Genomic DNA, 230,686 nt, shown 5'->3' on the forward strand with positions numbered 1-230,686 from the left:
TCTCGTTTATGTAGTCACTACATCCGATCTGAAATTGAGCGGCAAGCATGTTCAGGCCTACTGCTATCAGTTGACCGCGAAAAAATGGAACAAACAGCTGATGCCTCTTCCCGACGTCATTTACAACCGGATCCCGACACGCCGGCTCGAAATTCAGAGTGACGTTCAGCGGACGATCCAGGCCTGCATCCGCAGCAAGCAGGTTCACTTGTTCAATCCGTTCTTTTTCGACAAATGGACGCTCTTCGAATGGCTCGATCAGTCTCCCGAAATCCGCAAATACGTGCCGGTTACGAAGCAGTTGAGCAGCCAGGCCGTCCTGGAGTCGATGCTCAAACGGTTCCCTTTCATCTACCTCAAACCGGTTGAAGGGAAAGCCGGCAAGGGGATCATGCGCCTGGAACGGATCACGAAGAAAAGCGGAGCGCAGACTTACAAGCTGACCATGCAGGAAACTGTGAATTCGCATTACGAGTTATTCACGAACTTATCCGATGTCTGGAACCGGATTGCCGAGGTCAAAAAGGACGAAAGCTACATCATTCAGCAGGGAATCCGCCTTTCAAGTTTTAACAAACGTCCTTTCGATCTGCGAGCGCTTCTTCAGAAAACGTCGAAAGGCACGTGGAGCGTAACCGGAATCGGAGCCAGAGTCGCCGGCAGGCAGAGCATTACGACACATGTGCCTCGGGGAGGCTCCATCGACGATCCGGCACGGCTGCTGGAGAAATCATTCGGGCCGCTCAAGGCCAAGCGGATTCTCCAGCGGACGCGCAGCACCGCACTGCTTATGGCAAACAGCGTAGAACAGACCTCCAAGCAGAAGCTCGGGGAGATGTCGATGGATCTGGGCGTCGATCTCGACGGACGCATCTGGTTTTTCGAAGCCAATTCCAAACCGATGAAATTCGACGAACCCCACATCCGCAAAAAATCGCTGGCGCGCATTATCGGTTACAGCGTGCATCTGGCAAACAAAAACAAGACCAAATGAACCCATAAAAAAAACCATCCCTCACTTTACGGAAGGGATGGTTTTTGATGTTTGCGGCCGACTGCCGCGCCTGTTCTTCCTCTGCCTTCCCACGCCTGGAGAATCGCGTAGCCGGCAAAAAGAGCCATAAACGGCATCAGCGGAGCCGAATACCGCGAATGCGCCAAATAAATCATATGAAGCAGAGACATGTAGGCGAACAGCACGGTCAGAAGGTAAGCCAGCCGCTTTTCTCTCGCCAGCCAGATCCCCCGGATGCCGAACCCTAGGATCGTATAGTGAATCCCTACGGGCAGAATGAGACTAACCCAATTTACAGCGTTCCAATAGTACACGTCCCCCCAGAAGGTCGCAAACTTCCCGATCGTATACCACTGGAGGTAGTACAGCGGCTGCTCCGCAAAGCCCGTCCGGATCCGCTCCTTGGCCCACTGCGTGTCGAACGCGTCATTGACCCACAGATCGCTTGATGCGTGCCACGTCCGCTGTTCGGCTACAGGCGGAGGGCCGTAAGGAAACGTGCCGAGGAGCAGCGGATTGCCGCTGGATTTCGTCAGCGGAATAAACTGCCCTCCGGACACTTCGTAGTTGCGGACCCACCACGGCATGAGGCAGAGGACAAATACCAGAGCGGAGACCGCCAGGCAAGCCGCCAGTTTTTTCCACGGGATCGTCCGCCAGTAAATGAGCAGCAGCAGAAAAAACCCCGGCCAAAGCGCGATCGTCGGCCTTACGTAAACGGCAAACGCCCACACCAGCCCGAACCAGACGGCATTTCCCGCGGTCGGCTTGTCCATCGCTTTCAACGCGCCATGCACCAGAAGCATCAGAGCAAGCACAAACAAGGCTTCCGTCAAAATATAAAACGAAATGTTCCACATCGGCGGATAAACGGCCGTCAAAACGACGGCGATAAGCGCGACTCTCTCGTTAAACAGCCGGATTCCGATTTTGAACAAAAGAATCATCGAGAAAGAAACCATGACGACCTGAACGACCCGGATCGTTTGCTCCAGCACGTACCCCGTTCCTAGTCCGCTCATAAACAGGGCGATAAAAGCCGGAAGAGCGGGCGTAATAAACACCGTCGGCTTCGACGGGTCATTGTAGGTAAATATTCCTTTTTCCAGCCAGATTCGCGCGGTTTCCAGATAAGACTGGTCGTCCGATCCCAAGTTGTAGGAGGAACCGTATGTAAACACCACCGCCAGCTTCAGCAGTGTCGTGAGCAGCACGACAATCCAGAGCCAGCCCCGGACCGGTATAGATCGAAGCCTGTGCGACATGATGCATTCCCCGCTTTCCGTAAAAAAATCAAAAGCGCGTTACGAATAACGCGCCGATAAACCGATCATTCCCACGCCGATCAGGATCACTACGCAACCGGCGATTTTAAGTACCGACATTTGTTCGTTGAAAATATAATACGCACCGATGACAGTAATCAGATAAGCGATGCTCTGCATCGGGTAAGCGATGCTGATATCCACTTTATTCAGGATAAACAGCCATAAAACCGTTGCAAGCCCGTAAATGAAAAGCCCCCCCAGAATAAACGGGGAAAACATAAGATGAATGATACTTTGCAGGTTTTCGAAAGAGTCCGTTTTGCGCGAAAGCCCGAATTTCCACAAAAATTGACCGCTTACCAGCATAAGCGTATTCAACAAAATCAGTCCGATATGTAACGGATTCATGGCGTTTCCCGTCTCCCCGCTCCTGTGTAACTATCTTGGTTTCGGCTTTGTTCCTTAAGCAGCATCACTTCGTTCTCCAGATACGCGTGCTCTTGAGCGAGCGTCTTGATCTGCTCCTGCTGCTTGGACAGCAGGATCGTCTGATGGACGAGCAGGCTCAGGGTGACCACGATCACGATCAGGAAGATCAGCGACGGCATGTACGACACGCCGATCCAGATAGCGAAACGGTTGAGCAGCGGGATACAAATGCCCGTGACAAGTCCCGCCAGGGCGATCATAATCCAGGTGAACGCATGGCGGTCTCTTAATTTATGCTTGCTGGTGTAGTAAAGAATCTGAAACAAGAAAATGACCGTAACTCCGATCGTAATAGCCTGAATCAAAATGATTGCCCTCCCTAGAAGCTTCTCCGGATGATCGAAAACATAGTCACCTTCAGCATGTAATACACGGATCGGATCGGATTAATGGATGAGACGCCGCCCTGCCGTTTTTTCATTTCCACGCTGATTTCTTTGATCCGGTATTTGCTGCGGGCCATGGAGACGAGAATTTCCACTTCCGGATAATCAACCGGATAATAAGTGGCGAATTCCCCAATGATCTTGCTGTTGACGATCCGGTATCCCGACGTCGGGTCGAAGATCCGGTTCCCTGTAAGAATGCGGATCAACATGTAGAAATAGTAGATGCCGATCCGTCTGGGCAGGCTGCTTTTGTAAGAACTCTTCTCGACAAAACGGGAACCGATCACCATATCGGAGCCGGACTCGCGGATCTCCCGCACCAGCTTGTCTATGTCCCGGGCGTCGTGCTGCCCGTCCGCATCAAGCTGGATCGCATATTTATAGCCGTGTCTCGCGGCATAGCGGTACCCGGTCTGCATGGCTCCGCCGATGCCGAGATTGACGGGCAGACGCACACCGTTGTAACCCCGCTCCCGGATAATCGCCGCCGTGCGGTCTTTGGAGCCGTCATCCACGATCAGATAATCGTACTCAACGTGTTTCCGCAAATGATCGACGGTCTGTTCGATGGCGTCTTCTTCATTATAGGCCGGAATAATAATGAGTACATCACTTTGTCTGGGCATAACCTCTTGCTTCCTCCTTCATTGCTTTTCAATCACCTTGTCCAGCTGCGGTAGTCAAGTTGTGCAGGCTTTTGGCGGCAATTTTCTTTATTCTTTGTAAGGCCTTTAGCCCACTGTATTCAAAATCAGCTTTATTCAGTATAAAGGATATCCCTCCTGCTGGAAAGGACAACCCCTGAATCATTAACCCCGTTAATTTCGGACCGAAACCCTTCTCCGCCTCGCCCGTATAGAATCCCATAACCAATATCCAGTATTTGATAAGGGAGGGACGACATGGAATCCTGGTATTGGGGCCTTTTTATAGCCGGCATTCTTTTTGCCCTGGCTACCCTCATTTTCGGCGAAGTTCTCGGCCATCTCTCGGGTATGCTCGACTCCACCTCCGGACACCACCTGCCATTCCTGCAGCCGGCGGTTCTCGTCGGGGGAATTACAACCTTCGGAGGGGCCGGCATTCTGCTCTCCAGGTACACGGAACTCACTTCCTGGCAGAGCGGAGGGCTTTCTCTGCTGATAGCCGCCGTTTTGTCCGTCCTCGTTTACCTCGTCTACGTCAAACCGATGGAAAACAGCGAAAATTCGGTCGCCTTCTCGCTGCAGGAGCTGGTCGGCAAAATCGGTGAAGTCACCGTGCCCGTGCCCGCCTCGGGCTACGGCGAGGTCATGGTTCGGACCGGCGGCGGAGTGACCAATCAGATCGCGGAAAGCTTCGACGGACGGAGCATCCCGAGCCACCTCCGTGTCGTCGTCGTGGAGGTTAAGAACAGCGTGCTGCTCGTCTCCCCGCTGGATTCCGATCCTCTTAACTAACCAAGCAAAGGAGTTTTGCCCATGTTGAACACAGATGTACTGCTCATCCCCGGTATCGTAGTCGGCGTCATCCTTATTCTCGGTATTGCCTTCTGGGCCCGCTACAAAACGGTCAGTCCCGATGAGGCGATGATCGTCACAGGCTCTTTTCTCGGGAGCAAAAACGTCAGCATCGACGATTCCGGCCGCAAAATGAAAATCGTGCGCGGCGGCGGGGCGTTTATTCTGCCGATCTTCCAGCAGTCCCGGTTCCTTTCCCTGCTCTCCCACAAGCTGGACGTCATGACGCCGGAAGTGTACACCGAGCAGGGAGTGCCGGTTATGACGGACGCCGTCGCCATCATTAAAATCGGCGGTTCCGTCGAAGATGTGGCGACCGCAGCCGAGCAGTTTCTCGGCAAACCGACCGAAGCGCTGAAAAGCGAAGCCCAGGAGGTTCTCGAAGGCCACCTGCGGGCTATCCTCGGCTCCATGACGGTCGAGGAAGTATACCGCAACCGGGACCGGTTTGCCCAGGAAGTACAGGGCGTTGCGGCGCGGGACCTCAAAAAAATGGGCCTGCAGATCGTCTCCTTCACGATCAAGGACGTCCGCGACAAGCACGGCTACCTCGATGCCCTCGGTAAACCGAGAATCGCGGCCGTAAAGCGCGATGCGGATATCGCCGAAGCGGAAGCCGTGCGGGACGCCCGTATCCAGAAGGCGAAAGCCGAGGAAGAAGGGCAGAAAGCCGAGCTTCTGCGGGATACGAACATTGCCGAGGCCAGCAAAGAGAAGGAACTGAAGGTCGCGGCCTTCAAGAAAGACCAGGACATGGCCAAGGCCGAAGCCGATCAGGCTTACCACATCCAAGAAGCGCGCTCCAAGCAAAGCGTAGTCGAGGAGCAGATGCGCGTGGAACTCGTGCGGAAAGAGCGCGAAATCGACCTCGAAACCAAAGAGATTTTGCGCCGCGAGAAGCAGTACGACGCCGAGGTGAAGAAGAAAGCCGACGCGGACCGGTATTCGGTCGTGCAGGCCGCCGAAGCCGAGAAGTCGCGCAAAATGCTCGAAGCGGAAGCGCTCCAGTTCCGCATCGAAGCGGAGGCCAAAGCGATGGCCGAGCAGAAGCGGCTTGACGGTCTGGCCCTTGCCGATGCCGAGCGGGCCCGCGGTACGGCCGAAGCCGACGTCATCCGGCTGCGCGGTCTGGCCGAGGCCGAAGCGAAGCAGCGGCTCGCCGAGGCGTTCGAGAAGTTCGGCGAAGCGGCCGTGCTGGACATCATCGTCAAGATGCTTCCGGAGCTGGCCGGCAAGGTCGCCGAACCGATCAAAGGCATCGACAAGCTGACCGTTGTCGATACGGGCCACGGCGAAGGGGCCGCGCGCATCAGCAACTACGTCACCTCGCTGATGGCTACCGCGCCCGAGATGCTCAAGAACGTCTCCGGAATCGACGTCGAGGGGCTTATCAAAGGCCTGACGTCGAGGAGCGCCAAGCCGGTAGCGAAGCCCGCGCCCCTGACCGCGGAGTTGGAGCCCGCATCCGCAGCCGGGGCCGTTGCCGCCGCCAAGGAAGACGAACCGGACGAGGCCTGATCGTCCCCCGGCCGGAATCAATCAACATGGGGGGGCGGAGAGCTGCCGCCCTCCCAAGGTAATGAAAAGCACTCCATGCGAGTGCTTTTTTATTTTCTTTTTCCGGCAGAAGGTACGAACCGGAATCTCGGGATGACCCTCCGCAGTTCGCCGGCCTGGGCTTTTCGCTTGACAGAGTAGGGTCTTTGCGGCAACACCGCCTCAGACAGCCTTGCTTCCGTCCGTTTCCGAACGGACATCCTTCCGGACTCCGCCTCCCGTCTTGTTGCGGCCGCGTACCAGCCCTGCCGCATAGGAAACCGCCTGAACCAGCAGCGCGGAAATAATCAGCATAAGAAACGGCATCATGCCGATCGTGTAACGTGCTTCCGGGATAAACATAAGCTGCGTCCCCAGCAGGATAAGAAATACGGCGATCAGAAACCGGTAGCTTTTATGGATAAAGAAGGCGATCAGGGAGCCTCCCATTCCCGCATAGACCAGAAACTTGTGAAATCTTGGAATCCAGGGTGCATACCAAGCAGGCACCGAGGAGCCGTAATCTCCTATGTACAGCTTGTTCAGAAACATCTCTTTCATTTTGCCCACCGTAAACCAGCGGATCCAGAGGGCCGGATCGGTCTGCAGCCCTTCTTTGATGCGCTTAATCGCCTCTCCCTGCTGGTTGTTGAAATCGACTTTGCTCCAGTCCAGCGTTCCCCGGTAATAAGGATCGGTTCCGCCTAACAGCGGATTTCCCGCTCCTCCTTTGGAAATGAAAATAATTTCGTGAAAGGTGATCGCATTGCGTATCCACCAAAGAAGCATCCCCAGCGCAAAAGCGAGGACCCCGAAGCTGATTTCTTTAAAATAAGGCTTCTTGTGCTGAAACCACAGGAAAACATAAGGAACCGGCGCCACCACCAGCGTATTCGGGCGGATCAGAACGGCCAGGGCAAGGAGCAGTCCGGCAAGGAGATGATCCCTGGTGCGGTTTTCCTGTACGATTTTGACCTGATAATAAATGAGCGCCATAAACGACGTCAGGAATATGACCTCCGTCAGGATCAACGAATTCACGACAATGAAGGTTCCGTATACGGAAGCGAAAAATGCCGCAATCAGGCCGGTCGCCCGGTTGAAAAGCCTCAGCCCGATCTTGTAGATATACCAGATGGCCGCGAGCGAGATAAAAACCTGTAAAACCCGTACCACCATAAACGTGCGTTCTATATCCGTGTATCCGAATACGGCCAGAATCGCCGCCAGAAATACGGGAAATCCGGGAGTCACTAACGTGTTGGACTTGGCCTCGTTGTAGCCGTAAATCCCTTTTTCAAGCATTTGTACCGCCATCGTCGTATAGTTCTTTTGATCGTATTCCACAGGCTCGTATTGTTCTCCCAGTACGTAGAATAGCCTCAGGCCGAGCGCAAAAGCCAGAACGAACACAATCAGCATTTTTTTCCATAACCGGGATGCACCCACGCTCTTCTTCCTCCTCCAACTTTACCGTATTCTTCCTGTCCCTTTAACGCAGGCCGGATTAAAAAGGTTTCATTTCTTAAGGATTGATAAGAAATTCCGTTCAAGCAGCCGCCGCTCTTCCCGTCGTACCAGCATACCCGAGAAACATCAACGGCCATGCTGCGTCCGGTCAATTTTACGTAAAAAATAAATACGGGAACGCGGGACGGTCTACCCTATATACACCGAATAACTTCCGCCTAGAAACAAAAATCCCCGGCAGGTGGACAAACTTGTCCCGCCGGAGATTTTCTTTATTCAGCTGATTTAAAGACGGCTTGTCCGATCAGTTTTCCTCTCGGGGAAGAAGGCCGAGCAGCTCCGGAAATGCCGTAATCCGGACATCGGCTTCGTCGAGCTCACGCTCGGAACGGAAACCCGCATAATCGCAGCCGATCACCTTAAGCCCGTTGCGGTGACCCGCTTCCACATCGGAAGAGCGGTCCCCTACCATCCAGGCGCTTTGTAAGCCGTGCTGCTCCAGGAGCAGTTTGACAAGATCCACTTTGGACTTCGTTGCGTATTCGCCCGCACTGTACAGCCCCGTAAATAGAGGCGCCAGCCCCTTCAGCCGGATCACTTCCCGGACGTAATCCTCCAGACCGTTGCTCGCGACGAAAAGCCGGATTCCGCGAGCATGAAGCGCCTGCAGCGTTTCCTCGACGCCATCGTAGAGCATGCCTTCTCCCTGGAGCAGCCGGTCCATCTGTTCGGCGAGCAGGAGCTCGTCCGCGCGGCTGCGGACCGCGGCCGGGACATCGGGCAGAACCCGCTCCCAGATTTCTTCGAGAAGCATGCCGAGCCCGCCGAGAATACGTTCGTCAGACGGCGTCGGCCCTTCATAAACTCCTTCGCGGCGAAGCGCGTCGAAAGCCGCATGATAAGCCGGCAGAAGAAGCGTTTCCGTTTTGAAAAGCGTTCCATCCAAATCAAAAAGCATCGCTTGCGGTGCAGGGGACTGATTCATAGCTGGACTCCACATCCTAAAGGTTTTCTTTTAAGGATGGCAAACCGTGCCGGGCTTGTCAACTTGGCCCGCGGAAAATTTTTCCGGTGTTCGTCCGCTTTTCACTAGGACTTCCTATTGATGTTGAGGATAAAATATTTTAGAATGAATGTGAAAATGTTTTTCTTAATAAACTACGATTTGACTAAAATTTTTTTCAAAAAGGTGCGGAATCCTATGTCCAGCATTCTTCGGGCCATTGAAGAACGGAAGCACGGGCTGAACCGCCAGGAACAGGTTCTCGCCATTTATATTCTCGAGCATTCCAGTCAAGTGGTGCGCATGGGAATAACGGAATTGGCGGAACAGTCGAAGACGAGTCCCGCTACGATTTCCCGCTTTTGCAAAACGTTTCATTTCCAGGGATACACCGATTTCAAGTTCCAGCTCGGCGCAGAGCTCGCCACTCAGCCTGCCGGCCAGTCTTATCAAGATATCGTCGCCGGGAATCCGCTGGAGAAAATCGTGTCGGCTATGGAAGCCAACCATATGCGCTCTATTGCGGATACGACCCGTCTTCTGGATCTGAGGCAGGTCCAGTCGGCGGTCGACGCGCTTCAGAGCGCGAGGCAGATCGACCTTTACGGCGTCGCCACTTCGGGCGTCGTAGCGCTCGATTTCCACCAGAAGCTGGTGCGGATCGGGAGGTACGCGACCGCATGGTCGGATCCTCACATGCAGATCACGTCCGCTTCCAACCTGCAGCCGGGTGACGTTGCCTTCGCGGTTTCCTACTCCGGCGACACGCCTGAAACGATTCAGGCGCTGCTTTGCGCCAAGGAGCGGGGGGCCACGACGATCAGTCTGACCAAATACGGCTCCAATCCCCTGGCGGATCTTTCGGACATCAAGCTGTTCGCCTCTACGCTGGAGGAAGGCATGCGCCGCGGAGATATGGCGTCCCGGATCGCGCAGCTTCATGTGATAGACATTTTGTTTACGAGCCTGGTCAGCGACCGGTTCGACGAACATGTCACCCGTTTGGAACGGACCTACCACATGGTCCGCAAATACCGAAGCAAAGGGAGAGAGTAAACCATGATTATTCACAAGTTTGAAAATCAGCAGGAATTAAACGAGGCGGGCGCGGGGATTATTACCGCTCTTGTACAGACGAAGCCCGATGCGGTTCTCGGCCTCGCTACGGGAAGCACGCCGATCGGCATTTACGAAGAAATCGTAAAAGCTTACAACAAGGGACGCGTGAGCTTTAAAAACGTACGCACGTACAATCTGGACGAGTATGTGGGACTCCCCGACGGTCATGCCGAAAGCTACCGTACGTACATGAACGAGCATTTGTTTCGCCATATCGATGTACAGCCGGAGCGCACCCGCATTCCGAACGGCAACGCCTCCGACCTTCAGGAAGAATGCGCGCGCTATAATGGCGAGCTGGACGAGATCAAACAAGTGGACCTGCAGATTCTCGGTCTCGGCCACAACGGCCACATCGGCTTCAATGAGCCGGCGGACGAGCTTCATGGCGGCACTCACCTGGTCGAACTCGATCACAAAACACGCGAAGCCAACGCACGCTTCTTCCCTTCCATTAATGACGTTCCGACGCACGCTCTCACGATGGGGGTAGGGACGATTCTTAAAGCCAGAACGATTCTTCTCGTTGTCCGCGGCGCCGACAAAGCGGATATCGTACACCGTGCCCTGACCGGCCCGATTACGACCCAGTGTCCGGCAAGCCTGCTGCAGACACACCCGCATCTGATCGTTCTGCTCGATTCCGAAGCAGGGAGGAATTTCGTATGAGCCGGTCCACTTCCGCACAGGAGCGCATATTAATCGTTAACGCCCGGATTGTGACGGAAAATACAGTCGTCGACAACGGCGCGCTGCTCGCCGTAGACGGCCGCATCGAACGCATCTACAAGGCGCATGAACTTGCGGAGCTTGATTTAACGGGCGCCGTAGACGCGCAAGGAAGCTGGCTGCTGCCGGGCTTTATCGACGTGCATGTTCACGGCGGCTTCGGAGCCGACTTCATGGACGCTTCCGCCGAGTCCCTGGAAACGATCACCCGTTTCCACAGCACCAAAGGCACCACGGCGATGCTCGCCACATCCGTCACAGCCTCCCGCGAAGCGCTGGATGCGGTTATCACCGCCACAGACGCTTATATCAGCGGCGGAATGCCGTATGCCCAGTTGATCGGGGTACATCTGGAAGGCCCGTTCATTTCTCCGAAATGGAGCGGCGCCCAGAACCCGGAATTCATCTCCCTGCCGACATCCGAGTGGCTTGAAGATTGGCACGCCCGCTTCCCCGGGCTGGTCAAAATGATGACGCTCGCGCCCGAACGGGAAGGAGCGATGGAAGTCATCCAGTGGCTCAGCGATCATGGAATCGTTGCGGCCGCAGGCCATACGGATGCCGACTACGAGACGATCGAACGCGCGGTTGAACACGGCTTGAGCCATGCCGTTCATACGTTCAACGCCATGACTCCCCTGCATCACCGGAATCCCGGCACGGCGGGCGCCGTGCTGACCGATCCGCGGATTCATGCGGAAATTATCGCCGACGGCGTGCATGTGCATCCGGCCGGCGTCCAGCTGCTGACGCAGACGAAGAAGCAGCATAACCTCATCATGATCACCGATGCGATTTCCGCCGCCGGCCTGGAAGACGGCGATTACAAGCTGGGCGGACTCGATGTGATCATGAAGGACGGCATTTGCCGCCTGAAAGAAGGCGGAAGCCTGGCCGGAAGCACGCTGACCATGATCGATGCCTTCAAATTCATGGTCAACAAAATCGGCGTCAGCGTGCAGCAGGCAAGCGAATACGCCAGCGGCAACCCTGCCCGCCAGATGGGCGTCGCGGACCGCATGGGCTCCATCGCACGCGGCAAACAAGCGGACTTCCTGCTCGTCAGCCCGTCGCTGGAACTCGAACGCGCCTGGGTGCTCGGACGCGAACTTTCCCTCGTGACGGAAGCTTAAGCCTTCCGTCCTCAAGCGCAAAAAACCTCGTGCAGAATGTTACGTTCATTCTGCACGAGGTTTTTTTGCGGTCTTTGCCGTCAGCTCATGGTCCGCGACTTGAACATCCGGTGAAGGCCGATCGTAGCGGCGCCGATGGAGGCGCCGTACTCCTTCCACCGGGGCGAATGGACAGGCGTCGGCACAATCGCCTGCTCGCGGCTTTGGATGCGCTCCGCAAGCCGCGTGAAGAACGGCTCGCTCTCGCCTATCCAGCCGCCCAGAATGAGCTGCTCGGGGCTGAGCAGCTGCAGGACGTGCCCGCAGTAGGAGGCGATCGTCTCGATGATCTCCTCCAGCTCTCCCGCGAAGGGCTTCGCTCCCTGCATGCCCAAGTCCACGAAACGGCGGACGACGAGCGGCTCTTCGTCTCTCACATCGCCGAAGGTGTCCGGGTACGTCTCCAGCAGACGCTTGGACAGATTCGCCGTGCTGAACCGGCTGAACTCGCGGATACGTCCCGCACGATCATGGCGGCCGCGATAGATCTGGTTGTTCAGCACAAGACCCGCGCCGATTCCATAGTCGATGAGGATGTAGACGATCGTCTGGAGACCTTTGGCCGTTCCGTTAAAACGTTCGGCGAAACCCGCGGCATCCAGATCGTTCACCAGATGCATCGGAATGTTGAACTCCTCGTAAAGCTTCGTTCTCAGCGGGAAGTTCTCCAGGCCCAGTACGGTCGAATTTACGACGTTCTCGCGCTTCTCGTCAATCCGCCCCGGAATCGATACGCCCATCCACCGGATGGTGGCAAGCGGCGTCTCCTGCTCCTCCAGGAAGGCGCGGATGAGCTGGGGAAGCTCGCTGCACATCGCTTCCGGCCCAAAGAGAGGCTGCGCCGGCTGCAGAGGCTGCGATGCGAGCAAATTGCCCCTCAGGTCCAGCAGAACGCAGCGGGCCGGGGCGTTGGACAGGTCTACGCCAAGCACGCAGCCGCCGGCCGCGTTGATGTCGAGAAGCGTCATGCGCCTGCCGACACCCGAGCCGGCCGTGCCTGTTTCGCGCACCAGTCCTTCGCGGATCGCTTCTTCCATCAGGACGGAAACCGTCGTCGGGCTTAGTCTTGTTTTCCGGGCCAAATCCACTCTCGAAATCGGACCCTGCTCATAAATATTATTCAGCAGCAGAGACTTGTTGATCTCCCGCAACATTTGTTGATTTCCAATCTGATTCATAATCCTCTACTCCCTGCAAGCCTTATTTCATCCACTATCATTGTGCCACGGGCATCCGATTTCCCGCAATGCCGGAACCCTGCCGTTTATCTTAAAGCATGCCGGTCAGGCCCACTCCCGTCAAAATGCTTCCGGATCTGTCAAACGCCTGCAGCCGCATCCGTTCCCCGATCGGCCGACGACTGCCGCATTCCGCGCCAGATCAGCAGAAACCCGATCATTCCGATCAAGGATACCCCCGCTCCGATACCGTACATTTTACCGGCTCCGAGCGAATCGTACATCCAGCCTCCCGCGAATCCCGCGAAAATTCCGGACACTCCGCCCCAGGTAAGCGCAAACGCCGCTTGGCCGGACGCCCGCATTCGGGCCGGAATCAAATGACCTGTCAGGTTCGTTCCAATATAATAGTAGCCTCCATACGTAATGCAGTGCAAAAGCTGAATAAAAATCAGCTGCATGGGGCTGTCCACCAGCATCATAAGCAGCCAGCGGATACTGAAAAGCAGACTGACCAAGGCGAGGCAAACAAACATCGTTCTGGAGTCCCGTTTCAGATAGCGGTCCAGCAGGAGAAATACCGGCGCCTCGAAAACGGAAGAAAGAAAAGCGGCCCAGCCGATCCAAGTCGCCGATCCGCCCATATCCGTCAGGTAGATGGACACGAAGGTTGAATTAATGGAATTCGGGACCGAAATCAGAACTCCCAGCAAAAGCAGCATCACAAACGGACGGTTGCCCAGAAGCTGCTTGAATCCCCCTCCCGGCAGCGCATCGCCCGCAGCGGCGGGTTTCGGCTGAGGAATGCTGAAAACGAACAAAAGCGAGATCATCAGAATACCGCTGTACAGCCACCAAAGCTGTTCTATGCCAACCGCAGTCAGCACGGGTCCCGCCGCAACGGCGGCAATAGCCCAGCCGAGCGAGCCCCAGAGGCGGAACGTGCCGAACTTGTAAGGAGTATTTTCAATTGTGCTTAGAATGAGACTATTGCTCTGGGAAAAGGTCGGGCTTTGAAAGAAAAAGTACAGAAGCAGGACCAGGTAAAGCCAGGAGAAAGAATGCAGGTGAAAAACAGGTTGAACCACGATGAGGTTGCAAATGACCAAAATAATGAGCGTACGCCGCACATTTTGCATCCGGTCGCTCCAATAGCCCCAGAACGGGTTGGCCAGAATGGAGACGAAAGGACCTCCCGCCATCAGCATGCCGATCTGAAACCGGGTCAAGCCGTGTTCCAGAAACAGAAGCGGCACATAGGTGAACAGAAGCGAAAAAGCGCCGTACAAAAAAAGAATATACAGCTTAAACATCGTAAATGAGCGCCGTTCGGCGGCTCCGGTTGTCATGATGAGCAAACTCCTTTGCGATTCGGTTGCAGGTAAACAGGTATGCTTCCGCCAAGCGGAAGGAACGGCGGCAGGCAGGAAACGCGGTTCCTTTTCTGCCGCCGTATACCGCGCCTCCCTGCTTCGGCTTAGGCTGTGCGGGATAGCAGCATCCGCCGGGTTTCCCGCTGCCGCGCTTCTTTGTATGCTCAGCCGGAAGAGCTGCTGTCCGGTTGACCGTTGCTTCGCTTAAGCTTTAAGCCCGTTCTCCACTTCCTCCGCGGAAACCTCGCGGCCTTGGGCGTCGGAGAGGTACATGCCTTCGCTGATCAGCATGGTCTGCAAAGCGATCTCCGCCGTCGGCAGAAGCTTCACTCTCCCCTGAAGAGCTGCGATCCAGTGATGCTGGGAAGAGTCGTAGGCTTCTTCGTCGGCGCGCAGGCGGTGCCAGCGCAAATCGGCCGCGTCCAGATCGATCGTCGTGTCCATATCCATGTCGCATCTTGTCGAGTAATGCGTCAGCTTGTTGCCGTCCGGTCCGTTAACCGGCAGGCGCAATCCGCCTTTGGACCCAAGAACGGAGCTTCCTTCGAACGGATTCATATGAACGGCCCATGATTCGATGATGTCCATCGTGATGCCTTTCTCGAAGCGCACCAGCCCGATCGCCAGCTCTTCCACATCGAAACCGCTGGATTCCCGGCGACCGGGGTCCATGTCCGTCTCCTGGTAGAGCTTCCCGGAGATCCGCTCGACTTTAGGCAAATCGAGCAGGTACAGCATCTGCGAGATATGGTAGACGCCCATATCGAAAAGCGCGCCGCCCGCAGCCGTCTCCTTGCGCGTAAAAGCCGGGGTGCCGTAACCGTCCACAAAAGGGCGGTTACGTCTGCGGTAGCCCGTGGAGCGCGCGTGGAACACGCGGCCCAGCTCGCCGCCTTCGATCAGCGCTTTGGCCGCCTTGGTCTCCTTGCGGTAAAGCGTGCCGAGCTGGATGTGCAGCAGCCTGCCGAATTCGCGGGAAGCGTCTACCATCGCTTTGCCGTCCGCGTAGGTGCCCGCGATCGGTTTCTCGCAGTACACGTGCTTGCCTGCCTTCATCGCGGCAATCGAAATAGGGGCGTGGAAGTTGTTGTGCAGGCAGACATCCACCGCATCCAAGTCGTCACGCTTTAACAGCTCGTTGTAGTCCGTGTAAACCTCCGGAATTCCGTACAGCTCCGCTACACGGCGCGCTTCCGCCTCGTTCACGTCACAGACGGCCACGATTTCCGCGTCCGGAATTAATTTATATTGATCGAGATGAATTTTGCCGATTTGTCCGACTCCGATGATGCCGATCCGAATTGGGTTCATGTTAAACTTGTTCCTCCCCGTTATTGTCGTCTTCGCTCATGAGCAGCAGATGCTTGACCGTGGTCAGCAGCCATTCGACTTCCAGATAAGGCTGTTTCTGAGCATGATGCTCAACGCCCCAGTAACCGTCGTAGCCGTTCTTTTTCAGCATGCGTATGGTTTCAACCGCATCGTCCGCCTCGGCCGTCTGAGGGTCGAAATGCGTGTGTACGGTCCACGGGGCCACGATAGCGTCCCCCTGCTCGCGGTCTTGATCCCAGCGGTGCATATGAAGCAGAAATCCGTAGGAAGGATGATTCACGGCTTCGGCAAGGCGTTTCATTTCACCCGGCACGAGAGACGGGCCCATATGATTCTCGGGACCTATCGTAAATCCGTTCTCCTGCGCAATTTGACAATATTCGCGGTAGCGTCCCGCCACATAGTCCAGTTCCTCCTCCGAGAAAGTGGATTGTCCACGGCCGCCCGTATCGATCCGGACCGTTTTCGCGCCCAGTAAAATGGAGGCGTCCAGGTATTCCAGCGCATTTTTGTGAAGCGCTTCCCTTTTGTCCGCATCGGGGTCCCACAGATGAGCTCCGTCAATGGCAATGTTCACGAGCGTCATTTCTTTCTCATCCATCGCCTGGCGGATCTTCTTTAAATACTCCCGGTCCGGCAGCTTAAGCAGCGGATGGGAGCGGTCCGCGAATTGTCCGTTCCATAAATCGACGGTGGTAAGCCCGTAACGGTACCGGACCGTCTCCAGGTAGCCGAATACATCCATCGTTCCGTTCAGAAAAGCCTGGTTAAAAGAAAATCCGCCTACAGATACTTTCATGAGTAAGTCCTCCTGATAATTAATTATTCCAGCGGAAAAACTAATTAATTAAAGAAAAAAGTGAAATCATGTTCACTTTGATTTAAATGTTAAACCGTCTCTTTGGCGATGTCAACCATAAAGTAAAGGATTTCCCGGCGTGTTTTTTCTACGGGGATAAAATTCCGGTCTGCCTGGAGTTTCTTCCTCGGACTGCGGAGCCCAAGCCAGAATATCGGCGCTGCGAAAAAAGCGGAGAGCCCGCTGTGCGTAACAATAAGCTTTAACCTTGTCCCCGGTTACGGCCAGCGGCCGAATGTCGCGTTGGCTGATCGCTCCTTTCCGGTCCATATAGATAATCTCTACTCTCCTTCCCAGGTATCGCTCCAACGTTGACATAAACGGCCAGCCTCCTTCTGAGTTATCGCATTTTCCGAACATAAATAGGAACGTTTGTTCTTATTATAAGTCCCGGAAAGCAAAAATGCAATCGGCCTTCTTTTGCCAATCCTAAAAAATCCGCAACAAAAAACCGGACGTCCTTAGACGTGCCGGTTGCTGTAAGCTTTTCGCGTATCTACAGTAATGTGGAGGACTCGGCCGTTGGCCTCATAGTCGATTTCCGGCGTTTTATGGCCGTAATACCACCATTTTTGGGGCTCTTCCTCTTCACCTTCCTCCAGGTAAAAGAGGTTAAGCTCATCCTTGAAATCCGCGATTTCACGTGCCGCGTCCAGATCGACTCCGCTTATTTCAAAGCGCCAGCCTCCCGGAACCTCGGACAGGTGCAGAAATCCGCCCAGTTCCTTCGTGTCCAGCAGCATCCGGCTGCCTACTGCATGCTTCACATACAAACGGTGAGCTTCACTCATAGGTATTCCCCCTCTTTGCCGCGTATCAAGGCAGATCAATCAGCATAAAACGTGCGCCTGCCGCGCTGCCGATCGTGAGCGACGGAGTTTCCGTGATCCGTGCTGAATCTCTTTTACCCAAAATCGTCCCACTGTTAAGCGCGGCCTCACCGTCCAGAACCATGAAGAAAACCCTTCTGCCTTCCGGCTGTTCGAACGTAACTGATTTACCTCCGTCCAATTCGGATAAGTAGATGCTCATATCCTGATGGATGCCGGCGACCCCGGGACCGGCCTTTGGTTTGGACACCACCGGCAGCAGGTTGTTCTTCAGCGCTTCAATCTTGAACTCAGTCGTTTCATAGGAAGGTTCGAGACCGCGCTCTTCCGGATCGAACCACATCTGCAAAAGCGTAACGTCGTCTTGTCCCGGATTCATTTCCGAATGAATAATGCCGGTGCCCGCGGTCATCCGCTGAACGCCTCCATAGGTCGTGACCGCCCGGTGGCCGGAGCTGTCTTCGTGCTGAAGCTGCCCTTCCAGAACGATGGTCACGATTTCCATCTCACGGTGGGGATGAGCCCCGAATCCACGTCCGCCCTGCACCGTGTCGTCGTTCAACACTCTCATGGGACCGAAACGGGTATTGTCCGGATCGTAATAATCCGCGAACGAAAAGCTGAAATGGCTGACCAGCCAGCCGTGATCCGTGGAATACCGGGATGAAGCGGGATAGATCTTTATCATTGTCATACACACCTTTCCATATAAGTTTGTCCAGCCGTTTATGGATTTACGAGCCATCGGGATATCCCTCTTAGGATGATTGATTGCGAAGTACGATTGCGTTAAATTCCTGATCCTATTTTTTTCATTTAATCTTTCTCTATCATACCCCTTTAACTTACTTATTTCAAGTAACTATATATTTCATTTAAATTACAATTATTTCATTTTGTCATCAATTTGTTACCCTTCTTTCTTCATAAACGCATACAATAGGAATTAGGACCAAGTCATAAAAAAAGCTCCCGCCTGAGCGAGAGCCTTGTCCGATCATTCATTTAATAAAAAAACGGAAACTTTTTCTAATGGAAGAGTTTCACAGCAACTTGGAGCGGGTATTAATTCTTATCTTGCTTCGGATTTTTCAATTGCGCGATGACTTCCTTGAATTTATCGGGAAGAGGAAGACCGAGCCGGCCATAATTTTCCGTAATGGAAATTAACTCATTGACCAGATAAAAATAAATAGCGGCATTCATCACGACGTTGCTGCCAATGAGCATGTCCATCCGGTGTCCCAACAAAATGATGAGCAGCATGAGCCCTTTCTTGGCGAGACCCCAGAAGCCGATATTGCTGTTCAGCCCGGACTTTTCTTTCAGAGAGGCCGCAACACCGGTTACATAGTCGATTGCGATAGCCACGAGGAAGAAACCCAGTAATTCAGACCATCCTCCAAACGCATACGTAACGAGTGAGGCGCCGAAAGCCGCCAAACTGCCGAAAATCGTTTGGTTCATCTTAATCCCTCCTTTCTCTACCATTCTATGAATCCGGCAGTAGAAAGGAACGACGCTTGGCTAATGCTTACAAATAAAATAAAAAACCGCCCGGTGGCACCCGGACGGCATAAAAATTACAATTTGTATGATTACATGACGCGTTTGGCTCCAACATAACGAGAGCCCCAGTAAGCGCTGCCCAAGCTGTCCACTTTCACTCCATCATCTGTCGCGGAAATGAATTTGTCAGCCCCTACGTAAATACCCACATGCTGCATTTTGGAATTGCTTGCGAAGAATACAAGATCGCCCGGCTGCGGGTTGGATACTTTAACCCCTGCGCTGGCATACATACTTGCAGAAGATCTAGGCAGGTCTACCCCGTTCTTATCATACACATATTGCACAAACCCGGAGCAGTCAAATCCAGATGGCGAAGTACCGCCATACGCGTAACGAACGCCTTTGTATTGGTTGGCTGTTGCTACAATCGTATTTTCCTGCTGCGACTTCTGAGGCACGGTTGCATACCAAGCCGGGGAATGGTACTGACCATCGGCGTCGAAAATTGCAATCGTATTCACATTATCCCATTGTACACGGATAGACAGTGAATCCGCCAGAAATCTCATCGGAACATAAACCGTATTGTTCAAAAACTGCGCTTTGCTTGGCAAGTCGATCTTCTTGCCGTCCACGAGAGCCTGATTCTCCCCCGTAGTAAACGTAATCTTGTGGCCGTTCCCGGTCACCGAGATACTCATTTGAGCTCCTGCACGTTCCCATCCAATTTGAGTTCCCAATTTCTCTGCAACAGGACGAAGCGGAATCATCAGGTTATTGCTGGAATCGATAAAAGGTGCGGTACCTTCGGTATTCACCAGTTGGTCGTTGACCTGCACTTTAGCGGAACGAGCGGCATTGGCATGAGCATCCGAAGCCGCGAATAGACCGGCCGTCAGTACGGCGCATGAAACTACAACGCTTTGTACCCAAATCTTCAAACGATTTTTCCTCCTTGGGCCTCCGAGGTTAGTTGACGGGTTCGGGAAAGAGGTTCCCTAGCTTGCAAAATGACAGGCATTCACCCCAGAAATAAGTCCCCCGTACAGGTGCTTTTGATTCACCGGATTCGGCTTTGTATAAATTGTGTCAAAGACACTCCTAAAAAGGTTAACATAATTTACATAATCGGACAACCCTTTTTGTTGTGTCTATTTTGTAACAAATCCCGGATAAAATTCCTCCCTCTAAACAAAACTAGTGAAAACGCCATTAGAGGAGGGTTCCCCATGAAACGTGCAGCCTTGGCTGTCTCATCCGCCATTTTGCTGGCCTTCGTCTCCGCATGCTCCCCGGCAAAGCTGCCCGGCGAGGGCTCGGCCTCTTCCCGGCTGGACGAAAACCGTTTTATCCCGCACACTCTAAGCGAAGATCCAGGTCCGTCATCCGTACCCGGTCCAGCCAAATTCCAGCCTGCGAAAATTCCGGCGATCAAGGAAAACACCGCTGCCGCTCCTTCGGTATCACCGGCAGCTCCGGCTCCTGCGCCTCCCGTGCCCGTAAAAAAACTTAATAACGCATCCGCTCCCAAACCGGAGACGAAAAAGAAAGACGTTCCGGTTCAGAAGCATCATCAGGAAGCGAACGCCCTTCAGAAAACGGAGCAGCGGAAGCTGAGCTTAGCCGAGATTCATCACAAATACCCGGCGGTTTTCCGGATGAGAGGAACCTCCCAAGGAAAGAAAATCGCGCTCACGTTTGATGACGGACCCGATCTCAAATATACCCCGCAAGTGCTCGATATTCTGGAAAAGCATCAGGTGAAAGCGACCTTTTTCGTGATCGGAAACCGCGCTCAGGCACATCCCGAGATTATCCGCCGGATGGTGCGGGAGGGTCATGTCGTGGGCAACCACTCGTACAGCCATCCTTTTATGCCCAAACTGACCGCCTCGGAATTTTCTTCGCAAATTATGCGTACCCAAGAGGTCATCAAACCGTTGACCGGTTATACGCCCAGACTGGTGCGACCTCCTTACGGAGCCATCAATGAAGAGCAGGTGCGCTGGATGTCCGACCATCACCTGCTGGCCGTGAACTGGGACGTGGATTCCCTCGACTGGAAAGGACTATCCGGCAAGCAGGTATACCACAATATTGTGGACAACGCCCGAGCCGGTTCAGTCATTCTGCAGCACAGCGCGGGAGGAAACAACAAGCATGATCTCAGCGGTACGGTCACGGCCCTTCCCGATTTGATCCGTTCCTTGAAATCGAGCGGATACAAGCTGGTCACGATTCCGGAACTGATGGGAATTTCCAAGGATTTGTAACGCACAAAAGACGGGAGCATTCGCTCCCGTCTTCTTTCCGGCTAATGGTTATTTAAGAATGTATACTTTCACACTTTGATAGCCAAAGTTGTTTACTTTATCTTTGGAGCCCGGAACGAAGATATCGATCCGGTTGCCTTTGATCGCGCCGCCGATGTCCGTCGCTTTGGCGATCATTCCCTTGGCCGGAAGGCCTGGGAAAGCATAACCCGTTACATATACGGTGGAGCCGAGCGGAATAACTTTCGGATCGACCGCGATCGTGCCGACGGTCAGTTTGTTGCCGTAGTAGTCGATGCCGGCATATCCGCCGTTCTCGCTCGGGTCAGCGGAATAGGCCGATGCCTTGATATTCAGCACTTTTTTGTATTGAATCTGTTTGCCCGCCGCGGTTGTCAGCGTCTGGCCTGATTTTGCGGAAGCCGATGCCGCTTGGGCAGCCGGTTTCTTAACGACCTTCTTCTCCGCGGTTTTCTTCGGTTCGGGAGCCTGCGGCTTGCCGCTCTTTTGAAGAGCCTCCGAAGGTTTTATAGAGTCCGTCTGACTTGGCGAGGCCGATGCAAGCTGAACTTTGGCCGGTGCCTGGGCCGGGACTTTTACCGTCGCTTTTAAAGCTTTAAGCTGCTCAAGGGCCGCTTCCCCCACAATTTTCAACTCGCTGCCTGCCGGCAGGCTAAGCGGATCCGCATCGGGATTTAACGATAAGAGGTCAAGAACGTCCATATTCATTTGGGAAGCGAAGTTCCACATGGAATTTGGCTCGGATAGCACCAGGGTTTGATTTTCCGGTGTCACCAAAGATTGGGTAAGTTCCGAATCGGCTGCTTGTCCTACAGTATCGGTCATACCGGCTGCAATCTCCTGATAAGATTTAGCCAGTTTCCAATACAACAGGCCGTCGTTTTTAGCCGCTTCCGTTTCGGCCGCCTGCGACTGGAATGCGGAAGATGCCGCCACCACTGCACCCAGCAGCAGAGTAGCGCATGTTTTTTTCCAATGATGCTTTAAAGCCATAGTTGATGTACGCTCCTTCTCGGTATTGCCTACGAGGTTAGTTGTCGGGTTCGGACTGAGAAGTCGCCCACGCTGCTGCCAGCGATTCACCCCTATCGGACGCCGCAGTCATTCACATACGGTTCCGAAATAAATCATCCCCCGCACCTCATCCGCTCCTGGAAAATCCGGGGAACGGAAGAAGTTTCGGCTCTCTACACAAGCTATCACATACATCTTTAGAAACAAACACACACAAATTGGCAAAAAACAACCTTTTCATTTTTTTAATCCACCGGTGAACCTGCTGTAAAAAGCTGTTCCATCAAGCCTATTTGATGCTGTCCCGCCCTTTCGGCCGGAAAAACGCGAGAAAGAAAATTAACGCCATTCTCACAATCCACTTATGTAATCCTCATGTATTTCTCATAAAAGACATGGTTTCTTCACCATACATCCAGGAAATTCATCCCATAGGAGGAAACCTTTATTTGGCGATTCGTTTCCTTTCTCTCGACTTTTCTTCTATTTTCACGGCTGCCTGGCTTTGTACCGATTCTACAGTCGGCCTCTTCTTCCCCTCGTAAATATCATCGAAAGGACGAAACGGCACGTAATCGGACCGGTCGAATTCCTTCGGTTTGCGCAGACCTAATGATGCCGCTAAAAGAACTAACATGCCGATCAGCAGACTTAATGTGATCCCCATAATAGCAGCCTCCTCCTTATTCCAAAATATAGGTTTCGCTCTTAATTTCTTGCTAACTTATTCCATTTTATCATACTTATAGGAAAAATGTGGTATTTTTTCGCGGAAAGCTGACGAGCTTTTTAAGATTTTTCGTAAGTACGACATAATTTTTGCCAATGTCCAGCTCCTAACAGCCACTCCTATAAGACCTGCACCATTTAAACGACTGTTTACTTGTAACCTTTATATAAGTAAGACACCTTCAGAATGGGAAACGTTCCGGAAAAATTAGTAATCTTATTCAATTTTTCCATATCTATTGAAATTGTCGACTCGGTTATCTTAAAAATTGCCGAAAAAAGACGGGTTCCCCCGTCTTTTTGTCCGGGCCGCTAGAAAATTTTCTGGGCCGCCCTTTCGTCTTTAAGAATTTCTACCGCTTCGCGGAAACGCATCGAATGGATGATCTCACGTTCACGCAGGAATTTCAGCCCATCCTGGAGATCGACGTCGTCCGTCAGGTCAATGAGCCACTGATAGGTGGCGCGCGCCTTTTCTTCCGCCGCGATATCTTCGTACAGGTCGGCGATAGGATCGCCCTTGGCTTGAATGTAAGCTGCCGTCCACGGTGTGCCGGCCGCATTTTGGTAATACAAAGCCGAATCGTGGTTGACGTAATATTCGCCCAGGCCCGCGGCTTTTAGCTGGTCGGGAGTAGCGTCTTTCGTGAGCTTGTAGATCATCGTGGCAATCATCTCTAGGTGAGCGAATTCTTCTGTCCCGATATCATTCAGTACCCCGATTACTTTGTCCGGAATGGTGTAACGCTGGTTCAAGTAACGCAGCGCGGCAGCAAGTTCCCCGTCCGCACCCCCGTACTGCTCGATCAGAAGTTTGGCCATGTGCGGATCGCATTTGCTTACACGAACCGGATACTGCAATTTCTTCTCGTAAATCCACATCGGAATCCCCCGTCTCCTTAAGCACAACCGTGCTTGTTCTTCCGTCTAGGCCGTTCATGCAGTTTCCTCTACACACGTCACACCTGCCAAGGCCAGGGAGCCTCGGCCCACTCCCAAGTCTGCTGCGGCAGCGCATTTTGCCCGTATTGCAGAAGCGGTCCGTACAAACACTCATATTCCAGCGCGATTTGCCTCCGTTTTTGGGAAAATTCGTTGAACTGCTGCAGAGCATTGCCATCTCCGGGATGGGTGTCCAGGTACAAGGTCAGTTCGACCAGTACGAAATCGGCCGCTTGCAGGTCGTGCAGAAGCCGGTAATAATTTTCATCCAGTTGTTTGTGCATACGGTTGTCGTTCCCCTCTCTTTCGCTTTCAGACCGGGTTAGCACTTGGGTTCGTAGCCGCTGTACAGCTCCGGCCAAAGGGTACCGAGCTTCAAAGCCTCGTAAGGGCTGAACTGCGGCAGGCACATGGGCTGGAACTTGATGAACAGGTTCGGCGGAGTTACATACGTTTTGACGAGCTTCGGCGGACAGGGGTCGAACGGCCCCACGAAAGGATGATACATGCGTACTTCAGGATACAATGCGCTTCCTCCTTGTAACCGGTAATGGCGTAGCTCTGCAATACCATATGGCATCCGCCCAGGAACGGTATGGGCAGTCGCCCAGATTTACGAAATAAAAGCGGAATAATCCGCAAGATTGTCATCTCTACCGTCTCTATGAATATCCTATGATAGAAAGAGAGACGATCCGGGGAAGCCTTTTCCCTTTTAAAAAAGGAGTGAGATGGCATGACGCATCATCTGAAAGCTCCCCTTCTGACCCCGCCCCCGCAGCACGTGGAATACAGCGGGTACACCGTCCCCTTGTATGCAACCGCCGGAATCCTGGCAGGCGCGGATACGTCCCCCGAAGCTCTGCTGGAGCTGCGGAGTCTGCTTATCGGGTCCGGCGTCAAGCGCGTCGTTCCGTGCAAGGACTGGCATTCCGCCGCCCAAATGCCTCTGGCCGTCTATATCGGCAAGCTGCCGGCCGATCCCGCCGTACAGCGGGAATTCCGGAGCCGGCGCAGCGGCGACCCCCTCGGAATTCCCGAAGAGGGCTATACCCTTGCGGCGCGGCGCAGCAAACGCGGCGGCAGCATGATCGTGCTGGCGGGCGCGGATCATACCGGCACCCTTTATGCGGTCCGCATGCTTAAGCAGCTCATCCGCAAAGGTCCGATGATGGCCGCTGTGCCGGCTATCACGATCCGGGACTTCCCCGCCTTCCCCGTAAGGGGCGTTGTGGAAGGGTTCTACGGCGGTCCGTGGTCTCCGGACGACCGGGTCAATCTGATCGCTTTCCTCGGCGATCATAAAATGAACACGTACCTTTACGCTCCGAAAGACGATCCGTACCTGCGCGGGCGCTGGCGGGAGCCGTACCCGGAGGAAGAGCTCCGCCATATCCGCAGGTACGTGGATGCGGCCGAAAAAGCCGGTGTCCGCTTCGTTTACGCACTCTCGCCCGGGCTCGATATCTGTTTCTCGTCGAACGAAGAATTTCAGAAGCTGGCTGCCAAAGCGAGCCAGATGTGGACGCTTGGAGTCCGCCATTTCTCTCTGCTTATGGATGATATTTTCCAGAATCCCAACTGTGCGGACGATGTACAGAAGTTCGGCGGGGACGAGAGCCCCGCTGCGGCTGCGCAGGCTTATCTGCTGAGCCGGTTCAACCGCGAGTTCGTGCAAGCGCATCCCGGCGCCTCCAGGCTCATTACGGCGCCGACCGAATATTATCAGGACGGCTCCAGCCCTTACCGGAAACGCTTTGCCGAATTGGTAGATCCGGGCATCCTCGTCTGCTGGACGGGGATCGGCATCGCTCCGGCGGTTATCGCCTCCGGGGAAGCCGAGCGGATTCACAAGGTGTTCAATCACGATATGCTCTTGTGGGATAACTACCCGGTGACGGATTATGTGCGGGAGAAACTGTTCCTCGGGCCTCTGGAAGGCCGAGATCCCGAGCTGCACAAGAACGGCCAATTCGGCTACTTATCCAATCCGATGGAGCATTTGCAGGCCTCTTTGCTTGCTTTGTTCACTTCAGCCGAGTATGCCTGGAAACCCGGTGCCTATAAGCTCTGGGAATCCTGGGAAAGATCCCTGAAGGAATTCGGAGGGCCGCTGTATAAGGAACTGCGGATCTTTGCGGAAAATCATTTGTCCTCCGCCGTCCACGCCGGTGAATCTCCGAAGCTCACAGCTCTTCTTGCGGCTTTCTGGGAAGATTTCGAGAAGGGCGCACCGGAGGAAGCCGCCGCTCGTTTGATCGCCTACTTCGGCTCAATGCGCAGGGCAGCCTCACGTTTGAGTCAAATGCACAATCCCGATTTCGTAAGGGAAACGGCGGACTGGCTGAAAAAAATCGACTTTTACGGAAAAGCCGGTGAATCCGCCGTTTCCCTGCTTCTGGCGATGATGCTGGGCAGCGATGAAGAGGCCGATGCCCGGTACTCCGCCTACGCCGCCGTTCTCCCGCAGGATACCGTCGACATCGAGGTGGCGGAACCGAGAACAGGCTCGCGCCGTATCGACGGCGAAAATCGTGAGCGGGGTGAATCCGAGCTTATCCGATATACGTCGGTGTATGGGGCAAGGACCGGGACAAACGAGTGGGGCTACGAGGTGTCGGTCGTGAACGGGCGCATCATCCGGGAAGGCGGCAACAACTCAGTCATTCCCGCCGACGGCTACGTACTCAGCCTTCACTCGGGCCAGGACAGAGAATGGTTGAAAAGCATGACGATAGTAGGCGCTAAAGTGGACATCCGTGACGGGAGCGTAACCATTTCAGTCGAAAAGGGAATCTACCCGGTTCCCAACAAAAAAGTTTCGGCCGACGGAGTTATGGAGCCGTTCCTGCAGCGGGTCTCGTCAGCCTACGAGATGTATGTCCGGTGGCGTGAGAACCGCGGGTTCACCGACCCGATCAGCACACTTCCCGCCTGGGAAAGCAACGTGCTCGCAAACATGACCGACGGCAGGGCGGATACGTATTTCTGGAGCGGCAGAGCCCCTCAATCCGGAGATTACGTGGGCGTAAACCTGGGGCAGCCGGCACAGGTACGCCGGGTCCGCATCAGCCTGGGCCATCCCGATCCGGCAGCTCCGCAGGCAGGCGACCTCATCCGCAGCGCTTCTTTGGAAGCTTCGCTGAATGGCCTCAGCTGGACGAAGCTGGCGGAGTTTACGGAGCAGCGGGAAATTGATTTTTCTCCCGCCGCGCCCTTCCGCGCTCACTTTGTGCGGCTGAAAAGCAACGCGTCCCAGACGGAGTGGGTCATGGTCCGTGAGTTCGACGTCACGGCGGACCGCGATCAGGCGGCGAACTGAACGAGGGCGGAATCCGTACTTCGTCAAAGCTTCGCCAAGGATACTTCGGATGGTTCGTTGATCTCAAGCGACCGTCATCCAAAAAAGCCTGTCGACCGGAGCGCAAGCTCGGGGCGGCAGGCTTTTTTACACCAAACAGACCTTCTAATCCAGGTTAATCTTGAATTGCAGCAGTCCGACCTGCCGCATCGTTTGAAAGAGAATGACAATCAGCGGGCCCAGGAACATGCCGGCCACGCCCATCAGCTCGAACCCGATGTATAAGGAAACCATGGCCGCAAGCGCGCTAATTCCGACCGAGTTGCTTAAAATTTTGGGCTCGATAACGCGGCGGGCCAGCGTGATGACGATAAACAGCAGCATGATCTGCATAGCCATGCCCGGATCGCCAAGCAGCAGCCTGTAAATCGCCCATGGCAGAAAGACGAGTCCCGTTCCGATCACCGGCACGAATTCCATAAACATGACAAGCAGGGCAATCGCAAGCGGATAGTCCGTCCGGATAAACAAAAGGCCGATCAAGGTAAGCACATAAGTGAGCATCGACATCATGACTTGGGCATACATAAATCCGAACAAAGCCTGACGGAGGGAAAGGATCAGTTTTTCGACTTTTTCACGGGAACGGTCATCGAACATATTCAGGAAGGATTGCTTTAATACGGGCAGCGAGTAGGAGAAGAGATAGAGGGAGAACAAGTAGACGATGAACAAAATAAGAAGATTCGGGATGGCCGCGGCCGCTCCCAGAAACGAGTCGGACAAAAGCAGGATAAAACGTTCCAGTGCTTGGGCGGCGGAAGCCAGTCCGTTTTGCAGCCAGACTTGCATTTGGGAGTTATCGCCCGGGAAAAGGGACTCGTACATCAATCTCGCCCTTGCGGCCGCATCCTCCACATAAATGCCGGTTTCCTCCAGATAAACGGGGATTTTGCCCCAGAAGTTCATAAATTCCGTTACGACTTTGACGCCGATCATGGAGAAAAGGCCCAGGGTAAGCAGCGTAAACAGTGTGCTGACAAGAGAAACGGCTGCAAACCTGCGCAGTTTAAGCAGCCGCATTCCCACTGTCACCACGGGCTCCAGCAGCATCGCGGTCACGATCGCCAGCAGGAACGGCATTCCCACTGTGAAGAGACCGTACAGCAGCAGAAGCCCGAAAGCCAGTATAAGCAGGGTTTTCCACGACACGTGAAAGAATTCCCCCTTTATTCCTCCAGTCCGGCTGCAGGATCTTTGGGCGTTTCGCTTTCGTTCTTCGTGATATTGACACGGGTAATACGAAGCCGGTCCACCTCGGCGACTTCAAACGTGTGTCCGCCAAAGGCCACTTTTTTCCCTTTGATCGGGGAGCCTTCAAGCGTCTTGAACACCCAGCCGCCGATCGTGTCGACTTCCTCATCCTCAATTTCGAGATGAAGCAGCACGTTTAGATCTTCAATCAGTGTGCGTCCTTCGACGGAAGTGATGTTTCCTTTAACTTCGATGCTCGGTCTCTCATCCTCATCGAATTCGTCATGAAGCTCGCCGACGATTTCCTCCATGATGTCTTCGAGCGCCAGCATCCCCGCCGTTCCGCCGTACTCGTCCACTACGATGGCGAGCTGGGAATGCTTTTTTTGCATAAGCTTAAGCACCTGGCTGATCTCCATGGATTCCGGTACGCTGAGAATCGGCCGCACGAACTGCTGCAGCTCGACCTGAACCGTTGCGTCCGCCGTCAGCAGATCGGTAATGTGGACAAAGCCGATAATCTGGTCCTTGTCCCCCAAGGCCACCGGGTAGCGCGTATGCTTCGTCTCGTAGATATGCTGCAAAATTTCGTCGTAAGGCTGGTCGATGAACAGACAGTCCATGTCCGTGCGGGGCAGCATCACCTCGCGGGCAATACGGTCGGAGAATTCGAAAATATTATCGAACAGAAGCATTTCGTCGCGGTCGATGTGTCCGCTTCTGGCGCTCTGATTCATCAATATGCGGATTTCTTCCTCCGTATGCGCGGCATCGTGTTCATTGGCCGGCTGGACGCCGAACATTTTAAGAAGCAGCCGCGCCGCTCCGTTGAGAACCCAAATAGCGGGAAGAAAAATTTTATAGAAATACATCAGCGGGGCCGAAGTCCACAAAGAAACCGCATCGGGTTTCTGGATCGCCAGCGATTTGGGCGCAAGTTCCCCCAGCACGATGTGAAGAAACGTCACAATAGAGAAAGACAAAACCAGCGAGATCGTCCCCGACAGGAAAGTCGAATGCCAGTTGAGCGCATGGAAAAGCGGTTCGATAATAAGTTCCGAAATCGCGCTTTCCCCAACCCAGCCGAGTCCGAGAGACGCAAGCGTAATCCCGAGCTGGGTGGCGGACAAGTAAGCGTCCAGTTTTTTGGTGACGGCAAAAGCGAATTTCGCTTTCTTGTTCCCTTCATTCACGAGCTGCTGCAGTTTCGATTGACGCACTTTCACGAGCGCGAACTCGGCGGCGACGAAGAACCCGTTGAGCAGTACCAGTAATAAGACCAGTGCCATGTTTAGAAAAATTTTATCCCATTCAAAACTCCCCAATGGTTCTCAGTCTCCTTTGCTGCTAAATTACGTCAGAATGGCCTGACGCCGTGTGAAATCCTCACCGGAGTAATAAGAATTCGCCACCAGCAGGTTGGGACCGCAGCAGGAAACGGCCGGACAATGGCAATCGACCGTGCGGCTCAGCGGATGGTTCAGCCACCGATCAAAAACGGTCTCCAGCTTATCCTCGTGCAGATTGCCCAAAGCCGGGACGTCGGCAAAATCGGTCACGTAAACGTCGCCTGTAAACATGTTGACGTTGAGACGGTTGCGCCCGTCCGGATCGTTGCGGACCGTCAGGTTCGGTTCGCTGCGCAGCCTGCTCAGCAGCTTCCGGTCTTCCTCCGCGCTGTTGCACGCGTAGAAAGGAAGTGTTCCGAGCAGCATCCACATCTCCGGATTGCGCCCGTCGAGCAGGCGGTGAATCGTATCCCTCAGCTGATCCAGGGTGAGGATCGGCAAGTTGGATGCAAAAGAACTCGGATACATGGGATGAACCTCATGCCTCTGGCATCCGATTTCTTCAATGATTTTATGTATAGGAACTATTTTCTCGCTCGTTCGGGTGTTCAGCATGGATTCCGCCGAAATAAACATCCCGCCCTTGCTGAGCGCCACGGAATTATCCAGCATGCGATCGTACATTTTGGAAGCGGCTTGCATTCCGACAGGCCGTCCCGAACGGACAAAACCTACTTCGTGAAAATCTTCCGCGCACGTGTAGTTAAAGGAAATGTGCATCACATCCAGATATGGGGCAATCCACTCGTATCTTTCCAGCTCCATAGTGAGATTGGAGTTGATTTGCGAACGGACTCCTCTCTCGCGTGCGTACCGCAGCAGAGGGACAATATATTCCTTTACGGTTTTCTCGGAGAACATGGGCTCTCCGCCCGTAATGCTGATCGTTTCCAGGTGCTGGATTTCTTCCAGCCTGCGGAGCGCATGATCCAGGGCAAGCTTCGGCCCTTCTTTCATGACAAGCGTATCGCCCACCGCACAATGCTCGCAGCGCATGTTGCACAAATTCGAGACCGTGAATTCCACACTGGTTAACGTGTGACGGCCGTACTGCTGGAGCGAACGTATCGGATCCCACGGGTCGTAGGAGGGCGAAAGTTTCATTAAAGCCGGGACAGCTGTTCGTTCATTCATTTCTTCTTCACATCCGGTACCTAAATTGGGGTGATTTCCCGATCCCCCTGGAATATACGCCGCCTTGCGCAAACGTATGCCCTCTATTGTACCCGATGCCAATGAAAAATGAAATAATCTCCGTTACAGTAACGGGTCGCTTTCCTCCCGCGGTCCGTGGGGACGCAGCCAGCCCGGCGCCCACCAGTTGAGCCTGCCGAACAGCTTCATCAAGGCCGGAACGAGCAAGACGCGGACGACAGTCGCATCAATGAGGACAGCGAGCGCAAGGCCCAGGCCGAGCGCCTTCATAATCTCGATAGCGGTAAAAATAAACGTGCCGACCACGACGATAAGAATGAAAGCAGCGCTCGTGATAAGAGAGCCGGTTTTCATCAGCCCTTCGGCCGTACTGCGCTCGTTGTCTCCGGTCCGGTCGTACTCTTCCGCTATCCGCGAAATGAGAAACACCTCATAGTCCATCGAAATGCCGAAGACGACGCAGAAAATAACGATGGGCACCGTAGCGCTCACATAACCGGTCGAGGTTACCCTCATCAGATCGGCCAGGAAACCGTGCTGAAAAACGAGCACCACGGCGCCGATACTCGCCCCCAGGCTTAATACGTTCATCAGGACCGCTTTAAACGGGAGAAGCAGAGAGCGGAACGCCAGCAGGAGGACGATAAAAGTCACTCCCAAGACAAACATAATTACCACCGGCAGCTTGTCTTGAATCCGGTCCAGCATATCCAGCCGGTACGCGGGACCGCCCGTCATATGGACGTCCAGCCGCTGCCGGTCCAGCCCGCGGAGACTCCGCACCAGTGCGTCGGTCGCCCGGTCGTCGGGATCGCTTTCCGGGACGACGCGGATCAGCACGCTGTCCCGGACGGCCCCTGTCTTCCCCGCACCCGGAGAAGACAGGGAAGGCTCGCTCAGCACCGAAGCCGCCTGCTCGTCGCTGAGGCCCGGGAAGCCGTCCAGCACGCTGCGGACGCCTTTCACTCCCCCGGTTGCCTTCACCGAGGCGATGTAGGCCCTCAGACGGCCGACGGATGCGGCATCCCACCTGCCCCCCGGGGCCGTGGCAAGGACCTGCAGCGGGTTCAACTCCCGCTCGTCGAATGCCTGCCCGGCCAGGTCGCCGGCCTGCCGTGCGCCATACTGCGGCGGCAGGACGTCTCCGCTCGGCGTGCTCAGCTGCATGCCGCGTATGGGCAGCATCATGGCCGTCAGCGCCGCCGTCAGCACGAGGGCCAGAACGACCGGATGGCGCATGACGAAGTAGGCGGTCCGCTCCCAGAAGCGCCGTGTCGTCCCTCTCTCCGACCACGCCTTCGGCAGGACCCGCAAGGAATTCACGTGTCTGCCCAACATAGCCAGCAGCGCCGGTAGAAGGGTGTTGGCAGCCAGAACCGAGATCGTCACCACGAGAATGCCTCCCAGACAGAGGGAGCGAAAGAACGAAAGCTCCACGAACAGCATGCCGCACAGCCCGATCAATACGGCGATTCCGGAGAAGAAGATGCTCCGTCCCGCCATCCTGCAGGTCACCGCAACGGCATCCGGAATCTCCCTGCCTGCTCTCAGCTCTTCCCGGAACCGGCTGACCATAAACAAGGCGTAGTCGATTCCAACCGCGAGCCCGAGCATCGTCACCATGTTCGGCAGGAAGTTGGACAGCGCGACTTGCCGCGCAATAAAGTAGGTAATCCCCAGTGCCGCAGTCAAGCTGGCCACACCGACGATAAGGGGCAGCAGGGCTGCCGTTAACGTGCCGAAAATGATCAGGAGCACGATCAGCGCAATCGGCAGGCCGATCATTTCCGCTTTGGCGATATCGTTCTTGCTCGCTTTCTGCATATCGGCCAGCAGAGCCGGCGCTCCGCCCGTGTACATTTTCATCCCCGGAGGCGGAGTCAGACGAGCCTGAATCTCGCCGTATTTCTCCAGTACTTTCTCCACCTCCAGCTTGAGCGCTACGTTCACCGCCTGGATCTCGGCTGCCCGGGCCGATTCTTTTCTCGGGCTTTCAACAAACGCCCACGTGCCTACATAGGGCAAGGACTTCAAAGGCTCCAGCGATGTTGCAATGGAGGCTTTGGCTTTTTCCGTCGTCAAATCTTTGCCGTCCCCGTCATATACGAGCTGCAGCGAGGAAGGCGGAACGCCCAGCTTCTCCTGCAGCAGGTGAAACCCCCTGTCGGATTCGCTGCCTTTCGGCGTAAACCCGTCGTCTTTCAAAAGCCCCGGTACTTGTCCCGCCAAAATGGCGGCCCCGGCAAAGAATACGATCCAGACCGTCAGCACCCGCTTACGGTACCGGTACATGGCGTATCCCCACTTCATGAATAGCTCCGACTTCGCGCTTGGCTTCATCCCGTTCATTCCGATTCCTCCCGGACCTCTTGCGGCAACCGGAATTCTGCCGTATAAGCGGAATTTCCGTAATCGCTTCTTTTAGTATTCTTCCGGGATTTCCATTTTATATCAGCCTTCGCGGACGAAAAGCAAAAAAAGCCGAACGGATCCCTCCGTCAGCTCTCGGCTTTTAACGTATCTATTCTTTTGAGAGCCGGACGGCCGGATAGAACCGCTTAACGGCATGACTTACAGGGGATGAACTTCCGTAATCATGATCGTCAATTTTTTGGACAAATCGATCTCGTACGGGGAGGCGATCATTTCACGCGCTTCGTTCTTGATCACACGGACAACGGGCCGCTGGGGAGCGGAAGCATTGAGGTCGACCACGACGGCGATTTCGCCGGTATTGAGCGCAACGGTGACGCCGAGCGGGTAAATGGCCACTTTATCCCGGAACAGGTTCAGCATGTCCGTATCGTACAGGGTGCCCGCTCCGCCCATAATGACTTCCAGCGCCTCGTGGGGAAGCATCGCCTTGCGGTAAACCCTCTGTGTCGTCATCGCATCGTAGGAGTCCACCATCGCGATCCATTTCGCATAGGGATGAATCTCTTCGTCTTTAATGCCTCTCGGGTACCCGCTGCCGTTGATCCGTTCATGATGCTGAAACGCGCAGTGTGCGGAGAGCAGAGGGATATTCGCTTCGTTCTTGAGCATTTGAAACCCGTACACCGTATGTTTCTCCATCTCGGACCATTCCGGTTCGGACAACTTGGAGGGCTTCGAGAGGATCTCTTCCGAGATTTGCGTTTTGCCGATATCGTGAAGTAGAGCCCCGAGGCCCAGCGTCATCAATTCATCCCTTTCGTATCCATGGCTCAATCCGAGCATGGTGGTGTATAAACAGACGTTAAGCGAATGCTGATATAAGTAGTGGTCTTTAATCTGTATATCGCCCAGCATAATCATGGCGTCTTTATGACGGGATAAATCATCGATCACGTGGTCCATCTGCTGCCTGAACGATTTGCCGAAATGCTGGTAATTCGCCAGCGTTCTCCGTCCCGGCTCGTTCATCAGCTTACGGAAGGTGGAGCGGATTTCCGTGAAAAGCCTGCGCTTGGTCTCCTCCGAGACCAGTTCGTCCGGAACGATATCATCGGTCAGCGCATCCTGGATATATAAATAATCGATTCCGTGTGTTTTCAACCGCTCCAGCAGCGATTGCGTTAATTCGACATTTTCCGCAAGCAGTACCGCTCCCTGCTCGTTGTAAATATGTCTGCTCAGTCTCATGCCCGGTTGGCATTGGCTGATGGGTAAAAGCCGCATATTCTCCAAACCCCGCGATCTGTGTATTCCTCTCTTTATACCCTTACTGTATAAGATATTTTTGGAAAGAGCAATACAAAAACCGCGTTTTTTCGACGCGGTTCTTGGAGGTTTTTTTGCATGTTCCATCCAGTTTTGTAAAAACTATCTCTCCGGCTGTCCCAAACTTATAGGCGAAAACCCGGAAAAACCTAAACGACCCACAGATAAACGATGAAAATAGCGGCCAGTGCAAAGCGGTAATAAGAGAAATAAGTCAGTTTCATGCGCTGTACGAAACGGATAAACGTCACAATGGCCAGCAGCGCGACAATAAAGGAAACGATAAAGCCCACTACGAAAAACAGGACATCGTCCGACGTGAAGCTTTTGTAGCTTTTAAGCAGGGAATATCCGCTGGCGGCAAACATGATCGGAACCGCCATAATGAACGTAAAATCGGCACCCGCTTTACGGGTTACACCGTGGAGCATACCGCCGGCCATCGTCGCACCGGAGCGCGAAAATCCCGGAATCAGGACGGATAGACACTGGTAGAGGCCGATGGTAAACGCCTGACGGTACGAAATACCGTCCATGTCCTCAACGACCGGTCCTCTTGTCCGGTCCATCTTCTTCTCGGCGATGATCATCAGAATACCGCCCAGGATCAGGGACACGACAACGGTTTTCGGGGAAAACAAATACGTTTCAATCAAATCGTCGAACAGAAAAGCGATTCCCATCGCCGGGACGATCCCCAGCAGAATGTGAAGGACATTTAACCGGGATGCTCCTGCTTTAACCGCTACCGGCTCCCGGTTGATTCCGAGAATACGCAGGATCCGTTTCCAATACACGATCACGACGGCAAGAATGGCGCCGAGCTGGATCACGATCGTGAACGTCTTCATGAGCGGTTCATCGTCGCTGATTCCCAGCAGAGACTGCGTCAGAATCATGTGTCCGGTTGAAGAAACCGGCAGAAACTCGGTTAATCCTTCGACAATCCCGATAATCACGGCAATCCACAAACTGTACATGGTCTCTCTCCTAATAATAACAGCTGGGGACCTGTGCCGGGCATGGACAGATCCCCGCAATTATACATTTTACCCGGATCAAAGGGTCAAGACAAGTTAACCTCCCGGCATCGGTCAAATGCCTTCAGGCTGCCAGCGGGACTCGAAAGCCTCTTGAAACCGCTCGGGATGCTGAAGCTCCTCGCCCAGAATATCCCTCAGCAGCTCGGGAAGCAGGTACTCCACATCCGTTGCTTCGCTCAGGGATAAGTAGCCGACTCCGAACGTAAACATGTCGATCATACCGACCGTATACGTCCGGTCTTTCTCCAGTGCCTCTCCGTTAACGAACACCCCGCGGATTTTGTCCGACGGCTTCCCTTCCGGATCGTAACGGACGGTCAAACCGTCCAGGCACAGGATGCCGAGCACTTCCCCGCGGAAGCCGAAGCCCCGGATCGGCTTGCTCTGAAATTCCGGCAGAAGGGATTCCTCCAGCGCCTGCAATAGACGGCCGCCTGTCAGCTTGACCCGGCAGGGATTGATCGGGCCGGGACAGATAGCCAAGAGGCGCCCGATCGTGACGGGCCCTCTCGCAAGCCCGCGTAGCAGCTGGCCGGCGTTGACGAGCCCGATCTCCGCGTTCATCCAGCGGCGCAGGCCGGACGCAAGCAGGTTGCCGAGCGGAGACTCGCCGTACCAGTCAAGCTCCAGCGGCTCCGCGAGATCCGTTACCGGAATATCGAGGGCGCGCCGGCCCAGCTCCGCATTGCGGGCGAGAATTTCCGCGATCTCCGCGTCGTCCTCCCAGCCGGACACGGCGTGAACGCGGCCCGCAAGCCGCTCGATGCGCCGCTCCCGCACGTTGTAGGCGATCTCCACCTCTCCCGCATACTGCCCGTATTTGCCTGCGGCGCAGACCAGCGTGTCCCGGATGTGCAGCGGCTTTTCCAGCAGATGGTGAGTATGCGCGCCGAGGATGACGTCGATGCCTTCGACTTCCGCTGCCATCCGTTCATCGTAACGGAGTCCGAGGTGGGACAGGACGATCACGATGTCGACCTTCGGCCGCAGCTTCTCCACCCAGTAGGCAGCAGCCTTAACAGGCTCCCGGACATCCCAGCCCAGCAGCTCGTAATAGTCCGTAAAAGCCGCCGTCAGGCCGATTAAACCTACGGTGATGTCTCCTTTGCGCATGATATGATACGGAACCATCCAGGTGGGAACCTTCCCCGTGTCCGCATCAAGAATGTTGCTTCCGATAACGGGAAATTCCGCTTTCGTTTCAAAAAGACTCCGAAGCGCATCCGGATCGTATGTCAAGCCTTCGTTATTGCCCGGGACCATCGCCTCGTATCCCGTTGCATTCATGATTTCGATATTGGCGGCGCCGCCCGTCCCTTCGGTTTCGAGCCTCATCCGGTCCAGATGATCGCCGATATCCAGCGTCAGGATCTCATCCCCTTCATGGCGGCGTCTAAGCTCTTTGAAGCAGGTCGCAATTTTGGGCATTTGTTCGAAATGACTGTGCAGGTCATTCGTATGAAGAATCACTAACGTCTGATGCTTCTGCTGCTTTTCGGGCATGATTTCACCTCCGCTGTAAAGCCTGTCTCTATTACGTATGCCATACGTTGCTTCATTATGTAAGAAGCCCGGTTGCCCGGACAGCCTCATTATATCATTTTCGTTTTAGGATATGATATGCTAGTTGAAAACGCAACTTTCAGGAGAGAAGCCCTCATGACGTTTCATATCCGACTTTTTGCGGGCTTGGCCGATGAGCTTGGCCGCCCTTCCATTGATATAACGCTGACCCGGGACCTCGGTGAAAAATCCGTAACCGTTCAGGATCTCTTAGATGAAATAGGCGGCCAATTTCCCGGTGCCCGTTCTCTTCTCGCCCACTGCTTCCTGGCTAAAAATCACGCTTATGCCGCTCCGGATGAGCCTGTAACCGAGACCGACGAGCTGGCTCTCATTCCTCCCGTGTCGGGAGGAGGCGGCGAAGAGCCGCAAGCGGCAGACGAAGCATCCGAAGCCGCCCGTTACGTACTCACGCGAGATCCCATTGAGCCCGCCGAGCTCCTACATAAGGTTACCCATCCCGACTGCGGAGCGACACTCGCGTTTATCGGCACGACCCGCGAGCATACTCACGGAGTGCGCACCGTCCTGCTCGAATACGAAGCCTACGAGCCGATGGCCGTCTCCGTCATGGAAACCATCGGCGCCGAGATGGAAGCCCGCTGGCCCGGATGCCGCTGCGCGATGACGCACCGGCTGGGTCCCGTCGGAATCGGCGAAAGCAGTCTTGTCATCGCCGTCTCCACGCCGCACCGGGCGGACTGTTACGAGGCAAGCCGCTACGCCATTGAACGGGTAAAGCAGATCCTGCCCGTCTGGAAAAAAGAAATCGGCGAAGACGGCGCTGAATGGAAAGGCTACGTATCCCCGTCCGGCGGGCGCGAGTGGAATCCGCTCGACCTCCCGGAGGGCGGGAACGGCAGCGTCAGCAAAGCCGGAAAGTAAATTTTCCTTGCAGAAGCGGCGCAGGAAAGACTGAAAAGCCTAACGGGACGTACCGGGACTGAACAGACTTATACCGATTTAATTCCTTCTGAATCTAACGTTCACGTTCGCACATCTGATAAAGGCGTGCGCGCAACTTCTTCAATGAACCTATGGTTACGGTTAATTACCATAATGCCCAGCAGATTACTCTACAAAACAAGCCCGGAAGGAGCAAACCTATGAGCAGCCTCCACCCCAATCAGCCAGCGGGCGACTTGCCGTCCGCGGCCTTCTCTCCGTCCTCCCGAGCCGGTGAGGATGCAGCCGCTCAGCCGGCGGCGCAGCTTGAAGCGGCGCAAGCCGGCGGTCTTCATGCCGGAGCGGCGCAAGCCTCCGGCGAACCGGCCGCGCAGGCTGCCGCCGTGCAGACAGCGCAGACCGGAGCGGCCGCCGGCGAAGCCGAAGTGCCGGCACGCTATTCCCGGCACGTGCTTTTCAAGCCCGTCGGCGAGAACGGCCAGCGGGCGCTCGGCCGCGCGCGGGTCGCCATCGTCGGCCTCGGCGCGCTCGGCACCGTCCTCGCGAACCACATGGTTCGCGCCGGTGTCGGCTTCGTGCGCCTGATCGACCGCGACTTCGTCGAAGAGAGCAATCTGCAGAGGCAGATGCTCTATGACGAAGAAGACGCCCGCCAGGCGCAGCCCAAAGCTTCAGCCGCCGCCGCGAAGCTGAGGCTGGTGAACTCCCTCGTCGGCATCGAGGCCCATGTCGCCGACTTGAACCCCTTGAATGCCGAAGAGCTGCTGACCGGCGTTGATCTGATTCTGGACGGTACGGATAACTTTTCCGTCCGGTTTCTGATCAACGATGTCAGCGTCAAGCACGGCATTCCGTGGCTGTACGGCGGCGCCGTCGCTTCGCGCGGCGTCTCGCTTGCCATTCTGCCCGGCGAAACGCCGTGTCTGCGCTGCCTGTTCGGCTCCGCGCCGGCACACGGCACCGCCGATACATGCGACACCGCCGGCGTCATCGGCCCGATCATTCATATGGTCGCCTCCTATCAGGCAACCGAAGCGATGAAAATTCTGATCGGGGATATGCAGCATCTAAACCGCCGCATGCAGCAGTGGGACCTGTGGTACAACCACTACACGTCCGTGGATGTTGGGGGAGCCCGCAAAGCGGACTGTCCTGCCTGCGCCCGTCACACATTCGAGTATCTCGACGCGGACATCGAAGGGGAAACGATCCAGACGCTGTGCGGAAGAGATTCCGTCCAAATCCATCCCGTCCAAGCAGCGGAATTTTCTCTGGAGCAGTGGGAACAGCGTCTCGCCCCGCTCGGTCACGTAAGCCGCAACAAATTTTTGCTTCGCTTCCGTCCTTCGGATGAGATTACACTTGTCCTGTTTCCTGACGGACGCGTGCTTGTACAAGGCCTCACCGACCCCACTGCCGCCAAAACGTTGTACAGCCGGTACATCGGCATGTAATCTGCGCGCCATGCTGCGGACCTTATCTACGGATAAGGTCCGTTTTTTATAAGATCAGTCCATGCTGGCGTACTTCATAAGAAAAGAACACCCCGGCACTCGTACTCGCACGCTATTCGTTACAAAACATGTCCCCCCTCCCTTCCGTTTACAATATAAATCCCTCCCCTTTATTTTCCTATTTTGCCCGTTTTTTAGCGGCTTGTTACGACTTTCATTTTCTTTATAAATAATTGATCAAATCCGACAACTAAATTCCGAAAATTGGAAAATGTTTCATTGCAACTCTGTTTATCCTCCTGCTAATATGAAAGTGATTGAGAAAAACTGGGGACAGGAAAAGGTGAATGAATTCAATGAGAATTCATATAACAGATCTGCAGGTGGGTGACCGTCTAGCCCGCGATACGTTCAATTCTATCGGATTGAATATTTTATCGGCCGACACGAAAGTGGATGAGTTCGATATTTTGAAACTGAACAAGCATCAGATTGAATATGTGGACATCGAAGACCGTCCTCTGCCCGGCAGCGAAGCTCATTCGCAAACCGCTGCTGCTTCCTCGGAGCTTTTGCGGCAGGAGGAATCGTTCCACTCCGCTATCGGCGGTATCAAAGACTTATTCGAAAGCGCGATCCGGACAGGCAAGCTTTCCGATCCGGTTGTCGAGCAGTACTATGGTCCCCTCATCTCTAGTGTGCGGGAAGAAAAAGACGTCGTGAATCTGCTGCTCTGCCTGGACAGCCGCGATGATTATACATACCAGCACAGCGTACAGGTCGGCCTCATCTCCTACTTTATTTCGATCTGGCTGGGCAAATCCGAAGAGGAGGCCAAGGAAATCGGCAAAGCCGGCTATCTTCACGATATCGGAAAATGCAGGATCAGCTTCGACGTGCTGCATAAACCGGGCAAGCTTACGGAAGAAGAGTATGCCGAGATGAGAAAGCATACCGTTTACGGCTACGAAATTATACGTAATTCAATTGCCGATGAACTGTCTGCGCTCGTCGCCTTGCAGCATCACGAACGGCTCAACGGCTCCGGGTATCCGCTGGGCAAAACCGCCGAAGCGATCCATCCAGCCGCCAAAATCGTTGCCGTAGCCGACGTATACAGCGCCATGATCAATAACCGTTCGTACCAGACCAAGCGGGATCTGCTTTACGTCCTGAAAGAGCTTCACAAAATGAGCTTCGGTGAGCTTGATCCTCAAGCGGTTCATGTTTTTATCGCCAACATGGTCCCGAATTTTATCGGTAAGAAAGCCACCTTATCCAACGGTCAGTCCGGCACCATCGTCATGACCTTTCCGAATGATTATTTCCGCCCCCTTATTCAGATTGACGATGCCGGAGATACGTTCGTCGACCTTACACAGCGGACCGATCTGGAGATTCAATTCATCACGGTCTAGTAAGCGCTTCATTTCTAATGCTGCAAAATGCAACAGCCGCCGCTCCCTTTGGGATTGTGCGGCTGTTTTGTGCTACAATGACCCTATCGGTACACGGTCCACCGATCCGCCGATTCGGCGATCCTCTCATAACCGGATATGCCAGATCCGTCGGTGGTAAATTCGGCAACCCAACCCTTCCTTAAGGAGGCGCATGCATCTTGACCGATGACAAACACAAAGAACAGCCATTTGTAACGATAAATCGCCAGCCTGATCCGCTACGGGAAGGCACGTTCGTAAACAATGAAGAGAGCGAACCCTTGCGAGAACCCGAGATTCCCTCGGCATCTTCTTCCGGTTACACCCCGCCCCCCGTAAAACCGAGAAAGACTTCGGCTGTCCTGGCGGTGCTCTGCGGCATTTTGGCGGTCCTTTTTAACCTGCTGGTTGTTACGCTTCCCCTCGGCATTATCCTCGGGATTACCGCCTTCGGTTCGGGCCTTATCGCCAGACGCTCTCACCGGCGGTCCGCTGGGCTTGTCCTCTCCCTTTTCTCGTTTCTGATCTTAGCGGTTTGGCTTGCCAGCGCCCTGGTCCCGCTTGCTGTTGATCCCACGATAAAAGTCGGCCTGCGGCATTTGACTTGCTAAGCCTCGCAGCGTTAGGCCGTCCGGTTACGGGGCTTCTCTTTTAATCAAATTAAAGGACATACCTAGTATCCGGACGATTTAGGGGCTTGGCCGACCACCGTGCGGCGTCGCAACACATGCTTGGGATTCATGAAGGCTCAGTGATTGCTGCGACATTGTCTTCATCCCGGGAGGATTCCGTGCGAGGGCGTGGATTGAACACAAACAGAGCAGCGAGGATAATTGATATCCTTGCTGTTCTGTTTGTGTTCGTTAGCTTATATTGTTTCATAACAACCACAAGGAAAGCCCCCAGTACAAACAACCAAAAAATGAAACCGCCAAGCTAATGTTAATGTTTTAATTTGAAAAATTTGGATTTATTGTATTGATTATACAATTTGTTTAATGTAGTATTTATATTACATATATGGCCATATATGAAAAAATGAATCGAATGGGAGTGAGATTTTATGAAAAGGTTTTTGAAAGCTATTAGTATTTTCTCAATGTCTATGTTCCTAGCGATTCCGAACGCAATGGCAAGCGAATTAAACACAAATGCTCAGAATGTAGACAAAACAACTGGGCAAAATGAAAAAATTGAGAAGGCGAAAAAGTTTAGAAGTCTTTATAAGCTTAATGCTGATGAAGAAACCATTAGCAAAGTGGAAAGTAATCCGCATTATAAAGAAAAATCATCCGAATTTGGAGTTGCCCTTACAGATGATGAATATAGAAATTTAAAAAAGAGAAACGAAATCATTGAAAATACTGCAAAACTCAAATCAAATGTAATAGATAAGGAACTCAAAAGCGTTTTTGGCGGACTCTACTTTGAACATACGAAGGATGGAGTCACGGTTAATATCGGAATAAAGAATAAGGAGGACAACGGAACAGCTATAAAACAAATTCAAGCGGGCTCTGAAGTTGGCATTAATTTTTTTAACGTAGACAACACCCTAGACGAATTGAATGAAAAACAAAATAAAATCAATGACTATCAAATTGCCCATAGTAATAGTCCTATTTTGTCTTCGAGTCTATCTGAAAAAGAAAATAAACTCATTATTGGCCTTGCAAGCGAAGACACAAATACAATTGCTTTGTTAAATAAATTGATCGGCGAAAAATATTATAAAACTTTCATCGAAACAAGAGCTTTTAAACCCGCAAGCAGAACTTCTTACACAAGACCATTAGTTGCAGGTTTAGCACTGGAAAACGCCTATGGTTGCACTGGTGCATTTAATGCAATAACATCGAGTGGCGGATATGTGCATCTTACTGCAGGACACTGCGCAAGCAAAAATACTCAGAGTGTTTCAGTTGGCCAAGGTGGGCAAGTATTTGGCTTTATCAATAATTTAATTGGGCACAACCAATATTGGAAAGATACGAATGCTGATGCTGCTGCAATAACTGCTTCCAACTCATCATATGCTAATTCTTATTACACTTATGAGGGCAAGAAGCTTCGAAAATACAGCACTAGCTTTGGAGACCCTCTTAATCCGTCTAGACCCAACTATTACGGCGCAACTGTTTGCTTCTCTGGAAATGTTTCGGGTGTGCAATGCGGTACAATTTATAATTCTAGTTGGGGCTTCAGAAATGCTGATGGGTACTGGATGTCTAATATGATTATGACCTATGCAAAAGCTCAATCGGGTGATAGTGGGTCCGGCCTGTACGCTTCATATGGGTCAGATTATGTAATTCCAATGGGAATCCTGCATTCGAGTGTTGCTAATAATTCTGGACAGGTCGAGGGCTCAACTTTTAGTGATATTGAAAATGTGCGGAGTGCCCTAGGGCTCTCGAGTTTAGTATTCGCCCCTTAGAAAAAAATGACATAGCGAACGGCGTCAAGCCTGCGGGTTAACTTCAGGAAAAAAGGCCCACTAACATTGGGACTGACCCCGGAATTTTGAGACAAATTAAAAGCACCTTCAAGAGAATGCAACCATGTCGTAAGATATGGAGACAACTTTGGAGGTGTTTTTTTCGTTGGCAACCAGAGTAAGCTACCCGGTAGAAGTAAATAAGAAAAACATTGAAATGAGATTGGCTGGCATTCCAGTGAAATGAAGTCATGAAGAAGTTGAATATAAAAAATGAGACTCAATTAAAAAGATGGCTACGTTGGTATCGAAGCGGAGAGATTCATCGCCTTGAACAACCTGTCGGTAAACAATACCGTTATGGTAAAGGTCCTGAATATACATCAGAGGTTGAAAAATTGAAAGCCGAGAACCGCTTTCTAAAACAACAACTGGATATGTTAATAAAGTACAAGGATCTAGAAAGGAGGTGTCGCCAGAAATCGTCCTCCCATGAATGGAGGCCATTCGAGGAGCAATAAGCCTATCTCAAACTTGTACTGCCAATTTTATTCCACATTCTTTATGATCTAAAGGTTGTTTTTGTCACTTACAAACTCAAACTACACCTAGGTTACCACCCCTCTTGATTACGCTTTCCAGTCCCTAGAGGGCAGTTCATATACAAAAAAAACACCAAGGAGTGAATGAAAAAGCAAATGGCAACATTTAGACAGCTACCTAGTGGAAAATGGCAGACACGAGTTTCCCGAGACGGAACAGAGTCCAGTATCTACAAAAAAAGAAGCGGAGATTGAAGCTGGCAAAGTAGAAGAACGTATATATTACAGCCAAACACTAAATGATCGCAACATGCTTTTTGTAGAAGTCGCTGATGAATGGTTTAAAAATAAAAACCATGAAGTCAAGGACTCTACAATTGAACAGATCGAAACTATCGTAAGACTGCACATTAAGCCTGATTTTGAGAATCGAAGAATTATGAAAATTCGTCGGACAGACATTAAAGTTGGGTTCAAAAGTACGTCGATTTAAAGGACGAGAACGGGGAGGAGAAATACTCTTATGGATCAATCCTTAAATATCTATCAGTTATGAAGAGCATTTTCCACTACGCAGTGCACGGAATGGAGGTTCTTGAGAAAAATCCCGCTGATCGACTCAACGTTCAGTCAAAGACTCAACACATAAGAAACAAGAAATTAAGAACTTTTCATTTAAAGAACTGCACCAGCTATTGAATTACATGGAAAATTATAAACATCAGCGTTTTGAAGAATACCCAATCTACTATATACTTATGTATTTCTTGAGTCGTACAGGATTACGAATCAGCGAGGCATTAGCATTATAGTGGACAGACATAGGAGGATCATATTATTTCCCAAAATTACTTAGAAAATTATCTAACCCCCTCCAGCGTTCGTGAATCAATTCAAAAATATTGCGCGCAGGCTGATGTTGGATATAAAGGTACTCACGGATTTAGGCATACGCATGCCGTGTTATTACTTGAATCTGGAGCGATGCTGATATTAGTATCCAAACGTCTAGGGCACAAGACAATTAAAACAACAGCGGATACATACCTGTCAATAACTCCAAAAATCGAAGAAGACGAACTCGGAAAGTTCGCCTCCTACGCCAAAATCTAATTTGAATCGGCACGAAATCGAAACAAGCGATTTATCCCGAATTATAAATAGCCAAAAATCTTTGTTAGAACAGGGGTTTTGCGACGTTACCCGATACTGCCTTCCATCTCGAACTTGATGAGTCGGTTCATTTCAACCGCGTACTCCATCGGAAGTTCTTTCGTGAACGGCTCGATGAATCCCATTACGATCATTTGCGTCGCTTCGCCTTCCGACAGACCGCGGCTCATCAGGTAGAAGAGCTGATCTTCGGATACTTTCGAAACGGTCGCTTCGTGCTCCAGCGTGATGTTGTCGTTCATGATTTCGTTGTACGGAATAGTGTCGGACGTGGATTGTTTATCCATAATCAGCGTGTCGCACTTGATGTTGGATTTCGCGCCTGCGGAATTGCGGCCGAAGGAAGCGAGTCCGCGGTACGTTACTTTACCGCCGTGCTTGGAAATCGACTTCGAAATGATCGTCGAAGTGGTGTCCGGAGCAAGGTGGATCATTTTCGCACCGGCATCCTGATGCTGGCCTTTGCCTGCAACGGCAATGGACAGAACGGAGCCTTTGGCGCCGCGGCCTTTAAGCACGACAGCCGGGTATTTCATCGTCAGCTTGGAGCCGATGTTGCCATCCACCCATTCCATGTTCGCGCCTTCTTCAGCGACGGCACGTTTGGTAACGAGGTTGTAGATGTTCGGCGCCCAGTTCTGGATCGTGGTGTAACGGGCACGGGAGTTTTTGCGGCATACGATTTCAACGACCGCGCTGTGAAGCGAGTTCGTGCTGTATACCGGAGCAGTACAGCCTTCTACATAGTGAACGAAGCTGTCTTCGTCCGTGATGATCAGGGTACGCTCGAACTGACCCATATTTTCCGAGTTGATACGGAAATACGCTTGAAGCGGAACTTCGCATTTTACGCCTTTCGGTACGTAAATGAAGCTGCCGCCGGACCATACGGCGCTGTTCAGCGCGGCAAACTTGTTGTCGGTCGGAGGAATAACGGTTCCGAAATATTCACGGAACAGCTCCGGGTATTCACGAAGCGCGCTGTCGGTGTCCATGAAGATCACGCCTTGATCTTCAAGTTCTTTCTGCATGCTGTGGTAAACGACTTCGGACTCGTACTGAGCGGATACGCCGGCGAGGAACTTCTGTTCCGCTTCCGGAATACCGAGCTTGTCGAACGTTTCCTTAATCTCGGTCGGAACCTCTTCCCACGTCTTGCCCTGCTTCTCGGACGGCTTGACATAGTACTGGATGTCGTTGAAATCGAGATCATCCAGGTTACCGCCCCAACGCGGCATCGGCATGCTGAAGAACTGTTCCAGCGATTTCAGACGGAACTCGAGCATCCACTCGGGTTCGCCTTTCATTCTGGAAATTTCGGTGACGATTTCGGCGTTCAGCCCTTTTCCCGATTGGAAAATAGACTTGTGCTCGTCCCGAAAGCCGTATTTGTACTCTTCCATTTCTGGCATTTGCTTAGCCATCGTACCAACCTCCTTTAATTTTGCTAATTACGATTGCTTCGTCTGTTCGATTCCCTTGCGGAGCGCGTTCCATGCGAGTGTGGCGCATTTGATACGCGCCGGGAACTTGTTCACACCGGACAAAGCCTCTATATCTTCGTATTCGAATTCAACGTCTTCGCCCTTCATCAGCTTGGAGAAATTCTCTGCCATTTCGAGCGCTTCTTCGAGCGTTTTGCCTTTGACGGCATCCGTCATCATCGAAGCCGAGGACATCGAAATGGAGCATCCCTCGCCCACATACTTAGCGGCTTTGACTTTTCCGTCTTCTACCTGCATCTGCAAAGTGATCCGGTCCCCGCACGTAGGGTTGTTCAAGTTGATCGAAACTGATTCGTTATCGTCGAACGACCCGCGGTTTCTCGGCGTTTTATAATGATCCATGATGACTCTGCGGTATAAATCATCCAATTGCATGACCGAAATACTCCTTTGTTTTTAGTAAGCCCTGGACGAGTCGGTCGATGTCATCTTCAGTATTGTATAAATAAAAGCTGGCGCGTGCCGTAGCCGATTGTTCCAGCCAGCGCATCAGCGGCTGGCAGCAGTGGTGACCGGCACGAACGGCGATACCTTCGGCATCCAGCACCGTAGCCACGTCGTGCGGATGAACGTCACCGAGGTTAAAGGTGACAAGCCCGACGCGGTTGTTTCTCGGACCGTAAACATTCAGACCTTCAACTTCAAGCATACGCTCCAGCGCATAGGCAGTCAAGCTGGCATCGTGGTCGGCGATGGCGTCAAGGCCGATCTCCTCCAGGAAGTCGATAGCCGCTCCAAGACCGACGGCACCGGCGATAATCGGCGTTCCCCCCTCGAATTTCCAGGGGAGCTCCTTCCACGTGGAATCGTAAAGATCCACATGGTCGATCATTTCGCCGCCGAATTCAATCGGCTCCATCGCTTCAAGTAGCTCCTTCTTCCCATACAATACCCCGATTCCGGTCGGTCCACACATTTTGTGGCCGGAGAAGGCGAAGAAGTCGCAATCCAGATCCTGCACATCCACCTTCAGATGCGGGGCGCTCTGCGCGCCGTCCACCAGCATCTTGGCCCCGTGACGGTGAGCGATCTCGGCGATGGCTTTCACCGGGTTCAGGACGCCCAGGACGTTGGAAAGATGAACGACCGATACGAATTTCGTGCGGTCCGTAATGGTTGTTTCCACATCTTCAAGGGCGATGGAACCGTCCGCTTGAAGCGGGATATATTTAAGCGTGGCGCCGGTCGCCTTCGCGACCTGCTGCCATGGAATGAGATTGCTGTGATGTTCCATCGGCGTGATGACGATTTCGTCGCCTTCTCCGCAGATGGAGCGGGCATACGAGCTGGCAACCAGGTTGATCGCCGTCGTCGTGCCGCGTGTGAAGATGATTTCCTGCTCGGAGCGGGCGTTGATAAAACGAACGACCTTCGCACGCGCTCCTTCGTAAGCGTCTGTGGCACGGGACCCCAGGGTGTGGACGCCTCGGTGTACGTTCGAATTGTCCCATTCGTAATACTTTTTCAGGGCCTCGATGACTTGGACCGGCTTCTGGGAAGTCGCGGAGCTATCCAGATAAACGAGCGGATGCCCGTTCACTTCCTGATTCAAAATGGGGAACAGTTCGCGTATCTCCGAAGGTTTCATTGCCCCAGCTTCCTCTCTACCATAGTTTGCAGCTGCTCTTCCAGCTTGGCGATCGGAATCTCCGATACGACCGGAGCCAGGAAGCCGTAAATCAGGAGACGAGTGGCTTCCTCACGGGAAATCCCGCGGGACATCATGTAGTAAACCTGGTCCTGGTTTACTTGGCCCACGCTCGCCGCGTGACCGGCTTTTACGTCATCTTCGTCGATCAGAAGGATCGGATTGGCGTCGCCGCGGGCTTTCGGGCTGAGCATGAGCACGCGCTCCGTCTGCTGGCCGTTGGCGCCCGTTGCGCCTTTCTCGATCTTCGTGATGCCGTTGATGATGGCGGTAGCCTGGTCTCTCATAACGGCACGCGTAATCATGTCGCTGCTGGAGTTCAGACCGAAGTGAACCGCGCGTGTCGTCAGGTTCAGCTTCTGATCGTTCGTTCCCACGCAGATGACTTTCGCATCCGAGTAAGAGCCGTTGCCCTTCAGGATCGAAGTCGTGTCCGACATGGAGTTGCCCTGGTTCATTTCGCCGACGACCCAGTTCACGCGTCCGTCGTTCTCTACAACGGCACGGCGGTAAGTCAGATCCGTAACGCCTTCCGTCAGGTTGTGAACCGAAGCGAATTGAACGTTCGCGCCCGGCTTCACGAATACTTCGGTTACCCCGTTTTGTACAAGCGAAGCGCCGGTACCGACGGAAGTAAAGTTCTCCACGTAAGTGACGGAGCTGTTCGTATCCGCTACGATCAGGATGTGCGGAGAGAAGCTCGCTGCCGAATCATCGGACAGGAACAAGGCCTGCAGCGGGATTTCCACGTTTACGTTCTTCGGAACGTAAAGGAATACACCGCCGGTCCACGTTGCCGCATGCACGGCCGTCAGCAGGTTTTCGCCCGCTTCGACCGCTTTGCCGAGGTACGGCCGGACCAGGTCGCCGTGTTCGCGAACCGCGGTTTCAAGATCCGTAAAGATAACGCCGCGGCCGGCAAGTTCTTCGGACAGAGCCCGGTATACGGCTCCGGAGTTCCGTTGAACGATAATGTTCGTCTCTCCGACGAGTGTTTTAACCTGCTCCGGCAGCTCGCTGACGGAAGCAAGGGCTTGAGGCTCGCGGTACGTACCGAAAGAGCTCAGGTCCCAACGGTCCAATCTCGTTTTTTCCAATTTAGGCAGTTCCAAAGATCCCGCCAGATTTGCCGCCTGCACGCGCAGATCGGTCAACCACTCCGGCTCCTGTCTGGCTTTCGACGCTTGGGCGACGGCTTGGGAATCAACGGGAAGAATGGTTTGTGTCGTCATATCTATTTCCTCCTAATATATAGCCCAGGCCATTAGTTATATTTCGGTGCGGTTGTGTTCATAGGAACTTGGAATTCTTGCTCGTCGTCATTGCCGACTGTTTCGTCGACGATGCCCAGCTCTTCTTTAATCCAGTCATAGCCGTCTTTCTCCAGACGCTGCGCCAGCTCGGGACCGCCGGATTTGACGATTCTGCCCTGCATCATCACGTGTACGAAGTCAGGTGTTACATAATCCAGCAGGCGCTGGTAGTGGGTAATGATCAGGAAGCCGCGGTCTTCGCTGCGCATAGCGTTAACGCCTGTAGCGACGATGCGAAGGGCGTCGATATCGAGACCGGAGTCGATCTCGTCAAGAATAACGATGCGCGGATCGAGCATCAGCATTTGCAGAATTTCATTCCGCTTCTTCTCGCCGCCGGAGAAACCTTCGTTCAGGTAACGGTGCATGAACTCCGGATTCATTTCGAGTTCTTTCATTTTGCTTTCCATCTGGCGGATAAATTTGATCAGGGAAATTTCGCTGCCTTCTTCACGGCGCGCGTTGATCGCGCTGCGGAGGAAGTCGGCATTCGTTACGCCGGCGATTTCGCTCGGGTACTGCATAGCCAGGAACAGGCCTGCGCGCGCTCTTTCGTCGACGGCCATTTCCAGCACGTCTTCGCCGTCCAGGCTGATGGAGCCATCGGTCACTTCATATTTAGGGTGGCCCATAATCGTGGAAGCCAGCGTACTTTTACCGGTACCGTTAGGTCCCATGATGGCGTGGATTTCTCCGCCTTTAACTTCAAGGCTTAAGCCTTTCAGGATCTCTTTGCCTTCGATTTGTGCCTTAAGACCCTCTATTGTGAATACGGGTGCGTTTGCCATAGTGAATTAACCCTCCAACTTTTCAATGAATTTCACTTTATAATCATTCTAATATGATTATCAATGATTCTCAATAGCTTCATCATAGTCTATGCCGCCTGCTTAAATCAAGAAAGGGCATTTTCCCCGGTCTATCGTCTTTAATCGCCGTCATATGAGCTTTTTCATTGTGCGGCAAATAAAACTATGTAATTCCTTCCAGAATAACCAGCTTGCCGCAAAAAGAATCCGGTTTGAACAACTCCTGTTCATTCCTGGTCATTCCATGCTAAACCTACTCCGTCCTGGCCGCGGGAAGCCTGTTCAGGCTTCGGCAGTCGATGGGAAGGTATTGACACGGCCGGCTGCATGGAGACTAAGCCCCGTTGACCGGCCCGCCGTCCGTCAGAGCTTTCTCCACCCTGTCCACCGCCGCCCGGAACGCTTCGTCGCTCAGCACCGGCGCTCTGCCGGCGGACTCAAGCTCCCCGTGAAGCTCGATCCAGGACTTGCAGCCTTCATAGGAAGGATCGACGGCCAGGGTAACCGGCTTGTCCAGCTTATACACACGGAGCAGCATGACATGAAGGGGCTGCTTGCGCTTCCATTTCAATCTTTCCTCCGCAAAGGTTTCGGTCCAGATATGAAAAGGCTGCAGCTTCTCCAGCGTCTCCCCGTCGCTTATTTCGATGTCGCGGACCAATTCGGCCCAGGAGGAAATCGTCACCTGCCTGTCGTCCGGATTCCAGCCGTCCAACGTTTCTTGAAGTCTCGGCTGCGCGGAATCTTTGATGAGATGCGGCTTCTGATGCTCGTAGGTAGGATACAGGTAAAAAGCATCGGAAACGACGCGGAAATCCCGCGTTTCTTCGCGAATGCCGCCTTTGCGCATGATGAGAATCTGCTCGCCCTGCTCCAAAGCCTGTACGGCCGAAGCCCATTCTTTCAACGCCATTTGGGAATGTGTCACCGTTTACACCTCTCTTGCCCGTTATTCGGCTCACTCCCTCTTATTATAGTAGGCGTTTTCCCAAAAAGCCAAACCCGTCCGGCAAAAATCTCGGTAAATCGACGGTAAATTTTTTGCAAAGGCAACCGCAAAAAACCGGCGCGCCTCGTTAGAGGCCGCCGGCCGGCATCCGTAATCGGTATTTTGCCCGGATCGCAAGGCATATCACTGCGGCTGCGGTCAGCAAGTTCACACCGCCCGCTTCCGTCAGCCGTTCAGGAAAGAACCGAGCATCCAGCTGTGCTTCTCCAGGGACTTCGTAATGCCAAGCAGCATATCGGCGGTTCCTTCGTCTCCGGCTTCCTGGGCTTCTTTCATGCCCGTTTTGCATTCGCTTATGATCGTATCAAAATCGGCCAGCAGGGCGCGAACCATGGCATCCGGCTTCTCGCTTCCCGCGGCTTCCCCGATGCCGGACAATTCCAGGCACCCTTTGAGCGTGGCGACGGGTTTGCCTCCGATCGAAAGCAGACGTTCGGCCAGTTCATCGACATAGCCTGCCGCTTCGTTGTACAGTTCCTCGAACTTCACGTGCAGCGTGAAGAATTGATCTCCTTTTACATACCAATGATAATTGTGGAGCTTGACGTAAAGCACTGTCCAGTTGGCTACTTGTTTGTTCAATACTTTGTGGGCGGAACGGATCGCAATCGACATGACGTACCTCCTGATGTGGGATATCTTCCGGTAGTGTAGGCCGAACGGAGTCGTTTTATGTAAGCCGTGTCCAGGGACCGGAGCCCTAAAAATTGTGTTTCATGCAGGGGTGTTTTCCTTTATACTAGTATTTAAGTCGGAATTAACGGACAACCCGGTACAAGCCGCCACTTATTAATTCTTTCTCAGGAGGAACGCCAAATGACTACGACTTACCATGCGCTGACGGAAGCGGAAGCGATTGCATATGCCAAAGGACTGCCGAACATTTTCGCGCCCGACGCGGTGCTGACAAGCCGTGAGATCGGGGACGGCAATCTTAATCTTGTTTTTCACATCTCGGATGAAAAGTCCGGACGGAGCCTGATTCTGAAGCAGGCGCTGCCTTACGCGAAAGTCGTAGGAGAATCGTGGCCGCTTACGCTGGACCGCGCGCGGATCGAAAGCGAAGCCCTGCAGCTCCAGGGTTCCCTGTGCCCGGACCTCGTTCCTCACGTATTCGCGTATGAGAAGGAACTTGCGCTGACGGTTATGGAAGATTTGAGCGACCACGTCATCATGCGCAAGGGCTTGATCGAGAAAAACAAATACCCGCTCTTCGCGAAGCATATCGGCCGGTTTATGGCACGCACGCTGTTTTTCTCGTCGGATCTCGGAATGAACCAGCAGGAGAAGAAACTGCGGGTCGGCCGGTTCATTAATCCGGAGTTGTGCAAAATCACGGAGGATCTTATTTTCGACGATCCATACCGAGATTCGGAAAATAACAGCATCGAAGATCATTTGAAAGATGCCGTTCATGCTATCTGGCAGGACCGCGAACTTCATCTGGAAGTCGCCATTCTGCGCAATACGTTCCTGACGCGTGCCGAAGCTCTGCTTCACGGCGATCTGCATACGGGCAGTATTTTCATCAAAGAAGATTCCACGAAAGTAATCGACCCCGAATTCGCCTACTACGGGCCGATGGGCTTTGATATCGGTGCGGTGCTGGCCAATCTGCTGCTGAATTACGCAGGCCAGGAAGGCTGGAGCGCGGGCGAGGCCGAGCGCACATACTACCGGGAGTACCTGCTGGAAACCGTGAAAGAAGTGTGGACGGTATTCGAGCGTGAATTCCGCGCCCTGTGGGACAACGAAACCGTCGATCCGATGTCCGAAACGCCCGCCTATCAAGACTGGTACATGAACCGCGTTCTTCAGGAGACGATCGGATTCGCCGGCTGCAAAATGGTCCGCCGGATCTACGGCCTCTCGCACGTGGCGGACATAGACGGAATCGAAGACGCCGCGGCACGCGAACGGGCGCAGCGGCTTGCGCTTGCGATCGGCACGACCCTGATCAAGCGGAGCCGTCAGGCAAGCTCGATCGACGAACTGATTGCGGCCGCCCGCGAGGCTGCCGCCGCGAAGGAGGAAGTCCGCTAATGACTGCAAACGAAAACGGAGTACAAAGCGAAGGCCAGCGCGGCTGGGTCCAGTCCGTCCGCTGGAACGGAGAGCGGCTCGATCTTCTCGATCAGCGGCTGCTTCCGGAGGAAATCGTCTACCTGCCGCTGGAAACGCCCCACGAGGTGTGGGAAGCCATCCGCCACCTGAAAGTCCGCGGAGCGCCCGCAATCGGCATCGCGGCGGCTTACGGGGTCTTCCTCGGCATCCGCGACGCGCAGGAAGACGAATCGATCTCGCGCGAAGCGAACCGGCGCCGCCTGGCGGGAGAAGTCGCCAAACAGGCGGACTATCTCGGCACCTCGCGCCCGACCGCCGTCAATCTGTTCTGGGCGCTCGACCGGCTCAAGCGGCTGACGCAGAAGCTTGTCGAGATGGACATTTCGCACGGCGAAATGAAGCAGGCGGTTCTCACCGAGGCCATCCTGATCCAGGCTGAGGATGAAGAAACGAACCGCCGTATCGGCGAGTTCGCCCTGGAGCTTTTCGAGGACGGCATGGGCGTCCTCACGCACTGCAACGCCGGCGGACTCGCGACGGCGAAGTACGGCACCGCGCTGGCACCGTTCTACCTCGCGCAGGAGAAAGGCGTCTCGCTGAAGGTGTACGCCGACGAGACGCGCCCTGTCCTGCAGGGCGCGCGCCTGACGGCGTTCGAGCTTCAGCAGGCGGGCGTCGACGTGACGCTGATCTGCGACAATATGGCCGGCGCGGTCATGAAGAAGGACTGGGTGCAGGCCGTCATCGTCGGCACCGACCGCGTGGCCGCCAACGGCGACGTGGCCAACAAGATCGGCACGTACAGCGTGGCCGTGCTCGCCAAAGCCCACGGCATCCCGTTCTACGTGGCGTGTCCGATGTCCACGATCGACCTCAGCACGCCGACAGGGGAAGATATTCCGATCGAGGAGCGCGGCGAGGAAGAGATCACGCAGGGCTTCGGCAAGCGTACCGCCCCGCAGGGCGTCAAGGTGTATAATCCCGCTTTCGACGTGACGCCGAACGAATATGTGACGGCGATCATTACGGAGAAAGGGATTGTCCGCGCGCCTTTTGCGGAAAATCTCGCCAAATTGTTCGAAGAATAATCCGCCGGTTGTCCCGGCAAACAAGAAGCCAGCCCGGTAAAAATTCCGGGCTGGCTTTTGGCGCTGCGGGTCGCAGGGCAATGCTTACGGCAGAGAAGATTCAGGTTATTCACGCTGTTCATGCCGTTTATGTCGGGCGAGATATCGTGATGTTCATGCGGTTCATGATGTGCATGATGTGCACGATGTACGTAATGTTCATGATGTGCATGATGTTCATGCTGTGCACGATGTACATAATGTTCATGATGTGCATGATGTACATGCGCTTCATGCCGTTTATGGAGCTAGCATTCGGCACTTCCCTTGGAGATCAGAGTGTCTGTGGCGTTTGATCGCATGCAGCTCTCTTCCCCGTCGGAATTACAAACGGATGCCGGCTTGTGCCCCTGCACTCAGCAAGGAGAATCCGCCGCCGCTCGGCTCTTTACTGTTGCCCGTGTCCGAGACACACGTCCCGGACACAGATTAGGACGGGGAGCTTCCTCCCCGCGATGCCTTTTCGGCTTCGAGCGCCTTCTGGATGATGGCAGGCATATCGGGAAGGTCTTTCCAGATATCGAGCGAATCTTTCTCCGCTCCGAGCAGCTTTTCCAGAATTTCACCGATGGCTTGAAGCTTCGTCACTACTTCTTCTACCGTCCAGGCGAAAATGCCGGGGTCGTAGAGGAAAAACAAACCGACCATAAAAAACTCGACCACTTCCCGAGGATGGCTCGTATGGAAGCTCCCCTCCCCGATCCCCTGCTCGATAATGCCCGTAATGAAAGGCGTGTAAGCCTTGACGGATTCCACGAGCATTTTTTGATGAAGAAGCGCGTTGTTCTCATGATGCATATAATCCAGATTTTCCAGATTTTCTCCCCGCTTCACGAAATCTTCTTTCATGACCTTGATGATCTTCTCCCGCCCGGACAGCTCCGGGTCTTCCGCAATGGACGAAATAAGCCCCATGTGTTCATCCAGCATACGCCGGATCATCGTATCCGCCAGTTCGTCTTTCGACTTAAAATAATAATAAAAGGTCCCTTGAGCGACCCCGACCTGTTTAACGATATCGCTAACCGCCGTGCGTTCGTATCCCTTCACCCGGAACAGCGACTCCGCAGCGGATAAAAGTTCCTGTTTGCGTTCCTCCGGACTTTTCGTTACACGTGCCAACTTCTCCACCGCCTTTATGCCTGCCTGTCCGATTTCGGTTGAAAAATAATCGGAGAAGGAAGCTCTTTCTTTTAAATTTAACTATTGACTGTCAGTCAGTCAATGTTATATAGTTTTTTCATCGACTGATTGACAGTCAGTCAATACTATCTATGGAGGATTCCCACTCATGCAAAAATCACGCAAGATCCCCGCCATCGTTACTCTTCTGCTCGGTTTTTTTATGGCGATTCTCGACACAAGTATCGTCAATGTCGCGCTTCCCCGGATGAGCGAGTTTTACGGCGCGGACACCGCCGGCATTTCCTGGGTCGTGAACGGATACAGCCTGTCGTTCGCCGTTTTTCTGCTCGCCGCTTCCCGCCTCGCCGACCAGTTCGGCCGTAAAAAAGCGTTTATGGCCGGCTTGTTCCTCTTCACCTTGAGCTCCCTTCTGTGCGGTCTGGCAGGCTCGATCACGTCCCTCATCCTTTTCCGTGTTCTGCAAGGGATCGGCGCGGCATTGATCACCCCTCTGGTCGCCCCCCTGCTGCTGGCCCTGTTCCCTCCCGAAAAGAAAGCCGTCATGATGGGCATTACCGGCGCTTTGGCCGGCCTTGCGGCCGCAAGCGGACCCGCCCTGGGCGGCGTGCTCTCGTACCAGCTCGACTGGCAGTGGATTTTCTACATCAATATCCCGCTCGGCGTCCTGGCCCTCGTTCTGGCCGCCTCCTCCCTAGCGGAATCTTACGATCCGACGGCTACGCGAAAGCTCGACTGGGGCGGTATGCTGACGGTATCGGCCGCTTCGCTGGCCTTGACGCTCGCTTTTATGCAGGCGAACGAGAAAGGCTGGGATTCTCCTTATATTTTGTCCCTTTTCGCCGCGGCTCTGGTTTCCCTTCTCCTGTTCCTATGGATCGAATCCCGCGTAAAAGAACCGATGCTGCCGTTGTCTCTTTTCAGGATCAAACGGTTTCCCTCCGGCAATCTCGGCTTGTTCCTGCTCGGAATCGGCATGACCGGCCCGACCTTCATCCTCGCGTTCTTCCTCACGCAGGTGATCGGCATGACGGAGCTGCGCGCCGGACTCATTATTAGCGTCCTGGCCGTCGCGTCCATGATCTGCTCCGTGGTTGCCGCCAAAGGCGCCGCCAAGCTGGGCCCGCGGATTTTCTCGGTCACCGGAATGATCCTGCTGGCCCTCGGAACCTACCTGCTAGCGGGACTCACCACGGAATCCACGACTCTGGATTACATTTGGCGCCTGGTGATTGCCGGGATGGGAACCGGCATGGCGATCGCGAATTTGACCGCAACCACCGTTCTGCTTCCCCCGCCGGACAAAACGACCATCGCCATGGGCATCGGAACGATGGCCCGGACGATCGGAAGCGCGCTCGGCATCGCCGTTCTCGTCGCTCTGTTGTCCCAATCCATGCGGACCGAGATGGCTTCGGCCAAAACGGAGCTGGCGGAACGGCTCGCAAGCAGCTCTCTGTCTGCGGAGAGCAAGGCGGGACTTGCCGAGGCTCTGCAGCAGGCCGGAAGCCGCGGGACTGCTGCTGCGGGAGGCGCTTCAGGGGCGATGCGGGGCCTGCTCGACCAGTGGGACCGCAAGGAGCAGGAACAGCTCCAAGCCGCGTCCCCCGAAGCGGCCGGGCGGGTGAAGGAAGCCTTCGCCAAAGACAAAACGGAGCTGCAGGGCCTGCTCCCCCAGCTTCAGGCGACGGTGAATACCCATACGACGGCCGCGTTCGGCCTCGTGTTTAAAATCAGCTGCCTGGCTCTGCTTCTCGGCGCCGTCTGTGCTTTCGTTAACGGACGAAAGACGGCGGAGCCCGCACGGGAAGCGGAACGCGTGGAAAATGCCCTCCGCTCCCCGCAGTAGGCGGACGGCAAAACAAAATCACCGGTTCCAGGAACCGGTGATTTTTGTGCACCTGCATGGTTTATAGGCGTCCCAAGGTTAGGAACCGTGGGGATATGTGAGTTCAGGCGCGCATGGGGGCAAGGCCGAAAGGATGGCGAGAGACGCCCGGCCGGCGATTCAATTCTTGGATCGCGTTTGCAGTGCGTAATTCCGGCCCGGGGAACCAAACGGCTCCTCCGCGTCTTTGCCAAGCTGCTCGTCATTAAGAGGCGGGCTTGCCTCCGTCCCGAACCGGTTACTTCCCGGCCGCTTCGCTGCCCGAGAGAACCGCCTCGATCCGCTCCAGCACGTCCGCCGTCAGCTTCACGCCTTCAGCCTTCACATTCTGCTCCACCTGCTCCGGACGGCTCGCGCCTACGAGGGCGCTCGCTACGTTCGGCTGGCGCAGAATCCAGGCAAGGGCGAGCTGTCCCACGGTAAGATCCAGCTCCGCCGCGATGCCTTCGAGCTGCTTCACCTTCGCGATGTTCTCCGCCGTAACGGCGCCGCGCATCGTTTCGACTTTGGCGGCGCGGCTGTCCGCCGGGATGTCATCCGCCGACTTGTATTTGCCGGTCAGGAGTCCTTGCGCGAGCGGCGAGAATACGACCTGACCGATTCCTTTTTCCTCGCCCAGCGGGATGATGTCTTTCTCGATATACCGGTTGAACATGTTGTAAACCGGCTGGTTGACGACGATTTTATCCAGCAGGTATCTCTCGGCCAGACCGAGCGCATCCGCCATTTGAGCCGCCGTCCATTCGCTTACCCCTATGTAAAGCACTTTGCCCTGGGTAACGAGATCGTCAAGGGCGCGGAGCGTTTCCTCCAGCGGCGTCTCGGGATCGTACCGGTGGCAGTAATAAATGTCGACGTAATCGGTTCCCAGTCTTTTCAGACTGGCATGCGCCTGTTCCATGATATGCTTGCGGGAAAGGCCTCTGTCGTTCGGTCCTTCGCCCATCGGCCAGAAAGCTTTCGTCGCCAGCACATAAGATTCGCGCGGATATTCCTTCAAAGTGTCGCCGACCACCTTCTCGGCTTCCCCCTGCTTGTAAACGTTTGCGGTATCGAAGAAGTTAACGCCCAAATCGTAAGCTTTACGGATCGATTGAACCGCATTGTCACGTTCGACGTAGCCTCCATAAGTAAGCCAGCTTCCGAGGCTAATCTCACTGACCTTCAAGCCCGACCGTCCGAGTCTGCGATAATGCATGTTCCATAAACCTCCCCAATCTGTTTTCACGAAGCGGACAAGCCGCCTCCCATTGCCATCATAAAATACTTTCTATATGATGAACAGTAGTGATCTTTTTTTGATCATACCCATAAAATTGTAGCTGCTACACTTTTGTTTAGCAGGGCTCGGGCCTTGCGGCGGACTTATTTTTTTAAAAGGGGGAAGCGCCTTCATGACAGCTCAATCCGGGAAAATACCGGCGGAACCGGCGGCAAGCAGCTATATTCCGAAGGAGCCCTGCGTCATCGAATGCTCTATCGAAAAGACACTTGATGTAATCGGCGGAAAATGGGCGTTTCTTGTTATCCGGGAGCTTTTCGACGGAACGAGACGCTTTGGGGAGCTTCAGCGCAGCATTGCTTCGATCAGCCCTACCGCGCTGACGAATATTCTCCGCCATCTGGAGAAACAGGGCGTGCTCGAACGGAAAGCCTTCGCAACTGTGCCGGTTACGGTGGAATATACACTGACGCCGAAAGGCCGCGATTTACACAAGATTTTAAAAGAAATGAAGCTCTGGGCGGCAAAATGGACCTGACTGACGCAGGGACAAATTGTTCGGTCAACAGGCAGCGGACATAACATGCCGATACATGAACCAAGGAGAGCGGGGAAAAGAATCATGACAGCTTTAAGACCGGAAGAAGTGGTCAAGCGTTTTTTTGATGAAGTGCGGTCGGGAAAAAATCTAAAGGCCACTCCCGAGCTGATGGCCCGTAAAGTATTCGCCCACCAGGTCCAGTCGGAGCAAGAAGTGACGGTCGAGCGCACGCCCGAAGTTTATGCGGAACACGTGCAGGAAATGCTCGATGCCTACGGCCCCTTCACCCTGGAAGTGCAGGAACTCCTGGGCTCCGGCGACCGGGTGTACGTACGCTGGAAGCAGACGGGAACGCACATCGGTGAAGTCGACGGCTATCTGCCGACCGGCCTGCCCGTTATCGAGCTGGCGAGCGCGGTGTACCGGGTGGAGAACGGCAAAATCGCCGAATACTGGATCCAGATCGACCGGGCCGGTATCGAGCGTCAGTTGAAGAGCAATGCAGTTGAAGCCGGGGCGGTAACAGCGACGGCGGACGGGGCGGCGGACTAGCGGGCTGTCCTAGAAAATCGTAGAGCCGACGGATACAGGGGCGGTCCGGGATCACTGCGCTTTCGGTTGACGGGACAAGCAGCCGGACAAGGTACAAGGTACAAGGTACAAGGTACAAGGTACAAGGTACAAGGTACGCTAATGGTAGCCGAATCTCACAGAAAACCACAAAAAAAAGAAGCCGGTTAACTGGCTTCTTTTCTGTCTTTATACAGCGCGATGCCGGAAAAAAATGATCAGCAACGAGAGGCGCCGGGAAAGCGCCCGCAAGTTCTCCCGAAGGCATGCGGTGGCGCTGCCAAAACGTCCGTCGGCAGCCTGCACACCATTTACAGCACCGCATGCAGTTCCGGCGCGCAGTGCAGCGTCGCATGAGGGCGGGCCTCCATTCTCTTCTCTTAAAGCTTAACGGCGCAGCCGCTCGCTGCCGAAGCGTTGGACGCTTCCATCAGACGGGTAAGGTCCGCTGCCAGCAGCAGGTTTTCCTCCGCCCGGGTCCCGGACTCGATATGCGTCACCCACTGCTCGAAAGCCGAGGGCTTCGCCTGCGGGAGATCCGTCACCGTCTGCCACTCCTCCCCTTCCTGCGACCGCGTACGGAGCAGGAGCTTGTCGTCGTGCTGGGAGTACAGCAGGCTGCCCTGCGTGCCGTGAATCTCGATCACGAACGGGGAATGGCTGTTCACAAAGCCCGCTTCCACGATGCCCAGGGCGCCGCTCGGGTAACGCAGTACGCTTACCGCGTTATCTTCCGCTGGGCGTCCCGTCACGCTGCCGTAATTCGCTGTCAGGCTTTCCGGCATACCCAGGAATAAGCGGGTCAGGTACATCGGATGACAGCCGAGGTCGATCATGGCGCCCCCCTGCGCAGCGGATTCGTCGAAGAAACGCTCGGGAAGCCAGCCGCCCCCTTCTTCACGGCTCAATCCGCCGTTATGGGACAGTCTTGTGCGGACCAGCGTCAGTTTTCCGAGGACTCCCTGTTCGAGAATGTCCTGAATCGCCAAGGTATACGGAGCGTTCAATCTCGGCAGCGAAACCGTCATGGCTACTCCCGCTTCGCGGACCGCGTCCATAATCTCGTCGCACTCTTTGTTCGTGGCGGCAACGACTTTTTCCGTGAAGATATGCTTGCCCGCTTTGGCCGCCGCCACCATAACGTCCCGGTGAAGATGAGTCGGGGTCGTCACGATAATGCCGTCGATTTCATCGTCGGCAAGCAGCTCATCCAGGTTTTCGTAAAATGGAATTCCCCGGTTTTCCGCTTCTTTACGGCCTCTGGCCGGGTCTTCATCCCAGATCGCGGTAACCTGAGTGCCCGGATGCTGGTTGGCGTCTTTCTCGTAATCCAGGGCGTGAACGTGCCAGAAACTGAGCAGAGCGACTTTTAACATAAGAAAATACCTCCATTATGTCTGGTTGGTTTCGGTTAGCCGATAGGGTGAAGCCCCTGTCCGGCGCATGCCTTTTGTTTGGAAGCTGCATGTGAATACATAACTGCTTAAAAAATTGTTTTACAGCAATTTGAACGCGCGTACATCATACAGTGAAACCCACACCCTATCCTTTTGCTTGCGATCGGCTGCACAACTGGTCCACTAAAAATAGCGTAAAGTGGCTCTTTAGAAAAGTCAACCGTCCCGCTAAGATGAAAAAAACAGCCGCAACCAGGCAACCATAGGGGTGGAGAATTTGAGAAGAAAAGAATTCGGCGTGGAAGACTGGCAGGAAATCGAGCAGTTTATGAACGAAATGACATTCGGGATTCTGGGAACGACCGGCGAAGACGGGTACCCGAATTTAAAAGCTCTTAATTTTGTATACGCGGACGGCGCGATTTATGCCCACGGAAGCAAAGTCGGCGAAAAAATTTCGGACCTGGGTCGAAATCCTCTCGTCACTTTCGCCATAGCCAAGGAGTACGCGCTCATTCCTTCTTATTTTACGGAGCCCGTGTACGCCTGTCCGGCGACAGCCTTCTTTAAGTCCGTCGTGATAAAAGGCAAGGCCGTCCTCGTGGAAGATTTGGAGGAAAAAGCGAAGGCGCTCGGCGTCTTCATGGAAAAGCTTCAGCCCGAAGGAGGTTATGAACCTTTCTCCCTGGAAAACCCGGGCTACGTCAGCCAAATCCGCGGCGTCGCCGTCATCCGCATCGACGTGGACGACCTGTCCGCCAAGTTCAAGTTCGGGCAGAACATGAAAGGCGCCAAGCGCGAGGCCGTCGTGACCGGACTCGAAAACCGCGGGAAAGAACTGGACGAGGAAACCGTCCGTCTGATGAAGCTGTATTGTCCGGCGCACCGGGAGGGATAAAGGCGGACAAAGGTTCCGAGTGAGGGACGCTCCCGTTCCGTCCTCCTCGCACAGGAAGCACAGCAGGCTTAGCTGCTGTCGGCGGCCGCCTCCATGCGACGCCCGCCGCACGCGGGGAGCTGCAAACGCAGTGTGTAAGGCGTCAGCCGCCCCGCTTATCGAGCAGCCGTGCAGGAAGGAAGTCTGACGCAGACTGTGCCCTCCCTTGCCGGATGATAAAACCGAACAACCCGGTTCCGCTCTATACGGAACCGGGTTGATTTGATTTGCCGATCTCTGTCGGAGAGCGGCCTGTATCTGAATCTTGATCAGAGGCTCAGGCTTAATTTGAAACCCCCGAAGCGGAATTCCGCTTCATCGGTGACACAAGCAAGCAGCCGCTCCCGCACTAAACCTGACATCAGCTTCAATCTTCGCATCAGCGTCAGTTTTCCAATCACTTAGCCAACAGGATTTAAACAGCTTTAGCCCGGCGGAACTCCTCAAGCGCCTCACGCACCGCCTGAGGCGTATCCAGAAGCAGCACCCGCTCCGCAAGCTCGCGGCACTCCTGACGGTCCAGTCCGGCGAGTACTTCCTTCAGCTGGCTGAGACGGCCCGCCTCCATGCTCCACTCGTCCAGTCCGAGTCCGAGCAGAAGCGGCGCGGCCAGCGGATCGCCCGCCATACCGCCGCACATGCCGGTCCACTTACCGGCCGAGTGCGAAGCTTCGATCACGGTGCGGATCAGCTGGAGAACGGCCGGATGGAAATAGTCGTACAAGTACGCCACGTGCTCGTTCATCCGGTCCACGGCCAGCGTATACTGGACGAGGTCGTTCGTCCCGATGCTGAAGAAATCCACTTCCCGGGCGAACTGGCCCGCCATCACGGCCGTGGAAGGAATCTCGACCATGATGCCGACTTCCATGCCCTCGTCGAACGGGACGCCCTCCTGTCTCAGCTCCGCCTGCGCTTCCGCCAGGATTTCTTTGGCCTGCCGCCATTCCTGCAGGCCGGAGATCATCGGGAACATCACCTTCACCTTGCTGAAGGCGCTGGCCCGCAGAACCGCCCGCAGCTGCGTGAGCAGCAGCTCCTTGCGGCTGAGACCGATCCGTATCGCCCGGTAACCGAGGAAGGGGTTCACTTCCTTCGGCAGCTGCAGATACGGAAGCTCCTTATCCCCGCCGATATCCATCGTGCGGATGATCACGGGGCGGCCCTCCATAAGCTGGGCCGCTTCCAGATAGGCACGGTACTGTTCTTCCTCCCCCGGCATAGACGGGGAATTCATGAACAGGAACTCCGTGCGGTACAGCCCCACGCCGTCCGCTCCCTGTGCGGCGGCGGCCCCGGCTTCCGCGGCGGTTCCGATGTTCGCCGCGAGCTCCACGCGCGTACCGTCCGCGGTTACCGCGGGACGGGCCGCGTACGCCTCGAGCGACTTGCGGCGCTCGAGATCCTGCCCCATACGGAGCCGGTACTGCTCCGCTTCGGCTTCTCCCGGCCGGGCGATGCACAGCCCGGCGGCTCCGTCGACGACGAGGGTGTCCCCGTCGTCAATGCCGTCCACGGCATCGCCTGCGCCGACGATGGCGGCGATGCCGAGCGACCGCGCCAGAATGGCGGTGTGGGAGGTCGCCCCGCCCGTGCGGGTGATAAAGCCGACGACCTTGGCCGGGTCGAGCTGCACGGTGTCGGACGGCGTAAGATCGTCCGCCACAAGGATCACCTCGCCGGTGATTCCCTCAAGACCGGCTCTCTCTTCGGGCGACAGGCAGGCCAAGAGGCGGCTTCCGATATCGCGGATATCGGCGGCACGCTCTTTCATGTAATCGTTGGTCATGCCCTCGAACCAGGAGGCGACCTGACTTACGATTTCGGAGACGGCCTGCGGAGCCGGCTCCAGCTTTTCCCGGACCCGGGCTTCCATCTTCGGATAGAAGGCCGGATCGTCGAGCAGCTTCCGCTGGCCCGCCAAAATACCGGCCTGCTCTTCACCGACGGTTTCCTTCGCCTTCTCCGTGAGCTGTTCCAATTCGCTCGCGCAGCGGGCTTTGGCTTCTTTAAGCTTGGCAAGCTCAGCCTCGATAACTGCCGGATCAGCCGCAATAGGCTTCCATTCGGCAGACGCTCCGCCAACATTCCCGTTCGCTGCGCGGTAAACGAATGCCTGCGCGATGCGGATTCCTTCCGAAACGCCGATTCCCTGAATATGCAGCCCCTTCATTAGGCTTCACCGAACTTGCTTTCGACAAGCTGCGCCAGCGCTTCAACGGCTTCCTTCTCTCCGTCGCCGTTCGCTTCGATCGTCACGACAGCTCCCTTTTCAATGCCGAGCGTCATCAGCTCCAGCATGCTTTTGCAATCCGCCGTGCGTCCGTCTCCGGACTTCAGGTGCACCTCTGCTCCAAACTGGCCGGCTGTTTCAGCAAAAAGCTGAGCCGGACGGACATGAAAACCCTGCGCGTTCTGTATCGTTACTGTTTGTGCGAACATGTCGTTCCTCCTCACCCGTTCACCGCCGGATAAAGACCGCAAAAAAAGGATAGGGATGTATGGTTTCTCCCGACAGCTATCCGCTTAAGTTCTGCAAGTCGTCTTTCGGCGATATTTCCCGGTTAACGTTTTTTGGGGTTGATTGTAAAATTCCGCTCTCTGGTCTGCTTATCTCTCTGTAACTCCACACATTTACCGGATCTGAGCCGGATACAACCTTCTGTTTGATTTGAGGTTGTTTTTCTCTGTTAAGACAGGTTACGCCAGCAGGGCGATCCGCTCTTTGTACGTTTGGATCAGCGCCTGGTTGTGCGCGTCGGAACCGTCGATGTTGCCGCTCAGGAACACCGGCGGGTTAAAGCCGTTTTCGATCATGATTTCAATGGACTCGGCAAAAACGGCGTTCAAGATCGCAGCTCCGATCACGGTCGAGCTGGGTGTGAAAGGGACTTGCAAGCCCGGATGATTCAGCACGGCATCTCCTTTGACCGAGAAGTTGTCGATCACAAGATCCACCGCCTCGGCCAGATGCTTGCCGCTGGTATGCCGCGACGGCTGGCTCATGGAATATTCCAGGGAAGTAATCCCGACGGTAACGGCGCCTTTCTCCTTCGCCATCAGGGCGACATCGACCGGAACCGGATTGCGGCCCGAAGTGGACAGGACAAATACGACTTCGTCCTTGCGGATATCCTGCTCCTTCATGAAATCGACCGCCAGATTGTTCTGTCTCTCCAGCTCCGACGAGCGCACCGCGCCTTCATGCAGCATCAGTTTCTCGACGAAGATCGGACGAATCGGGACAAGCCCGCCTGCCCGATAGAATACTTCCTCGGTCAAAATATGCGAATGGCCGCAGCCGAACAAATGAATAATGCCGCCGTCCTGAATGCAGGCCGCCACTTTCTCGGCCGCTTCGCGAATCGGTCCGGCCTGTTCGGTCCGAACTTTGTTCAGCAGCTCGCCGATCACATCAAAATACGTATTCATCATCATAGCTCTCACCCCGTTGTCAGTCTGTTGAATCCTGATGTTCCCCGTCTTCCAACGCCTGCTTGGCCCGCAGAAGCATCTCGGCCATCACGTCCAGGCTGCGTTCGATAATCTTCTCGCCCTTCTCCCGGGTAGCCAGCGTGGCGTCGCCGAGAACGGCGGAGGACGTGATTTCCTCCCATGGCGTCGGCGTGCAGTCCGCTTCCGCTGATATGCGGGGCGCTCCGTCTATGGCTTGGCTCATGTCCACGTACTCGCCGGCCAGATAAAGCATGTAGGAAGTCTCGATTTCGTCGGCATGCATATAGGTGCCGTGGGCCGCCGAAGACTCCCTCACCTGAACGGTGATCTCTTTCGTGCCCGGATAAAAGAAATAGAACACTTTCAGCTCCGGCACCCGCTCGTATAAAACTCTGGCGGCTTCCTTAAGCGCGACCGCATTGCCCAAATGGCCGTTGACCATGGCGAAAATACGGAAGCCCTGCTGGTACAGGCTCTCTCCGATGTCCGCCAGCAGCCGGATCAGCGCCTCGTTGGAGACGTTGATGCTGCCCGGAAAATTCCGCAGGCTCCACACCTGGCCGTAAGGCAGGACCGGAAGCACGAAGCTGTCCGTGCGGGCCGCCAGTTTATCCGCCAGCCGTTCGGCAAGCAGATTATCGGTGCCGAGCGGCAGGTGGGGGCCGTGCGCTTCCACGGCTCCGATAGGCAAGATCGCCGCCCGGAATTGTCGGATTTTATCCTGCACCTCGTACGAGTTTTCGTGCTCGAACTTCATCGTGCGCGCCTCCTTACTTTTTGAATGAGAAGCAGTTGGCCGGATTTTTCACGAAAAATTTCTCGATCAGCTTCTGCCCGTCGAACCCGTTGCGGTTCGCTTCGTCCACAAAGCGCGGCACCCACTTCGCAATGATGTACTCCAGGCCGAGACCGTGGTCGTAATGCTTATAATACGTTTTGCGGGCGGTATCTCCGCTGATCAGAATCTGATCCTCGTAGCCCTTGCTTACGAGATTGAGAATCAGCGCGATCCGCGTGCTTTCGGGAGCGTACTTGATTTTGCCGATACCGTCAAAGCTCATGTAAGCGCCGGTTGCCGCGATCTGCTCGTGGTAGTAAGGGTCCGGGTTGCGGTCCATATGGCCCAGGCTGAGGTACGACAGGTCCACGCCCTCGCTTTTCAGGAGCTCGATCTGCTCCAGCGCCATGGTGCCGACTTCCGTATGGGAGTGCACGGGAGCTTTCGTCTCGTGGTGAGCGCGCGCTACCGCGCGGAGTGTTTTCTCTTCCAGGGGCGTAATGCGGTTGTAGCCCGTCCCGAATTTGACTTGGCCGGCTTTGAAAGGCGTGCCTTCGAGCCCTTCTTCTACCTCACGGATGACGAAATCGGCCAGCTCGTTGATGCTTTTCGCTTCGATCCATTGGGTATAGGTTTCATAATCGCCGGTGAGCGGCTTCAGCTCTTCTTTGATTTTGGCATCCCACAGGAAGCTTTTGTTGAAACCCGCCGTGCCCACAATCCGAATGCCGGTTTCCAGGGCAATTTCCTGTACCGCCTGGACGTCCCGGCCGTAATCGACCGCCGTCGCATCCACGATCGCGCGTCCGCCGTGCTTTTTGAAATCAAGAACGTCCCGCTTGGATTTCTCTTTATCGTCCAGCAGCAGATCGTCCTCTCCCCGTTCCTGCCAGAAGGCCGGACGGCATACAATATGTTCGTGGGAATACGTAAAGCCCAGATCCTCTTTGGCGATGTCTCCATGTAAGGTGCGGATATAGCTCATAACGTGTCTCCTCCACTCTTTTTCTGAAAAGGAAGACGGCGGAGCTTAGCGCTGTCACCGTCTTGTTGCCCTCGGGCATTCACCCGCTCATTCGTTGTTAAAAGAACAGTTTAGCCAGGAAGTTCAGAATCGGACCGATGATGAACATATCGGAGTCTGCTGCCCACATGGCCGTATCCGGAACTGTCGATGAGATAAAGAAGCGGACCATGAGGAATTGTCCCCAGGCTACGATCGTGGCAGTGATGAATCCGCCGATCACGGCCCCGCGGACGCCGCCCGTCGAGTTCCCGAACACGCCGGCCGTAGCCCCGTGGAAGAACAGGACGATCATCGTAGGTACGAAGATGTAGGAAACGGTGTTCCCCAGCACAAGCAGCCAGATAATCGCGCCCGCAAAAGCTCCCAGGAAGCCGAGTACGACCGCATTCGGCGCGTACGGATACACAACCGGCGCATCGAGTGCCGGCTTGGCGCCGGGTACGAGTTTTGTAGCGATCCCGTTGAAAGCCGGAACCAGTTCGCCGACAAACATCCGGACCCCCATCAGAACGATGGCGATACCGCCCGCGAACGTAAACGATTGGATAATGGAATAGATAATAAAGTTCTGGTCGCCCGATTTCGCCATCAGTTCGACGGCGGCAGGCGTTCCTTTCGTCGAAAGGATAATGGAGCCGATCAGGAACAGAATTCCCATGCTGAGTGCCGTGATAACGTTGGAATCCCGGAGGAACTCAAAGCCTTTCGGCACTTTGATTTTTTCGGAATCGTTGTTTTTGTTGCCGAATAGTTTACCGAACAGGGCTGCCAGCAGGGCAACCGAGGCGGATGTGTGACCGAGGGCGATGTTATCGTTGCCCGTTACTTTGCGCAGGAACGGCTGAACGAGAGCCGGCTGGAACGTCCAGTACAGACCGAGCACGACGGCAACCATCAGCACAAGCTTCCAAATGGCGATATCGCTTGCGGCATGCACGATCACGCCTGCGAAAATCGTTGAAGTCCAGAACATCATATGTCCGGTCAGGTAAATGAATTTGAACCGGGTAAAACGGGCCAGCGCGACGTTGATCAGGAAGCCGACGAGCATCGCCAGCGTGACGGCGCTTCCGAATTTGGTGTTAAACGCCTCCTGCCCCATAAACGTACCGAGCGATCCGGCTTCCAGCCCGAAGACCTCTTTCCACATCGGCTCGAAGACGTTCAGCGCTTTTACGATGACGTCCGCACCTGCACCGATTACGAGAAAACCGATAATGGCTTTAAAGGTACCGCTTACGAGCTGGCTCGTCGATTTCTTCTGGAGCAAAAGGCCGACCAGAACGATGAACCCGAGCAGAATGGCCGGTGTTCCGAAAATATTGGTGGCGATCCAAAAAAGCACGTCCATAAAGACCCCTCCTTAATGGGTTACAGTACTTCTTCCAGTTTTTGTTTGATTTCGTCATTGTCAAAATAGTTATTGACGATCACGATCTTGGCCGCGTGCCCTTGCAGGCTCTGTGCCAATTCATTGCTCGTAATGATGTACTCCGCCGCCGTGCCGGACGCCGTGGATACGTCGGTATGCTCCACATCGGCGCTTACGCCCAATCCGCTCAGCACGTTCTCCACATTCATTCTCAAAATCAGGCTGGTTCCTTGTCCAAGACCGCAGACGCATAAAATTTTCATTGTTCGTTCCCCCTAATAAGTTGTTGGATAGTATCTACATCGGCTGCCTGCTTGAACGCTTCCACGTTGGCCGGGTTGCTCAGCAAAATCGTCAGCTTGCGCAGCATGGCGATATGCTCGGAGCTGGTGGACCCGCCCAGTGCGAATACGAGCTGAACGGGATCGTTGGCCGCGTGGCCGAATACGACCGGTTTCTTCAGCCGGAGCAGCGAGACGGACGCTTCTTTCACTCCGTCTTCCGCACGGGCGTGCGGCAGAGCGATATGCGGCGCCAGAACGAAGTACGGGCCTCTGTCCCGATAGGAGTCCACCATGGCTTCGGCATAGCGCGCTTCCGCGGCTCCCGCGTCGGCCAGCAGTCCTCCCGCCAGGCGGATCGCTTCTTCCGCCGTCTCGGCTTCGACATCAAGTGCAATTAAGGACGGTTCTAAAAATTTCATCTCTCATCTCTCCCAAATCCGGTAGTCTAACTGCGGGGACCTTCTTGTATCTGCTGTAATATCTGTTCTTTGGTCCCGGCGTCCTTCAGCCGGGTCAGGCTGTCTTGTTCTCTGAGCAGGAGCGTCAGCTCCGACAACGCTTTGAGATGCGATTCTCCGTCGATCGCCGCCAGCACCAGGATCACCTGTACTTGATGGCGGGCTTCTTCGGAGAAGGCTACGGGCTTCGCAAGCCGCAGCAGGCTGATTCCCAGCCTCTTCACTCCTTCCTGCGGCTTGCCGTGCGCGATGGCGATGCCCGGAGCCACGACGATGTAGGGGCCCAGCGCCTCTACCTTGGCGATCATCGCCCCGATGTAGGCCTCCTCGATGCGCCCGTCCTCGAGAAGAGGCAGGGCCGCCTCGCGGATGGCGGAGCGCCAGTCGGCGGCCTCTTGCTCCACCCGGATCATCGTTCCGGTGAGCAGGTCGGCCAGCGACGGCTTGCGGGCTTCGCTCAGCCACGTTTTCCCGACGGACATGTAGCGGTTCAGTTCCTCCGCGAGCCCCGTTTCATCCGTCACCTTCGCGTATTTGCGGACAATGTCGAGCAGAGCCTGAACCGAGCTGGCCTGGGCCCGGGACTTGCGGCCGACGACCGTGTTGATCTGGTTCAGCAGATGCTCCTTGTCCTTGTCGCTGAGGATCGGATTCACGACGAACACGGGGACGCTGCTGTCCGGAAGCGGGACCGTCGAGAAAATAAAATCGACGCTTTCCTCTTCAAACGCTTCGTAATCCCTCAGCGAGAGAATGGCCGTAATGTCCACCGCCGAAAACAAATCTTCGAGCTGGGATTTCAGCATCCGCGAAGCGGAAATGCCGTTGACGCAGACGATGGCGGCCTGGCGCCTCTGTACCGGCTCCGTGTTTTCCCTCCGCAGCCAGCCGCCGAAATGCATGGCGAGGTAGCCGATCTCGTTATCGTCGAGCCTGCGTCCGACAAGCTCCTCGAACGGTGCCGCGGAGCGCCGCGTCAGCTCGAACACTTCCCCGTACTTGGAGCGGATGTTGCCGAGGAGCGGGTTATCGAGCCCCAGCCCGTACAGAATCCGGTAATACGCCGGTTTCAGATGAACGAGCAGGTTCTCTTCCATCGCTTCCCGGTTCGGCAGAAACACGCAGGCGTGACGCTGGAAGGCGTCGGTCATTTCCCTGGCCGCATCGCGGAGCTTGTCGATCACTTCCTCGGAGCCGGTCAGCTGCTCCATCCGGTTGACGCGCGCCCCGAGCAGGTGCATCGTAAAGTACGCGATTTCCTCGTCCGGTATGGCTGCGTCGAACAGATCGCCGAGGCCCTCCGCAATGCGGGCGGCGGCCTCGTATTCCGGCATGCGCCCGAGCACGCTCCGCTCATCTTCGTCGATCGAGATGAGCTGCTTGTTCTGGATTCGGTGCGTATAGAGCAGGAAGCGAGTGGTCAGGTTAAACACCATCTCGTCCGTTAATTCCACGCCGAGTGTGCGTTCGCTGTCGGCGATGAGCCGGTAAACCCGCTTCAGGTGATCCGGCTTCATCGGAGGGAATAGGTCCAGCACCGGGTCAAGACTGCCCGGGTCTTCGCTCCGGCTGAGCGCCTGCTCCCAGCCCACGCTTCCGAAAATCTGCCCGAAGTAGTACGTGAGCGCCTTCCGCTTGTCGCTCTCTTCCCCTCGGACCCGGTAGCCCTGCTTGCGGTCGTAAGCGACCTTAAGCTTCAGGGATTCCAGTTCCGGCCGGACGATGTTCAAATCCTTCAGCACGGTTCCCCGGCTGACTTGCAGGAGATCCGTCAAGTGATGGACGAAAAGCGATCCGTCCGCCGGCGATAACAGATGGACGGCCAGCCAAGCCAGCCGCTCCCGTGGAGATAAGTAGTACTGCTGGACCGGAAGCTGTCCGGCCAGCTGCGGAATGCCCTTGCGGCTTTCATCCGGCAAATAGTAGCCGGCCGCCCGGACATATTCGACCGGCGGAAGATGAATCGTTTTCAGCCAGTCGTTGATTTTTTCCATATCGTAATAAACGGTTCGTCTGGAGATGCCGAGCTTCTGCATCAGTTCTTCCAGAGATACATAATCGGCTGCCTGCTGCAGCAGCGTCAAAATCCGGGTACTGCGTTCGTCCAGAATACGGCATCACCTCCTTTGCCGTTTAGTGTGATTCTTTGTTCAATTTGATTATACCCATGGACAATAAACCAAAGACAGTTCAATTCGTGGTGGCTCCTTTGTGCAAAAATGAATTCTAATCTCGCAAATCCGTCAGACGATACCCGGCTTCGGCTTTCGTCCACGCAAAAAAACGGCTCCGGAAGCATCCGCTCCCTGGCCGCTTTATCAAGCCGGTTCTATTAAATAGGACCCGTCTATCTCATTACCGCCGCTAATTTGCTTTTATCCCGGTTAATCCGTTTCCGTCCGCATCACTCCGTTTCCGAAGGCTGCAGTCCCACTTCCCGCACGCTCCAATCCCAGAACATCGCGGCAAGCTCTTTGTCTTTAGCCCGTGCGGACACCAGCGCAATCTTCTTCCGGTAAAAATATTCGCCCGTGGCGCACGACACGTTATCGCTGGCAGCCAGGTAAACCGCCGTTTCCGCCCCCTGGGCGGGTGTCAGGAAGAACGGCCGCAGCATAGCGAGCACCGATTTGCCGAAGCCCGTATTCCGGTCCACGCCGATCTGGGTGCCGACGGCTCCCGGGTGCAGGGCGTTCACCGTAACGGCGGTCCCTTTCAGCCGGGCGGCGAGCTCCTTGGCGAACAGAATGTTCGCCAGCTTGGACTGCGCGTATCCGGTCCATACCGTATACCCCTTCGTCAGATATGGGTCTTCCCAGCGGATTTTGCCGATTTTATGCGCACCGGAGGAGACGACGACGATCCGGCCTTGCTCCGCCCGCTTCAGCGGCCCCAGCAGCAGATTCGTCAGCAGAAAATGGCCCAGATGGTTGACGCCCATCATAACTTCGAAACCGTCGGAAGTGGTCTCTCTCTTCAGCGATACGACGCCGGCATTGTTGATCAGCACGTCCAGACGATCGTAGCGGCTCTTGAAATCCGCGGCAAAAGACCGGATGCTCCGGAGCGAACCAAGGTCGCACTGCATCAGCTCGATGTCTCCGGAGCCGCTGGCCGCTATCGCTTCCCGAAGAGCGCTCTGCCCCCGCTCTTCGCTGCGGCATACCATAACGACCTTCGCCCCCTGCCGGGCCAACGCAATCGTTGTGGCGAGACCCATGCCAGAGTTGGCCCCGGTTACCATCATGATTTTATGCTTCATCTGCAGCCCGCCTTCGTTTGGTTTTTGGGGAAAATCGTGTACGAGCAGGATCGCCGGCTGCGGGTGCTTGAACCGATCAGCCCAGCCCTTCGGCCACCGTTTTCAAAAAATGCTCCTTATGCGCCGGGTGGCAGGCAATGAGGTAAGGCTCCGGGCTCATTCCTCTGAACGGCTTGCCTTCAAAATCCATGACGAGTCCGCCCGCCTCCTGTACCATCAGGATACCCGAATACAGGTCGGTCCCCTCTGAGTTGTAGAGAACGATGCCGTCCAGGTCTCCCTTGGCGAGCATGCACCACTGGAGAGTCGGCGCCCACACCCTCATCATCCGTTTGAACCGGACGTCCAGATGATGGCGGAGCTTAACGGCACGCGCCTCGTTCTGGACCTTGTGCCCCTGTATCCAGCCGATCGTGCCGCGCTGAATGGACGGGCAAGGTTTGGTCTGAATGCGGATATTGTTGCAGAAGGCCCCTTTGTCCGCCGCGCTGAGGAACAGCCTGTCCACCATCGGTTCGTAAATTACGGCCAGCACGGGATTTCCCTGATACATCAGCGTGATAGACGTGGCGAAAAGCGGAAGACCTATCGCGTAATTGTTCGTCCCGTCGAGCGGGTCCACGATCCACATCCAGTCGCTCTGCTTGCCGTTGTGCCCGATCTCTTCGCTGTCCACGCAGTGATCGGGAAAGCTTTTCGCGATGTGGGTCAAAATAATTTCCTCCGCGAGGTGATCCACCTCCGTTACAACATCGCCGAAATCGTCCTTTTCCAGAATGCTGTTAATATTCTCAAACCGGTTCTTCGCTTCTTGCCCGGCTTGTAAAGCGGCTTGGATGGCCACCTTCTTCGCTGCGCGCAGGATGTCTTCCACTGCCTTCTCCCCCTCTGCTCTATCTGTCCGCCTATCCGACTAGGCTTGTATACCGGTGTCTGTAGTCCGGTGTTTTTACCGGCCGCGTCCGTGCCATTCGCTCTCCAAAATGCCCATTTCAATCAAATTCCAATAGTTGTCTCCCATCCGTTTGGAGTCCCGAATGAGGCCTTCTCTCACGAAGCCTGCCTTCTCGTAGCAGCGAATTGCCGCTTCGTTAAAGTCGAAAACGCCGAGCGTCATTTTATGCAGGCGGAGCTCTTCAAATCCGATCCGGAGCGCCTCGCGGATCATCGCTTGTCCGGTTCCTCGGCCCCGCCGGGCCGTATGGCCCACGAGCACCTTGCCGATCCTTGCGGAGCGGTTATGCCGGTCGATATTTCCGATCGAAAGATGCCCTATCGTCAGGTCGGTCTCCGAATCTATGACCTTATATACGAGACGGCCGGATTGTTCAAGATCGTTGACCCCTTCCATGTAAGTCTCCAGCTGCGATGCGGTTAGAGGGTACTTAAACTGAGGCCCCGCCCATTGAAGCAGAAAAGCCTCGTCTCCGCTCCATTCGATAAGCTGGTCGTAATCCTCTTGTCCGAAATACGCAAACCGAATCATTTCAGATCACATTCCTTCCCATTTGATTATGGCCAGATATAATCCGGCGGTCAGAAGAGCGCATGGCACGATAAGCCCATGCTGTCTGTTCTCCAGACACGTCAGCAGGCCGAAAACAAAGGTAAACACCGCCAGCAGCACACTAAAAGCAAGCACGGCCATCATGACCAGAAAGCCCGTCAGTTCATCGCCGAACGGCAGACGACCTGCGACGAGAGCCCCGTATTCCAATCCGATCGTAAGCAGCAGAAACAGGCTGTAATAGCGCCAGGTAAGCAGCCGTCTCCCTCCGTTCACGGGTTCCGTCCCCTTTTCGCTTCGCATGGCAAGCTCCTCTTCCCATGATTTGTAAGTCAATCCTTCTGTTAGAGTAGCATCCTTGGTCTCATTTGAAAATGCTTTTTGAAAAAGAAAAGTTCCGTTAAAAGAATGTAAACAGAAAAAGTAGTTTGCCGATTCCTTCCCCATTTTCGGGCGAAACGAACGGTTGCCGAACGGCTCCTTAGCGGGTCGATCCGGCGCGGAGACGCAAAAAAACGCGTGCATGTCATGCACACGTTCTTTGTATTTCACCTTAGGCATCTCCCGGCGTGCAGTATGTTATCGCATGCAAGGGGCAGCCACGCGGCTGTAAATGATCGGGCCCTACTAGTACCGGCCCTCATGACGGGCAGAAATCGGCAACCTGCGGGGCAAGCTTCCGTACCTTCTCCAAATATGCGGCGCCCCTTGTATCCAGCCCGGCAGGATACTCGTAGCCGAGCGCGTTTCCGGCTTCCGCCGCCAGCTCGACGTCGCAGTCCGACAACAGACCGGTAAAACATGGGGATTCGCCCGCAGCTTGTCATCAGCATCACCCGGACTTCTTCTTCCTCTTCCGCCAACCGGCGCAGCAGCCCCGCCATTTCCGACTCGCCTCTCATCTCTCGTCCTCCCCCGCTCTTAGGTTTGTTCCGGTTTAAAAAAGAAAACACCAAGCGAAATTCACTTGATGTTCTCCTATAGAAGCTATGTACGCTGCCTCCGGCAAAGCTTTGCAGGTTCCGCTCGGGGTTTGCTCCGGGCCGATTATTTGCCGATCTGCTCGCGTTCTTCCTTGCTCGGGCCGTAAACGCCCGGTACAACTAAGCCGGCCTGGCGCATAAGGACCGTCATTTGGCCCCGGTGATGAGCCTGGTGCTGAATAACGAAGCGCATGATACCATGAATCGTGGTTTCCCGGCCGAACACGGTAATGCTTTGCTTCAGCGTCTCGTCCGTCCACTGCTCGCCCGCCGCCCGAAGCAGGTTCGAGCTTGTCTGCTCGTAGACATCGGCGATTTCTTTGGCGGACTCGGGAACTCCCGCGCCTCGCTCAGGTCCCTCGAACTTCAGGCCTGCCGCCGAAAAAAGGCCGTACATGGCTTGAGACAGATGCCATCCAAGCTCTCCAAGGGAGAAGTGGTCCAACGCGACGCTCTGGTCGAGCGACTCGTCCGTCAACGTATTTAAAATTTTTCCCGTCAACGAAGCCTCTCGCTTCCATTCCTGTTGAAACTCGTTCAGACTTACGAACATACTTGTCAGCCTCCTTTAAGGAACTAATCTCTTTATCAGTATAATACAAAGAGGCCCTCCTTCACCAATGACACCGCTCCGTACGCCGGCGAGCTGCGCGTGGCATGAAAGGAAGGGAAGAGAAAGAAACCTTCCGGTAAATTCCCCGGATCTTCCTTTTGATTTTTTTGGCACTCTCCGCAGGATTCGGTATAATGAACAACGTACATACGTCTGCCGCATAGTGCCTACAACAGGAGGAATGATGATGAACATACTACCGTTAAAAAAACGCGGCCTGAACGCGAGCCGTCTCGTACTGGGCTGCATGCCTTTCGGCGGAGGCTGGAATTCCGATCCGGTGACCAAAGAAGATGAAACGCAGGCGCAGAAAGCCGTCGAAGCCGCTCTTTCCATCGGAATCTCCATGTTCGACCATGCCGATATCTATACAAGAGGAAAAGCGGAAGAAACCTTCGGCCGCATTCTCAAAAACAAGCCGGGCCTGCGCGAGGAGATGGTGATCCAGTCCAAATGCGGCATCCGCTTCGCGGAGGGGGACGTTCCCGGACGTTACGACTTCTCCAAAGCCTATATCGGCGAAGCCGTCGACGGAATTCTCCGCCGTCTGGGCACCGACTATCTCGACGTCCTCCTGCTGCACAGACCCGATCCGCTGATGGAGCCGGAAGAAGTCGCGGAAGCGTTCGGCCGTCTTAAAGCCGCCGGAAAAGTCCGCTATTTCGGGGTGTCCAACATGAGCGCCGCCCAAATCCGTTTCCTTCAGCGTGCGCTGCCCGATCAGCTCGCCGTCAACCAGCTGGAGATGAGTCTGGCGCGCCACGACTGGCTCGACCAGGGGGTTCACGTGAACCAGAAGGCCGGCACTTCGGTGAACTTCTCCGAGGGGCTGCTGGAATACTGCCGGATGGAGGACATCCAGATCCAGGCATGGGGCCCGCTGGCCCAAGGAAAATTCTCCGGCAACCTCGGAGAATCGGAGCCGGAGCACATCCGCAAGACGGCGGAGCTCGTCGGCAAGCTTGCGGATGAGAAAGAGACCACGCGCGAGGCTATCGTACTCGGCTGGCTCATGCGGCATCCGGCCATGATCCAACCGGTGATCGGCACGGCCAACGCGGAGCGCATTGCCGCCTGCCGGGACGCCGAGCGCCAGGCGGAACTCATGACCCGCGAAGAGTGGTATTCGCTTTACGTCAGCGCGAGAGGCAGCTTCCTGCCTTAAACGCATCCGGAACCTCCGGTCTGCTTCGGCAGCTCCAGAGGTTTTTTTATGGATACCGAAGGCTCCCTGACTCAGCCCTGCCCATTAATGAAATGAACAATTCCGACAACAATTAGCACAGCCACCGTTATTAGGAAACACTTTACCAATAGTTTAACCATAACAATACCTCCGATTCGCCGCTGCCGAGTATTACCCAGCATTCCGACTTCCCGGCGAACAAGCGGACTTGATTCTATATCCGTCTTCGTCCAGCCTCAATTATCTGCCGCATATTGGCTCTTTTAAAACTTGCCCCTTTTTTTGAGATAAGTCTGCAGTCCCTGAAGGATGACGATCGCCGCACAAACGAGCAAACACACGAGCAGAATGATCCATACGACCTGAGCAGCCTGCCAATCCGTAAGGCCCACGGACCGCACCAGATAAACGCTCACATATCCTCTTATCAAATAAATCAAACCGGCGAGAAGCAGAAGCTCCGTCATCCGGTAAATCATCTTCCCGCTAGTCAATCTATCCGCTCCTCTCTCTCCGAAAATCCGAATGAAAGCGGCCCTCATACCGGCACAAACTTCGCTGCTAACCGCCCGCCTTGATCCGCCTTTAAACGAGGAATATTTTACCGCTAAAAAGACTTTGTCGAAATTCCCCCCTCCATAATAGGTTTTTATCCTTAATCGGGACGAGCTGCCATGGGATAATAAAAGTGCATTTGTAACCGTTTACAAAAAAGGAGGCTTATCCAACCCGCTTACCGGCAGAACCCGCACTTATCTCAATTAAAAAGGAGCGTACCGATTGATGACTTCTTACGCAACTCCCCGAAAAAAAATGATTCACCTTGCCCTCGCCTTCACGCTTGGCCTCGGCGTAGTGCCTGCTCTGGCTTCCAGCCAGGCTAATGCGGCCGGTACGGCTGCGGCGGCATGCCAGGATCCCGCCTGGAACTCTACAACCGTCTACACGGCCGGCAAAAGAGTCTCCTACTCCGACAAGACCTTTGAAGCCAAATGGTGGACGCAGGGGGAACAGCCCAACACGGCGAACACCTGGGGCGCCTGGAAGTATGTGAGCGACTGCGGCTCCACCGGCGGCGGAACGACAGACACGCAGGCGCCATCCGTTCCTTCCGGACTGAAGGCAATCGCCTCCACGAGCACAAGCGTCTCCCTGTCATGGGCAGCCTCGACGGATAACGTCGGCGTGACGGGCTACGATGTTTATCAGGGAACGGCTCTTGCCGCCAGCGTGACGGGAACGACAGCCCTCGTCACCGGCCTTACCGCCTCGACGGCCTACAGCTTTACCGTGAAGGCCAAGGACGCGGCCGGCAACGTATCGGCCGCAAGCGCTCCGGTCAGCGTGACGACACCGGAAGGCGGAACCACGCCTTCCCCGGACCGCAGGTACGTCGCCTACGCCAGTACCTGGAACACCAGCATCTACGATTTGAAGCTGGAGAACATCCCGAATTACATCACGGATGTCAACCTGTCTTTCGCCAGACCGGATACGAAATATGTCAAAGGTTCTTACGCCTTCGACCAGGAAGTTGCGGGCTTTGAGTTTGTCGAGGGCGCCACTACGGGCCGCGGCCAGCTGAAGTTTACGCCGCAGCAGTCCCAGGATCTGCGCAGCAACATCGCCGCACTGAATGCGCGCGGAACGGACACGTGGCTCTCCGTGGGCGGCTGGTCTTACAGCCAAGGCAGCCAGTGGGGGAACTTCAACGCGCCGCATGTCGTCGACCTCGCGCTGGATCTAGGCGCTTCCGGCGTGGATATCGACTGGGAGTCGAGCGGCAGCAACTGCAACAAAGCCGCAGCCGAATCGTTCAGCTGTTCCAAAGACGCCGAAATCGCCGGCATCATCAACAGCCTGTACAACGAAATCAAGGCACGGGGCGCGAAGCTGAAAATCTCCATCGCCGGCTGGTCCACGGGAGCCTACTACGTGAAAGGCTCGCCGTTCGAAGAAGGCAAAGTCCAGTATGGCTCGCCCTTCGGCGGCACGATGTACCGCGTCGTGAAAGATCACGGCAGCAAAATCGACATGATCAACCTCATGTCCTACGACGGCGGCGTCTATTACGATCCGCGCGAAGGCTACGAATCGTACCGCGCCATCTACGGCGGGACGATCAACATGGGCCTGCAGATTGCGCCCGAAGGCTCCGGCGGTGCCGTACTGAAGCTGAATGCCGCACCGGGAACCGTCTACGACGCCGAGATGCTGAACGGCCAGAACAACGTCGCCTCCGCTTACTACAACGTGGAGACGCTGGTCAAATACGTCAAAAACAAAGGCAAGTCGTTTGACGGCTTCATGCTCTGGCAGCTGTGGAAGCAGCGCGTTCATCTGCCGGCCCCTTCGGACGGCGCCACCGAGAACAGCGCAGGCCAGTATGTGTGCCGCAACCTGCCTCTGGCAGGCGACTGCAGCCAGACCATTCCGACGCTGCCGAAGTTGACTCCGTAAACGAAAGCGGCATAACGGCACCTTGCAAGCAGCGGTTACCCTCGCGTCTTTCGCGCAGCGGTAACCGCTTTTTTGGGCTGAAAAGCGCGCGTAATCGGCAATCACAGATGCGCGTTCCGGCTCCGTTTGGTTCAAGCATTCTCGGCAAGTTGCGATCTAACGCAAATAAGCGTTCGAAAAAGATCGAAACGCACAAGAAGGCTCTTAGTTATCCGAGCTGCTTTTGATCGGTTTTCTGACCGTTAAAGCAGCCCTCGTTCATTTTTGCGATGCTCGTGTTCAGGCAGTTCTTCTCTCTTCGGGTCAACTTTATCACGTGTACGCTTGCTTTTTTTACCGTCCAGATGAAATACCATAAACATGGCGCTTATGAGCACCCACATCAAAAACATCACAATGATGAGCTGATCGGAATTGAACAATTGAATGATCGAAGTAGGCATACGGGTATTCTCCTAATTTATGAATTCGGCGGGACCGGTTACAGAAGAGAGGCTTAGATGAATAACACCCGGATACCTCTGCTCCTTGAGCTTACATTTCTCCCGCTGATAGGTATTCAAAACACGGTCTAATTCCTGAGATTTAGTTAGAACCCTGGAATCGGAAAATCCATATTCCCCTGCCAGCCGCATCATTTCTCTACGAATTTCTTCAATATGCTGATGAATTTCGTCCATCCTCATACTCTCCTATAGGTAATATGCAAAACCTGTCCTTTACCTCTGTTCTTGTCATATTTTACACCCTTCTGTTAAATTATAGGATATCGTCCGAATGACATTACGCTTAGACGCCTTCTCCCCCGAATAAAAAAAGACATCCCCGGATTACCCGGGAATGCCCTTTCTGCTGCTATCCTGTTAATTTTGCCGGGTTAATTTCCCCAGCCATGCCCCAATTGTACGATCTTATGTACTTGCGTCTGCGGTTGAGCTGAAAATCCCGTAGTTGGTGCCAAAACAGCGATTGCCAAGCTTGATAGCACGAGTAAAACCGATAGTTTTCTTTTCATCCTAATCGCACCTCGCTCACTAAATGTTTAAACTCGATTTTTTCTTCGACGCCTGCCAGATCCCTAAATCTCTCAAAAAGCGCCATACATTGAATAATATTTCTCTCACTATTTATTCTAACAGAAAATTCCAATCCGTGCAGTACAAACTTTATACCTTTTCTACGATTTTGAGTCAAGTGATAGGCCGCCAAATCGCTCAAAAACTGGGCGTACCGCTCCTTCATAACGGGCTTGTTGTATTCGCCAAATTCAGATTGATAGGTTTGATAGGGAAGATGAGAAGAAAAGCGGTCCAGAATATCGTCGATCTCGTATCCGTACCGATTGGCTATTTGTACGATTTTGCAGAGTGCCGTGAAAATATCGTCCTTGCGGGACGCGATGCAGTTGATGTATTCGGGCAGAACCATGAGTTCACCCGACATGATGCGGTACAAATAAGTGTTCGCTACCGCCCATTCTCTAAACTGCTCGACAATACGTTTCTCCTCATCCGATTGTTCCCGTACCCAGTCCGGTTCCGCGTACAAGGAAACGTAATACAGCGCCTGATCGAATTGGCCGCGTTCCTCACATACCACCGAACGGATCAGCAGGGCCTGGAGGATATAATAGCAAAGCGGACGCTTGGGTTGCTTGATAGTCTCCCTGCCGGATTCCGAAGCCGGCTCAAGCCGGTACTGAATGGCCGCAATCCGGTGCAGCTCTTTGGCTAGTGTATCGACCTTCTCCCATTCGTGCAGAGTCCCGAAGACATAAGCCAATTGATTAAGCGCATCCAACTGATCCGATACGTCTAGCCGGGGCACATAGCTCTCGAATAAGGTCGCCGCCCGTAAATTAGCTTTTAGATCATCTCCTATGGCAAGGGTAAACAGCCGGTACTGACAGAGGGCCAGTCTTTCGGAATGCTGATACTTTTCACTTTCCGCAATGCACTCATACAAAAGCACGGCAGCCTCTCTTCTTCCTTCCGAATGAAACTGTTCGGCCGTCTCAAATAACAAAGAAAGATACGAGAGATTTTCCAGCATCAGCCGTACCACGCGCAAGAGGAGGTCCAGTTTGCCCAGCTCCGCACATCGGTGTATGAGCGGCCCCAATCTGCGCCAATCCGGATTCGAATGAAAAAAACATTCTTCAATGTACACGTCATAGAAATGGCCTTCGTGAAGCCCCATACCGGCGGTCATTCGATCCAGCTGCTGCATGGCAATCGGACGATTCCCGTGCAAAATAATGCTTAACGTACCGGAGTTGATTCCGGATACTTCCGCAAATTGGTTAATCGTCATCTGCCGGCGATCTAGATAGCTCTTCAATTGTGTGCGAATCGAAGTTATTTTGGGTCCCAAACCATCACCGCTTTCTAAAACCAACGAATCCTGCAGGTTTCCCTTTCACGAAATAAATCTATTAGGACATCGGTCAATAAAAAAATTTGAGATCGAATTTTCCATTACATGGGAATTATACCTCAAATGATCTATTGGGACAATTAGATGAAGGATAACGTGCAAGTTTTTCCTCGTAAAAAAAGAGGCGGGCGTCTGCGCAGCGGCAGCACCCGCACCCGAGGTTTTCCGAGTTTCCTACATCATTTTAAGTACGGCGTCACGGCCGGTCATGCCCGCGAAGATCCCCATCTCCTCGGCCGTATGCGTAACGGATTCCAGCGGAGCGTCGAGCAGCTCGTCGATGGTTTTCACACCGGTGGCACGGGCGGCGATAATCTGGCGGTCGCTCAGCCGTTCGTTCAGCAGAGCGACATCAAGTGCTCCGCACATGATATAGCCGGCCGCACTCCCCGCCGCTCCCCTCTCAAGCATTTTCCACATACGGGTTGATCACAAACCGGTCACGGATTCAAAATCGCATTGATCCGGTCTGCCACTTCCCTTTGCATGCTTGGCGATACGTGACTGTAGATATCGAGAGTCACTCCTATTTTCGAATGGCCGAGACGCTCCGATATCAATTTCACGTGAATGTTCTGCTCGATCAGCATCGTGGCATGGGTATGCCTCATGGAATGAAAAGGAATATGAGGAAGTCCCGCCAAGCTCACATCCTGTTGATAACGTTTGGTTAGATTCGAGGGGTAAACCGTTTTTCCGTTGGTGAGATTAAAAATGACGAGATCCATGTCGATGAACCGGCTGCCCCGTTCTTTTTTTACTTGTTCGTACTGTTCCCGCTGTTTGTTCAGCACTTCGATTAACCGGTCCGGCAGCGAGATCGTTCTGACGCCCGCTGAAGTTTTAGCTCCGCTCTTAATACTCTTCCCGTAATTGGTCAGACGCTGGTTGACGGTTAGGATTTTTTTGTCGAAATGAATATCCTTCCACCTCAACCCGAGAATTTCGCCTTGTCTCATTCCGGTCAGCAGCGCAAGGGAGTACGCACAGTGATAACGGCTGTTCCGCGTCTTCCGCAAAAAAGTATTCGCCTGTTCCACGGTCCACACGGCCGCTTCTTTTCTGACCGCTCTGGGCAAAGCGACTTTTCTCATCGGATTTTGTTTCATAAGCTTAAAATCGACGGCTTTATCCAGCGATTGCTTGAGTACAGAAACGACGCGGTCGATCGTATTGCGGGCAAAACCGTCCCTGTGCATATCGTTCACAAACTGTTGACAAGTATGGTCATCCAAACACTGGAGTTTGATAGCTCCGATTCTGGGGCGGATATGATTTTTAACGTACAACCCGTTGTTATAATAAGTCGTCTCCTCACACTGAAATTTTCTTATGTGCTGAAGCCAGTAGGCGAGGAAGTCGTCGATCGTCATCCTGCAGGTCTCGATATATGCTTGGTCGCGGACCGCCTTCTGCAAATCGACCATATGCTCGCTCGCTTCTCGCTTCGTTTTAAATCCTCTGCGCCGGACTTGTCTCCGCTTTCCGTCCTTGTAGTAGTCAAATACGAACTCCCACTTCTCCGTTTTGCCGTTTTTAAATATAGAGGCCATTCGACGGATCACCTCATTTCCGGTTCATGTTTATGCCCGCGCCAAATTGTCCCATTCCGATTTCCGGTGATAAGAGAAATAATTGCTTGATTTTTATTTTAATTTTTTACTTTATATGCTATGATCTGGATGTTACCTTACTATATCTTGGAAAAGGAGGGATACCGATGAAAATGACCGGATTTTCTATCCGTACATGGCAGGACCAGTACTATGACGGCCCGATTGAGGAACCTGCACTAAAGAAAAAATATGCATCCGTCAGAAAAGCAGAGAAAAGGGGAGCTTACGGTGAACGTAAAAAAGACCTATACGCTATTAAAAATAAATATTAAAGATATTCATAAATCTAACTACGATCTGAAATTAAGTTCCGACGACGAAAAAAGCTGCCAAGTCAAGCAGCAGGACTCTCCCCTGCTCCGGCAGTTAAACATGGTGAGGGGCTGCGAGCTAGAACGAGTTAACGAGTTGATTATCGTGGAAGCCAAGCATACCCCGAAAAATCTGGAGCTTCTGGCGGTTCTTATTAACGAAGGCTTCCTCTATAACGGCAGACGGTTTATCCGGTTCGGCAAAAGCTCGTCTCAGGCCAAGGACGGAATGACCGTATTTGTAGATCAAACCTATTATGCCGGTCTGATGGAACGCAGCCAGTTGGGTGTTCCGGTGCGGCAGTGCGTCATTCCCAAATATGAAAGCTACCGCTGCCTGATTTTCAGTTCCTGCCAATTCGTCGATACGGAGAAGCTCCCCTATATCGTGATGGTGGACGAATACAAGAAGATTCTCCCGGCTCAGCATGTCCGTTATGCCTCTATACAGGATAAGGAGTACACGGACCCCGCGACCGGCGAAACGAACGTGTACAAAAATCAGAAGCGGATAGAGGAAGGCTATCATGATGTCGGCCTGTCCCCTTTTGACGGATTCGGCGTTCATACGAAAGAAATCAGTGAAGTTTTCAGCCGGGCTCTCGGCTTGGATTATACCCCTGCCGGCTATCAAATCCGTCTTCCTTTTCTGAAAGGAATGAGTGTAGAGGCGCCAATCCGTGACTTTTACCGGGATCAGGGCATCACCCATGTGCAGGATATTTTCGGCGAATCGCATCCTGTGGAGAAGATCGACTGCATCTGGAATGTTTCCATGTGGAAAGCCTACGGAATTTTTAAAGAGGGGTTTGGCGAAAAAGCCTGGAAAACGTATCTGGAACGGCTCCAAACATACGGGTATCAGATAGGCCTCAGCAAGTTTACTCACCACACCAAAGACATTCCCGTCTATGCCAAGCTGAATTTTCAATATTTGCAGTGTCTCGATCTGAATAATCCCGCCTATTCCCGGCAATTTAAGCAACCCGATAAGAATTACGATATTCTGGATGAGAACAACCACGGGAAAATTATCCGGCTTTCAAGGTACACAACCGATTTGTTCGAAAAAATCATCAAAGGCAACAAATTTTATACCCTCAAGTTTCTGGGCATTCACGATACCGACACCAATTCTTTGACCAGCAAATATATTCAAGCCGTTCTTATCAACGACCGGATGCTCACGGACCCTCCTTTTCGCAACATGTTAAAAAGGAAATTAAACAAAGCCATTACCCAAATGAAATACGGGAAAATTTACACGGAAGGCTTCTATCATATTATCGTGGGAGATATTATCGGCTATCTCGAATACTGTGCCGGGCTTGAAATAAGAGGCTGCTTGGACGCGGGGCAGTTTTACGCTCCGTCGCTTCCGGATGGAGAATGCCTCTCTTTTAGAAGTCCGCTCGTAGACCCGTCGGAAGTGAATAAAATACGTTTGGTCCGTAACGAGATAACAAATAAATACTTGAAATATTTCAAAGATCAAGATTTGTGTATGATTAATATTCACGATCTTACGCTTCCCCAGCAGGGGGGCGCCGACGAAGACGGAGACAGCTTCTTCCTCACAACGAACGAAATTCTTATCGGCAGCAAGATAGACAAGCCTATCGTGATCGATATGGATGACAAGCAGGCGGTAACTCCGGTCGATTACAACGCGGAAAATATTCTTCATTACGAATGCAACAGCCGCGATAACCGCATCGGAGAGATTACCAATATCGCGACGGCCATCTTAAATCAGGTGACGGAGGACGAGGGATCCCGCAAAAGAAACGAGGACAACATTTCACTTCTCCGCTTGTATCAGGGTAAAGAGATCGATTTTATCAAAACCGGGTACAGATGGACACTCAGCAAGCAGCTTCGTACTTACATGAAAAAGATTCCTTACTTCCTCCTCTATAACTATCCTAAGAAATTGGAGGTCTACAACAAAATCAAAGAAGCGAACAAAACGGCCGGTCACGACGATAAAATTCCGCTTAACGCATTCAGATCCCCTTCCGCTTTAAACGAACTGTGCGATTACGCCGCCCAATGGGAGCGGAAGAATCTGATCTGGGATCGCACAGCCGGCAGCAACGGCGATCTGCTGATCGATCATGAACTGACGCTGACGGATCAGGAGCTTATGAGACAGATCAAGCGCTTGTTAAATCGCTTCAAGACCGATCTCAGGAACGCAATCGTTGAAGAAGAAGACTTGGGCCTAATGATAGAGTCCTATCAGGAGGAAATTCGCAAGATTCCGGTTGAGAAACAACTCCTTGCCAACTATTTCATTAAAGTCTCCTACCGGACGGTTATGGAAGACAAAATCTTATGCTGGTCCGTTTTCGGTGATATCATGCTGGAAAATTTGAAACGAAACACGCCTGGAGGCAGACGCAGCACGATCCTGAAAGCCGATTTCACCGAAGAAGGGGCTTACGAGTTCCTCGGTAAGTACTACAAACTAATGGAAGAATAGAGGTTGCCTATGTTTCTTAACGAGCTTCTGGAAGATTACACCGCTTCCGCCGATAAGGAAGAGCTTGTCCGTGAATTTACCCGCCTTCTGTGGCAAAGTGGCTGTACCTCAAAAAATTATTCGAGGTTTTATACCTTTAAAATAGATGGTTCCCTGCTTGGGAACCGTCCCGAGCTTATAGATTTCTTCTCGGAGCACAACCGGATTCCTTACACGGTAGCCAAAAGCTTCTATAAGGGCGCTCTGGAACCTGTCGATTATATTCGAATTCATGTGAATAATGTGTATGCCCGGCTGTGCGATCCGGATGTTTATTATGATAAAGCCTACTATGTCTGCCTTCAGACCCCCAAGAAGGAATATTACAAAGCCGTTCAGAAAGTGAAAGACGACGAAAAAGTAGACCTTGAAACGATCCGGGAAAACATAGCCAAAGAATACGCGGCGGCCGAGCTTATCCGTCAGCAATGCCGTCACAATAAACTGGAGCTGTCTTGGCCGGAATATAAACACCTCATAAACGGGTTTATCCGGCGCATTATGGACAACTATCTATCTATAGAAGAATACGAATCCAGACACGGCTGGGAAATAAAAGCTTCCATAGACGGGTGGAGCGAGGATAACTACGCGATCAAATATTTTTGCAGATGCCTGACGGGATACATGCAGAACTATATCCGCGACCGCAGGCCGAAGCCCGTGAAGAGGAAACCCTGTATCGTTTGCGGAGAAGAGTTCATCTATAAAAGCAGCAAAAAGCAGTACTGCGATCCTTGCAAACGCAGCAAGCAGCTTCAGTGGCAGACGCAGAGCATGAAGAAAAAAAGAAAGACGTGAAGTCGTTATCCGGTATTTATCAGAATGGGAATAAAAATAAATAATTACAATAATACACCTAAATGGACGGGTGTATTTTTGTTAGCGTAAGGAAGCTGTCCTAGCTTCCATTTATGTATTCCCGATTCCTTTAAAGTTCGCCGGCACTTCGAAAGGAAGGTGATTCCCCTCTTGCAGCAACAAACTATCATGTACATGGAGTAGAGCTATCTAATGGACAATCGTCTCGGTATTTTTTTAGGAAAACCTGTTGATGTGCTGGGTCTGCCTATCCACTCTCCCACGATTCATGAAATCGCCGAATTGGGCGAAGTTGCTTACAACATCTATTTGACGCTTGCCACTTTTAACAAAGAAAACGTGCTGAAATATCTGCTGCGGCTACCCGAGCCTAACGTTGAACTTCTTGAGCAGGCGGATGCCTTCGAATTGTTGACGGCTTCCATACCCATTCGTAATGAGATCGCCAAAGCGCTCTCCTTCTTTACGAAACAGCCGATTGTTTTCGATGAAGAGAGAAACGGGTTCTACGGAACAAGCGAGGCCTCGGTCAACCGCAAGAACTATAAGAATTTCATTTCGGTCATTCAGGAGACCAACGGGATTTCGGAGCAGGATAAACAGACGGTTTCGTTTAAAAACGACAAAGCCAAAAAGATGTACAACAAGCTGCAAAAGCTGAGAGATCAGTACAAGAAAACAAACACATCGGATTCGCTGGGTCTCAAAGATATTCTGTCCATTCTATGCAATGCCGACGGAAACGGGATTCATATCTTCAACGTCAGCCAGCTGACAATTTACCAGGTTTACGAACAATTCGAACGTTTAAACCTCAAGGAACAGCATACCCGCCTGCTCCGGGTATGGGCTAACGGTTATCTGGGCAAAGACGAGCAGCTGCCCGAATGGATTGTAAAAAGCCGTTTATAACCCCGCAAGACCATCCAAACAAACCAAACAACCACAATCTTAGGAGGATTTACTACTATGGCACTTAATCTTGGACGTTACGGATCCAGAGAAATCATGGATCTTCAAATTTTTAACTTTGCGACTAAAACACCGCTTCTCTCGATGGACTATGCCACTTCCGCACAGACGGAAAACACGGCCGCTACGGTGTACGCACGCGGCGGTGCCGGCAATGCTCGCCGCATCGCATGGCACGGTGACAAAGAAACCAAAGTCACGATCGAAACCAAAATCTTCACGATGCAGCAGCTTGCCATGCTGGCCGGCGAAGATATCGTATCCGGCTCCCACGAAGTTTACAAACGTGAAGTGCTGAAAGTCGAAGACGACGGCACGGGCAAGAAACAAATCAAGCTGAGCAAAACACCAGTGGGCACCAACAAAGACGTGGCCGTATTCGAATACGTCAATGGTGTTCTCGGCAAAGGCCAAGACGTGGAATCCATTGCTGCCAATACGCTGAAACTGGCGGTTTCGGCCAGCATTGCGATTGGTGCGGAAGTGGAAGTTTACTACCGTCAGCTGGCTACGGACGCGCACAAGCTGTCCTTTACCGCCAAAGGATTCCCTCCGTATGTGTTCCTTGTCGGCGATACTGTATATGCGGATGAAGTTTCCGGCGAAATGGTTTCCGCTCAGCTGCAATATTTCAAAGCCAAGCTGCAGCCTAACTTCACCATCGCGAACTCCCCTACCGGCGACCCGAGCAGCTTGACGCTTGTATTCGACGTGTTCCCGGTTAAAGTAGGCGGCGTAGATACTCTCTACGACATGATCGTACACGAAGATTAAGAACAGACCGGACAGAGGGCTTCCCTCTGTCCTTTTTTTAAATAACGAACTTGAGGGACTTGGATAGCGGGTTCTTGAATCCGATTATTTAACCGATAAGGAGAGCTGTGCCATTATGAGCAAGAAAGAAAAGAACTTGTCCTTGCCGCAGGTCAAACGACAGAACAACCAGATTTATAAGGACAAAAAGCGAATTGTGCTGGGTCAGTCCAAGCTCGATCTCGATATGATTTTCCGCCCGTCCAAAACCAATGAATTAACGGCCGAATTTATCGGTCTCATGCAGCAGGCCATGAAAGAAGCCAAGCCTTTCGACGCGGGGGCCGCAATGGGACTCACGGTGGCGCTTGTCATCCGGTATTTTACTTCCATTGAAACCAACGCCAAGTCCTACGAAGAACATCTCGATATGCTTCGCCAGCTCAAAGACGCAGACTACTTGGACACCATTATGGATGCTTTTGAACTTTCCGAAGTCGAGCGCGTATTCGAGGAAATCCAGCGCAGCATCACAAGTCTGACAGCAGAAGTGAATAAATCGCTGCAAAACGAATTCGCAGACAATTCCCCCGAAGGAGACCAAGCCGATGCCTAGATATGAGCTCTCGCCCAATATGGTGATGAATCTCTTGAAGTTTTTGAACAAAACTCCTCTGGAGGGCTTCGATCAGCAGGATGCCATGTACGAGATCAGGACGGTCTTGCATCAGCCTCTGGATGAGTCCGTTTCCGATTCGGCTGAAACGGCCGGGAAATGACGGAGCCCTTGCAAACCGGGATTATCAATCTTAAGAAAGGAGTGACGATATGAACAATCTTAATATAGTAACAATCCTTCCCGAGGCACTTAAGGCAGCTGCTAACTCTTCTTATATGGAGCAAATTATAAAGTTCCTGAAGAATGGAATTACACATGTCAACGAGCTTAATAAATCACTGACTCAGCTATCCATCATTTTCAACGAGAGTCAAAGAGAAGTTCAAAAATACAGTGTCAGTATGCAATCACTTGGACAAAAGCTGAATGTCAGTTCGAAAGAAATCGCGAATGTAGCCGTAGAATTTGCCAGACAAGGGCTAAACCAGCAGGAAATGCTTAAACGAACAGAGAACACGGTCCGATTTGCCAAAATTTCAAACCTCGATTATGCGGCATCCGCTAAAATTTTATCTTCAGCCGTATCGGCGATGAATGTGGATATGGTGCGCGCATCTGACGTATTCTCTTATCTAGGGAATGCCAGCTCTTCTACGGCCGGGGAAATAAGCGAGGCTATCCAAATTATTGGCGGATCCGCTAACGGAATCGGTGTAAATTTTGAAAAAGTCAGTTCCTGGGTTACTGCTGTCTCTTCCAAAACAAAAGACTCTGCTTCAACCATCGGAAATTCAATCAAAACAATTCTGACGAGAATGCAGTCGCTCAAACAAACCGGATCCGATAAAGAAGATAATACTCAGCTTTATCAGGTAACCAAAGCACTGGAAGACGTCAACGTCAAACTGAAGGATAATAAAGGAAATTTCAGAAACTTCGGGGACGTAATGGACGAGCTTGGAGGCAAGTGGGAAGGGCTTACGACCAAGCAGAAAAGCTATATCGCGGCAACCGTTGCAGGAACCAGCCAACAATCCGGCTTTGCGAATTTAATGGAGAGCTACGGAGATAGTTTAAAATACTATGAAGGAGCTTTAAATTCAGCCGGCACGGCGCAAAGGCAATTTTCCCAGTGGCAGGAAGGCAGTGAAGCCGCTGTAAACCGATTTAAAGTTGCAACTGAAGGACTTTGGCAAAATGCCTTTCAATCGGAGTCCATCGTTATCTTTATGGATGTACTGACAGTAGCTGTTCAAGCGCTAGGTATCTTTGTGGATGTTATAGGGCCGGTCCCTATCCTTTTGGGCGGCGTTTCCGCCGCTATGCTGATGCTCAATACAAACTTCAGAACTGCCGCGGCAGCTGGAACACTTTTTACGGGTGTTACAGTAAGTATGACCGCAGCTTTGGATGCTGCAAAAGTAGCTTTTAGAGGGTTCCTTTCCGCCACTTTAATAGGCGCAGGGCTTGCTGTAGTAAGTTTAGGCTTGGAAAAAATTATCGGTCTGTTTTTTAAAGCGGAAAAGGAACAGCCTAACTTCGATAAAATGAACGAAAGCCTGGCTCAAACGGATGCGAATATCAAACAGATGGAGCAGCTTAATGCCAAGTACAATGACAGCAAGCTTACTACCGAAGAATTAAACAGCGTCCGCGAGAAAATGGTCGGTATCATGCCGGAAGTCATCGACCATTATGATGCCGAAGGCAGAGCGGTTCTCAAAACGTCTCAAGAGATCTCGGAACTGATCAAAAAAGAGAAAGAATTGGCTCTTGCCAAGAAAAAGACCGAACGAGATAATCTTTCTTCTACCCTTAGTGATGACGCCGAAAAAATTACAACCAGCAAAAAAAATCTGGCGACTATCCAACAAAGCCCCGAATACAGAAAATCCAAGGCGAAGCTTGAGGCAACCGAATATGTGCAAGATTACGTCAACAAAAATAACGTAGATCCGTATTTGCTGCGAGTCGATCCTACAGAGCAGAAAAAATTACAGCAAGATATTAGAAATATTTACGACTCATTCGATCTTAAAGGCGGATCCATTAATTTCGTCAAAAACCTTATGGAAGAATTTAACGGAAATCTTCCGGTTGCTGTAGAAGTTGCCAGGGCCAATTTCGGTAAACTCCGGGCGAATGTCGACAAGGAATCACAGCAGATTAGGGAAAGCAGTTTAAATTTCGGAAAGGGATTTCAGCTGATTAACGAAGTCGTTCTGGAAGAGTCCGGAAATACAGACAAAAACACAGCCTTATTTCTGGACAAATTCAGTTCAGCATTTAAAGATTCCACCTCCATAGACAATTCTAACTATATGGGTATTCTTACCTCCTATGAAACCATGGTAGTTAAGCTTAAAGACTATGTTGCCGCCAACAAAATCGATCTAGGCAAGTTAATGGCCTCAGGCGATACAAGTCAGCTGGAAACGATGCTGGCTAAAGTCGGCGTAAAGGGCGAACAACTCACCGGGATTATGGAGAAGTTCCGAAAAGCCTCTTCTTCAATTGGAGATAACAGAGCGGCTTTGAACTTGCAGGAAAATTATAAAGCTCTTGCTGATACGACCAAAAGGGCAAAAGATGAAATCGGACCCCTTAACCAGCTAATAAGTGACGTCTCGCAAAACCAAGTTTATTCTGCGGATGCCATAGCCGAACTCATCATTAAGTATCCGGAATTAAGCGATAATATCATCAAAACGGCAGACGGATATAGTATTGAATTAAGCGCCCTTGACGCCCTTCAAAAAAAGAAGGTAGAAAAAGCTGACAGTGATGTGGAGCAGGAAAGAAAATCATCTCTTGCCGCACTCAATAACTCCATGATGCGTCTTCAAGCTTACGGTATTGAAGCAGGCGGAATACGATCACTGGAAGATGCCAAGAAAAAGAAAGCTGAGCTCCTTGAAAAAAAACACCAGTTAAATAATCCGGATCCCGCTCATTACAATGCTCTTGCTATGATTGAGAACAAGCGAGATTTGAATCCACTTTTTGACCAGTCCACCGATGATTTAGATGCTTTTATTGAATACTACCAACAGATGGATAAACTGTCCAAGCTCATCAACTCCCCGACTTTCGGTGTATCCGGCAAAAACAAGAGCAGCGGAAGTTCCTCCTCCTCCCCCGCCAAGCAAGAAGAAGCGCTTAAAGACGCTCTGGAAGAGAAAGATAGGACCAAGGAGCTTATCACCACGTTCAATCAGGAACACGAAGCGCGCAAACGCGTCAATGACCAGATCGAACGGAAGATCAAGCTGCATGAACAGAACAAGAACTATAACGATGCGATTGCGGAAACCACCCGTCTCTACGAGTCCCAGAAGAAATCGCTGGAAGAGCTTAATGCGGCGAACGATAAGATGCGCGGACAAGCCGATACCGTCCGCACGGAAGGGGCACGCTTTAACAAAAGTTCCTTGAGCAACCAGGATTACTTCGATACGTGGTTCGACCCCAATAACGAGGGAACGAAATCATTCTCCGATGTGATGGAATCGTATGAAGTCCGCTCCCAGCAAGTACACGATGCCAGGGGAAGGTCCAACGAATCGAAGAACAAGGAACTTGACCAGATCAAGCAGGAACAGGACGAAGTGCAGCGCTTATTCGAAAAGCTTCAAATGCTCAAGAACGCATACAACGCCAACGGTGATAAAATTAACGAGATGACGGAAGCGCTGAACAATTCGTACGACTCCCTCCTTCGTCTGCGCAAAGACGGTCTCAGCTACTCGCTCGGGCATCTCGACAGTTCCATTGAAAAGATTAAGAACAGTATGGGAACCCATCTGGAGACCGGTGAAAATTACCGCAGGGATTTGAGCAACCAGCTTCTGCTTGTCAATGAGAAAAAGTTAAAAATCGACGCGGAATTGAAAGTATCCCGCGATAACATCGATTCCGGCAAGCTGACTCCCGAACAGATCCGTAAGGAAAAAGACTCCATCGAAGAAAACGAAAAGCTGGCGATGAACATCTCGAACGAGATCAGCGAAGCGGCCTACAAAAGAGCACAGAGTACGGTGAAAGAAGCGGCCCTGGAGGTTGAGAAATATTCGGACATGCTGGACGTTTCCAAGAAGCGCATGGAAGCTTTGGAGGAAGGAACGGCGGAATACAGCAAAGAGCTGATCAACCAGGGAACGATTATCCAGAGCAAGATTGCTGCGGAGAAGCAGGTACAGCTTACCCTTGAGGAACAGATGAAAACCGCCGGTTTGACGGAAGTTCAGTGGAACGATTTCAATAAACAGCTGCAAACTTCCATCAAGAATCAGCTTGATCTTCAGATCGCGATGAACAGCACAAGCCAAGGCCTCAAAGCTCAAGCAAGCAAGCTGGCCGATGAAGTCATCAACTTTTACAAGGAGATGTACGGCAAACAGAAGGAAGTTCTCCTGGCTGGAATCCAGACGGAAATCGAGGAGCTGGAAAAGGCTCATAAAAAGAAACTGAGCATGCTGGATGAAGAAATGCGCAAGCATGAGGATCTGATCAATGCGCAGCTCAAAGCCATCGACGATAAAGCCAGTCTGGATGACTATAACAAACAGCTTGGCAAGCTGACCTCGGAAAAAAACGCCTTAATTAATGAGATTAAGAAGCGTGCACTGAATACGACCGTTGAAGGCAAAGCCAAGGTCGCCGAGCTGGAAAAACAACTGGCCGATAAAACGGCCGAAATCGAAGATTTAACGACCAATCGCGACCGGGAACAGCAAAAGAAAAGTCTTCAGGAACAGCTGGATAACAAAAAGAAATATATTGATGAAGAAACCCAGCTCGAAAACAAAAAATTCGAGAAAGAGAAAGACGATCTGGACGATAGAAAAAAGAGCGTCGAGAAATTTTACGAGGAGCAAGTCAATAACGAGAAGAAATTCGCCCAGATTCGTTCGGATATCCTGAAAGGAAATATTACGGAAGCGACTAAGGAGCTTAATGCTTTCAGCGCCTTCATCAACGGCAATATGACGACGATCGGTGTTAACATTTCGGATAATCTCCTCAGCAAAATCACTCAATTTTCGACGGATTTGCAAACAACTTCCGAAACCATGGCTTCCACTTTTATGCAAACTTCTGCCAGTATCGAAAACAATCTCATCAAGCAGCTCGACGTTCTGATCGGGAAGCTTAAAGAGGTCGAGAAGCTGAGTTATAAGCCTACCGCCTCCTCCCCGCTCTCAGTAGACGAGATTCTTAAAAATATGCAGAGCAACAGTGATGCTTATAATAAGACAACTAACGCTGCGGAAAAGGCAGGGTACCATCAGGCCAACCAGGCATATATGGAAGAACTGCGTCGCAGAGGAATTAACATCCAATACAATCCCGCGACGGGCAGCTACGTGACTCCGGGTGGAGTGGATCTTTACAACTATCGAAATCCGTTCAATATGCCGGATGAGGATTTTAAGAAATATTTGAAAAATAAAAAGATTTATGAAGATCCGACATCTTCTACAGGAGCAAGAAATAAAGCCGCTGAAGACAATGACCGCTTACGTAGAGAACACAACATTCAATCCGACGACTATACCTACGCAGAGCTTGAAGCAGCCACCCGTTTCGACACGGGGGGAATGACCCCTTCCTTCGGCACGGGGCCCAAAGTAGCGCTGCTGGACCAGAAAGAAATCGTTCTGGCTCAATCGGATACGTCGAATCTCTTGAAAGTAGTCGATATGACTCGTTCCATTATCAACGGGGTGAAGTCGTTCGACTTCAGCAGACTGAATCCGTTTGCCATGGCATCCGCTACGAATACGAGCACCAACATTCAAAAAATGGAAATCACCATTCCTGCCGATGTGAAGGAACCGGGCGCGGGCAAACGGTTTGCGCTTGACTTTATCAGCGGGCTTGAAGCGAGAGGAGTTCGGATCCAGACATGAAGGAAGCGATGCACTTTTATTTCGACGGCCTCTACTCGGTAGATATGGGACTCATTAACTGCAGCATGGACACCGGATTTTACGAAGAAACGTTTTTGGCCGAACGTTCCCTGCAGGAAGACAGCGTCCGCGGACGGGCAAATCCTTATTTTCAGGGTATTTCCTCTTCTCCGTTGACGTTTGATCTGACGTTCGCTTTTGAAGACCGCTATGACGAAGAACATCTGCGTAAAGTCGCCCGGTGGCTCAATGTGGACTATTACAAGCCGTTTTATACGGAAGCCAACCCGGAGCATATTTATTACTGCATGCCGGTTTCCGGCTCCCAGCTCTTTCACAACGGGGGCAACCAAGGCTATATTCGCCTGACGATGAGATGCGACGGACCTTACGCCTACTCCCCCAAGTACACCTCAAGGCTCTACGAATGGGACGAATCGCCGATCCGGATCGAGCAGTCTTCATTTAAGCAGGGAACCTTGAACGGAGTTATCCTCAACCAGTCGGACAAAATTACACTCGATCCCCAGAAACGAACGTGGGCCTCAGTGCCCGCCAACAAAAGATGGATCGATTAAGGAGGTGCCTGAATGTCCACTTTTACTCAAAATTTGCAGCTCACTATGCCGGAGCTCACAGATGAACAGCATCAAACCATTCTCGAACTGGCGGACAACTTCCGCATCCTCGATGAAGCAAGCGAGAAAGCGGCCGATACGATTCCGGTAAACGGCATGTACAAGAAAGGCCATCGGATTTGGAATACCGACCTCAAGATCGGAGGTTATGCCGGCTGGATCAATCTCCGCTTCGGGGAAGCGGCGCCCGCGTGGCAAAGCTTCCGCCGATACCGGGCGGGCGATCTTGTCGTTCCGGCTGCGGATAACGGGCACTATTACAAGTGCATTCATCCCGGAACCAGCGGTGTTCACGAACCCACGTTCCCGACAACCGCGAAGGGGACCGTCGATGACATCAAAAACTCAACGACGTGGGCACCCGCCAAAAACTATGTTCACTATGATATCGTCGTTCCCAAAGTACCCAACGGGTACTTTTTTGTTTGTACGATAGCGGGGCTTTCCTTTAATTTCGAACCGAACTGGATTGCCAGCGAGGGAGCGGCAACGGTCGACAACAACGTGACCTGGATCGCCTACCCCATTGCAACCTGGGAAGAACAGGGTACGCCCTGCCAATTCCGTCCTTTCGGAAAAATCGAGTAGGTGATGATCATATGGCGACATGGCTTGATGTAACAGGCTTTACCGGGTATTACGAATCGGAAGAATTACCTGTGCAGCTCGACGGAAACGGAGCTTTAACGAAGCTGACCTGGAGTGCGGACGAGCCGCCCGGCACCTCCGTCACCTTGTATACGAATGTATCCATGGACGGAGGAACCTCCTGGTCCGGCTGGAAGGCCGCCGTGAGCGGCGGGTCCATTCCGGATATTTATACGCATTCGCAGTTGACGGATGCGCGGGTGAAGTTTCGTTTTTTCCTGAAAACGGACGATCGGGCCGTCAGCCCCGTTATTCACGAGATCCGGTTTCTGCTGGAACCGGTTATCGAAATCGAGAACAAGGGCGATCTGACCATCCGCCCCGAGATTTGGATTACGAAGGATGGCTCCGGGGATTTTTCCATTATCAATACGTCCCAGCACAACCGAGAATTTAAGTTTACAAGCCTCCTGGATCAGGAAGAGCTGTACATTCACGGGGACCGAGAGCAGATTGAAACGAGCATCCCGCTAAAATACCGGTATGCCAATTTTAACGACCAGTATTTGGAGCTGCCTTACGGAGTCAATATTCTTAAAATCAACGGAAACGGAAAACTGCAGTTCAGATATGAATTTAAAAGGCTGCAGGCTTAAGGGGGTGAATATGTGTTTGGAGAAATCGATCTCCTCAAAAAACCGATCAAGCCGCAAGTTTTTCTGGCTAAACCGGACAAGGAAATTATCGCAAAGCTCAGCGAAGCTTATTCGCCTCAGCAGAACATTAAGCTGAACGCTCTGAATGATATCCGTATCCAGCTGCCGTACGAAGTGGAAGACCACCACCAGCTTGTTCCCAACGAGCATATTCCGTTAATCAAAGAACGGTATTTGCTGAAAGTCGTACTCGGAGACAGCGAAGAATGGTACATCATTACCTCTCCCAGCGACGAGATGGAGGATAACGGCGACCGGAGAACCGTGACGGCCTATTCCCTGGCTTACGAGCTTTCGGATAAAATGCTGAAAGATTACAAGCAGGTTTCGTATCATGCGGGTCAGATTATGAATGACCTTCTGTCCCGGACGGTATGGAGCGTCGGGTATATCGACGCCGATTTCGAGCTTGCTTACCGCGATTTCGAGTTTTCCAGCAATACGGTGCTCGATGCCGTCTATCAAGTCGCCGAGACCTACAACGCTGTCGTCAAATGGGACACGATCAACCGCAAGGTGAGTCTGATGAAGCCGGAGCTGTACGGCCTGAACAAAGGCCTGAAGTTTTCCTACGGCCATTACCTCAAACGGATGGGCCGGGAATCCAAGGCCGACGAGATGGTGACGCGGCTCAAAGGCTACGGCAAGGAAGGCTTGTCCATCGAAAGAGTCAATCCGACCGGGCAGCCCTACATCCAGGATCTCAGCTATTTCCTCTATCCGTTCGAACGCGATGCGGCCAAAAAGGTCCTTCAGCACAGCGATTATATGACCGATTCGCTCTGTCACGCCCTTCTGGATTACGATTTGCTCGTAGAAGCCAACAAAGGCTCATTCGAATCTTTGCTGACCCGGAAGGAACCCCTTCAGGCGTCGTTATCCGCAAGGCAAAACGAGCTGAACGCGCTCAAACTGGAGCAATCCCAGATTACTTCCCTAAAAAACAACCAGCAGTTCGATAAAAATATGTGGTTCGAGAAATTCACCTACTCGGGACCTTCACGATCGGTCGTTACGACGCTGAAATCTTCCGTTAACCGGTATGCGGTTTTCTGCAAAGTTTCAGATGTCTCCAACCTTTCCGTAACCGTGAACGGCACACCGTCCCGGCTGAGCGCGAACGAATGGGTTTTATCGGGCAAAATCTCCGGTACCCAGCAATCCGTCGTTCAAATCAGCGGCTCTCCCAAGGATACGGAAATTTTTATCCAGATTGCTTCCATTACCAAGGATGAATTCACGGGCACCGGCAATGACGACGCGCTCATCAACAAATACAGCCTCGACCACAAAGAAATGCAGATCGAAACCAAAACCGCGGAGATTAAAAGCCTTCAGGACCAAATCGATCAGATTGAGGTACAGATTACGGCGCTTAAAGAGCTCCTTTCGGCAGAAAACAACTTTACCCGCGACCAGTTGAATGAGCTGAACCCGTTCATTATCGAGAAGGAATTTGTGGATGAAAATTATATTCACGACAAAGATCTGTACAAAGATCTGATGGAAAAATTCCGGGAAATGCAGAAGCCTCAGCTGCTTTTCAATATCGACATCGTGAACTTCCTGGAGATTGTCGAGGAGCAGCATAACTGGGACAAGCTTGTTCTCGGTGACACCGTCACGATTGAGTACGAGAAGATGAGAACGAAGGTGACCGCGCGGATTATCGAAATGGCGTTTGATTACGGCAGCGGCAGTATCAGCCTCACCATTGCGAACGTCAAAGATATCTCGGACCCTTATAAAAAAATGGAAAAGTTCATGGCGACCAGTATCGGGACTTCCGCTACCCTGAACCATAACAAAGACCGCTGGGGCAAGGCCGTTATCGACGCCAGCGAAACCAGCCAGCTCATGGAAAACTTCTGGAACAAAGTGACCCAGGAAATTAACATGGCCAACAACGAGTACGTCACCCTCGACCGCAGCGGACTTACGATCACCGATCCCGCCGATCCGAACCGCTTCCTGCGTGCGACGCACGGGTCCCTTGCCCTCACCCGCTCCGGCGGACTGAGGTATGAGACCGCCATTACACCGGACGGAATTATAGCCGAGCGGTTAATGGGGAAGATTTTGACGACCAACCGGGTCATCATCGGGGACGACGACGGTATCTGGCTGACCGAAGGCGCCAAAACGACCATCACGGACCGGTGCGACCGCGAAGTGATGAAAATCGGCCTTATCGAGGAGAAGCCCGATCGTTTCGGCCTGACGATCAACCGTTTCGATACACAGGACTGTTCCCTCGTGTCTACTATCGTCAACAAAGTGACGCTCGACAGCGAGAACGGGCTTACGCTGGAGCGTAAACGGACCAACAGCTTCGAGAAAACGTTGTACACCTCGCTGGACGGCGACTTGTTCATGAAAGGCAATTTCCAGGCCGGCGAAGGCAACCAGGTATTCAAAGTGGACAAGGATGGCGTGGCGATCGGCTCTTCCGTTTGGGCCAATGCTCCTTCCCGCTTTGATTATTACGGCAACTTTTATACGCGGGCCATGCATGCGGTGACGGCTGAAATCGAGCAATCCCAATTCAAGAACGGCCATATTGTCGGCTCCGATCTTACCATCGGTACCGGTGACCTCGCCTTCCGCGTGTTTCCCAACATCGGAATCTGGGCCGGCCATCAAAGCTTCGATTCCGCTCCGTTTTCGGTTTCGCTGGACGGGACCTTAAAAGCCCGGAAAGCGTTAATCACGAACGGCAAGAACGAGGTCCTGGTCGATAGCGAGAAGGGCAAAATGTTCCTTCACAATATCGATATCGAAGGAGCCGGTCGTATTGCCGCCGAGCTGCTTGCCGTTACGACCATCACAGCCGAAGACGGATATATCAGCAATCTTACCGTATCCAGGCTGAAAACCCTCGGCAAAGACGCCGACGTCGGACAATTCGTCAACTACATGGAAATTCAGGACAAACAATTCAAATGGATCACGGCCAAGGTCGAAGCCAAGGAGCAGAGCAAAGACAGCAAAGGCAATCTTTTGTACTGGACCGATGACAAAAGACAGATTTTGACCAAGGAAAAAACCAGTTACATTGCCTACCAGTTCAAGCTTGGCGACTTCCGTGAAAAAATGATTACCGATTTCCTCAATGAAGGCGAGCTAGCTCTCCCACGACGCGTGATTGGCGACGGGGACGGCGGTAAAGATCCGTTAACGATCAATCAGATTGATTACAACACCGGCCGTGCCTATGAGCTGAAATATAACGGTGGGCTGGATTACCGTTATGTCACCAACAATGCGCCCCATGACCGGAGCCTACAGTTTACGGATAAGGGTGTTCAACTGAATTCCCAACTTGCCCCAATTGAAACCAAATCCAAGGAATACTTGATTAAGCTAGAAGACGAAACGAGCGGGCAGTTCAGTGTACAGTTTGAGAAAAGCTCCTCCAAATTCGTTTTCGGTCCCAACGGAGAAGTGACTCTGGTCGGCGGTAATATGAAGTTTACCGGCAAAAACATTTCCTTCGAAGCCGATGATTTCCGCGTTACTTCGAAAGAAGTAAACTTTGTAAAGAAATAAGGTGATTGCCATGGCAGGTGTTGCCTTGGACGGCTCTACCATCGCTCCTTCCACTAAAGCGGGGCATGTGACTTATACAGAGTGGCATATGGCTTCGAATGGGTGGGGCGGTGTATACCCTTTTCCTACACCTAGAACTACCAATGCCGTTATTAATGGAAAAGTCGTATCTAACTCACATGTTAAAATCAATGGAAAGCCGCTTTCGGTACAGAACGATATCACATATGAACATTGGATAGCTTCTCCTTCGCCACAAGCAGGTCCTGGTGGATGGATTGATAGTATTACTCCCGCTCCTGACGGATCCGGCTCGGGCACCGGCTCCATCAACAACAGCGGCAACCACGTTAAAATCAACGGGGTTCCCGTCGCATTAATCGGCACCTGGGTGACCACCTGTCTGGGAACCTCGACCACCCTTAATTCCGGGAGCGACTTTGTCAACGTCATTTAAATTAGTAAAGGAGGTGATACTATGACCCTAGCCTATCTGCCGTACAACGATCCGCTGCTCATTACGTTCCGGGCGGGAACGGCGCAGGACCCCTATGTGGAACGCACAGAATCATGGACCATCATGAACAAAGTGGTTCCACTGCATGAAATTCCATCCGAAACCCACAAGGTGCGGATCAGCGGATTTACTGAAATCCGGAAAACGGATTTCGATAAAAATAAATCCTTGCAACAAAACGAGTTTTATGTGAATTATCAAAACGGACTTCTTCATTTTCATCCGTCACAGGAAGGTGTCCACGTCGTCGCCCAATATAAAGGACGCGGCATTATCCAGTATCCGGCCGAGCGTATCTATGCTCACATCGGTGGAAATCCCGATGTCGTCAAAAACCTTCAGCAGATTATCGAAGAATCGCTGCAAAAAATACGCGATGCGAATATCGCCATCGGCCTGGTCAACGAGGCCATTCTGCGGTGCAAGCAAGCGACCGAGCGGGCCGATCAGGCTGCGGACCAAGCCAATCTGGCGCGGGACAACGCCAATCAAGCCGCGCAGGAAGCGCGGAATACCGCGAATCTTGCCCGGAAGGTTTACAAGGCTCCCGTTCCCACGAAACAGCACCTGGCATCGGCTTATCCGGCTCCCGAGGTCGGCTGGACCGTAATGGTCCAGAACAGCGGGGAGATTTACCGCTACGACGGCGCAAAATGGGTGCTCATCGAGAATTGGGTGACCTCCGCTCTTCCGCGTGTTTCAGACAGTGTCGACGGCTTGATGAGCAAAGAGGACTATACCAAGTTTCATAATGAGCATGAGCTGAGAACCATTACATTCGTGCTGAACAAACCGCCGCAGCCCGGCCCTCAAAGCCAGCTCATTCGTTTTCCCCTTAAAGGTACCGTAAGAAAAGTCCACAGTTATTGCTCGCGATCTGGCCTTACGTCCGACACCGAAATTATGGTGGAAAAAATCGACGAGACCAATTTGCTTAACCTGAATCCCTGGACCCCTCTCACCAGCTTCCCCGTAATTATCCCCGTCAATCAGATGCTGGGATCGAACACGGCCGTTTTAAATGCCAATGTGGATCCCCAAGACTTTTTCCGTATAAACCTGCTTCAGCTAGACCCCGATCTCAAGGGACTAACCGTCCAGGTTGAAATTCAAATCTAGCAGCAGCCTTATCCCAAACTTTACTTTAAACTAATCTAGGAGTGATCATATGCCAGCAGTAGTACAATGGTTCAATGCGACAAATACAAGTCAGGAAAACAGTTGGGACATCGGTCCCGTGGATGCCGGTACCGTATCCCCGGACAAAACTTTTTACATCTGGAACAACCGGGGCGGCGGAGCAGCCGTTTCCGACATGCTGAACTGCACGATTACAACCAAGGACAGCGCAGGGGGGAATACCGGTGAATTGGTCTTGAACAAATGGATCGAAGTCAAATGTGAGTCTATGAACGAGACGACCTTCTCGCAAATTGGCGGTGCTAACACCCGGCCTATTCAGGCCGGTGGAGGGGCAGGGGCCGGAATAATCAAAGGAACCGCTAACGATGGAACAGTTGCGAACGCCGTTCCCAACTATGCCAAAATCACGATGCACGCGAATGTACCTACTACTGCAACCGCGGGAAATTATGCGTTTCTGACGCGAGTAGTGTATCAAGTTTAGTTAATATTCCCTTCGGGACCCTATACGTATAGGGTCCTTTTCTTTTCGATAAAATTAGTCCAATACAATGGAGGTAACCAAATGAATTTTCAAACGTTCCCCCCTTACTCACCCGTTTCCCAGCCTCTTATTTGGCTTGCCGAATATGAGAACGGCGAATTCTTCAGCGAATACGATCCGGATACGAAAGAAGAGCACGGCTTCTCTGCTATTGAGCGGGATAAGCTGGTCCGTTTCGGTCAAATCGGGTTAGGTCACAGATTTTGTTACGAAGTATCCAACGGTATTTTCAAAATAGACGGCAAAATGATTGAGCTTGTCTATAAACATGACGATCAAGAATATGCACTTACCGGACAGCAACAACCTTATCGGGATCTCATCGTTTACAAAGACATGGAATTCACTTTCAACCCCAATGGGGAAGCCGGGAACGGCACGAATCTGATCGTTCAATATAACTTCGGCTATAAAGCGGAGCTGCAGATTGGCCCGGTCCATTTTCATTTTCAAATCCTGTATAAAATCCCGACGGACGGTCGACCAGCCTATTTTTATGTGAAATTGGTCAGCGACAGAACCTTGGACGGCGAGCTAGTGATCAAACGTAACGGAGTCGTGGAAGATGCCGTCAATGCCCCATTGTCCAAAAACAAAGGCGGAGAAATCAACTGGATTCTTCAATAAAGGAGGGTAAACGCTCATGTCAGGCTTAGGACTTAACAATCTGGAAGCGATTAAGCTTCCGGTGCAGACCTACACGGATATTAACGGAGAAGAACATGAAATCGACCTGAAGGTCCGATCAAGCAATACTATCCCGTATAAATTCGAAAACCGTACCAATACGATCAAAACGTTTTTTAAATCCAATCTATGCAGCTATGCCCCCGTCAAAGTGGAAACCGGAGACGCCTTTTTTGAATGGACGCCGCTAGGGGCCGGATTTCAGGATGAGCTTGGGAACGAGTTATGGCTGGGTCGTGTGGAAGATTGTGAGGGGCAGATTGTTCGGGACAATACTGTCCTCTACAAAAATGTGATCGGTGATATCAACGAGGAATTTCAGGTGCTTGGCGGTAAACTGAAGCATAATACGGTGCTGAATTCGCTCCCTATGTACGATCAATCTCTGCCGGGAAGCGATATCCAGTTTGTTGTTGAAGGAAAAATTGACTTTTCCGAGGATGTATTTGTTTACTCCGAAGATCAGATTCTTTTGGATAAGCTTGAAACGCCACAACAACTTGAATTCATTGATACGAAGGGCACTACGGTTTTCACCCTTCCGTCTCCTATTGCATACGAACTTTCCGGAAGCGAAACAACGATATGTAAGTATATAGTGACCAAAATCGGAAAAAGTCTATATTCCTTAAAGATCTCTCTTTCTTACGCTTGGATGCAGGAGCAGACCAGGATTTATCCTATAGCCATAGACCCTACCCTTGTCGGGATTGATAACCCTTCCGGAATGAGCAGTCGTGTTAAACGCCTGGCATTTTCCAATAATAATAAATACCTCGCTATCGCAACATTAAATGAGAATAAGCCTTTCGTATATGAAATAGACAGAAGCAGCTATACGTTAAAAGAGCTTCCCAAACCGACAGGCGGTTACGAACGCGGGGACCAGTGTGTCGTTTTCTCATCGGACGACAACTTCCTTCTAATAGGGGGCACATACAAATTAACCGTCTACAAATTCGATACTCTTACAGGTGGTTACACCACTATAATTCCTCAGCCGAATGTAAGTACTTTCGAAGGAACCGTTAGAGATATCGCTTTTTCCGAGGATTTTAGTTATTTGGCTGTCTCTCATAATTATACGATCAGAACTTATAAATTCGATTCTTCAAGCGGAATTCTTAGTAAACAAAATGTTTTAAACACTCCATATTACCCGTTAAAAATGGGGTTTTCGAAAAATAATAAGTTCCTGTTAACTAAACAAAGCGATTACACTTTACGTACTTATAACTTTAATGATGGGATCCTTTCCAATGTTACGGCTGCTTTTAACGGACAATTTTTCGACTTTGATTTCTCTGCCGATTTTGATTACTTGGCCGTTGGGTTAAACGTAGCCCCCTGGTTTTCCGTTTATAAATTTGATTCAGATCTTGGAATGTCCGGGCCTCCTATCAATCCTAAAGTTCAACCCAATCTCACGGTTAGAAAAATCCACTTCTCCAGGAAAACCCAGAATATTGTGATTGCACAATATAATCAGTGGAGTACCTACCAAAGAATCTTAATTTACAAATTCGATAAAAAAACTGGAGAAATTGGCCGACAAGTCACCTTGGATAACACGACGAAATTACCGCCACCAAACTTGAACACGGAACCGCTAGACTTGGTATTTTCACCCGACGGCGTTTACCTGGGGTATACTCAGGATTCGGACGCGGCAAGCTCATTATTCCTTTATAAATTTTTTTATGAGCCTGAGAACAATATCTTTTTTAAAGATGAAGAGACCAGCGATTATTACAGCGATAATAATGGAAATACTCTTATGCTGCTGGACTTCGGACAGCTTGTCGCAGGACAAACATCTATGCCCGTGAAAGTATTGGTAGAAAATTTAAATGATTTTCCAGTTAAAAATTTACAAATCGAACTAATTAATCTTTCAACCGATTATACCGTGGAAATAAGCAAATCCGATAATCCGTTTATACCCGAAACAAATCTACTTTATTCGAGCCCCCTAAATAAACTGGACAGGGTTCCGATCTATTTCAGAGTTGTAACCACAGAGAAATCAACTTCAGGCGGTATGTTTGAAGTCCGCGCCAAATGCAGTAAGATTTAAACCTCCAATACAATGGAAAGGCGGTGAGATATGTTTGTCATTAAAGAAACCACCCAAGCGGATTTTCAATCGGGATCGTTAAGTCAAGGTCTTATAGTTACGAGTTTCGGAGAGATTAAATTAGCGAAAACGAACCAAGATGAAAATATAGCTTTAAACAAACCTTATACGCAAACATCTGACGGAAAATTTTATGACAATGATGTCGGCGGCAAAATGCTGACGGACGGAAACCTCAGTTCTTCCTATGCTTTTACCGACATGACGTACGTTGAAATTACGTTTGATATGCTTCAATCGGTACCTCTGTCTTTGATAAGGTTACACGGTATAGCTGCAAATGCCTCTAGCCCCAAAGTTATGGATATATCCACCAGCTTAGATGGAAAGAATTTTACCTATCAAGGTACTTATGGGGACCCAAAAGCCTGGGCACTTATGATAGAGGGAGAATTCTTAAGTACTGCGGCAAGGTATGTTAAGGTTAAAGTTTATAATTTACCGATAAGTAAATACACGGTCCGAATGTCCGAATGCCAAATTTTCGCCGGCCGTGAATATAAAGCTGTTCGTGAGAAAGAATACGATCTTTCCTCTCAGAAAAACTTTAATGGGGCCTTGTTATACTGGGGAGAGTTTAAGCCGCTCAATACCGATATTGTAGTGGAGGCCAGTTATTCCTTCGATAATGGAGCATCGTGGAGTGCTTACGAGCAGATTGAAAACGGAAATGCCATTAAAGGCATTCCAATTGGTATGGACCTGTCGCAAACCAAAATCAAAATCAAACAAACTTTATCTACCCGTGGGATACAAAGCCCTAAATTGTTCGATTTCAGAATTTGTTTTAACGATTACCCGCTGGACAGCGGATATGTCGGTTTCCCTCATTATAAAACGGACTTCATCAGTGTAATTCCGCCTATGACCTCCAACAGTTCTCCTCCCCCTTATTCGGTTCAGTCTCTAAATGTCGATAAAACGTCGAATACGTATCATTTGTTTGACGGCTCTACTGTTAATGCTGCCGCAAACCGGTATATGTACAATGGCAAGACCGACAAAATCACCATCGATGTAGGCTCAGAGAACAGTTTTAAGCTGGCAGCCTATAAAATGACCATCTCGGTCAACTCCTCCGCTCCTTCGGTATGGAGTCTTGAGGCCAGTTCGGATTTGGATACCTGGATTGAAATCGATAGGCAGACGGAAAATTGGAAATCATCTACTGTAAAAACTTGCTTGATTACCCGTCCTTTTAAAGGAAACTATCGGTTTTATCGAATCAATATTCTCGACTCCTTGTATCAATACTCCAATTATATATCGGAGGTACAGCTGTTTGCGGAGAAAGACGGAATTGGGCACCAATTACCGGGGCAGATTTATGTAAGGCCATGGAACGATCTGCAATCTTCCATTACAATAAACAGCAACCATATTGTACTTTCTCCGATAGGCTATACGGACGAGAGCATTGTTCCGCCTATGAGTTCGTATAATACACCTAAGCCGTTTGAGATTACAGCCTCGTCTGATAGTCCCGACTCCCCGGCCTATACGGCCTTTAACGGGTCTCCTGCAGTTACCGTGCGTGAAAGCTGGTCGGTTACTTCCGCTGACGGTCTGGGCTGGATACAAGTTTTCACAGGTTATCAAAACAGGTTTGTCGTAAACAGATATATAATAACCGCGGGACCTAAAGCCGACAAAATATACAGTCCAAAATCCTGGACCCTGCAAGCAAGCAACAACACCATAGACTGGGTCACCCTTGATACGAGGACCAACGAAACCAATTGGACTTATCCCTCGGGCAAAAAAGAATATCTCGTCAATAACATGACGGCTTACGAGTACTACCGGTTTAATTTCTTAGAAACCAACGGCAGCGCCCTTAACATCGGCGAAATATCGTTAACCCCTAATGCACCGCATAAAGCGATGGATACTTATTCCACGCTCACCGTTCCGATTCCGAGCCAGATCACCGGTACACTTTATGTACCTCCGCATAACCGGCTCGTCGGAAAGGTCGACATTACACCGGTTCTCTTTGACAATAAACCTTCGACGATCCAAGTCAAAATCCACGACTCTCTCCCCGGCACGATTCAGGTTCCTATCCACAACCGGATGTTCGGTATCGTGGATATTATTCCGCCGCCGGTCAAGAAAGCGGTTCTGCTGCCGGTGCAGGACGCCTTCGTGCGGGAAGGGATGCCTAAGCTGAACTACGGCACGGAGCAGGATATGTTCGCCGGATACAATGCCGGATTGAACGAGAGATACCGCTCCCTGGTCCGATTCGATTTAGCCGCGCTTCCCCTGCTTCAGAAGCTCACGAAAGCGGAGCTGAAGATCTTCTCCGACTATGAAAATGTGCCGGAAGCTTTAATCGGGCTCTATGAAGCTCAAGAGCCTTGGACGGAAGACGGCATCACTTGGGATAACCAGCCGGTATCCACCTCTCTTCAGCTTCAAGAAAAAGCAGGCAAAACGAGAGGATACATCAAGTTCGATTTACTGGAGCTCGTAAAGAAATGGTACCAAACTCCGTCAAGCAACTATGGTCTTCTATTAAAGGCACTTGATGAAACGAGCGCCTACCAGCGTTTCTATACAAGAGAACAAGGCAAAACTCCGCCTCTCCTTGAGATCGAGTACCTGGATCAGAACGTGTACAGCCCGGGACGATCCGAACTACGAAACAATACCCTGACTGTTCGTCAAAACGGAACGAAAGACCTTGCAGGCAAAATCAACGTGCGTGAAGTCTGGTTTAAGTCAGAACTTCCCGGCCGCATTCATGTACATTCGCCTAATTTTATGGAATGCACCATCTTCGTCAGGAGCCTCATCGTATGGGGCCAACTGACCGTGAGGCGTAATGCCGAGTCGCAGCAAACCGGCCGTCTGACCGTACGGGTTAAAGGCGATCTTACCGTGCCTTCCACCCTCCGTGTCAGTCAGTTTCGTTTGCCAGGTACGCTCATTGTCCGGCGGACCGAGGTTAAAGACATACCTGCCTCGCTGACGGTCAGACGATCCGAACAGAGCTCGCTTCCAGGATCGGTACGTGTGAGCCTTCCAGCACTTCCCGGCCGTCTGGAGGTCGTTCTCAGCAGCGTTATCTCCGGAACACTGAGAGTTATCCGGAGAGAACAGAGTCAGCTAAGCGGACGCTTAACGGTGAGACAGACCGTAAGTGAGGACCTGTCAAGTTATGTGCGGGTGTTCACGAAATCGGAGCTTACGGGATCTATTCACGTTTCATCCGAATACTTCGCTTGCTCAATTACGGTTCCCAAGCCGGAGATAAAAGAAATCCGCACCTTCATTCAGGTTCGCGCCAAATTCGCAAGCGACTTGACGAGCCGTATTCAGGTTTACGACGATTCGGATGATTCGTCTTATGTCTTTATTATGTAGAGCGCCGGCAGGCGCTCTTATTTTTTTACACGGGAGTGAATGAATTGGAACATTTAACCGTCAAATTTTTAACTTTGAAAGAACTTGGAATTTATACGGTTCCAGCCGTTATCGGTTCAATAATTACGTATTTGTTTGGAGGTTGGACACAATTGCTGGAATTTCTGCTTATGATTATGGCCGTCGATTATTCGACGGGTCTCATTGCCTCCCTGAAAGAGCGGCAAGGCTTAAACAGTGAAGTCGGATTCTGGGGGCTCATCAAAAAGACGATGATGCTGCTTTCGGTTTCCATCGGTCATCAAATTGACATAGCTTTAGGAGTAAACTGGTGTATGAGCGGCTGTATTTATTTTTGGCTGGCTAACGAGCTTATCTCCATTTTCGAAAATTTCGGAAGAATCGGTCTCCCGATTCCCCCTGTTTTGAAAAGAGCCCTTGCGGTTCTTAAAGGCAATCTGGACGAAAAAGATCCGCAGGCAAAAGGGTGAGCGTATGTCTATTCTTGCTGAAATTATCTCCTGCGGCGGCTACTCCATCGGCAATGTGTTCATCGCCCCTTCTCCCTGGGTCCGGCCAAAAGAAAAAATTTCGCCCTTGGGCGGTATTATTCATTGGACGGGAAATATAGGAAAGGGAGCGAGCGCCAGAGCGAACCGGAACTTTTTTAACAACCGGAGCGGCTCTTACGGCAGTGCGCATCTGATCGGGGATTCGGAAGAAATCCTCGCTGCTCTGCCCTACCTCCCCGGAGAGGCCGAGATGGCCTATCACGTTGGAGCAAACACTTACTATACCCGTCAGTTCGGCGCCTATCCTAACCGGGCGACACTGGGGTATGAGATGTGTGTTAATGCAAACGGCAATTTTCGCGAATCTTACAAACGCGCGGTATGGGCAATGGCTCACTTATGCCGCTTGTACGGCTGGAATCCTTGTACCGATATTCGCAGACATTGGGATATTACCCATAAAGATTGCCCGCTTCCTTTTATGGACCTGTTATTCGACGATCGGCATTGTGCGGGGAAAGGCTGGACTTCGGGTGAGATCGCCTGGATGCGGAAGAACCTGCAGATTGACAACATTCAAGGCGAAGCGCTTTGGCACAAATTCCTCGCTGAAATCGAAGAACTAACGAGCTATTTAAGGGAGAACGACGGAAAACTCCTGCGAAAGGAGGATGAAGAGAACATGCCTTTGCCTCTTAACGATTTTGAGTGGAAAATGTTAAACGCCATCTGGTCTCAAAGATACAACCGCCAAGAAATAACCGATTGGAAGTGGATCGCAAAGATCCGGAGCAAACAGCTAACGGCCGGTGAACTGGCTTTTCTAAACTCGGTTGTCGCGGCCAAACAGAACGGGCTGAGTGTGGAAGCCGAACAGGAAGGAATGAACTCGGACAAATAACACTGGATCAGAGCTATTCGTTATATTAAAAAAGCTGCCACGTCCATGGTGTATTTGTATGCTGTGGATCGCAGCTCCTCTGTTTATTTTGGAAGATCAGGAACATGGACCCACAAAAAAAATGATACTATATACCTAATAAGGATCATTATAGAAAAATTCGGAGGAATCCGTCATGTCCGGCTTACAAAATTTCAATTCACCCCCTGCTATTTCCATTCGCAAAGTATACGACTATGAAAAAAACGGCCTTTCCGATTATACGACCCTTGAACATCACGCATATCTTGCCGATTTCTGCAGGTTAGCCACCCTTGAGGAACTAGAGCAGGATGCGCCTTTATATAAAGATTTTATTTGTGAGGTTAACGAAGGCTACTTTGTCTTCTGGGAAAAAATCTACTCGTGCATCCTAACGGATCTGGATGAAGAGGAACCTTATGAATACGGTTACAAACAACTCTTTTAGCCTGCTGTTCAAAGGATTGATCACGGTTACGATCACAAAAATTGCTTTACGAAACATATAAGTACGCAAACGTATAGTGGGATAATCCTAACAGGGCCTGTCCCCCCTTATAGTGCATAATTCCTCCGGGAAAAAGCCTGTATCTCCGCAGTGGTACATCAAGTGCTCCGCACATGATATAGCCTTTATCCGTCGTCACGACGAGCAGCGTCGTTTTGGGCAGCTTTACTTCTATCGCAATGGCCGTATTTCCATCCAGTTCGATGGGTTCCACTTTCATCATAATGACACATCTCCTCGCTTTAAAATCATGGGCAGTATATGCCCGGAAAGAAGTTTTGGTGCCGGAAAAACAGGGTGTATCTAAAGACCCATTTCATGCTATAGTAAAAGGACCAGATTCAGTGAGACGGAGGTCTTATTACGACTACTAACACGAACCAAACATCCAAACAAGGCCATTTGTTTACCGTTAAAATTTTGATGGAAGAAGAGACGAATGGACTTGCGCTTCAAAAGCTGCTGCAGGTCTTGAATAATGCTAATTTCACAGATTTTACGATCGAACAGGGGATTGAGCTCGGCAAGCTGATCTCATTAAATACGCCTTCCTCTGGCAAATCTTCGACCGCAGCTTCTTCACTTGCTGCAGTATCGGACGGATCACCGGCATCATCCGAGAAACAGCCGGCATCCAAAACCGGGTCGTCTGCGCCTTCCGCTGCATCCGCTTCCAATCAGCATAGGCCCCAGGTAGAAGACCAGCTTCGGAAGATGATCAAGGACAACACCCTGATCCGCCTTTCCGTCGTAAAAGGGGCTGGCATCCGTCTCAGTCTTCCCTGCCGGGTTCTGAATTTCGATGAAGAATCGGGCAACGTTACCGTCTACCATGTGGATGAAAAGAAAGTTTATCTGTTTAAGCTCAACGAGATTGACAATATGTCTTTACATTAAAAGAAGGCCCGGCGCTTACGCGCTCGGGCCTTTCTTCTATAGGGCGGCGAGGTTGACTGGCGTCAAACGTCGCGGCATCGGGCACCTGAACTGCATCCCGGTGCCGCTTTCTCTCAATCGCGAGTCTGGCAGAACGGTTTCCCGGAAACTGCCGGCTCTATTTGTTTTTCCGGCCAGCCTAGGCTTCCTTGAGCCTTCCGGCGCTGCAGGTGATCCGGCGCAGCATGGAGCCCATCTTATCCGCCGTCAGAGGCGGGCTGAACCAGTAGCCCTGAACCTCATGGCATTGATTGCGGTGCAGGAAGGAAAGCTGCTCCTCCGTCTCCACGCCCTCGGCGATCACTTTCAAGTTCAAGTGCCGCGTCATGGAAATAATCGTGGCGACGATAGCGGCGTCGCTCGGGTCCTCCATGATGTCCCGGACGAAGGAACGGTCGATTTTCAGCCGGTCGACGGGAAATCTTTTCAAATAGGACAGGGAGCTGTATCCCGTGCCGAAATCGTCGATGCTCACCTGGACACCGAGCTGCTTCAGTTCCAGAAGCGAAGCGATGGCGTGCTCCACGTCCATGGTCATGCTCTCGGTAATCTCCAGCTCCAGAAACCGGGGAGCCAGCCCCGTATGCTGCAGCACCTGATCGACTTTCGCCTTCAGATTGTGCTGGAGAAACTGCCGGGAAGACAAGTTCACGGATACCGGAACTTTCGGAAGGCCCGCATCCTGCCAGGTTTGGTTCTGCTGGCACGCCTCGTGCAGCACCCACTCCGAGATCGGCACGATCAGTCCCGATTGCTCCGCAAACGGGATGAAATCTCCCGGCGGAATAAAGCCCTTCTGGGGGTGGTTCCAGCGGATGAGCGCCTCCATCCCTACGATTTGCCCGCTTTCGATCTCGACCTGCGGCTGATAATGCAGCACGAATTCGTTGTTTGTGATGGCCCGTCTCAGGTCGTTTTCCAATTGAAGTTTCTGAAGAGAGACGGATCTCATTTCGGAGTTGAAAATCTGGATGTCGCTTTTTCCGTTCTCCTTGGCCCGGGTTACGGCCATATTCGCATGCTTCATCAGCGTATCCGCATCCTCGCGTTCGCACGAGAGCAGCGAGATGCCTATACTTGCCGTAACGTGCAGCTCATACTGCTCCAGCATGAAAGGCTCCTCAAGCACGGACAGCAGCCGGGAGGCGAGCTGCAGGGCCTGTTCCCGACCCTGAATGCCCGTGTAGAAGAAGGCGAATTCGTCGCCTTCCGTTCTGGCGATGAAGTCGTTATCCGAGATGCAGCGGGTGAACCGCTCCGCCACCTGAAGCAGCAGCATGTCCCCGTAGTCGTAACCGAAGCAGTCGTTAAACAGCTTGAAGCCGTCGATGTCCACGTACATGACTGCTACCCGCTGATGATGGCTTTCCGACAGAAGCAGCGCCTCCGTAAGCTGTTCCTTGAACAGCCGACGGTTCGGAAGGCCCGTCATATCGTCGTAGTAGGCCATGTGCCGGAACTGCTCGTCGGCTCTCCGCCGTTCCGTGATATCCTGGAACATGAAGAGGAACCGCTGGCTTGCCCCCTCCGTCTCGAGCGGCACGCCCGTAGCCGACAAGTCGATCCGGTACCCGCTCCGGTGGAGCACCGGGATATCGAACAGCTGCGGCGTCCCTGTGCGCAGTTCTCCGTAGCGCTGCTTGAGCTTATCCTGGTGCTCGTCGGATACGTAAGCTCCGAAAGAATTGCCGACCAGCTGCTCGTTCGTCGCTCCGAGGAGCCGTTCCATGGTCCGGCTTACCCGGGTTAATTTGCCGTGCTCATCCGTTACGCTGATCGCGTTCGGGCTGTAATCGAATAAAGTGTCCAGCAATCGGGAGGATTCATCCGCAATTGGCGGATCCACCGGCTTGTTGTCCGATGCCGTAAGTCCTTCCTGCCCGGAAGCAGCGGGGTTGCCGCGCTTGTTAAGGGTATACAGCGCCCCCGCCAGTACGGCTGAGGCTCCCAGGCAGATCCAGACTGCATAGGCTCTCAGCAGCACACTTCCGATCACGATAACTGCTGCATACCCGCCTAAGAGAACCGGTATCATTTCCGTTTTTCCTCCATTTCGCCGCTTTCTCTGTTTATGGGCAGCCGAACGTAAACGGTCGTCCCTTCCCCCATGACGCTTTCAATCTGAAGGGTGCCTTTGTGCTCTTCCACAATTTTGCGGCTGACCATCATGCCCAGCCCGCTGCCCTGATCTTTGGTCGTATAGAACGGCACGCCGATCTTGTCGATCAAATCCTGCGGGATCCCGCTTCCCTGATCCGCAATGGCGAAACAAATCCGCTTGTCCGCCTGCTCCTGCAGCCGGATCGTGATAAGTCCTCCGTCCGGCATGGCCTCGATCGCATTTTTCAATAGATTCACGAACAATTGCTTCAGCTGATTCTCGGCCCCCATCATGCCGGAGAGACTGCCGTCCACATTCGTCAAGAATTCGACGTTCTTGAGAATGGCCTGCGCTTCAAGGAGCGCAAGTACATGCCGGATCACAAGCTCCGGGTTTAACCAGGCGAATTCGGACGCTTTGGGCTTGGCTAGCATAAGCAGTTCCGAAAGGATAAGATCGATCCGGTTAAGCTCGGACATCATGATTTCGTAGTATTCCTGCTTCCCCTCTGCCCCGGACTGCAGAAACTGGGTAAAGCCTTTCAGCGCTGTCAGCGGATTCCGGATTTCATGGGCGACACCCGCCGCAAGCTGCCCCACGGCCGACAGCTTCTCGGACGTTCTCAGCCGTTCTTCCGTTTCCCTGCGCCTCGTTACGTCTTTGGCTATCGCATAAATCCCTTCCACGCGGCTGCCTACCTGAATCGGAAGCGTGTTGACCTCCACGGTGATCCAGCTTCCGTCCTTGCGCGAGACATTGAATTCGCCCGTCCGGGTTCTGCCGCTTTTCGCCGCCTCGAAGAGCTCCGCCGCCGTCTCCAGGTCTCCCGGGTAAATAAACCTCTTGCAGTGATGCCCCGCCAATTCGCCCGTCTCGTACCCCGTGGCCTGCCTCATGGTGGAATTAATGCTGACAATGTGCCCCTGCATATCCACTATGCAGACGATGTCCGGATTATACTCGAAAAGGGGCCCAAGCTCCTGACGGCTCCGCTCCAGCTTTTCTTCCATGGCTTTCCGGCCCGTCAGGTCTTGCAGCTGCACATAATAGACAAAAGAGCCGTCCGTACCGGGGAGAAGAGACACGTTCAGCAGCGCCCAGACCCAGTGTCCGTCTTTATGCCGGAACCTTTTCTCCATCTGCAGCCTTTTGGCTGCGGTCAGTTCCTTCCACCGGCTCACCCAGTCCTCCGTGCCGACCGCTGCGTAAACGATATCGTCCTTGTTCATCCCTAGAAGCTCCTGGCGCGTATATCCCAGCATCCGGCAGAGGACTTCATTCACTTCAAGAATATCTCCCTGCTGTTTCACAACCGCCATCCCGATCAAGGCCTCTTGGAACGCGTAGGCAAACACGGGAATCATAGCGGGTGCGATAAAGCCCGATTCGTTATCCTCATCTGGACTGAATGACTTATACATCCGGTGTTCCTTTCAACCAAAAGGATTTTGGGGTTGCTGACTGGGACGGGAAGATTACCCTGCGAATCCGCCCTTATTCGACATTTTCGTCTTTCGTCAAACACCTGAATCGACAGGCAAACGTGCAAATGGTAACAACTTCTACGCACTAGGTAAATTTTCCTGCTATTATTTAAGTCCCTTACAAAAAAGAAAAGAGCCGGATAGATCCGGCTCTTATTTCATTGCGGCAATCGCCAGCATAACCCAGCCAGCCAGGAAAGCAACTCCGCCAAACGGCGTAATGGCCCCTAACACTTTAATACCGGACAAGCTCAGGACATAGAGACTCCCGGAAAATAAAATAATTCCGATCAGGATCGCCCAGCCCGAAGCATTAACCAGTGACTGGTTCTGCGTCAGACGATCCGCGGCGAGGCCGATCGCGAGTAGACCGACCGCATGAATCATATGATACTGCACGCCGGTCTGGTAGACGGCAAGCATGTCCGCACTGATTTTCGTTTTCAGCATATGAGCGCCGAAAGCACCCAGCGCCACCGCCAAAAACATATTGATACTTCCCAGCATCATGAATAAACGCATCATGTCTCCATTCTCCTTTGTAAGCAAAGTCGTCTCTCCCCATGATAGCCGATTATCCGCGAAGAATCCAATCCGGATACGGTTTCTGCCGCCTTTTCAGCCCTGCCGGGAGCCTCGCGGATTACTCCGTTTCACCCACATCGTGCTGGCCGATAATGAGCACCTGCGGCTCGAGGTAGGCACGGGTCGTAAACGGATGCTGGAGCATGTCGACTTCGATGTCGACCACTTTAAAGCGGGCCGATTCGATGCCTTCCCTCTTGTCGTAAACGACCTCGAATTTCTTGAGGCCGAGCGAATGTGTAACGACCGAAGCGCCTACCGTCAGTGCCGCCCCTTCGATCTCCCCATGTACAAAGAGCTGCTGCGTCAGCGCTTCGTTGTTCATATCGACGATTTTAACCCATTGGCAAATGCTGCATTTCATTTTGTAAGTCCCCTCTCTCTGCAAAGCCTGCATGGTTCCAAAATTCGACAACTCTTCGATAGATTCCTTCCTGGAGCATGCTGTTCCAATGCAAAAAAAATCGTCCGGAAGCAGCCGCGGGGGCTGCGTTCGGGACGATGTTCGTTTTACCTTATTTCGACGAAACCGTGACGGCTTCGGCGTCTTTGTTTTCGATCACGACACTCTCGTGCTTGATCTCGACGTGCGGCTTCACTTTACGGATAAAGAAGGCCATAACGAGAGCGGCCACCGTCATCCATGTCGCCACGACGAAGGAATGGTTGATGCCGTAAACCGCGGACTGCTGGGCAATTTCCGCCATTTTGACCTTATCGGCGGGATTGATGCCGCCTGTGGCGACGAGCTCCGCTCCATGGGACTTGGCCGCATTGGTCATCAGGGACACGAGCAGGGCGGTGCCGATGGCGCCGGCCACGTTCCGGAGCGTCTGCGACATGGCCGAGCCGTGCGCGTTCAAACGCTGGGGAAGCTGATTCATCCCTGCGGTCTGGATCGGCATCATCAGCATCGACATGCCGAAGCTGCGGATCGTGTAGAGCAGAATGAGCGTGGTATACGTCGTATCAATGGTAAGCTTGCTGAATTCGTAAGTCGTCACGGTCATGATCAGCAAGCCTATAACGGAAAGCCAGCGGGCTCCGACTTTATCGAAAATAATACCGGTAATCGGGGACATGATCCCCATCAGAATCGCGCCCGGCAGGAGCAGAAGTCCGGATTCGAACGGAGTAAATCCGCGGATGTTTTGCAGATAGAGCGGGAGAAGAATCATCCCGGAGAACATGGCCATCGTCACAATGACGTTAATGACGGTCGTAAGGGAATACATGTTGAATTTGAACACACGGAATTCCAGAATCGGCTTCTCGGTCACCAGCTCGCGCCAGATGAACAGGATGAGCGAAACGGCGCCGACCGTCAGGCAAGTCACGACAATCGTGCTGTCCCATCCGTCTTTACCCGCGTCACTGAAGCCGTAGAGCAGTCCCCCGAAACCAAGGGTGGAGAGAATAACGCCGAGAATATCAAGGCGCGGCTTGGATGTGCGCGTCACGTTTTTAAGCGATACGGCTCCGAAGATCAGGGCAAAAGCGGAAAGCGGGATAATGATATAGAACAGGGCGCGCCAGCTGTAATGCTCCATAATCCAGCCGGACAGCGTAGGACCGATGGCCGGGGCGAAAATCATGGCGACGCCCATCATGCCCATCGCTTTGCCGCGCTCCTCCACAGGGAAGATCGTCAGGAAGACGATCGACATCAGCGGCATAAGCACGCCTGCGCCTGCCGCCTGGACAAGACGGCCGGTCAGCAGCAGCTCGAACCCGGGGGCGAATCCGCTTATGATCGTGCCCAGCGTAAACAAGCCGACCGCGGCGATAAACAGCTTCCGCGTCGTAAAACGTTCGATCAGAAAGGCGCTGATCGGGACGAGAACGCCGCTGACCAGCATATAGCCGTTGGACAGCCACTGGATGGTGTTCTCGCTTACTTGGAGATCCTTCATCATGCCCGGCAGGGCGACGTTGAGGAAGGTTTGGCTGAGCAGGGCGACGAACGCTCCGATCAGCAGGGAGGCCACAATGGGCCCCCGCTTAAATTGGGGTGCTTCTGTACTCATGGGTTTCTTCATCTCTCACTTTCTGTAAAATCTCTAGGATTTGTGTATTGATACGCTCCAGCTGCCGCTGATCCTCTTCGGATACCGAAGCGAGAATATACAATCGGTCCATGTGGTCCCGTTCGACCAGGTTCCACTGTTCCAGCCCTTTCTCCGTCAGCTTGAGCGTAACGGACCGGCGGTCTGTCTCCGAACGTTCCCGGGAAACGAGGCCCGCTTTGACCAGACGGTCCACAATCCCGCTCGTCGTGCTGGTCCCCAGCAGAATATACTCGCTCAGTTCTCCCAATCCGATATGAGGATGTTCCTTCAGATTTTTCAGGGTAAGCAGTTGGACCGGCGTCAGGCCGTACAGTTGGGCCGCCTTCATCAAGACTTGGAAAAAAGCCTGATTGACCTCACGGTAGGATTGAAAAATCCGGTGAATGCGATCTTGTTCCTCCAAGACTGATTCCTTCCTTTCTTTACTATTCGCCTCCAAATATTTTGCATACGAAATATTATAGGGTTTAAAAAGTTTCTAGTCAATCATATTCCTATAAACTTAATAAGTCTTTTATGAGTCCCTTTTCCCACCCCTATTGATTAAACTTGTTTGTCCAACGCAAAAAAACCCTTGCCGGGTTAAACGAGAAGGATGTTCTCATTGTAACCCGGAAGGGCTTGGCTTTATGCAGGGGGAGTCCGGCCCTGTCCCGATGAAGCGGAAACAGCAGGGCAGGACGGGACGGGCTATCGGACCATCCAGCCCCCGTCGACGCACAGGATGTGTCCGTTCATGTAATCCGAGGCCCGGGATGCGAGCAGCACGGCCGGTCCGATCAGATCCTCGGACGTACCCCAGCGTGCCGCCGGAATGCGCTCGAGAATCTGCTTGCTGCGGACCGGATCGTCGCGCAGCGCCTCGGTGTTGTCCGTGCTCATGTAGCCCGGTGCGATGGCGTTGACTTGAATGCCTTTGGAGGCCCACTCATTCGCCAAAGCTTTGGTCAGGCCGGCTACGGCATGCTTGCTGGACGTGTAGCCGGGCACGTTGATGCCTCCCTGGAACGACAGCATGGAGGCCACGTTGATGATCTTGCCGGAACCCTGTGCGATCATATGGCGGCCGGCAAGCTGGCAGAGCGTGAACACGGAGTTCAGGTTCACGTCCAGCACATCCTGCCAGTCCTGGTAGTCATGCTCGGCGGCCGGCTTGCGCCGGATGATGCCCGCGTTGTTGACCAGGATGTCGAGTCCGCCCAGGCCTTCGAGGGCCTGGCCGATCACGCCGGGCAGCAGGCTGCGGTCGGAGACATCCGCCTGGATGGTGACCGCGCGGCGGCCGAAGCTCTCGACCCGTGCCTTGACGTCATCCGCGGGAGTGCGGTTCGTCACCAGCGCCACGTCCGCTCCCGCCTCGGCCAGACCGATCGCGATAGCGGCGCCTAGGCCGCGGCCCGCCCCGGTTACGACGGCTTTTTTGCCGGACAAATCAAATAAATTCATTCCGTACACCTTCCTTAGCCTAACGGTTATTAGAGGGGGGCCTGCAAAATGTTGACGGCTTCCCCGTATTTGCTCAGCGTCTCGGAACCGATGCCGCTGTCGGTGATCAAGTAGTCGATCTCGTCAAGCCCGGCAAACGTGATCAAGGCCCCTTTGCCAAACTTTTTGTGGTCGGCGACGCAGTAAATCGTTTTGGCGCATTCCATGTAGACGCGCTTGAGCCTTGTCAGCTCCTCCGTGAAAATGGTCAGCCCGTAGTCAGGATGAATGCCGGTGGCGGACAGAAACAGCTTGTGCACGTTGAGCTTCTTCACCCAATCCGGATCGGTGCCGACGAGCAGGTTATGATGCCGATACCCGCCCGGCACGACAAGCCGGATCTGGTCTTTGGCCGTCAGCTCCCGGATAATGAGCAGATCGTTGGTCAGTACCGTGAGCGGCATGTTCTTCACCTTGCGGGCGATCTCCAGCGTCGTACTCCCGGCGTCGAGCGCAATGATGTCATGCGGTTCGATGAAAGTCAGCGCGTATTCGGCGATGGCGGATTTTTCGCGGACATGCTTGATATTCGGAATCTGCGGCAGCAGGCTCTCTTCGTCGGGCAAAGGGACAGCTCCCCCGTGGGTCCGCTTCAGAAGCCCCTTCTCCTCCAGCTTCTCGAGATCCTCGCGGATCGTCTTTTCCGTGACCTGAAATTTATCGCTAAGCTCGGAAACTTTGACGCTTTTCCGGCTTTCCAGTTCTTCCAGAATGGTACGATGGCGTTCAGCAGCCAGCATGAATAATTCCTCCTTGCCTGTCAAACAGGTTCATGCTTCTACTTTAACTCGTTCATAGGCACCATATCCATATCTTTAAAGGTATAATTTTCGCCGGCCATAGCCCAGATGAACGAATAGTTGCTGGTTCCCGCTCCGGAATGGATGGACCAGCTCGGCGAAATGACGCCCTGTTCATTGGAGACCACGAGGTGACGCGTTTCCGAAGGCTCGCCCATCATATGGAACACGCGCGCGTCTTCCTTCAGATCGAAGTAGAGGTAAGCTTCCATTCTGCGGTCGTGGATATGAGCCGGCATCGTATTCCATACACTTCCCGTTTTGAGCTGGGTGACGCCCATCATCAGCTGGCAGCTTTGAATGCCGTCGGCATGAATGTACTGGTTCAGAATCCGCTCGTTGGACGTTTCCAGAGAGCCGAGGTGGTTCGGATTCGCTTCCTTGATCGAAATTTTTCTCGACGGGATTTCCGCGTGAGCGAGAGCCGAACAGAAATATATGCGGGCCGGATTCGAAGAATCCTTGCTTGCGATCGTCACTTTCTTGTTCCCTTTGCCCACGTACAGCGCATCCAGACGGCCCAGCTCGAAGCTCTCTCCGTCCGCCGTAATGACGGCGTCTCCGCCGATGTTCAGAAAACCAACCTCGCGGCGCTCCAGGAAGTACTCCGTTTTGAGCGTGTCGGCCGCTTCGAGTTCAAGCGTTTCCTTGACGGGGACCGCGCCTCCGATGACCATGCGGTCATAATGGGTGTAGACCATCGAAATGCGCTCTTCCTGAAACAAATTTTCGATCAAAAAGTCATTTCTCATGCGTTCGGTTGTAAAAGTTTTAAAGTCAGCCGGGTTTGTCGTGTGACGGATTTCCATATGGGGTAACCTCCTATAAGGTGCGTTTATGTTCATTTAAGTTCGTTTTAAGTGTATCATAACCACAGTGAACATAAAAGTACTTTTTTTATATCGGATCGATAAACCCTTTTTTTCATAGATTCGGGCGGCCGCCGCCATCTTTCTATCAATCTCGCATACGATAATCTCAGAAAGGAGGAAAGAGTCCCCAACCCGCACAACGGATCCAACCGGCCCTGCCCCTCCTCTTCAAATAAAAAAAGCGGCCGCCTTCCGAAGATGAAGGCGGCCGCTTTTCCTGTGAGCGGACTGGTGAGACAGGCTCAGTCTCCAATCCGGGGAAAGCGTTCCAAAATTTTTTCGATCAGCATCCTGTAAGTCTTGTTGTATTCAAACAACGATTCCTCCCTTACATTTTTGCTACCCTTAATATTCTCCTTTGATTACAAAAAACGAGCCCCGAATGGTTCCGGCTAGTTTAGACTTCTGCCTGGCAAACTTAAACTTCCCTTCTAACTCCTGCGGTACCTCCATCCCCTCGGAAAGCTTAAAACCAACGGCCCGCTTCTTAGAGTCATCAACCGTATACATGACATTGAGCGCAAGCCCGTCCTCATAAAAGACGTAGGTAAATCGGATATTTTCCACTTGAAAACGCGACGTTTCTAAAGGTTTAGCCGCAAACGCAATATCACGTTCATCTTTCAAAATTCGGTTCACATAATCAAGGGTCTCCTGACTTTCGCTTGCAGGTACGACCGTAAATTCATGCTTGTATTTGTTCATAAAGTAACGGGCTTCATTAGCACGTAATCCAGCAAGCGCTTCTGCTGCAGGTGAAGACTCTAAACCAACCGTAGACACATTTTTAAAATCAACGATATACGACATTTCCATCTCTCCTCTTATCTTTTTGGTTTCCTTAAAACAGGAGGGTACCGAATACAGTCTCTCCAAATTATTAGTTTTGCAGTAGTAATCTATTGGTTGTACGAAGGGGTGGCCGATAATTTCACCACCTCCTTGCACATTTTGCGGCTCTTCGGACGCAGCGCCCACGAGGCGATATTTAGTGCGGCATAGAAAAGCGGAAGGATAAGGTGAAACCCGTAATCACCGTAATCGTTAGCAAACGCATGAGATAAAGCCGCACCCGTCATTAAGAAGAAGATACCGGCGTAAGCCCATTCTTTAAGCCGAGGAAAACCTGCACGATGATAGCAACGACTCCAAGCAATTTCCAACTTCCGAGAATGTTCGTGATGTATAACGGGAAACCGATATCGGTTACTAAGTCAACATTTCCCCCATATCGCATGAGCTGCCCAATACCGCTTAACGTAATGGATATTGCGAGCATTAATGTGACGGTCCAATAAGCAATCATTTTTCCGCGGTGCCGGGTTACTACTTTCGCCGTTGTTTCCGCACCGATGATTGTACTCATTTTGTTTCCTCCTCATTGGTTGAAGTGAAACTTATTCAGGTTCCAAAATATTGTTGATTGGCTGCCTCCTAATCAGACACCATTTGGTGTCACTTTGAATTATAGGACACCATTCGGTGTCGTGTCAACAATGTTTTTTAACTCCTCATGAAAACTGCCGGCCGGCTATGTGTACCCTCCTTTCATGCCATTTGGCCTTTGATTGAATGCAAAAAAGCTCCGGCGCGTTAATGCCGAAGTTTTTTGATCATGAGTCAGTTTTGGCGGGCGTTTAGACCGCGAAAGAATCGTGACCGATGGCAATCTGATTACAGCCGGTTCGGCCGGAGGCAAATGGATATTGAGTAGTTAAATTATTTTTTTTCAAAATAATCATCTGGCAAATTTAGTTCTTTCAAACAAGCCATAAATTTTCCCCTGAAATTATGATTGCTTTTATATTCCGGCCATGCAGCCTTATAATAAGGCAATAACTTCTCATGTGGGATAATGCCCCAATATTGAATAGAGTTTTTCACAACCTCCTTGCCGCCACCCATGAACATCTGTCGAATGATCTCCCAACTTTCCGATTTGTCATTGCAACTGCGTGTGGCATAGATTGCGGCTGTTTGTATATTCGAGTCGGTGTGGCACAAAAAGGGTGCAAAGTTTTGGAGTGTAATCGCGCCGGAAGATTCCAAAACATACCCCACATGACGCAACGTCTCCGGGTCGTGAACCCTGTCAAGACCTTGCACTATCACTTTTATAAATTCCGATAAATCAACAGATTTACCGTACCAGTTCAGAATCTGTAAAGCGTGTAATAAATCCTCATTTCTATCCGAATGCAACAGCTCCAGAAGAAAGTCTCTTCCCGCGTCAACAGAGGTTTTGCAGATTAGCTGAATGGCTGTGGTGCGATCATTTTGTCTTTGCTCAGCAACGCTTTCTAAAAAATCAATGGTTGGCTGCGAGATTTTCTTAAACTTGAACATTCCATCAAGCGCTTTTGATTTGATTTCTTCGTTTGGGGCGTTTTGATAAACCTGTATCAATGCATTTTCATCGCCCGGCATTCTGCTGCCAAACCACGCGATATCATAATCCAGAATAATTTCGTCCAGCCAGCGCTCATACCAGTCCAGAAAGTTGTCTTCATAGACAAAGAAAAAGGGATGATCCGGATAAAAATCTGAAGTGTAAACGATTTTCCCCCTGTGTTTCCCTTCAAGTACGAGATACATATCGTATTCGCAGCCTTGTGTGCCGATACACAACATGCCGCCCAACACCCTATCACGGGCGGCGTCGTATTCCAGGTCGGAGATGTCCTCATCATTGATCAGGGGCTCGGTCAAATGGTTCCATTCCTCTTTTGTCATTCTGGGGTGTAGAACGCATTTTCTAGTGAGTGCACTATCGGTATAAGAAGTTGCCTTTTCAATCGAATAAATCCCGTAATACGGCCCGGCACCTCCATTTCCGACTCTCGTTAAAAACTGCGTATAAGGCTCCGGGAGTGTGACCTGATTCTTTGCTTGCCAGTCTGCAAGCTCTTTTGCTGTAAGCTTTTCATAAACCCTGTATTTGTGTGAGGATGCTCCAAACACCAAAAAAGCCGTATCTTTGCGCATGGCCTTTTCGAGTTTGTTTTTTATTCGATCAAGTTGCGTTTCTTTCTTCCAAAACAACATATTGAATTCCCCCTGTTGATTATAGCCGGGCTTCCTTCGTTTGCTTATCCAGCAATTTCAGCAGATGCGGAAATCGGTATTCTCCGTACATACTCTGTATGTGCTCGGCAGCGACTGTTAGCTCCATGCCGATAGAGGTTATATACAAAGGCTTGGAGCTGTTGCCTCGGTAAATCTTTTTGACAAAGGCTTCGTTGTCGTGAAAGGCATTTTTTGCAACACCGATCACTGGAATTTTTCCTGAAAAATCTGTGTAAACATAATGTCCGAGCCCGGGCTTTTTCTCATTGTTTAAGTACACATAGCCATCCACAACAATGGTATGTATTTGATTTATATCAGTAAGTTTCAACAGTTCCTGTATACAAGGGAGCTCTCGTTTATAGAAAAAACCCGTTTCGTATTCGTGAGGGTTTTCCGTATAAGAGATGATGACTTCGAGTGGTTTAGAATCTTCCCAGCTCTGAAAAATAACCCCCACTGATTTCGCTTGATTTTCCTCATAATACACATCGACAGCGATGATCATGGATAGCGATTCCTTCCTTTAAGATCATTTTAAGCTCTAAATTATAGCCATTATATCACAGAGTATTTTTTCTGCCGCAGGCGCAGTACAGAGAAAATATCCACCCTCAAACCATTGACAGGATGGATTTTTGCCGTGCTATTTCGCCGCCGACAACGGGGAACAGGATGGGGAACCATCCGGCTTTTTCAATATGACATTCGATAGTGGGCGGCCATAGGCCGAATACAGTAGGAAGCGTACTTCCTCACCATATCCAGGGGGCGCCACACCGTCACCGCTACCTCCTGCCATTGACGCGCGACGGCATTGCTACCTCTTGAAGCAACATGCATCACCGCCCTATAGTTTTGAAACGTGAAGCTTCCCGAGCTACTGTCAAATACCAAGAGAACGGGAGCATACGATCAATTCCCTCATAGCTCCTCTCGAATCTTACATCGGAGCCGGGTTTGTAAGTGATTGACTCTTATCAAGCAGAGCTATATCCCGATCTCCCGCATTTTCGCCATGACCTTCTCCATCCTATCCTCAATATCTACAACACTATACTTCGGAAGCCGCATTTCGCTCACGATTTTTCCGTCGCACATAAACATTATACGCTCCGTCTTCGCCGCAATCTTGGCGTCATGGGTTACAAGCATAATCGCAGTACCCGCCGCGTTGATTTCGGAAAGTAGATTCATAATGGCCTGCGCAGCTTCCTGGTTAAGCGCACCGGTCGGCTCGTCACCAAAAATAATCTGCGGATTGCTCATAAGGGCTCGGCAGATGCCCGCACGCTGAAGCTGTCCTCCCGACACCTGGGTAATGTCCCGCTTTTCCAGCTCTGCTATGCCCACCTTCTTCATAAGCGTTCTCGCCTGTTCCGTGATTGTCTTGACATTCCTTCTGTTGTCGCGCATGGACGGAAGAATGATGTTATCCAGAATGTTCATATTCTTCATCAACGTAGGCTGCTGAAACACAAAGCCCATTTGGGTTCTGCGCAGGTCAGCCAACTCATCTTCGCGGAGTGCTGATAAATCCCTGCCGTCAAAAGTAACCTCCCCGCCGTCAATGCGGTCCATCCCGCTCATCGCGAACATCAGGGTCGACTTTCCCGAGCCCGAAGGTCCCATCACCGACACGAACTCCCCCTCGTTAATGTGGGCGGACACTCCGTCAAGAACCTTGCGCCTGTCATCACCCTGGCCGTAAACCTTTTCTATATTCTCACCGGTTATAATCTTCTTCCTATTCATGACCTACTCCTTAATATTGCCGGATATTGTGATTTGTCCCGCTCCCGATGTGCCAATCATCGTTGCGATAAGTACTGAACCGATCAGCATCAGCGGGCACAGCAGATACGCCGATAGCGGATTGACCACAAACGTAAACGACGATGCTCCAAACGAAGAAATAATTGCGCCTGACAATATCTCTCCGAGCGTGTTAGCCAGAAGCGTCCCGAGAACAATTCCGATAATGAGCACAACTATCGAACGCGAAAAATACTGTATTCTCAAATCAGAGTTGGTAAAACCTAATGACTTCATGACGGCAATCGAATATCGGTCCTTTGCAACAAGCATTCGCATGAACAACACCGTAACCAGAACACTTATAACCAGCATCATCACAATTGCGATCTGTGAGGCCTTACCGACAGAGCTAATGGTCGAGCCGAAGGTCTGCGTAACATATTCATCAATGCCTGATACCTTTGCAAAACGAAATCTTTCCGCATATTCCCTAACTTTTCCGTCAACAACAGCTTCATCTGAAAGCTCCGCATAAATAACGGACCACACCCTATCCTCCGAACGCTCTGTAATAGCAGCCTTTGCGGTCTTCCCGCCATTGGTAATGTCCGAATACATTCCGCACACCGTGAGATCTCTGGCCTTCCCGTCAATCACCAGCGTAATGACATCGCCAACCTTCTTGCCCAGTTCATCGGCGTTCATTACGGACAGAGCAATTTCGTTATCTGCGGCTGGTCCTCTGCCTTGGGAATACTTCACCGGGAAAATAGAATGGTCGCCGAGCTCGATTTTGAGCCTCTCCTCCGATCCATCCTGCCTCCTTGCTGTGAAGGTTTCCGTTGTAAGCACGGCATATCGGGATATGGACGTGTCGCTCTCCATGACCTTTGCAACTTCCGCTTCTTTTGCAGCGATATGGTCCTTCTGTTGAATGTCCAGGCGCATATCGCTATTGCCTATCCCCATATAGGTGATGAAGCTTTTGGAGGAAATCGTGTTGTACAGGTTCTGGGGAACAATCATAATAAATGAAGCGATCACAAGCACAGCAAGCATTGTCGCGTATAGACTTGTCCTTGCGAGCACATCCTTGACGCCGAGAAAAATATTCGCGTTCAGCAGTCTGTTTGCGCTCAGCGTAAAACGCCTTGCTCCCGCGGATTTGTCCTGTGAAATACCGAACCGAACAGCTTCTGCAGCGGAGATTTTCCGGAAGCGTCTCAGCACGCTGCTCACATAGCCAATGATGGCTAGGAACACTAGCACTACGCTGATTACTCCGAACAACAAGGCTAAGGAAGAGTTCTCGCTCCCTCCCATGTATAACCTTATATTTTCAAGCAGCAAGCCTCTGAACACAAATGAAAGGGCAAATCCAACCATACAGCCAAAGGCCGCAATTCCCGCGTACTTCGCAAGATATATCTTTTTAATATCAGATACACGTAATCCTATTGCTTTCATAACACCGATTTCGCGGTAATCACTCTCGATTGTGGCAAGGAGCGTAAAGCGTATACACATAAATGCGATGGCAACGACAAGCACGCTTACTAGAAGGATGACTGCAATCATAAGTCCGTCGGACATTGCATTCAGCATTTTGAACAGGGGATAGGTAATCGTGGGGCCATTGGCTTCAAGCCCAGCAGAGGTGTAATCGTCTTTGAATGCCCCGAGCATGGACAAGTCTTTGAGTCTGAACTCAATCAGATATTCTGTGCTTCCGGAGCTCTGTATCTCGGCGTAGTCATGTTCGCTTACAAGAAATCTTTTGGACGAGGCGAGCAGCGAATTCATCTGAGAATCACGGAGAAATCCGGTAACGGTAAGTTTCTTTCCGCCGATTACAGCCGTATCCCCGGTCTTCGCGGTGCCGTCCTTCATATAGCCGATTGGAACATATAGCTCCCCGTCGGATACCGTGATCCTATTCCCATCAAGGTCAAGCAGGTAATCAAATTTCCCGCTCTGCGTGCTGAAGCCGTTGTCCTGAACATTGCCCACAAGTGAGTTGCCGTTTATGACAATCCGCGAACCATCAACATTGAGAAACTCAAGCACTTGAAACTCGTCAACCTTGTTGTTCTGGTCCGCAAAAGCCGTAAACCGTGCCCTATCCAGTTCCCCTGAATGCATCTGCAGAAAATGCGGGGTTTTTGCCTGCGTCATGAGTGTATCAATTGCACCCGTAAGATTGACGACAAGCATGGACGACAGAGAGACAAGCATAGCCGCGGCAGCGACGAAGATCATGGTGGTCAACGTAATTAGTTTGCTTTTTAACATATCATTGCGGATTATCCGGTAGTACATACGTCACCTCTGTCTTCAAGCCTTTTAATAGATTTCAGGTTATACAAAATTACAGAAGCAACACTTAACAGTATTCCGGCGATGATAATCAGAAGTCCCGTTCCCCGGCCGCTGCCTGTACCGATGATCCTGCCCACACTGCTCGCAAGTTCTCCGCCGTCAATCAGCAAAGGCGTGAACACATAATCCGCAAGCACCCCCGACAGCATATAGGCAACAATGAATCCAAGCTGTGATACTAACCCGATCAGTGACCAAGCCCTGCCCTGAACAGATTTGTCAATGTTGGTGCGGACCAGAAAATCCAAGCTTGTGTTGACAAATGGCAGCATGGCAAAAAAGAGAAACCCCGAAATACCAAGAAGTATAATATTTTCCCGAAGTCCAAATACCGCCATGAATATGCCTTCCCAAAATAGCGAAAGTGAAAGGATTTTGACAAAATCCCTTTTGATCCGAACCATTCCAATCAGCACACTCGATACAAGCATCCCCAGAGCGATAATCGTCTCAAGCGTTCCTAATACAGAGCTGTCCGAAAAAGCAAGGATCATGGGCATACTAAGCGTTTCGATGAAACCAAGAAAAAAGGTCATTACGGAGGTCATAATTACAAGTACAAGCACACCTCTGTTACCAGAAATGGCTCTCCACCCTTCCTTAAATTCACGCATGAACGACCCGGTCTGTTCAGATTTCTTGGAAGCAAGGCCCCTGCGTACCGCAAGCGTCGAAGCAACGGTTACAAAAAAGGTGCAGATGTCGATAATAAGCAGCAGCTTCACATCAGAGACAATCAGCAGAAATCCCGCAAGTGCCGGGGAAATCAGATATTTGGCTGAGCCTGCCACCTGAACAAAACCGCTTGCCTTCGTATACTGCTCCTCGGTAAGCAGATCCGTAACCGTAGCTTTATACGAAGGATCAAGCAGCGATGAGAATACCGAGCTTAGGGTCACTCCCACGCAAATCTGCCACAGCTGTGCTTCTCCGTTAAGCAGACAAATCAGAATAAATACAAGTCCTATTGCAGAAAGGCTGTCGCCCAGTACCATTAGAATTCTCCGGTCATAGCGGTCCGCAAGCACTCCCGTCACGGGACTTAACAGCAGTGATGGCATAAATGCAAGCAGAGTGACCAGTGCCATGGCCGATGCCTGCCCTGTCTGCTGATAAATATAAACCCCAAGCCCAAATGATGTAAGCCCGCTTCCAATCGCTGAGACAAGCTGTCCCGACCACAGCAGAATAAATTTGCCGAAAGCTCCTCCCGGATTATTCATTGCCGTCTCTACCCTTACCAAATATCTGCATAACGCTCATCAGACTTCCGCTTTCGGCACCAAGCAGCCTTTCTACGTTAAAAATAAACGACAGCACACGTGAAGTGCGCTCCTCGTTCGTCATGTCAGCCCTATCCTCATCAAAGATAGTATTCGCATATACGATGACCATCTCCATGCATTCATACGGATACGGCGTGTTGAACAGGCCCTGCTCAATACCCTCGAGGATAATTGGTGTCAGGATCGGCGGAACACCGCTTATAATGACCTCTTGTATCTTCTGATGCATGAGCGCGTTCTGGGGCCTGTGAATATGCTCCATAACTTCCTTGCCGCTTCCGTTATCGCTGTTTATGTTCAGTGCCATGACCACGCGGAGAATACGCTCGATGACGGGGACGCTCTTATCTAGGGCAACTTCCTGCGCTGCACCTATAAGTTTGACGCTGTACCGCTCAATCAGAGCGTCCATAATATCCTCCTTCGACTTGAAGTGATGATATAGCGTTCCCCGTGCGATTCCCACCTTGACCAAAATATCGTTCGTACTTGTACCGTCAAAGCCTTTCTGCCCAAAAAGCCCATCCGCCGCGTCAAGTATTTCGTTTCTGCGTTCTTCTGCTTCTTTTACAACTCTCATCGTTACATCTCCTTGCTTGATGCCAGGCATTAATAGACCGACTGTCTGTCGGTTATGAGGTAAATGATAGCATATTGTTTGAAGGAGTGAAAGTAAGTATGGCATAAATCATGATTTCTTTATTCGGGCCCTCCCGATCATTGTGGAAGGAGCAATCTTTGCCCAACTCGATGCCACGGAAATCCTTGTCCGGAATGGCTCCTTATATGTAGTGCAGAAGTTCGATTGATGACAATTTCAATGCCGTATGGAATATCATTATCCATGGGATCGCACAATCGAAATAGTCGTATAATTGGGCGTACGACCTAAAAACTTGCCGTTACTTATGATACGGCTCACCTCGAATAAGCTTATCCTCTGTACCTCACGTCACTGAACGGCACCGCTCAGATGCTCGTGCACGAGCTTCCACTCGCCCTCAGCATCTTTGACGAACACATTCGTCCCGCGTCCGCTGCCCGAAACGAATTCCCCTTTGTGATAGCCTTCCCAAAGATACGTGTAAATGCAGGCAGCCGACTGCGGCCCTTCCGCAATCCACTGCACATCACGGACCGAATACACCTCTTCTCGGATGAGATTCCATGCGTTCTCAAAGTACGCCCGGATTTGCTCCGGCGTCGTACAGCTCTTGTCCGTGAACCAGTAGACCGCCTGCGGGTGAAGAAGTTTTCTTACTTCACTGAAATCGTGTGTATTCGTAGCGGTTATGTAAGCTTCCAATGCTTTTTGATAGGTCATGCTGCATCTATCCCTTCTTTTGTTCTTAGCGGTCTGTACCTGTTCTTGATTTCCTCACAAGCTCCACAAGATCCCGGACATTCGTCAACACATCGTCGGGCTCCGGAGAGAACCGTGCCGTTTGAACGGTCTCGAACCAGTGAGCTCCAATTGTCATCAATCCCGCCGACTTTCCGGCTGTAATATCCGCGCTGCTGTCTCCGACGAAGATCGCGTCCTCCTTGGATACCCCGAGCAGCTTCAGCGCTTTAAAAATCCCCTCGGGATCGGGTTTCGGCCGGTCCACCTCGTCGCCGGATACCGTGGAGAAGAAAAACTTCTCAATGCCCAGCTTGTTCAAGCTTACATCGAGGGCTCTTCTGCTCTTGCCCGTTATGATGACCATCCGGACTCCTTGCCCGCTTAAATCCTCCAGCATATGTGCAATATCCCGGGGCATACTCACCCTTTCATGAAAATGGTTTTCATAGAATGCATAGTAATCCGCTATGGCCGCTTCGGCTTTGGATGCGTCCGATACATTCCGCCGGATGATGTCATCCTCGGTCGGTCCGAATTTGGCCGTAATCTGCTCATCGGACAGCGTCTCGTTTTCGTACGTTTCAAAAACACGGCGGAAAGCGTCGAATGAAAGCGGCAGCGTATCCGCCAGCGTACCGTCGAAATCGAAAAGAACCGCCTGGATCGGCATGGGTGGGTCCTCCTTTTTTATAGAAACAATTAAGAATTCAGCATTCGCCTGCTGTGCAGCATCAGATTGGTCAAACCGCCCAGGAGTGTGCCGAGCACAACGCTCAAAAGATTGATCCCCGTCGTAATGAACCAAAGTATTCCGGCTCCTAAGTCACCTTCCGCGACCGGAAAAAACAGTCCACCGATGAAAAGAAACAGCAAGGAGCCGAGCGGGCTCAGTACAAAGAGAAAAGCCAACACAGCCCAATATTTCGTCCTAAAACATGCAAAAACCGGGAGCGCGTACAAAATGCTCAGGGCAGCTACGGCAAGACCTGAATTTTCCACTATCGCAGAGTATTTATAAGCGCTTAGAAAAAGCAGCTCTCCACCCGCTCCGTGTAGAAAACTCAAAAGCAGGGTCAACCAAAGCGTGCCGAAAAACGTGCTGTTCCATTTTATTATCAAAAGCTTTTACCTCGTTCAAATGTTATTAGCGCTCTCGCTTACAGCCAGCTAACCACAATACAAGCTATTCCGACTAGCAAAAAAGCACCTCCGCCGAGCCTTGTGGAGAGCAGATACAGATCCGACGGCTCCGTTCCGTCGTTGGATTTCCAACTTTCCTTAACGGTCCATACGGCCCCCGGCGCGAGCAGCATCACGAGACCGACCGCAATCAGCACGATATAGATGAAAATAGCCTTCTCCCCCTCCCCTCTTGTTTCCTATATCTTACATCCCCCCGCCTTTTCCCGCAAAATAAAAAAACCGTCCGCTTCTAAAAGCGGACGGCCTGGCGTTTACATCTGGTCCCACTGGTTCCAGTTGATTTTGAGAACGCGGTCCATGATGTACGTCGTCGTGTATCGGTATTTGTTCGCGCCGGACTCGAACAGGACGAACAAGTCGCCGCCCACCGGCACGATGCCTTCGGTCATCGGAACAGCGGTCAGCTTGCTGTTCGTGGCCTTGGCGGACTGCCCGTCGAGGAACCAGACGGGCACGCTTGTCCCGCCCACGGTTCCCGTGGCGTGGGCCGGTTCCTGCAGCGGGTTGTTGTAGCGGTACAGCGTGCTGTCGTTGCCGCGTCCGTAGGACTGGCTGAGCACGATGGAGTTCTGCATAAACGCGATGCCCTGGATTTTCTCCGTGATGGACAAGAGATAGTCCGGCACGGCCGGGGTGCCGGAGCTGCCGTTCCACTTGTCCGAACGGATCGTATCCGTGACCGGATCGAGCCGGTATCCCGCGGTCCAGGCGTAATGCTGCACGCCGTCGCGGTTAACGAGCTTGTGGCTCGGGTCGGTCGGATAGCTCTTCGCTTCGTAGAACTCGCCTACCCAAAGAACGCCGTCGGCGAACGTATTGAACGCCGCGTCCACGGGCACCGGCACGGAGCCGATGAAGGAGACTTCGCCGTTGTTCTGGGCGGCGACCACATCGCTCAACCGAAGCTGATGCAGCGCTCCTTCGGAGGCGATCCACACGTGATCCCGGCTGACCGCTACGCCTCCGGCATGCCCGGTGTACGGGGTGCCGTCGCTGTTATACAGCACGATGGATTTGACGTACTGGTTCGTGGAAGCATCCGAAACGGTGAGAGTCGCGGGACGGCCGTCCTCCAGATACGCTACCGTTAGCAGCCAGTTGTTGGCCTGGTAATACGCCATTCCCTGTGGAACCAGATCCTGTTTCAGTCCCGGAACGACCGGACCGTCGGAGCTGATGTTCCACAGGCTCTGGTATTTGCTGTCCTTCGGATTGACGGCTCTTTCTTCCTGCGTGATCAACTGGTGGGAAGGTGTAACGGTAACGGACGTTTTGGCCGACTCGTTCTCGGAAAGATCCACGGCGCTGATCTGGAACGTATACGGTTTGTTTCCGATCAGGGAGTAAGCCGTGAACTCGTGCTGTGAAGCGGGCACGGTATAGAGCAGCGTCCCGTTCTGGTAGATGTTGTACTGGAACACGTCTGCCTCCGGGTTCGCCGACCACGCCAGCTTCGCGCTGCCTCCGCCCGCAATAGCGGTAACCCCTGCCGGAGCCTGGGGCGCCTGATTGTCCTGCTTCGGACGGGCCGGCGCTTGTCCGGCAAGGAGTCTGCCGGGCGTCGGCGCCTGCAGTCCGGCGATCTTCTGCATCGCCGTACCGCCCGCTGCCGGATAGCGGTAGGTGATCGTCTTGCCTTCGGCCACATCGTCGGCCGTGTACGTGGCCTTGACCGTTTCCGCGCCCGCCGGGTCCAGAATCGTAACGGTCTGCGTTCCGCTGTTCGTCAGGCCGCCGACATTTTCAATGATGTGAAGCTTGCTGTCCGGTACGTACTTGCTTGCGTAGGAAAGGGAATAATAGCTGTTGAACGCCTCTTTGCCAAGCGGAGCGATTTCGGCTCTCCGGGTCCAGACCACGCCGGTCTCCCAGGGCCCCAGCTTGTAAGACTGGGCGATTTGAGCGTTCCAGCTGCCGGCTTTGAACCGGTAGCCCTGCAGGTCGACCTGTACGGCGCTGTTGTTGTACACCTCGATGTACTCGAAAGCGTCGTAGCTCGCGAAATTGGTCGTGTCCGGCACCAATTCCGTAATGAGCAGCTTCGGCACCGCCGCAGCCTGAACGGCTTTAGGCGGCGTGACCAGCAGTAGCGGAGCCGCTGCCAGTGCCAGAGTCAAAGCGCCGGCCATCTTTTTCCGTAAACTTTTGCGCATTCTACATCCTCCCGGGTGAATCAATTTTATATGAAAAACGGCCGAATAAAAGCGGATCTTGTTATCAAAGCCATCCACAAGTATTCAACCGTTATTTCCCAAAGGAGCCGCGCGCCGTAACCTTTACGCGGAAACGATACAAAAACATCTATAGAAATCCCTTGAATATCCTAACGCATCCGACGCCGCACATCTAATGAAGAAATTGTTAAGACGGCTCTAGCGGTTTTCATCCTGCCAGCGCCACAATTCCTTGCTGGACGTCGAGATTCCGATGACCCCGCTGCCGAGAGCGGCGTTAAAGTCTTCCAGATCGGTAATCAGGCCGCCTGCAATGACCGGCACATCCACTTCGGCCCGGATCCGCTTCATAATCCGCGAGCAGACCATTCCCGGAAGGACTTCGATCGCGTCAGGCTGGGAGCTTTTTGTCATTTTGATGCCGTTATCCAGCGATACCGAGTCAAAAACGAACAACCGCTGTACGGTAATCAGGCCGTATTTTTTCCCTTCGGCAATAATGTTGTTCTTCGTCGTGACGATCCCGTCGATGCCGATTTTTTCCGCCATATAGGCGACTCCCGCTTTGTCTTTGCCGATTCCTTCGATCAAGTCGAAATGGACAAAGGACAGCTTCCCGGCTTCGCGGATTTTTTCCACAATGCCTTCGATCATAAAAATATCCGATTTCAATATAAAGACGATATTGGAGGAGGTCTGCAAAATGCCCGGCAGCTCCTCCGCATTCATCAAGCTTGTAATCACGGGTTTCTTTTTCAGACAATAAGCCACTCGCTGTGCACGTTCTGTCGTCTCTTTCATCCTTATCACCTCATCGTTGATTAAACATTCTCCAGGTCTCCGGTCCAATCAAACGTTCAGCACCTTCAGTCCCTTTAGGCAAGTAACATGCTGTATGATCCGGCTGCCTCTAAGCCGTATCTCGTGTCTTCCGGCGGCGAGTTACTGGGAAGAACAGCCTTGTTTCACAATGGCGTGAACGGAGGGCAGCACATAGGTCGGTTTAAACTCGGCCGACGCGATATCCGCTTCGCTCGTAATGCCCGTGAGGACAAGCGCGGTGCTCATTCCCGCCTCGGCTCCCATCCGGATGTCCGTCTCCAGACGGTCCCCGGTCATCAGGCAGTCTTTGGCTTCCACCTGCAAAATATCGAGTGCGGCCAGCGCCGTCATCACGGAAGGCTTGCCCATAATCCGGGTGACCTTTTTGCCGGTTGTACCTTCGATAGCGCCGATCATTCCTCCGCAGTCGGGAACGTCTCCGCCCGGCATCGGGCACGTTCTGTCGGGGTGGGTCGCGATCGCCTCGGCTCCATGCTTGATCGCCTGGTAGGCGAAATCCAGATGGTTGTAATGGAAATCGCGGTCCCAGGAAATGACGACGACACCGGTTTCCTCCGGCGTGTCCGCGAACCGGATGCCGTTTTCCAGAAATTCTTCCTTTAGAATCGGCTCTCCGATGACGTATACCTTTTCGCCCGGATAGTGATTCTGCAAATAACGGATCGTGACGAGCGCGGGATTCAGCATCTGTTCCATGCCGATCTTCACGCCGAATTTGTCGAGCTTTTTAACGTAATTTTCACGGGATTCGATCGTCTTGTTCGTCAAGAACAGAAGCTTCTTTCCTTTGGACTGCAGATGATGGATCGTTTCCACCGCTCCTTCGATCGCATGATCGCCCAAGTAAATCGTTCCGTCCAAATCAAATATGTACCCCTCATAATGATCCATCTCTTCACTCCCTTTCTCTCGGTTTTGCTTTTTCTTCGAGCTGATTTACAAACCCGGCTTTCCAGCCGTCAGAAAGATTCTTTCCAATTCCCGGCCCAAAGAAATTTTGGAAGAAACCGGCTCCGGTATTTCCTTCAACAGATCTTCGTAAGGCTCGTCGTCCGTCAGGTGCACGAGTATGCCCCGGCCGATTTTGCTCCAGTCGTAGTAACCGGCAATGTCCCGCAAAGTGCTGTGCATCGCCAGACTTCTCTCCGCCGTCGTCGATTCGTGGACAAGCAGGTCGATCCGGTCCATGTCCCGAATGAGCGGGTTCGGCATCGTATCCGTCGAATAAACGAATATCGTCCCGCCGCATTCCACCTGGATGCCGACGGCTGCAACGCCGTGCCTGCTCGGAAAAACCGATAGCGCCGTTTCGCCTTCTTTCCATAGAAGCGCAGGCTTCTCCCACTGGAACGATTGGACCGAAATCTCGAAAGCAATGGGCCATTTCGTCAATTTCATCAATTCCAGCCAGTTTTGCAGCCATTCTTTCTCCGACTCGTCGCAGTAAAGCTCCAGCGGTTCTTCCCGGCCGTCGATCCACATCCCCCACAGCAGGGAGGGCAGACCGTAAATATGGTCGATATGAACATGTGTAAACACCACCCGCTTGACTTCGTGCGTCGAAAGTCCGAGTGTTTTCAGCTTCCCGAGCGGGTTTCCTCCGATGTCTATAAGCGTGCTTCCGGACGTATCGCGCACAAGCAGATACGTATTGTCTCTATCCCTGCCCGAAGAGGCACACGCCGTTCCCATTAAAATCAGTTCCATGTCTGCGCGCCCCCTACTTGATGCCGGAGTGCATAAAGCTATCCACGAATTGTCTCTGGAACACGAAAAACGCGATGAGCAGAGGCAGGATAACCATCAGCGTTGCCGCCGTTACCGTTCCCCATTGGGCCCCGGTTTCAAACGACTGGGCGAAAATCGCGATCCCTACGGTAAGCGGACGGGATTCGACGGAGTTCGTAACGACGAGCGGCCACATGAAATTGCTCCAGTGAGTACTCACGGAAATGAGGCCGAACGCGATGTACGTCGGTTTGGCGGAAGGCAGGTACACGTACCAGAGCGTCTGCCACCATTTGCAGCCGTCCACCCGTGCCGCTTCGTCCAGATCGAGCGGAATCTGCTTGAACGTCTGGCGCAGTTGGAACACTCCGAACGAGGAAGCCCAATACGGCAGCATGATCGCCAGCTTCGTATCGACGAGATTCAGCTCTTTCATGATCGTGTAGTTCGGATAGATCAGAATGTCCGGCGGAATCATGATCTGCGTCAGGAAGATAATGAACAGAATACCGGAGCCGACAAAATTCAAGCGGGCAAACGCATAAGCGGCCAGCGTGACCGTAACGAGCTGAACGGCCAGGATGCCCCCAACTATGACGATCGTATTCCAGTAATACTGGAGGAACGGAATCGTTTTCCAGGCGTTGATGTAATTCAGGAAAGTCGGATTTTCGATCGCAAACGGATTGGCTCTTGTAATGATTTCTTCCGAAGGCGTGAAGGAAGTGAACACCGTCCATACCAGAGGGATCAGGAAGGCAATGGCAAGCAGAATAATAACCGTCCGGTTGATGACTTGATGCATATGGATGCCTCTCCTTTCTTCTAGTAGTGGATTTTTTTATCGAGATAAGCGTAGTTGAAAATAGATACGGCAAGCAGAATGACGAGCAGGATGACCGTCAGCACGGAAGCTTTGCCCATATCCCAGAAGCTGAACGCCGTTTCGTAAATGTGATAGAGCAGCAGGTTGCTCCCGTTGTCCGGACCGCCCTTGGTCATAATGTACAGGTGATCCACCAGTTTGAAGGAATTCGTCACCGCGATGATAAAAACGAACGTCGTGGTAGGCATCAGCAGCGGAAACGTGATTTTGCGGAACACCTGAAACGGGCTCGCGCCTTCCAGCTTGGCGGCTTCGTACACTTCTTTGGGCAGACTTTGCAGCCCGGCCAGGTAGAAAATCATGAAATAACCGGCTTCCTTCCAAATGACCATGAACATCATCGCATACATAACCCACTCGGGACTGCCGAGCCAGTTGGGGCTGTCGATGCCGAATACACCGAGGAATTTGTCCAAAAGCCCGTAATCCGGCGTATAAATGAACAGCCAGACGTTGGCGATGGCAATCATCGGAATGATGGTCGGGTAGAAAAAGGCGGCACGGAGCAGCCCGTTGCCCTTCAGCTTGTTGTTCACCCAGATGGCCATGTAAATGGCGAGAAAAATACTCGTCGGAACCGTGCCGATTGCCAGGAGAAGGTTGTTCTTGATGACTTTGCGGAACACTTCATCCTGCAGGACGGATTTATACTGATCGAGCCCGACAAACGTGCTGCTTTCGAAGTTGGAGCTGTAGAAGCTGAGATAGATCGACTTGAGCGTCGGGTAAAACGTGAACAAGGCCAGGAAAATCAGAGAAGGCAGAAGGAGCGCATAAGCGAACGCATTCTCTTTCCAGTTGAATTTATTCTTGATGGTTGCGGTTCGTTGAGCCAATAAAATCACCCGTTTCTTCACATGGAGAGGTTGGTCGAAAACGACAGGAAGCCGCAGGTCGCATTAGGCGATCCCGCAGAGAAAGAAGGATCCCGTAACGCAACTGCGGCTTCTCATCGTCTCTAGCCGAACATGTTTTAAGTTAGTTAAAGTTATTTAAAATTCTTTAGAATGCCGTCGGCCGCTTCCTGCGATTTCTGCAAAGCTTCTTTCGCCGTCATCTTGCCGAGCAGCGCCGCCTGAATATTGTCGTTAAACAGCTTGGTTATCTGGCCGTTCTGGTACGTGGAAAGCTCGCTGTTCGCGTACTCCAGCTGATCTCTGGCCACTTTGGCCTGAGGGAACGATTCGATGTACTTTTTCAGCTGATCGGTTTCGTAAGCGGCTTTCGTCGTGCCGACATATCCGGTGTCGATCGACCACTGGGCCACGCGCTCCGGCTTCGTCAGGAATTCGATGAATTTGACGGCCGCTTTTTTGCGCTCCTCCGGGATGTTTTTGAACACGTACAGATTGCCGCCCCCGGTCGGGGAACCGAATTGTTTGTTGGCCGGCAGGAAAGCGACGCCGAAGTTGAATTTCGCATCGGTTTTGACTTTCGTCAGGTTGCCGGTCGTATGGAACATCATGGCCGTTTTGCCGCTGATAAAATCGGAAGGCACAGTCGCCCACTCGATCGCCCCGTTAGGCATCACGTTATCCTTCTGCCCCAGGTCCATATAGAATTGAAGGGCTTCTTCCACGTGTGGCTTGTTGAAAAATACCTGCTTGCCGTCGTTCGACATAATGTTGTCGCCGGACTGTAATGAGAGCGCTTGCAGCATCCAGTATTGATAGCCGGTGCTCGGGATTTCGATCCCCCACTGCGACACTTTGCCGGATGCGTCCTTTTTCGTCAGCTTAGCCGCAGCCTCCCGGAGCTCGGCCCAGTTCTTCGGCGCTTTTTCCGGGTCCAGCCCCGCTTCCTTGAACATATCCTTGTTGTAGTAAAGCACGATCGTACTGCGCTGGAACGGAACGCTCCAAACGGTGTCGCCGGACTTCGTGTTGCCGAGGAACGCTTCATAGAAGTTGCCGAAATAGTCTTTCGAGAACCGTGGAGTGAGATCCTCAATGGCTTTCATCGAAAGCAGCGTATACAGATCCGTCGACAGCAGAACCGCCATATCCGGGGAGTTGTTGCCCTGAACCGCCGTAGCGACCTTCGTCATCGTATCCTGGTAACTGCCGCCGTAAACCGGTTTGATCTTAATGTTCGGGTTTTCCTTCTCAAAATCTTGGGCAAGCCCATCGATGATTTTCGTAATCGGTCCACCTACCGCAACCGGGAAGTAAAATTGAAGCTCGACGGGTTTGCCGCTGTCTCCGCCGGAACCTTTATTGTCTGTAGACGCCGTACTTCCGCCTCCTCCTCCGCAAGCTGAAAGGAGCATGGCGAGCGCAATCATAAGGACCATTAGTTTTTTCAAGAACGTTCCCCCCTGAAATTCGTTAAAATGTGTAAGTCTGTGCCGGTTTGAGTGAACTTTCACCTTTTTTGTAAACGCATTCATTTCTTTGCGGTATTCCGGACGCGATCTCTCCTTTCTATAAATAGGCATAAGAAAAAGAAGCCTCCAGCATAAAAACACCTCCGAAAAGGAGTATGCATGAAGGCTTCTCATTATCTCTAGCCGTCGTTGGATCAGGTATGATATTTGACTCCATCTTACACGGAAGCGGTTCCATTGGCAAGAGATTTTTGTCAAAAAAAATTCATAAAAGGAAGGAGATTTGCTCCTCTTCTCTTTTTTAACCAAACCAATCCGGTATAAAAAAGCATATAATGGAGATGGAGGTGAACAGACATGTTCAGCAGTGAAGAAAGAGAAGCGCTTTACAAAATTATGTATACCCGGCGAGACGTCCGTACTTTCCGCAGCGATCCTATTTCCGATGAAACCGTTATCAAGCTGCTGGAAGCCGCCCATCATGCCCCTTCCGTAGGGTTTATGCAGCCGTGGAATTTTATCTTGGTGACGTCGGATGAAATCAAGGAACGGCTCGCCTGGGCAGCCGACAAAGAAAGAAGGGCGCTGGCCATTCATTACGAAGGGGAGCGCCAGGATCAATTTCTGAATCTGAAAATCGAAGGTCTAAAGCAGGCGCCGCTGACGGTGTGCATCACCTGCGACCCGACGCGCGGAGGTTCCCACGTTCTGGGACGCAACTCTATCCCGGAGACGGACATGATGTCCGTTGCGTGCGCCATCCAGAACCTGTGGCTCGCAGCCTGCGCGGAAGGTCTGGCAGCCGGCTGGGTCAGCTTCTACAAGAAGAACGATATCCGCGATATTCTGGCGATTCCGCCGCATATCGATCCGCTCGCTCTAATCTCCATCGGCTACACGGATCACTATCCCGCCCAGCCGATTCTCGAAACGGCAAACTGGGAGAAACGCCGGGCGCTGGATGGCCTGATCTACCGCGAAACGTGGGGACAGCGCGGAAACTGAACAAGGGAGTATTCCGATTGGAATGCTCCCTTGTTTTTTGTGGCGCGGGCCGCGATTGCAGCGGTGCGAGTTCGTCGGGCAGGGCATGGCTGCACATGTGATTCACCTTCACCTGCAAAAGCTTCTTCCCGATCCTCTACGTCCGATTTACCGGACCGTTCCTGCCGCTGCGTGCCCATGTTCATTCCGGCTCTGCTCCAGGTAGTCTGAGGCAAAGTGAAAGCCGCGCTCGAGCAGCAGAGGAACGACTTTCTCCACCGTGCGGACGGTTTCTTCCCGGTTTCCTCCTCCGTCATGGAGCAGAATAATACTGCCGGCCTCTGTCTTTTCCTCAATGAGGCGCACCATGTTGTCAACGCCGGGGAAAGACCAGTCGAACATTTCGAATTCCTCCGACCACATCATAATTTCATACCCCCGGGCCCGGACCAGATCGATGTCCCCCTGATTCAGCAGGCCGTAGGGAGGGCGGAAAAGAACGGGCGCGAAACCGACGGCATCCCGTATCGCTTCATCCGTTCGGGACAGCTCCTCGTTCAGCTCTTTCTCATTAAGAAGGACCATGTAAGGATGGGTGTAGGTATGATTGCCGATCGCATGCCCTTCATCCAGTATCCGCTTGACGATGTGCGGGTGCTCCCGCACCCTTTCTCCCATTAAAAAGAACGTACAGGTGATGCCGTATTTCTTTAAAAGATCCAGGATCTGCGGGGTATAAACCGGATCGGGGCCGTCGTCAAACGTTAAATAAATTTTGTTTTCTCCGTTCGGAACTCTGCGAGGGAGATCCTCATGCGGCTCTCTGTAATGAGAAAGCATGTCTTGCGCCGCTTCCTTAATAACCGCGTATCTTTTCAGATCGCAGCTGTCCGAGGCATAAGTAAGGCCCGCTTCGGCTATTACGCCGATCAGATGCGCCCAATCCACTATTTTGTTTGCTTCCAATGGTTCTCATCCTTTCATGGGTTCCGATTAGCATGTGCGGGTGCACGTCTGTAATAAAGCCGCCCGTCCGCTCCCGCTTCCGCCGGTTCAATCAAGTTCAGGCTCTGCAAATAATTCAGGCTGGCCAGCATTTCAAACAGCTTAAAACGGAGCTGTTCCGCGTTTACCGGCACAAAGAACACGAGACAGCACAATTCAAAGGCGGTCATCGGCTTGTCCATCCGGGCCAGTATGTCATCAATGCGCTGCCGGTACTGGGCCGCAATGTCGGCCGCTCGGGCGTTGTACTTACGGAAAGGAATCATATGCCCCGGATAAGCCTTCCGGACAGGCAGTTCGGCATGTTCCTTCAGCGAACTGAAATAGGAGCTGAGCGGATTCTCGTCAAATCCGAGCGTGAAATTAAGGTTCGGCAGCATTTTCGGAATCACATGATCCCCGCAAAAAACGAGCTGCTCTCGTTTGTCGTACAGACAGAGATGGCCTTCCGCATGACCGGACACCAGCTCGGCTTCGAAAGTCCGGCTTCCCAGCGCAACTTTGTCCCCTGCCCGTATAAATTCCGTATCCGGGTGGGCAGTCATAGACTTCACGTAATGCTTCAGTTCAGGCGCCGTAACTTCCAGCAGATGCTTGGGGGCTCCGTGCCGGGTGAAAAGCTCCAGTACCTCTTCATCGTAGACGGAATCCGCCGACCAAATCCGCGAGGCCTGAAGGAAGCAGGCTTCCGTCATCCGCACCGAAGCCCCCGTCACATCCTGGAGCCTGGCGGCCAGCCCGTAATGATCCACATGATGATGAGTGATAATAATGGAGCGGATATCGCGCGGAGAAATCCCCAGATGTCTCCAGGCCTGCTGCCACAAGCCGAACGTTTCTTCATCGGGCATTCCCGCATCAAGCAGCGTGTATCCGTCTTCCCCACGGATCAGGTAGGCGTTCAGCCACTGCAGGACACTGCCGACAGGCAGCTTCACACTGACAATGTCCTCGGTTTCCTGTTTAAGCAGCTCCATTCGTCACGCTCCTTTCCATGTGTCCCGCATCGGTTTAGCCTCAGGCTTTCACGGTCATAACCTTCTTGCGCGTATAAAATTCAAGTCCGTCTTTTCCGTTTACATGCAGATCGCCGTAAAAAGAATTTTTGTACCCGGAGAAAGGGAACAGCGCCGTCGGAGCCGGTACGCCGATATTCACTCCCAGCATTCCGGCGTCTATTTCCTCGCGGAACTGGCGGACGGCTCCGAGCTGTCCGGTGTATATGCAGGCGCCGTTGGCAAAAGAAGAGCGGTTGGCTATCGCAATCGCCTCTTCTAAGCTGTCCGCCTGCATGATGGACAATACCGGCGCAAAAATCTCATCCTGCCAAATCTTCATCGCCGGCGTCACTTCGCCGAATACGGTCGGGCCGAGGAAATATCCCGCTCCGGATGCGGCCCCGTCTTTTCTGCCGTCCCGCAGCAGAACGGCGCCTTCCTGTTCGCCGGAGCTCAGATAATCCAGGGTCCTGTCTTTGTGGCTTTGGCGGATAAGGGGACCCAGCTCCGTCTCCTTATCTTCGCCGTTACCGATTTGCAACCGATCCGCCGCGGCAAGCAGCTTCTGTTTTAAGCCGTCCCGATCTCCGCCGACCAGAACGACGACGGAACAAGCCATGCAACGTTCGCCTGCAGATCCGAAAGCCGACTCGATAATGCTTTTGACCGCAAGCTCCTCATCCGCATCCGGCATAACAATGGAATGGTTTTTGGCTCCGGCCAGCGCCTGGACTCTTTTTCCGTGCTGTGCCGCCGTTTTGTACACATATTCCGCAACCGGCTGCGAGCCGACGAAGGATACGGCTTTGATCTCGGGATGCTCCAGAATGCCGTTCACCACTTCGCGCGCCCCGTGTACGATATTGAACACGCCATCGGGAAGACCCGCTTCCGTGAACAGCTCGGCAAGCCGGTTCGCAAGCAGAGGCGTGCGTTCGGACGGCTTCAAAATGAACGTATTGCCGCAGGCAATCGCCATAGGAAACATCCAGCACGGGACCATCATGGGGAAGTTAAACGGTGTGATGCCCCCCACAACCCCAATCGGGTAGCGCAGCATAGTCGTCTCCACACCGGTGCCCACGTCCGGGGTAATCTGTCCCATCATGAGGGACGGAATACCCGCCGCAAATTCCACGCATTCGACACCGCGCTGGACTTCCATATACGCATCTTGCTGGGATTTCCCGTTCTCCCTCGTAATCAGAGCGGCAAGCTCGTCCCAGGCCTCAACGAGAAGCTGCTGGTATTTGAAAAGAATCCTCGCCCTTTTCTGAACGGGCGTGTTTTTCCAGGGCAGAAAGGCGGCTTTCGCCGCTTGGACCGCCTGATCCAGATCCTTGCGGGTTGACAGCGGGACATGAGCGATAACCCCGTCGTTCGCCGGATTATAGACCGTTTCGGTCACGGACGAAGAAGATTCCTGCCAGCTGCCGGATATATAGTTTTTTAATAAAATGGTCACAGAAGCACGTCATCTCCTTTCGGCTTGCACACGATTTGAATAACGCGAACTTTGAAGCTTCACATAGCGGATGCAGTAAGCGGAGGGAAGGAGCGGCTCGTCCGGGATGCTGAGGTCCCCGCCGTCCAAGGATGTATCCAGAGAGACACGGAACGGCCTCTCGCCTACTTTGAATGCGACGGTTCCCACCTTCGCTGCACGGTACTCAAAAGGATTTCCAGCAGGTATTCCGTTTATAGAAATGCGTAAGCAGCCATTTTCCGGATCAATGGACAGCACGCATTCATACTCGGTGCCCTCTTCGTAGGTTTGTAAGAATACGTCACTTTCTTCTTGCAGGACCGAAATACGTCCGTCCGTGCTCCAATGGAGTCCGCCGGCCGTTTCGCCCCGGCCATCGGTCAGTTCGATCGTAAAAGGCGCCGTACCGACGGCAAGAGGCCGGATACCGATTGTCACGTCCGTTTGAAGGCCGGCGGGAAAAGTGAAAGTTTTCTCCACCTTGACGTAGTCATAGGGGTCACGGCTGCTCAAGATCAGGCCGGAATCTACTCTTAATCGGATTTCCGACCACTTGGGCCGGTAGATACTCCAGCGGTCGAAATCTTCCAGGCCGGAGCTTGGACGAGCAGGCATTTCACAGGTCTGTTCGGCTGCGGATACGAGACCGGAGCCGCCAGTGTCCGGCATCGGGGCTGCTGCTTGTGCCGTTACAAGGGGAGAACCGGACAAGCCGTACACTCTTCCCTCAAGGACATCCGTATCCGTATCTGTGTCTGCCGGAGGAGTTGCCGCATCTCCATCTTCATGAAAATCCGGCTCCAAGGGCACTGGAATGCGAGCCACCCAAATATCCTCCTTGTTCATGCTGTAAGCGACCCAGATTGCGTCCTCTTCCGGCATGCCGTTTCCGGCCGATATTCCGCGGACATAATTCATCCCGTAAAATTTGTAAAAGCCCGTATAGCGGCGCGGGGGAACTTCTCCTCCGATTAACCGGAGGTTGTCGAAGTGAAGCCCGTCCTCGCTTACGGCTGCGGCCAGCGGCCAGCGGTACGCATTGTTCGGGTTGGGATTGTACAGCAGCGCATATTTGCCGTCCGGCGTTTGCTGGCCCCACAGCTTGCTGCCCGCTGTGACCAGACCGTCAATCTCCCCCGTCTCTGTCCAGCTTTCCCCATCATCCTCGCTTAGGGCATATTTGCCGTTCTTGCCGATACCGGCTACCTTGTTTCCGGGAAGGGGATAGCAGCTCAGCGCTTTGTAGCCCGTAAGCGGATAAAAACCATCCTCGCTCTGATCCTCTTCCCACCACTGAATCGTCGCCAGCCTATCTTGCAGTAGTAGCCGGCATGCCTCGACAAACCCCTCATCCGGCGATTCCGTATACGAAGGATAGCCTGTGTTACCGGCATTCCACCCCGCATGAGCGTTCAGCCGGATGAAATAAATGGGGCCCATGGACCCGTCCGGGTATATCTCACGTACGACCCGGCCGATTCCGCGGCCATCATTGGGCATCACGGAAAGAACCGGGCTGATGCCGTAGAAGCCCAGCGTCAGCAGTCTTCCGTCGGCTGCCGTGTAAAACCCCATACGCTGATGCATGACGGCAAGGCTGCCGCTCGGCAGGTCAGCCCCGTCCGGCCCGCTATATACCCCCGTCGGTACCACGTAGGAAGGAAACGCAATCACCGGTTCGGTCCATTCCTTGCCGTCCGCCGAACTTGTAATCATCGTCCGGGCGGGAGGATGATTCTCTTCCACAGGACATGTAATATACTGCAAATAAAACCGCTGTCTCCAGAAAGCCAGCATAGGCGCATTATGAAAGGTCCAGCCAGGTCCTCCTTCCAGATCTGGCTTAAGCCTGCAAGCCCGGACCGCCTGGTAATGCCGGACGCCGGGAACAGGCTGGAGCCTTCCATGGTGCCGGGACGCCTCCGCTTGTTCCGTACCGATATATTTCATATCTTAGTGCCCTCCTTGACCGCCTTCCTAAGATTCCTTGGAGAGTGCTGCGGCGCCGGTGCTTTCGAGAAGCGCCGACCAGAAATTTCTCTCCCGGTAAAGAAGCGGCACGGCCAGGGTCATGAGCTGATCTCGGTTAAACCTTCTTTTCAGCGAAAATTTCGCTTTGATAAACACATTTTTCGCTTGGAACCAGCCCAGGGCCAATTCCTCCAGCTCCTGGTCAAGCGTCTGAAAATCAGCTTCCCGGATGAACCCTGCATCCAGTAAATAGCGCAGCATAAGCCGGTTTCCCGCCTGTCTGCTTTCGATAATATTGACGCCGACCAGTCCGTTGGTCATGCTCTCTTCAAACTTGTCCGGTTCCGGCGTTCCCTCCCACAAATGCTCCGTCTGCAGGTTGTCCAACTCTCCGATCAGCCTTTCCGCATGACGGCTCAAATCGGAAAGCTTGAATTCGTAAGGCGGAATCTGGTCCTTCAGCCGGATCAGAGAACATGGAGGCTCCTGATAAGCCGGATTATTCTCCGTCTGCGAGCTGATAAAAGCCTCCTGGAGACGTTCGGGAGGAACTTCAAAATCCCGGAAGCCGTTGATATCGTCATCCAGCACCCGGTATACCGAACGCTCCGCATCGTAACCGGTGATCAGGGAGTAGTGGTACCAGTGGTACTGTTTCCAGGCGAGCGAGTTCGGAATCCAGTGAAATAAATCCACGTGAACGACCGGGAGCTGACCGCTATCCAGCAGTTCGCCTATTTCTTCCCCGATTGCCTGCGGATTCCGGAAAAAGTAAGGCTCCCACTCTCGGATAAACGTATCAAAAACCTCATTCTGATACTTAAGCGGGTGGTCCATCGTTAAATAAGTGAATGAAGAATCCGTAGCGACCTGATACGTGTAGTGGTTCAGATAAGCAGCCGTCCGGTAGCTGGAATCGTTTGAGACGGCAATGGAATAGACCGTGTTCGACACGCAGTTCATCCAGAAGTCGTTAAACGGGCGGAGAGATTGGTTATACGTCAACGCAGCGCGCTCCCTTCTTAATCGAGATGAATATCAGCCCGGTATCATAGCCAGTCTTTCCAGCCAAAGTTCCAGAACCTGCTTTTCTTTCAGCGCCATCGTATCGAGACTTTGTATGATCTGTTCGATCAGACGCGCGCTTTGGGTGAGCTCGTATTTGAGCAATTTGTTTCTCAAGTTGAACAATTCCTGTTCCATTTGCTTGTATGCTTCCTGTACGATGTCCAGACCGGAATGTACGGCTATCCCATGCTCCTGCATGTATTGAAGCCGGACTCCCATGACTTTCTTGTGCTCCCAGAGGATATGGAGGTACGCGATATTCGTAACGACAGCACCTTCTCTGTCCAGAATGCACCTCAAAGACTCCGCAGCGCTTTTGTATACGTCGAGTCCGAACACCAGTTGAGAACGCTCGGGGAGTGCAAGACCGGTATGCTTATCCGCCGAGTCTACATACTGGGTCAGAAGCGGAATCACCTTGTCCAGTTGGAACTCCGGATTGAAATCTTCTCTCGCCCTCAACAGGAAAACATCCGTAACGGGAGAGTGGACGATCCCTTTGGCAATGTCGGCGAAAGGGACGGTTGAAGAAGCGAACAGTCTGCTTTTGTTAAAGCCGAGAATCTGAAATGTTTGCTCCTCCAGATCGTATCCATAGATCAGCGCTTCCTGGATAACGTGTTTTTTTCCGTGGAAAGGGTTGTCCGCCACATAATATTTATCTACATAGGCATACACGTATTGGCCCCGGTCAATGGCTTCCACCGCCTGCCGGTGAATGTCCTGCTCTTTTCCCGCCGCCTCCGGCACTATTGTCAGCACTTCACTGAAACAGCCGGGCTCGTCCGCGTTATAGAAACGGATTTCCGCGACTTGCTCTTCCCGGGTCCTGGTCAGCGAATAAGCCTGCAGCTGTATAAAATTATTGAGCATCCAGGGCATATAAGATCCGGCCGGACCGAGTATGCTCAAAGGAAACGCGTAATACATGCGTCCATGGATGGGAGGTATCTCCACAGGCAGCACTTTAGTTCCCGTTTTCACGCGCCTTCACTCCTTCTTCAAATTGAGGGCAGCCTTCTGTCCTGTCCATGCTGCCTCTGCGCCGGGATTACCAGATGTACCGGAGTCCGTGCAGCCTCGATTTCAGTTCGTCGATCAATGCTCTTTCTTCCTCTTCGCCTTCCGCTTCGAACGTGACGGAGAAACGCACGTAAGCGCCTGCGTCGTCCCATGGCACGGTGGAGATGAGTTTTTCGGTAATGAGATATTGGGAAAAGTCCTCCGCACTGTCGAACCGGGGGCCGTCTTCTATTCCCTTGGGAGCCTGCGCATACAAATAGAAGGTCGCTTTGGGCTTCTGCACTTTAAAACCGACCGAGCCTAAAGCTTCAGCCAGAAGACCGTGCCGTCTGGAATATTTGGCGGCGGTAGCCTCCGTAATTTCCGGATGATTCAGACAGTAGACGCCTGCCTTCTGAATCGCGAGAAACTGCCCGGAATCGTGATTGTCTTTCGCATAAGAAAATGCCTTAAGAACAAGCTCGTTGCCGGCTACGAAACCTAGTCTCCAGCCTGTCATGTTAAACGCCTTCGACAAGGACTGGATGGCAACGCCCACGTCTTTGGCCCCCGGGACGGACAGGAACGACAGTGGAGGTTCACCGTCGAACGTCAAGGCCGCGTAAGCTTCATCGGAGACGACGATAATCTCGTTTTCTTTGGCGAAGCGGACGACTTCTTCATAAAACGCCCGGGTAGCCACGGCGCCGGTCGGATTGTTCGGGTAATTCAAATAGAGCAGCTTCGCTCTTTTCTTCACCTCGTCGGACAAGGCACTGAGATCGGGCAAATAGCCGTTCTCCTCCAGCAGCGGCATCTTGACCACTTCACCGCCAAGCCACTGGGTGTGGGTGCCTATAACCGGATAGCCCGGCACGGTCATCAGCGTAATATCTCCCGGATTGATGAAAACAGCCGGAATCTGGGCCAGGGCAGGCTTAGAGCCGATACAGTGATTGATTTCGGTCGCCGGATCAAGCCCCTTTACACCGTAAATCCGCTCCATATAAGCGGCAGCCGCCTCCTTGAATTCGAACGACCCGTTATCCGAGTAGAACCGGTTCTCCCGTTTGGCCGCTTCCGTGGAGAGAACGTTAACGACCTCCTTGTCGGCCATCCAGTCCGGCTCCCCTAATCCCATGTCGATAATGGGGATACCCGGTTTTTCCTTTAATGCTTGAGCCTTCGCGCGCTTAATTTTCTCGAATTTATAAACCTCGTTTCCTTTGCCGAACTTGTCTCCGCCGATGCGGTCCGCAAAGGACTTTTGAATGTAATCTTGTAAAACGAGCATGTTTATCCCTCATTTATGCGTTTTATGGAGCACCGGCGGTGTTTCCCCGCCGGTGCGGGAGTTTTGCTTATGACAGTGAATCCGCTAATTCCTTGCGTTTGATTTTGCCGACCCCGCTGCGCGGAATGCTATCTACCGTAACGAATTTTTGCGGCAGCTTGAAAGGAGCCAGATACTGCTGGCAGTGTGCGATAAGATCGTCGATCGTCACACCCGGATCAAGTACGACGAAGGCTACCGGATACTCGGTCGTCTTCCGCTCATTCATGACACCGACAACGGCCACATCCTGGACGCCGGTCAGCTTCAGCAGGACATTTTCCACTTCAAGCGGGTCCATCTTCTTGCCGGCGACGTTGATCATGTCGGAAGAACGGCCGTTAATGTACAGGTGGTTGTGTTCGATAAAACCTCTGTCCGTGGTCTGATAATAGCCGTCCGGCGATATGACAAACGGGAAGGAAGCTTTATAGTAGCCTTTGGCCATGGAGGAGGAACGGACTTGAATAATGCCCGATTCACCATCCGCAACGGCAAAACCCTCTTCGTTCACGATCCGGATATCGACTCCGGGAACCGGCGTACCGAGCGAAGCTTCCTTGCTGCCGTTGTTGAACGTACAAGGACCCGCCTCGACGATGCCGTAATAATCGCAAATTTCCATACCGGTCTTGTCCAGAAACGCCTGCTTCACGGCATGATGCAGCGGAGCCGCAGAGGACAAGCACAAGCGGAGGCTGTGCTCCGGTTTGCAATATTTGGAGTTGTTAAGCAAATCGTAGACGACAGGGAAAGCGACCAGAATCGAGATGTTTTCCTTCATGACCGTTTCCCAGATCGACTTCGGTGTAATCTGCTTCGCGATAAACAGGCAGGCGCCCGACACGAATACGGCAAGCAGGGACGTATTGAATGCGAGTCCGTTATGGAACAGCGCGGTTACCTGCACGTTATCGGCGGAAGTGATCCCGGAAGCCTTGGCCCAGTTCACTCCGGCATTAATCACCGCATCATGAGTGAACATCAGGCATTTAGGCCGCCCTGTCGTACCCGAGGAGAAGCGGCAGGTCGCCACATTCGCAAATTCGTCTTCGTCGAACGAATCGAAGCTTTCTTCCCGAAGCTGAACCTGAATCCGACCCTCTCCGTCAAGTGTAAGAAGCGATCCGATGTTGTAGTAAGAGCAGAGGTTGTCCACCTCATCCTGGGTAAAGGTGTGATCGATCAGCATCGGGATATATCCTTCCAGAAGAAGGCCGTAGTACGCGAACAAATAGTTCGGGCAGTTCTTCATGGAAATCCCTACGGGATACTGCTTCGGAATCTGCTGTTTGATCCACGCGCCCGTCTTCTCCACCTGGTTCCAGAACTGGTGGTACGTATAGCTTTCATCCGCGTAGCGGATCGCTTCTTTCGGTCCGTATTTCAGCACCGCTTCATACAGCTTGTCGATGATGCGCTCGTTTTGAGCCGGCGAATCACCCTGTACCACTTCGCTGTCTTTCGGTTTATTGAGATAGTAGCGGTCCATTTTAACCTTGAAGGCGGAGTTGACGTCATCTTTGCCCAGCGTACCGGAGTAGAGCAGGTCCATGTTTTCCCCGAGGTTAAACAATTCCTTCGCTTCTTCGTCGTAATAACCGCCGATGGCGGAGTAACCCAGCCTCAGTTCTCCCGACTTCAGGTAGATCATTTGAGCCAGAATTCCCATATCTACCAGTCTTTGCTGATACGTGTAAAAGTTTTTGTCATTCACCTGGGACTTATCGATCGCGAAGAAGAACAGGACCGAAGAATCGTGTACGAATTCCTGATCGAAGCAAAGCTGAGTCGAGCGGGCTCTGAAATCGCCGGCCTTGATCATTTTCAGCTCGCTGCCGTTGAATTCATATGTGCCCGGAATCATGCCCTCCACGGCATGGACAACGCAGAATATGCGGATCGGCATACCGAGGCTGTTTACAAATTCCAGCAGACGAATGAAATCGTGACGCGGAATTTCAACCGGCAGATAGGAGGAGCTGGAGCGGCGTTCGATGATCAGACGCAGCATCTCATTGTAATCGTTCCACTCCGCCGGGATATGATGGCGTACCGTCCAGTCCTCAGACGGCTGCTGATGCTGAAGAGACTGGCGCACCTTTTCCTGGTACAACCGGATCGGTTCCCAGTCGAAAGCGGACAAACCGCTGTCGAACGTAGTGATGCAGCGGCTTTGATAGTTCCCGCGATAGGCCTGTTGCACGGCCCGGGGTTTGGTTTCGTGCTGCTTGACGGCGATAATCCCCACCGGTTCCTCGTGGCTGTCCAGATGAAGCAGCGTTTTGATATGCTGATCTTTGCATGCGGTATACGTGGTAAAATTTACGCCGAGCGAATGGAAGATCGTCTGGAAATTTGCCAGGACATGGCCCGCGTCGATGAAGCTGAAACGGTAGCCGCGATGGGAGTATTTCCAGCAGCTGCGCCAAGGAACGGCCGAAACCATGATGTAATAATCCGCGTCCTGGTCCTGTGGAAGGATCGCTTCATCCAGCAGAAAAAGGGAATCCGCGCAGGCGATTTTATGAAGAGAAGTATTGAGAGGCGAGTAATAATAAATGCCCGGCTCCACACCGTCCAGCGAACGGACAATAACATACACATCGACCGGATAGCAGCCTCCGGCAGACGGGAACGACCACAGCATTTCGGACTGGTAGCCGTAAAATTTTACCGACGTGACACTGAAAGAGCTGAGCAGCACCTGCTCCAGAATGCTTAACCCTGTCTTGGGCAGCATATCTTCATTGGTTTTGTTAAAAACGGATGTTTTCAGGCGGGTATAGGGTCCCTCGAAGTTTTTATGTCTTTCCGGACGTGGAGATTTGGAAAATTTGCTTCCCACGTATTCCCGGCCTTTTAAATTGTAGAAAATGGACAGAACATCTTCTTGAGTTAACAATTGATTGGTCATGTTACACTCCTACCAAATGATTTTTGGAATGGGGATTGAAATGCCGGTCTGCCTTCCTGCACCAGTAGGCCCAGTATTCCCGGATCGCTGTCGCGCCAAAGATGATTTTGCTTTTCATTTTGATCTCATGGCCTTCTGTCCATGTGTAAGGAACACCTGTCGATTCGGCGATAAGCTGAAGTTTGCAAGCATTCTCCAGAACGGCCGCCCAGCAGACGGTTTCCGGAATCGTTTTGCCGGCTGCGACCAGCCCGTGGTTTTTGAGCAGCAGCGTGTTGCTTTTACCGAGCGACTCGGCTACCTGTGCCGCAATATTCGGATTCGTTACCGTATTTGTAGTCAGCGTAAACCGCTGTGTATTCATAATCGGCGTAGCATCGTGCGTGACCGGACGAAGGTCCAAATCCGTGGCACTGAAAATCATGGAATACGGGGGATGCGAATGGATAATGCAGTTCACGTCCGCCCTCGCTTTGTAGGCTTCTGTGTGAAGCGGCCATTCCGAGGGAATATGCCCCTCTCCTTTCAAACGGTTGCCTTCGGAATCGATAAGGATAAAATCATCCGGCGTCGTTTCTTCCCAGCCCAGGAACCCTTTCCGGATCCAGATATTTCCCGATTCAGGATCACGGTAGGAAATTTGCCCGTTGTTAATGTCGTTATGCCCCTCCAGGTACAAAATTTGAGAGGCATAAACCATCTCTTCAATAAACTGGCTCACTGATTTTAGTCCCCTTCCGGTTGAAGAATGATTAAAGAGCGTTATACAGAAATTTTCTGGACTTCCTGCTCGATGAATTCCGCCAGACGGGAAATGGAATTGAGCACTTCCGGACTGATTTCCTCCACTTCAGTTTCAATATCGTAAGCTTCTTCCAGCAGAACGACGATTTTGATCTTCGCCAGGGAATCCAATCCCAATCTTCCGATGTCGTCGCCCACTCTTTCCAGATCCTCCGGCGTCACATTTCCGTCCGAGGCCTCCATAATAAATTGTTTGATTTTGTCTTGAATATTCATCGTTTTCCCACCTTCTTCAGATTGATGTTCCTATCCCCCGTCCTCTGTACGGTACTGGACTTTAGGAGGGAATACCGCCGAAGCCGCACGAGACTTGGTCCCCATGGAGAAATAATAGATCGGCATAGCGAGAGCGGTAGTAACAAGCGCCATCAGTACGAGCATGGCGTACAGCTTAGGCGTAATGATTCCGTAAGTCATCCCTATGTTGATGACGACCAGCTCCATCAGACCTCTGGCATTCATCAAGCCGCCGACTGCGGATGCTTCCCTCCAGCTGAATCCGATCTTTCTCATATACAGCGTGCATCCGCCGTATTTGCCCAGAATGGAGCAAAGCAGCAGGATAAGGAACGGCAACAGCATATCGGCGCTGAACAGGTCCAGCAGATTCGTCTTCATACCCGAATAGGCGAAATAAAGCGGGAGAAAAAAGACGACGGTAATGTCCCTGATTTTGAAGTTCATTTCGTTGAGAAACACTTCGCTTCGCGGCATGGCCAGTCCCAGAATAAAACAGCCGAAGACGGCATAAATGCCGATGTATTCCGTGACGAAACTCGCGCCCAAAGTCAATAACAGCACTAAAGCCAATCCTCCGTGCGACAAAAAACCGGCTTTCTGAACCTTTGCGCCAAAGCGTTCCATGAGCGGTTTGACGACAAACAGCACAACCAGAACGAACAAAACGGTGTACAACAGAGTAGACATTCCCGAGAACATATTTTTGGCCTGTACCATGACGATGACAACAGCCAGAATGCACCAAGAGATCACATCGTCTATACTTCCCGCCAGCAGAGTAAGCGAGGCGAAACGAGACTGAAGCAGCTTCTCCTCTTCGAGGATTCTCGCCAGCATGGGAATCGAGGTAATGGATAAAGCGACGCCCATGTACAGGAAAAATTCGAGCTGGGTAATCTGCTGCTGCGCAAGGGACGCATACAGGAAGAGGGAGATTCCTCCCCCAAGCAGAAAGGGAGGAATAATTCCCGATGAAGCGAGCAAGCCGGCCTGCCGGAACGATTTCCGGTCGATGCCTTTCATTTCCATACCGACGAGCAGCATGTACAAGCACAAGCCGAAATTGCTTAAAATGTAGATCGCATTGCCGACATCCGCATTAAATACCGATTTGCTGATCTCGGGAAAGAAATACATGAAGCAGGTGGGTCCCAGAAGAATCCCCGCTACCATTTCCCCGATTACAGAAGGAAATCTCAGCATGACCGCCACTCTCGCCATAATCCGCGCAGACGTAAGAATGAGAATCAGAGCGACTATTACATTGAGAAGAAGATGCATGATTTACAGCCTCCCGACGTCATACCGTCGTAACGGGAACCTCATTGGAAGCAGGCTCCTTCGTTCCCTTCAGGAAAGATTCGTCGATATCGAAATACAGTTTACGGATCGTATCCGGCGCCTGCTGCGCCCCCCACATGACGACTTCATAGAGGGAAAGCATATCCATTTTGGAAATAAAGCGTCTCTCCGGGTTCAAAAATTCGTACTGGTCTGGAATGAAGCTCTGCACTTCTTCGTAATAGCCGTAAATCCGCTTGGTCGCTTCCTCCGGGGAAAGACCGTGATCGCGGACCGCTTCCACTGTCGAGGCCACCTTTTCGAACAGAGGCTGGAACTCCGCAAAGTCCACGCACAAGGATCCGATGTAAGGAGCTTTCTCGATATCAAGTAAAATTTGCATGTCTCTCTCTTTGTAGAATTTGGAGAGGACTTGAGTCAGACGAAGAGAAGTAAAAGCTTGTCCGAGCGCCCATACGCGGTACCAGGCATTCCAGAGGTTAAAATCACGGAAAGCGGTGTACGAGCAGGAAACGAGACGATCGTTCGTGTCGTAGGATTGCTGAATGACACGGGAAACCGGTTCGAAGCGTTCTTCGTTGAAGTCGTCTTCCCTTACGGCGTCGATTAACCGCTGGGCGAGCGAGTTGATCGTTTCCGTCGTAATGGCAAGGCCCCTGGAAAACAGCGGGTCGATAAATGCGGAAGCGTGTGCCAGCAGACAGAAGCGCTTGCCGATAACCTTGCTTGCGGAATATTGAAGCCGGCCTCCGCTGGAAATCCATTCTCTTACCGGTTTAGCATTTTCGAACTGTTTTTTGACATCGGGATAAGCTTCGAGGAAGTCGGCAAATTCTTCCTCCGGCTTTTTGTTCGAAACGTTGTCCGGATTGCGATTCAGGTCGTATTGAAGACCTACGCTGCAAAGAATACTCGTCGATTTCGCGTTGTTGTCGAACGGGATGACCCACAGCCAGCCGCCGTCAAAAATATGATGCAGCGTACCGTTATGAATCCGGTTGGGGAGCTTGTGCTCGTCCTTATTTGTAATTTCGTCGAACGGTTTTACGCCTACCATATGGGTGAAAATGGAACGGGATTTCGTTTTCATCCGCGACGGCTCTTCGCGCAGACCGAGACGTTTCGCCAATACGGAGTTGAAGCCGCTGGCGTCTACGATATACTTGGCGCTGAACTCTTCGTTCGCCGTCGTTTTGATGTTTACGCCGTCCTCGTGAATGTCGATATCGGAGATCATCGTCTTCTGCTTCACTTTGGCGCCGTATTTAATGGCCACCGCCATCATGTAGGCATCGGTGTCCTGTCTGAACAAGTGGGCCTCGGGTCCGTAAGGAATATTAGGCACCGGCAACTGCGTGCTTTCCTTCGGATTCTGGGCCTCTCCCTCACGGTGATAGAAGAACGAGAAATTCCGTTTTGTTCCGGAATTCGATGTGATATGATTTTGAACAAACGGTAGTGTGCTGCAGTGCATGATTTCCGGCACATCGTAGCGTTCGGCCATAATCCGCATCATAAAAGATGTGGCGGGAATCATAGATTCCCCGATCACGAAACGCGGATGAGTGGCCGCATCGATGACGAGCACGTTGAGCTGTTGTCTGGCCAATATGGCGGATAGGATCGTTCCCGCGATTCCAGCCCCGATTACAATCACATCGTAGTGTTTTGCTGTTGCTGTGTTTTCCATTAAATTGAATGCCCCTTCCCTATTTAAAGCCCCGTTTTTTTGTTAAGCGTTGGCTTTCTCGGCTACATTCGCGGACACGAAGTCCACCATGTTCTGAATCGTTTTGATGTTGTAAAACTCCACGCTTTCTTCGTCGATTTCGAGATCGTAAAACTTAATGATCTCCAGCATCGATTTAATCAGGGTTAACGAGTTAAGCCCCATTGTGGTCATATCGTCATTGCTTCCGATCTGGTCGACGGCGATGTCCGCCTGTGTAAGAATTTCTCTGATTTTGTGCTCGATTGGATTCATAAAAGTTGACTCCTCCTATATTTTTTGTGTCAACAGCTCTTCTTTTAGGGTCTGGATCATTTGAGGTTCGATTTCGTAGAGTCTGCCGCATGCTTCCGTAATTTTGGGAACACTGATTTTCCCTAGGATTTTGTAGTTGGTGATCAGTTTGCGGATTCTGTCGGTCAATTGGATGCTTTCATTTAAAGATTCGCGGATGGAGGTTTCAACGTTCATGACATCGAGGAAGCGGCTGAACAGCAGCCGGGCGCTGTAAAGGAAGAAAAACGCATTTTGGTAGGCCTCCAGCTCTTCTTCCGCCTTGGAGAAGTCCGCGCGATTGGCCTCCAGAAAGTCGATAGTCTGCTGGTAAAATTTGAAATCGTCGCGGCATTCGTGGACCCAGAGCTCGAATTTCGCTTTGATTTGATCCAGTTCAGGATTGGCCGCCCGTTCGCGGTCGATGTCGAAAATCATGATTTCTTTGACAAATTGTTCTACGGGGTTATCGTCATAGGCTTTTTCAACCGTTTCATGGGGGTAGTAGTCGAAGAAATCCGGCTGGGAGTGGTCTTGAATAAACCATTTCTTTCCGCCCTCGTGGCTGAGCTGGGAAATCATCATGCAGTGGGCTTCATGCTTTTGGAGATAAGTAAAGGTGCGGTGTTTGAAATAGTACCCGTTGATGAAGAAAAACACGATTTTCCCCTCATCCAGCGCTTCGATAATTTTCGGCTCCGCTTCTTGGAACGTTTCGATTCTCTCCTGGCGTAATGTCAGGCCGAAATGATGAATATCGTCCAAAACGCGTTTTTTCTCATGAAAAAGCCAGCGGTTGCTCTTTTTTTCGATAAAATGTTCGTAGACGTGACTGGTATCTTCCAAAGCGCCGTAAAACATATATTCAACCGGAATGCCTTCTTCTTTCCAATAGCTGACGTAATGACTTTCCACACAGTTAAAAAAATCTTCATCGTACCTTGGTATTATTTTCATGTTTTAATATCAACTCCTTGGTTTTCTATTAATATCCATTTTGTGCTTAAAAAAAAGGGCTGCCTATGCCGACACCTCACTTTCTTCATCTTCTCAGTGTTGTCTCATAGACTATATATCTCCAGTGCACACCATGAAAAACACCGACGGCACAGAAAGATCGAAGCACGAACTCTTACGGTAAGGCAAACGTCAAGCTGGGGCTTAGACCGCCGGTCAAGCAGAAGCGGGAGCAGTTTCCCGCCTCTCTTGAAAGTTTCTTATCAGGCGCCGACTTCACTGGTAAGAACAGGAGCTTTCTTGACCCCGATTCCTTTGCGGTAAAGGACAAAATATCCCGCGGAAGCGGCTAAGCTGAAAACGACGTTGACCGCGATCAGGAACTGATAGTTATGCGCAAGGTCATAGTTGAGGCCGCCGGCAATTGCCGCAACGACTCCGCCCAACTGATGAATGAGCAGGAGAATACCCGTCTGCAGGCCGATTTGTTTCTTCCCTTCATTCAGTGCTTCTCCGGCAACGAGAATACCGCCAGGCACGGCGCCCAGGTATGTCGCTCCGAAAATCAGCGAGAAGAGAATAGGGGAATAATCAAAGTGGAAGAACAGGACCGCGAAACCGGCGATGCGGAAGAAATATAAGTAAGCAAGTGCTTTGACACGCGGCATGTAATCCAGAAGAATGGAGAACGTGACTCCTCCCACCAGTTCCAGAAGTCCGAGCAGACTAAGGGACGAGGACATCATCCCATCCGACACGTGGGCCAACTGGTGAATGGCCATCAGGTTCATTTCGACGGTGCCCATGCTGATTCCGCAGGTAAGGAGCGCGAACATAATGACCAGCATAACCGGGCGGGTCAGGTAAAGCAGGAAAGCCTTGAAGCCTTCCGACATTTTCTTCAGGGAAAAGACAGGTTCTGCGGGAGCCGGCGATTGTTCTTCACCGGGTTCCTTATTTGTAGAAGACGATGATTCCTGTACGGGTTCTGCCGGCGCCTCTTCTTCGGGCGCATCTTTGTTGGAACGGACAATCAATAAAATCAAGGGAATAAACGCGAGCGAGATAATAAACAGCACGGTGTATACCGTTGTCCAGTTCAGCCAGCTCTTGTTGCTGACAAGGACGGGAGTAAGCACCGCCAATCCGAGCGAACCCGCGCTGCCAATGATCATTAACGCTTTGGCGCGGTGATGTTTGAACCAGTTCGCGACCAGCACATAGCTGGCCGAGGCCCCTATGCCCGCTATGCCTGTAATTAATCCGAACCCGAGGAAGTAACCGATGGGATTCCGGAAAAGCAGGACGATAGCCAGCGAAAGAAGGTTGGCGATCGCCGAATAAATCATGACTTTCCTGTAGCCGATCTTGTCGATCAGCCAGCCGCCGAGCGGAGCGCTGATTGCGCCGATAAAAATGGCCGTTGACCAGGTGGCGCCCAGAAAGCTTCGTCCTACGCCCAGCGTTTCCGAAATGTCCTTCTGATAATAGGCCATGACGAACCTGCCCAAAGATCCGACAAAACCGAATACCCATAAGAATGCCAGCAGAAACCAGGCATATTTTTTCTCTTTGAACAGCAAACGCATCTAACTCCTTTCACCCTCGTCATGTAGTAGCGAGTAAGTTCAGTATATCGCCTAAATTATGTAGACACACCAGCCAATCCCAGTTTTTTTCCCCATCCAATCCCCTCTTGCGGTATAATAAACGAAACAAGGAGGGTTAGCCATGAATATGCGCTGGAAACCGCGGCCCTATGATCATACCCCTATATTTCGTCAAATTTGTACGTATTTCAAGGAACAGATCTTAAAAGGAGAGCTCTCGCCAGGCACCCGACTTCCGACAGAAAGAGAGCTTGCGCTCCAATTGTCCGTCAACCGGAGCACCGTATCGGCCGCATACGAAGAACTCCGGGCTACCGGACTTGTTTATTCGGTACAGGGCAGCGGAACCCGGGTCAGCGAAAGCCTCTGGGAAACTACCGTCCAGACCGCGCCGAATTGGGATCATTATCTGGGACGGCGTTTCTTCAATCCCAACGCGGCCATAACCGACAAAATCGGCGAAGCCGCATCCATACCCGGTATCGTAAACATGATCAAAGGGGAGCTGTCCCCGGATCTGATGCCGCTCGGTCTGCTCGGCGAACTCGCCGCCCAAATCGACTACACGCAGGCCTACAGCTATTTTTCGGATAAGCGGGGGGAACCGTCCTTGCGCGCCGTCCTGTCCGATTTTATGAAAACCCGGTCCGGCATCTCCGCTTCTCCCGAAAGCATCCTGGTCACATCAGGAGTGAAACATTCGCTCCAGCTCATTTCCAACACTCTTCTCCAGCCCGGAGACGCAGTCGCTCTCGAAGGGCCTTCCTACATCTATGCGATGCAGGTTTTCTCATCATCCGGTATCCGCATGTTCCCGCTTCCCGTAGACGAACACGGCCTGATCCCGGACGAACTGCCGCGTCTGGTTCACAAGCACAACATCCGCATGGTTTTTACGAATCCCACCTATCAGAACCCGACAGGAACAACGCTCAGTCCGGCCCGCCGCGCCAAACTTATCGATCTGTGCGAACAGCTCCGGCTTCCGCTCGTGGAAGACGATCCGTACGGCCTGCTTCATCTGTCCGGCTCACCGCCCGTTCCGCCTTTAAAAGCGTCGCCCGAAGGAGATAAGATCGTCATCTACCTCGGAACGTTGTCCAAAATATCAACACCCGGCATGCGAACCGGCTGGATTGTCGCTCCCCCTCCGGTAATCGACAAACTCGCCGAGACCAAAAACCGTATGGGTTACAGCTCCAGTCATTCGGGAGAACGGCTCGCGCAGCTCTACATGACCTCCCCTTCGTCCGTTCAATCCCTGATCTCCATCCGCGAAGCTTTGACGGCAAGAAGAAACACCATGCTCAGCACACTGCAAAGCGAGCTTTCTCCGTACGTATCCGTTTTCGGCGGAAATCATAACGCACCGGGGGGATATTACGTCTGGCTCAAACTCAATCTGCCTTTGGAAGACAAGCAATTGGTCGATTTAGCTGTAAAGGAAGGCGTCATGCTGTGGCCCGGAAGCATTTACGGCATGAAAAAGGGATTTTTCAGACTCACGTACGCCTCGATCCGGGAACACGAGATCGTCGAGGGAATCCGCAGAATACGGCGTGTTTTCGAAAAAGCGGTTCTATAGCCTGATTTTCCTCGCCGCAGGTGTAACCGATTTGCCCGTAATCCGTATGAGTAGGGAGACTACGTGTTCCGGCACCACTATCTCCGAACGGAAGTGAGACATGAACAGACGGCAATTTCTCCGCTCCCTTGCGGGTGCTTTTGCGGCGGCCTCTCTCGGCGCCGCCGCTTTCTACTCTTTTTTTACCCGCGGCGCTTCCAAGGAACTGGGTTCGGGGCTGAACACCGCTTCCCCCGGACCATCCGGGACTCCGGCTTCGGTGCCTGCCGGCCCGGGAAAGCTCCTCGCATCACTCTGGCTGCTGAGCGACCTGCACGTCACCCCTTATGATTCAGGGACCTCCGATAAGCTTAGGAAAGCGCTTACCGATCTCGTAAAGCCGGAGCATCCCGGGAATGCGCTTATTCTGGGAGGAGATCTGACCGAGTACGGCTCGGATAACGATTATAAGCAGCTCAGAGGCGTGCTCAGCGGCTTCAAGCTGCCTCCGTTATACGCCAACATGGGCAACCACGACTATTACGACATCTGGATTGACGGCAAAGGAAGCTTCGCCACGGAAACGCAGCCCAACGGTAAAACGGATGCGCAGTCGAGGCAGCGGTTTCAGGCTTTTATGAAAACCGAGCGCCCTTACGGCAAGTTTGAAGCCGGCGGGATTCCGGTGTTCCTGCTGTCCCAGGAAGCCTACGTGCAGGAAAGACCCGAGGTCGGCGAAGGAGCCTGGTACTCGGATGCCCAGCTGGCCTGGCTGAAAACCGAGCTGGCGAAACTGGAGAAACATCTCCCTGTGCTCGTCATGATTCACCAGCCTCTTCCGCAGGAAGGCTCCGACGGCGGCACTCACCGGGTAATCCGGGCCAACGAGCTTCGCGCTATTCTTGCCCCTTATCCTAACGTATTCGTATTCTCGGGCCACACGCATCGCGATTTTACGGCCAATCACTATACCCGCCACGCCACCTTTCACTGGTTCAGCAACTCCACTGTAGGGCGCAGCCGCTCCAAAGTATTGTCTCAGGGAATGTACATCCAGGTTTACGAGCACGAGGTTCGCGTACGCGGCCGGGAGTTCAGCAATGCAAGCTGGATCGGCGCGGCGGACTGGACCGTTCCGCTCAAAAAATCGGCGGACTAAACCCGTCCCGCCGCACATGCCCCGCCGCAGACGCAGACAGGCCGGAACCGGCATAAATCCCGGTGTCCGGCCGTTACCCGGCGTTATTGAGCTCCCCCTCGCACTCGATTCCCGGCCAAACGAAAAGCCGTCCAGGAATGACATTCCCGTCCGGCTTCCGCTGGGTCCCTCTGTGCGCAGGGGCTTTTTTTTATGGGATAAAATCAGAACGTGTTGTACACGTTATCGCACTCTTCCATTCCCATTCACCTCATTTGTGTCGTTCTCTCCTGAAAGGATATTAGGCGGAGCCCAAATGAGTGAATAGGGGCGGCGCTGTTCCTAACGGTGCTGCGCGTAGCGGGAAGCCTTGGAGATCCGGCGAATCTCCTCCAGTTCTTCCGCGAACAACGGGTCCGCCGCTGCCGCCTCCGCGTTGTGCGCGAGCTGCTCCAAGGAGCTGGCCCCCGGGATGACGGCGGCTACCGCCGGATGGGACAGCGCGTAGCGGATGGCCATATGGCCGGGGTCCTTGCCGGGGCCGACCGCCTCAAGCAGCTGCCTGCGTACCTGCGGCAGTTCTTCCGGGCTGTAATCGAGATAGCCCTGAGCGGCTTTCTCTTCTCCGCTTGCGGTAAGAATGCCCCGGGCTACCGGACCGCGGGCAATCAGGCTGATGCCTTTGTCCTCAAGCAGGGGCAGCACCTCTTCTTCCGGCCGACGGTCCAGGATGCTGTATTGACTCATTACGCTGACGATGCCGGAGCGCTTCACATATTCGCGGATAACGTTCGGCCGGATCGAAGAGATCCCGTAATGGCGGATGAGCCCTTCCTCCTTGAGTTCCTCGAAAGCCTCGATCGTTTCGTCGATCGGGTCCTCCAGCGTACCGCCGTGAAGCTGGTACAAATCGATGTAATCGGTCTGAAGCCTCTTCAGGCTGTCTTTCACTGCCGATTTGATATACGCTTTGGACGGGTCCCACGTCCAGCCTTCTTGGCCCGGCACTCTGCGGTTGCCCACTTTCGTCGCCAGCACAACCTCGGACCTGCGTCCGCGGACGGCTTTGCCGACGAGCTCTTCATTGCGGCCTTCGTCGTACAAATCGGCCGTATCGAGGAACGTTATGCCCAGATCCAGAGCCCGGCGGACGAGTTCGACCGCCTTTTTTTCCTCCGTCCCGAGAGACATGCAGCCGAGCCCCACTTCACTTATAAACAGATCGGATTGTCCCAGACGATTCTTTTTCATAAACGGATTCTTCCTTCCTCTGTTCGTATTCGGAACGCCTTCCTATCCTATAAAAGGAAGCCGGCACCCATCCGGCACACGGCTTCGTATGTACGTTTATATCTTCGGGTCCGCTCCCCGATCAGATGCGGATGTCAACCACAATGCTGTCCACACGGCCGACTTCGCGGATATAAGCGGCGACGGCTTGATGTTCCGGATGAGGCCCGTAAGCTTCCAGCGCTTCCTGGTTTTCGAAGCGGACGGAAAGGACCAGCTGATACCCCTGGTTGTTGGGGGAGAAATTAAGGCCCGCCTGCAGGTCAATGACGCCGGACAGGTGGTTCTTCAACGCTTTAAATCGGGCGATAACGTCCTGAAGCTGCTCCTGCGTCGTGGATTCGCCGAATTTTACAAGCACGATATGATCGATCAATGGATTCCCTCTTTTCCAATCGTAATGCTTTCAGTATACCATATCGTTTTTTTAATGCTAACCAGGCGCGGATGCAGGCATGTTCCCGATTCCTCACATTTTATCTCGCTCCCGATCACATATCGTCCCTTCCCGTGAATATACTTACTTAACAACAGGCCAAACTGTGCCCCATATTCCACAAGGAAGGTGCCCATCATGACAGACTCTTCGTTTATCGTCTCCCGAGAGGACTGGTCACTTCACCGCAAAGGCTACCAGGACCAGACGAGACACCAGGAAAAAGTCCGCGATGCGATCAAACAGAATCTGCCCGACATCGTGTCCGATGAGAGCATCATTCTGTCCAACGGCAAGCAGGTTGTCAAAGTCCCGATCCGCTCACTCGACGAGTACCGGTTCCGATATAACTACCAGAAAAGCAAGCATGTCGGACAGGGCGACGGCGACAGTCAAGTCGGCGACGTTCTCGGCGTAGATCCCCAGCCTTCCTCCAAAGGAGGCAAAGGCGAGGGAGCCGGCGATAAGCCGGGCGAGGATTATTACGAGGCCGAGGTTTCGTTCGAGGAGCTGCAGGCTCTGCTTTTTGAGGAGCTGGAACTGCCGTTCCTGCAGCGCAAAGATAAGAAAAATTTCGCGGTGAAGGAAGTGCTTTTTAACGATATCCGCAAGAAAGGCATCATGTCCAACATCGACAAGAAGAAGACGATACTCGAAAATTTACGGCGCAACGCCACGCAGGGCGATCCCGGCATCCACGGCATTTCGCCGGACGATCTGCGTTTCAAAACGTGGAACGAAGTGGAAAAGCCCCATTCCAACGCTCTCATCCTCGCTATGATGGATACGTCGGGGTCCATGGGATCGTTCGAGAAGTTTATCGCCCGGAGCTTTTTCTTCTGGATGACGCGTTTTCTGCGGACGAAATATGAGCATGTCGAAATCGTGTTCATCGCCCATCATACGGAAGCGAGAGAAGTGACGGAGGAGGAGTTTTTTACAAAAGGCGAAAGCGGCGGCACGATCTGTTCTTCCGCATACCAGGCCGCGCTGGACATCATCGACTCCCGATATCCGCCGGAGCAGTATAACATTTATCCGTTCCATTTCTCGGACGGCGACAATCTCACCTCGGACAACGAACGCTGTGTGAAGCTGATCGGACAGTTAATGGAACGTTCCAACATGTTCGGTTACGGCGAAGTCAACCAGTACAACCGGAGCTCGACGCTCATGTCCGCTTACCGCAATATTCATCATCCGAAATTTATGCATTACATCATCCGGGAAAAATCCGAAGTGTACAAGGCGCTCCGATCCTTCTTCACACCCCGTACCGAGGGAGGCGAACTCATTTGACACCGGACGAAATACGCCAGCTTGAACATGCGATTGCGGAAATTACGGAAGTGGCCGAAGGATTCGGCCTCGACTTCTATCCGATGCGCTATGAAATATGCCCCGCCGATATCATTTATACGTTCGGGGCTTACGGAATGCCGACCCGCTTTTCGCACTGGAGCTTCGGAAAAACTTTCCACAAGATGAAGACCCAATACGATTTCGGGCTCAGCAAAATTTACGAGTTGGTCATCAATTCCGATCCCTGCTACGCTTTCCTGCTCGACGGCAACTCGCTGATCCAGAACAAGCTGATCGTTGCGCACGTCCTCGCTCACTGCGATTTTTTCAAGAACAACGCGCGCTTCTCCCGCACCAACCGCAATATGGTGGAAAGCATGTCGGCTACCGCCGAGCGCGTGCGCCAATACGAGATCGAGTACGGGACCCAGCGGGTCGAGGAGTTTCTGGACTGCGTGCTGGCCGTGCAGGAGCACGTCGATCCGAGCCTGACGACGCCGGGACGCAGGAAGCCGGAGGAACAGGACGACAAGGAGAGCGACAAGCTCGGCAGGAACGGCAGACCGAAAACCGGCTACGAAGACCTGTGGGATCTGGAGCGGCAGGACCCGGAACCGGATGAAGAAGAAAGCCGGCCGGTCCGTTTTCCGCCGAAGCCGGAGAAGGACGTTCTCCTGTTCATTGAAGAGAACGCTCCCCACCTGGAGGACTGGCAGCGCGATATTATGACCATGATGCGCGACGAGATGCTCTACTTCTGGCCGCAGATGGAGACCAAAATCATGAACGAAGGCTGGGCTTCGTACTGGCATCAACGCATTCTGCGCGAGCTTGATCTGACCGAGGAGGAGACGATCGAGTACTCCAAGCTGAATTCGGGCGTAGTCCAGCCGTCCAGACATACGCTTAACCCCTACTACCTCGGGCTCAAAATCTTCGAGGATATCGAGAAGCGCTGGGACAATCCGAAAGAGGAAGAACGGGAAAAGTACGGACGGCGGGGCGGCGAAGGGCGGAACAAAATTTTCGAGGTCCGTGAATTCGATTCGGACACGTCTTTTATCCGCAATTACATGACCAAAGAGCTGGTCGAAGACCTGGATCTGTATGTGTTCGAGAAAAAAGGGCCGGAATGGAAAATCACCGACAAGACCTGGAAAAACATCCGGGACCAGCTGGTATATTCCCGGGTTAACGGCGGCTTTCCTTATCTGGAAGTGTACGACGGGGATTACCAGCGCAACGGCGAGCTTTACCTGCGGCACTCGTACGAAGGCGTCGAGCTCGACTTGAAATACGTGGAAAAAACGCTGCCGTACTTGTACCGGCTGTGGGGCAAACCCGTCTACCTGCAAAGCGTGGTGGAAGACAAAGCGGTGCTGTTTGCGTACGACGGGAAGAAGAGCCACCGGAAGTTTATGTAAAAAAAAGATTGGACGGCGAAGGAACAGCCGTTGTCCAGTCAAGAAAAGCCTGTCTGACCAACGGCATAAGGGCCTCGGTCAGGCAGGTTTTTTTGCTGCGGTTCGCGTCTGAACAATTAAGACCTATTAAAAATAGAACTACTATCCTCCAAATACATAGGTTACGATGAAATTACTAACATCCCTATGATAGTTGATAGAGGCGGCTGTAAATATGAAGAAATTTTCTTCCATATTTCTAATTGTACTGGGTATAATGATAATTTTGGCTACTAGTAATCCTTTATATTTGATGTACAAAGAGAACCAAATTCAACGCTCGTTGAACACAACCTATACGATAACTCAACAAGATGTTACTAAAAATTCCTTGGAGATAAATAACAATAATATAAAAGTTATTGATACACCTAAGGACAATCTTATACATGTAGAAATATTGTTGAATGGAGAAAAACTACCTGGATCAACAGATGTTGCACCTGCAAAAGACGGAAATTATACTCGCGGGGTTTGGGTGAATGTACTCACTATCCACAAAAATGAGGAGTCCAGCAATAAAAATGATTGGGTTGCAATTGTGCAAACAATGAAGGATCAAGCCAGTTGGACTATATACTATATTGATAATCAACAAAAAATGACTGCAAAACATGTGACGAGTGAGAATCGTTCTAACGATCCTTTAGATATTTATTTAATAAAAAATAGCGGTGTCCCTATGATAGGATATTACTCTGATATCAACTACGCTTCTGGTAACCCTCTTGCCACAGTTATCCCAATAGCCATCGCGATTACCGGCGGTATTTTATTATTAATTGGATTGCTTATTATTCCTCGCAGACAAAAAAAGTGATAGTAAGCCTGTCTGACCAACGGCATAAGGGCCTCGGTCAGGCAGGTTTTTTTGCAGTTAAGCCCAGTTAGGCTTGTGAGTCAGCACGTTTCAAGCTGTAGGTCGGCCTGACTCCGAGCCAGCCAAACAAAAACCTGCCTGCTCCGGTTATAAACCGGTTCAGGCAGGTTCGTTTGGGGCGCCCGAAGCGCGGGAAATTCCCGCCTACTTGCGGAAGCCGGTCACCGGAATGTCCGCCATATGGGAGGACACCGGAATATCAAGCAGGGAGCAGATCAAAGGAGCAATCGCCAACTGGGGCAGGTAACTGTCCGTGTACACGCCCGGCGTGAACCGGTCCCCGATCGCGATCAGACCAACATCACGCTCCGCGTCGCCCGTCCCGCCGTGATGCCCGTCTTCATTCATGCCGTGGTCGGATGTAACGAGAATCTGATAGCCCTGCTCCATCCAAACGGGCAGGAGAACGGCAAGCAGTCCGTCCATATGCAGAGCCTGGCCCCGGTACCGGGCGGAATCGGACGTGAATTTGTGGCCCGCATCGTCGATATTCATCGGATGAATATACAGGAAGTCCGGGTCGTGCGTCCGGCGCAAATATTCGGCATCCCCGATCAGATGGGAATCCGGATAAGAGTCCTCATAGTAGAACATGCCATGCTGAATCGGCTTGCTCTCGTCATGCTGTATGCGGTCGGCCACGTAATCGAACGGCGCCGAATTGTACAGTTCGCTCACCCAGTGATAAGCCGCCGCGGCTGTCGTCAAGCCCTGCTGCCGGGCCAGATGAAAGACGCTCGGAAAACGGGACAGCCTGACGACATGGTTGGCCGTAATCCCGTTTATGTAACTGGGCGTCCCTGTCAGAAGCACCTCGTAAAGCGGCCTGGAGAGGCTCGGAAGCTCCGATTTCACTTTGTACAAAGCCGCTTGCGACTTTTCGACCAGATGATTCAAATAACCCATGGATGAGAGCATGACGTCGTAGCGCAGTCCGTCCAATACAAGGACAATCGTTTTTGCCATACGCGGTCCACCTTCTTTTATGTGGCTTTATGTGATTTCATGTTGTTTTGATTTTAAAAGGGTTTTGAAGCGCTGTCAACCGCTTTATGCATGCCCTGGTGCAGGCTGTCCAGCAAACGGCGGGTTTTATCGCAGCCGTACTCCCAAAACATGATGCCCGCCAGGCTTTTTTCCTCGACGTACCGGCACTTATGCTGAAGGGATTCCTCGTCGTCATAGGTGATAAACGAGCTGCCGTTGAACAGGTAAGGCGCTTTCGCTTCCTCGTCCCAATACCGGACATAGCCGTTTTTATTGATGTAGTCGTTTGCAAGCGTCGTATAATCCGGACCGTATCCGCCCGAGCCTCCGGCGATCTGGTGAAGCCCGTTTGCCGTATCCGGCACCTTCTCCCATTGACGGGAATAAAAAGCGGCGCCGACCACGATTTTATCGCGGGGTACCCCTGCACCGAGGTACAGGTTAATCGACGTATCCGTACTGATGCGGAACAGATCCCCCGTAGAATTGTAAAGATTCGTATGGTGCCCCGTGAGAACTTGGAAGCCGCCCCGCATGTCGTATGTCATCACCTGAAGAAAATCGAGATACCGGTGCACTTGGTCCATCTCCGTACCGTCCAGATAATACTGGTCGGCCCCCACCGCGATCGTCAGCAGGTAACGGCGTCCGTCCTTGCGTCCCTGTTCGTCTATCGCTTCCCGGATCGTTTGCAGAAGCAGCGTGAAATTCCGTTTGTCCTCGGGGCTCGACTGGATACCTGCGGCGGAGTAGCAGGGATATTCCCAGTCCAGATCAATCCCGTCGAACGGATGCGCCAGGAGGATATTCACGGCGGACTGCGCCATCCGTCTCCGGCCTTCCTCGGTGGAGGCCGCTTCGGAAAATCCGCCCGCTCCCCATCCGCCGACAGACAGGAGCAGAACGAGCTCCGGATTGACGGTTTTAAAACGCGTTAACTCATCCAGATGGGCAAGATGATCAACCCGGATTTCATCTTCCCGGACATGGCCGAAAGCCACATTCAAATGGGTCAGCTTGCCGAGATCTTCCCCGATTACGTCCGGGAGTCCGGCATCGACGACATAGCCCGCTACTACATAAGGTTTGCTCATTGCGGTGTTTTCCTCCTAATCGTTCTCACACAAATTTTCGAAAATTTGCAAAGCTTCCCTAGCGGATCCCACTTTGTACCCGGACTGGGTGTGACGGATTTGTCCCTTCCGGTCTACAACGAATACGTGCGGAAAACCGGCATCGGGCAGCGGACGCTTCGCGTTAAATTCATCCAGGGAAACGTAACCTTCATCCCGAACAAAATGAGTCCCCGCAGGCAGTGCGCCATAACGGGCGGGATCGAATGAAACCGTTCTCCGGTCGTCGCCTACCACCATTATAACGGCTGCTTCCGCTTTAGCATACAAATTGGAAAGCTCTGTAAGCTCACGGATCAGATGCTTGGAAGGCTCCCGTTCCGGTTCGATCCAGGCCGCCAGCACGGCACGTCCGCCCGCCAAATCTTCAAGCGTACGGGTTTCTCCGTTCTCCTCCAGGCTGCCGAAAACGGTGTTCCCGTCCACGGAACCGAGCACGGGAACATCGGAAGGAGCCGTGCGGAAGGTTGGCGTCAGCTTCGTCTGCCGGCCGGGAACAACGGTAAAATGGCGGAAGCGGGCCAGTACCGTCCCGTCCTTAAGCCGCGTCCCGGTCGTCAGCCGGTAGCTGCCGGCTTCCAGTTCTAGCGGCTCCGCGTACAAGTCGCTCTTGCCGTGAGGGAACACGATCGTCCGGTAAAGACCGTCCTCAAGCCGGGCCACAGTGAGGTTCTGGAAGTAGGAAGCCTCCGGGGCGGGCGCTGCGGCGGACTCTTCAGACGCCGCGGAGTCTGAATGCGGGCCAGACGCCTGCGGCTCGGCAGCGCCCGGATGAGCGTGCCCGCCCGGCTGGCGAAGCAGCAGCGTCCCTCTCTGCGCTTTGCTTTCTTCGCGTTCGCGCCAACCGGCATTGATCCATTCGCCGTCCAGCCTAAACTGGGGCTTCTGATTATTCGGATGAAGCCGGGCCGGAATGCCGAGGCTGCGGCAGACGGCGACCAACATAATATCGAGGGAAAGGCGGTCGCCTTTCTTCAGCGCGAAGCTGCCTGCGGCGGAAGCCCGGCCCGGGAGATTCGTCAAGTCATCCCGCACCTCGAATTCGGCGGCAAAACGGCGCACAAGCCCGGACGGGTCCTTCCGGTATGCGGCAGCCTCCTCTGCCGTGAACGCTTCTTCGAACAGCCGCCGGTACGGTCCGATCATTTCGAAGTGCACCCTCGGGCAAAGAATATACGGGACGAACACGTCCTCCTCCCAGGCATCCGCCCATTTCGAGGCGTGCAGGAGATGATCGTCCAAAGTCGGACGGAACGTATCCAGCATGTCTTTGTCCCTCATGCTTTCCAGCAGCCGGAGAGGCCACACTCCGCAGGCGGCGGTCCGCTCCCGGAGAAAATCGCGGATTTCCCGGCTGTTTCCCCTGGCCATGCGCAGCACGTCCCACACCCGCTCCGGGGGAAGACCGAGTTCTCCGGCCAGCTTTACCGCGTCCTGTTCGCCGAGGAACGTATCCTCGAAGCTTTTACGGACCGCGGCTCCCTCCTGCTCCCGTGCCTGATGCACTCGCAGCATCTCCTCGGTAACCGCGGACAGGGCCTCGCCTTCCCGCTCGGGAGGCGGCACCATATCGACGTCCAGCGTCCCCGACGGCTCCTCCGCGTTCCGGATCGTCATAACCAGGCTGGAGCTGCCCGCAGCCGAGAGCTTCTCTTCTCCCCAAAGGCTGTCTTTGACGGCACGGACGAGCAGATCTCCCCATCCCGTCCTGAACACGGCAAGGCCCTCCGAATCGGTCGTAATAACGGCAATCGGGTACAGCTCCGCCATGTTATACAGCTGGAAAAGGACCCGCGCGCCCTCAACCGGCCGGCCTTCTTCGTCTTTGACGGCAACGGTCACCGTCCGTACGGGCGCGTACGTTTCCAGCAGGTTGATTTCCGTCAGCCACTCTTCGGCCAGCGTAACCGGTTCCGGTCCCGGGTAGTTGGCGTGAACCCGGGTGTTGACCAGCATGGCCCGCCGGGCGGGCGCGCTGAACCAGCCCCGGTCCAGTGCCGGCTCGGGCTCGCAGGCGCCGATATAATGCCACTGTCCATCGGCCCAAGCCTCCACCCAGGCATGATTATCGTCGCAGTGGGCCCAGCGCGGCGTGTAGCACTGCCTGGCGGGAATGCCGATGCTCCTCAGCGCGGAAACCGCGAGCGTCGACTCTTCCCCGCAGCGTCCCTGCGCGCTTCTCAGCATCGTCAGCGGCGAGATCGTCCGCAGATCGCTTCCGACGTAGGTGGCTTTCTCGTAACACCAATAGTTGGTCTCCAGGATCGCCTTTTCCATCGGTAAATGCTTGGTCCGCTCCGCCAGTTCCTCATAAAGAACGCCCCGGCAGTCTTCCAGATTCTCGCTGTTCACCCGGAGAGGCAGCACGAAGTGAAGAAACAGACGATCCGGCACTCGCCGGCCCCAAGGTACTTTGGCGCGGATTTCAAGCGTCGTGCGGACATGGTTTAAAAACAAGGTTCCGTCGTAATCCGCCAAATCGTTTAAGGGCATATACGCGAAAAGAAATTTGAGCGCCCACGCTTCTTCCTCGGTCAGCTTCTGCCGGAACACGCCGAAAAGCTCCTCTTCTTTAGCCCGGGCGAACTCCCGCTTGATGTTGAATTTCCTCTGCACTTCCGCCAGTTCTTCGGCATCCATAGAAAAAACAGACAAATCCGGACGGAGAACCGCGTTCCGATCAACCCCCAAATCCGCGTTCAAATCCGCTTTCAAACAATCGTTTTCAAGGAAATTGACGTTCGGCTTCTCAGCCTCATTCCGGTTCTTAACCGGCTTATTGTTCAGATTCGGATTTTCATTCGTATTCGCGTTCATCTGTCTCTCACTCCTTCCATAGTTTTCCGTCCTCGCGGATCACATAGGCGGCTTTGCCGTCGGCGGAGGCGGCGCAAATCTGAAAGCTTCTTGCCGTCGTTTCAACCTGCGGAACGATGTTCCATGGCTCACAGCCAAGAAGTTCGTTGACATCGCTTATAAAAACACCCGACTGTTCATAACGATTGCGCTGCCGGTAATACAGCTTCCGCAGCTCCCACTTTACGCGTTCATCGTCCGGCAGCGTGAAGCTCTCCGGCCCGGCCCCGTCCGCAAACACCACATAGCCCCACAGCTCGGGATAATGCATGTTGACGATTCCCATCGGAGACCAGACCCAGTTGTCCTCGGGATAAGGGTTGCCGCTTTGGAGATCAATCATTTTCCGGTAAGAGCCGTCCGAAGTCTCCGTCCGCCACTGCACGCGGGAGAAATTCACACGCCAGAATTCTCCTTGGACCGGCGGGCGGTTCTCAGGCGCGCACTCCCGCAGAGCGGACCACGGCATCGCCACCTCCAGCGTCCACTTCCGGTTGTCCGCATCCGGATTGTTCAGCTCCCCGTCTATATGAACGGCCGTTTTCAACCCGCCGATATCCCAGCCGTTGACGGGCGGTCCTCCGTCCCGGTAAGGCTTGACGAGCAACAAATCCCAGACCGTATTCAAGGCATTCATCTCAAATTCGTAATACTCGTGGGTATCGCCGTCGGGATCGATAAAAATCTCAAAATCGTTGTCGTAAAAAATGACGGAATCCCGCTCCGTAAGCGTCGCCCAAATCTGGTCCTCCACCAGCTCCGCCGCAAAATAGAAATACCGGTCGTCCCAGAGCATTTTGACCCGGGTCCGTTTGGACGGATGCGGCTTGGCGTCTCCTTCGATATCCGTAAAATCTTCCGTCCAGTCGGCCGCTTCCCAGAACGGCTTGTCGATCCGTCCGTCAAGCTCCAGCGGCCCGGACGCCCGCCTGCACAAGTAATGCTTGGGCGCAAAAGTGATGCGCGGTTCCGGCACTCCGCTTAACGCCATGCCGATCACCCCTTTCTCTAAGTGGATAAAAATGTTCCGGAAAGAGCCGCCCTACTTCTCGGAAAGCCGGAACACGACAGCCTCGGGTGCTTCCTTCTCCCGGACAGACTCCGGCAGGCGGACGGTAATTCCTTTTTCGGTCAGCCGGTAATCCAGTGGTATGTCCCCGTCCAGCAGCTCAACCCGGGCAAAGGAATCCCGGAGGGGGATGCACATCTCCGCTTCCATCGGCGACTGTTCCCGCTCGACCAGGTACAAGGCGTAAACGGTCTCCCCCTTCCGCGTGAAACGCCAGCTGCCGGAACCGTAAGGCTCGCAGATGCGCGTTCCGTAAATGGCTTCGCCGTTTACCTTCAGCCACGCACCGAGTCCTTTCATCCTCGCCACGGCCGTCTCCGGCAGCCTTCCGTCCGGCTGCGGCCCGACGTTGAGGGCGAGGTTGCCGCCCTTCGCCACGATCTCGACGAGCAGATGGACAAGCTGGCGGACGGTTTTATACGTGTCCTCGTACCGGAACGAGAACGACGTCCCCATCGTGATGCAGCTCTCCCACGGGACGAGCAGGGGGCGCTCCGGGAGCGTCTGCTCGGGGGTGATCAGATTCTCGTACGGCCCCCCGACGGTCCGGTCCGCACAGAGCAGCCAAGGCTGCAGATCGCGCGCCTTCTCCACGGCTTCGCCGAGCCGGATGTCCTGGTTGTTCGCCGCGTTCACCCAGCCGGCGTCCAGCCAGAGCATGTCGATGCGCCCGTAGCGGGTCATGAGCTCGCTGATCTGCTCGTGCGTGAACTTCACGAACTGCTCCCACAGCCAGGGGTGTTCCTTCGTGTCGTAAGAAGTTCCCCGCGACGTGCGGCCGCCCCGCTCCATACCCGGGGCCCAGTAGTAGGGCGAGCGCCAGTCCGCTTTCGAGAAGTAGGCGGATATCGCCAGTCCCTTCGCCCGGAAAGCGTCGAACAGCCTGCCGCAAATATCCGCATGCCGGTGGGCATGGAACGGGCAGGCGGGATGCGTCACGCGGTAATCCGTCGTGCGGGTATCCCACATACAGAAGCCGTCATGATGCTTCGTCGTAAAGTTCAAGTACTTGAAGCCGCTGTCTGCGGCGAGTCCGGCCCAAAGCTCGGGCTGAAAGCGGAGCGGATTAAACGTGCGGTTCAGCCCGAAATATTCGCGTTTAAGCTCTTCCGCGCTCACGTCCCAGTCGATTCCGTCCCGGGACCAGTCCGCATCCGCGTCGCTCAGTGCCCACGACTCCACGACACCGAGCTGGGAGTACGGTCCCCAGTGCATCATGAGCCCCAGCTTCTGGTCTTGGAACCACTCCAGCCGCTCCAGCAGCACGGGATCGTCCGGTTTGACCCAGTCCTCTTCCCGGCTGTAATTGTGTACGCCTTCCACGACGGTCGCCGGCGTCCCTTCTTGTGTCTCTGCGTTCATCTCACTCATCACTTAACCTCCAGGCAAGCCGTTTTTTTTTGTAATCCCTTTCATAAATCCTACGAACTGCCCTATGAATCCGCTGTTTTTTTGGTATGATTATGGATATTCCTTTCAAAAACACCGCTTAGAAGCTAAATCAACCCGAAACAGGAGGGAACAACAAATGAAATCCGATTACTTTAAATCGAAGCTTTTTATGCGATATATTTGGTCGTATTTGTTCATCCTGCTTATTCCGCTGGCGTTCGCGACGATCTTCATTTACCGCAGCGCCGTGAGCAATCTTCAGTCCGAAATCGAGCAGTCTCACCTTAACCAGCTCAATCAGACGAAAACCATCATCGACGGCCGGGTCAAAGAATTGACCGAAATCGCGTCCCGGATTTCTTACGACGAACGGCTGACGCTTTACAAGGTCCACGACCCTTATTACAGCCGGGAAGCGATCAGCGCATTGGATAACTACAAAGCGACCAGCTCCATTATCGGGGATCTGTTCCTGTACTATCACGACGACGATAAAATTTATTCGTCCTTCGGCATGTCCGGGCTGGACGTGTTTTCGGACAAATACAGCTTCCACACCTGGACCCAGGACGGGCTGCGGCAGGATTTGAATACGCTTAAATTTCCAAAAATGCGGCCGGCGGACCTCGTCAGCCAGCCGACATCCCTGCAGCAGTCGATTCTCGCTTACCTGGTGCCGATTACGCCCAACAGTCCGGTCCCTCACGGGACCGTGATGTACTTTATTCCGGAGTCGGAACTCACCGGACTGATCGACTCCATTCTCGGCAGCTACCGCGGGCTGACGTACATTTTTGACAACAACGGGCAGATCCTGACGAACAACGGAAACGAGGAATCGCTGACGGCAGGCGACCTCGGCGCTTTGTTCAAGCTGCCTCCGGGCATCCACAATCAGGCGTTAAACGGACAGTCCCACTCCGTCGTATCCGTAAAATCCGATAAAAACGGCTGGACTTACGTCACATTGATGCCGAGCGCCCAGTTTTTCAGCAGCGTGCTGCATGTGCGCAGCTTTATTATTCTGCTGGTGTCCATCGTCGTGATCGTCGGCGCCGCCCTGGCGCTGCTGCTTGCCCGGATGCAGTACCTGCCTATCTCGAACCTGGTCCATTTCGCCAGCTCCAAATCGAGAAGCAGCCGGACTTCGGGCAATGAACTCGAGCGAATCCGAATTTCCCTGCAGGAACACAGCACCCGCGCGGATCTTCAGGAGCCTTACGCCCGCAATCACGCCCTGCTCATGCTGCTTAAATACGGGCAGACCAAGAGCCTGTCGGCCGATCTTCTCGAAGCTTTCGATCTGAAATTCGACCATGACCGCCACTTTGCGATGGTAATCGGTTTTGACAAGCGCTCTCATCTGCACGACAGCAAGGACGACTGGCAGACGATGATCCAGCTGTTTGCCGAAGTCGATTTTCCCGGGCTTGCCGCCAGAGCTTACAGCGTGGAGCTTCCCCAGCCGAATCAGCTTGCGCTTGTCGTCGGATTCGATCCCGCCGGACAGACGCCGCCTTTCGGTCAGATGCAGCAGATCGTGGAAGGCATCCGGACCCATCTGCTGGAGCTGTTCGATGCTTCGCCGGTTATCGGGATCGGAACGGCTTATACGAGCCACGCGCACTTAAACCAGTCGTACATCGAAGCGTGTTCCGCGTTTGAATCGAACATTTTGACCGTTCATGGAAGCGTTACCTTTTTTGAAAAGCTGTCCAGTACGCCGGAGCGCAGCACCTTCTGGATTCCCGGCAACGTGCTGTTGAAGCTGTCCCAAAGTCTGAAACAAGGCAGCTATGACGTATCGGAGCAGACCCTTCAGGAAGCGCTGAAAAACTTGCCGGCAGCCGGGCTGAGCGCCCCGCATCTGCGGCTGATCCACTACGATATCCTGACGACCCTGCTGAAGACCGCGTCCGAACTCGGTATTCAAGGCTTGACGCAGGACGTTCTGTCCAAGCTCAACTTCAATTCATCCGAGGAGTTTGAAGCCATCTGCCTGAACCTCGCCGCCCGGATCTGCTCGCAGGTGGAACGGGACCGGACGAAGGAAGAGCACTCCCTCATGGACCGTATTGTCGGGTATATCGACAAGCATTTCATGGAGCACACGCTCAGTCTGGAGGTCGTATCCGCCGAATACGGGATCTCGCCTTCTTATCTCAGCCGGACGTTCAAGGAGAAGACCGGCATCAATTTTATCCAGTATATCTGGCAAAAAAGGATGAACGAGGTCATGCATCAGCTGAAAACGACGAACGATCCGCTCAAAGAGATCATCGTCCGCGTCGGCTATCTGGATACCCCCAATTTCATCCGCAAATTCAAAAAGGAAACGGGCTATACGCCGGGTCAATACCGGACGCTGAACACGTCGGGCGAGCATGCTTAGCCGGGAGAAACCGACGACAGGCTCGATGCGGCTAACCGCCATACAGGGCCGGAACACGCGGCAGAAGATCCTCGAATGAGGTTCCGTTGAAGGTGCGGCTGACAGTTGGACTCGCGGTCCGGCAGGCGGTCTATCCGCATCCTTTAGCCCATGGCCGTCCGACGCTCCCGCATGAAATGAACCCGGCCTTCGCCCGCCCCCTTGCCCGCAGGCCCGCTCCCCGATTATACGGGGGCGGGCCTGCTTATTGTGGCGCGTAAGGACAGCCGATGTGCGGCGGCGATTGTCCGTTTAACGAAGGAAGAGGAGCGCCCTGTCTGCCCGTTCGGCATGTGGCAGCGTCCGCGCATTCGGCAGGCTCTACTTCTTCCCGCTGCCCTGGTTCCAGCGGTCGTACGCCGCCTGATAGATGCCCGCGATCTTGTCGCTGCCCATTTTCTTCAGTTGACCCGCATATGCATCCCAGTTCGCCAGCGGTTCCTGGCCGGTTACGAACTTTGCTTCCATCTGCTTAACATACGTATCCAGATCGGATTTAAGCCGGGTCACTTCCGCCTGCTCTTCTTCCGTCAGGAAGACGCTCGGGAACGGGATTTTGGAGATCGGCGTCAGCTTCTCTTCGTTTTCTTTGTCGATCCATTTATCGAAATCGGTCTTCAGCCCTTTGGACAGCTCGCTGCTGGCCGCACCCGGCACGAGAATGCCGTAATTCGGCGTCAGCGTGCCCCTGTATTCTTCGCGGTCGCCGCCGCCCGGTACGGGCTTCCATTCCTTCACGTGCTTCTCCTTGTCCGTGTACTTCCAGAGCACATCCTCCGGACCTTGGGCGAACAGCGTGCCCCCTTCGTACCCGTACATATAATCGACCCAGCGCATGGCCGCTTCCGGACTCGGGTTGCTCTTCGTGATGGCGAACGTTCCGTTGGAGGAAATGCCCGGGTGTTTGCCGTAAACGGGTGAATCCGGCACTTCGCTCTTGACCGGCTTCATCATCGGGTTGCTCTCGTCCGGCTCCGTGCCCAGCGTGAAGTAAGGGTAGTAATCGCTGAACAGCGCGACGCGATTGTTTTTGCCTTTCGCTTTCTTCTGTTCGTCGGTTTGGGAGAACGTCTCGTGATCGAGCAGGTTGTCTTTCCACAAGCGGTTCAGGAACGTTAAATACCCTTTGTAGCCTTCCTCCTGAGGGGTGTAATGGACCTTGCCCGCTTTGTCGGCGTAAACAACCTCGTCGTAGATGCCCCAGAATCCGAGGAAAAACATCCGCAGGTCGTCGAGTTTAACGGAGGTCAGCGGAACCTCGTCCTTCTTGCCGTTGCCGTTCGGGTCTTCGTCCTGCACGCGTTTGAGGTAGGTGTACAGCTCTTCCGTCGTCTCCGGCAGCTTCGTCATGCCCAGCGCCTTCAGGAATTTGCCGTTGTACCACATCGGACCGCGGTACCAGACCGCCGACAGGTCGATCGTGCGGAGCGCGTAAATATGGCCCGACGGAGTCGTCATGTTTTTGCGGATCTCCGGATGCTCATCGAGGATTTTCTTCAAGTTCGGCGCGTAGTTGTCGATCAGGTTTTCAAGGGGAAGGAGCACGCCCTGGCTGCCGTACGTTACCTGCTCCGCCGGCTTGATGTCCGCCCCGAAGAACACGTCCGGCAGGCTGTCGCTGGCGAACACGAGGTTTTTCTTCGAATCGAAACTGTCGATCGGCGCGTTCTGGTACTGCATCTTGATGCCGGTCAGTTTCTCCATCTCCTGCATCACCTGCATTTTATTCCAGTCCTGCACGCCGACATCGGGAGCCATCAAGGTCATCGTCATCGGTTTATCGACAATCGGGAACCCGTCCTTTTTCACTTCGGAGGCGTTTTTACCGGTTCCCGCTTCCCCGGCTTTATCGGCGGAGCCGCAGGCGGACAGACCTGCTATCACAAGCGTAAGACCGAGCATAAGCGAGCCTGACTTCAACACTTTTTTCATAAATAAAATCCTCCCCTTGTATGGTGTATGGCAAGATCAGCCCTTGACGGAACCGATCATGACGCCTTGCACGAAATAGCGCTGCAGAAACGGGTAGATCGCAATAATCGGCAGCGTGGACACGATGATAACGGCATATTTGACAAGCGCCGCAATCTCGGCTTTATTGTTGAGCGCCGACGCCGTCGAGGCATCCAGCGAGCCGCCCGTCTGGGCCGACATCTCCTGAAGCACGAGAATCTGGCGCAAAATCAGCTGAAGCGGATACTTGGATTCTTCATGCAGGTAAATCAGCGCCGAGAAGTAGCTGTTCCAGTTGCCGACTCCGTAAAATAGCGCCATGACAGCCACGATGGGCATCGAAAGCGGCAGGATGATTTTCAGAAACATCCGCATATTCGTGCAGCCGTCGATCTGGGCCGCTTCTTGCAGTTCCTTCGGAATAGAGGTTTGAAAAAACGTCCTCGACACGATGATGTTCCAGATGGACGCCGCAGAAGGCAAAATGATCGCCCACATGCTGTTCATGAGCCCGAGGCCCTTGACGAGCAGGTACGTGGGCACAAGGCCGCCTCCGAAAAACATCGTCACCATAAACATGCCCATAAAAAAGTTGCGGCCCACAAAATCTTTGCGGCTGAGCGCATACGCCGCCGGAATCGTGACGAGCAGGTTAACGGCCGTCCCGACCACCGTATACAAAATCGTGTTGGCGTACCCCATCCAGATTTTCGTGTTGGCAAAAACGATCTGGTACCCTTCGAACGTGAGTCCTTTCGGGAACAGCCACATCTCGCCCGAGCCGACATACTTCGGATTGCTGATCGAAGCGCTCAAAATATAAACGAGGGGATAAGCCACAAGAATGAGGGCAATCGCGACATAGACATACGTGCTGATCAGGAACAGTTTATCCTGCGCCGTATCTTTAACGGTCGAGCTCATCCGGTTCCCTCCTTTCTGTTTACCATAAGCTGTTCTCGCTGGTACGGCGGACAATCTGGTTCACGGTCACCAGCAGCACGGCGCTTACAACGGAGTTGAACAATCCGACCGCCGCCGAGAAGCTGTACTGGGCGTTGACCAGGCCCGAACGGTAGACGAAGGTGGAAATGACATCCGACGCCTCCATGTTGAGCGGATTTTGCAGCAGCAGGATTTTCTCGAACCCGACCCCGAAGAGGCTTCCCATATTCAGAATGAGCAAAATGGTCATCGTCGGTACGATCGTCGGGATATTAATGTGCCGGATGCGCTGGAATCTCGAGGCGCCGTCGATAATGGCCGCTTCGTGCAGCTGCGGGTCCACACCGGACAAAGCCGCCAAGTAAATAATCGTTCCCCAGCCTGCGCTCTGCCACACGCCCGAGAACACATACATCGTTTTGAACCAGTTCGGGTCCGTCAAAATCTGCGGGGCCTCGAAGCCGAGCTTCTCGATCAGATGCACCAGAATCCCCGTAGACGGCGACAGGAACGTAATGATCATTCCGGCCATGACGACAACGGATATAAAATGAGGGGCGTACGTGACGGTCTGCACCATCCGTTTGAAAAATCCGTCCCGCACTTCGTTAAAAGCGAGCGCCAGAAGAATCGGAATCGGAAACCCGACGGCAAGATCGTACAAGCTGATGCTCAGCGTGTTCCACAAGAGATCCCAGAAATAATACGACTCGAAAAAATGGACGAAATGATCGAATCCGACCCAGGGGCTCCCCCATATTCCTTTGGTAGGAATAAAATTTTTGAAAGCGATCAGGATGCCGTACATGGGCCCGTAATGAAAAATAAGAAAGTAAAGGAACGCCGGGGCGATAAACACATACAGTTCCCAGTTTAAAACCATCCGTTTCCAGACCGGCTTCCTTTCTGTACCCGCTTTCGGGCGCCCCGCCGTGCCTGCCGTGCGGATGCTTGCTTTTGCCTGCATCGTATCACTCCTTTCCGTTTAGTTTTGGTAGCGTTTTCAAAAGTGTATCCCCCGGGGCGGGAGTCCGTAAATATGTCATTTTCAATCCCTACATCATTCGTGGCGGCCTGCTCCGTTAGGGAGTAAATTCGCGGTTTCCGGTATTTGGATAACAAAAAAGACATATTCTTGGCGGGATTCGCCCGCTTCGGGTCCCCTGAACGCAAAGATAACCAATCCTCCCCAAACAGGCGGTTGGTTATTCTTGTTCTCCGCAGACGCACGTCAAAAACCACATCAATCCAGCGCATGCGGAATGTGAGATACTGCTTAAGAATCGTTACGCGAAAAGGAGAGGATAACAGATGGTACAGCAGTGGTTCGAGGACGCGAAGCTGGGGATTTTCATTCATTACGGGATTTATGCGGTTAACGGAATCGCCGAGTCGTGGTCCTTCTACAACGGGCGCATTTCGTACGAGGATTATATGAAGCAGCTCGGCGGCTTTACGGCCCGGAACTTTGATGCGGACAAATGGGCGGATCTGATCGAGAAGTCCGGCGCAAAATATGCCGTTCTCACAACGAAGCATCACGACGGCGTCGCTTTGTGGGATACGCAGGCCAACGATCTAAATGTGGTCAAAAGCACGCCGGCCGGCCGGGACATCATCCGGGAATACGCCGATGCGGTGACCCGAAGAGGAATCCGGCTGGGCCTGTACTTCTCCCTGATCGACTGGTCCCATCCCGATTATCCCAGCGTCTACGAGGGCGGCAGAGTTCCCGAGGAGCCGGGTCGGACCAACCCCTTCTCAAATCCTCTGGACGGCGTTCAGGACGAAGAAAAATGGCAGCGCTTTCTGACGTTTAACAATGAACAACTGCGGGAGCTTCTGACGAATTACGGGAAAGTGGATCTGCTCTGGTTCGACGGGGATTGGGAACGGAGCGCCAAGCAGTGGAACCTGCCCGCTTTTAAAAACTACCTGCTCTCCTTCAATCCCGAGATCATGATCAATTCCCGTCTGCAGGGACACGGGGACTATAAAACCCCCGAGCAGGGGCTGCCGATTACGAGACCCGAGGGCCCCTGGGAGTTTTGCACGACGATCAACAGCTCCTGGGGCTACGTTCCGGACGACAACCATTATAAATCTCTGCATCAGATCATCCGGATGTTCTGCGACTGCATCTCCATGGGCGGAAATATGCTGCTCGATATCGGGCCCAAGGAAGACGGCACCGTCGATCCCCGGCAGGAGCAAATTTTGCTGGGCCTCGGAAGCTGGATCCGGACTCACGAAGAAGCCGTTTACGGAACACGGGAAGGCATTCTCACCCGCTATTATCTGGGGGGCAGCACGTTGTCCAAAGATAAAAAAACGCTCTATCTGTTCGTGTACGACGATCCGAAAGAATCGGTCTGCCTCAAAGGGCTTTCCAGCAAAATCCGCACGATTACCGTTCTGCATTCGGGCAAAGAGCTCACGTACGATATCCACGGGGGCGTGCCCTGGTTTCAGATACCCGGAACCACTTGGATTCATCTGACCCCGGAGGATACCCACGACTATGTAACCGTGCTGAAAATCGAACTGGAGGACGAACTGGACATGTACGGCGGTTCCGGGGCCGTGGTTACCCATAACTAGGCCGTGACAGCGGGGACCGGTAACGGCGGCCCCTTTCGGTGGCGGTTGGCCCTTCGGCAGCAGCGACATTTTCGGTAATGTGGGCACTTCGGCGGCGGTGACGCTTAGGATGATGGTAACGCTGTCGGTGATAGAGGCGGTTGCGGAGGCTGTAAGCCCAGCGGCTGGTGATGACCTGTTCTGCAGCGATAAGTCCTCTCGCCGCGCCGTACTCTTCGACAGCGATATGCCTCTCGGTAATGGTAATAACTTCGGTGGCGGTGGCGCCTTCCGCCGCGATAACCGCCTGCAATAGTCACAGCCCATTCCGTGGGGGCAACCCCGTCGCGAGCGGTAAAAGAAAACGCCTGATCTGCCGGAATTGGCAGATCAGGCGTTTTTATTCGGGCGTGCGTATCGAGTTTCGCTTAAATCCCGGTCTTCATCCGCTTCCATGCGGGCACCGTTGCGTTTGCACTCCCGCTACGCGGCTCCGTGTGCCCAGGCCGCTGCCGCCTCCGCTGCGGCGGAAGCATCCGCCTGTGCGGATTCGCCTCCGCAGCTCCGGGTCCGAGGCTTTGCCGGGAGATGCTTTCCCGCTTGTCCCGATAGGTTCTACCGCAAAACCGCCGCCAACTGCTCCGCCGTACGGCACACATAATCGGGGCCCGCGCCGGCCAGCAGCTCTTCGGAATCGAAGCCCCAGGTGACGGCAGCCGCTCTCACTCCGGCCCTCCGGCAGGCCTCGACGTCTCTCAGCTCGTCCCCCACGTAAATAATCCGGTCCGTGGGAAGCGAATGAGCGCGGAGCATGCTGCGGATCGCCTTGTCCTTGCCGAACAGATTCGTTGCCGAATGAACGAAATCGAACACATCCAGTCCGTGGATGTCAAGGAAATGCCGGATATTTTCGGCCGTATTGGAAGACAGGATGCCCATCGTTCGGCCCTGTTCTTTTAGCGCCAGAAGCAGCTCCTTCATGCCGTCTGCCGGCTGCAGGCTTACCGCCGCTTGTTTGTAGTTTCGTTTGGCTTCCAGCAGAAGAGCGGGCAGTTTAAAAAGCGGCACATGCAGCGCCTTTAGACGGTCCGGTACGGACAGGCCCGAAAGTCTGCCGATTTCGGCCTCTTCGATTCGCCTGCCCCCGAATTTGACCGCTAGTTCATTAAAAAGCTGAACCGCCAGCCCTTTGGAATCCACAATCGTCCCATCGAAATCAAAAATAAGAATCGGTTTCACGCCATGACACCTGCTTTCCCGTTTCGGATTTGCCTAGTCGGCCGGCAAAAAAACGCCACAGCCGCCGGAGCAGCTATGGCGCTTTTGCTTTAAGAGATTACCGTCAGAACTATTCAATTTACGATGTATCTCTATTAATGTTCTAAGAATGAGAATCATTAACTTAATAATATATAATTGTTGTCATTTAATAATCTCATCTTGCTCCATAATTATCAATCTCATCATGAATCGTTTTTTGATGGAATCCTCTTGAGTGAAAAATCTCCGAGTATCCATACAAGCTCATGAACAATATTCGACTAGTAACAATTAAAGCGACGGCGTAGACTGATCACCGTGACAACAATCGTGATTCCGTAAGAGCGAATTATTTTGTCGGTAAATTGCCAACTTAAATTCATAACGATCAAAACTACGCAGAAATATGTATTTTCACTATACATAAAGATGACGAAGGGCATAAATTAGCGAAAATAATTAATAGTTTATTCCGAAAAGATTTAAAGAATGCTATAGTGCTTTTATATACTAAAACGATTCGGTACGGATCGAAATTGACGCGTCTCTTCGGCTAGCCATGCCCTAACCAACCAGAAAGCGGTGACTATCATTATGGATTCCAATAAGCCATCATGCTGCTCGGCAAGCAGAAATACCAACCTTTTCAATCACCATCTCCCCATGAATGCCGCACAGTCTTTGAAAGTTGGCTCTTATCCCGGTAACAAAGAACAAATGATTTTATTGCCTGGCGGCAAATTTTTAATGGGAACAAACGATCAAGAAGGTTTTCCGGCTGATGGAGAGGGACCCGTTAGAGAGATTACGCTTAAACCCTTCTATATCGATCCTTGCACGGTAACGAATCGTGAATTCCAACAGTTTGCCGACGAAACCGGCTATAGGACGGAAGCGGAAATCTTCGGATGGTCTTTTGTATTTCAACTGTTTGTCTCCGAAGCTACAGCGATGACAGTGCAAAATCGCGTTCAGCAAGCACCATGGTGGTGGGCGGTAGAAGGAGCAGACTGGCGCCATCCTGACGGACCTGATTCCGGCATTGAAGACCGGTTGGATCATCCGGTTATTCATATCTCATGGAACGATGCAATGGCTTATTGCAATTGGGCAGGAAAGCGGTTACCCACTGAAGCGGAATGGGAGTTTGCCGCTCGAGGCGGCCTTGTGCAGAAGCGTTATCCCTGGGGAGACGAGCTTAAGCAGGGCGGACGGCATTTATGCAACATTTGGCAGGGAAAATTTCCAGTGAAAAATCATGCAAGCGACGGATATGCGGGCACAGCGCCTGCGCACTCCTTCGATCCAAACGGTTATGGCCTGTATAACGTCTCCGGCAATGTGTGGGAATGGTGTTCGGATTGGTTTAGCCCAACTTATCACATCCATGGTCCCAGGGATAATCCGGCAGGACCTCTGTCAGGAGATGCCAAGGTTCTGCGCGGCGGTTCCTACTTATGCCATAAATCATATTGCAACCGCTACCGTGTAGCGGCCCGCAGTCAAAATACACCGGACAGCTCGACAGGAAACATAGGATTTCGTTGCGCTGCTGACGCTGATTAAAAGATTTTAAGTAGGTTCTTTCTCTAAAAGAGAATATAATAAATGTATAATCAAATGCATCATGATTTAGGGATGGAAGCAGAGCCTATGTACAAAAAAATGTTTCCCAATAAAACGATGTTCAGCAAGCTTCTGATCACCTATATTCTGCTCAGCATCATTCCTGTAGCGTTAATCGGTCTCGTATCCTTCAAAATGTCCGAGAAGCTTCTTGATGCGCAGATCAGTAAATCCAATATCAATACTTTGGAACAAATCAACAAAAACATCAACGTGCTGATCGATCAAGTCAGTGCAATCGTCAATATTTACAATATGAATAACGAGTTGGAAGCTTTGCTGACCAAGCAGTACACGAACCCCTATGACCAGCTTCTCGATCAAGCCAAGGTTGAGAACAACATGCTGAGGTACTCCTTTGCGTTCGATTGGCTCAGTTTCCAGTCGTTTCTTATCGGAAACAACGGCTTAATCTATACCCAAAACTATGAAAATAATATTGTGGACCCGGAACGCTTACTGAATTTTCCGTTGAAGGACATACTCGCCCAAAACCCGGATAGAATCACCTGGCTAAGCACGCACAGAAGCTATTTAAAGAATCAAGAGGACTCCCAGGTATTTACCGCAGCCAAGCTGCTGCAGACCAACGCGCTGAATAAAAACTACGGTGTGTTCTTAATTAGCGTAAAAGAGCAAAATTTATATAATATTTATAAGAATCTGCTGCAAAACGGAAACGAAATCATGATTGTGGATCGTTCAAACCATATTATCTCTCATAGCGACAGGTCACGGGTCGGACAAATACTGAACGAGCCGTACGTACAGAAGCTGCTGGCAACAGAAGAGAATTATAAAATATCATCAACCATTCATAATCAAAAGTTTCTTACACTGTACAAAAAAATAGATCGCGTCGATTGGTACATCGTAGAAAACATCCCGATGAACAGCATCTTTCAAGATATCGACGCCTTGAAGCAAACCATTCTCATCGTGGCCTTTGTTTGCATTTTATTGTCTGTGGTCGCAGCATTCTTTATATCCCGCTCCATTTCATTGCCGATACGCAAGCTTTCCAGGCGCGTACAGAATTATTGGCTCCAAGGGACGGTCGAGCCTGATTATCCCGTCAATGAGGTTAAACTGTTAAACATTGAGTACGACAAAATGATCGAAAAGCTAGAAAAAACGATTAATGCTCTGGTCATTAACCAGGAAGAGAAGCGGATCGCCGAGCTGCAGGCTTTGCAGATGCAGATTAATCCGCATTTTTTGTATAATACTTTGAATTCCATTAAATGTCTGGTGTGGGTGAACAAAACGGAGTTGATTGAACCGACTATCCATGCGCTTGTAACTTTATTGGAACAAACGATCAACCGGAACGATGAATTCATCACCATTCAAGAAGAGCTCAACAATATCGAACAATATGTATACATCCAACAAATACGTACCGACGAAGCCATCACGCTCCGTTACAATATTGATCCTCAAATGCTGGATTGCACAATACCAAAACTCTTGTTGCAGCCCATTATCGAAAACGCTTTATTCCATGGTATCGAACCGAGCAAAGTACCCGGTATCATTAACGTATTCGGCTCCATCCATCAAGACAGTCTAAAAATCGAGATTATCGACAACGGAGTGGGCATGAATGAGGAAGAACTCGCCCGCGTATTCAATGAAACCGCTTCCCCTTCTTCCTCCCGCTTTAGCGGCATAGGCGTCCGGAACGTTCACGAGAGGTTAAAGCTAAACTTTGGACCCTCCTATGGCCTGACCATACACAGCCAGCCTGGCTTTGGTACTTCCGTCATCCTTACCTTGCCCAAACTTATGAAGAGCACGGAGGTTAAAGAGCACCATGTATAAAGTAATTATTGTGGATGATGAAAAGCTGCTTCGACAAGGCTTCATTCATATGGTGGACTGGTCCCAATACGGTTTTGAGATTATAGGAGAAGCATCTGACGGTCTGGAGGCTCTGGAGCTCGTTAACAAATATAGCCCGGATATTGTCGTTACCGACATTCGCATGCCTGGCATGGACGGAATTGAACTTACGCGCCGTTTAAGAAATGAACGCCCGGATATTCAAATTATTGTTTTAAGCAGCTACAACGATTTCGACTATGTAAAAGAGACTTTGCAGCTCGGGGCATCGGACTATATTTTGAAGCCCAAAATGCAGTACACGGATTTGGTTGCCGCTATGGATAAAGCAATGAACACGAAAACGGCAGCAGGGCATCTTGTCCTTCCGGTCAGGCAAAACCAGGCTTCAGAGAAGGCGTTTCTGAAAAATCTGATTACAACGCAATCACTTTCAACGGAAGCTGTTAAACAGCAATTGGATCACTATCAAATTCATCTGCAGGAAGAGTCCCTATGCTGCGTGTTGATCCAACTGGAGCCTCCAACCACCAACGATTCAACGGGAATCATGGAAGCCTTCGATTTCGATGAAGCCAAGGAAGCCATCGTAACAAGGCTGCAAAGCAAGCTCCCGGCCCTTGCTGGAAGCTGCTGCTTTTCACCGGGAGAAGGACAGTTAATCCTGCTCTGCAACATAGAAGCCGTGACTCCTGCCAATGCATGGATTGGGGATATCGCCCAACAGATCCCGGGTGTTCACAGAGGTGCTTATTGGGTTTTCGTCAGCGGCATTTTTTCCGGATTTGACGGCATCAGCGCGGCGTACGCACGGCTCCAGGCGCTAAGTCCTTACCGGTTTTACCAATCTCCGGGCTCATGCCTGTACGAGCAGGACTTTCTTCATCGGGTTGCGGCGCTGGACCTCACGCTTAAGCACTTTAATGAGTCGATCGAGAAGCTGGAGATTTCGGGACTATACGAGCGGTTGGAGGCCAGTGTAACCGCCAGACTTGCTGAAGTGTGCTACGTGGAGCCGTTTGCCGTTAAAAACGGCTTTATCGAAGCCTGCTACTATATCATTCACCATCTTGAAGAAATGAACGTTGAGATTCATGAACTGAACAGCCGAAAAATGATGTATTTCAAAAATTTGGAGAGAAGTCAAAACCTCGAGGAATGTTTACTGCATCTGCGAGGCGTCTTGGAGGATATTCAAAGCTTCGCTCAAGCCAGTAGAAACATGAATTACCATACTACCATTCAATCCATTGTGACATACATGCAATGCAATTATCATGAGGACATCTCCTTGCAGTCCGTTGCCGAGCAATTTCACTTGAACAAGAGCTATCTAAGCCAATTGTTCAAGCAGCAAACCAGCGAGAACTTCAACACCTACCTGGCGCAGATTCGCATTACCAAGGCCAAGGAACTGCTAAGACAGCCCGGCCATAACATCAATAAAGTTTGCGAAGCGACAGGCTTCACGAACCCGAGCTATTTTGGACAAGTTTTCAAAAAAATCGTCGGCATGAAGCCGTCCGAATACAGCAAACTATACACAAAATAAACCCAAGCCCTTTCAGGCATGACAAAGAGGAGCCGAATTTCTTCGGCTCCTCTTTGTCTATATTTCAGTTCCATTCACCTGCGATATTACTTGGAAGCAGTTTGCAGCATTCTCAGCACAGTAACGATAACCTCTGCTCTCGTCGCCTTTTCATTAGGCTCGAAGAGATTGCCGTTCTTGCCGTTTACGATTCCTTCGGCCGCTGCACTCGCTATAAACCCTTTGGCCCAGGAAGGGATAGCCGCATCATCCGCAAAGCTTGTCTGAACCGACTCTTGATTCGTCAGATTCATGGCCCGGCCGACCATCGTCACAATCTCTGCCCGAGTAATCGGCTGATCCGGCCTAAAGCTGTTGTCCTCATAACCCGATGTCCAACCGGCGTGAACAGCGCTGCTGACGCTATCCAGCGCCCAGCCCGGTATCTGATCGGCATCCGCGAAGTCAACTTTCGTCTTGCTTCCCGGCACATGCATGGCCCGTGACATCAGAGCGGTGAATTCCGCCCGGGTTATCGCGCGGTCAGGCTGGAAGGTGCCATCGCCGTAGCCGTTAATGATGCCCTTATCCGCGCCCTCTTTAATCTGCTTTTCGGCCCAATGGCCTTGAATATCTCCCCACTTGTTGCCGTCCGACGGTTTGCCGGCTTCTTGCTCCAGCGCAAATACGGCATATTTGGCAAAATGCTCGACCTGCGCAGTAATTTGATTGCCGCTAACGGTACCGCCTGCTTCCACCCATTTCTTGGCTGTTTCGTCATAGTAGAAAATAGATGCCTTATTGTCTGCCAGTAAAGCCGAATCTACCTGAAGCGTAAGAGCAACCGGATGCTTCAAATCTCCATTTACATTTTTCGACAATTCGAAAATCGGGCTTATCAGCTTCATCTTATCGGTTTTTAAGCTGTCCGTCCTATCCATTTTTTGAATGCTGATTTGAGCCGCCTCGTTCAAAGCTCCTTCAGGAATCTTAACCGATGCTTCATTCCCCAGGCTGACTTCCCCGGAACCTCCGGCAGCAATGGATACGCTGTTAGAATTCGGTGAAGATACGGCTGCTCCACCGCCGCCTTGACTCCCTTGGGAGTCGGAACCGCCGGATTTTAAAGGTGTAAACTTAAACGCGGTAAGCGAGTGAGCCGGGTACGTGTAATTGAAAGTGCTTGAGTTAATCGCAAGAGCGCTCGTATCAATGTCCACTTTATTCGGATTATCGTTCGTATTGATGTCTTCCAACTTCTCCGAGTTCAATGTCCACACTTCGGCCGATTGTGCCGTATACCCGGACAACTGCACAGCGGAAGTTACTGCATCCGTTGCATCCTGATTCAGAACGATCAGATACAGATCGTCGCCTGTTCTCGAAGCCACCGTCATCAACTTGTTGATATTTTGATCCTTGTTGTCAATGTTCACTGTCCTTACCGGATTATTTTCGATCGTGGACTTCACTTCGTTCGCGCCGCTCATATGCGTAAACATTTTGTACATGTAAGCGGAAGCTGACGGCAAGAAGGTGTAGGTATCAAAAAGCGCCATAGGCACAGCTGATTTGTTCTCGAACGTTCTATCAATGAGAGAGTGGCGCAATGCGTATTCCAAATCCATATCGATGAAGTGCATAAGCATATTCGCCGTTTGCAGAGTTGCTCCCAAAGATCCCTCATACAAAAGGGCGGTTTTGGTTACGCCATTCTCCTGATATGTCTTAAACTCAGGGTCGTGAGCGCCGTATTCCGTTACAATAGGTTTGATGTTGCGCCCCGATATCGTAGCGGAAGCGTGCTCGATCTCCTTCACTTCCTGCACTCTCGCTTCCGAATCCAGAATCGTAGCATAATGGTACTGAGGGACGTTATTCGGGTCATACGGAGTCTTAATGGATAAGTCCAGTGTCGGCTCCTTAACCAGTCCCGTGTAAGGATGAATGACAACCCCGTCATAAGGAACCGTATTGCCGAATGCAGCTATGGCATAACTCTGATCCATAGAGCTGTAGATCTTTATTGAAGGATCAACCGCTTTCATTTTGGTGTAGTATTCACCGATTCCGGCATGCGTGGTCTGATAGCTGACTTTGATTTCTGTACCGGCAGCAGGAATAGACCCGTTCGTGCCGTCGCCGAATTGAATGGCCCCGGTTGCGTAGTCCAGCTCATAAGAATTGGTTGCTCCTGCTGCGGAGATGTCGGGTACCTGAGTCCACTTCTGCCCTTGCCAGAGATCCATTTTGCCGGACGCCGGGTTGTACTCGCTATTGCCCACGGATACTTCTACCGCTGATCCAGCATCAATCGGAGCGTACTTGGCATACTTGACCTGGTTGGGCTGGCCATTGCTTTTGGAAGCGTCCGTAGGGTCGGCTTCTCTCCAGTCGTCAATTAGCCCCGTTTTCTGGAGGGTAAATTGCACTGTGCCTCCGTTGGCATACAAGTAGGCTGCTTTAAGATCGGCATTGCTGTTTAGAGCAAGCACGGCGGGATCTTGGGAAACGATTTGTCCAGCCATCCAATAAATTTGCCCGACAAAATTAATTTCATTACCCAGTTCAAACGTTTTGATATTATAAGGGGCCGGATGTCCATTCTCGGCACGCTTCATTGCCCATGGATGCGCGGCATCGGCGGGAGCGTTCAAATACTCGACCAGCTCAGCGGCATCTTGCGGGTTCCCGTTCCCTATATTATATACATAAGGCGTCAGGAACCCGTGGCTTTCGGAATAGCGCATAGCTTCATCCAGTCCGAAATTCGCTTTCTCCGGGCCGTTCCCTAAATAAGGGTTGACCTGATTGATTCTTTGTTCGACGGGGCCGATGGCACGCTTCCACCAAAACAGGTTGGCCGTAGTCCCGCCCGGATACCGGAGCGATTTTAGGCCGAGTTCGGATAAATTTTGGTCAAACTCGGAATACACGCTTTTCGTCACCGGATCCCACATGCCGACGCCATTGACGAAGTAGCGGTGATTCACGCCGAACAAACCAGGTTGAATGGCATGAAGGACATTGCCGGAGTCCACCGTTATTTTGGTGCCCGAGGCATCAGCAGCAGTTGCAGCATTAGGGGCTGTGACGCCTGCTCCGATCACGGATGCGCTCAACAACAAACTCATGAATCCGCTTACATTTTTCTTGAAAAATTTCATTGTTGACCTCCCACATATTTAATATTTATAGGAACGAAGGGTATGCCTCTTTTTGATGTCTCTTGTCGAGACATACCCTTCGATTCTATTGCAAACCTAGCCGCAAATACTGATCATCCGGCGAATCATGATCCTCCAACGCTTTGTGCAGCAGCTTGATCATCCTCCGCTCTATCTCCTCATCGTGAATCGGATGATTCTGTCCATAGTCGTCTATGTTATGGAAGAGCAGATTTTCCTGGATAAATGAGCCGTTGATATGGAAGGATTGGGTCTGGTCTTTCATTTGCACATTATCGCCCGGTATTTTGTACACAGGGAAATCTGTCCACTTCAAAAACGGTCCCATTTCGATTCGGCTCGGGTCGACAATATGATCCAGTCCGTAGTAATGTCCTATCGTTGTGGGCATTGCCGTGTACAGATGAATCGGTGAATTGTTTTCCCGGGACGATGCTCTAAAGTAGGTGTATTCTCCGTCTGTAACATTCACATTTTTCCCGAAATAGCCGTATAAAGCGCAGTCTCGGATAGTGGAAACTTCTCCGCGTATCAAAGGCAGCCATGATTTCCCATGCAGCTTGTTTCGGCAGCGGCTTGCGTCCACGCCAAAATGCTCCAGCAAGGTCGGGAAAACATCGATGTTCTGCGTCAAGGCATCAATTCGCTTCCCGGCATGCATGCTTCCGGGCATGTGCACCATGAGCGGTATATGGCAGATTTCGTTGTACGCCGGCATTATATTTTTGGCCATAAAGTTATGCTCGCCGAGCATATAGCCGTGATCGGAAGTAAAGATCAACAAGGTGTCCTCCCACATCCCCTGACGGTCCATGGCATCCAGCAGCTTGCCGACCCAGCGGTCCGTCATCGTCAGCAATGCGGCATACCGACTCCGTATATGCTTGAGTGCATCAGCGGGCACATTCACCCGTCCGTACTCCGGCCAATAGTAGGGCGGCCCCTTGTAATCGTCCCCGTAGGCTTCCAATTCGCTCTCCGGCAGGTCAAACGGCTCATGGGGGTCGAATGCCTCAACCCATAAGAGATAGTTGTCCGCCTCCCGGTTGTCCTCAAGCCAATTCAGAGCGGAGCGAATCGTTTTTGGCGAAGAATAGTCTTCCTCGGCGTGAAACATCGTTCTGTTGAGCGCGTATTGCGACATAAATTTGCCGATCTGCTCCGGTTTCTCCGGCTGATTGACCCTGGAAACCAAACAATCGAGCTCCTGGCCGCGGATAAAATCCCAAGTATTGAATTGTTGACAGTAATTCTCCCCGCCTACCCGGAAATAATGATAATGATCCGTTGCAATATGAGAAAATACGCCGTTATCCCGCAGCACCTGCGGCAACGTATGGTCAAATGGCTCTATCGGCCCCCAGTTGCGTTCAAGAAAACCGAGCCGTCCCGTCAGCATATCCCTCCGGGCAGGCATGCACGGCAGGGAACCTGACCAGTGGTTCGTGAAAACGGCGGATTTCTCCGCCAGCCTGTCCAGATTGGGCGTTGCCACGCCCGTTGCGCCATAAGCGCTGAGATAATGCCTGTTAACCGAATCCAGGAGCAATACGATTGCCTTCATCATGCTTTCTCCTTTATCTACGTAATTAGCCCTTTATTCCTGATGTGACAATACCTTGGACAAAGTATTTTTGCGTGAACAAAAACAGAATTAATAGCGGCAGGATAATGATAGTCGTCGCGGCCATCAGAAGGTTCCACTGTACTTGCGTCTCGTCCCGGAACATCGTCAATGCGAGCTGAACGGTTTTCATCTCATCCGCGTTAGTCACGATGAGTGGCCATGTGTACTCATTCCATGCTTGAGTAGCCTTCAAAGCAACAAGCGTCGCAAAGATCGGTTTGCTGACAGGCACGTAAATGTACATGAACGTCTGAAACCGGGTTAAACCGTCGATTTTCGCCGCATCATCCAATTCTTTCGGAAAGCCGAGATAAAACTGTCTGAACAGAAACACCCCGAAGGAGCCTGCAACGTAAGGAGCAATTAAGCCCATATACGAATTGATCCAGCCTAATCCGCCTTGTCCGAACATATCATTGCCGCCTGCAAAAGGAACATGCTTCAAAATCAAGAATACCGGGATCATTGTTACTTGAGGTGGAATCATTAAGCCGATCAGAGAGATCACGAACAAGATATCTCTGCCTTTAAAATTCAATCTGCCGAAGCTGTAGCCGGCAATCGAGTTAAGCACCAAACTTATAGCCACGGTAATAACCGTTACAAACAAAGAGTTAAAAAAATATCTCCCCCAGTTTCCCCTGCTCATAGCCTCGACATAATTGTGCCAGACCCATGTTTTAGGAAAGAAAATAAACTGCGGAGACATGATATCCCCCATCGTTTTCAGCGATGTGATTACCATCAATACAAAGGGGAAGATCATGAACAATGAAAAGATTAGTACAATGACAGAAAGCCCTATCCTTGTTTTTGAATTTTCCATGCTTCAACAACCACCTTATTTAATCAATGTCATTACCTTGTCCGTATTTGAAATTGACGATGGTAATAACCGCAATAATCGCCAGTAATACCGTGGCCATCGCCGATGAATAACCAAGCTGAAATTCGCCGAAGGCGCGGTTATAGATTTGATGAACAATTGTAGTCGTGGAATTCATGGGCCCGCCGTTGGTCAAAATTTTAATTTGTTCAAATACGTTGAAATTGTTGATCAAGCCTGTAATCAATAGAAAGAATGTGATCGGCTTCAACATGGGGACCGTGATGTAAAAAAACTTATGCAAGGAATTCGCGCCATCGACGGAAGCCGCTTCATATAAATCACGCGGAACCCCTTGCAATCCGGCCAAATAAATGACCATATTGTAGCCTACGAATTTCCATATGCCCATAATAATCAGGGCAACCATCGCCCAATTTGCGTCATAGAGCCATTGCTTCCCCTGGATTTGGAAAAAGCCCAGAACCGTGTTGGCTATCCCGCGCGACGGTTCGTAAATCCACAGCCAGATCATGGATACCGCGACCATCGAGGTTACGTGAGGCGTAAAAAATCCCGTTCTGAAAAAGGGAAGACCGACCAATTTGTTATTTAAGAGCACGGCAAAGATCAAACCGAGCGCCAATGTGAAAAAGAGCGTAAAAAAGGTATATATCACTGTGTTCTTGAGGGATATCCAGAAAAAAGTATCCGACAGTAACACCTTATAATTTTTGAATCCGATAAAATCCATTCTATTCATGTCATAATTCGTAAAGCTTAAATAAATGTTCATCAAAATGGGAAGCAGGACGAAGACGAATAGAAACAGATAAAACGGTGTGATTAACGCATATCCGATCGGATCATGATCTAGCCGCCGTTTCTTCGATTTTTGTCCTGCTGCCGCTTTATGTGAAACTGTGCTTGCATTCATCGTGTTTCTCCTCCCAGCCAAATATCCCGCTATCCTAAGAAGAAGGTTTGTAGAACTTATGACTTCTAAGCTTTACAAACCAGTCTATCTCTCATTTATTGGCTGATATTTTTCAATTCTTTTTCAACATTCTCTTGCGCATCCTTCAAGGCTTGTTCAGGCGTTTTCTTCATGCTTATTGCTTCCTCGTAAGACTGGATGATGTATTTGTTGTAGAGGGTTAACCAAGGAACAACCGGTTTTCCTTTTCCGTTTTTCACATAGTCCATGAGAACGCTGTTAAATGCCGGATCCACATCGGTAAATTGTTTTTCCAGGGATTTTTTCACTACCGGAATTTTCAAGTCCGTATAGCGCTTCCATACTTGATCGTTGGACATCATAAACTTGATGAATTCGAACGCTTCCTCTTTATGCTTGCTCGCATTTCCGATCGTAAATAGACGGTAACCGTTGAAACCGACTTTTTCTTCCTTCTTAAGCACAGGTACATAACCCAGCTTGTCCTTCAGATCCGGGTTGTTCTTGATGAGATTGCTAATGCCGCTTGTTTGTAAAAAGGACATGGCGGACTTGCCGCTTACAAACGGAATTTCATCTTTTTTCTGATAATTGTAAGGAATGCTGACTTTTTTATGATTCAGATCGACCAGAAACTTCAAGCCTTCTACCGCTTTACTGTCATTCAAAACCGGAACCCCTTGCTGCTCATCAATTAATTTAGCGCCATTTTGCCGTAAGAAGGGCTCAACAAATACGTCCGCGGAAGTAAGCGGAATGTCAAACCCGGCGCGTGTGACGTTGCCGTTGGAATCCCTTTTGGTCAGCTTCTCGGCGTAACTTTCCAATTCCTCCCAGGTAGCCGGAGGCTTGTTAGGGTCTAAGCCCGCTTCCTGGAAAAAGTCTTTACGGTAAGTCAGAATCTCCGGTGCAGGGAAAAAGCCCAGGCCCAGCGTTTTATCCTTATATTTGCCAGCCGTCAGCGCGCTTTCCATTACATCCCCTTTTTCATCCCACTTGGCGATGTACTCGTCCAACGGCGCGAAATCGCCTTTGGCCCCCCGGGACCCCATGAAAGCCAGGTACGCGGAGAAAACGTCGGGCATCGTGCCGCTAAGCTTGGCTGCGTTCAGCTTGGTGTCGATATCCTCCGCGGATGAAGGCAATACGGTAGTTTCGACCTGCACATTAGGGTGAAGTTTCTCGAATTCCTTTGCCGCATTGGTGAAATATTCATCATTCGCTTTATCCGCACCCGGAAACCAGAACGTCAGCTTTACCGGATCTTTACTGCTGCCTGTCTTGGCCGGCTCGGCTTCTTTGGAAGAACTGCAGCCTGCCAGAAGGCCTCCTAACATGACCGTACTAAGGGTTAATGCAGATACTTTCTTTAGATTCACTTTAAACAACCTCCCTTTTTACTTACCTGAAACCAAGATGTGATTTTTATCATTGTGATGCCTTGCCTCTTTATTATAGATAGCGCTTTCAGTCTGCAGAAGAAAAGAAATATAGGTAAATCCTTCACTTTTTCAGAAGTTTGACGTTATTCAACAGTCATTATCATTACCTGCAGTTTAAGAATATTAAAAAATGTATATAAATCATTAAAATATTTAGATTTTCCTTGTTGCAAAAGAATTGCATGAAAAAAAGGAGTACTCCTTCAAATTTCCCAAGGAATACCCCCACATCTTAGACTATTCAAAATCAAAATTCCAAATCGATCGTATGACCTCAAGATAACTATTAATAATCTGTTGGAATTAGCCATCGCGCCGCTGGTAGGGTTGAAACATTTGTGTTTGGAACTCACCATTACGATCTCGCGGGACCTTTCTCCAAGGGATTCATATTCTACTGGCCGTTGATTTTTAGGGCTTTTTGGGCTATATAACATGACCAAACACTAAATATTATTTTAAAATATATAAAAGCCTAGAAGAATCAAGCACTTGATTCTTCTAGGCTAATTATCTTTTGTCTCAATCATATACCCGAATTTGTCTCATTTATCGATCTTTCTCAATTATAACCGTTTCTCACATCCTTCGCGCCGGAACGTAATGCCCGCCCAACAGGGAAACGGCAGACAGCCGGGCGCCCGGACAGCCGGCAAGGATCAGGCTTTCACCGGAATCGTGATGGACTGCGTGCGGTCAAACAGATCGGTGATCGTCAGTTTGACGTAATACGTCCTGCCCGCCTTAAGGCTCACCGCGAGAGACTGCGTAACCGCCTCCGGCCTGACTTCCGTTTTGCCCGCAAGAGGGCTTCCCGCGAGGGCGGCATTGCCGTACACGGCAGCGGACACCTTAAACTGCGGAGAACTGGAAGCCGGCAGCTGCCAGTTTACGGTCAACTGGCCGTTCTTGTAAGCCGCGCCGGTTGAAGCCGCCACGATGCTGTCGTACGTGGGAGCGGCCGGCTGATTAACGGTTTTGACCGTGTTGCTCGCAATGGAGGGCGTTGTAGACCCGCCGGCCCGGAACCAGAAGTAATCGCCTGCGGCTCCCCCGTCCCAATTGCCCAGAGAGCTGTTGGTCGAAATTCGCTGGCTGGCCCACGAATTCCACGTGCCGTCCAGCTTCCGGTTGTAGCCGTTCTTGATCCGGCCTTCTCTCACGTTCTGAGCCGTCCCGTTCCAGTCTTCCTGGAACAGGCCCATTCCCCCGTGAAGGGACAATCCGGCGACCGGATGATCGAGAACGGCGATCAGCTTCCACTCGTTCTTCGCGGCATCCTTTACCCACTGTCCGAAGCACGTGCCCGTGCAGCCTTCGCTCCAGGTGCGCACAACCATGCGGTACCACTGGCCGGTTTGCCAGGCGTACGGCGTCATGACCTTCATGCCCGTGCCTTCTCCCCCGAACGGGGACAGCCTTCCGCCGGGCGTAACGTATTTGGCCGCGATCGGCAGGGTGGAATTGATCGGGTCCCAGATCGCAAAATGAACACGGCGCGGGGCGAAGCTGTTCCCGTCGTCCTGCTGGAAGCCGGCATACCCTCCCCCTTCGGCGCCCTGGTTCCAGTTCTGCGTGGCCCAGTACGTATAGGGAGTCGTCTTCACCGCCATCCAGTCGCTCATCACGATGTCCGACGGCGACGGATTGACCGGGTTCACATACACGTTATCCGCACTGGCCGCCATAACCGGACCGGCCGCGGACAACAGCATCATCAGCACAAGCACTTGCATGGCAATGAACTTCTTCATTAAAACAACCTCCTTTAATGAATGGATTCGAACTGCGCCGCTTCATCCTGCGCCCTGCCGGATGTCCAATCTCCGATGCCGCCTTGGCCCATCAGCGCTTACGTAAAAACCGGGCCGCCGCCGTTTTAACCGCTCAGCCCGCCCGCGTTTTGCGCAAGTGTCCGGGCGTATTCCGTCAATTCGATCGGCGCTCCGCCGTTCAGACGGGATTCTTCGGCCGCAAAGGCCATCAGATGGCTGCGGACGGAAGCGGCCGCAGAGGTGAGGCTTTCCTGGCCGCTGTAGTTCCGCACTTCCTGAAGGAAGCTGCGGACGATGCCGCTGTCCCCGCCTCCGTGTCCGGCCGTCTGGACGGGAATCGTAATCTCCGTCTTCTGGTGCGTCAGAAAATCGTAGACGATAATCGAGTCGCCCTCCGCCCTCAGTTCTCCCCGCGTGCCCATGATCTGAATGCGCCGCTCCTGTTCGAACGTAAAGCCGCACATGCTGAACATGGCCGTGGCGCCTCCTTCGAACTCCATGTTCACCACCTGGTGATCGACGACGTTGTTGTCGCTGCGGTACACGCAGCGTCCGTAGTCCGTCTCGCGCAGCCCTTTGACGATGCTCTCCTTGGAAAGGTCGCTTGTGAAGTGCCCGGCCCAGCCTCTGAATTCCCGGCTGAGATAGAACCGCGTGGCGGAATACGGGCACGTCGGCTCCACCGCGCAGTCCAGGCAGCGGTCCGCGGAGCCTTCGGGCGCGTGCGCCCCGTTGAAGTGCATGAGCGAGCCGAACGAGCTTACCCGGCTGCACGGTTTATCCATCAGCCACGACAGGACGTCCATATCGTGGCAAGATTTGGCCAGGATCATCGGACTTGCTTTGTGCGAGTTGTTCCAGTTCCCCCTCACGAAGCTGTGGGCGATATGCCAGTAGCCCACGTTCTCGTTGAGCTGGATGGATACCACCTCGCCGATTCTCCCCTCCGTGATGGCCGTCTTGACCGCCGTCCAGAACGGCGTGTAGCGCAGCACGTGGCAGATCGTGAGCAGCCGGTCGTTGTCCCGGGAGGCCTGCTCCATGTCCAGGCACTCGCGCGGGTCCGGGGACATCGGCTTCTCCAGCAGCACGTGATACTTGGCGGCAAGAGCCCGCATCGTCGGCTCGTAGTGCATCCGGTCCTGGGTGCAGATGACGGCGATATCCGCCATTTTGGGCAGGTTCAGCAGCTCTTCCCACGTATCGTAGCGGTGCTCTGCCGGAATGCCGTGCTTCTCCGCCATTTTCTCCCTGCGTTCAGCATCTGTCTCCGCCACGGCCACGAACTGCAGCTCATGCGGATAATCCAGGGCATAAGGGGCGTAGCCGCCCGCTCCCCGGGCGCCCGCGCCGATTAATATTGCGGTCAATTCGCTCATGTTCTCTCTCTCCCTTAACTGCTCTTGGAGTAGCGGTCCAGTGCAGCCTGATAAATTTGCTTGTAGCGGTCCAGTCCCATTTTGTTCAGGGTCGCCACATAGTCGTCCCACTGGGACAGAGGCGCATCTCCGACGATGAATTTGTCTTTCATTTCCGTGACATACGTTTCGATGTCATTGGCCAGCGTCGTCAATTCCTGCTGTTCTTCCGTTGTGAAATTGAAGGCCGGCCAGATTTCGTCCGGCTTGAGTACGTGCGGATCGGCTTTCTTCGAATTGGCTACGGAGGTAGGAAGCCCTTCCGCTCCTTTGAAGTACGGTTGCTTGACGAATCCCGGGTAATACCCGCCCGGCCAGATCAGGTATTGGCTGACCGCCTGGTCGAGGCTGAGACCGTCCTTGTTGTTTTTGATGGCATCCACATAATCGACCGTTCCGTCGCTCTCTTCCTTGTACGTGTCGTCTTTCCAGCCCATGAAGAACATCTTGATGCCTTCCTCGCCGTAAAAATAATCCATCCACCGGACCATAGCGGCCGGATTCTTCGCTTTATCGGTCAGAATAAACATCCCGATATTGCCGAGCGGAGAACCGATATACGTGTAGAGCTGATCGCCGTGCGGTCCTTTCAGTACTGGCAGGCCGGCGTATCCTTTCTGGTTATAGATCGCCGCAGGGTCTACGTTATCCACGATGCCCAGCAGCCCGGCGGTTCCCTTCGCGTCGACCTCCTCGCTTTTCACGGAGGCGATATCCTGCTCCAGCAGGCCGTCTTTATACAGCTTGTGGATGTATTCCAGCATTTCTTTGTAACGCGGATCGGCGGGGATAAAGCGGATTTTGCCCGAATCCGGTTCCGTATCGACATACAGGTTGGCGTTGCCGTGGTTGCCTAGACCGAAGGAACCTCTCAAGTAACCGACAATTCCTGTCGTCCCGACTCCGCCCCACGCGATTTCATCCGGTTTGCCGTTCCCGTTCGGGTCTCCCTGCTTGAACGCTTTCAACATCGCTGCAAATTCGTCTAGATTCGTCGGTTCCTTGAGGCCCAGCTTGGTCAGCCATTCCGTCTTAACCCAAGGGGTGTTGAAGAAAACGGACCGGAATTCCGGGTCGTACAAAGTCGGCAGGCTGTAAATTTTGCCGTCCGGCATGGTGATGCCCTTTTTAATGACCGGGTATTTCTCCATCAGAGCCTTGAGGTTCGGCGCATATTGATCGATGTAGTCGTTCAGGGGCAGAAATACACCCTGCTTGCCGTATTTAAACAAGTCGGATTTCGAGAAAGCGGATGCGTAAAACAGATCGGGATACCCGCTGCTCGCCATGAGCAGATTTCGTTTTTCTTTCAAGGCGTCCTTCTGGACGGTCTCCCAGTTGATGTGGATGTTGGTTTTCTTCTCGTATTCCTGCCACAGCTTCAATTTGTTCCAGTCGGCATTGGCGAAAAACTTGGCGGCAAAAGCGTTGACCGTAACCGGCTCCTGGACGATCGGGAACCCCGTCGCATTCACGCCTTTCGCCTCGGCCGCTTCCCCGGCGCCTTTCTCACCTCCGCTGCTGCATCCGGACAGCACCGCCGTCGTCAGCGCGCAAGCCAAAACGAGTTTCATCGCTCTCTTTCTCTTCATCTCGTTAACCTCCCTTGTTTAATCGTAACTATCGCGAATATCGTGAAGCATGTATAGGATGAACGATCAGCCTTTGATGGCGCCGATCATAATTCCTTTGACGAAGTACCGCTGAAGGAACGGATAGAGCAGGAACATCGGGAGGTTGGCCAGGACGAGAACGGCATATTTGATGCCTTCCACCGCCCGCTGCTGCTTGATCGCCGATTCCGTCGACATTTTGACCAGGCTGTCCGTCTGCCCTTGAATGAGAATTTCGCGCAGGACGAGCTGAAGCGGAAACTTGCTTTTGTCGGACAGGTACAGCAGGGCGTTGAAGAACGAGTTCCAGTGCCCGACCGCGTAGAACAGAATGGTGACGGCGATGATCGGCATGGACAGTGGCAGGACGATCCGCGTCAGGATCTGCATATTGGAGCAGCCGTCGATGGTCGCCGCCTCTTCAAGCTCTCCGGGAATCGTCTGCTGGAAAAAGGTGCGCATGATGATGATGTTCCAGATGGACACGGCGCCGGGCAAAATCATGACCCAGAAGGAGTTCAGCAGGCCGAGATTTTTGATCAGGATGTAGGTCGGAATGAGCCCGCCGCTGAAAAACATCGTGAACACGAACAGGCCCATGAACAGGTTGCGGCCCACGAAGTCTTTGCGGGAAAGGGGATACGCCGCCAGAATCGTCATGATCACGTTGAGGCACGTCCCCGTAGTCGTATACAGGAGCGTATTGCCGAAGCCCCTCATAATTTGGCCGTCCTCGAAAATTTTGGTGTACGAGTCCAGCGTCAGCCCCTTGGGCCAGAGCAGCACTTCCCCGTTCATAATGTATTGGGGTTCGCTGAACGAAGCGCTGAGCACGAATACCAGCGGGTACAGGACGATAAGCAGCACCAGCCCGAGAACCAGGTAAATGACAGTGTTGAACAAGCGGTCTTCACGGGTATTTTCCATCTCTTCTCCCTCTCCCTACCATAGGCTCGATCCGCTGAAGCGTTTGGAGATCCAGTTCACGCTGATCAGCAGAATGAAGTTGATTACCGTACTGAACAGGCCGACGGCGGCGGAAAAACTGTAATCCGCGTCGAGAATCCCGCTGCGGTATACGTAGGTATCGATAATATCGGAACTTTGCATGTTGAGGGTGTTCTGCATAAGGAGCACTTTTTCGAACCCGATGGACATGACGCTCCCCAGATTCAGGATAAGCAGGATGACAATCGTCGGGCGGATGCCGGGAAGGTTAATGTGCCAGATGCGCTGGAGCCGGGTCGCCCCGTCCACGCGCGCCGCCTCGTGAAGCTGATTGTCTACGCCGGCGAGAGCCGCCAGATAAATAATGGAGCTCCACCCCATCGTCTGCCACACATCAGAGAGCACATAGAGCGTTTTGAACCAGGAAGGATCGGCCAGAAAGTTGACGGGCTTGACGCCGAACATCCCGAGAAAAGTGTTGACGAGACCGTATCTGGGATTCAGGAACATCATCATCATGCCTACAACGACCACCGTGGAAAGAAAATGGGGCGCGTAGGTGACGGTTTGAACGAATTTTTTAAACTTCTGGGATTGGACTTCGTTCATGAGGAGGGCAAGAATAATCGGGATCGGGAATCCGAGCGCCAATGTGTAAAGACCGAGACCGATCGTATTCGTAATCAGACGCTCAAAAAAGTAACTGTTGAAAAAACGCTGGAAATGGTCAAATCCGACCCAGGCGCTGCCCCAGATTCCCTTGTTCGCCACAAAATCCTTGAAAGCGATTTGCAGGCCGTACATCGGCACATAGTGAAACACGATGTAATAAAGCACGACGGGCGAAATCAGCAGATAAAGCTGCCAATTGCGGAGAATCCGCCTGCCCAGCGTCAGTTTGCGCGGAACCGGACGAGGATGCGCCCCCGTTTCCGGGCCGCTGCGTTTGAGAATAGTTTCAGCCACGTTAATTCTCCTTCCGGGAATGAAATGCGTTCGATTCGCTTTCAGCCCCACGAAATGACTTTAGGACTGCAAAACCCTTATCCAAAATTATTTTTATATTTGGATAGTTTTTGGATTCATTTTCGTCGGAAATCAGGGTGATTCAACGTTTTTGTAAGACAGGCAGAACGTTATTTGTCCTAGAAAACGCTTACAAGAAACTTGTTGACCCTAATTTACCAAATCGACCCGAGGAATGCAACAACTTTTTGGCTAAATTGAATCCAAATTTTTTGGATAAAAAAGCGCAGCTAAAAAAGCCTGACATCGTTCTGTCAGACTCTTGCTTGTGCGCGCACTCTCTTTACTCCCCGTCTAAGGCCGGATATCGTGAACCGACGATTCCCGGACGATCAGGGAGCACGGCAGCAAAATCCGCGGCGGAATCCGGTAGTCCTCCTCTACGTAGTCGCAGAGGAATTTGGCGGCCAGCTTGCCGATTTCCTGCCGCGGCACGTCGATCGAGGTGAGCGGCGGGCTCGTATACTGCGAGAACCCGATATTGTCCATGCCGACGAAGGCGATGTCTTCGGGGATACGGCACTGCTGTTCGAGCGCCGCCCTCATCGCCGGTATCGCCAGCATATCGCTGGCGCAGAATATGGCGGTAGGCCAGTCCGCCCGGGGCAGCTCCTGCAGCATGGCGGTCACGAGCCGGTAGCTCAGGTCCACGTCCCAGTTCGTATTGACGATCCACTCCTTGCGGATCGACAGGTTGCCCTGGAGCATCGCGAACTGGAAGCCGATGAACCGTTCGTCGTTCTCCAGCTTTCTGAAAAAAGCGGGACCGCCCACATACCCGATCTTCGTATGCCCCTGATCAAGCAGATGCCCCACCGCCATCCGGGCGGCCGACACCCGGTCGCAGTCCACGATGGGCATTCTCAGGGAATCGTCGTTCATGCTTACGCCGAGAATGGGAATGCTCTGCTGCTCCAGCAGCTCGTGAAGCTCCTTGTCGTACCAGCCCAGCGCGAGCACTCCGCGTGCCCCCGACTCCGTCAGCATAGCCTGGAAACGTTCCGCGTCGTTCACTTCCTCGAAGGTCCGGACGATGGCGGCGGGCTGCCCCATCTCGGCCATCTTCCCGTGAAATCCCTGGAGCACCTCCGAGAAATACGGATGATTGCCCAGCAGCTTGCCGGGAATTACGCAGGCGATCTGGGTCCGGCTCGCGGCCGCTCCCGGGGTATCGTCCAGCGGATAACCGAGCTTCAAGGCGGTTTCCCTTATTTTCCGTTTCGTTTCTTCGCTCACCGGCCGGCTCGTATCGTTGCTGATCGCCCTGGACACGGTTGAGATAGAGACGCCGATCACATCCGCAATATCTTTAAGCCTGGTCAAGGACTCTCCCCTCCTTCCTGTTCCTTCTCATCCTCCCCATCTTATCACACACAAGCCTCCGGCAGGCAACCGTTATAGGCAATTGGGCCCAGACGATCACACTGTCCCGCACAACCGTTTTCCGCAAAGCCCGATGATGGTATGATGGAGGGAAAGCGCAGAACGTTTACTACGGAGGTACACAGATGGATAACATGGTAGAACGGGTGGCGGGCAATCTCAAAAAAATCCGCCGTTCGCGCGGGCTCAGCCTGGATAAGCTCGCGGAACTGACGGGCGTCAGCAAAACGATGCTGGCCCAGATCGAACGGGCGGAATCGAACCCCACCATCACGATATTGTGGAAAATCGCCCACGGCCTGCATATCTCGGTTTCGGCACTCATCGAAGATGAGAAGCCGTCGGTTACGCTGGTGAAGAAATCCGAGCTGTTTCCGATGTCGTCGGAAGAGGGAAAATATACGGCTTATCCGCTCTTTCCGTACGACGGAAGCTCCCGCTTCGAGATTTATTCCGTGGAGCTGCAGCCCGGCTGCGAATACGAATCCGACCCTCATCACGAGGGAGTGGAGGAATACGTGTCGGTCACCCGCGGCACCCTTGAGATGCAGATCGGCGAGCAGGTGATCGTAGCGGAAAACGGCGACGCCATCCGGTTTCACGCCGACCAGAGCCACATTTACCGGAACAGCACGGACGAAGTGGTTCATATCCAGAGCGTCATTTTGTATCCGTTCTAGTCCGGTTACATTCTAGTTCGGTTCTGTTCTATACCGGCTCCGTTCTAGTCCGGTGTTTCCGGTTTTATCCTTTTCCCGCAGGAATGTTTTGGTTCCTTCGGGAATTTTTTTATTTACACGCTAATATAGTTTGGGTTACTATAACAGCATTCAGGTACTTCATAACGCACATAAGTACTTTATAACGATCATTTCTCAAAAGGAGAATGCTGGTCATGACCCAAACCATGGTTGGACTTGTCAAAGCGCACCGCAAAGCCGGAGCCGTTCTGATGGAGGTGCCCGTCCCCAAATGCGGGCCGGATGAAGTGTTGATCCGGGTGAAAGCAAGCTCGATCTGCGGAACGGATATGCATATTTATCATTGGGACGACTGGGCCGAACAGCACGTCGTGACCCCCAATGTGTTCGGCCACGAATTTGCGGGCGTCGTGCATGAGGTGGGCTCGCAGGTGAGCAGCGTCCGCGTCGGGGATTATGTGTCCGCTGAGGGCCACATCGTCTGCGGGATGTGCAAACAATGCCGTTCGGGCAACGCTCACGTCTGCCCTCATACGCGAAGCTTCGGCATTACCGCGCCGGGCTGTTTTGCCGACTATGCGGTGACCAAGGCGGTCAACATCATCCCGAACGACAGGTCTCTGCCCTTCGAGCTGGCCTGCCTGCAGGACCCGCTGGGCAATGCGGTCCAGTCCGTGCTGTCGGGCGACATCGTGGGCAAGTCCGTCGTCGTCATGGGGGTGGGCCCGATCGGCCTCATGGCCGTCCAGGTAGCGAAGGCCGCGGGCGCAGGCAAAATCATCGCCGTCGACCTTAATGCGTACCGGCTGGATATGGCCCGGAAGCTGGGCGCCGACGCGACGATCCAGTCGTCTCCCGCGGTCTCCACCCCGGAGCTGATCCGGGAGATGACGGGCGGCGAAGGAGCCGAAGTCGGCCTCGAAATGTCCGGCAATGCCCGCGCCATCAACGACCTGCTGGAAGCGATGTCACCCGGAGGCCGCGTCTCTCTGCTGGGTATTCCGGCTCATTCCGTGCCGATTGACCTGTCCCGGCATGTGATTTTCAAGGGCCTTCAGGTCCACGGCATAACCGGACGGCGCATGTACAACACCTGGCACCAGATCAAGGGGCTGCTGGACCAGAACCGCATCGACCTTCAGCCGCTCGTCCAGCATACGTTTACACTCGATCGGTACGAGGAAGCTTTTGACTTGATGGCTTCGGGCCAATGCGCCAAGGTCGTCTTTACTCATATTTAGAAAACGGAGGATGAACATATGAGCGGATTGGATTATTTGGCGGAAGAACTGGAGCAGCTCAAACGGGAAGGCCGGTACCGGCTGCCCGCCGTATGGGAAAGCGCCTCGGATGTCTGGATGGAACTGAACGGCCGGCGGGTGCTTCAGCTTTCCTCGAACAACTATCTCGGATTTGCCAATCATCCCGATCTCAAGCGGGCCGCCGCGGATGCCGTATACCGATATGGCGCCGGCAGCGGTTCCGTACGGACGATAGCCGGAACGCTGAAGATTCACGACGAGCTGGAACGGGAGCTTGCCGCGTTCAAAGGAACGGAAGCCGCACTCGTCTTCCAGTCCGGTTTTACGACGAACCTCGGCGTGTTCTCTACACTGCTGCAGGATGGCGATGTCGTGATCAGCGACGAGCTGAATCATGCGAGCATTATCGACGGAATCCGGCTGTCGAAAGCGGCGCGCAAAATCTACCGGCACAAGGACATGAACGCGCTCGAAGACGTTCTCCGCGCCAGCGGTCAGTACCGGAAGCGCTTTATCGTGACGGACGGCGTGTTCAGCATGGACGGGGACATCGCGCCCCTGCCGGCCATCGTCGAGCTGGCCGAACGCTACGACGCCATCGTCTGCGTCGACGATGCCCATGCCAGCGGCGTGCTCGGCCGCAACGGCAAAGGCTCCACCGACCACTTCAACCTGCACGGGCGGGTGCATATCCAGATCGGCACCCTGTCCAAAGCGATCGGCGTGGTTGGCGGTTACGCGGCCGGAAGCCAGGCGCTGAAGGAAGTGCTGATCCACAAGGCGAGGCCGTTTCTGTTCAGCACGTCCCACCCGCCTTCCGTTGCGGCCAGCTGTCTGGAGGCCATCCGCGTTCTCCGCAGCAGTTCGGAGCTGGTGGAACGGATGTGGTCTCATGCCCACGGTTTCCGCAAGGCGCTGATTCAAGCCGGCTTCGATACCGGAGCCAGCGAGACGCCGATTATCCCCATTATTATCGGGGACGCTGCGGCTACCATGCATTTCTCCAACCGCCTGCTGGAGGAAGGAGTCTTCGCCCAGGGGATCGTCTTCCCGACCGTTGCCGCCGACAAAGGCCGCATCCGGCTGATTATTACGGCCGCCCACTCGCAGGACGATCTAGACTTTGCCCTGGAGGCCCTCAAAAAAGTAGGGCGCGAAACCGGTCTTATCTCCTAAGCAAAAACCTGCCCCGGCTGTTTGGCAATAGGCCGCGGGGCAGGTTTTTTATTTTGGGGCGGGAGGCTCTGTACGGACTATCTCCAAGCGATGAAATCTAGTCCATCCGCCTTATACCATGGCTGGCAGCCATAGCCGGAATCCGTGCGGCGCCTACAGTACCGCCCCCTTCACTTGTACAGCTCCACCCATTGGTGCAGCTGCTGCTTGAGCTTCTCCCGCACGGCCTTAGGCTCCAAAATTTCCGCCGCCGGGCCGTACTGCATCACCCAATTGAGAAACTCGCGCTCATTGTTAACCGTCACCTCGAAAATGAGGCTCCCGTCCTTGCGGTCGCGCATACGGGGGTGAACGAACAGTTCCTCTTCCTTGACGTACCGAGCCACTTCCGCGTTAAACTTCACCTTGAATGTCATATTTTTGTCCCCGCGCTCGATGGACCAGGTGTTCTTAAGGTACTGCCGGATGTTAAAATCCCCTTTTTCAAAAGCCTGCCCGGTCACCTCCACCTGCTGAAAACGGCTCATCCGGAACGTGCGGACCTCCCGCTTCAAATGACAGTAGCCGATGAGATAAAAGCGCCGTTCACGCGGCACGAGGTAATACGGATCAATGTTCCTCTCCGTCGTTTTGTTGCGGGACATCGTATGATAAACGGTAGAAATGGTTTTCTGATCCAGAATGGCGCAGATAATCGTCTCCAAAAAATTCGGATGCTCCTGCCGGTAAGCGGGCGCCCCCATCTGGATAATGTCCGTAATATTTTGCACGATGTCGCGGTGGTGGCTCTTTTCCTTCCCGTGTGTGGCCATTACTTTATGATAAGCCTGGTCAAACCCAGGCGGCAGCTTTTCCGTATCGAGGACCGAAGGAAGCATCGAGAAAACGAGCGCCTCCTGCTCCGTAAAGTTTAACGGGTACAAGAAAAACTTCCCCATAAACCGGTACCCGGTACCCCTGCCGTCGTTGGTGATCGGCGCTATCAGGCTTAATGTAGCGAGATCCCGGTAAACCGTCCGGGGATTAATTCCGCATTTACGGGCGATGTCCGAAGCCGAGATTCCGGGATTGGCTTGAATGGCCAGAATAATATGAAACAATCGGATGACTTTGTCCATCATAAGGGCTTGTCTCACTCCATTCCGTTAGGTCTATGTGCCTATTGGAATTAATTCGACACCGGCCCCGGACCTTCCTACTTCTTCCATAAAAACAGAAAACCGGAAGAGACTTCGGGAGAGCCGTCCCCCGTTTTCGGACAAGGCTGAGAAATTTCTTTGACCTGGCTCCGGTCATTGCTCCGGTCATTTCTCCGGTCGCTGCTCCAGCCCTTACTCCCGGCCTTCCCCTTGTCCCAACTCCTTTTCTGTTTCCTTTCTTTTGCCTTATCCGCATCCTTCTTGTCTTTGTCTTGTTCGTCTTCCTCTCCGTCTTCCTGTTCGTCTTCCGCTTCCTGCGCCCCCGGTTTCATACATCCGTTCTTCTTCACGACATTCTCTATGTAGTCCTTCCTCAGCCCCAGTTCTTCACAGATGACGCCGACATCCAGCATAAGTTTTCTCCCCGTATCCATCTCTCCGCACAATCCCCTTCCCCAGATCATGATATCAATTCCATTATTTAGGTTATCACTTCGATGCGACACCTGTTTGTCTCGAATGGATGTTTGCTTTTTTTTACTTTTGGCCAACAAAAATAAACCCGTCCGACAGAACAAAGTCTGTCGAACGGGTTGTATGCACACCAAACCGTGCGGAACCGGCTGTGTGACTCCACAGCCAGCGGCAGCCTACCCCCTCTCGAGCCCGCTTACCGTCTCTCCCCCACTGCGACCGTCTCGATCAGCCGCGCGAGCAGAGCCGTACGCGGCGCGATTTCGTCCAGCCGCACATACTCGTCCGGCGAGTGCGCGAAATCTCCCCGCGCGCCGAGGCCGTCCAGCGTCGGAACCCCGCACGCGGCGGTGAAGTTCCCGTCGCTGACGCCGCCGGTCGCCGTCTCGCCGAGCTCGAAGCCCAGCTCGTCCGCGGCGATTCTCCGCGCGAGACCGTACAGCCGCGCGATCGCGTCCGTGCGTTCCATCGGCGGGCGCATCATGCGGCCCTCGATGCGGAGCCGGGCTCCCGGCAGGTGCGGGCGGAGGCCCGCGATCAGCGCGTGTACCCGCTCGGCCTCGGCCGACGTCTTCACGCGCACGTCAATCTCGGCTTCGGCGCGGTCCGCGACCACGTTCGTGCCGATGCCTCCGTGCACGATGCCGACATTCACCGTCGTGCCGATGCCGTAATCGGTGAGGCCGTGCAGATACTGGATCTGGTGCGCCAGCTCCTCGATGGCCGAGACGCCCTTGGAAGGGTCCACGCCCGCATGGGCGGCAATCCCTTCCACGATGAGCTTGTAGCGGCCGCTTCCTTTGCGGCCGGTTTTGAGCGCGCCCTCCGGCTCCATCGGAGGCTCCAGCACGAAGACCGCCTCGCAGCCCCGCGCGGTCTGCTCGATAAGCCCGCGCGAGCTGGGGCTGGAAATCTCTTCGTCGCTGTTGATCAGCAGCACGACGGTAACATCTTCCGCGGGACCGCGTCCCTCGTCACCGAGCAGCTTCAGCGCGAACATCGCCTGAAGCAGCCCCAGCTTCATGTCGTACACGCCGGGTCCCAAGGCTCTGCCCCCGCGGACGCTGTAGGGCCGCCGCGACGCTTCGCCTTCGGGCCACACGGTATCGTAATGGCCCAGCAGCAGAATGCGCCGGCTGCCGGCGCCCCACTCGCAAAGCAGCCGGTCGCCCGCGACCTCATGGGGAAGACGCGTTACCGTTCCCCCGGTCAAACGCCGGAACTGGATCTCGTACCAGTCCGCCATCCGGTCGCAGAGCGCCTTGTTCCGTGAAGGCGAGTCCATATTTACGCTTTCTTCCAAGAGCCGGAGCAGCTCCGGCATATATTTTTCCACAAGAGTTACGTCTGACATACGAAATAAACCTTTCTTTGCGCAAAATAAACGGGTACGTCCGTACGAACGCGCTGCGGAAGAAACGGACGGCATGCAACCCGCATGCCGCCCCTCTTTTTTTATGGAGTGAATCCCGACTTGCCTGAATAAAGAAATCTTAATGAGAATGCGAATTCGTGCCGAAGAGCTTATCGAGCCCGTACACCCGCTCCAGAATGAAAATAAACACCAGACTGAGCAGGATGACGACGGACGAAACCGAAGCGACAAGCGGATTGAGCGTTTCCTGCATATAGCTGAAAATCGCCATCGGCAGAGTCGTCGTCTCCGGGGAGACCAGGAACAGCGAAACCGTCACGTTATCGAACGAAGTCAGGAACGAGAAGATCATCCCGGACAAAATGGCCGGACGAAGCAGCGGCAGCGTGATGTCGCGGAAAACCTGAAACGGGCTGGCCCCCAGAATGTAAGCCGCACGCTCCAAGGTGTAATCGTAAGCGCTCAGCCCCGTCATCGTCAGCCGGACCACATACGGGATCGAAATGAGCATGTGGGTGATCAACAGTCCCGTGAAGGTTCCCGCCAAGCCGATCCGGGTGAAGAAGAGCAGCGCAGCCATCCCTATTATAATAGAAGGAACGGTGAGCGGAGACAGCAGCAGCGCGTTGACGAAGCCGCTCCCCGGAAACTTGTATTTGTGGATCGCCATGGCGGCCAGCGTGCCGATGATTGTAGACAAAACGGCCGACAGAGCCGCCAGCTCCAGACTGAAAATAAACGACTCGATAAATTCCGGCCGGTCCAAAATTTTCTCATACCATTTCAGCGAGAAGCCTTCCGGTGGGAAGGACAAATAATTGGCCGACGTAAGCGAGGTCGGAATAATGACCAGCAGCGGTGAAATGACGAAAAACAGCACGATAAACGTAACGATGCCGAGCCACGGGATGCGTCTGATTCTGATCACGAGAACACCTCCCGGTAGCGCTTCGTTTCCACGATTTTCGTAAATACCGTCACGAGCGCATAGGTGGAAGCCAGCATCAGGAAGGCGAGCGCCGAACCGAGCGGCCAGTCGAGCGTGGCCATAATTTTCTCGTACGTGATGACCGGCATGACTTTAACCGAGCTTCCGCCCATCAGGGCAGGGGTGACGAAAGCGCTCATGGACAAGCTGAACACCAGTGTCGTCCCGGCAAAAATGCCCGGCAGGCTGAGCGGCAGCGTGATGGAGAAAAACGAGCGGGCCTTCGAGGCGCCCAGAATTCCCGCCGCTTTGTACAGGGACTGGTCGACGGCATACAAGCTCGTCGCCAGCGCAAGCACCATGTACACGATAAAGGAATCCGTGAGTCCGATGACCACGCCAAGCTCGTTGTACAGAAGCTTAAGCGGCTTGTCGATCAGGCCGAGCTTGATCAGAGAGCTGTTGACCCAGCCTTTGTCGCCCAGAATGACGACCCAGCCGAAGTTGCGGATGACCACGGAGATCAGATGCGGCGAAATGATCAGAAACGTGACGAGTCCGCGCATTTTGCCCGACGCCTTGGACATGAAGAGCGCAACCGGGTAACCGAGAATGAGCGTCAGCAGGACGGTAAACAAGCTGAGCTTGATCGTCCGCCACAAGATACCCGCATAATACGAGTCCTGTACGAAAAGCAGGTAATTGTGCAGCGAGAACTGCTGCTCGGCGTCCTGCAAACTCTGGAGCAGGATGTAGATCATCGGGATGAGAAACGCGCCGAGCAGAACGATCAGACTGGGGGCCAGAAGAAACAGCCCCGTCCAGGACGACAGGCGGCGGAAGCGGGAGGATTTCGCCTGCATGGCCTACTGCTCCTTCCGCGGGAATACGAAGACGTCCTTCGGATTCCACGTCAGTCCCACCTGCTGGCCCGCGGTGTAGTCCGCCAGTCCGTCCTGCATCTGCATCCTTACGGTAAGCAGCGCGGAGCCGACCTCCACCTCGCATTCCACGAAGGAACCGAGGAAAGCGAGCTGCCGGATCGTTCCCGCGGCCCGTACGGTATCCGCAAGCGCTCCGGGCTCCGTCAGGCGGATTTTCTCCGGACGCACGTAAGCGACCACGGATTCCCCTGTCGTAAACGTGCGTCCGTCCGCGGACGCCTCCAGCACGAATCCGGCGTCGGTCTGCACGGCCATCCCGCCGTTTGCCGATCCCCGGACCGTGCCGGGCAGGCGGTTGGATTTGCCGATGAAGGTGTGCACGAATTCGGAGGCGGGACGGTTGTAAATGTCCCAAGGCGTGCCGATTTGTTCGACCTTGCCGTGATCCAGCACGACGATCCGGTCGGACAAATACAGGGCTTCCTCCTGGTCGTGCGTGACGAAAATCGTCGTGACGCCCGTCTCTTTGTGCAGACGCTTCAGCTCCTCGCGAAGCTCTTCCCGCAGCTTCGCGTCCAGGTTGCTGAGCGGCTCGTCGAGCAGAAGCAGGGACGGCTCGATCACCAGCGCCCGGGCGATCGCGATCCGCTGGCGCTGCCCGCCGGAAAGCTGCTTCGGATAGCGGTCGGCCACATGGGGCAGCTTGACGAGCTCCAGCACCTTCCGCACCTTGTCTTTGATTTCCGCCTTCGGCATTTTGCGCAGCTTGAGCCCGTAGGCTACATTCTCGGCAACCGTCATATGCGGGAACAGCGAATAAGTTTGAAACACCATGCCCAGGTCCCGCTTATTCGAAGGAACGCCGTTCATACGCTTGCCTTTGATCGAAATTTCACCGCCGTCCGGGTCCAAGAACCCGGCAATCATGTTCAGCGTCGTCGTCTTGCCGCACCCCGAAGGGCCGAGGAAGGAGATGCACTCCCCCTTCTCGATCTGCAGGTCAAAGTTATCGACGACCACGTTGGAACCGAACGTTTTACGGACGGCTTTAAGTTCGACATCTATCCTCTTTTCCAACTGAATCACCTGTTTTCCGAATCTATTTGCCTACCGAAGGTGCGATTTCCTTGTTGAAGCGGTCAATCCATCCGGCGGTGCTGCCGCCTACGGTTTCGTAATCGAATTTCACGATTTTGGAGCGGTCGAATTCGATTTTTTTGGATATATCTTCCGGGAGCTTTACGGATGTGGCCGGGTTATAATACAGCTTTGAAGCGTACAAGGTCTGAACTTCGTCCGTTAAAAGGAAGTCGATGAAAAGCTTCGCGGCGTTCGGGTGCTTCGCGTTCTTGGTCATCGTGGCCACGTTCGGCACCAGGTTAGCCCCTTCCTTCGGCACGACGAACTTCAGCTCGACCCCCTGGTCCTTCTGCACAATGCTGCGCGCCATCGTCCAGGACGTGTACGCCGCCGATTTGTTCTGCAGGTTCTGCTGGAGCTGCGCGGCGCTTTTGGCAAAGGTCGGCATGTATCCTGCAATCGTTTTCAGTTTTTCGAAGCCGGGGTCCATATTTTTCTCCGACCCGCCGTTCGCATAAGCCAGCATGATCAGAGCCGAACGGCCGAAGTTGCTGGAAATCTCGGTCAGGGTGAGGTTGCCTTTCATTTCGGGACGGGCCAGATCGTTCCAGGACTCGGGAATCGGAAGATTTTTTTCTTTCACAATCGCTTCGTTATAGGAGATGCCCATCGGCGTGAAGTTGACGGCGACCCCACTGTCTTCGGCCACTTTCAGATCGGCGATCACGTTTTTCATGTTCGGAATATCGGCTTCTTTCAGCGGTTCGAAAAGACCCTCTTTGCGTCCGATTTCCTGCTCGCCGCCTTCAATGATGGCAACGTCCGTCTGCGGATCGTTTTTAACCGCTTTCGCTTTGGCGACGATTTCGGTCGATACGCCGGATACATACGTCAGTTTGATGTCGGGATATTTAGCTTTGAAACGTTTGAAAATTTCGTCTTTCATCAGCTCTTCTACCGTAGCTCCGTTACCCGCAACAACAAGTTCTTTCTCCGGCTGAAGCGCTGAAGTCGATGCACCTGGCGAAACAGCGGCTTCTTTTGCCGGCTCTTTTGAAGATCCGCATCCTGCAAGAAGTGATCCGCACAGAGCGGCAACTGAAACCAAGACCCCGATTTTCTTTTTCATGGATGGACATCCCTTCTATTTGGTTTTCTCTGATCGTTCACTATATGTGAACATTGTTTCCTATAAGGAAATCTTAAAGTGATTCTATCACGCTCTTTCCAGCCTAGCAATACATATGTCAGGTTTAAAAAAAGATTATTTTTCCGGAGCGGAACCCGTCCAAAGCACCTCTAGGAAACCCAAAATAAGTATGCTACAATAGCAATAATTTGCTTGCATGTCGGGATATTCCGACGATATGACCGCCTGGGGGAGTCTGTTCATGGAGCACCATTTGTCTTCCGTTAAAAACAGCAGCCGCCTGCTCAAAGAGTTTCTGGACGGCCCGAAGGAGCTCGGAGTCACCGAACTGAGCCGCCGGCTTCAGTTGTCTAAAGGCGCCGTTCATAAGCTGCTCGCTACGCTCGAAAGCGACGGGTTTATTTCGCAAAATCCGAGTACGAAGCAGTACTCGCTCGGTTTTACTCTGCTCGAACTCGGCACGAAAGTGCTTCGTGATCATAATCTCGTCGACTTCGCCAAACCTTACCTGCAGCAGCTTGCCGAAAAAACGAAAGAGCTGGCCTGCCTGTGCGTCGTTGACGGGAAAGACGCCATATATGTGGATAAAATCGATTCCCAGCATCCGATCCGCTTTAATGTAGACGCGTTCCGCCGCTTTCCGCTGTATGCCACCTCCGCGTCTCGCGTGATGCTGGCTTACCGGCCGGAGGCGTTTATCGACAGCGTGCTCGCGGACGGAATCCGCACGTATACACCGCATTCCATACAGTCGCCGGACGAAATCAAAGAACGGCTTGCGGCTATCCGCAGCCGCGGCTACGAGATTTCGACGAATCTGCGCAATGTCGGCGTGACGGGGATGGCGGCTCCGATCCGGGATGCGACGGGCGAGATTGTCGCGTCCGTCAGCCTCATCGGACCGTCGGACCGGGTCATTCCGCAGCAGGATGCTTTCCTGCAGCAGGTTCTCCTCACGACGCGCAACATTTCGTTCGGCCTGGGCTACCGGTAGAACAAAAAAACACCCGGAATGAAAAATTCCGGGTGTTTTTGTTCTCATTTAGCCCGCGGCTAGGCTCTGCCGCCTTGCTTAGACAGCGCGGCGATTCTTGGGGCGGCTTGGCGCTTCGTCTGTTTATACGACGTCGTAGCCCTGCTCTTCGATCGCTTCTTTAATTTGCTCGGGCTTCACGGCACCCGCATCGTATTCCACTTCGACACGGCCTTCGGCCAGATGAACCTGAGCCTTCGCTCCCAGCCCTCCAACCGCTTTTTCTACCGAATTTACACAATGCTGGCAGGACATGCCCTCCACTTTCAACGTCAGTTTTTCCATTTTTCTTGCCCCTTTCTTCCTCTTCCGATTAGTTTGGGTTTATTTCATAAGCTTGTTGACGGTAACGAGCAGTTCGTCGATCACATCCGTATCGCCTTCCTGAATCCGTTCGATCACACAGCTTTTCATATGCCCTTCCAGCAGCAGTTTGCCCACGCTGTTCAAGGCCGACTGCACAGCGGCAATCTGGTTGAGCACATCGTCGCAGTACGTGTCTTTCTCGATCATGCCTTTGACGCCGCGGATCTGACCTTCAATCCGGTTCAGCCTGGAAATCAAGTTATTCTTCACCTTGTCGCTGTGATGGCTTCTTCTTTCCGTATCGTCGTCGCGCGTATGTGTATGGCAGGAAGTTCCGGCATCTGCCGAAGCAAGCGGAGCGATGCCCGTTTTGCCTCCGGTGCTGCCGTTATCCTTTTCGGAATGGAGTACCATCTTGTTCAACCTCCCTTATCACCAGCATAACATACCCCATGGGGGTATTTCAATAACCTTTAGACTGAAAATTTTTTCTCGTCATTCATAAAAATTTGGGCTTGTTAAAATCTTCTGAATTGGTTACTATAAAAATAACATATGAATATTTGCTCATATATTAATTTTTAAAACCAGTATGATTCTTATTTTTCCTTACTTACTCAAAGATAAGGATCCACAATCAAACATGCGTCACGCAAAGGAGGAATAGCGGTATGAGCGACTTAAAAAAACGGAAAGCAGCCGGTGCCGCAAGCGGCCAAATTCACCGGCACGATCACGGGCATTCCCACGATCATTCACATGATCACGAACATGGCGGAATCGGGCATCATCACGGCCCCAGCAGCAAAAAGGGGCTGTTTATCGCTTTTCTCATCACAACGAGCATTATGGTGCTGGAATTTTTCGGCGGTCTGCTGACGAACAGTCTGGCCCTGCTGTCGGATTCCGGGCATATGCTGAGCGATGCGGCGTCTCTGCTGCTCAGTCTGGTCGCCATGTGGTTTGCGGCCCGTCCCGCTTCTCCCAGAAGAACGTACGGCTTCTACCGCGTGGAGATTTTAACGGCCATGCTGAACGGCGTCACCCTCGTCGTCCTCTCCATCCTGATCATCCGAGAGGCCGTTGAACGCTTTGCGCACCCGCCTGCAATCGCGAGCGGCACGATGACGCTTATCGCCGTCGTCGGCCTGGCCGCCAACCTCGTCAGCGCCTGGTTTCTGACCCGGATGGGCGGCGCCAAGGACAACCTCAACATCAGAAGCGCTTATCTGCACGTCCTCGGGGATGCGCTCGGCTCCGTAGGGGCGATAATCGCCGGGCTTCTGATGCAGGCGTTCCAGTGGTATCAGGCGGACCCGATTATCTCCATTCTGGTCTCGCTGCTCATTCTGCGCAGCGCCTGGGGCGTGCTGAAATCCGCCACGCATATCCTGCTCGAAGGAGTCCCCTCGCGCCTCGACGCCGACGATGTCCGCAATACCCTGCTGCGTATTCCCGGCGTCCGCGACATCCATGATCTTCACATCTGGACGATCACGTCCGGCATGGATTCTTTCAGCTGTCATCTGCTCATCGACGATGAAGCCGACAGCCAGGAGGTTCTCCAGCAGGCCGTTGCCTGTATGGAGAATGAGTATAAGATCCGGCATGCCACCATTCAGGTAGAGACCCGCCATCTGAAGCATGCGGAGTTCAGCATCTAAGAACCGTACCGCATGTCCCGGCCGCCTGCTCACCGGCATGTTCGCATCCCTCTGTACGCGATGCGCGGATTCAGCGCAGCCTGGCGGGAAAGCCGCTGTCCGGCGGTCCGCAAAGCTGCATAACGGTTTAAATTAAAAGCCCGCGGCATAATGCGCGGGCTTTTTTGCGTTGCCGCCGGGAGGCCGGATTGCCAGGGAGATGTCCGCTGGGCGGACAGAACTTTTTTTCCTAATCCTCTAATCCCTGATGAGTTTCGGCGGCAATTTCTTTCAGCGAGCGGATTTTCCCGTGGGGATTCTGTCTTTGCTTGCGGCTTTTGGCCAAGCCTTCCTTCCGGTTTTTCGATTGGGTCATGAAACGACACTCCTTTTCGTAAAGGGGTACGGTTCGTCGACGAGTCGATTCTCCGCTCTGCCTCCCTAGTTTTCGCCCGGGGAACGCCCCTCTATTCGGCCGATTTACTTTTACATCCGTTTCCGGGTGCGGCCACTTGCAAACTTCGGTTTCCTTTATCCGGTTTTCCGGCTCCGGTCTCCGCCCCCGGATAAAAAACAGCTTGAAGCTCGAACTGGAACGATTTAGGATATAAGAATAGGAAAAGAACCCCATCGGGAAAGGAAATCCGGATGACATGTATTCCGTTGGCGAACTTGCACGTAAAGCGAACATCACGGTGCGCACCCTGCACCATTACGATCAGATCGGGCTGCTGAAGCCCTCCGGCTCCACGGAAGGGGGCCACCGGCTTTACTCCGACGAAGATGTTATGCGGCTGGAACAGATTTCGATTCTCAAAAAAATGGGACTCGGGTTAAAAACCGTCCATGAAATGCTCGACAGCTACGGAACCGACTGGCTCTCCTGCCTGGAAGATCAGCTACGAATGGTTCAGCGCGAGAAAGAGAAACTCGAAGAACTGGAAGGCATGCTCCGTGTTACGATCCATTCCGTCCAAATAGAAGGCACCCTGAACTGGAACACGATGTTCCAAATGATCCGGCTCAGTCAAAAAGATCCAGCGGCCAAGCAGCGCTTCATCCGCGAGCATTTCACGGCCGAGGAGCGGAATCTGCTTCACAAGCTGCCTAATCTGAACAAAGGCGACCCCCTCACCGTGCGCTGGACGGAAGAGGTTGCACAGGCAAGGGCCGTCATGCACGAAGATCCGGCTTCTCCGGCCGCTCAGGAAGTGGCTGCACGGATCACGGCGCTGGCCTTAGAGGCTTTTGACGGCAATGAGGCTCTGATGAACAAGTACTGGGCGCTGCACGGCGCGGAGGGAAATCCGATGAACCTGTACCCGTTCGAACCCGAGCTGCTGGAGTTTCTTAACGCGGCGTTTGAGCACTACGACCGCACACAGATGGCAGCACGGAAGCAGCGGCCGTTCCGGAGCATGGATCCAGCAGAATCATAAACAAAGCAACTAACCGAGCAACGAACTAAACAGGTATCGCCCTGATTTTGGAGGTTTCACGTGTCTTTTTTTAAATGGTTTTTTACTAGTATGAAATCACAGCCTGTGCAAAAGCAGCCAAAAACTCCGCCCGTCCAGTTGTTTTCCTCTTTCGCTCCGTATGGGCTGGGCGTGCTGGAGAACGACAGCCTGAAACCGGTAGAAGCCCGGTTCAATGAGGTTTTCGGCAAATACGCCCGGTATTGGGACCATGTAAAAGCACGCGTGCTGAAAGAACATCCGGACATTTCCGAAACCGAGTATTCCTGGATTTTCCTGGAGTTCAAACGCTTTCTGGCGATCCATATTTACTTGAATCATGTGGGCATGTACAGCACGTCCGTGGATGAAATCTGGCACGAAGCTTTGATGTTCACCCGCGATTATCAGGAGTTTTGCAGAGATCTTCTGGGGGAAATGATTCACCATTCGCCGCATGTCGGCGATGCGCTTCAGCCGGGCGAGCACGATAGAGCCCTGTTCGAGCTCGTTTACTCCCTTGTGTTCCGCTTCTACCCGGAAAATGAGCAAATGCTCGGGAAGTTCGGGCAGCGCAAGCTTCACCCCGAATTTGTCGCATATGCCCGCGCTTTTGACTGGAATCGCATCCGGCGGGATTATTTCAAGCCGAACACGATCGGCATTTATGAAGATGCTGTTCAGGAGTTGGTGCACCACCTTTTCAACGGCATCCAGAATGCCCCGCCGGCCGCTGCAGCCGGAGATTCCCGCAGGATGTCTTCGGCCGGGAGGACGCCGGCTTCTTCATTTAACGCAAACGACGTCTCCGGCGCGGGTTACGGCGCCCTCAGCGCCCTGCTATTCTACTCCATCCTGAACGGAGACGACGATCGCGAGGGGAGCGGCGGGAACGGGTCCGGCGATTCGGACTGCAGCAGCTCGAACTGCAGCTCTTCGGACTGCGGCGGCTCGTCTGACAGCAATTCGTCCGGCAGCGGCTCTTCGTGCAGCAGTTCGTCATGCAGCGGCTCGTCCGACAGCAGCTCCTGCAGCAGTTCATCTTCGTGCAGCAGCTCGTCATGCAGCAGCAGCTCCTGATTCAGCCGGCTGAGCCGGTTTTTTTGCGGCAAACGTTTGTAAGGAGAGCGAATTCAAAGGGCATTTTTTAAAGCGGGAGGTATGGGAATTGAAAACGATCGAGGACAGTTACGTGGCGTTCCTGGACATTCTCGGCTTTAAAGATCTGGTGGATAAGAACAGTCACCTCGACCTGCAAACCATCTTTTCCAACGACATTATGCACAACATCAACCGGACGAAAAAAATGATGGACGATGTAAACTCCGAGCTCGGCATGCCCACCGCTATTCAAGTGCTGTCGGTGTCCGACAGCATCATCATGTGGACGGAAGGAACCTCACCCGTCCAGTTCGTGAACATCGTGAACGCGGCTTTCAGCGCTCTGCTGTTTTTTATGCAGCGGGGCGCTCCGCTCAGAGGCGCGATTTCCAAAGGTCCCGTCACCTTTCACGAATCGGAGAATCAGAAAAACATTTTCGGCAAAGGAATCACAAATGCCTACAACCTCGAAAACATCCAGCAATGGTCCGGGGCCGTTATAGATGAAAGTTGTCTCACGGAAGAAATCGTCGCAAGCAGTGAATATGAGATTCTGAGGCGCAAACATATTCTGGTGGAATACCTCGTTCCGTTCAAAACCGGCCCTGTGGAATACAAGCATGCCATTAACTGGGCCGGTCTGGACGGGAGAATATTTTACGGCGATTACGAAGCCATTGAAAAGCAGTTCGCCCGCCACAACAAAAGCATCGACGACTGGTCCGTCAAACAGAAAATCGACCATACCGCCGCTTTTGCGCGGTTCGTGCAGACGCTGCCTAAAGACAGGGTCACAGGGTAAACGCGTAAACGATGCACATCTGAGCCGCCACGTATGTCAGCCAGACCCAGTATCCCTGATGCCGGAGCGACCGGCCGCCGATGGCTGCGGCCCCGATGATCGTGTCCGAAACGACGAAGAGCAGCCCGCCGACAGCCGTCAGCCAGAGCGCCCCGCCAAGGGACCAGGCCATAGCAGCCGCAGCCGACGCCATGGCCCCGATCCACAAGCCGTAAACGAGCGAGCCGGTGTTGAACAGGCGCGGAGCGTCGGGATTACGGATCAGGAGCAGCCAGGCGGCGATCAGCACCAGACCGTAGAACACGGCAGCGACGGCCAGGCCCGCGTTCATAAGGTCAAATCCCTCACGATGCAGGGCAGCCGCAAACGCCGCGATATAGAAGACGTGCGCCACGGCGAACGTCAGCATTCCGCCGATCATTGGGTGCCTCCAGGGGATAATCCCGGCCATGGACAAGTCGCCGATAAACGACCAGGCCATTCCCCAGAAAATCCACTCTTTGGAGGAGGAAGCCGGATCGTCCCGCCACAAAGCAAAAGCGGCCGCGGTAAGCGTCAGACTGATCAGCATCCGCACCCATAACGGAAGCCGGACCTCCGTACTTTTACGCCAGGCATCCGATATTCCAAGACCGGTACCGGCGGCAAACAAGATCACTTGAACGGCCCAAAGCCATCCCATCATCATTTCCCCCTCCTCCCGTGCACCCCGTGCACGCCTGTGCTGTTACCCATTCTTACCCCGCGTGTCCCGCGAGCAATCCGGCGTTTTTTATCCCGTGCATAAATGACGCGCTTCACCTTACAGGTTCCATGGAAAGCCGGCCAAATCCGCACGTTTATACACCTTATGCGCGTTCCTCCTTTCTTATCGTGCATTTTCCTTTGTCCCCTTGCTGCACCTGTGCCATAAAAAAAGGACAGCCGGAACCCGGCCGTCCATTCAGCGGCCTTCGGCCTCTTTAATCCGCACCGCAGCCCAGTCCGTCCGGTAGAACCGGTACATGACGGCAAGGCCGAATGCGGCAATAAACGCATACAACGAAATCCACGCGCCGGCCGAACCGAATCCCCACACAAAGGTGAGCAAATACGCGAGCGGCACGAAGAAGACCCAGCTGAGCACAAGCGAAGTTCCTAGCAGAAAGGTCGTATCTCCGATTCCCCGCAGACCTCCCGCGTAGAAATTCAGAAGACCGTCAAACAGCTGCAAAAACGCGGAAATCCGGATGAGGTCGGCGGCAAGCGCGTAAACCTCCGGGTCCTGGGAATACAGCCTCGCGATCGGAACCGCGAAAACGAATTCCACCGCACCCAGGACCAGCAGGCAGATGCTGCCGAGCACCGCCGTGTCGGTGCCGTACCGGCGGGCCAGGTCGGGCCGGTGCTTGCCGACTTCGCGCCCGACGAGGATCGTCGCCGTGGAGGCGAAGGCGAAAGCCGGCATGAAGCCGAGCGCCATCACGTTCAGGGCAATCTCGTTGGCGGCCAGCGCCTCCGTCCCCAGGCGGGTCACGAACATCGTGAAGACGAACATCGCCAGGCTCATCGCGAATTCCTGCATGCCGAGCTTCCCGCTTTCGCCTGCGATCAGGCGGGCTTCCCTGCGGTCCGGTTTGACCCGCGTGCGGGTTCGGTATTTGTTATGCAGCCGGAAAAACACGATATACACCGAACCGATACTGCAGATGGCTTCCCCGATCAGAACGGCCAGCCCCGCGCCCGGAAGCCCCAGCTCGGGAAATCCGAGATGACCGTACGTCAACCCGTAGGTGAACACAATCATCGCCGCATTCCCCAGAATCGTCAGAGCCATAGGAGACCGGGTATCCCCGATTCCCCTCAGAAACCCGAAAAGGACAAAGTTCAGCACGGAAAACGCCATCGCATAAAACCGGAGCTCCAGATATTCCTTCCCTGCGGCAACCAGTTCTTCGGAGCTTCCCATCAGCCGCAGAATCCCTTCGCTTCCGAACCACCCCGCAGCCAGGATGACGGCAATGAGAGCCAGGCAAAGATAAAGCGCGATGTATGTGCGTTCCACGCCTTTCTTCATATCCCCGGCACCGAAATTTTGAGCCACAAGATAATTCACCGTGTGACCGATTCCCGAGCAGGCGGCCCAGGCGTTATACATAATAATGTTGCAAATTCCTACCGCAGCGATGACGAGGGCTCCCATCGGGCCCACCATCATCAAATTAATCGTACCCGTCAGCGTCGCGGCCGCGAACGACACGATCGACGGAACCGCAAGCCGTAAAATCATTCCCCAATTTGTAAACATAGACTACTCCTCCGGAACCGCCGCCGGTACCATCCTCCCGTCAGGCTTATTTTCCGATTGTTTGACCCGCTTAAGCTGCGCGACAATCAGGAAGCTCACGATGACAAGCAGGAACCACGAGCTCATTTTGCCGAAAGAGACAAGCTGCCAGCTTTCCCTCTGGTTCGGATACTGCCACGCTCCCAGGAAGGTTGCGATATTTTCCGCCAGCCAAATAAAAAAGCCGATAAGAAAAAAAGAAAGGACGAGCGGCATCCGGTACGTTTTCCTGCCGACGGTAAAGAGGACCGCAGTCCGGAAAAACAGCACGAACAGCAGCACGGTCAGCACCCAGCGCAAATCCCAGATATAATGGTGGGTCATAAAATTCAGATAAATCGCGGCTCCGAGCGGAACCGTAAACCAAGGCGAAGGCCAGCGGGTCAGCTCCACATGCAATCTCCGCCAGGCCTGGCACAAATAACTCGCCACGCTCGCGTACATAAACCCGCTGTAAAGCGGTACGCCCCATACTTTCGTCCAGGCTTCCTCCGGATACGACCAGGAGCCCATATTCACCTTATAAATCTCCAGCGCCAGCCCGATCAGATGGAACAGGCAGATCACTTTCACTTCATCCCTTGTTTCAAGCCCCGTCCGGACCATCGCCCATTGAATCAGCAGACAAATGACCAGCATAAGGTCATACATGTGGGGGACGTTTGCCGTCTTCAGAACAGCCAGACTGATAAAAATAAGAACGGGAAACAGGCACGAAAGAGCTTCCAGCCAGCCGAAAAGCAGCAGCTGCCGAATCCCGTGACGTACGGATCGAATCATGGGAAACCCTCCCTTCAGCTTTCGGAGGTTCCAGGCGTCCTCGCATGCCCGGAATCCATTCCTCTGCTAGTTTAGCACAAGTTTTCCAAACAGGGAGAAAAGAAAGCCGGAAAAAATCCCGCAACTATTTGCGCCGCGGGTATTGACAGAACCTTTTTTTGAAGGAAAAATGAGGGGGCAGAGCTGTCAAACCGAACCCACTTAAAGGCGGTGCACGATGAGTAAACACGTCTCCATGCAAAACATTGCCGACCGGCTTGGCATTTCAAAATACACCGTTTCACAAGCGCTTTCAGGCAAAGACGGAGTCAGCGACGAAACGCGGCTGAAAATCATGGAAACCGCCCGGACCATGGGCTACCGAAAAAAAATAAACAAAAGCCCGGCCGCGGCCGGACTTTTCCAGGAGTGGGATGGCAGAAGAAAAGAAATAACCTCTTCCTCCTCCGATCCTTATATGCTGGTATGGATACACAGCGCCAAGCAGCAGGACCCGTTCTTCTGGCCGAAGGTCATCGACGGCCTCGCTCAAACGTGCCGCGACCTCCAAGCACACTATATGTTGATTTCCGTGCCGCCTCACCGGGAAGACGAGCTGGCCATGCCGGGATTTTTGGACCCCGCACGCTGTATGGGCCACATTCTGCTCGGCACCTTTTCGACTCGGGCCGTCATCTCCCTGCAGCAGACCGGACTGCCGCTCGTGCTAGTGGACCACGAAGAGCCGCTCGTTAACGTGGACTGCGTCGTCAACAGCAATGTCGACGCCGCAGTGGCCGCGACCAAGCAGCTTCTGCGGGAAGGCTGCGACTCGCTCGTTTTCGTGGGGAGCGACTCCTTCTCCGTCAGCTTCAGGGAACGCGCGTTAGGCTGCCGGATTGCCTCGGAGGAAGCGGCGGAATCCGGCCGTCCCGTCTGCCTGAGCAAGTGGAACGTGCCTTACTTGAGTCCGACGTGGCCCCACGATCTGGCGGTCCGCGTGGGCGCCGTCTCCACGAGCGAGCTGCCGGACGGCTTCATCTGCGCGAACGATCACATTGCGCTGCGGCTGATGGCTCTGCTCAAGCAGCGGGGCTTCGACATCCCCGGACAGTGCCGCGTGATCGGTTTCGACAACATCGAAGCGGCGGCCGCTTCGTCGCCCACGCTCAGCACGGTCGAGCTGAGTAAGGAGCTCCTCGGCATCCGGGCGGTAGAGACGCTCCTGTACCGCAAGCGCCATCCCGGCCGCGCTCACGAGAAGATCGTCCTCGCGCCGGAGTTTATCGCGCGGGCGTCGGGCTAGCGCAGGCGGCACACCGCTGGCGTGAGCACAGCCGCGGCGAATCTTGCGGCGCGGACCTGCGCCCGGCGTGCCTGAGGCGAGCTTCACGCGGAGAGCGCGGCCTTCGGCCTGCGGCCCCTGCGTGCCTCAGCCCAGCGGCTTCCGGGCCAGCACCCGGATCCGGCAGTAATCGCCGGTCCAGGCGCCGTCCCGGAACAGCGCGGGGCGCAGGCGCTCCTCCACGCCCTGGGTGATGCGCTCCTGCGTCGCCGCGTCGATTCCGGCGAAGAAGCTGCCGGCAAACGCATGCAGCCAGTGCCGGATGGCCTGCTCTCCTCCCGGCAGCGGCGTCGGCCGGTCAAAGAGCTCCGCGCAGCGGACATCGAGCCCGGCCCTTTCCAGCACGCCCGTATATTCCCCGATAGTCGGGAAATACCAGGGGTTTCGCGGCTCGGGATCGATCCCGGCTTCGCGAACGGCCTCGTGGATCGCCCGCTCGATCCGGGCCACGTTGCCGAAGCCGCCGAATTCGGCCGCGAACCGCCCTCCCGGCCGCAGCGCTTCCGCTACCGTCCGCGCGGCTTCATCGGCCTGCGGGACCCAGTGCAGCGCGGCGTTGGAGAATACCGCGTCGAACGTCCGGCCGCTCCGGTATGTTCTCGCGTCTCCCACCTCAAAAGCCAGTTCCGGGTACTTCTGCCTTGCCTGCCCGATCATAGCCTCCGAGAAATCCACCCCGGTCACTTGCGCCCCAAGAAGGGCTATTTCATGGGCAAGGCTGCCCGTTCCGCATCCGAGATCCAGAATCGACTCACCCGGGGCCGGACTCAAAAGATCCATCACCCCTTGGCCGAGCCTGGATACAAAATGCATCTGCGTGTCATAATGCCCCGCGTCCCATTTTCCCTGTTCCGCTTCCTTCATTCCGAACGCCTCCCGTTCCCGTCTGTGCGGGTAGTACATTCAGTATGAAGAGAAACACTTATAATGTCTAATACACAAAAACTACTTTCATTATAGTTTATGCCTATAAAAGAATCCCGGACAAGCGCATTTCTACGCCTGCGGATTTGTTTCTTTATTTTACACATACCGCTCCAAATAGGACAAAACGACAGACACCAAAGCAAATACGACCGCCGTCAGCGTAATTTTGGAACGAATGAATCCGGCCATGCCTTTGTTCTGCTTTTCGAGCTGCTTTTGCTTGTTAGGGACCTCGATTTGACCCGGGTCATTGTCTTTTCTTCTCATCGTAAAAGCCTGGAAACCGATGCCGCTCACGATTGCCGACACAATGAGCAGAATTAAAGCCAGTAAAAATAACGTATCTGAAATTGATCTAAGCACAAGCGACCATCCTTATCTTGTCCGATTACGGGTTATTTCTCTATTATACTTCATTTGTTCAATAGAATCTCCCTCTTCCGTCCTTTCCCCCTGTTGTCCGCCTAAAGAAAGGAAGGCCGCCCGCTTCCGCGGACAGCCTGCTGCGGCCTTAAGCCTATATCCCTTTTCGTTATCTTTTATAAGGATACGGATAGTAGGTAGGATAGTTGTAGTAAGGCGGATAGTACGGGTAGTAAGACTGCGGGTAGTACGGATAATAGGGATAGTAAGGATGGCCGCCGTGATGACCTCCATGGTAACCGTCATGGTAACCGCCATGGTAACCGCCGTCATGATAACCTCCTTGGCCCCAATGGTAGCCGCCCTGACCTCCGTGATAACCGGCCGGAACGCCGTATTCTCCCTGCTTACGCGCTTCTTCTTCCGCTTCCGTACTGATCCCTTCGCTTTGGTTCCATTCCTGCTGCAGACCGTATGTGCCTTGACCGTATATGTCCTGGCTGTATGTGCCCTGACTGTACATGTCCTGACCGTATGCACCCTGACCTTGAGTTTCAAATGTCATAAGCAATCCCTCACCCTCTGTATGTTGTGCCCAAAGGCATTTTGCATCTAACACATCGTATGAACAGATGCCCAGAACGTGAGAAAAGCGCCCAAACTTGGGCGCCTGCCTAGATAAATCCGGATGAACGGAGCGTATGGAATTTAGCTTGAAAAGGATACGGACGGGAGCGGACGCTACGCTTTTTGAACGCCGCCGGCGAGCATGCTTGCCTTTTTCCAATTGCCCCAGAAATAGTAGGCGACCGAAAGGAGGGAGCCCAGCGTAAATCCGACCGGAAAGCTCCACCATACGGCATCCAAACCGTAGGAATCGGCCAGATAATACGAGAGCGGGATGCGCACGCACCAAAGCGCCAGGAACGTGATCAGAAGCGGGAACATGACGGCCCCCGTCGAACGCACGACACCCGAGACCACGAAGGTAATGCCGAAAATGATAAAACTCCAAAGCGTCAACAGGTTGATCCGCATGCCGATTTCGATGGCCTGGCCTTCCGGCAGGAACAGGCTCAGGGCGCTGCGGTTGAACAAATAGATCAGGCAGACGAGAACGCCCGTCATCAGGACATTGTACATGACCCCGACGCCCGTTACGCGGTGCACCCGGTCCCACCTGCCCGCGCCCACGTTCTGGGCCGCAAACGACGAAACGGCTCCGCCGATCGCCATTGCCGGCATCTGGATGTAAGAAGACAGCTGAATCGCCGCCCCGTAAGCCGCCGTCGCCTCCGAACCGAACCGGTTTACGAGGTTGATCATAGCCAGCGAGCTTGTCGAAACCACGATCATTTGAAGCCCCATGGGGACGCCTTTCTTCACCAGCGATCCGATGATCGCCCCGTCGAAGCGCAGCAGATGCCGGTCTTCGCGCGTAATGCGGAGAAAATATTTTTTCCGGTACAGCGACCCTAAGATAGCGATGAGGGCGACAAGCTGCGAGATGCCCGTAGCCAGCGCGGAGCCCGAAATGCCGAGAGCGGGGATCGGACCCCAGCCGAAAATAAGCAGCGGGTTCAGCGCGATATCCAGAATGATGGACAGCACGAGAAACCGGAAGGGCGTTTTGGAATCCCCCGCGCCGCGCAGGATCGTCATAATCATGTTATAGCAGAACATAAACGGCATGCTCATAAAAATAATTCTCAGATAAGCGTTGGCCATGTCCATCGCATCCGCGGGAGTGTGCATCCACTGCAAAATTTGCGGGGACAAAAGCACGCCCAGGAGACCTACGACCAGCGATAGGGTGAAGAAAAACAGGGCGCTCGCTCCCACCACCCGCTTCGCCTGGGCGGTATCGCCCGCTCCGATGCTCTGCCCGATCATAATCGTGGATGCCATTCCTATGCCGAAAATGGAACTGAGCATAAGAAACATGACATTGTTTGCATTGGATGTAGCCGCAAAAGCGCTTTCACCCAAAAATTTACCGACCCAGATGCTGTTAACCGTCCCGTTCAGTGATTGCAGCACATTCCCGTACAGCACGGGCAGGGAGAACAGGAGCAATTTTCTCGCAATCGGGCCTTGGGTCAAATCCATTTGTGCTTCGTTTTTCGCCATGGCGGGGT

The 230,686-nt window shown here is 52.9% G+C and carries 206 protein-coding genes, 2 pseudogenes and 2 riboswitches (1 of these 210 cut by a window edge); of the genes and pseudogenes, 66 read left to right on the forward strand and 142 right to left on the reverse strand.

Annotated features, from left to right (window positions below; translation table 11 throughout):
• Nucleotides 1-994 carry the 3' portion of a YheC/YheD family endospore coat-associated protein gene (locus AC2TF6_RS21800; RefSeq protein WP_491308462.1) on the forward strand. It extends 134 nt beyond the left edge of the window, so only the last 994 of its 1,128 coding nucleotides appear in the window; the start codon falls outside the window, past its left edge; its stop codon occupies nucleotides 992-994.
• 26 nt (nucleotides 995-1,020) lie between these two features.
• Here the strand turns inward: AC2TF6_RS21800 and AC2TF6_RS21805 are convergent, their stop codons facing one another.
• Genes AC2TF6_RS21805 through AC2TF6_RS21820 form a run of 4 tightly spaced genes read right to left on the reverse strand, consistent with a single transcriptional unit; the run spans nucleotide 1,021 to nucleotide 3,787 of the window.
• Nucleotides 1,021-2,280, reverse strand: a complete 1,260-nt coding sequence (locus AC2TF6_RS21805; protein ID WP_491308463.1) for an ArnT family glycosyltransferase — start codon at nucleotides 2,278-2,280, stop codon at nucleotides 1,021-1,023.
• Nucleotides 2,281-2,319: 39 nt separating this feature from the next.
• Nucleotides 2,320-2,691 (reverse strand): EamA family transporter, encoded by a 372-nt coding sequence (locus AC2TF6_RS21810; protein WP_491308464.1) that lies wholly within the window; start codon nucleotides 2,689-2,691, stop codon nucleotides 2,320-2,322.
• Nucleotides 2,688-3,077, reverse strand: coding sequence for a DUF2304 domain-containing protein (locus AC2TF6_RS21815; RefSeq protein ID WP_491308465.1), 390 nt, complete (start codon nucleotides 3,075-3,077; stop codon nucleotides 2,688-2,690). Before AC2TF6_RS21815 ends, AC2TF6_RS21810 begins: the two co-directional genes overlap by 4 nt.
• Before the next feature lie 14 nt (nucleotides 3,078-3,091).
• Nucleotides 3,092-3,787: a glycosyltransferase family 2 protein gene (locus tag AC2TF6_RS21820; protein ID WP_491308466.1), complete on the reverse strand. Its 696-nt coding sequence runs from the start codon at nucleotides 3,785-3,787 to the stop codon at nucleotides 3,092-3,094.
• 276 nt (nucleotides 3,788-4,063) lie between these two features.
• Here AC2TF6_RS21820 and AC2TF6_RS21825 point away from each other — a divergent pair, with 276 nt between their 5' ends.
• Together AC2TF6_RS21825 and floT are read left to right on the forward strand one after the other, a co-directional pair.
• On the forward strand, nucleotides 4,064-4,600 hold the full coding sequence (locus tag AC2TF6_RS21825; RefSeq protein ID WP_491308467.1) for an NfeD family membrane protein: 537 nt from the start codon (nucleotides 4,064-4,066) through the stop codon (nucleotides 4,598-4,600).
• A gap of 21 nt (nucleotides 4,601-4,621) precedes the next feature.
• A complete protein-coding gene (gene floT, locus AC2TF6_RS21830) occupies nucleotides 4,622-6,178 on the forward strand; it encodes a flotillin lipid rafts scaffold protein FloT (protein ID WP_491308468.1) in 1,557 nt (518 codons plus the stop codon).
• Between the two features lie 201 nt (nucleotides 6,179-6,379).
• Here the strand turns inward: floT and AC2TF6_RS21835 are convergent, their stop codons facing one another.
• Both AC2TF6_RS21835 and AC2TF6_RS21840 read right to left on the reverse strand, forming a co-directional pair.
• On the reverse strand, nucleotides 6,380-7,645 hold the full coding sequence (locus AC2TF6_RS21835; protein WP_491308469.1) for an ArnT family glycosyltransferase: 1,266 nt from the start codon (nucleotides 7,643-7,645) through the stop codon (nucleotides 6,380-6,382).
• A 325-nt stretch (nucleotides 7,646-7,970) separates the two neighbouring features.
• A complete protein-coding gene (locus tag AC2TF6_RS21840) occupies nucleotides 7,971-8,651 on the reverse strand; it encodes an HAD family hydrolase (protein ID WP_491308470.1) in 681 nt (226 codons plus the stop codon).
• A 216-nt stretch (nucleotides 8,652-8,867) separates the two neighbouring features.
• On the opposite strand from AC2TF6_RS21840, the gene AC2TF6_RS21845 reads away from it, so the two are divergent.
• From AC2TF6_RS21845 to nagA, 3 genes are read left to right on the forward strand one after another with little or no spacing between them, the layout of a single operon-like run.
• A complete protein-coding gene (locus AC2TF6_RS21845; protein ID WP_405080011.1) occupies nucleotides 8,868-9,725 on the forward strand; it encodes a MurR/RpiR family transcriptional regulator in 858 nt (285 codons plus the stop codon).
• Nucleotides 9,726-9,728: 3 nt separating this feature from the next.
• The gene (nagB, locus tag AC2TF6_RS21850) at nucleotides 9,729-10,457 is read left to right on the forward strand and encodes a glucosamine-6-phosphate deaminase (protein ID WP_009674569.1); all 729 of its coding nucleotides are present in this window, start codon (nucleotides 9,729-9,731) and stop codon (nucleotides 10,455-10,457) included.
• Entirely contained in the window at nucleotides 10,454-11,650 is a 1,197-nt protein-coding gene (gene nagA / locus AC2TF6_RS21855) for an N-acetylglucosamine-6-phosphate deacetylase (protein ID WP_491308471.1), read from the forward strand. Before nagB ends, nagA begins: the two co-directional genes overlap by 4 nt.
• A gap of 80 nt (nucleotides 11,651-11,730) precedes the next feature.
• Here the strand turns inward: nagA and AC2TF6_RS21860 are convergent, their stop codons facing one another.
• The 9 genes from AC2TF6_RS21860 to AC2TF6_RS21900 form a co-directional block, all read right to left on the reverse strand.
• Nucleotides 11,731-12,867: an ROK family transcriptional regulator gene (locus AC2TF6_RS21860; RefSeq protein WP_491308472.1), complete on the reverse strand. Its 1,137-nt coding sequence runs from the start codon at nucleotides 12,865-12,867 to the stop codon at nucleotides 11,731-11,733.
• Nucleotides 12,868-13,007: 140 nt separating this feature from the next.
• The gene (locus AC2TF6_RS21865; protein ID WP_491308473.1) at nucleotides 13,008-14,216 is read right to left on the reverse strand and encodes an MFS transporter; all 1,209 of its coding nucleotides are present in this window, start codon (nucleotides 14,214-14,216) and stop codon (nucleotides 13,008-13,010) included.
• 228 nt (nucleotides 14,217-14,444) lie between these two features.
• Nucleotides 14,445-15,551, reverse strand: coding sequence for a Gfo/Idh/MocA family protein (locus AC2TF6_RS21870; RefSeq protein ID WP_491308474.1), 1,107 nt, complete (start codon nucleotides 15,549-15,551; stop codon nucleotides 14,445-14,447).
• 1 nt (nucleotide 15,552) lies between these two features.
• Nucleotides 15,553-16,371 (reverse strand): sugar phosphate isomerase/epimerase family protein, encoded by an 819-nt coding sequence (locus tag AC2TF6_RS21875; RefSeq protein ID WP_491308475.1) that lies wholly within the window; start codon nucleotides 16,369-16,371, stop codon nucleotides 15,553-15,555.
• Nucleotides 16,372-16,482: 111 nt separating this feature from the next.
• On the reverse strand, nucleotides 16,483-16,749 hold the full coding sequence (locus AC2TF6_RS21880) for a hypothetical protein (protein WP_491308476.1): 267 nt from the start codon (nucleotides 16,747-16,749) through the stop codon (nucleotides 16,483-16,485).
• A gap of 143 nt (nucleotides 16,750-16,892) precedes the next feature.
• Nucleotides 16,893-17,222, reverse strand: coding sequence for a hypothetical protein (locus AC2TF6_RS21885; RefSeq protein ID WP_491308477.1), 330 nt, complete (start codon nucleotides 17,220-17,222; stop codon nucleotides 16,893-16,895).
• A gap of 25 nt (nucleotides 17,223-17,247) precedes the next feature.
• Nucleotides 17,248-17,949, reverse strand: coding sequence for a pirin family protein (locus AC2TF6_RS21890; RefSeq protein ID WP_491308478.1), 702 nt, complete (start codon nucleotides 17,947-17,949; stop codon nucleotides 17,248-17,250).
• A 377-nt stretch (nucleotides 17,950-18,326) separates the two neighbouring features.
• Nucleotides 18,327-18,728, reverse strand: coding sequence for a phage holin family protein (locus AC2TF6_RS21895; protein ID WP_491308479.1), 402 nt, complete (start codon nucleotides 18,726-18,728; stop codon nucleotides 18,327-18,329).
• Between the two features lie 131 nt (nucleotides 18,729-18,859).
• Nucleotides 18,860-19,714 carry a C40 family peptidase gene (locus tag AC2TF6_RS21900; protein WP_491308480.1) on the reverse strand — a complete coding sequence of 285 codons (855 nt, stop codon included), beginning with the start codon at nucleotides 19,712-19,714 and terminating at the stop codon, nucleotides 18,860-18,862.
• Between the two features lie 3 nt (nucleotides 19,715-19,717).
• A riboswitch (cyclic di-AMP (ydaO/yuaA leader) is annotated at nucleotides 19,718-19,858 on the reverse strand.
• Between the two features lie 144 nt (nucleotides 19,859-20,002).
• Between AC2TF6_RS21900 and AC2TF6_RS21905 the strand changes: the two genes are divergently transcribed.
• Nucleotides 20,003-21,046: a polysaccharide deacetylase family protein gene (locus AC2TF6_RS21905; RefSeq protein WP_491308481.1), complete on the forward strand. Its 1,044-nt coding sequence runs from the start codon at nucleotides 20,003-20,005 to the stop codon at nucleotides 21,044-21,046.
• A 48-nt stretch (nucleotides 21,047-21,094) separates the two neighbouring features.
• Here the strand turns inward: AC2TF6_RS21905 and AC2TF6_RS21910 are convergent, their stop codons facing one another.
• The 5 genes from AC2TF6_RS21910 to AC2TF6_RS21930 all read right to left on the reverse strand — a co-directional run bounded on the left by AC2TF6_RS21910 (nucleotide 21,095) and on the right by AC2TF6_RS21930 (nucleotide 24,260).
• The gene (locus tag AC2TF6_RS21910) at nucleotides 21,095-22,060 is read right to left on the reverse strand and encodes a 3D domain-containing protein (protein ID WP_491308482.1); all 966 of its coding nucleotides are present in this window, start codon (nucleotides 22,058-22,060) and stop codon (nucleotides 21,095-21,097) included.
• 11 nt (nucleotides 22,061-22,071) lie between these two features.
• A riboswitch (cyclic di-AMP (ydaO/yuaA leader) is annotated at nucleotides 22,072-22,262 on the reverse strand.
• A gap of 264 nt (nucleotides 22,263-22,526) precedes the next feature.
• Nucleotides 22,527-22,748, reverse strand: a complete 222-nt coding sequence (locus AC2TF6_RS21915) for a hypothetical protein (protein WP_491308483.1) — start codon at nucleotides 22,746-22,748, stop codon at nucleotides 22,527-22,529.
• A 374-nt stretch (nucleotides 22,749-23,122) separates the two neighbouring features.
• Nucleotides 23,123-23,692: a manganese catalase family protein gene (locus AC2TF6_RS21920; RefSeq protein ID WP_009674562.1), complete on the reverse strand. Its 570-nt coding sequence runs from the start codon at nucleotides 23,690-23,692 to the stop codon at nucleotides 23,123-23,125.
• Between the two features lie 77 nt (nucleotides 23,693-23,769).
• Complete coding sequence (locus AC2TF6_RS21925) at nucleotides 23,770-24,036, reverse strand: spore coat protein CotJB (RefSeq protein ID WP_491308484.1); 267 nt, start codon at nucleotides 24,034-24,036, stop codon at nucleotides 23,770-23,772.
• Nucleotides 24,037-24,074: 38 nt separating this feature from the next.
• The gene (locus AC2TF6_RS21930) at nucleotides 24,075-24,260 is read right to left on the reverse strand and encodes a spore coat associated protein CotJA (protein ID WP_491311702.1); all 186 of its coding nucleotides are present in this window, start codon (nucleotides 24,258-24,260) and stop codon (nucleotides 24,075-24,077) included.
• A gap of 228 nt (nucleotides 24,261-24,488) precedes the next feature.
• On the opposite strand from AC2TF6_RS21930, the gene AC2TF6_RS21935 reads away from it, so the two are divergent.
• Nucleotides 24,489-27,074, forward strand: a complete 2,586-nt coding sequence (locus AC2TF6_RS21935; RefSeq protein WP_491308485.1) for a glycoside hydrolase family 84 protein — start codon at nucleotides 24,489-24,491, stop codon at nucleotides 27,072-27,074.
• Nucleotides 27,075-27,218: 144 nt separating this feature from the next.
• On the opposite strand, the gene ytvI is transcribed toward AC2TF6_RS21935, so the two are convergent.
• The 7 genes from ytvI to AC2TF6_RS21970 form a co-directional block, all read right to left on the reverse strand.
• A complete protein-coding gene (ytvI, locus tag AC2TF6_RS21940) occupies nucleotides 27,219-28,265 on the reverse strand; it encodes a sporulation integral membrane protein YtvI (RefSeq protein WP_491308486.1) in 1,047 nt (348 codons plus the stop codon).
• Between the two features lie 17 nt (nucleotides 28,266-28,282).
• Nucleotides 28,283-29,596, reverse strand: coding sequence for a hemolysin family protein (locus AC2TF6_RS21945; RefSeq protein ID WP_491311703.1), 1,314 nt, complete (start codon nucleotides 29,594-29,596; stop codon nucleotides 28,283-28,285).
• 63 nt (nucleotides 29,597-29,659) lie between these two features.
• Nucleotides 29,660-30,790, reverse strand: a complete 1,131-nt coding sequence (gene yfkAB / locus AC2TF6_RS21950) for a radical SAM/CxCxxxxC motif protein YfkAB (RefSeq protein WP_491308487.1) — start codon at nucleotides 30,788-30,790, stop codon at nucleotides 29,660-29,662.
• Nucleotides 30,791-30,913: 123 nt separating this feature from the next.
• Nucleotides 30,914-33,160, reverse strand: coding sequence for an MMPL family transporter (locus tag AC2TF6_RS21955; protein WP_491308488.1), 2,247 nt, complete (start codon nucleotides 33,158-33,160; stop codon nucleotides 30,914-30,916).
• Between the two features lie 222 nt (nucleotides 33,161-33,382).
• Nucleotides 33,383-34,471, reverse strand: coding sequence for an HD-GYP domain-containing protein (locus tag AC2TF6_RS21960; RefSeq protein ID WP_491308489.1), 1,089 nt, complete (start codon nucleotides 34,469-34,471; stop codon nucleotides 33,383-33,385).
• A 191-nt stretch (nucleotides 34,472-34,662) separates the two neighbouring features.
• The gene (locus AC2TF6_RS21965; protein WP_491308490.1) at nucleotides 34,663-35,493 is read right to left on the reverse strand and encodes an undecaprenyl-diphosphate phosphatase; all 831 of its coding nucleotides are present in this window, start codon (nucleotides 35,491-35,493) and stop codon (nucleotides 34,663-34,665) included.
• A gap of 114 nt (nucleotides 35,494-35,607) precedes the next feature.
• Entirely contained in the window at nucleotides 35,608-37,059 is a 1,452-nt protein-coding gene (locus AC2TF6_RS21970) for a bifunctional metallophosphatase/5'-nucleotidase (protein WP_491308491.1), read from the reverse strand.
• Nucleotides 37,060-37,215: 156 nt separating this feature from the next.
• On the opposite strand from AC2TF6_RS21970, the gene AC2TF6_RS21975 reads away from it, so the two are divergent.
• From AC2TF6_RS21975 to AC2TF6_RS22005, 7 genes are all read left to right on the forward strand, one after another.
• On the forward strand, nucleotides 37,216-38,004 hold the full coding sequence (locus AC2TF6_RS21975; RefSeq protein WP_491308492.1) for a molybdenum cofactor biosynthesis protein: 789 nt from the start codon (nucleotides 37,216-37,218) through the stop codon (nucleotides 38,002-38,004).
• A gap of 221 nt (nucleotides 38,005-38,225) precedes the next feature.
• Nucleotides 38,226-39,479: a ThiF family adenylyltransferase gene (locus AC2TF6_RS21980; protein WP_491308493.1), complete on the forward strand. Its 1,254-nt coding sequence runs from the start codon at nucleotides 38,226-38,228 to the stop codon at nucleotides 39,477-39,479.
• A 356-nt stretch (nucleotides 39,480-39,835) separates the two neighbouring features.
• Entirely contained in the window at nucleotides 39,836-40,897 is a 1,062-nt protein-coding gene (locus tag AC2TF6_RS21985; RefSeq protein WP_491308494.1) for an HD-GYP domain-containing protein, read from the forward strand.
• A 200-nt stretch (nucleotides 40,898-41,097) separates the two neighbouring features.
• Nucleotides 41,098-41,529, forward strand: a complete 432-nt coding sequence (locus tag AC2TF6_RS21990; RefSeq protein ID WP_491308495.1) for a DUF308 domain-containing protein — start codon at nucleotides 41,098-41,100, stop codon at nucleotides 41,527-41,529.
• Between the two features lie 452 nt (nucleotides 41,530-41,981).
• A complete protein-coding gene (locus tag AC2TF6_RS21995; RefSeq protein WP_491308496.1) occupies nucleotides 41,982-43,355 on the forward strand; it encodes a S1 family peptidase in 1,374 nt (457 codons plus the stop codon).
• 723 nt (nucleotides 43,356-44,078) lie between these two features.
• Entirely contained in the window at nucleotides 44,079-44,390 is a 312-nt protein-coding gene (locus AC2TF6_RS22000; protein WP_491308497.1) for a tyrosine-type recombinase/integrase, read from the forward strand.
• A gap of 398 nt (nucleotides 44,391-44,788) precedes the next feature.
• Nucleotides 44,789-45,010 carry a tyrosine-type recombinase/integrase gene (locus tag AC2TF6_RS22005; protein WP_491311704.1) on the forward strand — a complete coding sequence of 74 codons (222 nt, stop codon included), beginning with the start codon at nucleotides 44,789-44,791 and terminating at the stop codon, nucleotides 45,008-45,010.
• 86 nt (nucleotides 45,011-45,096) lie between these two features.
• Here AC2TF6_RS22005 and sufB read toward each other — a convergent pair whose 3' ends face one another.
• The 7 genes from sufB to AC2TF6_RS22040 all read right to left on the reverse strand — a co-directional run bounded on the left by sufB (nucleotide 45,097) and on the right by AC2TF6_RS22040 (nucleotide 51,969).
• Complete coding sequence (gene sufB / locus AC2TF6_RS22010; RefSeq protein ID WP_009671499.1) at nucleotides 45,097-46,494, reverse strand: Fe-S cluster assembly protein SufB; 1,398 nt, start codon at nucleotides 46,492-46,494, stop codon at nucleotides 45,097-45,099.
• Nucleotides 46,495-46,521: 27 nt separating this feature from the next.
• Nucleotides 46,522-46,950 (reverse strand): Fe-S cluster assembly sulfur transfer protein SufU, encoded by a 429-nt coding sequence (gene sufU / locus AC2TF6_RS22015; RefSeq protein ID WP_009671527.1) that lies wholly within the window; start codon nucleotides 46,948-46,950, stop codon nucleotides 46,522-46,524.
• The gene (locus AC2TF6_RS22020) at nucleotides 46,937-48,163 is read right to left on the reverse strand and encodes a cysteine desulfurase (RefSeq protein ID WP_009671498.1); all 1,227 of its coding nucleotides are present in this window, start codon (nucleotides 48,161-48,163) and stop codon (nucleotides 46,937-46,939) included. Before AC2TF6_RS22020 ends, sufU begins: the two co-directional genes overlap by 14 nt.
• On the reverse strand, nucleotides 48,160-49,455 hold the full coding sequence (sufD, locus tag AC2TF6_RS22025; protein ID WP_491308498.1) for a Fe-S cluster assembly protein SufD: 1,296 nt from the start codon (nucleotides 49,453-49,455) through the stop codon (nucleotides 48,160-48,162). The genes AC2TF6_RS22020 and sufD overlap by 4 nt, the downstream gene beginning before the upstream one ends.
• A gap of 32 nt (nucleotides 49,456-49,487) precedes the next feature.
• Nucleotides 49,488-50,324, reverse strand: a complete 837-nt coding sequence (gene sufC / locus AC2TF6_RS22030; RefSeq protein ID WP_042229035.1) for a Fe-S cluster assembly ATPase SufC — start codon at nucleotides 50,322-50,324, stop codon at nucleotides 49,488-49,490.
• Between the two features lie 355 nt (nucleotides 50,325-50,679).
• Entirely contained in the window at nucleotides 50,680-51,273 is a 594-nt protein-coding gene (locus AC2TF6_RS22035; protein ID WP_491308499.1) for a DUF1802 family protein, read from the reverse strand.
• A gap of 246 nt (nucleotides 51,274-51,519) precedes the next feature.
• Entirely contained in the window at nucleotides 51,520-51,969 is a 450-nt protein-coding gene (locus AC2TF6_RS22040; protein WP_491308500.1) for a Dps family protein, read from the reverse strand.
• A gap of 201 nt (nucleotides 51,970-52,170) precedes the next feature.
• Here AC2TF6_RS22040 and mtnK point away from each other — a divergent pair, with 201 nt between their 5' ends.
• Together mtnK and mtnA are read left to right on the forward strand one after the other, a co-directional pair.
• Nucleotides 52,171-53,397: an S-methyl-5-thioribose kinase gene (gene mtnK / locus AC2TF6_RS22045; RefSeq protein WP_491308501.1), complete on the forward strand. Its 1,227-nt coding sequence runs from the start codon at nucleotides 52,171-52,173 to the stop codon at nucleotides 53,395-53,397.
• Complete coding sequence (gene mtnA, locus AC2TF6_RS22050) at nucleotides 53,397-54,506, forward strand: S-methyl-5-thioribose-1-phosphate isomerase (protein WP_491308502.1); 1,110 nt, start codon at nucleotides 53,397-53,399, stop codon at nucleotides 54,504-54,506. Before mtnK ends, mtnA begins: the two co-directional genes overlap by 1 nt.
• Nucleotides 54,507-54,633: 127 nt before the next feature.
• Here mtnA and AC2TF6_RS22055 read toward each other — a convergent pair whose 3' ends face one another.
• Complete coding sequence (locus tag AC2TF6_RS22055) at nucleotides 54,634-54,771, reverse strand: hypothetical protein (protein ID WP_491308503.1); 138 nt, start codon at nucleotides 54,769-54,771, stop codon at nucleotides 54,634-54,636.
• 203 nt (nucleotides 54,772-54,974) lie between these two features.
• Complete coding sequence (locus tag AC2TF6_RS22060) at nucleotides 54,975-55,676, reverse strand: TetR/AcrR family transcriptional regulator (protein WP_491308504.1); 702 nt, start codon at nucleotides 55,674-55,676, stop codon at nucleotides 54,975-54,977.
• A 160-nt stretch (nucleotides 55,677-55,836) separates the two neighbouring features.
• Here AC2TF6_RS22060 and AC2TF6_RS22065 point away from each other — a divergent pair, with 160 nt between their 5' ends.
• Nucleotides 55,837-57,537 carry a DHA2 family efflux MFS transporter permease subunit gene (locus AC2TF6_RS22065; protein ID WP_491308505.1) on the forward strand — a complete coding sequence of 567 codons (1,701 nt, stop codon included), beginning with the start codon at nucleotides 55,837-55,839 and terminating at the stop codon, nucleotides 57,535-57,537.
• Nucleotides 57,538-57,814: 277 nt separating this feature from the next.
• Here AC2TF6_RS22065 and AC2TF6_RS22070 read toward each other — a convergent pair whose 3' ends face one another.
• On the reverse strand, nucleotides 57,815-58,774 hold the full coding sequence (locus tag AC2TF6_RS22070; RefSeq protein WP_491308506.1) for an aldo/keto reductase family protein: 960 nt from the start codon (nucleotides 58,772-58,774) through the stop codon (nucleotides 57,815-57,817).
• Between the two features lie 196 nt (nucleotides 58,775-58,970).
• On the opposite strand from AC2TF6_RS22070, the gene AC2TF6_RS22075 reads away from it, so the two are divergent.
• Both AC2TF6_RS22075 and AC2TF6_RS22080 read left to right on the forward strand, forming a co-directional pair.
• Nucleotides 58,971-59,336, forward strand: coding sequence for a winged helix-turn-helix transcriptional regulator (locus tag AC2TF6_RS22075; RefSeq protein ID WP_326054444.1), 366 nt, complete (start codon nucleotides 58,971-58,973; stop codon nucleotides 59,334-59,336).
• Nucleotides 59,337-59,420: 84 nt separating this feature from the next.
• Nucleotides 59,421-59,891 (forward strand): ester cyclase, encoded by a 471-nt coding sequence (locus tag AC2TF6_RS22080; protein ID WP_491308507.1) that lies wholly within the window; start codon nucleotides 59,421-59,423, stop codon nucleotides 59,889-59,891.
• A gap of 398 nt (nucleotides 59,892-60,289) precedes the next feature.
• On the opposite strand, the gene AC2TF6_RS22085 is transcribed toward AC2TF6_RS22080, so the two are convergent.
• Nucleotides 60,290-61,285 (reverse strand): Gfo/Idh/MocA family protein, encoded by a 996-nt coding sequence (locus tag AC2TF6_RS22085; RefSeq protein ID WP_491308508.1) that lies wholly within the window; start codon nucleotides 61,283-61,285, stop codon nucleotides 60,290-60,292.
• A gap of 298 nt (nucleotides 61,286-61,583) precedes the next feature.
• Here AC2TF6_RS22085 and AC2TF6_RS22090 point away from each other — a divergent pair, with 298 nt between their 5' ends.
• The gene (locus AC2TF6_RS22090) at nucleotides 61,584-62,204 is read left to right on the forward strand and encodes a pyridoxamine 5'-phosphate oxidase family protein (RefSeq protein ID WP_491308509.1); all 621 of its coding nucleotides are present in this window, start codon (nucleotides 61,584-61,586) and stop codon (nucleotides 62,202-62,204) included.
• Between the two features lie 454 nt (nucleotides 62,205-62,658).
• On the opposite strand, the gene ptsP is transcribed toward AC2TF6_RS22090, so the two are convergent.
• The 14 genes from ptsP to AC2TF6_RS22160 all read right to left on the reverse strand — a co-directional run bounded on the left by ptsP (nucleotide 62,659) and on the right by AC2TF6_RS22160 (nucleotide 75,923).
• A complete protein-coding gene (gene ptsP / locus AC2TF6_RS22095) occupies nucleotides 62,659-64,416 on the reverse strand; it encodes a phosphoenolpyruvate--protein phosphotransferase (protein ID WP_491308510.1) in 1,758 nt (585 codons plus the stop codon).
• Complete coding sequence (locus AC2TF6_RS22100) at nucleotides 64,416-64,685, reverse strand: HPr family phosphocarrier protein (RefSeq protein ID WP_491308511.1); 270 nt, start codon at nucleotides 64,683-64,685, stop codon at nucleotides 64,416-64,418. The genes ptsP and AC2TF6_RS22100 overlap by 1 nt, the downstream gene beginning before the upstream one ends.
• 258 nt (nucleotides 64,686-64,943) lie before the next feature.
• Nucleotides 64,944-65,678, reverse strand: coding sequence for an SIS domain-containing protein (locus AC2TF6_RS22105; RefSeq protein ID WP_016423907.1), 735 nt, complete (start codon nucleotides 65,676-65,678; stop codon nucleotides 64,944-64,946).
• 19 nt (nucleotides 65,679-65,697) lie between these two features.
• Nucleotides 65,698-66,456: a creatininase family protein gene (locus tag AC2TF6_RS22110; RefSeq protein WP_491308512.1), complete on the reverse strand. Its 759-nt coding sequence runs from the start codon at nucleotides 66,454-66,456 to the stop codon at nucleotides 65,698-65,700.
• A 13-nt stretch (nucleotides 66,457-66,469) separates the two neighbouring features.
• Nucleotides 66,470-67,462 carry a phosphotriesterase family protein gene (locus AC2TF6_RS22115; protein ID WP_491308513.1) on the reverse strand — a complete coding sequence of 331 codons (993 nt, stop codon included), beginning with the start codon at nucleotides 67,460-67,462 and terminating at the stop codon, nucleotides 66,470-66,472.
• A gap of 97 nt (nucleotides 67,463-67,559) precedes the next feature.
• Complete coding sequence (gene ulaA, locus AC2TF6_RS22120; protein WP_491308514.1) at nucleotides 67,560-68,855, reverse strand: PTS ascorbate transporter subunit IIC; 1,296 nt, start codon at nucleotides 68,853-68,855, stop codon at nucleotides 67,560-67,562.
• A 20-nt stretch (nucleotides 68,856-68,875) separates the two neighbouring features.
• Nucleotides 68,876-69,139, reverse strand: a complete 264-nt coding sequence (locus AC2TF6_RS22125) for a PTS sugar transporter subunit IIB (protein ID WP_009671516.1) — start codon at nucleotides 69,137-69,139, stop codon at nucleotides 68,876-68,878.
• Entirely contained in the window at nucleotides 69,136-69,579 is a 444-nt protein-coding gene (locus AC2TF6_RS22130) for a PTS sugar transporter subunit IIA (RefSeq protein ID WP_491308515.1), read from the reverse strand. The genes AC2TF6_RS22125 and AC2TF6_RS22130 overlap by 4 nt, the downstream gene beginning before the upstream one ends.
• 26 nt (nucleotides 69,580-69,605) lie before the next feature.
• The gene (locus tag AC2TF6_RS22135; protein WP_491308516.1) at nucleotides 69,606-71,702 is read right to left on the reverse strand and encodes a BglG family transcription antiterminator; all 2,097 of its coding nucleotides are present in this window, start codon (nucleotides 71,700-71,702) and stop codon (nucleotides 69,606-69,608) included.
• Nucleotides 71,703-72,022: 320 nt separating this feature from the next.
• On the reverse strand, nucleotides 72,023-72,880 hold the full coding sequence (locus tag AC2TF6_RS22140) for an SDR family oxidoreductase (RefSeq protein ID WP_491308517.1): 858 nt from the start codon (nucleotides 72,878-72,880) through the stop codon (nucleotides 72,023-72,025).
• Nucleotides 72,881-72,956: 76 nt separating this feature from the next.
• Entirely contained in the window at nucleotides 72,957-73,754 is a 798-nt protein-coding gene (locus tag AC2TF6_RS22145; protein ID WP_491308518.1) for an inositol monophosphatase family protein, read from the reverse strand.
• Nucleotides 73,755-73,829: 75 nt separating this feature from the next.
• Nucleotides 73,830-74,366, reverse strand: coding sequence for a GNAT family N-acetyltransferase (locus tag AC2TF6_RS22150; protein WP_491308519.1), 537 nt, complete (start codon nucleotides 74,364-74,366; stop codon nucleotides 73,830-73,832).
• Nucleotides 74,367-74,372: 6 nt separating this feature from the next.
• Nucleotides 74,373-74,690 carry a hypothetical protein gene (locus tag AC2TF6_RS22155; protein WP_491308520.1) on the reverse strand — a complete coding sequence of 106 codons (318 nt, stop codon included), beginning with the start codon at nucleotides 74,688-74,690 and terminating at the stop codon, nucleotides 74,373-74,375.
• 744 nt (nucleotides 74,691-75,434) lie between these two features.
• Nucleotides 75,435-75,923: a DinB family protein gene (locus AC2TF6_RS22160; RefSeq protein WP_491308521.1), complete on the reverse strand. Its 489-nt coding sequence runs from the start codon at nucleotides 75,921-75,923 to the stop codon at nucleotides 75,435-75,437.
• Nucleotides 75,924-76,170: 247 nt separating this feature from the next.
• Here AC2TF6_RS22160 and AC2TF6_RS22165 point away from each other — a divergent pair, with 247 nt between their 5' ends.
• A complete protein-coding gene (locus AC2TF6_RS22165; protein WP_491308522.1) occupies nucleotides 76,171-77,148 on the forward strand; it encodes an aldo/keto reductase in 978 nt (325 codons plus the stop codon).
• Nucleotides 77,149-77,432: 284 nt separating this feature from the next.
• Here AC2TF6_RS22165 and AC2TF6_RS22170 read toward each other — a convergent pair whose 3' ends face one another.
• Nucleotides 77,433-77,663, reverse strand: coding sequence for a hypothetical protein (locus AC2TF6_RS22170; RefSeq protein WP_491308523.1), 231 nt, complete (start codon nucleotides 77,661-77,663; stop codon nucleotides 77,433-77,435).
• 289 nt (nucleotides 77,664-77,952) lie between these two features.
• On the opposite strand from AC2TF6_RS22170, the gene AC2TF6_RS22175 reads away from it, so the two are divergent.
• Complete coding sequence (locus AC2TF6_RS22175) at nucleotides 77,953-79,629, forward strand: fibronectin type III domain-containing protein (RefSeq protein WP_491311705.1); 1,677 nt, start codon at nucleotides 77,953-77,955, stop codon at nucleotides 79,627-79,629.
• 242 nt (nucleotides 79,630-79,871) lie between these two features.
• Here the strand turns inward: AC2TF6_RS22175 and AC2TF6_RS22180 are convergent, their stop codons facing one another.
• The 5 genes from AC2TF6_RS22180 to AC2TF6_RS22200 form a co-directional block, all read right to left on the reverse strand.
• A complete protein-coding gene (locus tag AC2TF6_RS22180; protein WP_369994497.1) occupies nucleotides 79,872-80,072 on the reverse strand; it encodes a hypothetical protein in 201 nt (66 codons plus the stop codon).
• 12 nt (nucleotides 80,073-80,084) lie between these two features.
• Nucleotides 80,085-80,309: a Spo0E family sporulation regulatory protein-aspartic acid phosphatase gene (locus tag AC2TF6_RS22185; protein WP_491308524.1), complete on the reverse strand. Its 225-nt coding sequence runs from the start codon at nucleotides 80,307-80,309 to the stop codon at nucleotides 80,085-80,087.
• 331 nt (nucleotides 80,310-80,640) lie between these two features.
• Complete coding sequence (locus AC2TF6_RS22190) at nucleotides 80,641-81,942, reverse strand: transcriptional regulator (protein WP_491308525.1); 1,302 nt, start codon at nucleotides 81,940-81,942, stop codon at nucleotides 80,641-80,643.
• Nucleotides 81,943-82,239: 297 nt separating this feature from the next.
• On the reverse strand, nucleotides 82,240-82,485 hold the full coding sequence (locus AC2TF6_RS22195; RefSeq protein ID WP_491308526.1) for a YunC family protein: 246 nt from the start codon (nucleotides 82,483-82,485) through the stop codon (nucleotides 82,240-82,242).
• A 20-nt stretch (nucleotides 82,486-82,505) separates the two neighbouring features.
• Nucleotides 82,506-83,618, reverse strand: coding sequence for a site-specific integrase (locus AC2TF6_RS22200; RefSeq protein ID WP_491308527.1), 1,113 nt, complete (start codon nucleotides 83,616-83,618; stop codon nucleotides 82,506-82,508).
• A gap of 167 nt (nucleotides 83,619-83,785) precedes the next feature.
• On the opposite strand from AC2TF6_RS22200, the gene AC2TF6_RS22205 reads away from it, so the two are divergent.
• The 21 genes from AC2TF6_RS22205 (at nucleotide 83,786) to AC2TF6_RS22305 (ending at nucleotide 111,367) form a co-directional block, all read left to right on the forward strand.
• On the forward strand, nucleotides 83,786-83,953 hold the full coding sequence (locus AC2TF6_RS22205; RefSeq protein WP_491308528.1) for a hypothetical protein: 168 nt from the start codon (nucleotides 83,786-83,788) through the stop codon (nucleotides 83,951-83,953).
• Nucleotides 83,910-86,477 carry an RNA dependent RNA polymerase gene (locus tag AC2TF6_RS22210; protein ID WP_491308529.1) on the forward strand — a complete coding sequence of 856 codons (2,568 nt, stop codon included), beginning with the start codon at nucleotides 83,910-83,912 and terminating at the stop codon, nucleotides 86,475-86,477. Before AC2TF6_RS22205 ends, AC2TF6_RS22210 begins: the two co-directional genes overlap by 44 nt.
• A gap of 9 nt (nucleotides 86,478-86,486) precedes the next feature.
• Nucleotides 86,487-87,317 (forward strand): hypothetical protein, encoded by an 831-nt coding sequence (locus AC2TF6_RS22215; protein ID WP_491308530.1) that lies wholly within the window; start codon nucleotides 86,487-86,489, stop codon nucleotides 87,315-87,317.
• A gap of 213 nt (nucleotides 87,318-87,530) precedes the next feature.
• Nucleotides 87,531-88,250, forward strand: a complete 720-nt coding sequence (locus tag AC2TF6_RS22220) for a hypothetical protein (RefSeq protein WP_491308531.1) — start codon at nucleotides 87,531-87,533, stop codon at nucleotides 88,248-88,250.
• 57 nt (nucleotides 88,251-88,307) lie between these two features.
• Nucleotides 88,308-89,084, forward strand: a complete 777-nt coding sequence (locus tag AC2TF6_RS22225; protein ID WP_491308532.1) for a YomU family phage tail tube protein — start codon at nucleotides 88,308-88,310, stop codon at nucleotides 89,082-89,084.
• 115 nt (nucleotides 89,085-89,199) lie between these two features.
• Nucleotides 89,200-89,679, forward strand: coding sequence for a hypothetical protein (locus tag AC2TF6_RS22230; RefSeq protein ID WP_491308533.1), 480 nt, complete (start codon nucleotides 89,200-89,202; stop codon nucleotides 89,677-89,679).
• Nucleotides 89,672-89,842, forward strand: a complete 171-nt coding sequence (locus tag AC2TF6_RS22235; protein ID WP_181024339.1) for a hypothetical protein — start codon at nucleotides 89,672-89,674, stop codon at nucleotides 89,840-89,842. The genes AC2TF6_RS22230 and AC2TF6_RS22235 overlap by 8 nt, the downstream gene beginning before the upstream one ends.
• 49 nt (nucleotides 89,843-89,891) lie before the next feature.
• The gene (locus AC2TF6_RS22240) at nucleotides 89,892-95,594 is read left to right on the forward strand and encodes a phage tail tape measure protein (RefSeq protein ID WP_491308534.1); all 5,703 of its coding nucleotides are present in this window, start codon (nucleotides 89,892-89,894) and stop codon (nucleotides 95,592-95,594) included.
• The gene (locus AC2TF6_RS22245) at nucleotides 95,591-96,172 is read left to right on the forward strand and encodes a phage tail domain-containing protein (protein ID WP_317952046.1); all 582 of its coding nucleotides are present in this window, start codon (nucleotides 95,591-95,593) and stop codon (nucleotides 96,170-96,172) included. Before AC2TF6_RS22240 ends, AC2TF6_RS22245 begins: the two co-directional genes overlap by 4 nt.
• A gap of 12 nt (nucleotides 96,173-96,184) precedes the next feature.
• On the forward strand, nucleotides 96,185-96,820 hold the full coding sequence (locus AC2TF6_RS22250; RefSeq protein WP_218229194.1) for a hypothetical protein: 636 nt from the start codon (nucleotides 96,185-96,187) through the stop codon (nucleotides 96,818-96,820).
• An 11-nt stretch (nucleotides 96,821-96,831) separates the two neighbouring features.
• Nucleotides 96,832-97,476, forward strand: coding sequence for a phage tail family protein (locus tag AC2TF6_RS22255; protein WP_491308535.1), 645 nt, complete (start codon nucleotides 96,832-96,834; stop codon nucleotides 97,474-97,476).
• 12 nt (nucleotides 97,477-97,488) lie between these two features.
• Entirely contained in the window at nucleotides 97,489-101,085 is a 3,597-nt protein-coding gene (locus tag AC2TF6_RS22260) for a phage tail spike protein (protein ID WP_491308536.1), read from the forward strand.
• A 10-nt stretch (nucleotides 101,086-101,095) separates the two neighbouring features.
• On the forward strand, nucleotides 101,096-101,542 hold the full coding sequence (locus tag AC2TF6_RS22265) for a hypothetical protein (RefSeq protein ID WP_491308537.1): 447 nt from the start codon (nucleotides 101,096-101,098) through the stop codon (nucleotides 101,540-101,542).
• Between the two features lie 21 nt (nucleotides 101,543-101,563).
• Nucleotides 101,564-102,721, forward strand: a complete 1,158-nt coding sequence (locus tag AC2TF6_RS22270; protein WP_491308538.1) for a hypothetical protein — start codon at nucleotides 101,564-101,566, stop codon at nucleotides 102,719-102,721.
• 49 nt (nucleotides 102,722-102,770) lie between these two features.
• Nucleotides 102,771-103,229 carry a hypothetical protein gene (locus AC2TF6_RS22275; RefSeq protein ID WP_491308539.1) on the forward strand — a complete coding sequence of 153 codons (459 nt, stop codon included), beginning with the start codon at nucleotides 102,771-102,773 and terminating at the stop codon, nucleotides 103,227-103,229.
• Nucleotides 103,230-103,310: 81 nt separating this feature from the next.
• Nucleotides 103,311-103,916 (forward strand): hypothetical protein, encoded by a 606-nt coding sequence (locus tag AC2TF6_RS22280; protein ID WP_491308540.1) that lies wholly within the window; start codon nucleotides 103,311-103,313, stop codon nucleotides 103,914-103,916.
• Between the two features lie 16 nt (nucleotides 103,917-103,932).
• Entirely contained in the window at nucleotides 103,933-106,053 is a 2,121-nt protein-coding gene (locus AC2TF6_RS22285; protein WP_491308541.1) for a hypothetical protein, read from the forward strand.
• Nucleotides 106,054-106,578: 525 nt separating this feature from the next.
• Nucleotides 106,579-109,485, forward strand: coding sequence for a DNRLRE domain-containing protein (locus AC2TF6_RS22290; RefSeq protein WP_491308542.1), 2,907 nt, complete (start codon nucleotides 106,579-106,581; stop codon nucleotides 109,483-109,485).
• 152 nt (nucleotides 109,486-109,637) lie between these two features.
• A complete protein-coding gene (locus tag AC2TF6_RS22295; protein WP_491308543.1) occupies nucleotides 109,638-109,976 on the forward strand; it encodes a phage holin family protein in 339 nt (112 codons plus the stop codon).
• A 4-nt stretch (nucleotides 109,977-109,980) separates the two neighbouring features.
• Entirely contained in the window at nucleotides 109,981-110,898 is a 918-nt protein-coding gene (locus tag AC2TF6_RS22300) for a peptidoglycan recognition protein family protein (RefSeq protein ID WP_491308544.1), read from the forward strand.
• Nucleotides 110,899-111,073: 175 nt separating this feature from the next.
• The gene (locus AC2TF6_RS22305) at nucleotides 111,074-111,367 is read left to right on the forward strand and encodes a hypothetical protein (protein WP_491308545.1); all 294 of its coding nucleotides are present in this window, start codon (nucleotides 111,074-111,076) and stop codon (nucleotides 111,365-111,367) included.
• Between the two features lie 46 nt (nucleotides 111,368-111,413).
• Here AC2TF6_RS22305 and AC2TF6_RS22310 read toward each other — a convergent pair whose 3' ends face one another.
• Entirely contained in the window at nucleotides 111,414-111,650 is a 237-nt protein-coding gene (locus AC2TF6_RS22310; protein WP_491311738.1) for a hypothetical protein, read from the reverse strand.
• A 179-nt stretch (nucleotides 111,651-111,829) separates the two neighbouring features.
• Between AC2TF6_RS22310 and AC2TF6_RS22315 the strand changes: the two genes are divergently transcribed.
• The gene (locus AC2TF6_RS22315; RefSeq protein ID WP_491308546.1) at nucleotides 111,830-112,324 is read left to right on the forward strand and encodes a hypothetical protein; all 495 of its coding nucleotides are present in this window, start codon (nucleotides 111,830-111,832) and stop codon (nucleotides 112,322-112,324) included.
• Between the two features lie 178 nt (nucleotides 112,325-112,502).
• Here the strand turns inward: AC2TF6_RS22315 and AC2TF6_RS22320 are convergent, their stop codons facing one another.
• The 28 genes and pseudogenes from AC2TF6_RS22320 to AC2TF6_RS22455 form a co-directional block, all read right to left on the reverse strand.
• Nucleotides 112,503-114,398 (reverse strand): putative bifunctional diguanylate cyclase/phosphodiesterase, encoded by a 1,896-nt coding sequence (locus tag AC2TF6_RS22320; RefSeq protein ID WP_491308547.1) that lies wholly within the window; start codon nucleotides 114,396-114,398, stop codon nucleotides 112,503-112,505.
• On the reverse strand, nucleotides 114,395-115,885 hold the full coding sequence (locus AC2TF6_RS22325; protein ID WP_491308548.1) for a PAS domain-containing sensor histidine kinase: 1,491 nt from the start codon (nucleotides 115,883-115,885) through the stop codon (nucleotides 114,395-114,397). Before AC2TF6_RS22325 ends, AC2TF6_RS22320 begins: the two co-directional genes overlap by 4 nt.
• Before the next feature lie 216 nt (nucleotides 115,886-116,101).
• Entirely contained in the window at nucleotides 116,102-116,473 is a 372-nt protein-coding gene (locus AC2TF6_RS22330) for a DUF423 domain-containing protein (RefSeq protein ID WP_491308549.1), read from the reverse strand.
• A gap of 118 nt (nucleotides 116,474-116,591) precedes the next feature.
• Nucleotides 116,592-116,897, reverse strand: coding sequence for a hypothetical protein (locus AC2TF6_RS22335; protein ID WP_009677148.1), 306 nt, complete (start codon nucleotides 116,895-116,897; stop codon nucleotides 116,592-116,594).
• Nucleotides 116,898-117,048: 151 nt separating this feature from the next.
• Nucleotides 117,049-118,560, reverse strand: coding sequence for a DHA2 family efflux MFS transporter permease subunit (locus AC2TF6_RS22340; RefSeq protein WP_491308550.1), 1,512 nt, complete (start codon nucleotides 118,558-118,560; stop codon nucleotides 117,049-117,051).
• Nucleotides 118,535-119,005, reverse strand: a complete 471-nt coding sequence (locus AC2TF6_RS22345) for a MarR family winged helix-turn-helix transcriptional regulator (RefSeq protein WP_491308551.1) — start codon at nucleotides 119,003-119,005, stop codon at nucleotides 118,535-118,537. The genes AC2TF6_RS22340 and AC2TF6_RS22345 overlap by 26 nt, the downstream gene beginning before the upstream one ends.
• A gap of 287 nt (nucleotides 119,006-119,292) precedes the next feature.
• Nucleotides 119,293-120,048, reverse strand: a complete 756-nt coding sequence (gene kduD, locus AC2TF6_RS22350) for a 2-dehydro-3-deoxy-D-gluconate 5-dehydrogenase KduD (RefSeq protein WP_491308552.1) — start codon at nucleotides 120,046-120,048, stop codon at nucleotides 119,293-119,295.
• Between the two features lie 29 nt (nucleotides 120,049-120,077).
• Nucleotides 120,078-120,827, reverse strand: coding sequence for a DeoR/GlpR family DNA-binding transcription regulator (locus tag AC2TF6_RS22355; RefSeq protein ID WP_009677137.1), 750 nt, complete (start codon nucleotides 120,825-120,827; stop codon nucleotides 120,078-120,080).
• Nucleotides 120,828-120,865: 38 nt separating this feature from the next.
• Entirely contained in the window at nucleotides 120,866-121,696 is an 831-nt protein-coding gene (gene kduI, locus AC2TF6_RS22360) for a 5-dehydro-4-deoxy-D-glucuronate isomerase (RefSeq protein ID WP_491308553.1), read from the reverse strand.
• 408 nt (nucleotides 121,697-122,104) lie between these two features.
• A complete protein-coding gene (locus tag AC2TF6_RS22365) occupies nucleotides 122,105-122,569 on the reverse strand; it encodes a DUF8821 family protein (protein WP_491308554.1) in 465 nt (154 codons plus the stop codon).
• Nucleotides 122,570-122,658: 89 nt separating this feature from the next.
• A pseudogene (locus AC2TF6_RS22370) lies at nucleotides 122,659-123,125 on the reverse strand (DoxX family protein).
• Nucleotides 123,126-123,478: 353 nt separating this feature from the next.
• A complete protein-coding gene (locus tag AC2TF6_RS22375) occupies nucleotides 123,479-124,804 on the reverse strand; it encodes an SMI1/KNR4 family protein (RefSeq protein WP_491308555.1) in 1,326 nt (441 codons plus the stop codon).
• A gap of 19 nt (nucleotides 124,805-124,823) precedes the next feature.
• Entirely contained in the window at nucleotides 124,824-125,333 is a 510-nt protein-coding gene (locus tag AC2TF6_RS22380; protein WP_491308556.1) for an endonuclease V, read from the reverse strand.
• A gap of 482 nt (nucleotides 125,334-125,815) precedes the next feature.
• Nucleotides 125,816-126,580: an ABC transporter ATP-binding protein gene (locus tag AC2TF6_RS22385; protein WP_491308557.1), complete on the reverse strand. Its 765-nt coding sequence runs from the start codon at nucleotides 126,578-126,580 to the stop codon at nucleotides 125,816-125,818.
• Between the two features lie 3 nt (nucleotides 126,581-126,583).
• The gene (locus tag AC2TF6_RS22390) at nucleotides 126,584-128,902 is read right to left on the reverse strand and encodes an ABC transporter permease (RefSeq protein WP_491308558.1); all 2,319 of its coding nucleotides are present in this window, start codon (nucleotides 128,900-128,902) and stop codon (nucleotides 126,584-126,586) included.
• The gene (locus AC2TF6_RS22395; RefSeq protein ID WP_491308559.1) at nucleotides 128,887-130,185 is read right to left on the reverse strand and encodes an MFS transporter; all 1,299 of its coding nucleotides are present in this window, start codon (nucleotides 130,183-130,185) and stop codon (nucleotides 128,887-128,889) included. Before AC2TF6_RS22395 ends, AC2TF6_RS22390 begins: the two co-directional genes overlap by 16 nt.
• Nucleotides 130,178-130,828 carry a TetR/AcrR family transcriptional regulator gene (locus AC2TF6_RS22400; protein WP_491308560.1) on the reverse strand — a complete coding sequence of 217 codons (651 nt, stop codon included), beginning with the start codon at nucleotides 130,826-130,828 and terminating at the stop codon, nucleotides 130,178-130,180. Before AC2TF6_RS22400 ends, AC2TF6_RS22395 begins: the two co-directional genes overlap by 8 nt.
• A gap of 372 nt (nucleotides 130,829-131,200) precedes the next feature.
• Nucleotides 131,201-131,572, reverse strand: coding sequence for a YybH family protein (locus AC2TF6_RS22405; protein WP_491308561.1), 372 nt, complete (start codon nucleotides 131,570-131,572; stop codon nucleotides 131,201-131,203).
• A gap of 25 nt (nucleotides 131,573-131,597) precedes the next feature.
• Nucleotides 131,598-132,263 carry an HAD family hydrolase gene (locus tag AC2TF6_RS22410; protein WP_491308562.1) on the reverse strand — a complete coding sequence of 222 codons (666 nt, stop codon included), beginning with the start codon at nucleotides 132,261-132,263 and terminating at the stop codon, nucleotides 131,598-131,600.
• Between the two features lie 29 nt (nucleotides 132,264-132,292).
• Nucleotides 132,293-132,670 carry a hypothetical protein gene (locus AC2TF6_RS22415; RefSeq protein ID WP_491308563.1) on the reverse strand — a complete coding sequence of 126 codons (378 nt, stop codon included), beginning with the start codon at nucleotides 132,668-132,670 and terminating at the stop codon, nucleotides 132,293-132,295.
• A gap of 80 nt (nucleotides 132,671-132,750) precedes the next feature.
• Entirely contained in the window at nucleotides 132,751-132,906 is a 156-nt protein-coding gene (locus AC2TF6_RS22420; protein WP_491311706.1) for a DUF6199 family natural product biosynthesis protein, read from the reverse strand.
• Between the two features lie 141 nt (nucleotides 132,907-133,047).
• The gene (locus AC2TF6_RS22425; RefSeq protein WP_491308564.1) at nucleotides 133,048-134,949 is read right to left on the reverse strand and encodes a lamin tail domain-containing protein; all 1,902 of its coding nucleotides are present in this window, start codon (nucleotides 134,947-134,949) and stop codon (nucleotides 133,048-133,050) included.
• 219 nt (nucleotides 134,950-135,168) lie between these two features.
• Nucleotides 135,169-135,771 carry a glycerol-3-phosphate responsive antiterminator gene (locus AC2TF6_RS22430; RefSeq protein WP_491308565.1) on the reverse strand — a complete coding sequence of 201 codons (603 nt, stop codon included), beginning with the start codon at nucleotides 135,769-135,771 and terminating at the stop codon, nucleotides 135,169-135,171.
• Nucleotides 135,772-135,912: 141 nt separating this feature from the next.
• Nucleotides 135,913-136,704: an HAD-IIA family hydrolase gene (locus tag AC2TF6_RS22435; protein ID WP_491308566.1), complete on the reverse strand. Its 792-nt coding sequence runs from the start codon at nucleotides 136,702-136,704 to the stop codon at nucleotides 135,913-135,915.
• A gap of 45 nt (nucleotides 136,705-136,749) precedes the next feature.
• Nucleotides 136,750-137,520 carry an MBL fold metallo-hydrolase gene (locus AC2TF6_RS22440; RefSeq protein ID WP_491308567.1) on the reverse strand — a complete coding sequence of 257 codons (771 nt, stop codon included), beginning with the start codon at nucleotides 137,518-137,520 and terminating at the stop codon, nucleotides 136,750-136,752.
• A 13-nt stretch (nucleotides 137,521-137,533) separates the two neighbouring features.
• Nucleotides 137,534-138,346 (reverse strand): carbohydrate ABC transporter permease, encoded by an 813-nt coding sequence (locus AC2TF6_RS22445; RefSeq protein WP_491308568.1) that lies wholly within the window; start codon nucleotides 138,344-138,346, stop codon nucleotides 137,534-137,536.
• A gap of 20 nt (nucleotides 138,347-138,366) precedes the next feature.
• Complete coding sequence (locus tag AC2TF6_RS22450) at nucleotides 138,367-139,263, reverse strand: carbohydrate ABC transporter permease (RefSeq protein ID WP_491308569.1); 897 nt, start codon at nucleotides 139,261-139,263, stop codon at nucleotides 138,367-138,369.
• Nucleotides 139,264-139,415: 152 nt separating this feature from the next.
• Nucleotides 139,416-140,732: an ABC transporter substrate-binding protein gene (locus AC2TF6_RS22455; RefSeq protein WP_491308570.1), complete on the reverse strand. Its 1,317-nt coding sequence runs from the start codon at nucleotides 140,730-140,732 to the stop codon at nucleotides 139,416-139,418.
• A gap of 378 nt (nucleotides 140,733-141,110) precedes the next feature.
• Here AC2TF6_RS22455 and bluB point away from each other — a divergent pair, with 378 nt between their 5' ends.
• On the forward strand, nucleotides 141,111-141,758 hold the full coding sequence (bluB, locus tag AC2TF6_RS22460) for a 5,6-dimethylbenzimidazole synthase (RefSeq protein ID WP_009677134.1): 648 nt from the start codon (nucleotides 141,111-141,113) through the stop codon (nucleotides 141,756-141,758).
• A 147-nt stretch (nucleotides 141,759-141,905) separates the two neighbouring features.
• Here bluB and AC2TF6_RS22465 read toward each other — a convergent pair whose 3' ends face one another.
• The 15 genes from AC2TF6_RS22465 to AC2TF6_RS22535 all read right to left on the reverse strand — a co-directional run bounded on the left by AC2TF6_RS22465 (nucleotide 141,906) and on the right by AC2TF6_RS22535 (nucleotide 160,411).
• Entirely contained in the window at nucleotides 141,906-142,703 is a 798-nt protein-coding gene (locus AC2TF6_RS22465) for an NUDIX hydrolase N-terminal domain-containing protein (RefSeq protein WP_491308571.1), read from the reverse strand.
• 14 nt (nucleotides 142,704-142,717) lie between these two features.
• The gene (locus AC2TF6_RS22470) at nucleotides 142,718-143,719 is read right to left on the reverse strand and encodes an MBL fold metallo-hydrolase (RefSeq protein WP_491308572.1); all 1,002 of its coding nucleotides are present in this window, start codon (nucleotides 143,717-143,719) and stop codon (nucleotides 142,718-142,720) included.
• A gap of 40 nt (nucleotides 143,720-143,759) precedes the next feature.
• Entirely contained in the window at nucleotides 143,760-145,205 is a 1,446-nt protein-coding gene (locus tag AC2TF6_RS22475; protein WP_491308573.1) for a CoA-acylating methylmalonate-semialdehyde dehydrogenase, read from the reverse strand.
• A 9-nt stretch (nucleotides 145,206-145,214) separates the two neighbouring features.
• On the reverse strand, nucleotides 145,215-147,176 hold the full coding sequence (locus AC2TF6_RS22480) for a hypothetical protein (RefSeq protein ID WP_491308574.1): 1,962 nt from the start codon (nucleotides 147,174-147,176) through the stop codon (nucleotides 145,215-145,217).
• Nucleotides 147,177-147,203: 27 nt separating this feature from the next.
• A complete protein-coding gene (locus AC2TF6_RS22485; RefSeq protein ID WP_491308575.1) occupies nucleotides 147,204-148,202 on the reverse strand; it encodes a cysteine peptidase family C39 domain-containing protein in 999 nt (332 codons plus the stop codon).
• A gap of 33 nt (nucleotides 148,203-148,235) precedes the next feature.
• Nucleotides 148,236-149,249 (reverse strand): hypothetical protein, encoded by a 1,014-nt coding sequence (locus AC2TF6_RS22490; protein ID WP_491308576.1) that lies wholly within the window; start codon nucleotides 149,247-149,249, stop codon nucleotides 148,236-148,238.
• Between the two features lie 67 nt (nucleotides 149,250-149,316).
• On the reverse strand, nucleotides 149,317-150,561 hold the full coding sequence (locus tag AC2TF6_RS22495) for an LL-diaminopimelate aminotransferase (protein ID WP_491308577.1): 1,245 nt from the start codon (nucleotides 150,559-150,561) through the stop codon (nucleotides 149,317-149,319).
• A 67-nt stretch (nucleotides 150,562-150,628) separates the two neighbouring features.
• On the reverse strand, nucleotides 150,629-153,517 hold the full coding sequence (locus tag AC2TF6_RS22500; RefSeq protein ID WP_491308578.1) for an AMP-binding protein: 2,889 nt from the start codon (nucleotides 153,515-153,517) through the stop codon (nucleotides 150,629-150,631).
• A 1-nt stretch (nucleotide 153,518) separates the two neighbouring features.
• On the reverse strand, nucleotides 153,519-154,238 hold the full coding sequence (locus AC2TF6_RS22505; RefSeq protein WP_491308579.1) for a class II aldolase/adducin family protein: 720 nt from the start codon (nucleotides 154,236-154,238) through the stop codon (nucleotides 153,519-153,521).
• A 41-nt stretch (nucleotides 154,239-154,279) separates the two neighbouring features.
• Nucleotides 154,280-154,537, reverse strand: coding sequence for an acyl carrier protein (locus tag AC2TF6_RS22510; protein WP_009677174.1), 258 nt, complete (start codon nucleotides 154,535-154,537; stop codon nucleotides 154,280-154,282).
• A 30-nt stretch (nucleotides 154,538-154,567) separates the two neighbouring features.
• Nucleotides 154,568-155,842: a cation:proton antiporter gene (locus AC2TF6_RS22515; RefSeq protein ID WP_491308580.1), complete on the reverse strand. Its 1,275-nt coding sequence runs from the start codon at nucleotides 155,840-155,842 to the stop codon at nucleotides 154,568-154,570.
• A gap of 19 nt (nucleotides 155,843-155,861) precedes the next feature.
• Nucleotides 155,862-157,553, reverse strand: a complete 1,692-nt coding sequence (locus AC2TF6_RS22520) for an NAD(P)/FAD-dependent oxidoreductase (RefSeq protein WP_491308581.1) — start codon at nucleotides 157,551-157,553, stop codon at nucleotides 155,862-155,864.
• A 42-nt stretch (nucleotides 157,554-157,595) separates the two neighbouring features.
• Nucleotides 157,596-157,847, reverse strand: a complete 252-nt coding sequence (locus tag AC2TF6_RS22525) for an acyl carrier protein (RefSeq protein WP_009677159.1) — start codon at nucleotides 157,845-157,847, stop codon at nucleotides 157,596-157,598.
• 15 nt (nucleotides 157,848-157,862) lie between these two features.
• Complete coding sequence (locus AC2TF6_RS22530) at nucleotides 157,863-158,822, reverse strand: hypothetical protein (RefSeq protein WP_491308582.1); 960 nt, start codon at nucleotides 158,820-158,822, stop codon at nucleotides 157,863-157,865.
• 263 nt (nucleotides 158,823-159,085) lie between these two features.
• Nucleotides 159,086-160,411 carry an MFS transporter gene (locus AC2TF6_RS22535; RefSeq protein ID WP_491308583.1) on the reverse strand — a complete coding sequence of 442 codons (1,326 nt, stop codon included), beginning with the start codon at nucleotides 160,409-160,411 and terminating at the stop codon, nucleotides 159,086-159,088.
• A gap of 142 nt (nucleotides 160,412-160,553) precedes the next feature.
• On the opposite strand from AC2TF6_RS22535, the gene AC2TF6_RS22540 reads away from it, so the two are divergent.
• Nucleotides 160,554-162,017, forward strand: a complete 1,464-nt coding sequence (locus AC2TF6_RS22540) for an aminotransferase-like domain-containing protein (RefSeq protein ID WP_491308584.1) — start codon at nucleotides 160,554-160,556, stop codon at nucleotides 162,015-162,017.
• Between the two features lie 100 nt (nucleotides 162,018-162,117).
• Entirely contained in the window at nucleotides 162,118-163,155 is a 1,038-nt protein-coding gene (locus tag AC2TF6_RS22545; protein ID WP_491308585.1) for a metallophosphoesterase family protein, read from the forward strand.
• Between the two features lie 321 nt (nucleotides 163,156-163,476).
• On the opposite strand, the gene AC2TF6_RS22550 is transcribed toward AC2TF6_RS22545, so the two are convergent.
• On the reverse strand, nucleotides 163,477-164,385 hold the full coding sequence (locus AC2TF6_RS22550; protein ID WP_491308586.1) for an aldo/keto reductase: 909 nt from the start codon (nucleotides 164,383-164,385) through the stop codon (nucleotides 163,477-163,479).
• A gap of 121 nt (nucleotides 164,386-164,506) precedes the next feature.
• Entirely contained in the window at nucleotides 164,507-164,800 is a 294-nt protein-coding gene (locus tag AC2TF6_RS22555) for a Dabb family protein (protein ID WP_491308587.1), read from the reverse strand.
• A gap of 198 nt (nucleotides 164,801-164,998) precedes the next feature.
• Between AC2TF6_RS22555 and yhbH the strand changes: the two genes are divergently transcribed.
• From yhbH to AC2TF6_RS22570, 3 genes are all read left to right on the forward strand, one after another.
• Entirely contained in the window at nucleotides 164,999-166,159 is a 1,161-nt protein-coding gene (gene yhbH, locus AC2TF6_RS22560; protein WP_491308588.1) for a sporulation protein YhbH, read from the forward strand.
• The gene (locus AC2TF6_RS22565) at nucleotides 166,156-167,586 is read left to right on the forward strand and encodes a SpoVR family protein (protein WP_491308589.1); all 1,431 of its coding nucleotides are present in this window, start codon (nucleotides 166,156-166,158) and stop codon (nucleotides 167,584-167,586) included. Before yhbH ends, AC2TF6_RS22565 begins: the two co-directional genes overlap by 4 nt.
• Before the next feature lie 214 nt (nucleotides 167,587-167,800).
• The gene (locus tag AC2TF6_RS22570; RefSeq protein WP_491308590.1) at nucleotides 167,801-168,445 is read left to right on the forward strand and encodes a hypothetical protein; all 645 of its coding nucleotides are present in this window, start codon (nucleotides 167,801-167,803) and stop codon (nucleotides 168,443-168,445) included.
• Between the two features lie 204 nt (nucleotides 168,446-168,649).
• Here the strand turns inward: AC2TF6_RS22570 and AC2TF6_RS22575 are convergent, their stop codons facing one another.
• Genes AC2TF6_RS22575 through AC2TF6_RS22595 form a run of 5 tightly spaced genes read right to left on the reverse strand, consistent with a single transcriptional unit; the run spans nucleotide 168,650 to nucleotide 175,921 of the window.
• Nucleotides 168,650-169,471: an alkaline phosphatase family protein gene (locus AC2TF6_RS22575; RefSeq protein ID WP_491308591.1), complete on the reverse strand. Its 822-nt coding sequence runs from the start codon at nucleotides 169,469-169,471 to the stop codon at nucleotides 168,650-168,652.
• A 53-nt stretch (nucleotides 169,472-169,524) separates the two neighbouring features.
• The gene (locus tag AC2TF6_RS22580; RefSeq protein WP_491308592.1) at nucleotides 169,525-170,586 is read right to left on the reverse strand and encodes a glycoside hydrolase family 18 protein; all 1,062 of its coding nucleotides are present in this window, start codon (nucleotides 170,584-170,586) and stop codon (nucleotides 169,525-169,527) included.
• A gap of 15 nt (nucleotides 170,587-170,601) precedes the next feature.
• The gene (locus AC2TF6_RS22585) at nucleotides 170,602-173,442 is read right to left on the reverse strand and encodes a transglutaminase domain-containing protein (RefSeq protein WP_491308593.1); all 2,841 of its coding nucleotides are present in this window, start codon (nucleotides 173,440-173,442) and stop codon (nucleotides 170,602-170,604) included.
• A 7-nt stretch (nucleotides 173,443-173,449) separates the two neighbouring features.
• Nucleotides 173,450-174,472: a carbohydrate-binding family 9-like protein gene (locus AC2TF6_RS22590; protein WP_491308594.1), complete on the reverse strand. Its 1,023-nt coding sequence runs from the start codon at nucleotides 174,470-174,472 to the stop codon at nucleotides 173,450-173,452.
• A 51-nt stretch (nucleotides 174,473-174,523) separates the two neighbouring features.
• Nucleotides 174,524-175,921: an alpha-L-fucosidase gene (locus AC2TF6_RS22595; RefSeq protein WP_491308595.1), complete on the reverse strand. Its 1,398-nt coding sequence runs from the start codon at nucleotides 175,919-175,921 to the stop codon at nucleotides 174,524-174,526.
• Nucleotides 175,922-176,078: 157 nt separating this feature from the next.
• Here AC2TF6_RS22595 and AC2TF6_RS22600 point away from each other — a divergent pair, with 157 nt between their 5' ends.
• On the forward strand, nucleotides 176,079-178,334 hold the full coding sequence (locus AC2TF6_RS22600) for a helix-turn-helix domain-containing protein (protein ID WP_491308596.1): 2,256 nt from the start codon (nucleotides 176,079-176,081) through the stop codon (nucleotides 178,332-178,334).
• A gap of 360 nt (nucleotides 178,335-178,694) precedes the next feature.
• Here AC2TF6_RS22600 and AC2TF6_RS22605 read toward each other — a convergent pair whose 3' ends face one another.
• The 3 genes from AC2TF6_RS22605 to AC2TF6_RS22615 are packed head-to-tail and all read right to left on the reverse strand — an operon-like array spanning nucleotide 178,695 to nucleotide 182,238.
• Entirely contained in the window at nucleotides 178,695-180,305 is a 1,611-nt protein-coding gene (locus AC2TF6_RS22605; RefSeq protein WP_491308597.1) for an extracellular solute-binding protein, read from the reverse strand.
• A 36-nt stretch (nucleotides 180,306-180,341) separates the two neighbouring features.
• Nucleotides 180,342-181,250: a carbohydrate ABC transporter permease gene (locus tag AC2TF6_RS22610; protein WP_491308598.1), complete on the reverse strand. Its 909-nt coding sequence runs from the start codon at nucleotides 181,248-181,250 to the stop codon at nucleotides 180,342-180,344.
• 19 nt (nucleotides 181,251-181,269) lie between these two features.
• On the reverse strand, nucleotides 181,270-182,238 hold the full coding sequence (locus AC2TF6_RS22615; RefSeq protein ID WP_491308599.1) for an ABC transporter permease: 969 nt from the start codon (nucleotides 182,236-182,238) through the stop codon (nucleotides 181,270-181,272).
• Nucleotides 182,239-182,582: 344 nt separating this feature from the next.
• Between AC2TF6_RS22615 and AC2TF6_RS22620 the strand changes: the two genes are divergently transcribed.
• Both AC2TF6_RS22620 and AC2TF6_RS22625 read left to right on the forward strand, forming a co-directional pair.
• Complete coding sequence (locus tag AC2TF6_RS22620; RefSeq protein WP_491308600.1) at nucleotides 182,583-183,872, forward strand: alpha-L-fucosidase; 1,290 nt, start codon at nucleotides 182,583-182,585, stop codon at nucleotides 183,870-183,872.
• Between the two features lie 109 nt (nucleotides 183,873-183,981).
• Nucleotides 183,982-184,167 carry a hypothetical protein gene (locus AC2TF6_RS22625; RefSeq protein ID WP_491308601.1) on the forward strand — a complete coding sequence of 62 codons (186 nt, stop codon included), beginning with the start codon at nucleotides 183,982-183,984 and terminating at the stop codon, nucleotides 184,165-184,167.
• Nucleotides 184,168-184,466: 299 nt separating this feature from the next.
• On the opposite strand, the gene AC2TF6_RS22630 is transcribed toward AC2TF6_RS22625, so the two are convergent.
• Complete coding sequence (locus AC2TF6_RS22630; protein WP_491308602.1) at nucleotides 184,467-185,090, reverse strand: HAD-IA family hydrolase; 624 nt, start codon at nucleotides 185,088-185,090, stop codon at nucleotides 184,467-184,469.
• 615 nt (nucleotides 185,091-185,705) lie between these two features.
• Between AC2TF6_RS22630 and AC2TF6_RS22635 the strand changes: the two genes are divergently transcribed.
• Genes AC2TF6_RS22635 through AC2TF6_RS22645 form a run of 3 tightly spaced genes read left to right on the forward strand, consistent with a single transcriptional unit; the run spans nucleotide 185,706 to nucleotide 190,134 of the window.
• Nucleotides 185,706-186,677 (forward strand): formylglycine-generating enzyme family protein, encoded by a 972-nt coding sequence (locus AC2TF6_RS22635; RefSeq protein ID WP_491308603.1) that lies wholly within the window; start codon nucleotides 185,706-185,708, stop codon nucleotides 186,675-186,677.
• 54 nt (nucleotides 186,678-186,731) lie between these two features.
• The gene (locus AC2TF6_RS22640; RefSeq protein ID WP_491308604.1) at nucleotides 186,732-188,561 is read left to right on the forward strand and encodes a sensor histidine kinase; all 1,830 of its coding nucleotides are present in this window, start codon (nucleotides 186,732-186,734) and stop codon (nucleotides 188,559-188,561) included.
• Entirely contained in the window at nucleotides 188,554-190,134 is a 1,581-nt protein-coding gene (locus AC2TF6_RS22645; protein WP_491308605.1) for a response regulator transcription factor, read from the forward strand. The genes AC2TF6_RS22640 and AC2TF6_RS22645 overlap by 8 nt, the downstream gene beginning before the upstream one ends.
• Nucleotides 190,135-190,220: 86 nt before the next feature.
• On the opposite strand, the gene AC2TF6_RS22650 is transcribed toward AC2TF6_RS22645, so the two are convergent.
• The 12 genes and pseudogenes from AC2TF6_RS22650 to AC2TF6_RS22705 all read right to left on the reverse strand — a co-directional run bounded on the left by AC2TF6_RS22650 (nucleotide 190,221) and on the right by AC2TF6_RS22705 (nucleotide 206,257).
• Nucleotides 190,221-193,280 (reverse strand): S-layer homology domain-containing protein, encoded by a 3,060-nt coding sequence (locus AC2TF6_RS22650; RefSeq protein WP_491308606.1) that lies wholly within the window; start codon nucleotides 193,278-193,280, stop codon nucleotides 190,221-190,223.
• Nucleotides 193,281-193,365: 85 nt separating this feature from the next.
• Entirely contained in the window at nucleotides 193,366-194,865 is a 1,500-nt protein-coding gene (locus AC2TF6_RS22655; RefSeq protein ID WP_491308607.1) for a sulfatase, read from the reverse strand.
• Between the two features lie 25 nt (nucleotides 194,866-194,890).
• Nucleotides 194,891-195,754, reverse strand: a complete 864-nt coding sequence (locus AC2TF6_RS22660; protein WP_491308608.1) for a carbohydrate ABC transporter permease — start codon at nucleotides 195,752-195,754, stop codon at nucleotides 194,891-194,893.
• Nucleotides 195,755-195,773: 19 nt separating this feature from the next.
• Nucleotides 195,774-196,691 (reverse strand): carbohydrate ABC transporter permease, encoded by a 918-nt coding sequence (locus AC2TF6_RS22665; RefSeq protein WP_491308609.1) that lies wholly within the window; start codon nucleotides 196,689-196,691, stop codon nucleotides 195,774-195,776.
• A gap of 95 nt (nucleotides 196,692-196,786) precedes the next feature.
• The gene (locus tag AC2TF6_RS22670; protein ID WP_491308610.1) at nucleotides 196,787-198,091 is read right to left on the reverse strand and encodes an ABC transporter substrate-binding protein; all 1,305 of its coding nucleotides are present in this window, start codon (nucleotides 198,089-198,091) and stop codon (nucleotides 196,787-196,789) included.
• Nucleotides 198,092-198,460: 369 nt separating this feature from the next.
• Nucleotides 198,461-198,529: pseudogene (locus AC2TF6_RS22675) on the reverse strand (transposase); the annotation flags it as partial.
• A 284-nt stretch (nucleotides 198,530-198,813) separates the two neighbouring features.
• Nucleotides 198,814-199,908: a DUF3472 domain-containing protein gene (locus AC2TF6_RS22680; RefSeq protein ID WP_491308611.1), complete on the reverse strand. Its 1,095-nt coding sequence runs from the start codon at nucleotides 199,906-199,908 to the stop codon at nucleotides 198,814-198,816.
• Nucleotides 199,909-200,033: 125 nt separating this feature from the next.
• Complete coding sequence (locus AC2TF6_RS22685; protein ID WP_491308612.1) at nucleotides 200,034-201,308, reverse strand: Gfo/Idh/MocA family protein; 1,275 nt, start codon at nucleotides 201,306-201,308, stop codon at nucleotides 200,034-200,036.
• Nucleotides 201,309-201,322: 14 nt separating this feature from the next.
• Entirely contained in the window at nucleotides 201,323-202,939 is a 1,617-nt protein-coding gene (locus AC2TF6_RS22690; RefSeq protein WP_491308613.1) for an extracellular solute-binding protein, read from the reverse strand.
• Nucleotides 202,940-203,005: 66 nt separating this feature from the next.
• A complete protein-coding gene (locus AC2TF6_RS22695; protein WP_491308614.1) occupies nucleotides 203,006-203,887 on the reverse strand; it encodes a carbohydrate ABC transporter permease in 882 nt (293 codons plus the stop codon).
• Nucleotides 203,888-203,902: 15 nt separating this feature from the next.
• Nucleotides 203,903-204,874 (reverse strand): ABC transporter permease, encoded by a 972-nt coding sequence (locus AC2TF6_RS22700; protein ID WP_491308615.1) that lies wholly within the window; start codon nucleotides 204,872-204,874, stop codon nucleotides 203,903-203,905.
• A gap of 354 nt (nucleotides 204,875-205,228) precedes the next feature.
• A complete protein-coding gene (locus AC2TF6_RS22705; RefSeq protein WP_491308616.1) occupies nucleotides 205,229-206,257 on the reverse strand; it encodes a LacI family DNA-binding transcriptional regulator in 1,029 nt (342 codons plus the stop codon).
• Nucleotides 206,258-206,442: 185 nt separating this feature from the next.
• Here AC2TF6_RS22705 and AC2TF6_RS22710 point away from each other — a divergent pair, with 185 nt between their 5' ends.
• The 3 genes from AC2TF6_RS22710 (at nucleotide 206,443) to AC2TF6_RS22720 (ending at nucleotide 209,456) form a co-directional block, all read left to right on the forward strand.
• Nucleotides 206,443-206,997 (forward strand): helix-turn-helix domain-containing protein, encoded by a 555-nt coding sequence (locus tag AC2TF6_RS22710; RefSeq protein ID WP_009676228.1) that lies wholly within the window; start codon nucleotides 206,443-206,445, stop codon nucleotides 206,995-206,997.
• A gap of 215 nt (nucleotides 206,998-207,212) precedes the next feature.
• Nucleotides 207,213-208,259 carry an L-threonine 3-dehydrogenase gene (gene tdh / locus AC2TF6_RS22715; protein ID WP_491308617.1) on the forward strand — a complete coding sequence of 349 codons (1,047 nt, stop codon included), beginning with the start codon at nucleotides 207,213-207,215 and terminating at the stop codon, nucleotides 208,257-208,259.
• An 18-nt stretch (nucleotides 208,260-208,277) separates the two neighbouring features.
• The gene (locus tag AC2TF6_RS22720; RefSeq protein WP_491308618.1) at nucleotides 208,278-209,456 is read left to right on the forward strand and encodes a glycine C-acetyltransferase; all 1,179 of its coding nucleotides are present in this window, start codon (nucleotides 208,278-208,280) and stop codon (nucleotides 209,454-209,456) included.
• Between the two features lie 170 nt (nucleotides 209,457-209,626).
• Here AC2TF6_RS22720 and AC2TF6_RS22725 read toward each other — a convergent pair whose 3' ends face one another.
• The 7 genes from AC2TF6_RS22725 to AC2TF6_RS22755 all read right to left on the reverse strand — a co-directional run bounded on the left by AC2TF6_RS22725 (nucleotide 209,627) and on the right by AC2TF6_RS22755 (nucleotide 216,465).
• Nucleotides 209,627-210,577, reverse strand: a complete 951-nt coding sequence (locus tag AC2TF6_RS22725; RefSeq protein WP_491308619.1) for a helix-turn-helix transcriptional regulator — start codon at nucleotides 210,575-210,577, stop codon at nucleotides 209,627-209,629.
• Nucleotides 210,578-210,651: 74 nt separating this feature from the next.
• Nucleotides 210,652-211,029 carry a hypothetical protein gene (locus AC2TF6_RS22730; RefSeq protein ID WP_491308620.1) on the reverse strand — a complete coding sequence of 126 codons (378 nt, stop codon included), beginning with the start codon at nucleotides 211,027-211,029 and terminating at the stop codon, nucleotides 210,652-210,654.
• 236 nt (nucleotides 211,030-211,265) lie between these two features.
• Complete coding sequence (locus tag AC2TF6_RS22735; RefSeq protein WP_491308621.1) at nucleotides 211,266-212,423, reverse strand: M20 family metallopeptidase; 1,158 nt, start codon at nucleotides 212,421-212,423, stop codon at nucleotides 211,266-211,268.
• 139 nt (nucleotides 212,424-212,562) lie between these two features.
• Entirely contained in the window at nucleotides 212,563-213,363 is an 801-nt protein-coding gene (locus AC2TF6_RS22740; RefSeq protein WP_491311707.1) for an ABC transporter permease, read from the reverse strand.
• A 5-nt stretch (nucleotides 213,364-213,368) separates the two neighbouring features.
• Nucleotides 213,369-214,235, reverse strand: coding sequence for an ABC transporter permease (locus AC2TF6_RS22745; RefSeq protein ID WP_491308622.1), 867 nt, complete (start codon nucleotides 214,233-214,235; stop codon nucleotides 213,369-213,371).
• 3 nt (nucleotides 214,236-214,238) lie between these two features.
• Nucleotides 214,239-215,333 (reverse strand): ABC transporter ATP-binding protein, encoded by a 1,095-nt coding sequence (locus AC2TF6_RS22750; protein ID WP_009676234.1) that lies wholly within the window; start codon nucleotides 215,331-215,333, stop codon nucleotides 214,239-214,241.
• A 22-nt stretch (nucleotides 215,334-215,355) separates the two neighbouring features.
• Complete coding sequence (locus AC2TF6_RS22755; RefSeq protein ID WP_009676137.1) at nucleotides 215,356-216,465, reverse strand: ABC transporter substrate-binding protein; 1,110 nt, start codon at nucleotides 216,463-216,465, stop codon at nucleotides 215,356-215,358.
• Between the two features lie 262 nt (nucleotides 216,466-216,727).
• On the opposite strand from AC2TF6_RS22755, the gene AC2TF6_RS22760 reads away from it, so the two are divergent.
• The gene (locus tag AC2TF6_RS22760) at nucleotides 216,728-217,480 is read left to right on the forward strand and encodes an IclR family transcriptional regulator (protein ID WP_369994314.1); all 753 of its coding nucleotides are present in this window, start codon (nucleotides 216,728-216,730) and stop codon (nucleotides 217,478-217,480) included.
• A gap of 123 nt (nucleotides 217,481-217,603) precedes the next feature.
• On the opposite strand, the gene AC2TF6_RS22765 is transcribed toward AC2TF6_RS22760, so the two are convergent.
• Together AC2TF6_RS22765 and AC2TF6_RS22770 are read right to left on the reverse strand one after the other, a co-directional pair.
• Nucleotides 217,604-217,804, reverse strand: coding sequence for a copper ion binding protein (locus tag AC2TF6_RS22765; RefSeq protein WP_009676142.1), 201 nt, complete (start codon nucleotides 217,802-217,804; stop codon nucleotides 217,604-217,606).
• A 39-nt stretch (nucleotides 217,805-217,843) separates the two neighbouring features.
• A complete protein-coding gene (locus AC2TF6_RS22770) occupies nucleotides 217,844-218,239 on the reverse strand; it encodes a metal-sensitive transcriptional regulator (protein WP_491308623.1) in 396 nt (131 codons plus the stop codon).
• 257 nt (nucleotides 218,240-218,496) lie between these two features.
• On the opposite strand from AC2TF6_RS22770, the gene AC2TF6_RS22775 reads away from it, so the two are divergent.
• The gene (locus AC2TF6_RS22775) at nucleotides 218,497-219,489 is read left to right on the forward strand and encodes a cation diffusion facilitator family transporter (protein ID WP_491308624.1); all 993 of its coding nucleotides are present in this window, start codon (nucleotides 218,497-218,499) and stop codon (nucleotides 219,487-219,489) included.
• A 229-nt stretch (nucleotides 219,490-219,718) separates the two neighbouring features.
• Here AC2TF6_RS22775 and AC2TF6_RS22780 read toward each other — a convergent pair whose 3' ends face one another.
• A complete protein-coding gene (locus tag AC2TF6_RS22780) occupies nucleotides 219,719-219,844 on the reverse strand; it encodes a DUF6254 family protein (protein ID WP_491308625.1) in 126 nt (41 codons plus the stop codon).
• A 277-nt stretch (nucleotides 219,845-220,121) separates the two neighbouring features.
• Between AC2TF6_RS22780 and AC2TF6_RS22785 the strand changes: the two genes are divergently transcribed.
• The 3 genes from AC2TF6_RS22785 (at nucleotide 220,122) to AC2TF6_RS22795 (ending at nucleotide 222,828) form a co-directional block, all read left to right on the forward strand.
• Nucleotides 220,122-220,907: a MerR family transcriptional regulator gene (locus tag AC2TF6_RS22785; protein ID WP_491308626.1), complete on the forward strand. Its 786-nt coding sequence runs from the start codon at nucleotides 220,122-220,124 to the stop codon at nucleotides 220,905-220,907.
• A 60-nt stretch (nucleotides 220,908-220,967) separates the two neighbouring features.
• Complete coding sequence (locus AC2TF6_RS22790; RefSeq protein WP_491308627.1) at nucleotides 220,968-222,005, forward strand: UCP032817 domain-containing protein; 1,038 nt, start codon at nucleotides 220,968-220,970, stop codon at nucleotides 222,003-222,005.
• Between the two features lie 88 nt (nucleotides 222,006-222,093).
• Nucleotides 222,094-222,828, forward strand: a complete 735-nt coding sequence (locus AC2TF6_RS22795; RefSeq protein WP_491308628.1) for a hypothetical protein — start codon at nucleotides 222,094-222,096, stop codon at nucleotides 222,826-222,828.
• On the opposite strand, the gene AC2TF6_RS22800 is transcribed toward AC2TF6_RS22795, so the two are convergent.
• From AC2TF6_RS22800 to AC2TF6_RS22810, 3 genes are all read right to left on the reverse strand, one after another.
• Nucleotides 222,818-223,513 carry a lysoplasmalogenase family protein gene (locus AC2TF6_RS22800; protein WP_491308629.1) on the reverse strand — a complete coding sequence of 232 codons (696 nt, stop codon included), beginning with the start codon at nucleotides 223,511-223,513 and terminating at the stop codon, nucleotides 222,818-222,820. The two genes, AC2TF6_RS22795 and AC2TF6_RS22800, sit on opposite strands and share 11 nt — an antisense overlap.
• 258 nt (nucleotides 223,514-223,771) lie before the next feature.
• Nucleotides 223,772-225,115 carry an MATE family efflux transporter gene (locus tag AC2TF6_RS22805; protein WP_491308630.1) on the reverse strand — a complete coding sequence of 448 codons (1,344 nt, stop codon included), beginning with the start codon at nucleotides 225,113-225,115 and terminating at the stop codon, nucleotides 223,772-223,774.
• 3 nt (nucleotides 225,116-225,118) lie between these two features.
• The gene (locus AC2TF6_RS22810) at nucleotides 225,119-225,934 is read right to left on the reverse strand and encodes a DUF817 domain-containing protein (protein ID WP_491308631.1); all 816 of its coding nucleotides are present in this window, start codon (nucleotides 225,932-225,934) and stop codon (nucleotides 225,119-225,121) included.
• A gap of 217 nt (nucleotides 225,935-226,151) precedes the next feature.
• Between AC2TF6_RS22810 and AC2TF6_RS22815 the strand changes: the two genes are divergently transcribed.
• The gene (locus AC2TF6_RS22815) at nucleotides 226,152-227,219 is read left to right on the forward strand and encodes a LacI family DNA-binding transcriptional regulator (protein ID WP_491308632.1); all 1,068 of its coding nucleotides are present in this window, start codon (nucleotides 226,152-226,154) and stop codon (nucleotides 227,217-227,219) included.
• A gap of 126 nt (nucleotides 227,220-227,345) precedes the next feature.
• Here the strand turns inward: AC2TF6_RS22815 and AC2TF6_RS22820 are convergent, their stop codons facing one another.
• From AC2TF6_RS22820 to AC2TF6_RS22835, 4 genes are all read right to left on the reverse strand, one after another.
• Complete coding sequence (locus tag AC2TF6_RS22820) at nucleotides 227,346-228,122, reverse strand: methyltransferase domain-containing protein (RefSeq protein ID WP_491308633.1); 777 nt, start codon at nucleotides 228,120-228,122, stop codon at nucleotides 227,346-227,348.
• Between the two features lie 159 nt (nucleotides 228,123-228,281).
• Nucleotides 228,282-228,548 carry a hypothetical protein gene (locus tag AC2TF6_RS22825; protein ID WP_405080129.1) on the reverse strand — a complete coding sequence of 89 codons (267 nt, stop codon included), beginning with the start codon at nucleotides 228,546-228,548 and terminating at the stop codon, nucleotides 228,282-228,284.
• A 169-nt stretch (nucleotides 228,549-228,717) separates the two neighbouring features.
• Nucleotides 228,718-229,113, reverse strand: a complete 396-nt coding sequence (locus tag AC2TF6_RS22830) for a hypothetical protein (RefSeq protein ID WP_491308634.1) — start codon at nucleotides 229,111-229,113, stop codon at nucleotides 228,718-228,720.
• A gap of 176 nt (nucleotides 229,114-229,289) precedes the next feature.
• Entirely contained in the window at nucleotides 229,290-230,678 is a 1,389-nt protein-coding gene (locus tag AC2TF6_RS22835) for an MATE family efflux transporter (protein ID WP_491308635.1), read from the reverse strand.
• Between the last annotated feature and the right edge of the window lie 8 nt (nucleotides 230,679-230,686).

It is taken from the genome of Paenibacillus sp. JNUCC 35 (genome assembly GCF_058269095.1).

Excerpts from the sequence above, each read along its gene's own strand:
- AC2TF6_RS21805 (WP_491308463.1), bottom strand. The coding sequence starts at position 2,280 with ATGTCGCACAGGCTTCGATCTATACCGGTCCGGGGCTGGCTCTGGATT.
- AC2TF6_RS21810 (WP_491308464.1), bottom strand. The coding sequence starts at position 2,691 with ATGAATCCGTTACATATCGGACTGATTTTGTTGAATACGCTTATGCTG.
- AC2TF6_RS21820 (WP_491308466.1), bottom strand. The coding sequence starts at position 3,787 with ATGCCCAGACAAAGTGATGTACTCATTATTATTCCGGCCTATAATGAA.
- AC2TF6_RS21825 (WP_491308467.1), top strand. The coding sequence starts at position 4,064 with ATGGAATCCTGGTATTGGGGCCTTTTTATAGCCGGCATTCTTTTTGCC.
- floT (WP_491308468.1), top strand. The coding sequence starts at position 4,622 with ATGTTGAACACAGATGTACTGCTCATCCCCGGTATCGTAGTCGGCGTC.
- AC2TF6_RS21840 (WP_491308470.1), bottom strand. The coding sequence starts at position 8,651 with ATGAATCAGTCCCCTGCACCGCAAGCGATGCTTTTTGATTTGGATGGA.
- AC2TF6_RS21845 (WP_405080011.1), top strand. The coding sequence starts at position 8,868 with ATGTCCAGCATTCTTCGGGCCATTGAAGAACGGAAGCACGGGCTGAAC.
- nagB (WP_009674569.1), top strand. The coding sequence starts at position 9,729 with ATGATTATTCACAAGTTTGAAAATCAGCAGGAATTAAACGAGGCGGGC.
- nagA (WP_491308471.1), top strand. The coding sequence starts at position 10,454 with ATGAGCCGGTCCACTTCCGCACAGGAGCGCATATTAATCGTTAACGCC.
- AC2TF6_RS21860 (WP_491308472.1), bottom strand. The coding sequence starts at position 12,867 with ATGAATCAGATTGGAAATCAACAAATGTTGCGGGAGATCAACAAGTCT.
- AC2TF6_RS21865 (WP_491308473.1), bottom strand. The coding sequence starts at position 14,216 with ATGACAACCGGAGCCGCCGAACGGCGCTCATTTACGATGTTTAAGCTG.
- AC2TF6_RS21870 (WP_491308474.1), bottom strand. The coding sequence starts at position 15,551 with ATGAACCCAATTCGGATCGGCATCATCGGAGTCGGACAAATCGGCAAA.
- AC2TF6_RS21875 (WP_491308475.1), bottom strand. The coding sequence starts at position 16,371 with ATGAAAGTATCTGTAGGCGGATTTTCTTTTAACCAGGCTTTTCTGAAC.
- AC2TF6_RS21880 (WP_491308476.1), bottom strand. The coding sequence starts at position 16,749 with ATGTCAACGTTGGAGCGATACCTGGGAAGGAGAGTAGAGATTATCTAT.
- AC2TF6_RS21885 (WP_491308477.1), bottom strand. The coding sequence starts at position 17,222 with ATGAGTGAAGCTCACCGTTTGTATGTGAAGCATGCAGTAGGCAGCCGG.
- AC2TF6_RS21890 (WP_491308478.1), bottom strand. The coding sequence starts at position 17,949 with ATGATAAAGATCTATCCCGCTTCATCCCGGTATTCCACGGATCACGGC.
- AC2TF6_RS21895 (WP_491308479.1), bottom strand. The coding sequence starts at position 18,728 with ATGAACCAAACGATTTTCGGCAGTTTGGCGGCTTTCGGCGCCTCACTC.
- AC2TF6_RS21905 (WP_491308481.1), top strand. The coding sequence starts at position 20,003 with ATGAAACGTGCAGCCTTGGCTGTCTCATCCGCCATTTTGCTGGCCTTC.
- AC2TF6_RS21910 (WP_491308482.1), bottom strand. The coding sequence starts at position 22,060 with ATGGCTTTAAAGCATCATTGGAAAAAAACATGCGCTACTCTGCTGCTG.
- AC2TF6_RS21915 (WP_491308483.1), bottom strand. The coding sequence starts at position 22,748 with ATGGGGATCACATTAAGTCTGCTGATCGGCATGTTAGTTCTTTTAGCG.
- AC2TF6_RS21920 (WP_009674562.1), bottom strand. The coding sequence starts at position 23,692 with ATGTGGATTTACGAGAAGAAATTGCAGTATCCGGTTCGTGTAAGCAAA.
- AC2TF6_RS21925 (WP_491308484.1), bottom strand. The coding sequence starts at position 24,036 with ATGCACAAACAACTGGATGAAAATTATTACCGGCTTCTGCACGACCTG.
- AC2TF6_RS21930 (WP_491311702.1), bottom strand. The coding sequence starts at position 24,260 with ATGTATCATCCTTTCGTGGGGCCGTTCGACCCCTGTCCGCCGAAGCTC.
- AC2TF6_RS21935 (WP_491308485.1), top strand. The coding sequence starts at position 24,489 with ATGACGCATCATCTGAAAGCTCCCCTTCTGACCCCGCCCCCGCAGCAC.
- AC2TF6_RS21945 (WP_491311703.1), bottom strand. The coding sequence starts at position 29,596 with ATGGCACTGGTCTTATTACTGGTACTGCTCAACGGGTTCTTCGTCGCC.
- yfkAB (WP_491308487.1), bottom strand. The coding sequence starts at position 30,790 with ATGAATGAACGAACAGCTGTCCCGGCTTTAATGAAACTTTCGCCCTCC.
- AC2TF6_RS21955 (WP_491308488.1), bottom strand. The coding sequence starts at position 33,160 with ATGAACGGGATGAAGCCAAGCGCGAAGTCGGAGCTATTCATGAAGTGG.
- AC2TF6_RS21960 (WP_491308489.1), bottom strand. The coding sequence starts at position 34,471 with ATGCGGCTTTTACCCATCAGCCAATGCCAACCGGGCATGAGACTGAGC.
- AC2TF6_RS21965 (WP_491308490.1), bottom strand. The coding sequence starts at position 35,493 with ATGTACAGTTTGTGGATTGCCGTGATTATCGGGATTGTCGAAGGATTA.
- AC2TF6_RS21970 (WP_491308491.1), bottom strand. The coding sequence starts at position 37,059 with ATGCCCGAAAAGCAGCAGAAGCATCAGACGTTAGTGATTCTTCATACG.
- AC2TF6_RS21975 (WP_491308492.1), top strand. The coding sequence starts at position 37,216 with ATGACGTTTCATATCCGACTTTTTGCGGGCTTGGCCGATGAGCTTGGC.
- AC2TF6_RS21980 (WP_491308493.1), top strand. The coding sequence starts at position 38,226 with ATGAGCAGCCTCCACCCCAATCAGCCAGCGGGCGACTTGCCGTCCGCG.
- AC2TF6_RS21985 (WP_491308494.1), top strand. The coding sequence starts at position 39,836 with ATGAGAATTCATATAACAGATCTGCAGGTGGGTGACCGTCTAGCCCGC.
- AC2TF6_RS21995 (WP_491308496.1), top strand. The coding sequence starts at position 41,982 with ATGAAAAGGTTTTTGAAAGCTATTAGTATTTTCTCAATGTCTATGTTC.
- sufB (WP_009671499.1), bottom strand. The coding sequence starts at position 46,494 with ATGGCTAAGCAAATGCCAGAAATGGAAGAGTACAAATACGGCTTTCGG.
- sufU (WP_009671527.1), bottom strand. The coding sequence starts at position 46,950 with ATGCAATTGGATGATTTATACCGCAGAGTCATCATGGATCATTATAAA.
- AC2TF6_RS22020 (WP_009671498.1), bottom strand. The coding sequence starts at position 48,163 with ATGAAACCTTCGGAGATACGCGAACTGTTCCCCATTTTGAATCAGGAA.
- sufD (WP_491308498.1), bottom strand. The coding sequence starts at position 49,455 with ATGACGACACAAACCATTCTTCCCGTTGATTCCCAAGCCGTCGCCCAA.
- sufC (WP_042229035.1), bottom strand. The coding sequence starts at position 50,324 with ATGGCAAACGCACCCGTATTCACAATAGAGGGTCTTAAGGCACAAATC.
- AC2TF6_RS22040 (WP_491308500.1), bottom strand. The coding sequence starts at position 51,969 with ATGTCGATTGCGATCCGTTCCGCCCACAAAGTATTGAACAAACAAGTA.
- mtnK (WP_491308501.1), top strand. The coding sequence starts at position 52,171 with ATGACTACGACTTACCATGCGCTGACGGAAGCGGAAGCGATTGCATAT.
- mtnA (WP_491308502.1), top strand. The coding sequence starts at position 53,397 with ATGACTGCAAACGAAAACGGAGTACAAAGCGAAGGCCAGCGCGGCTGG.
- AC2TF6_RS22055 (WP_491308503.1), bottom strand. The coding sequence starts at position 54,771 with ATGTACATCATGCACATCATGAACATTATGTACATCGTGCACAGCATG.
- AC2TF6_RS22065 (WP_491308505.1), top strand. The coding sequence starts at position 55,837 with ATGCAAAAATCACGCAAGATCCCCGCCATCGTTACTCTTCTGCTCGGT.
- AC2TF6_RS22070 (WP_491308506.1), bottom strand. The coding sequence starts at position 58,774 with ATGCATTATCGCAGACTCGGACGGTCGGGCTTGAAGGTCAGTGAGATT.
- AC2TF6_RS22075 (WP_326054444.1), top strand. The coding sequence starts at position 58,971 with ATGACAGCTCAATCCGGGAAAATACCGGCGGAACCGGCGGCAAGCAGC.
- AC2TF6_RS22080 (WP_491308507.1), top strand. The coding sequence starts at position 59,421 with ATGACAGCTTTAAGACCGGAAGAAGTGGTCAAGCGTTTTTTTGATGAA.
- AC2TF6_RS22085 (WP_491308508.1), bottom strand. The coding sequence starts at position 61,285 with ATGTTAAAAGTCGCTCTGCTCAGTTTCTGGCACGTTCACGCCCTGGAT.
- ptsP (WP_491308510.1), bottom strand. The coding sequence starts at position 64,416 with ATGAAGGGGCTGCATATTCAGGGAATCGGCGTTTCGGAAGGAATCCGC.
- AC2TF6_RS22100 (WP_491308511.1), bottom strand. The coding sequence starts at position 64,685 with ATGTTCGCACAAACAGTAACGATACAGAACGCGCAGGGTTTTCATGTC.
- AC2TF6_RS22105 (WP_016423907.1), bottom strand. The coding sequence starts at position 65,678 with ATGATGAATACGTATTTTGATGTGATCGGCGAGCTGCTGAACAAAGTT.
- AC2TF6_RS22110 (WP_491308512.1), bottom strand. The coding sequence starts at position 66,456 with ATGAAGTTCGAGCACGAAAACTCGTACGAGGTGCAGGATAAAATCCGA.
- AC2TF6_RS22115 (WP_491308513.1), bottom strand. The coding sequence starts at position 67,462 with ATGAGCTATATCCGCACCTTACATGGAGACATCGCCAAAGAGGATCTG.
- ulaA (WP_491308514.1), bottom strand. The coding sequence starts at position 68,855 with ATGGACGTGCTTTTTTGGATCGCCACCAATATTTTCGGAACACCGGCC.
- AC2TF6_RS22125 (WP_009671516.1), bottom strand. The coding sequence starts at position 69,139 with ATGAAAATTTTATGCGTCTGCGGTCTTGGACAAGGAACCAGCCTGATT.
- AC2TF6_RS22130 (WP_491308515.1), bottom strand. The coding sequence starts at position 69,579 with ATGAAATTTTTAGAACCGTCCTTAATTGCACTTGATGTCGAAGCCGAG.
- AC2TF6_RS22140 (WP_491308517.1), bottom strand. The coding sequence starts at position 72,880 with ATGAAGCATAAAATCATGATGGTAACCGGGGCCAACTCTGGCATGGGT.
- AC2TF6_RS22150 (WP_491308519.1), bottom strand. The coding sequence starts at position 74,366 with ATGATTCGGTTTGCGTATTTCGGACAAGAGGATTACGACCAGCTTATC.
- AC2TF6_RS22155 (WP_491308520.1), bottom strand. The coding sequence starts at position 74,690 with ATGCGAAGCGAAAAGGGGACGGAACCCGTGAACGGAGGGAGACGGCTG.
- AC2TF6_RS22160 (WP_491308521.1), bottom strand. The coding sequence starts at position 75,923 with ATGTTCGTAAGTCTGAACGAGTTTCAACAGGAATGGAAGCGAGAGGCT.
- AC2TF6_RS22165 (WP_491308522.1), top strand. The coding sequence starts at position 76,171 with ATGAACATACTACCGTTAAAAAAACGCGGCCTGAACGCGAGCCGTCTC.
- AC2TF6_RS22175 (WP_491311705.1), top strand. The coding sequence starts at position 77,953 with ATGACTTCTTACGCAACTCCCCGAAAAAAAATGATTCACCTTGCCCTC.
- AC2TF6_RS22180 (WP_369994497.1), bottom strand. The coding sequence starts at position 80,072 with ATGCCTACTTCGATCATTCAATTGTTCAATTCCGATCAGCTCATCATT.
- AC2TF6_RS22185 (WP_491308524.1), bottom strand. The coding sequence starts at position 80,309 with ATGGACGAAATTCATCAGCATATTGAAGAAATTCGTAGAGAAATGATG.
- AC2TF6_RS22190 (WP_491308525.1), bottom strand. The coding sequence starts at position 81,942 with ATGACGATTAACCAATTTGCGGAAGTATCCGGAATCAACTCCGGTACG.
- AC2TF6_RS22195 (WP_491308526.1), bottom strand. The coding sequence starts at position 82,485 with ATGTGGAAAATGCTTGAGAGGGGAGCGGCGGGGAGTGCGGCCGGCTAT.
- AC2TF6_RS22200 (WP_491308527.1), bottom strand. The coding sequence starts at position 83,618 with ATGGCCTCTATATTTAAAAACGGCAAAACGGAGAAGTGGGAGTTCGTA.
- AC2TF6_RS22205 (WP_491308528.1), top strand. The coding sequence starts at position 83,786 with ATGAAAATGACCGGATTTTCTATCCGTACATGGCAGGACCAGTACTAT.
- AC2TF6_RS22215 (WP_491308530.1), top strand. The coding sequence starts at position 86,487 with ATGTTTCTTAACGAGCTTCTGGAAGATTACACCGCTTCCGCCGATAAG.
- AC2TF6_RS22220 (WP_491308531.1), top strand. The coding sequence starts at position 87,531 with ATGGACAATCGTCTCGGTATTTTTTTAGGAAAACCTGTTGATGTGCTG.
- AC2TF6_RS22225 (WP_491308532.1), top strand. The coding sequence starts at position 88,308 with ATGGCACTTAATCTTGGACGTTACGGATCCAGAGAAATCATGGATCTT.
- AC2TF6_RS22230 (WP_491308533.1), top strand. The coding sequence starts at position 89,200 with ATGAGCAAGAAAGAAAAGAACTTGTCCTTGCCGCAGGTCAAACGACAG.
- AC2TF6_RS22235 (WP_181024339.1), top strand. The coding sequence starts at position 89,672 with ATGCCTAGATATGAGCTCTCGCCCAATATGGTGATGAATCTCTTGAAG.
- AC2TF6_RS22240 (WP_491308534.1), top strand. The coding sequence starts at position 89,892 with ATGAACAATCTTAATATAGTAACAATCCTTCCCGAGGCACTTAAGGCA.
- AC2TF6_RS22245 (WP_317952046.1), top strand. The coding sequence starts at position 95,591 with ATGAAGGAAGCGATGCACTTTTATTTCGACGGCCTCTACTCGGTAGAT.
- AC2TF6_RS22250 (WP_218229194.1), top strand. The coding sequence starts at position 96,185 with ATGTCCACTTTTACTCAAAATTTGCAGCTCACTATGCCGGAGCTCACA.
- AC2TF6_RS22255 (WP_491308535.1), top strand. The coding sequence starts at position 96,832 with ATGGCGACATGGCTTGATGTAACAGGCTTTACCGGGTATTACGAATCG.
- AC2TF6_RS22265 (WP_491308537.1), top strand. The coding sequence starts at position 101,096 with ATGGCAGGTGTTGCCTTGGACGGCTCTACCATCGCTCCTTCCACTAAA.
- AC2TF6_RS22270 (WP_491308538.1), top strand. The coding sequence starts at position 101,564 with ATGACCCTAGCCTATCTGCCGTACAACGATCCGCTGCTCATTACGTTC.
- AC2TF6_RS22275 (WP_491308539.1), top strand. The coding sequence starts at position 102,771 with ATGCCAGCAGTAGTACAATGGTTCAATGCGACAAATACAAGTCAGGAA.
- AC2TF6_RS22280 (WP_491308540.1), top strand. The coding sequence starts at position 103,311 with ATGAATTTTCAAACGTTCCCCCCTTACTCACCCGTTTCCCAGCCTCTT.
- AC2TF6_RS22285 (WP_491308541.1), top strand. The coding sequence starts at position 103,933 with ATGTCAGGCTTAGGACTTAACAATCTGGAAGCGATTAAGCTTCCGGTG.
- AC2TF6_RS22290 (WP_491308542.1), top strand. The coding sequence starts at position 106,579 with ATGTCCGAATGCCAAATTTTCGCCGGCCGTGAATATAAAGCTGTTCGT.
- AC2TF6_RS22300 (WP_491308544.1), top strand. The coding sequence starts at position 109,981 with ATGTCTATTCTTGCTGAAATTATCTCCTGCGGCGGCTACTCCATCGGC.
- AC2TF6_RS22305 (WP_491308545.1), top strand. The coding sequence starts at position 111,074 with ATGTCCGGCTTACAAAATTTCAATTCACCCCCTGCTATTTCCATTCGC.
- AC2TF6_RS22310 (WP_491311738.1), bottom strand. The coding sequence starts at position 111,650 with ATGATGAAAGTGGAACCCATCGAACTGGATGGAAATACGGCCATTGCG.
- AC2TF6_RS22320 (WP_491308547.1), bottom strand. The coding sequence starts at position 114,398 with ATGATACCGGTTCTCTTAGGCGGGTATGCAGCAGTTATCGTGATCGGA.
- AC2TF6_RS22325 (WP_491308548.1), bottom strand. The coding sequence starts at position 115,885 with ATGTATAAGTCATTCAGTCCAGATGAGGATAACGAATCGGGCTTTATC.
- AC2TF6_RS22330 (WP_491308549.1), bottom strand. The coding sequence starts at position 116,473 with ATGATGCGTTTATTCATGATGCTGGGAAGTATCAATATGTTTTTGGCG.
- AC2TF6_RS22335 (WP_009677148.1), bottom strand. The coding sequence starts at position 116,897 with ATGAAATGCAGCATTTGCCAATGGGTTAAAATCGTCGATATGAACAAC.
- AC2TF6_RS22340 (WP_491308550.1), bottom strand. The coding sequence starts at position 118,560 with ATGAGTACAGAAGCACCCCAATTTAAGCGGGGGCCCATTGTGGCCTCC.
- kduD (WP_491308552.1), bottom strand. The coding sequence starts at position 120,048 with ATGAATTTATTTGATTTGTCCGGCAAAAAAGCCGTCGTAACCGGGGCG.
- AC2TF6_RS22355 (WP_009677137.1), bottom strand. The coding sequence starts at position 120,827 with ATGCTGGCTGCTGAACGCCATCGTACCATTCTGGAAGAACTGGAAAGC.
- kduI (WP_491308553.1), bottom strand. The coding sequence starts at position 121,696 with ATGGAAATCCGTCACACGACAAACCCGGCTGACTTTAAAACTTTTACA.
- AC2TF6_RS22365 (WP_491308554.1), bottom strand. The coding sequence starts at position 122,569 with ATGTCGTATATCGTTGATTTTAAAAATGTGTCTACGGTTGGTTTAGAG.
- AC2TF6_RS22375 (WP_491308555.1), bottom strand. The coding sequence starts at position 124,804 with ATGTTGTTTTGGAAGAAAGAAACGCAACTTGATCGAATAAAAAACAAA.
- AC2TF6_RS22380 (WP_491308556.1), bottom strand. The coding sequence starts at position 125,333 with ATGATCATCGCTGTCGATGTGTATTATGAGGAAAATCAAGCGAAATCA.
- AC2TF6_RS22385 (WP_491308557.1), bottom strand. The coding sequence starts at position 126,580 with ATGAATAGGAAGAAGATTATAACCGGTGAGAATATAGAAAAGGTTTAC.
- AC2TF6_RS22390 (WP_491308558.1), bottom strand. The coding sequence starts at position 128,902 with ATGTACTACCGGATAATCCGCAATGATATGTTAAAAAGCAAACTAATT.
- AC2TF6_RS22395 (WP_491308559.1), bottom strand. The coding sequence starts at position 130,185 with ATGAATAATCCGGGAGGAGCTTTCGGCAAATTTATTCTGCTGTGGTCG.
- AC2TF6_RS22400 (WP_491308560.1), bottom strand. The coding sequence starts at position 130,828 with ATGAGAGTTGTAAAAGAAGCAGAAGAACGCAGAAACGAAATACTTGAC.
- AC2TF6_RS22405 (WP_491308561.1), bottom strand. The coding sequence starts at position 131,572 with ATGACCTATCAAAAAGCATTGGAAGCTTACATAACCGCTACGAATACA.
- AC2TF6_RS22410 (WP_491308562.1), bottom strand. The coding sequence starts at position 132,263 with ATGCCGATCCAGGCGGTTCTTTTCGATTTCGACGGTACGCTGGCGGAT.
- AC2TF6_RS22420 (WP_491311706.1), bottom strand. The coding sequence starts at position 132,906 with ATGCTGCTCGCGCCGGGGGCCGTATGGACCGTTAAGGAAAGTTGGAAA.
- AC2TF6_RS22425 (WP_491308564.1), bottom strand. The coding sequence starts at position 134,949 with ATGCGCAAAAGTTTACGGAAAAAGATGGCCGGCGCTTTGACTCTGGCA.
- AC2TF6_RS22430 (WP_491308565.1), bottom strand. The coding sequence starts at position 135,771 with ATGAAAGAGACGACAGAACGTGCACAGCGAGTGGCTTATTGTCTGAAA.
- AC2TF6_RS22435 (WP_491308566.1), bottom strand. The coding sequence starts at position 136,704 with ATGGATCATTATGAGGGGTACATATTTGATTTGGACGGAACGATTTAC.
- AC2TF6_RS22440 (WP_491308567.1), bottom strand. The coding sequence starts at position 137,520 with ATGGAACTGATTTTAATGGGAACGGCGTGTGCCTCTTCGGGCAGGGAT.
- AC2TF6_RS22445 (WP_491308568.1), bottom strand. The coding sequence starts at position 138,346 with ATGCATCAAGTCATCAACCGGACGGTTATTATTCTGCTTGCCATTGCC.
- bluB (WP_009677134.1), top strand. The coding sequence starts at position 141,111 with ATGTTCAGCAGTGAAGAAAGAGAAGCGCTTTACAAAATTATGTATACC.
- AC2TF6_RS22470 (WP_491308572.1), bottom strand. The coding sequence starts at position 143,719 with ATGGAGCTGCTTAAACAGGAAACCGAGGACATTGTCAGTGTGAAGCTG.
- AC2TF6_RS22480 (WP_491308574.1), bottom strand. The coding sequence starts at position 147,176 with ATGAAATATATCGGTACGGAACAAGCGGAGGCGTCCCGGCACCATGGA.
- AC2TF6_RS22495 (WP_491308577.1), bottom strand. The coding sequence starts at position 150,561 with ATGCTCGTTTTACAAGATTACATTCAAAAGTCCTTTGCGGACCGCATC.
- AC2TF6_RS22500 (WP_491308578.1), bottom strand. The coding sequence starts at position 153,517 with ATGACCAATCAATTGTTAACTCAAGAAGATGTTCTGTCCATTTTCTAC.
- AC2TF6_RS22510 (WP_009677174.1), bottom strand. The coding sequence starts at position 154,537 with ATGAATATTCAAGACAAAATCAAACAATTTATTATGGAGGCCTCGGAC.
- AC2TF6_RS22515 (WP_491308580.1), bottom strand. The coding sequence starts at position 155,842 with ATGCATCTTCTTCTCAATGTAATAGTCGCTCTGATTCTCATTCTTACG.
- AC2TF6_RS22520 (WP_491308581.1), bottom strand. The coding sequence starts at position 157,553 with ATGGAAAACACAGCAACAGCAAAACACTACGATGTGATTGTAATCGGG.
- AC2TF6_RS22525 (WP_009677159.1), bottom strand. The coding sequence starts at position 157,847 with ATGAATCCAATCGAGCACAAAATCAGAGAAATTCTTACACAGGCGGAC.
- AC2TF6_RS22530 (WP_491308582.1), bottom strand. The coding sequence starts at position 158,822 with ATGAAAATAATACCAAGGTACGATGAAGATTTTTTTAACTGTGTGGAA.
- AC2TF6_RS22535 (WP_491308583.1), bottom strand. The coding sequence starts at position 160,411 with ATGCGTTTGCTGTTCAAAGAGAAAAAATATGCCTGGTTTCTGCTGGCA.
- AC2TF6_RS22540 (WP_491308584.1), top strand. The coding sequence starts at position 160,554 with ATGAATATGCGCTGGAAACCGCGGCCCTATGATCATACCCCTATATTT.
- AC2TF6_RS22545 (WP_491308585.1), top strand. The coding sequence starts at position 162,118 with ATGAACAGACGGCAATTTCTCCGCTCCCTTGCGGGTGCTTTTGCGGCG.
- AC2TF6_RS22550 (WP_491308586.1), bottom strand. The coding sequence starts at position 164,385 with ATGAAAAAGAATCGTCTGGGACAATCCGATCTGTTTATAAGTGAAGTG.
- yhbH (WP_491308588.1), top strand. The coding sequence starts at position 164,999 with ATGACAGACTCTTCGTTTATCGTCTCCCGAGAGGACTGGTCACTTCAC.
- AC2TF6_RS22570 (WP_491308590.1), top strand. The coding sequence starts at position 167,801 with ATGAAGAAATTTTCTTCCATATTTCTAATTGTACTGGGTATAATGATA.
- AC2TF6_RS22575 (WP_491308591.1), bottom strand. The coding sequence starts at position 169,471 with ATGGCAAAAACGATTGTCCTTGTATTGGACGGACTGCGCTACGACGTC.
- AC2TF6_RS22580 (WP_491308592.1), bottom strand. The coding sequence starts at position 170,586 with ATGAGCAAACCTTATGTAGTAGCGGGCTATGTCGTCGATGCCGGACTC.
- AC2TF6_RS22585 (WP_491308593.1), bottom strand. The coding sequence starts at position 173,442 with ATGAACGCGAATACGAATGAAAATCCGAATCTGAACAATAAGCCGGTT.
- AC2TF6_RS22590 (WP_491308594.1), bottom strand. The coding sequence starts at position 174,472 with ATGGCGTTAAGCGGAGTGCCGGAACCGCGCATCACTTTTGCGCCCAAG.
- AC2TF6_RS22595 (WP_491308595.1), bottom strand. The coding sequence starts at position 175,921 with ATGAGTGAGATGAACGCAGAGACACAAGAAGGGACGCCGGCGACCGTC.
- AC2TF6_RS22600 (WP_491308596.1), top strand. The coding sequence starts at position 176,079 with ATGAAATCCGATTACTTTAAATCGAAGCTTTTTATGCGATATATTTGG.
- AC2TF6_RS22605 (WP_491308597.1), bottom strand. The coding sequence starts at position 180,305 with ATGAAAAAAGTGTTGAAGTCAGGCTCGCTTATGCTCGGTCTTACGCTT.
- AC2TF6_RS22610 (WP_491308598.1), bottom strand. The coding sequence starts at position 181,250 with ATGAGCTCGACCGTTAAAGATACGGCGCAGGATAAACTGTTCCTGATC.
- AC2TF6_RS22615 (WP_491308599.1), bottom strand. The coding sequence starts at position 182,238 with ATGCAGGCAAAAGCAAGCATCCGCACGGCAGGCACGGCGGGGCGCCCG.
- AC2TF6_RS22620 (WP_491308600.1), top strand. The coding sequence starts at position 182,583 with ATGGTACAGCAGTGGTTCGAGGACGCGAAGCTGGGGATTTTCATTCAT.
- AC2TF6_RS22625 (WP_491308601.1), top strand. The coding sequence starts at position 183,982 with ATGATGGTAACGCTGTCGGTGATAGAGGCGGTTGCGGAGGCTGTAAGC.
- AC2TF6_RS22635 (WP_491308603.1), top strand. The coding sequence starts at position 185,706 with ATGGATTCCAATAAGCCATCATGCTGCTCGGCAAGCAGAAATACCAAC.
- AC2TF6_RS22640 (WP_491308604.1), top strand. The coding sequence starts at position 186,732 with ATGCATCATGATTTAGGGATGGAAGCAGAGCCTATGTACAAAAAAATG.
- AC2TF6_RS22645 (WP_491308605.1), top strand. The coding sequence starts at position 188,554 with ATGTATAAAGTAATTATTGTGGATGATGAAAAGCTGCTTCGACAAGGC.
- AC2TF6_RS22650 (WP_491308606.1), bottom strand. The coding sequence starts at position 193,280 with ATGAAATTTTTCAAGAAAAATGTAAGCGGATTCATGAGTTTGTTGTTG.
- AC2TF6_RS22655 (WP_491308607.1), bottom strand. The coding sequence starts at position 194,865 with ATGAAGGCAATCGTATTGCTCCTGGATTCGGTTAACAGGCATTATCTC.
- AC2TF6_RS22660 (WP_491308608.1), bottom strand. The coding sequence starts at position 195,754 with ATGGAAAATTCAAAAACAAGGATAGGGCTTTCTGTCATTGTACTAATC.
- AC2TF6_RS22665 (WP_491308609.1), bottom strand. The coding sequence starts at position 196,691 with ATGAATGCAAGCACAGTTTCACATAAAGCGGCAGCAGGACAAAAATCG.
- AC2TF6_RS22680 (WP_491308611.1), bottom strand. The coding sequence starts at position 199,908 with ATGAAGAAGTTCATTGCCATGCAAGTGCTTGTGCTGATGATGCTGTTG.
- AC2TF6_RS22685 (WP_491308612.1), bottom strand. The coding sequence starts at position 201,308 with ATGAGCGAATTGACCGCAATATTAATCGGCGCGGGCGCCCGGGGAGCG.
- AC2TF6_RS22690 (WP_491308613.1), bottom strand. The coding sequence starts at position 202,939 with ATGAAGAGAAAGAGAGCGATGAAACTCGTTTTGGCTTGCGCGCTGACG.
- AC2TF6_RS22695 (WP_491308614.1), bottom strand. The coding sequence starts at position 203,887 with ATGGAAAATACCCGTGAAGACCGCTTGTTCAACACTGTCATTTACCTG.
- AC2TF6_RS22710 (WP_009676228.1), top strand. The coding sequence starts at position 206,443 with ATGGATAACATGGTAGAACGGGTGGCGGGCAATCTCAAAAAAATCCGC.
- tdh (WP_491308617.1), top strand. The coding sequence starts at position 207,213 with ATGACCCAAACCATGGTTGGACTTGTCAAAGCGCACCGCAAAGCCGGA.
- AC2TF6_RS22720 (WP_491308618.1), top strand. The coding sequence starts at position 208,278 with ATGAGCGGATTGGATTATTTGGCGGAAGAACTGGAGCAGCTCAAACGG.
- AC2TF6_RS22725 (WP_491308619.1), bottom strand. The coding sequence starts at position 210,577 with ATGATGGACAAAGTCATCCGATTGTTTCATATTATTCTGGCCATTCAA.
- AC2TF6_RS22730 (WP_491308620.1), bottom strand. The coding sequence starts at position 211,029 with ATGGATACGGGGAGAAAACTTATGCTGGATGTCGGCGTCATCTGTGAA.
- AC2TF6_RS22735 (WP_491308621.1), bottom strand. The coding sequence starts at position 212,423 with ATGTCAGACGTAACTCTTGTGGAAAAATATATGCCGGAGCTGCTCCGG.
- AC2TF6_RS22745 (WP_491308622.1), bottom strand. The coding sequence starts at position 214,235 with ATGCAGGCGAAATCCTCCCGCTTCCGCCGCCTGTCGTCCTGGACGGGG.
- AC2TF6_RS22755 (WP_009676137.1), bottom strand. The coding sequence starts at position 216,465 with ATGAAAAAGAAAATCGGGGTCTTGGTTTCAGTTGCCGCTCTGTGCGGA.
- AC2TF6_RS22760 (WP_369994314.1), top strand. The coding sequence starts at position 216,728 with ATGGAGCACCATTTGTCTTCCGTTAAAAACAGCAGCCGCCTGCTCAAA.
- AC2TF6_RS22765 (WP_009676142.1), bottom strand. The coding sequence starts at position 217,804 with ATGGAAAAACTGACGTTGAAAGTGGAGGGCATGTCCTGCCAGCATTGT.
- AC2TF6_RS22770 (WP_491308623.1), bottom strand. The coding sequence starts at position 218,239 with ATGGTACTCCATTCCGAAAAGGATAACGGCAGCACCGGAGGCAAAACG.
- AC2TF6_RS22775 (WP_491308624.1), top strand. The coding sequence starts at position 218,497 with ATGAGCGACTTAAAAAAACGGAAAGCAGCCGGTGCCGCAAGCGGCCAA.
- AC2TF6_RS22780 (WP_491308625.1), bottom strand. The coding sequence starts at position 219,844 with ATGACCCAATCGAAAAACCGGAAGGAAGGCTTGGCCAAAAGCCGCAAG.
- AC2TF6_RS22785 (WP_491308626.1), top strand. The coding sequence starts at position 220,122 with ATGTATTCCGTTGGCGAACTTGCACGTAAAGCGAACATCACGGTGCGC.
- AC2TF6_RS22800 (WP_491308629.1), bottom strand. The coding sequence starts at position 223,513 with ATGATGGGATGGCTTTGGGCCGTTCAAGTGATCTTGTTTGCCGCCGGT.
- AC2TF6_RS22805 (WP_491308630.1), bottom strand. The coding sequence starts at position 225,115 with ATGTTTACAAATTGGGGAATGATTTTACGGCTTGCGGTTCCGTCGATC.
- AC2TF6_RS22810 (WP_491308631.1), bottom strand. The coding sequence starts at position 225,934 with ATGATTCGATCCGTACGTCACGGGATTCGGCAGCTGCTGCTTTTCGGC.
- AC2TF6_RS22815 (WP_491308632.1), top strand. The coding sequence starts at position 226,152 with ATGAGTAAACACGTCTCCATGCAAAACATTGCCGACCGGCTTGGCATT.
- AC2TF6_RS22820 (WP_491308633.1), bottom strand. The coding sequence starts at position 228,122 with ATGAAGGAAGCGGAACAGGGAAAATGGGACGCGGGGCATTATGACACG.
- AC2TF6_RS22830 (WP_491308634.1), bottom strand. The coding sequence starts at position 229,113 with ATGACATTTGAAACTCAAGGTCAGGGTGCATACGGTCAGGACATGTAC.
- AC2TF6_RS22835 (WP_491308635.1), bottom strand. The coding sequence starts at position 230,678 with ATGGCGAAAAACGAAGCACAAATGGATTTGACCCAAGGCCCGATTGCG.